Origin of the sequence: Paraburkholderia sp. ZP32-5 (assembly GCF_021390495.1) — a bacterium.
Classification (GTDB): domain Bacteria; phylum Pseudomonadota; class Gammaproteobacteria; order Burkholderiales; family Burkholderiaceae; genus Paraburkholderia.
The window spans coordinates 688,006-918,691 of the sequence record NZ_JAJEJP010000003.1 but is presented as its reverse complement, the minus strand read 5'-3'; the positions used below and the strand labels follow the sequence as shown (position 1 = coordinate 918,691).

The 230,686-nt window shown below is 60.7% G+C and carries 193 protein-coding genes and 6 pseudogenes (2 of these 199 running past the window's edge); 71 read left to right on the top strand and 128 right to left on the bottom strand.

Annotated features, from left to right (window positions below; translation table 11 throughout):
• From L0U82_RS36565 to L0U82_RS36555, 3 genes and pseudogenes are all read right to left on the bottom strand, one after another.
• Positions 1–2,020 carry the 5' portion of a type I secretion system permease/ATPase gene (locus tag L0U82_RS36565; protein ID WP_326489795.1) on the bottom strand. The gene continues 125 nt to the left of window position 1, outside the view, so 2,020 of the gene's 2,145 nt are visible here — the first part of the coding sequence; it begins with the start codon at positions 2,018–2,020; its stop codon lies beyond the left edge, outside the window.
• Positions 2,017–2,649: a hypothetical protein gene (locus L0U82_RS36560; protein ID WP_233838699.1), complete on the bottom strand. Its 633-nt coding sequence runs from the start codon at positions 2,647–2,649 to the stop codon at positions 2,017–2,019. Before L0U82_RS36560 ends, L0U82_RS36565 begins: the two co-directional genes overlap by 4 nt.
• Positions 2,650–3,019: 370 nt before the next feature.
• Positions 3,020–3,972 (bottom strand): annotated as a pseudogene (locus tag L0U82_RS36555) (IS3 family transposase); the annotation flags it as partial.
• Positions 3,973–4,080: 108 nt separating this feature from the next.
• Between L0U82_RS36555 and L0U82_RS36550 the strand changes: the two are divergent.
• From L0U82_RS36550 to L0U82_RS36535, 4 genes and pseudogenes are all read left to right on the top strand, one after another.
• Positions 4,081–4,263: pseudogene (locus L0U82_RS36550) on the top strand (hypothetical protein); the annotation flags it as partial.
• A 449-nt stretch (positions 4,264–4,712) separates the two neighbouring features.
• A complete protein-coding gene (locus L0U82_RS36545; RefSeq protein ID WP_233838697.1) occupies positions 4,713–5,990 on the top strand; it encodes a phthiocerol/phthiodiolone dimycocerosyl transferase family protein in 1,278 nt (425 codons plus the stop codon).
• Between the two features lie 1,281 nt (positions 5,991–7,271).
• Positions 7,272–8,027 (top strand): FadR/GntR family transcriptional regulator, encoded by a 756-nt coding sequence (locus L0U82_RS36540; RefSeq protein WP_233838695.1) that lies wholly within the window; start codon positions 7,272–7,274, stop codon positions 8,025–8,027.
• A complete protein-coding gene (locus tag L0U82_RS36535) occupies positions 8,024–9,436 on the top strand; it encodes an FAD-binding oxidoreductase (protein WP_233838694.1) in 1,413 nt (470 codons plus the stop codon). The genes L0U82_RS36540 and L0U82_RS36535 overlap by 4 nt, the downstream gene beginning before the upstream one ends.
• 40 nt (positions 9,437–9,476) lie before the next feature.
• Here the strand turns inward: L0U82_RS36535 and L0U82_RS36530 are convergent, their stop codons facing one another.
• The 5 genes from L0U82_RS36530 to L0U82_RS36510 all read right to left on the bottom strand — a co-directional run bounded on the left by L0U82_RS36530 (position 9,477) and on the right by L0U82_RS36510 (position 14,172).
• Positions 9,477–10,541 carry a Bug family tripartite tricarboxylate transporter substrate binding protein gene (locus tag L0U82_RS36530; RefSeq protein ID WP_233838692.1) on the bottom strand — a complete coding sequence of 355 codons (1,065 nt, stop codon included), beginning with the start codon at positions 10,539–10,541 and terminating at the stop codon, positions 9,477–9,479.
• Positions 10,538–11,413, bottom strand: a complete 876-nt coding sequence (locus L0U82_RS36525; protein WP_233838690.1) for an MBL fold metallo-hydrolase — start codon at positions 11,411–11,413, stop codon at positions 10,538–10,540. The genes L0U82_RS36530 and L0U82_RS36525 overlap by 4 nt, the downstream gene beginning before the upstream one ends.
• A 166-nt stretch (positions 11,414–11,579) precedes the next feature.
• The gene (locus L0U82_RS36520) at positions 11,580–12,560 is read right to left on the bottom strand and encodes a 2-hydroxyacid dehydrogenase (RefSeq protein ID WP_233838689.1); all 981 of its coding nucleotides are present in this window, start codon (positions 12,558–12,560) and stop codon (positions 11,580–11,582) included.
• Between the two features lie 68 nt (positions 12,561–12,628).
• Positions 12,629–13,210 carry an amino acid synthesis family protein gene (locus L0U82_RS36515; protein WP_233838688.1) on the bottom strand — a complete coding sequence of 194 codons (582 nt, stop codon included), beginning with the start codon at positions 13,208–13,210 and terminating at the stop codon, positions 12,629–12,631.
• A gap of 53 nt (positions 13,211–13,263) precedes the next feature.
• Positions 13,264–14,172 (bottom strand): NAD(P)-dependent oxidoreductase, encoded by a 909-nt coding sequence (locus tag L0U82_RS36510; RefSeq protein ID WP_233838687.1) that lies wholly within the window; start codon positions 14,170–14,172, stop codon positions 13,264–13,266.
• Positions 14,173–14,698: 526 nt separating this feature from the next.
• Between L0U82_RS36510 and L0U82_RS36505 the strand changes: the two genes are divergently transcribed.
• The 3 genes from L0U82_RS36505 (at position 14,699) to L0U82_RS36495 (ending at position 17,170) form a co-directional block, all read left to right on the top strand.
• Positions 14,699–15,556: an SMP-30/gluconolactonase/LRE family protein gene (locus L0U82_RS36505; RefSeq protein ID WP_233838679.1), complete on the top strand. Its 858-nt coding sequence runs from the start codon at positions 14,699–14,701 to the stop codon at positions 15,554–15,556.
• 62 nt (positions 15,557–15,618) lie between these two features.
• Positions 15,619–16,779, top strand: a complete 1,161-nt coding sequence (locus L0U82_RS36500) for a porin (protein ID WP_233838678.1) — start codon at positions 15,619–15,621, stop codon at positions 16,777–16,779.
• A 46-nt stretch (positions 16,780–16,825) separates the two neighbouring features.
• Entirely contained in the window at positions 16,826–17,170 is a 345-nt protein-coding gene (locus L0U82_RS36495) for an NIPSNAP family protein (protein WP_233838677.1), read from the top strand.
• A 136-nt stretch (positions 17,171–17,306) separates the two neighbouring features.
• Here L0U82_RS36495 and L0U82_RS36490 read toward each other — a convergent pair whose 3' ends face one another.
• From L0U82_RS36490 to L0U82_RS36480, 3 genes are read right to left on the bottom strand one after another with little or no spacing between them, the layout of a single operon-like run.
• Complete coding sequence (locus L0U82_RS36490) at positions 17,307–18,134, bottom strand: 2-keto-4-pentenoate hydratase (protein ID WP_233838675.1); 828 nt, start codon at positions 18,132–18,134, stop codon at positions 17,307–17,309.
• 6 nt (positions 18,135–18,140) lie between these two features.
• Positions 18,141–18,500, bottom strand: coding sequence for an NIPSNAP family protein (locus L0U82_RS36485; RefSeq protein WP_233838674.1), 360 nt, complete (start codon positions 18,498–18,500; stop codon positions 18,141–18,143).
• Positions 18,501–18,560: 60 nt separating this feature from the next.
• A complete protein-coding gene (locus L0U82_RS36480; RefSeq protein WP_233838672.1) occupies positions 18,561–19,550 on the bottom strand; it encodes a peptidyl-alpha-hydroxyglycine alpha-amidating lyase family protein in 990 nt (329 codons plus the stop codon).
• A 424-nt stretch (positions 19,551–19,974) separates the two neighbouring features.
• Between L0U82_RS36480 and L0U82_RS36475 the strand changes: the two genes are divergently transcribed.
• Positions 19,975–20,946 carry a Bug family tripartite tricarboxylate transporter substrate binding protein gene (locus L0U82_RS36475; RefSeq protein WP_233838670.1) on the top strand — a complete coding sequence of 324 codons (972 nt, stop codon included), beginning with the start codon at positions 19,975–19,977 and terminating at the stop codon, positions 20,944–20,946.
• Between the two features lie 65 nt (positions 20,947–21,011).
• Here L0U82_RS36475 and L0U82_RS36470 read toward each other — a convergent pair whose 3' ends face one another.
• From L0U82_RS36470 to L0U82_RS36450, 5 genes are all read right to left on the bottom strand, one after another.
• Entirely contained in the window at positions 21,012–21,980 is a 969-nt protein-coding gene (locus L0U82_RS36470; protein ID WP_233838668.1) for a peptidyl-alpha-hydroxyglycine alpha-amidating lyase family protein, read from the bottom strand.
• 141 nt (positions 21,981–22,121) lie between these two features.
• On the bottom strand, positions 22,122–23,090 hold the full coding sequence (locus L0U82_RS36465) for a Bug family tripartite tricarboxylate transporter substrate binding protein (RefSeq protein ID WP_233838666.1): 969 nt from the start codon (positions 23,088–23,090) through the stop codon (positions 22,122–22,124).
• A gap of 197 nt (positions 23,091–23,287) precedes the next feature.
• Positions 23,288–24,142, bottom strand: a complete 855-nt coding sequence (locus L0U82_RS36460; RefSeq protein WP_233838664.1) for an oxidoreductase — start codon at positions 24,140–24,142, stop codon at positions 23,288–23,290.
• A 52-nt stretch (positions 24,143–24,194) separates the two neighbouring features.
• Positions 24,195–25,049, bottom strand: coding sequence for an SMP-30/gluconolactonase/LRE family protein (locus L0U82_RS36455; protein ID WP_233838663.1), 855 nt, complete (start codon positions 25,047–25,049; stop codon positions 24,195–24,197).
• Positions 25,050–25,182: 133 nt separating this feature from the next.
• Positions 25,183–26,079, bottom strand: coding sequence for a TauD/TfdA dioxygenase family protein (locus L0U82_RS36450; RefSeq protein WP_233838661.1), 897 nt, complete (start codon positions 26,077–26,079; stop codon positions 25,183–25,185).
• Between the two features lie 339 nt (positions 26,080–26,418).
• On the opposite strand from L0U82_RS36450, the gene L0U82_RS36445 reads away from it, so the two are divergent.
• Both L0U82_RS36445 and L0U82_RS36440 read left to right on the top strand, forming a co-directional pair.
• A complete protein-coding gene (locus L0U82_RS36445) occupies positions 26,419–27,309 on the top strand; it encodes a LysR family transcriptional regulator (RefSeq protein WP_233838659.1) in 891 nt (296 codons plus the stop codon).
• Between the two features lie 191 nt (positions 27,310–27,500).
• Positions 27,501–28,337 carry an SMP-30/gluconolactonase/LRE family protein gene (locus L0U82_RS36440; RefSeq protein ID WP_326489807.1) on the top strand — a complete coding sequence of 279 codons (837 nt, stop codon included), beginning with the start codon at positions 27,501–27,503 and terminating at the stop codon, positions 28,335–28,337.
• A gap of 104 nt (positions 28,338–28,441) precedes the next feature.
• On the opposite strand, the gene L0U82_RS36435 is transcribed toward L0U82_RS36440, so the two are convergent.
• The 7 genes from L0U82_RS36435 to L0U82_RS36405 form a co-directional block, all read right to left on the bottom strand.
• Positions 28,442–29,422 (bottom strand): Bug family tripartite tricarboxylate transporter substrate binding protein, encoded by a 981-nt coding sequence (locus tag L0U82_RS36435; RefSeq protein ID WP_233838658.1) that lies wholly within the window; start codon positions 29,420–29,422, stop codon positions 28,442–28,444.
• A gap of 104 nt (positions 29,423–29,526) precedes the next feature.
• Complete coding sequence (locus L0U82_RS36430) at positions 29,527–31,086, bottom strand: tripartite tricarboxylate transporter permease (RefSeq protein WP_233838655.1); 1,560 nt, start codon at positions 31,084–31,086, stop codon at positions 29,527–29,529.
• 6 nt (positions 31,087–31,092) lie between these two features.
• Positions 31,093–31,593 carry a tripartite tricarboxylate transporter TctB family protein gene (locus L0U82_RS36425; protein ID WP_233838647.1) on the bottom strand — a complete coding sequence of 167 codons (501 nt, stop codon included), beginning with the start codon at positions 31,591–31,593 and terminating at the stop codon, positions 31,093–31,095.
• A 14-nt stretch (positions 31,594–31,607) separates the two neighbouring features.
• The gene (locus L0U82_RS36420; RefSeq protein ID WP_233838646.1) at positions 31,608–32,474 is read right to left on the bottom strand and encodes an isocitrate lyase/PEP mutase family protein; all 867 of its coding nucleotides are present in this window, start codon (positions 32,472–32,474) and stop codon (positions 31,608–31,610) included.
• A 75-nt stretch (positions 32,475–32,549) separates the two neighbouring features.
• The gene (locus tag L0U82_RS36415) at positions 32,550–33,326 is read right to left on the bottom strand and encodes a 2-keto-4-pentenoate hydratase (RefSeq protein WP_233838645.1); all 777 of its coding nucleotides are present in this window, start codon (positions 33,324–33,326) and stop codon (positions 32,550–32,552) included.
• 198 nt (positions 33,327–33,524) lie between these two features.
• Positions 33,525–35,027: an aldehyde dehydrogenase family protein gene (locus tag L0U82_RS36410; RefSeq protein WP_233838640.1), complete on the bottom strand. Its 1,503-nt coding sequence runs from the start codon at positions 35,025–35,027 to the stop codon at positions 33,525–33,527.
• A 112-nt stretch (positions 35,028–35,139) separates the two neighbouring features.
• Positions 35,140–36,114: a peptidyl-alpha-hydroxyglycine alpha-amidating lyase family protein gene (locus tag L0U82_RS36405; RefSeq protein ID WP_233838638.1), complete on the bottom strand. Its 975-nt coding sequence runs from the start codon at positions 36,112–36,114 to the stop codon at positions 35,140–35,142.
• A 401-nt stretch (positions 36,115–36,515) separates the two neighbouring features.
• Here L0U82_RS36405 and gcvA point away from each other — a divergent pair, with 401 nt between their 5' ends.
• Complete coding sequence (gcvA, locus tag L0U82_RS36400) at positions 36,516–37,448, top strand: transcriptional regulator GcvA (protein ID WP_233838636.1); 933 nt, start codon at positions 36,516–36,518, stop codon at positions 37,446–37,448.
• 183 nt (positions 37,449–37,631) lie between these two features.
• The gene (locus L0U82_RS36395) at positions 37,632–38,534 is read left to right on the top strand and encodes a TauD/TfdA dioxygenase family protein (protein WP_233838634.1); all 903 of its coding nucleotides are present in this window, start codon (positions 37,632–37,634) and stop codon (positions 38,532–38,534) included.
• Between the two features lie 91 nt (positions 38,535–38,625).
• Here L0U82_RS36395 and L0U82_RS36390 read toward each other — a convergent pair whose 3' ends face one another.
• Positions 38,626–39,528, bottom strand: a complete 903-nt coding sequence (locus L0U82_RS36390) for an SMP-30/gluconolactonase/LRE family protein (protein WP_233838632.1) — start codon at positions 39,526–39,528, stop codon at positions 38,626–38,628.
• Between the two features lie 362 nt (positions 39,529–39,890).
• Here L0U82_RS36390 and L0U82_RS36385 point away from each other — a divergent pair, with 362 nt between their 5' ends.
• A complete protein-coding gene (locus tag L0U82_RS36385) occupies positions 39,891–40,868 on the top strand; it encodes a Bug family tripartite tricarboxylate transporter substrate binding protein (RefSeq protein ID WP_233838631.1) in 978 nt (325 codons plus the stop codon).
• 70 nt (positions 40,869–40,938) lie between these two features.
• Here L0U82_RS36385 and L0U82_RS36380 read toward each other — a convergent pair whose 3' ends face one another.
• Both L0U82_RS36380 and L0U82_RS36375 read right to left on the bottom strand, forming a co-directional pair.
• A complete protein-coding gene (locus L0U82_RS36380; protein ID WP_233838630.1) occupies positions 40,939–41,838 on the bottom strand; it encodes a TauD/TfdA dioxygenase family protein in 900 nt (299 codons plus the stop codon).
• 150 nt (positions 41,839–41,988) lie between these two features.
• Positions 41,989–42,963: a Bug family tripartite tricarboxylate transporter substrate binding protein gene (locus L0U82_RS36375; protein ID WP_233838629.1), complete on the bottom strand. Its 975-nt coding sequence runs from the start codon at positions 42,961–42,963 to the stop codon at positions 41,989–41,991.
• A 412-nt stretch (positions 42,964–43,375) separates the two neighbouring features.
• Between L0U82_RS36375 and L0U82_RS36370 the strand changes: the two genes are divergently transcribed.
• A complete protein-coding gene (locus tag L0U82_RS36370; RefSeq protein ID WP_233838628.1) occupies positions 43,376–44,110 on the top strand; it encodes an alpha/beta fold hydrolase in 735 nt (244 codons plus the stop codon).
• A 54-nt stretch (positions 44,111–44,164) separates the two neighbouring features.
• Here the strand turns inward: L0U82_RS36370 and L0U82_RS36365 are convergent, their stop codons facing one another.
• Positions 44,165–44,923 (bottom strand): SDR family NAD(P)-dependent oxidoreductase, encoded by a 759-nt coding sequence (locus L0U82_RS36365; RefSeq protein ID WP_233838626.1) that lies wholly within the window; start codon positions 44,921–44,923, stop codon positions 44,165–44,167.
• A 357-nt stretch (positions 44,924–45,280) separates the two neighbouring features.
• Between L0U82_RS36365 and L0U82_RS36360 the strand changes: the two genes are divergently transcribed.
• Together L0U82_RS36360 and L0U82_RS36355 are read left to right on the top strand one after the other, a co-directional pair.
• The gene (locus tag L0U82_RS36360; protein WP_233838625.1) at positions 45,281–46,180 is read left to right on the top strand and encodes a TauD/TfdA dioxygenase family protein; all 900 of its coding nucleotides are present in this window, start codon (positions 45,281–45,283) and stop codon (positions 46,178–46,180) included.
• Between the two features lie 80 nt (positions 46,181–46,260).
• Positions 46,261–47,241: a Bug family tripartite tricarboxylate transporter substrate binding protein gene (locus tag L0U82_RS36355; protein WP_233838623.1), complete on the top strand. Its 981-nt coding sequence runs from the start codon at positions 46,261–46,263 to the stop codon at positions 47,239–47,241.
• A 55-nt stretch (positions 47,242–47,296) separates the two neighbouring features.
• Here L0U82_RS36355 and L0U82_RS36350 read toward each other — a convergent pair whose 3' ends face one another.
• Both L0U82_RS36350 and L0U82_RS36345 read right to left on the bottom strand, forming a co-directional pair.
• Positions 47,297–48,280 carry a Bug family tripartite tricarboxylate transporter substrate binding protein gene (locus L0U82_RS36350; protein ID WP_233838621.1) on the bottom strand — a complete coding sequence of 328 codons (984 nt, stop codon included), beginning with the start codon at positions 48,278–48,280 and terminating at the stop codon, positions 47,297–47,299.
• A gap of 396 nt (positions 48,281–48,676) precedes the next feature.
• Complete coding sequence (locus tag L0U82_RS36345) at positions 48,677–49,228, bottom strand: recombinase family protein (protein WP_233838619.1); 552 nt, start codon at positions 49,226–49,228, stop codon at positions 48,677–48,679.
• A gap of 428 nt (positions 49,229–49,656) precedes the next feature.
• Here L0U82_RS36345 and L0U82_RS36340 point away from each other — a divergent pair, with 428 nt between their 5' ends.
• Positions 49,657–50,412, top strand: coding sequence for an EAL domain-containing protein (locus tag L0U82_RS36340; RefSeq protein ID WP_233838618.1), 756 nt, complete (start codon positions 49,657–49,659; stop codon positions 50,410–50,412).
• Between the two features lie 101 nt (positions 50,413–50,513).
• Complete coding sequence (locus L0U82_RS36335) at positions 50,514–51,947, top strand: EAL domain-containing protein (RefSeq protein WP_233838617.1); 1,434 nt, start codon at positions 50,514–50,516, stop codon at positions 51,945–51,947.
• Between the two features lie 242 nt (positions 51,948–52,189).
• Here the strand turns inward: L0U82_RS36335 and L0U82_RS36330 are convergent, their stop codons facing one another.
• The 12 genes from L0U82_RS36330 to L0U82_RS36275 all read right to left on the bottom strand — a co-directional run bounded on the left by L0U82_RS36330 (position 52,190) and on the right by L0U82_RS36275 (position 63,965).
• Complete coding sequence (locus L0U82_RS36330; RefSeq protein WP_233838616.1) at positions 52,190–52,933, bottom strand: YoaK family protein; 744 nt, start codon at positions 52,931–52,933, stop codon at positions 52,190–52,192.
• Between the two features lie 167 nt (positions 52,934–53,100).
• Positions 53,101–53,787 (bottom strand): MFS transporter, encoded by a 687-nt coding sequence (locus tag L0U82_RS36325; protein ID WP_326489806.1) that lies wholly within the window; start codon positions 53,785–53,787, stop codon positions 53,101–53,103.
• 129 nt (positions 53,788–53,916) lie between these two features.
• Positions 53,917–55,797, bottom strand: a complete 1,881-nt coding sequence (locus L0U82_RS36320; RefSeq protein ID WP_233838614.1) for a TRAP transporter large permease — start codon at positions 55,795–55,797, stop codon at positions 53,917–53,919.
• A gap of 3 nt (positions 55,798–55,800) precedes the next feature.
• A complete protein-coding gene (locus tag L0U82_RS36315) occupies positions 55,801–56,802 on the bottom strand; it encodes a TRAP transporter substrate-binding protein (protein WP_233838613.1) in 1,002 nt (333 codons plus the stop codon).
• 150 nt (positions 56,803–56,952) lie between these two features.
• Positions 56,953–58,014, bottom strand: a complete 1,062-nt coding sequence (locus tag L0U82_RS36310) for a Gfo/Idh/MocA family protein (RefSeq protein ID WP_233838612.1) — start codon at positions 58,012–58,014, stop codon at positions 56,953–56,955.
• A gap of 24 nt (positions 58,015–58,038) precedes the next feature.
• Positions 58,039–58,878 (bottom strand): phosphoenolpyruvate hydrolase family protein, encoded by an 840-nt coding sequence (locus tag L0U82_RS36305; RefSeq protein WP_233838610.1) that lies wholly within the window; start codon positions 58,876–58,878, stop codon positions 58,039–58,041.
• Between the two features lie 6 nt (positions 58,879–58,884).
• Positions 58,885–60,120, bottom strand: a complete 1,236-nt coding sequence (locus L0U82_RS36300) for a Tm-1-like ATP-binding domain-containing protein (protein ID WP_233838608.1) — start codon at positions 60,118–60,120, stop codon at positions 58,885–58,887.
• A gap of 60 nt (positions 60,121–60,180) precedes the next feature.
• Positions 60,181–60,927 carry an SDR family NAD(P)-dependent oxidoreductase gene (locus tag L0U82_RS36295; RefSeq protein WP_233838606.1) on the bottom strand — a complete coding sequence of 249 codons (747 nt, stop codon included), beginning with the start codon at positions 60,925–60,927 and terminating at the stop codon, positions 60,181–60,183.
• A gap of 48 nt (positions 60,928–60,975) precedes the next feature.
• Positions 60,976–61,728, bottom strand: a complete 753-nt coding sequence (locus tag L0U82_RS36290) for an SDR family NAD(P)-dependent oxidoreductase (protein ID WP_233838605.1) — start codon at positions 61,726–61,728, stop codon at positions 60,976–60,978.
• Positions 61,725–62,618, bottom strand: coding sequence for a sugar phosphate isomerase/epimerase family protein (locus tag L0U82_RS36285; protein WP_233838604.1), 894 nt, complete (start codon positions 62,616–62,618; stop codon positions 61,725–61,727). Before L0U82_RS36285 ends, L0U82_RS36290 begins: the two co-directional genes overlap by 4 nt.
• Positions 62,618–63,691, bottom strand: coding sequence for a LacI family DNA-binding transcriptional regulator (locus L0U82_RS36280; protein WP_267929938.1), 1,074 nt, complete (start codon positions 63,689–63,691; stop codon positions 62,618–62,620). The genes L0U82_RS36285 and L0U82_RS36280 overlap by 1 nt, the downstream gene beginning before the upstream one ends.
• Positions 63,692–63,884: 193 nt before the next feature.
• Entirely contained in the window at positions 63,885–63,965 is an 81-nt protein-coding gene (locus L0U82_RS36275) for a hypothetical protein (RefSeq protein WP_233839359.1), read from the bottom strand.
• Here L0U82_RS36275 and L0U82_RS36270 point away from each other — a divergent pair.
• From L0U82_RS36270 to L0U82_RS36245, 6 genes are all read left to right on the top strand, one after another.
• Positions 63,951–64,163: a hypothetical protein gene (locus L0U82_RS36270; RefSeq protein WP_233839452.1), complete on the top strand. Its 213-nt coding sequence runs from the start codon at positions 63,951–63,953 to the stop codon at positions 64,161–64,163. The genes L0U82_RS36275 and L0U82_RS36270 overlap by 15 nt on opposite strands.
• Positions 64,164–64,442: 279 nt before the next feature.
• On the top strand, positions 64,443–64,769 hold the full coding sequence (locus L0U82_RS36265) for a hypothetical protein (protein WP_326489794.1): 327 nt from the start codon (positions 64,443–64,445) through the stop codon (positions 64,767–64,769).
• Between the two features lie 123 nt (positions 64,770–64,892).
• The gene (locus L0U82_RS36260) at positions 64,893–66,197 is read left to right on the top strand and encodes a TolC family protein (protein ID WP_233838601.1); all 1,305 of its coding nucleotides are present in this window, start codon (positions 64,893–64,895) and stop codon (positions 66,195–66,197) included.
• 8 nt (positions 66,198–66,205) lie between these two features.
• Positions 66,206–67,789: an efflux RND transporter periplasmic adaptor subunit gene (locus L0U82_RS36255; protein WP_233838600.1), complete on the top strand. Its 1,584-nt coding sequence runs from the start codon at positions 66,206–66,208 to the stop codon at positions 67,787–67,789.
• Positions 67,786–70,992: an efflux RND transporter permease subunit gene (locus tag L0U82_RS36250; protein ID WP_233838598.1), complete on the top strand. Its 3,207-nt coding sequence runs from the start codon at positions 67,786–67,788 to the stop codon at positions 70,990–70,992. Before L0U82_RS36255 ends, L0U82_RS36250 begins: the two co-directional genes overlap by 4 nt.
• Positions 70,989–71,342 (top strand): copper-binding protein, encoded by a 354-nt coding sequence (locus tag L0U82_RS36245; RefSeq protein WP_233838597.1) that lies wholly within the window; start codon positions 70,989–70,991, stop codon positions 71,340–71,342. The genes L0U82_RS36250 and L0U82_RS36245 overlap by 4 nt, the downstream gene beginning before the upstream one ends.
• 298 nt (positions 71,343–71,640) lie before the next feature.
• On the opposite strand, the gene L0U82_RS36240 is transcribed toward L0U82_RS36245, so the two are convergent.
• Both L0U82_RS36240 and L0U82_RS36235 read right to left on the bottom strand, forming a co-directional pair.
• The gene (locus L0U82_RS36240; protein WP_233838596.1) at positions 71,641–74,316 is read right to left on the bottom strand and encodes an excinuclease ABC subunit UvrA; all 2,676 of its coding nucleotides are present in this window, start codon (positions 74,314–74,316) and stop codon (positions 71,641–71,643) included.
• 432 nt (positions 74,317–74,748) lie between these two features.
• The gene (locus L0U82_RS36235) at positions 74,749–78,273 is read right to left on the bottom strand and encodes an autotransporter-associated beta strand repeat-containing protein (protein ID WP_233838595.1); all 3,525 of its coding nucleotides are present in this window, start codon (positions 78,271–78,273) and stop codon (positions 74,749–74,751) included.
• 131 nt (positions 78,274–78,404) lie between these two features.
• On the opposite strand from L0U82_RS36235, the gene L0U82_RS36230 reads away from it, so the two are divergent.
• Positions 78,405–79,232 carry a helix-turn-helix transcriptional regulator gene (locus tag L0U82_RS36230; protein ID WP_233838591.1) on the top strand — a complete coding sequence of 276 codons (828 nt, stop codon included), beginning with the start codon at positions 78,405–78,407 and terminating at the stop codon, positions 79,230–79,232.
• 63 nt (positions 79,233–79,295) lie between these two features.
• Here L0U82_RS36230 and L0U82_RS36225 read toward each other — a convergent pair whose 3' ends face one another.
• Positions 79,296–80,183, bottom strand: a complete 888-nt coding sequence (locus L0U82_RS36225) for a reverse transcriptase domain-containing protein (RefSeq protein ID WP_442793717.1) — start codon at positions 80,181–80,183, stop codon at positions 79,296–79,298.
• 780 nt (positions 80,184–80,963) lie between these two features.
• Here L0U82_RS36225 and L0U82_RS36220 point away from each other — a divergent pair.
• The 4 genes from L0U82_RS36220 (at position 80,964) to leuD (L0U82_RS36205) (ending at position 85,453) form a co-directional block, all read left to right on the top strand.
• Entirely contained in the window at positions 80,964–81,770 is an 807-nt protein-coding gene (locus L0U82_RS36220; protein WP_233838590.1) for a citryl-CoA lyase, read from the top strand.
• A 419-nt stretch (positions 81,771–82,189) separates the two neighbouring features.
• Positions 82,190–83,356 carry a CaiB/BaiF CoA transferase family protein gene (locus L0U82_RS36215; protein WP_233838588.1) on the top strand — a complete coding sequence of 389 codons (1,167 nt, stop codon included), beginning with the start codon at positions 82,190–82,192 and terminating at the stop codon, positions 83,354–83,356.
• Between the two features lie 37 nt (positions 83,357–83,393).
• Positions 83,394–84,818, top strand: coding sequence for a 3-isopropylmalate dehydratase large subunit (gene leuC, locus L0U82_RS36210; RefSeq protein ID WP_233838586.1), 1,425 nt, complete (start codon positions 83,394–83,396; stop codon positions 84,816–84,818).
• Positions 84,819–84,820: 2 nt separating this feature from the next.
• A complete protein-coding gene (gene leuD, locus L0U82_RS36205) occupies positions 84,821–85,453 on the top strand; it encodes a 3-isopropylmalate dehydratase small subunit (protein WP_233838584.1) in 633 nt (210 codons plus the stop codon).
• A 187-nt stretch (positions 85,454–85,640) separates the two neighbouring features.
• Here leuD (L0U82_RS36205) and L0U82_RS36200 read toward each other — a convergent pair whose 3' ends face one another.
• The 6 genes from L0U82_RS36200 to L0U82_RS36175 all read right to left on the bottom strand — a co-directional run bounded on the left by L0U82_RS36200 (position 85,641) and on the right by L0U82_RS36175 (position 92,708).
• Positions 85,641–86,741 carry a porin gene (locus L0U82_RS36200; protein ID WP_233838583.1) on the bottom strand — a complete coding sequence of 367 codons (1,101 nt, stop codon included), beginning with the start codon at positions 86,739–86,741 and terminating at the stop codon, positions 85,641–85,643.
• A 196-nt stretch (positions 86,742–86,937) separates the two neighbouring features.
• The gene (locus L0U82_RS36195; protein WP_233838581.1) at positions 86,938–88,782 is read right to left on the bottom strand and encodes a sulfatase-like hydrolase/transferase; all 1,845 of its coding nucleotides are present in this window, start codon (positions 88,780–88,782) and stop codon (positions 86,938–86,940) included.
• A 153-nt stretch (positions 88,783–88,935) separates the two neighbouring features.
• Positions 88,936–90,015: an aromatic ring-hydroxylating dioxygenase subunit alpha gene (locus L0U82_RS36190; RefSeq protein WP_233838580.1), complete on the bottom strand. Its 1,080-nt coding sequence runs from the start codon at positions 90,013–90,015 to the stop codon at positions 88,936–88,938.
• 38 nt (positions 90,016–90,053) lie between these two features.
• On the bottom strand, positions 90,054–90,959 hold the full coding sequence (locus L0U82_RS36185; RefSeq protein WP_233838578.1) for an alpha/beta fold hydrolase: 906 nt from the start codon (positions 90,957–90,959) through the stop codon (positions 90,054–90,056).
• 30 nt (positions 90,960–90,989) lie between these two features.
• Positions 90,990–92,051, bottom strand: coding sequence for a PDR/VanB family oxidoreductase (locus L0U82_RS36180; RefSeq protein WP_326489793.1), 1,062 nt, complete (start codon positions 92,049–92,051; stop codon positions 90,990–90,992).
• Positions 92,052–92,099: 48 nt separating this feature from the next.
• Positions 92,100–92,708 carry a VOC family protein gene (locus tag L0U82_RS36175; RefSeq protein ID WP_233838576.1) on the bottom strand — a complete coding sequence of 203 codons (609 nt, stop codon included), beginning with the start codon at positions 92,706–92,708 and terminating at the stop codon, positions 92,100–92,102.
• 341 nt (positions 92,709–93,049) lie between these two features.
• Between L0U82_RS36175 and L0U82_RS36170 the strand changes: the two genes are divergently transcribed.
• Complete coding sequence (locus tag L0U82_RS36170; protein WP_233838574.1) at positions 93,050–93,967, top strand: LysR substrate-binding domain-containing protein; 918 nt, start codon at positions 93,050–93,052, stop codon at positions 93,965–93,967.
• A gap of 384 nt (positions 93,968–94,351) precedes the next feature.
• A pseudogene (locus tag L0U82_RS36165) lies at positions 94,352–94,504 on the top strand (IS110 family transposase); the annotation flags it as partial.
• Positions 94,505–94,926: 422 nt separating this feature from the next.
• On the opposite strand, the gene glaH reads toward L0U82_RS36165, so the two are convergent.
• Complete coding sequence (gene glaH, locus L0U82_RS36160; protein WP_233838572.1) at positions 94,927–95,847, bottom strand: glutarate dioxygenase GlaH; 921 nt, start codon at positions 95,845–95,847, stop codon at positions 94,927–94,929.
• A 47-nt stretch (positions 95,848–95,894) separates the two neighbouring features.
• On the opposite strand from glaH, the gene L0U82_RS36155 reads away from it, so the two are divergent.
• Complete coding sequence (locus tag L0U82_RS36155) at positions 95,895–96,845, top strand: LysR family transcriptional regulator (RefSeq protein WP_233838569.1); 951 nt, start codon at positions 95,895–95,897, stop codon at positions 96,843–96,845.
• Between the two features lie 316 nt (positions 96,846–97,161).
• On the opposite strand, the gene L0U82_RS36150 is transcribed toward L0U82_RS36155, so the two are convergent.
• From L0U82_RS36150 to L0U82_RS36100, 11 genes are all read right to left on the bottom strand, one after another.
• Positions 97,162–97,596 carry a tautomerase family protein gene (locus L0U82_RS36150; protein ID WP_233838567.1) on the bottom strand — a complete coding sequence of 145 codons (435 nt, stop codon included), beginning with the start codon at positions 97,594–97,596 and terminating at the stop codon, positions 97,162–97,164.
• A gap of 342 nt (positions 97,597–97,938) precedes the next feature.
• Positions 97,939–99,126: a porin gene (locus tag L0U82_RS36145; protein ID WP_233838565.1), complete on the bottom strand. Its 1,188-nt coding sequence runs from the start codon at positions 99,124–99,126 to the stop codon at positions 97,939–97,941.
• 72 nt (positions 99,127–99,198) lie between these two features.
• Entirely contained in the window at positions 99,199–101,481 is a 2,283-nt protein-coding gene (locus L0U82_RS36140) for a sulfatase-like hydrolase/transferase (RefSeq protein WP_233838563.1), read from the bottom strand.
• 43 nt (positions 101,482–101,524) lie between these two features.
• Positions 101,525–103,132, bottom strand: a complete 1,608-nt coding sequence (locus tag L0U82_RS36135; RefSeq protein ID WP_233838562.1) for a GMC family oxidoreductase — start codon at positions 103,130–103,132, stop codon at positions 101,525–101,527.
• On the bottom strand, positions 103,133–103,729 hold the full coding sequence (locus L0U82_RS36130) for a thiamine pyrophosphate-dependent enzyme (RefSeq protein WP_233838558.1): 597 nt from the start codon (positions 103,727–103,729) through the stop codon (positions 103,133–103,135).
• A gap of 11 nt (positions 103,730–103,740) precedes the next feature.
• Positions 103,741–104,271: a thiamine pyrophosphate-binding protein gene (locus L0U82_RS36125; protein ID WP_233838557.1), complete on the bottom strand. Its 531-nt coding sequence runs from the start codon at positions 104,269–104,271 to the stop codon at positions 103,741–103,743.
• A 108-nt stretch (positions 104,272–104,379) separates the two neighbouring features.
• Positions 104,380–105,678 (bottom strand): MFS transporter, encoded by a 1,299-nt coding sequence (locus L0U82_RS36120; protein ID WP_233838556.1) that lies wholly within the window; start codon positions 105,676–105,678, stop codon positions 104,380–104,382.
• A gap of 350 nt (positions 105,679–106,028) precedes the next feature.
• Positions 106,029–106,763, bottom strand: coding sequence for a Crp/Fnr family transcriptional regulator (locus L0U82_RS36115; protein WP_233838555.1), 735 nt, complete (start codon positions 106,761–106,763; stop codon positions 106,029–106,031).
• A 470-nt stretch (positions 106,764–107,233) separates the two neighbouring features.
• Positions 107,234–107,431, bottom strand: coding sequence for a hypothetical protein (locus L0U82_RS36110; protein ID WP_233838554.1), 198 nt, complete (start codon positions 107,429–107,431; stop codon positions 107,234–107,236).
• 459 nt (positions 107,432–107,890) lie between these two features.
• Positions 107,891–108,259, bottom strand: a complete 369-nt coding sequence (locus L0U82_RS36105; protein ID WP_233838553.1) for a hypothetical protein — start codon at positions 108,257–108,259, stop codon at positions 107,891–107,893.
• 295 nt (positions 108,260–108,554) lie between these two features.
• A complete protein-coding gene (locus L0U82_RS36100) occupies positions 108,555–108,986 on the bottom strand; it encodes a tautomerase family protein (RefSeq protein ID WP_233838552.1) in 432 nt (143 codons plus the stop codon).
• A 544-nt stretch (positions 108,987–109,530) separates the two neighbouring features.
• Between L0U82_RS36100 and L0U82_RS36095 the strand changes: the two genes are divergently transcribed.
• From L0U82_RS36095 to L0U82_RS36080, 4 genes are all read left to right on the top strand, one after another.
• Positions 109,531–109,857, top strand: coding sequence for a DUF485 domain-containing protein (locus L0U82_RS36095; protein WP_233838550.1), 327 nt, complete (start codon positions 109,531–109,533; stop codon positions 109,855–109,857).
• Positions 109,854–111,581: a cation/acetate symporter ActP gene (gene actP / locus L0U82_RS36090; RefSeq protein WP_233838549.1), complete on the top strand. Its 1,728-nt coding sequence runs from the start codon at positions 109,854–109,856 to the stop codon at positions 111,579–111,581. The genes L0U82_RS36095 and actP overlap by 4 nt, the downstream gene beginning before the upstream one ends.
• Positions 111,582–111,621: 40 nt before the next feature.
• Positions 111,622–113,028, top strand: coding sequence for an NAD-dependent succinate-semialdehyde dehydrogenase (locus L0U82_RS36085; protein WP_233838548.1), 1,407 nt, complete (start codon positions 111,622–111,624; stop codon positions 113,026–113,028).
• 77 nt (positions 113,029–113,105) lie between these two features.
• Positions 113,106–113,684 carry a DUF302 domain-containing protein gene (locus L0U82_RS36080; protein WP_233838547.1) on the top strand — a complete coding sequence of 193 codons (579 nt, stop codon included), beginning with the start codon at positions 113,106–113,108 and terminating at the stop codon, positions 113,682–113,684.
• 800 nt (positions 113,685–114,484) lie between these two features.
• Here the strand turns inward: L0U82_RS36080 and L0U82_RS36075 are convergent.
• The 7 genes from L0U82_RS36075 to L0U82_RS36045 all read right to left on the bottom strand — a co-directional run bounded on the left by L0U82_RS36075 (position 114,485) and on the right by L0U82_RS36045 (position 123,587).
• Positions 114,485–115,681: a porin gene (locus tag L0U82_RS36075; protein ID WP_233838546.1), complete on the bottom strand. Its 1,197-nt coding sequence runs from the start codon at positions 115,679–115,681 to the stop codon at positions 114,485–114,487.
• A 658-nt stretch (positions 115,682–116,339) separates the two neighbouring features.
• The gene (locus L0U82_RS36070; RefSeq protein ID WP_326489792.1) at positions 116,340–117,854 is read right to left on the bottom strand and encodes a methyl-accepting chemotaxis protein; all 1,515 of its coding nucleotides are present in this window, start codon (positions 117,852–117,854) and stop codon (positions 116,340–116,342) included.
• 352 nt (positions 117,855–118,206) lie between these two features.
• Complete coding sequence (locus tag L0U82_RS36065) at positions 118,207–118,914, bottom strand: TetR/AcrR family transcriptional regulator (RefSeq protein ID WP_233838545.1); 708 nt, start codon at positions 118,912–118,914, stop codon at positions 118,207–118,209.
• Between the two features lie 91 nt (positions 118,915–119,005).
• On the bottom strand, positions 119,006–120,532 hold the full coding sequence (locus L0U82_RS36060; protein WP_442793716.1) for a tripartite tricarboxylate transporter permease: 1,527 nt from the start codon (positions 120,530–120,532) through the stop codon (positions 119,006–119,008).
• Entirely contained in the window at positions 120,523–121,029 is a 507-nt protein-coding gene (locus tag L0U82_RS36055) for a tripartite tricarboxylate transporter TctB family protein (RefSeq protein WP_233838543.1), read from the bottom strand. The genes L0U82_RS36060 and L0U82_RS36055 overlap by 10 nt, the downstream gene beginning before the upstream one ends.
• Positions 121,030–121,116: 87 nt before the next feature.
• Positions 121,117–122,088: a Bug family tripartite tricarboxylate transporter substrate binding protein gene (locus tag L0U82_RS36050; RefSeq protein WP_233838542.1), complete on the bottom strand. Its 972-nt coding sequence runs from the start codon at positions 122,086–122,088 to the stop codon at positions 121,117–121,119.
• 140 nt (positions 122,089–122,228) lie between these two features.
• Entirely contained in the window at positions 122,229–123,587 is a 1,359-nt protein-coding gene (locus L0U82_RS36045; RefSeq protein ID WP_233838541.1) for an MFS transporter, read from the bottom strand.
• A gap of 311 nt (positions 123,588–123,898) precedes the next feature.
• Here L0U82_RS36045 and L0U82_RS36040 point away from each other — a divergent pair, with 311 nt between their 5' ends.
• The gene (locus L0U82_RS36040; protein ID WP_233838540.1) at positions 123,899–124,471 is read left to right on the top strand and encodes a TetR/AcrR family transcriptional regulator; all 573 of its coding nucleotides are present in this window, start codon (positions 123,899–123,901) and stop codon (positions 124,469–124,471) included.
• 66 nt (positions 124,472–124,537) lie between these two features.
• Here the strand turns inward: L0U82_RS36040 and L0U82_RS36035 are convergent, their stop codons facing one another.
• Positions 124,538–125,434 carry an alpha/beta fold hydrolase gene (locus tag L0U82_RS36035; RefSeq protein ID WP_233838539.1) on the bottom strand — a complete coding sequence of 299 codons (897 nt, stop codon included), beginning with the start codon at positions 125,432–125,434 and terminating at the stop codon, positions 124,538–124,540.
• Positions 125,435–125,765: 331 nt separating this feature from the next.
• Between L0U82_RS36035 and L0U82_RS36030 the strand changes: the two genes are divergently transcribed.
• The 6 genes from L0U82_RS36030 (at position 125,766) to L0U82_RS36005 (ending at position 132,335) form a co-directional block, all read left to right on the top strand.
• On the top strand, positions 125,766–126,494 hold the full coding sequence (locus tag L0U82_RS36030; protein WP_233838537.1) for a hypothetical protein: 729 nt from the start codon (positions 125,766–125,768) through the stop codon (positions 126,492–126,494).
• A 125-nt stretch (positions 126,495–126,619) separates the two neighbouring features.
• Entirely contained in the window at positions 126,620–127,396 is a 777-nt protein-coding gene (locus L0U82_RS36025; protein ID WP_233838535.1) for an enoyl-CoA hydratase/isomerase family protein, read from the top strand.
• A 1-nt stretch (position 127,397) separates the two neighbouring features.
• A complete protein-coding gene (locus tag L0U82_RS36020; protein WP_233838533.1) occupies positions 127,398–128,669 on the top strand; it encodes a CaiB/BaiF CoA transferase family protein in 1,272 nt (423 codons plus the stop codon).
• 117 nt (positions 128,670–128,786) lie between these two features.
• Entirely contained in the window at positions 128,787–130,097 is a 1,311-nt protein-coding gene (gene fahA, locus L0U82_RS36015) for a fumarylacetoacetase (protein ID WP_233838531.1), read from the top strand.
• Between the two features lie 285 nt (positions 130,098–130,382).
• Positions 130,383–132,014 carry a methyl-accepting chemotaxis protein gene (locus tag L0U82_RS36010; protein WP_233838530.1) on the top strand — a complete coding sequence of 544 codons (1,632 nt, stop codon included), beginning with the start codon at positions 130,383–130,385 and terminating at the stop codon, positions 132,012–132,014.
• 9 nt (positions 132,015–132,023) lie between these two features.
• A complete protein-coding gene (locus tag L0U82_RS36005) occupies positions 132,024–132,335 on the top strand; it encodes a hypothetical protein (RefSeq protein ID WP_233838528.1) in 312 nt (103 codons plus the stop codon).
• Positions 132,336–132,351: 16 nt separating this feature from the next.
• Here the strand turns inward: L0U82_RS36005 and L0U82_RS36000 are convergent, their stop codons facing one another.
• Positions 132,352–133,239, bottom strand: coding sequence for a LysR family transcriptional regulator (locus L0U82_RS36000; RefSeq protein ID WP_233838526.1), 888 nt, complete (start codon positions 133,237–133,239; stop codon positions 132,352–132,354).
• Between the two features lie 102 nt (positions 133,240–133,341).
• On the opposite strand from L0U82_RS36000, the gene L0U82_RS35995 reads away from it, so the two are divergent.
• Entirely contained in the window at positions 133,342–134,562 is a 1,221-nt protein-coding gene (locus L0U82_RS35995) for an alpha-hydroxy acid oxidase (protein WP_442793727.1), read from the top strand.
• 490 nt (positions 134,563–135,052) lie between these two features.
• On the opposite strand, the gene L0U82_RS35990 is transcribed toward L0U82_RS35995, so the two are convergent.
• The 3 genes from L0U82_RS35990 to L0U82_RS35980 form a co-directional block, all read right to left on the bottom strand.
• Complete coding sequence (locus L0U82_RS35990) at positions 135,053–135,571, bottom strand: hypothetical protein (protein WP_233838522.1); 519 nt, start codon at positions 135,569–135,571, stop codon at positions 135,053–135,055.
• A gap of 80 nt (positions 135,572–135,651) precedes the next feature.
• Positions 135,652–136,371, bottom strand: a complete 720-nt coding sequence (locus L0U82_RS35985) for a hypothetical protein (RefSeq protein WP_233838520.1) — start codon at positions 136,369–136,371, stop codon at positions 135,652–135,654.
• A gap of 443 nt (positions 136,372–136,814) precedes the next feature.
• The gene (locus tag L0U82_RS35980; RefSeq protein WP_233838518.1) at positions 136,815–137,411 is read right to left on the bottom strand and encodes a TetR/AcrR family transcriptional regulator; all 597 of its coding nucleotides are present in this window, start codon (positions 137,409–137,411) and stop codon (positions 136,815–136,817) included.
• Positions 137,412–137,571: 160 nt separating this feature from the next.
• On the opposite strand from L0U82_RS35980, the gene L0U82_RS35975 reads away from it, so the two are divergent.
• The 3 genes from L0U82_RS35975 (at position 137,572) to L0U82_RS35965 (ending at position 140,431) form a co-directional block, all read left to right on the top strand.
• Positions 137,572–138,348, top strand: coding sequence for an SDR family NAD(P)-dependent oxidoreductase (locus L0U82_RS35975; RefSeq protein ID WP_233838517.1), 777 nt, complete (start codon positions 137,572–137,574; stop codon positions 138,346–138,348).
• Between the two features lie 142 nt (positions 138,349–138,490).
• Positions 138,491–139,480 (top strand): alpha/beta fold hydrolase, encoded by a 990-nt coding sequence (locus L0U82_RS35970; protein WP_233838515.1) that lies wholly within the window; start codon positions 138,491–138,493, stop codon positions 139,478–139,480.
• Positions 139,481–139,606: 126 nt separating this feature from the next.
• Positions 139,607–140,431: a hypothetical protein gene (locus L0U82_RS35965; RefSeq protein WP_233838510.1), complete on the top strand. Its 825-nt coding sequence runs from the start codon at positions 139,607–139,609 to the stop codon at positions 140,429–140,431.
• Between the two features lie 159 nt (positions 140,432–140,590).
• On the opposite strand, the gene L0U82_RS35960 is transcribed toward L0U82_RS35965, so the two are convergent.
• From L0U82_RS35960 to L0U82_RS35925, 9 genes are all read right to left on the bottom strand, one after another.
• Positions 140,591–140,890, bottom strand: coding sequence for a hypothetical protein (locus L0U82_RS35960; protein ID WP_233838508.1), 300 nt, complete (start codon positions 140,888–140,890; stop codon positions 140,591–140,593).
• 50 nt (positions 140,891–140,940) lie between these two features.
• Positions 140,941–141,876 carry an electron transfer flavoprotein subunit alpha/FixB family protein gene (locus L0U82_RS35955; protein ID WP_233838506.1) on the bottom strand — a complete coding sequence of 312 codons (936 nt, stop codon included), beginning with the start codon at positions 141,874–141,876 and terminating at the stop codon, positions 140,941–140,943.
• 21 nt (positions 141,877–141,897) lie between these two features.
• On the bottom strand, positions 141,898–142,647 hold the full coding sequence (locus tag L0U82_RS35950; protein ID WP_233838504.1) for an electron transfer flavoprotein subunit beta/FixA family protein: 750 nt from the start codon (positions 142,645–142,647) through the stop codon (positions 141,898–141,900).
• Positions 142,648–142,756: 109 nt separating this feature from the next.
• Complete coding sequence (locus L0U82_RS35945; RefSeq protein ID WP_233838502.1) at positions 142,757–143,920, bottom strand: enoyl-CoA hydratase/isomerase family protein; 1,164 nt, start codon at positions 143,918–143,920, stop codon at positions 142,757–142,759.
• Positions 143,917–144,045, bottom strand: coding sequence for a hypothetical protein (locus L0U82_RS39815; RefSeq protein ID WP_267929936.1), 129 nt, complete (start codon positions 144,043–144,045; stop codon positions 143,917–143,919). Before L0U82_RS39815 ends, L0U82_RS35945 begins: the two co-directional genes overlap by 4 nt.
• A gap of 89 nt (positions 144,046–144,134) precedes the next feature.
• Positions 144,135–145,268 carry an acyl-CoA dehydrogenase family protein gene (locus L0U82_RS35940; RefSeq protein WP_233838500.1) on the bottom strand — a complete coding sequence of 378 codons (1,134 nt, stop codon included), beginning with the start codon at positions 145,266–145,268 and terminating at the stop codon, positions 144,135–144,137.
• A 229-nt stretch (positions 145,269–145,497) separates the two neighbouring features.
• Complete coding sequence (locus L0U82_RS35935) at positions 145,498–149,013, bottom strand: pyruvate carboxylase (RefSeq protein ID WP_233839357.1); 3,516 nt, start codon at positions 149,011–149,013, stop codon at positions 145,498–145,500.
• 67 nt (positions 149,014–149,080) lie between these two features.
• Complete coding sequence (gene mmsB / locus L0U82_RS35930; RefSeq protein ID WP_233838497.1) at positions 149,081–149,986, bottom strand: 3-hydroxyisobutyrate dehydrogenase; 906 nt, start codon at positions 149,984–149,986, stop codon at positions 149,081–149,083.
• A gap of 23 nt (positions 149,987–150,009) precedes the next feature.
• Entirely contained in the window at positions 150,010–151,536 is a 1,527-nt protein-coding gene (locus tag L0U82_RS35925; RefSeq protein WP_233838487.1) for a CoA-acylating methylmalonate-semialdehyde dehydrogenase, read from the bottom strand.
• 166 nt (positions 151,537–151,702) lie between these two features.
• Here L0U82_RS35925 and L0U82_RS35920 point away from each other — a divergent pair, with 166 nt between their 5' ends.
• Complete coding sequence (locus tag L0U82_RS35920; RefSeq protein WP_233838485.1) at positions 151,703–152,653, top strand: LysR family transcriptional regulator; 951 nt, start codon at positions 151,703–151,705, stop codon at positions 152,651–152,653.
• Positions 152,654–152,803: 150 nt separating this feature from the next.
• Here the strand turns inward: L0U82_RS35920 and L0U82_RS35915 are convergent, their stop codons facing one another.
• On the bottom strand, positions 152,804–154,114 hold the full coding sequence (locus L0U82_RS35915; protein WP_233838483.1) for an MFS transporter: 1,311 nt from the start codon (positions 154,112–154,114) through the stop codon (positions 152,804–152,806).
• A 334-nt stretch (positions 154,115–154,448) separates the two neighbouring features.
• Between L0U82_RS35915 and L0U82_RS35910 the strand changes: the two genes are divergently transcribed.
• Positions 154,449–155,402, top strand: a complete 954-nt coding sequence (locus L0U82_RS35910) for a LysR substrate-binding domain-containing protein (RefSeq protein ID WP_233838481.1) — start codon at positions 154,449–154,451, stop codon at positions 155,400–155,402.
• Between the two features lie 124 nt (positions 155,403–155,526).
• Here the strand turns inward: L0U82_RS35910 and L0U82_RS35905 are convergent, their stop codons facing one another.
• From L0U82_RS35905 to L0U82_RS35895, 3 genes are all read right to left on the bottom strand, one after another.
• Positions 155,527–156,696, bottom strand: a complete 1,170-nt coding sequence (locus L0U82_RS35905) for an alpha-hydroxy acid oxidase (protein WP_233838479.1) — start codon at positions 156,694–156,696, stop codon at positions 155,527–155,529.
• Positions 156,697–156,783: 87 nt separating this feature from the next.
• Complete coding sequence (gene ilvB / locus L0U82_RS35900; RefSeq protein WP_233838477.1) at positions 156,784–158,625, bottom strand: biosynthetic-type acetolactate synthase large subunit; 1,842 nt, start codon at positions 158,623–158,625, stop codon at positions 156,784–156,786.
• A 14-nt stretch (positions 158,626–158,639) separates the two neighbouring features.
• Entirely contained in the window at positions 158,640–162,194 is a 3,555-nt protein-coding gene (locus L0U82_RS35895; RefSeq protein WP_442793715.1) for an indolepyruvate ferredoxin oxidoreductase family protein, read from the bottom strand.
• Positions 162,195–162,637: 443 nt separating this feature from the next.
• On the opposite strand from L0U82_RS35895, the pseudogene L0U82_RS35890 reads away from it, so the two are divergent.
• Positions 162,638–163,510 (top strand): annotated as a pseudogene (locus L0U82_RS35890) (IS3 family transposase); the annotation flags it as partial.
• Positions 163,511–163,568: 58 nt separating this feature from the next.
• Here L0U82_RS35890 and L0U82_RS35885 read toward each other — a convergent pair.
• The 8 genes and pseudogenes from L0U82_RS35885 to L0U82_RS35850 all read right to left on the bottom strand — a co-directional run bounded on the left by L0U82_RS35885 (position 163,569) and on the right by L0U82_RS35850 (position 172,534).
• Complete coding sequence (locus L0U82_RS35885; RefSeq protein WP_233838476.1) at positions 163,569–164,270, bottom strand: IS6 family transposase; 702 nt, start codon at positions 164,268–164,270, stop codon at positions 163,569–163,571.
• Between the two features lie 61 nt (positions 164,271–164,331).
• A pseudogene (locus L0U82_RS35880) lies at positions 164,332–165,057 on the bottom strand (aldehyde dehydrogenase family protein); the annotation flags it as partial.
• A gap of 73 nt (positions 165,058–165,130) precedes the next feature.
• Positions 165,131–166,225, bottom strand: a complete 1,095-nt coding sequence (locus L0U82_RS35875; RefSeq protein WP_233838475.1) for an alcohol dehydrogenase — start codon at positions 166,223–166,225, stop codon at positions 165,131–165,133.
• Positions 166,226–166,317: 92 nt separating this feature from the next.
• Complete coding sequence (locus tag L0U82_RS35870; RefSeq protein ID WP_233838474.1) at positions 166,318–167,679, bottom strand: MFS transporter; 1,362 nt, start codon at positions 167,677–167,679, stop codon at positions 166,318–166,320.
• A gap of 237 nt (positions 167,680–167,916) precedes the next feature.
• Positions 167,917–168,429: an SRPBCC domain-containing protein gene (locus tag L0U82_RS35865; protein WP_233838473.1), complete on the bottom strand. Its 513-nt coding sequence runs from the start codon at positions 168,427–168,429 to the stop codon at positions 167,917–167,919.
• Positions 168,430–168,653: 224 nt separating this feature from the next.
• On the bottom strand, positions 168,654–170,234 hold the full coding sequence (locus L0U82_RS35860) for an aldehyde dehydrogenase (NADP(+)) (protein ID WP_233839350.1): 1,581 nt from the start codon (positions 170,232–170,234) through the stop codon (positions 168,654–168,656).
• A gap of 41 nt (positions 170,235–170,275) precedes the next feature.
• Positions 170,276–171,286 (bottom strand): NADP-dependent oxidoreductase, encoded by a 1,011-nt coding sequence (locus tag L0U82_RS35855; RefSeq protein ID WP_233839348.1) that lies wholly within the window; start codon positions 171,284–171,286, stop codon positions 170,276–170,278.
• Between the two features lie 273 nt (positions 171,287–171,559).
• Positions 171,560–172,534: a LysR family transcriptional regulator gene (locus L0U82_RS35850; protein WP_233838471.1), complete on the bottom strand. Its 975-nt coding sequence runs from the start codon at positions 172,532–172,534 to the stop codon at positions 171,560–171,562.
• A 48-nt stretch (positions 172,535–172,582) separates the two neighbouring features.
• Here L0U82_RS35850 and L0U82_RS35845 point away from each other — a divergent pair, with 48 nt between their 5' ends.
• Both L0U82_RS35845 and L0U82_RS35840 read left to right on the top strand, forming a co-directional pair.
• Entirely contained in the window at positions 172,583–174,019 is a 1,437-nt protein-coding gene (locus tag L0U82_RS35845) for an NAD-dependent succinate-semialdehyde dehydrogenase (protein ID WP_233838469.1), read from the top strand.
• A 32-nt stretch (positions 174,020–174,051) separates the two neighbouring features.
• On the top strand, positions 174,052–175,032 hold the full coding sequence (locus L0U82_RS35840) for an NAD(P)H-quinone oxidoreductase (RefSeq protein ID WP_233838468.1): 981 nt from the start codon (positions 174,052–174,054) through the stop codon (positions 175,030–175,032).
• An 11-nt stretch (positions 175,033–175,043) separates the two neighbouring features.
• Here L0U82_RS35840 and L0U82_RS35835 read toward each other — a convergent pair whose 3' ends face one another.
• From L0U82_RS35835 to L0U82_RS35795, 9 genes are all read right to left on the bottom strand, one after another.
• Positions 175,044–175,952, bottom strand: coding sequence for a LysR family transcriptional regulator (locus L0U82_RS35835; RefSeq protein WP_233838466.1), 909 nt, complete (start codon positions 175,950–175,952; stop codon positions 175,044–175,046).
• 503 nt (positions 175,953–176,455) lie between these two features.
• The gene (locus L0U82_RS35830; protein WP_233838459.1) at positions 176,456–177,316 is read right to left on the bottom strand and encodes an aminotransferase class IV; all 861 of its coding nucleotides are present in this window, start codon (positions 177,314–177,316) and stop codon (positions 176,456–176,458) included.
• Positions 177,313–177,894 carry an anthranilate synthase component II gene (locus tag L0U82_RS35825; protein WP_233838456.1) on the bottom strand — a complete coding sequence of 194 codons (582 nt, stop codon included), beginning with the start codon at positions 177,892–177,894 and terminating at the stop codon, positions 177,313–177,315. Before L0U82_RS35825 ends, L0U82_RS35830 begins: the two co-directional genes overlap by 4 nt.
• A gap of 13 nt (positions 177,895–177,907) precedes the next feature.
• Positions 177,908–179,311 carry an aminodeoxychorismate synthase component I gene (gene pabB / locus L0U82_RS35820; protein WP_233838454.1) on the bottom strand — a complete coding sequence of 468 codons (1,404 nt, stop codon included), beginning with the start codon at positions 179,309–179,311 and terminating at the stop codon, positions 177,908–177,910.
• Positions 179,312–179,524: 213 nt separating this feature from the next.
• On the bottom strand, positions 179,525–180,475 hold the full coding sequence (locus tag L0U82_RS35815) for a diiron oxygenase (RefSeq protein ID WP_233838452.1): 951 nt from the start codon (positions 180,473–180,475) through the stop codon (positions 179,525–179,527).
• Positions 180,476–180,488: 13 nt separating this feature from the next.
• Complete coding sequence (locus L0U82_RS35810) at positions 180,489–180,887, bottom strand: MaoC/PaaZ C-terminal domain-containing protein (protein WP_233838451.1); 399 nt, start codon at positions 180,885–180,887, stop codon at positions 180,489–180,491.
• Positions 180,888–180,916: 29 nt separating this feature from the next.
• Positions 180,917–181,387, bottom strand: coding sequence for a MaoC family dehydratase (locus L0U82_RS35805; RefSeq protein WP_233838450.1), 471 nt, complete (start codon positions 181,385–181,387; stop codon positions 180,917–180,919).
• Positions 181,388–182,247: 860 nt separating this feature from the next.
• On the bottom strand, positions 182,248–182,517 hold the full coding sequence (locus tag L0U82_RS35800) for a DUF72 domain-containing protein (protein WP_233839346.1): 270 nt from the start codon (positions 182,515–182,517) through the stop codon (positions 182,248–182,250).
• A complete protein-coding gene (locus L0U82_RS35795; protein ID WP_233839451.1) occupies positions 182,459–182,704 on the bottom strand; it encodes a hypothetical protein in 246 nt (81 codons plus the stop codon). Before L0U82_RS35795 ends, L0U82_RS35800 begins: the two co-directional genes overlap by 59 nt.
• A gap of 759 nt (positions 182,705–183,463) precedes the next feature.
• On the opposite strand from L0U82_RS35795, the gene L0U82_RS35790 reads away from it, so the two are divergent.
• Entirely contained in the window at positions 183,464–185,431 is a 1,968-nt protein-coding gene (locus tag L0U82_RS35790; protein WP_233838449.1) for a hypothetical protein, read from the top strand.
• Positions 185,432–185,465: 34 nt separating this feature from the next.
• Positions 185,466–185,651, top strand: a complete 186-nt coding sequence (locus L0U82_RS35785; RefSeq protein WP_233838448.1) for a hypothetical protein — start codon at positions 185,466–185,468, stop codon at positions 185,649–185,651.
• Positions 185,652–186,013: 362 nt separating this feature from the next.
• On the opposite strand, the pseudogene L0U82_RS35780 reads toward L0U82_RS35785, so the two are convergent.
• From L0U82_RS35780 to L0U82_RS35760, 5 genes and pseudogenes are all read right to left on the bottom strand, one after another.
• Positions 186,014–186,139, bottom strand: a pseudogene (locus tag L0U82_RS35780) (DUF2274 domain-containing protein); the annotation flags it as partial.
• A gap of 900 nt (positions 186,140–187,039) precedes the next feature.
• A complete protein-coding gene (locus L0U82_RS35775) occupies positions 187,040–187,702 on the bottom strand; it encodes an AbiEi antitoxin N-terminal domain-containing protein (protein ID WP_233838447.1) in 663 nt (220 codons plus the stop codon).
• Positions 187,703–187,710: 8 nt separating this feature from the next.
• Positions 187,711–188,148: a hypothetical protein gene (locus L0U82_RS35770; protein WP_233838442.1), complete on the bottom strand. Its 438-nt coding sequence runs from the start codon at positions 188,146–188,148 to the stop codon at positions 187,711–187,713.
• Positions 188,149–188,254: 106 nt separating this feature from the next.
• On the bottom strand, positions 188,255–188,707 hold the full coding sequence (locus L0U82_RS35765) for a hypothetical protein (RefSeq protein ID WP_233838441.1): 453 nt from the start codon (positions 188,705–188,707) through the stop codon (positions 188,255–188,257).
• A gap of 1,304 nt (positions 188,708–190,011) precedes the next feature.
• The gene (locus L0U82_RS35760) at positions 190,012–190,611 is read right to left on the bottom strand and encodes a cupin domain-containing protein (protein ID WP_233838440.1); all 600 of its coding nucleotides are present in this window, start codon (positions 190,609–190,611) and stop codon (positions 190,012–190,014) included.
• 112 nt (positions 190,612–190,723) lie between these two features.
• Between L0U82_RS35760 and L0U82_RS35755 the strand changes: the two genes are divergently transcribed.
• Positions 190,724–191,815, top strand: a complete 1,092-nt coding sequence (locus L0U82_RS35755; RefSeq protein ID WP_233838439.1) for a quinone oxidoreductase family protein — start codon at positions 190,724–190,726, stop codon at positions 191,813–191,815.
• 2 nt (positions 191,816–191,817) lie between these two features.
• Positions 191,818–192,777: an oxidoreductase gene (locus L0U82_RS35750; RefSeq protein ID WP_233838438.1), complete on the top strand. Its 960-nt coding sequence runs from the start codon at positions 191,818–191,820 to the stop codon at positions 192,775–192,777.
• Between the two features lie 143 nt (positions 192,778–192,920).
• Here L0U82_RS35750 and L0U82_RS35745 read toward each other — a convergent pair whose 3' ends face one another.
• Positions 192,921–193,856 (bottom strand): LysR family transcriptional regulator, encoded by a 936-nt coding sequence (locus L0U82_RS35745; RefSeq protein WP_233838437.1) that lies wholly within the window; start codon positions 193,854–193,856, stop codon positions 192,921–192,923.
• A gap of 105 nt (positions 193,857–193,961) precedes the next feature.
• Here L0U82_RS35745 and L0U82_RS35740 point away from each other — a divergent pair, with 105 nt between their 5' ends.
• Both L0U82_RS35740 and L0U82_RS35735 read left to right on the top strand, forming a co-directional pair.
• Positions 193,962–194,453, top strand: coding sequence for a GNAT family N-acetyltransferase (locus L0U82_RS35740; RefSeq protein ID WP_233838436.1), 492 nt, complete (start codon positions 193,962–193,964; stop codon positions 194,451–194,453).
• Between the two features lie 126 nt (positions 194,454–194,579).
• Positions 194,580–194,903, top strand: a complete 324-nt coding sequence (locus L0U82_RS35735; protein ID WP_233838434.1) for a hypothetical protein — start codon at positions 194,580–194,582, stop codon at positions 194,901–194,903.
• Between the two features lie 127 nt (positions 194,904–195,030).
• Here the strand turns inward: L0U82_RS35735 and L0U82_RS35730 are convergent, their stop codons facing one another.
• Complete coding sequence (locus L0U82_RS35730) at positions 195,031–195,939, bottom strand: helix-turn-helix domain-containing protein (RefSeq protein ID WP_326489791.1); 909 nt, start codon at positions 195,937–195,939, stop codon at positions 195,031–195,033.
• Between the two features lie 265 nt (positions 195,940–196,204).
• On the opposite strand from L0U82_RS35730, the gene L0U82_RS35725 reads away from it, so the two are divergent.
• The 9 genes from L0U82_RS35725 to L0U82_RS35685 all read left to right on the top strand — a co-directional run bounded on the left by L0U82_RS35725 (position 196,205) and on the right by L0U82_RS35685 (position 207,732).
• Complete coding sequence (locus L0U82_RS35725) at positions 196,205–197,263, top strand: porin (protein ID WP_233838432.1); 1,059 nt, start codon at positions 196,205–196,207, stop codon at positions 197,261–197,263.
• 339 nt (positions 197,264–197,602) lie between these two features.
• Positions 197,603–198,859, top strand: coding sequence for an MFS transporter (locus tag L0U82_RS35720; protein WP_233839342.1), 1,257 nt, complete (start codon positions 197,603–197,605; stop codon positions 198,857–198,859).
• 69 nt (positions 198,860–198,928) lie between these two features.
• Positions 198,929–199,777 (top strand): dihydroorotate dehydrogenase electron transfer subunit, encoded by an 849-nt coding sequence (locus L0U82_RS35715; protein ID WP_233838431.1) that lies wholly within the window; start codon positions 198,929–198,931, stop codon positions 199,775–199,777.
• Positions 199,770–200,720 (top strand): dihydroorotate dehydrogenase, encoded by a 951-nt coding sequence (locus tag L0U82_RS35710; protein WP_233838430.1) that lies wholly within the window; start codon positions 199,770–199,772, stop codon positions 200,718–200,720. The genes L0U82_RS35715 and L0U82_RS35710 overlap by 8 nt, the downstream gene beginning before the upstream one ends.
• An 89-nt stretch (positions 200,721–200,809) precedes the next feature.
• On the top strand, positions 200,810–202,063 hold the full coding sequence (locus tag L0U82_RS35705) for a Zn-dependent hydrolase (RefSeq protein ID WP_233838429.1): 1,254 nt from the start codon (positions 200,810–200,812) through the stop codon (positions 202,061–202,063).
• Between the two features lie 27 nt (positions 202,064–202,090).
• Positions 202,091–203,146 carry a dihydroorotase gene (pyrC, locus tag L0U82_RS35700; RefSeq protein ID WP_233838428.1) on the top strand — a complete coding sequence of 352 codons (1,056 nt, stop codon included), beginning with the start codon at positions 202,091–202,093 and terminating at the stop codon, positions 203,144–203,146.
• 31 nt (positions 203,147–203,177) lie between these two features.
• Complete coding sequence (gene aspA, locus L0U82_RS35695; protein WP_233838427.1) at positions 203,178–204,647, top strand: aspartate ammonia-lyase; 1,470 nt, start codon at positions 203,178–203,180, stop codon at positions 204,645–204,647.
• Between the two features lie 213 nt (positions 204,648–204,860).
• Positions 204,861–205,370, top strand: coding sequence for an orotate phosphoribosyltransferase (locus L0U82_RS35690; protein ID WP_233838426.1), 510 nt, complete (start codon positions 204,861–204,863; stop codon positions 205,368–205,370).
• Positions 205,371–205,464: 94 nt separating this feature from the next.
• A complete protein-coding gene (locus L0U82_RS35685) occupies positions 205,465–207,732 on the top strand; it encodes an NADP-dependent malic enzyme (protein WP_233838424.1) in 2,268 nt (755 codons plus the stop codon).
• Between the two features lie 84 nt (positions 207,733–207,816).
• On the opposite strand, the gene L0U82_RS35680 is transcribed toward L0U82_RS35685, so the two are convergent.
• Entirely contained in the window at positions 207,817–208,338 is a 522-nt protein-coding gene (locus tag L0U82_RS35680) for a DNA-binding protein (RefSeq protein ID WP_233839340.1), read from the bottom strand.
• 296 nt (positions 208,339–208,634) lie between these two features.
• A complete protein-coding gene (locus tag L0U82_RS35675) occupies positions 208,635–209,381 on the bottom strand; it encodes a TetR/AcrR family transcriptional regulator (protein WP_233838422.1) in 747 nt (248 codons plus the stop codon).
• A 152-nt stretch (positions 209,382–209,533) separates the two neighbouring features.
• Between L0U82_RS35675 and L0U82_RS35670 the strand changes: the two genes are divergently transcribed.
• Genes L0U82_RS35670 through L0U82_RS35660 form a run of 3 tightly spaced genes read left to right on the top strand, consistent with a single transcriptional unit; the run spans position 209,534 to position 213,619 of the window.
• Positions 209,534–210,607, top strand: coding sequence for a hypothetical protein (locus L0U82_RS35670; RefSeq protein WP_233838420.1), 1,074 nt, complete (start codon positions 209,534–209,536; stop codon positions 210,605–210,607).
• Between the two features lie 22 nt (positions 210,608–210,629).
• Positions 210,630–211,982, top strand: coding sequence for an MFS transporter (locus L0U82_RS35665; protein WP_233838418.1), 1,353 nt, complete (start codon positions 210,630–210,632; stop codon positions 211,980–211,982).
• 26 nt (positions 211,983–212,008) lie between these two features.
• Entirely contained in the window at positions 212,009–213,619 is a 1,611-nt protein-coding gene (locus L0U82_RS35660; protein ID WP_233838417.1) for an acyl-CoA synthetase, read from the top strand.
• A 76-nt stretch (positions 213,620–213,695) separates the two neighbouring features.
• Here the strand turns inward: L0U82_RS35660 and L0U82_RS35655 are convergent, their stop codons facing one another.
• From L0U82_RS35655 to L0U82_RS35600, 12 genes are all read right to left on the bottom strand, one after another.
• A complete protein-coding gene (locus tag L0U82_RS35655; RefSeq protein WP_233838416.1) occupies positions 213,696–214,484 on the bottom strand; it encodes a DeoR/GlpR family DNA-binding transcription regulator in 789 nt (262 codons plus the stop codon).
• 140 nt (positions 214,485–214,624) lie between these two features.
• Positions 214,625–215,851: a porin gene (locus L0U82_RS35650; RefSeq protein ID WP_233838415.1), complete on the bottom strand. Its 1,227-nt coding sequence runs from the start codon at positions 215,849–215,851 to the stop codon at positions 214,625–214,627.
• A 471-nt stretch (positions 215,852–216,322) separates the two neighbouring features.
• A complete protein-coding gene (gene pdxA / locus L0U82_RS35645; RefSeq protein WP_233838414.1) occupies positions 216,323–218,695 on the bottom strand; it encodes a 4-hydroxythreonine-4-phosphate dehydrogenase PdxA in 2,373 nt (790 codons plus the stop codon).
• Positions 218,692–219,861: an iron-containing alcohol dehydrogenase gene (locus L0U82_RS35640; RefSeq protein WP_233838413.1), complete on the bottom strand. Its 1,170-nt coding sequence runs from the start codon at positions 219,859–219,861 to the stop codon at positions 218,692–218,694. The genes pdxA and L0U82_RS35640 overlap by 4 nt, the downstream gene beginning before the upstream one ends.
• Positions 219,862–220,192: 331 nt before the next feature.
• Positions 220,193–221,164 (bottom strand): LysR family transcriptional regulator, encoded by a 972-nt coding sequence (locus L0U82_RS35635; protein ID WP_233838411.1) that lies wholly within the window; start codon positions 221,162–221,164, stop codon positions 220,193–220,195.
• Positions 221,165–221,313: 149 nt separating this feature from the next.
• Positions 221,314–222,324: an ABC transporter substrate-binding protein gene (locus L0U82_RS35630; RefSeq protein WP_233838409.1), complete on the bottom strand. Its 1,011-nt coding sequence runs from the start codon at positions 222,322–222,324 to the stop codon at positions 221,314–221,316.
• Positions 222,325–222,366: 42 nt separating this feature from the next.
• Complete coding sequence (locus tag L0U82_RS35625) at positions 222,367–223,164, bottom strand: ABC transporter permease (protein ID WP_233838407.1); 798 nt, start codon at positions 223,162–223,164, stop codon at positions 222,367–222,369.
• Positions 223,161–223,910, bottom strand: a complete 750-nt coding sequence (locus L0U82_RS35620) for an ABC transporter permease (RefSeq protein ID WP_233838405.1) — start codon at positions 223,908–223,910, stop codon at positions 223,161–223,163. Before L0U82_RS35620 ends, L0U82_RS35625 begins: the two co-directional genes overlap by 4 nt.
• Entirely contained in the window at positions 223,907–224,743 is an 837-nt protein-coding gene (locus L0U82_RS35615) for an ABC transporter ATP-binding protein (protein ID WP_233838403.1), read from the bottom strand. The genes L0U82_RS35620 and L0U82_RS35615 overlap by 4 nt, the downstream gene beginning before the upstream one ends.
• An 87-nt stretch (positions 224,744–224,830) precedes the next feature.
• Positions 224,831–225,454, bottom strand: coding sequence for a 3-isopropylmalate dehydratase small subunit (gene leuD, locus L0U82_RS35610; RefSeq protein ID WP_233838402.1), 624 nt, complete (start codon positions 225,452–225,454; stop codon positions 224,831–224,833).
• Entirely contained in the window at positions 225,451–226,914 is a 1,464-nt protein-coding gene (leuC, locus tag L0U82_RS35605) for a 3-isopropylmalate dehydratase large subunit (protein WP_233838400.1), read from the bottom strand. Before leuC (L0U82_RS35605) ends, leuD (L0U82_RS35610) begins: the two co-directional genes overlap by 4 nt.
• On the bottom strand, positions 226,911–227,684 hold the full coding sequence (locus L0U82_RS35600) for an HpcH/HpaI aldolase family protein (RefSeq protein WP_233838399.1): 774 nt from the start codon (positions 227,682–227,684) through the stop codon (positions 226,911–226,913). Before L0U82_RS35600 ends, leuC (L0U82_RS35605) begins: the two co-directional genes overlap by 4 nt.
• A 414-nt stretch (positions 227,685–228,098) precedes the next feature.
• Between L0U82_RS35600 and L0U82_RS35595 the strand changes: the two genes are divergently transcribed.
• A complete protein-coding gene (locus tag L0U82_RS35595) occupies positions 228,099–228,416 on the top strand; it encodes a DUF4148 domain-containing protein (RefSeq protein ID WP_233838398.1) in 318 nt (105 codons plus the stop codon).
• On the opposite strand, the gene ilvB (L0U82_RS35590) is transcribed toward L0U82_RS35595, so the two are convergent.
• The 3 genes from ilvB (L0U82_RS35590) to L0U82_RS35580 form a co-directional block, all read right to left on the bottom strand.
• Positions 228,413–230,278, bottom strand: a complete 1,866-nt coding sequence (gene ilvB / locus L0U82_RS35590) for a biosynthetic-type acetolactate synthase large subunit (RefSeq protein ID WP_233838397.1) — start codon at positions 230,276–230,278, stop codon at positions 228,413–228,415. The two genes, L0U82_RS35595 and ilvB (L0U82_RS35590), sit on opposite strands and share 4 nt — an antisense overlap.
• A 32-nt stretch (positions 230,279–230,310) precedes the next feature.
• Positions 230,311–230,511: a copper chaperone gene (locus L0U82_RS35585; RefSeq protein ID WP_233838396.1), complete on the bottom strand. Its 201-nt coding sequence runs from the start codon at positions 230,509–230,511 to the stop codon at positions 230,311–230,313.
• Positions 230,512–230,612: 101 nt separating this feature from the next.
• A protein-coding gene (locus L0U82_RS35580) for an MFS transporter (RefSeq protein ID WP_233838395.1) crosses the window boundary here: on the bottom strand, positions 230,613–230,686 show its end. Its footprint extends 1,264 nt past the window's final position; only the last 74 of its 1,338 coding nucleotides appear in the window; its start codon lies off the right edge, out of view — the gene reads right to left on this strand; it ends in the stop codon at positions 230,613–230,615.

Sequence of the window (230,686 nt, the reverse complement as noted above, 5' to 3'; positions counted from 1 at the left end):
CTGTGAGCCGATGGGCGATGATAATCACTGTCCGTCCGTGACACATGGCGCGCATGTTGTTCTGAATGATTCGCTCGGTCTCAAAGTCCAGCGCACTCGTAGCCTCATCAAAGACGAGGATGCGCGGGTTTGTGACAAGCGCACGCGCTATAGCAATGCGTTGGCGCTGACCGCCTGAAAGACTGGAACCGTTTTCGCCTACTATCGTGTCATATCCTTCTGGCAATTCCGAAATGAAGTCGTGTGCACCAGCGAGCTTTGCAGCGCGAATGACCACATCAAGCGGAGCGCCTGTGTCGGTCACGGCGATGTTATCCCGGATCGAACGATTGAACAGACGGTTTTCCTGAAGCACGACCCCAATCTGTCGTCGCAACCACGCGGGATCGGCGAGCGCGAGATCAATCCCATCGATTTGCACACGTCCTTGCTCAGGGATGTAAAGCCGTTGCAGAAGCTTGGTCAGCGTACTTTTTCCTGAGCCGGAGCGGCCTACTACGCCTATCACCTGGCCCGCACGAATATCGAGCGAGACATCGTTCAGAATGGAAGGACCATCGGGGCGATATCGAAAACGGATGCCGTGAAAGCTGACATCGCCTTTGAGCGCAGGCAATGCCTGACGACTTTGCGGCACCTCGGTGCGTGTATTGAGAATATCGCCGAGTCTGGCCATCGAAATGCCGATCTGCTGAAAGTCTTGCCAGAGCTGTGCGAGACGGAGCACCGGTGCCGCAACTCGCTGAGACATCATGTTGAAGGCAATGAGCTGGCCGACGGATAGCTTGCCGTCAATGACCAACTTTGCTCCAAAGAAAAGCGTGGATAACGTGACCAGTTTGCCCACAAACTGGATAAGTTGCTGGCCCACATTGCCCAATTCGCTCACGCGAAAGCCGGCGGAGACGTATGCTGCAAGCTGATTGTCCCAGCGCCGCGTAAACTGCGGCTCAACTGCCATTGATTTGACAGTTTCCGCTGCAGACACCGCCTCCACCAGGAACGACTGGTTGTCGGCGCCACGTGAGAATTTCTCGTTCAACCGACGCCGTAGCACTGGATTAAGTGTCGCGGAGATAGTCGCGTACACGGGTAAGGAAATGACGACGATCAGCGTCAGCCAAACGCTGTAAATCGACATGACCGCCAGAAAGATGAACGAGAAAAACAGGTCGATAACGGCCGTCAATGCCTGACCGGTTAAAAAGCTGCGAATGTTCTCCAGCTCCCTTACGCGGGCAACCGTGTCGCCGACCCGACGGGAGCCGAAATAAGCTAACGGTAGCGCCAACAAATGGCGGAAGAGCCGTGCTCCGAGCTCAACATCGATGCGATTTGCTGTGTGCGCAAAGACATAGTTGCGCAGCATCGTGAGCAGAATCTCGAATGTTCCGCTGATCAGCAAGGCAATACAAACGACGTTCAAAGTATTGATCGCTCGATTGACCAGCACCTTGTCCATAACGACCTGGAACATCAGTGGAGATACGAGTCCGAACAACTGTAAAACGGCGGAGACAAGAAGGACTTCCAACAACAGGCGACGGTACTTGATGACTGCTGGAATAAACCAGGAAAAGTCAAAGCGGGAGAGCTCTCCGGCCAACGACGCGCGCGAAGCAAAGACCAGAAAATTGCCGTCGCAGCGTGCCAGCATTTCTTCTGGTGAAACCTGTTTGGGAATATTCTCACCAGCGTCTAACACCAAAGCTCTTCCACCCTTGAAGCCCGCGAGGATGAAATGACGGCCATTCTTGTCGAGCGCAAGAGCTGGAAATGGTGTGCGATCCAGGCGATTCAACGATATCCGGATCGCGCGAGTTTTGAGACCGAGCGCGCGAGCCGACAGAATTAGGTCATTGACTTCGAAAGCGGCAGACTTGATCCCGGCTGCATGGCGCAATTGATCAGAATCGGCAGCGAACTCATCGGCTACACGGTCAAGACGACCCTGCGAACGGGAAAGAACGGCGTGGGTCCGCGAAAGCCGCTCACGCACTGCGGCATCCTGATGATTCAAGTCTCGTGGTCACTGCGGATGGATTGCCACTTGGGCTGACTGCGGTGAAATTCTGGACGAGAAAGCAGTTCAAGGGGGCTTCTGAGCTTAAGCGTCATATTAATCCCACGCGCGTACCGATTGAGGAAAAGGAAAGCTGGCGCTGGCTGGAAAATATGCGGCAGTCGACTCAACTTCTCAACGATCCCGTGAGCTGCATTCACATCGGCGACCGGAAAAGCGACATCTACGAGCTGTTTTGCACCGCACACGATCTGTGCACCTACTTCCTCGTGCGTACCTGCGTCGACAGGCTCGCGGGAGATGGGCAGCACACGATCTCCAAAGCCATGCAACATGTTCAGGTCAAGGGACTCCATCGCGTCGAGCTTCGAAATGCGAAGGGCCGTCCGATAAGCGCGAAGCTCGAACTGCGCTATTAGCAAATGACTGTCCTGCCTCCAATCGGCAAGCAGAGCCGCTACCCTGAGCTTCAGCTCACAGTCCTTCATGCACAGGAGCGCGATCCGCCGGCCGGGCGTGCTGGTATCGAATGAAAACTGATCACCAACCTGCCAGTTCGCTCGCGTGCCGAGGCGATCCAGAAGCTCCACTGGTACGCGATGCGCTGGAAAATCGAGACCTTCCACAAGATCCTGAAATTGGGCTGCAAAGCCGAGGAGTCCCGGCTTCGTACAGCCGGCCGGCTAACGAACCTGATCGCGGTCTTCTGCATCCTGAGCTGGCGCATATTCTGGCTCACCATGCTCGGCCGCTCGGCGCCGCAGGCTGCCGCCGAACTCGCGCACCCCCACCGAAATCGAACTGATCCATCGCATCGTTCACGACATCCCCACAACACCCACGCTCCGCCCCTCGTACGCAACGTTATTAGGCTCGCTCAGCTCGGTGGTTACCTTGCGCTCGCCAGCGCCCCCCCAAGCAATATGTGGCGCGGTATGCGACGCCTGACTGACATCTAGCTCGGCTATGAACTCGCGCTAAAAAGAAGTGGGGAATTCTAGTCTTGTCCGCCGTGTAGCCCGAGCCGTTATCTGTCAGCCACTCGATTTCAGCCGGCACCTTCAATACGTTGCCAAATCGGTTCTCGACGGCTGCGAGCATCACGTCGCGCACCACATCGCCACTGTGGCCGCCTGTCGTCGCCGCCCAGCTCATCGCTTCACGGTCACAGCAGTCCAGAGCAAACGTCACGCGCAATGGCTGGCCGTTGTCGCAGCGAAACTCGAAGCCATCAGAACACCAGCACTGGTTGCTCTTCGCCACCGAGACCTTGCCATCATGCCGACGCTGCGGTCGTGGTGGCGAAGGTCTACGTTGTAGCAGCAAGCTGTGAACGCGCGTCACCCGATACACGCGTTTGGCGTTCACCGGAGCGACACCTCGGCCCTCCCTCACACGGCGCAAGAGGCCCCAGACCCGGCGATATCCGTAGCTTGGCAGGTCAGTGACGGTCAGCCCAATCTCTTCGACCAGGCCGGCATCGTCCGTCTTCCTGGCGCCGCGTCCATCCTGCCAATCAGCTGGACGTGCAAGCCTTGCCACCACGTTTGAGCGCGCTACACCGAGAACGTCGCAGACCTGCTTCACTGCTCGTCCCCCGGCAATGAGGGCGAGCGCGCAATCCATTTTCGCGACTTCACCACCTCCACCGCCTCACGAAGAATCTCGTTCTCCATGGTTTTCTTTCCCAGCAAGCGCTGCAGTTCCCTGATTTGCTTCAGTGCGTCGCTCAACTCGGAAGCAGGCGCTACTTCCTCGCCGGCGCTAACTGCTGACAGACTGCCGTCCTGATACAGCTTGCGCCAGTGAAACAACTGGTTCGGAGTGACGCCATGCTGGCGCGCGACCATCGAGACCGACTTGCCCGGCTCGAAACTCTCTCGCACCATCGCCAGCTTTTCATCGGCCGACCATCGCCGCCGGCGCTCCGGCCCCGTCAACACTTCCATCACTTCTTGCTTGTTGTTAGTCAAAAACACAGTCGTATGCCTACCCGCTATTTTAAGTGGGAGACTGTGTCCGGTGATTCAGGAGGCCGCTCCAATTCGACGCAAAACCATCGCTCGACACGCCAACTCGAAAACGCGATCCACCATTATCTTGAAATTTATAACGCGAATCCTCGGCCGTTCGTCTGGAGCAAATCGGCCGATGACATTCTGGCGAGCGTCGAACGCTTTTGCACCGGGTCCGCAACGCATCGGAGTAAATGCCATGGAGATCAATATTGCTGCGATTGACGACGCATTTCTCGCACTTCTTTGCCTAATGCTGCATGACTAAACCGTGCATGGAAGAGCTTCGATTGAGATGCTATGAATCGGCTTTATGCAAAGCGGGGCTTTGCTTTCCTTGGCTGCTGCCGTTATCTGCTTGTGCTTTGTTGATGACGTGTGTTAGTGACTCTTACTGGAACGGGTCAAGAGTCAATCCGTACGCGCTCATAGCTGCCGAAGAAAGCGGCTCATATCCTGGTCCGAGACCACAACTGCACCGCGCGTCTCCCAATCCGCCACACTGTGCTCGCATTTCTTAGCCATCCGGTAGACCGCATTTCATGTGTGGAATAAATCCGCTCACCGATGCGTTGTATGCGTCGAAGCGCCCGGGCGTGACTCAACAGCCCCGGGCCGCCGCGACGGCGAGGTGCCGTCGCGGCAATCCATGAAGCCCCGAACGGAAAAACAGTATGAGCACCTTGGCAGCCCCTTTTATTTCCTGCGTCGAGCGCCCGCTGGGCGCGACGGAAAAATTCTTCTACCTCGCCGATCGCGCGTACCCGAACCACTTCACGATGGTGGGTGAAATCGCTGGTCCCACCACGGTCGCGCAATGGCAGGACAGCCTCAACCGGGTCGGCCAGCATTCCACGCTGATCTGGTCGGACATCGAGCAGGACGACGACGGCGTGCCCAAGTTCCGCCCGATTACGCCGAGCTCGATTCCGCTCAAAGTGGTCGACCACGATTCGTCGGCCTGGACTGCAGAGGTGGCCGCGCAAATCTCCCTGCGCTTCAAGAATGGCCGAGGCCCGCTGCTGCGCGCAACCTTGTTGCACGGCGCAGCGCGCTCGATCGTAGTGCTATGCGTGCATCATTCGATTGGCGACGCGCTGTCATTGAGCTTCCTGCTCGGAGATCTGCTGCGTGTGATGGCAGGCGGCGCGCCGCTGCTCAGCCGCGAGACCGCTGCCATGGAGCAGTTGGTCGAACGCGGTTCCGCAGCCGCCCCACCGCCCCAACCGGCCGTCGTGGAACCCGCAGCGCAAGTCCTCGCGCCTCAACACGTACAAACCGATATCAGCGATCTCGATAACTTGACGCCGTATGTCGAGGCGTTGTGCCTAGGCTCCGAGTTGACTCACTCTCTGCGTGAACGCGCGCGGACCGAAGGCGCCACAGTGCAGACCACCTTGGCATCTGCGATCGCAACGGTGCTGCGGCGCTTGACGCCGGCACTCGAAGAATTGCCGCTGCGCGTGCTGACGCCGGTCGATCTGCGTCGCCGCCTGCTCGATCACAGCGATCACCTCGCAGTTTGCGTGGGTGCCGCGATTCTAGTGGACAACGCACCGCAGGACGCCAGTTGGTGGGCTAAGGCGCGCAGCCTCGGCGATGGCTTGACCGGAATCGACACGCAGCAGTCGGCAATGGGGCTGCTGGGGGCAATGGAAGGCCTGATGGCGCGTACCACCACGCCAGCCGAAGCCGCCGCACTTATTGCGGGACCGTTCGCAGCGGAGTTCATGGTGTCAAATCTCGGCGTGGTAGACCTGCCGCGCGAATACGGCCCGCTGAAGCTGGAGGCTCTCTGGGGACCCGGCCTCGCAGTAAGCTTCCCCGGCGTGCCGGTGATCGGCGTCTCAACTTTCGGCGGGCGGCTACATCTGTTGCATACGAACTTCACGCGGCGCATGGGCCTGCTGGAAGCCGTACGAGATGAACTAATCGCCGGGTTGAAGAGCTGAATCTAACGCCTATCACGCCCGGGTGGGGTTCTCATCTTGGCTGCGAAGGGCCGCCCCTATCGGATTGCCCGATGCGGCGATGCGCGGCTACAAATGGATCGAGGTGTGCAGCGAAACAAGGATCGCCCGGCTCTTCGGGCCCTTGGTGAAGTGCGCGTGTTGTCTCAATTTGCAACAGACAACTGACATGCCTCACCGTCACCAACCGACCCCGCCAGCGCCCCTGAAAATGACTAACGTCGCTCAGTTGATCGTGCAAGCACCTACACAGGCACACTGCGAATGACCATCTAGTTCGGTGCGTCGATGCTTGCAGTTGTCCCACCAATAGAGGTGACACCGGTGCTACACCCGTTGGTGGGACACACTGGCGATGTAAACCGCATTGCCTTACCTCTCGAAAGGAGCATCCCTATGGGTAACTCAACCAAGGACTCGCCGCCAGAAGATACGTCCCGAATGCCATCCCCCGTTATAGACGTCAACAGGCTAAGCGGTGGCCTAGTCTTCCTTCGGCTCGCTCGCAAGCAACGAAACTTCGACCACTACGTCGCAGGAATGGTGATAAACGGCGGATTTCCTTCGGCTCAGATTATAACGGTTGACTGGATAACACACGTCGCAAATCACATAATCGACCGTCGATGAGCTGAACATTATCGGGGGTGACGTCTGACAGTGTTTCACTGTAAGCACTGACGGCATTCAGCGCAGCAGCAAGGTCTGACCAGTGGGATAGCGTTCGCCCCGCGGCTTGTTCCGTCCCGTGTAAAAAACAGCTCTCGACACAGCAGACCCAGCTGGAAAGGAAAATCTTTCCACGCAGATGCCGATATGGGCATCCAACGATCTGGTGCGGAAGCGTTCCGGCAAAGGTGATGTGAAGAGCCCGAAGCTCTCGCTCAACGGTTACAGGGATGGAAAGGAGAGGCCACTCTCTACCATGACGCCTTGACCATCAATCGTGCTGACGCGCTGCCACTGCTCATCCGATGAGCAGACCTCGTGCATGCACGAGGTCCGTGTATCTCGTAGGGGATTCCGTTCTGTTTGGCGTTCCCAGGATAAGCGCACGAGTTCATCAAGACATCGCGCAGGCGAGGTGAAAGAGTCGATGCGCGAGATATCTCGCAACGTACGCGTCAAGCTGGCCCAATAACACCTACAGATTCATTCGATGTCCGTTGGCGGCTGCTGATTCCGCCCACCCAAGTCCCTGCAAATCTCTCGCCGCGCGAAAAGTTTTCATATAACATGCAAACCTCATAACTGGAAAAACCCATGGTCAAGGCGATGACGCTGACCCAGCAGGTCGCGCAGCAGATGACGGACGAAATCCGCAACGGCCTCTATCCGGTGGGAGCGAGACTGCCTTCGGGCAAGGAGTTGGCCGCGCGCTTCGGGGTGAGCCAGGCGGTGATTCGCGAAGTGACGGAGCGCCTGCGCTCGCAGGGGCTCATCGACAGCCGCCAGGGGTCGGGGTGCACCGTGAAGGCGCGCACCGAGGCCGGAGGCTTTCGCGTGCCCCACGCAGCGGGCGAAAGCCAGCGCGATCTCGCGAGCGTCTACGAACTGCGGATCGATCTGGAAGGCGCGGCTGCGGCACTTGCGGCCGTGCGCCGGACCGAGGCGGACATCGCGACGCTGGCCGCGCTACTGAAGTCGCTCGACGACAAGCGCTATGCACCCGACGAAGCGGTCGAACTCGACATCGCCTTTCACGTTGCGATCGCCGAGGCGACCCATAACCGCTACTACGTCGACCTGCTCCAGTACCTCAATCTCCAGATCCGCCAGGCAGTACGCACAGCGCGCGCACATTCACTGACCCATGAACGCCTGACCGACGACGCGCAGCACGAACACGTGCGCATCTTCGAAGCGATCCGGGCCGGCGACCCGGTGGCAGCCCGCGCCGCCGCGATGAAGCATCTGCGCTGTGCCGCCGCCCGGCTCAAGCTGTCGATTCCCGGACGCGACGCGCTGACTGACGCCGCCGCACCCGCCACTCGCACGAGAAGGACGAAAGCTCAATGAACGGTACCGCGCTCTCCCAACGCCTGCTCGATAAGCTCGGCCCCGAGGTGGTAACCACGGCGCCCGACGACATTGCCCCGTGGCTCAGCGACTTCCGCGGCATGTATACAGGCCGGGCCCAGGCTATCGTGCGGCCCGGCAACACGGACGACGTCGCGGCTTGCATCGCGCTGTGCGCCGACGCACGCGTACCCGTCGTGCCACGCGGCGGCAACACCGGCCTGTGCGGCGGCGCCACGCCGGATAGCCGGGCAGACAACGTGATCCTGAGCCTCGACCGGATGCACGCGATTCGCAGCGTCGACACGATAGGCAACACGCTCGTCGCCGAAGCGGGCTGCATTCTCGGCAACCTGCGCCGCGCGGCGGCCGAAGCGCATCGCCTGCTGCCGCTCAGCCTCGCCGCCGAAGATTCGTGTCAGCTCGGGGGCAACCTGTCGACCAATGCGGGCGGCGTCAACGTCGTGCGCTATGGCATGACGCGCGAACTCGTGCTCGGTCTCGAAGCGGTGCTGCCCAATGGAGAGATCTTTCACGGCCTGCACACGCTGCGCAAGGACAACACCGGCTACGACCTCAAGCAGTTGCTGATCGGCGCGGAGGGCACGCTCGGCGTGATCACCGCGGCGGCGTTGCGGCTGTATGCGCGCAATGACGTGCGCGTGATCGTGCTGGCCGCGGTGCACTCGCCGCAACAGGCGCTCGATCTGTTCGAACTGCTGTTCGAGCGTGCCGGGCCGCGCATGCAGGCCTTCGAGTACTTCACCGCGCACTGCGTGGAGATGGTGCTCGCGCAAACCGACGGCCTGCGCGAGCCGTTCGCCGAGCGTCATCCCGGCTACGTGCTGATCGAACTCGCCGATACCGTCGATGAAGCGTCGTTGCGCACGCTCGTGGAGACGGTGATCGGCGAGGCCCTCAAGCGCGAGCTGTGCGCCGATGCGGCAGTGTCCGAATCGATCGCGCAGGTCAACAGCATGTGGAAGTTGCGAGAGGAAATCTCCGAGGCGCAGCGCGCGGATGGCCCGCACCTGAAGCACGATGTGTCGCTGCCGATCGCCTCGATTCCCGCGTTCATGGTGTCGGTCAGCGAACGGATCGAGAAGCGGCAGGAAGGAATCCGGCAGATCGTGTTCGGCCATTTCGGCGACGGCAACCTGCACTACAACCTGTCGCGTCCGCTCGGCGCACCACGCGATTTCGTCGCCGAACACGGCGCGCGCCTCACCGCCGAAGTGCTCGACGAAGTCATGCGCTATGGCGGCAGCATCAGCGCCGAACATGGGATCGGGCAACTCAAGCGCGAATACTTTAGCCGCTACAAGGACCCGCTCGAAATCCGCCTGATGCGCGAGATCCGCCGGTGCTTCGATCCGCACGGAATCATGAATCCCGGCAAGATTTTCTGAGGGCTCTCCTGCGCGGATGCTTCGCTGAGGCCGCCGGCGCTCAGTTCGGCGGCGTGACGCCCGTTTGCTGGAACAGGCGCCGCCACGCGGCAGACTCGGTGGCAAGACGATGGGCGGCGGCCTCGCCCGTGCTGCTGACCGTAACGAACCCGATCTGCTCGAAGTGGCTTTGCACCTCAGGCTCATTGAGCGCACTCACGATCGCCGCATGCAAACGCTCGACAATCGGCGCCGGCGTCGACGCCGGCACGAACACCGCGTTCCAGGTCGTGAATTCGTAACCGGCCACGCCCGCTTCGGCGACAGTCGGCACATCGGGAAGCCGTTTCGCACGCGCCTTGCTCGTGACCGCGAGCGCGCGCAGTTTGCCCGCGTCGATATGGGCGGCGACGTCGGTCACGCCGCTGAATTCGAGGTCGGCGAAGCCGCTCAGCACCGCCATCGTGTCTTCCCCGCCTCCCTTGTACGGCACGTCGAGAAAGCGCACGCCCGCGCGCGACGCGAACTCGATGCCGGCCAGTGCGACGGGGCTGCCCGCCCCCGCCGTCGCATTGGTCAGCTTGCCGGGATTTTTCCGCGCATAGTCGATCAGCTCCCGCACCGAGCGGATCGGCAGCGACGGCCGCACCGCGAGCACATAGGTCTGCTCGGACAACGTGCTGACAGGTTTCAGATCCTTCAGGTCATAGCCGAGGTCGCGATAGATCAGCGGATTCGTTTCGAAGAACGTGTTCGAGCCGAGCAGAATCGTATAGCCGTCGCCGCGCGACTTCGCGACGTAGGCCGCCGCGATATTGCCGCCGGCTCCCGGCTGCGCCTGCACGATGACGGGCTGGCCGAGATACTTGCCGAGCGCCTGCGCGAGAGTGCGCCCTTGCGCTTCGCTCGATCCTCCGGGGAACGCGATGATCAGGCGGATCGGCGCATCGGGCCACGCGGCTTGCGCGCGCGGCGCCCAGTTCATGAGCGACACCGCGGCGGCAAGCATTATCGCGAGCAGCGGCGCGCGTGACGCAACGGTTCTCGCGATCCATTCGCGCAAACTCGCCAGCATGCCGCGCGCGCGCCGCGTGTAACGGCTCATCAGGCTCATCCGATCGTTCATGGCGTGACCAGCTCGTAACCGGCCAGACGTGGCCGCTCCCTGATATGGCCCACCGACGGCGTGGGGAAATGCGACGTACAGCACAGCGTGTCGCGATCGGCCAGGTGAGCGAGAAAACGACGCCGTGTCGCCACGGCCTGATCGGGATCGTAGTCGCGCCACATCCGCAACTCGGGGTGCCGCAACTGCAGCGGCGAATGGATGAGGTCGCCGGTCACGATGGCTTCATCGCGGCCACGGCCGAGCGCAACCGCGACATGATCGATCGTGTGCCCCGGCGTCGGCATCAGACGCACGTGCTCGCAGCACGCATGGGTGTTCGTCACGAGTTCGGCGCGGCCGGCGGCCACGATCGGCAGCACGCTATCGACGAGGTGCGCGACCGGTTCGCGATCATTCTGTTCGGTCCAGTACGCCAGCTCCCGCTTCGAGAACACGTAGCGGGCGTTCGGAAAGGTCGGCACCCAGCGGCCGTCCTCGAGCCGCGTATTCCAGCCGACGTGATCGACGTGCATATGCGTGCACATCACGAAGTCGATATCGCTGACTGAGAGACCCGCGCGCGCGAGTCCGCTCATATACGCGTGGTCGCGCTTGCGATGCCAGTGCGGCCGCGACTCGCGCTCCTTGTCGTTGCCGACACAGGTGTCGACGAGCACATTAAAGTGAGGCGTGCGGATCAGGTATGACTGGAAGCACAGCACGATGCGATCATCCTCCGACAGCGCGCCAAGCGATCGCAGCCACGCACGGTTGTCGGCCAGTACGTCCGGCGTAAGGTTCGGAAACATCGACGTGACCGGCACCATGCCGGCCTGATATTCGACGATGCGATGAATCGTCATGTCGTCAACGCGGAAAATCGTGTTCATGGTTTGCTGCCTGCCTCGTCAGCCGCGCCTATACGCATGCCGTTATCGAATCACCTCACGCATCATATTCACGTCGCGCGAGCCGCCACAAGTTCGTTTATGTCACCGCGCGGGTGATCGTCTCTCGCCCGCGCCTCACGTGCGGCGATACACGGCCTCATTCTGTCTAATTGACCTGCGTAAGCAGCGGCAGTCCGGCGAGATGACGCGTCGCGTTGTCGATGAAGCGCACCACGGATGCGTGGATTGCCTGCGGTGAGATGCCGCCGACATGCGGCGTCAACACCACGTTTTCGAACTCGAACAGCTCCGCGGGCGGCGTCGGCTCGCCTTCATACACATCGAGCGCCGCGTTGTAGAGACGAGCTTCGCGCAACGCCCGCGCGACCGCTACCGTATCGACGACGCCGCCGCGCGCGACGTTCACGAGCACTCCTTCGGGGCCAAGCGCATCGAGCACCGTCTCGTCGACCATGTGATACGTCGCCGTGCCGCCGGGCACCGCCACCATCAGGAAATCGCACCATGCGGCCATGTCCAGCAGGTTGTCGAAGTAGCGATACGGTACGTCGGTGCACGGCGTGCGGTTGTAATAGCCGATCTTGAGGTCGAAGCCGAGCCCGCGCTTCGCGATCTTGCGGCCGATCGCGCCGAGCCCGAAAATTCCCATGCGCCGCCCCGACACGTGCGGCGGACGTGGGATATCGTCACGCCAGATGCCGTCGCGGCACTGGCGATTGAGCTTTGGCACGCCGCGCACGGCGGCTAGCAGAATCGCCATCGCATGATCGGCGACACAATCATCGTTCGTATTCGCCGCATTGCAGACCGCGACGCCGCGCTCGCGCGCGTACTCCAGTGGAACGTTCTCGTGACCGACACCGAGCGTGCAAACGATGCGTAGATTCGGCATCGCATCGATTTCCTGCGTCGTGATGCCGTTCGTACCGTTGGTCAGCACCACCTGTATATCGGCGCCGCGCGCGGCGATCTGGCGCGCGCCGTTCGCGCGATCCGCACCGAGACCCGCATTGGGCGCATAGATCAGCTCGAAAGATCGACTGACCAGCTCGCGATGCGCTTCCGTGATGAACACGAGGACGAGCGCAACCGCACGCAAGGGTGATTGAGAAATGGCATCGTTCATAGGACGATCTTTAAAAACATATGGCCGAACATACGACGAAACAAACAGCGACGAGCCCCGGGAAAAACTCAGCGTTGACCGTCGTTGACCGAAATCTCGGACACGCGCAGGCCGCCGAGACGCTCGTGAATCCGGCTACCGGTCGACATCGCGAGCACGTACAGCAGCTCGTCGGGCCGCGGCGAATCGACGACGCCGATATCGATCGTATTGAAATGGCTGCGCACGTAGGCCGCGCGGATATGGTGCAGCGGCACCTGCAAACGGAATCCGGCCGCCGCCACCACCTTGGCCGCCGGTACGATGGAGCGCGCTTCGGTCAGTACCGCGCGCATGGCCCAGCCGCCTGCTTCATGCCAGATCGCGCCATGTTCGAGCTCTCCATTCAGCCCGACGATGGCCCCCTTCCCGTAGGCTTCGATACTGTCGTTGCCGCCGAGCGCGGCGATCAGTTCGGGCACCATCTCGTTGGCCATCTCGCGCGCGTCGCGCACGAGTGGGCTCAGATCCTCGACATAACGCCCCGCAAACGGATTGGCGATCACGCAGGCAATCGCGCCGAGCTTCAGCGGCACGCGCGCATTCGGGCCGCCTTCGTGATAGACGGTCTCGATGTTGAGCAGCTTCTTGCGAATCCTGATCAGCGACATGACATATCTCCAGACAGAAAAACCGCACGACGCCGCACGAGCGGCATATGCAATCAGGGATTGGCCGGCGTGTCCGGTTCCGCGCCGAACTGCACTCCGGCCCATTTTTCAAAATGCTCGATCGTGTGAGCGTAATCGCGATTGGCGTCGCCCTGCGTAATCGAGAACGCGAGGAACGAGCGTGCCGCCGGACTGACCCACATCGGTACACCGATCTTCTCCGCTTCCTCGATGCACAGCTTGATGTCCTTGTGAATCAGCTCGGTCGTGAAGCGCATCGGAAAGTCGCGGTGCAGGATGCATTGCGGGATCTTTTCGAGCGTCGCGAACGAGCGTCCGCTCGACACGTTCAGGATGTCGAGCATCGAAGCCGAATCGAGTCCGGCCTTCACGCCGAACACGAGTGCTTCGCAACTCGCCACCATGCCGACTGCGCACAGCGTGTTGTTGATGATCTTCATGGTCTGGCCGAGACCATGACCTTCACCGAGGTAAAACAGGTTCTTGCCGATCACCTGGAGCCACGGCTGCATGGCGTCGAAGACACGGCGCGGACCCGCGGCCATGATGGTCAGCGTGCCCCTTTCGGCGGCGACCGTGCCGCCGCTGACCGGTGCGCCGAGGAATTCAATCTGCCGTTGCGCGAGCGTCTGCGCGATGGCGTTCGTCACGCTCGGGCCCGTCGTCGACAGATCGACCACGATGCGCGCCCGCGTGCTGTCGATCAGGCCACCTTGCGCCGTCGCAACCTGCTCCACGACGGAGGGTAGCGGCAAGCTCAGGAATACCGCGTCCGTCATCGCTGCCAGCTCCAGCGCGCTGCCCGCTGCCTGCGCGCCAAGCTTGACGAAGCGCTCGACGGCGTCCGGCCGTGTGTCGTAGACGACGAGCGGATGTCCCGCTGCCAGCAGCCGCGTTGCGAAGTGCTGGCCGATGTTGCCCAATCCGATCAGACCGATCATCACTTGATGACTCCAGGAGAAAGAAGCGTTGCTTGCCCGAGCGTCCTGCTGTCCCGCGAGCGGACACACGCATACCGTTTGTGTTTATGTGCAGACCAATCTTAGGGACGATGACTCGTCTCGTCGCATGCCAAATCAGCGGTGGGATATAGCATCGTGTTAAGCCACGCCATCGGCGCGCGCCGTGACGCCGCGCGGACAGATGCGCGGTGAACCGCGCCGGCATTTGGTTTCGCCGGCTCCCGCGCGGTTTCGTCAGGTCGATCGACCGCCTCTTTCGTCACATGACGTGTGACTAAAACTCGCTTTGTACATGCCTGGGCACTTACCTAGCATGACTACAACCTGCTTACGGGACCACCTCGGCAACGCTCAGGGCTACTGTCGGCAAGGGTTCCGCCCCAGAACGGCGACATCTCGCAAGCCCTTGCGGCCGACCGGTTTGCACCGTTGCATTAAAGGCATAGGAGACGCACTGGCGATCCGCCAAGCCGGCGCCAGCGACACAGATAACCGGGACTTACGCATGACAAGCACGGCATCGACGCGGGTTCTACTCAGAGGTCTGTCTTTCGGCGAGGGCACTCGCTGGCATAACGGCAAGCTGTGGTTCTCGGACTTCTATACGCACCATGTGCAGACCGTCGATCCCGACGGACACACGGAAGTGATCGCGGACGTACCGCAGCGTCCATCGGGGCTCGGCTTCCTGCCCGACGGTACGCCGCTCGTGGTGTCGATGCTCGATCGCCGGCTGCTTGCGATCAACAGCGACGGCAGCACGCGCCTTGTCGCCGATCTCGGCGAGGTCGCGGGCGGCCCGTGCAACGACATGGTGGTCGACCGGCACGGCCGCGCATACGTCGGCAACTTCGGCTACGACAAGAACAACGGCGCCGAGCCTCGGCTCACGCGCATCATCCGTGTGGACCCGGATGGCTCGATTCATCCGACCGGCGCCGAACTCAGTTTTCCGAACGGCATGGTGATTACGCCCGACGAACGGCATCTGATCGTCGGCGAGACCTTCGCGCACCGCATCAGCATGTTCGATATCGACGCCAATGGCGATCTGCACAACCATCGCTATTTCGCCGAAATCGAAGGCTGCAACCCGGACGGTCTCGCCCTCGATGCGGAGGGTGCGGTGTGGGTCGCGGATCCGTTCGGCAAGCGCGTGCGGCGCGTGTTCGAAGGCGGGCGCATCGAGAGTGAGATCAGCTTCGAGCCGGGGCGCGGAGCTTATACGTGCGCGCTCGGCGGGCCGGAACGGCGCACGCTGTTCATCGTCACCAACACCGCGAGCGGTCCGCGCATGGCTGAACACCGCGAGTGCTGCATCGAAACCATCGAAGTCGACGTACCCGGAGCGGGCTGGCCATGAGCCCCTCGTGAACATGGCACTTCTTGCATCGACATATAACATCAATAGTCAGGAGACCTTCAATGAAAATGAAGTGTGCGGCTACCGTTGCGCTTGCGCTCACCGCAGGCGCCGCTCAGGCACAAAGCAGTGTGACGCTGTATGGCATCGCTGAAGTGGGTATCAATTACGTCAGCAACGCCGGAGGCGGTCGTACGTTCAACATGGTCAGCGGCGAATGGTATGGCAGCCGCTTCGGCCTGAAAGGCGGCGAGGATCTCGGCGGCGGTCTGTCGGCGATCTTCCGCTTCGAAAACGGCTTCGACATCACCAACGGCAAGCTCGGCCAGAACGGTCTGCTGTTCGGCCGCGCCGCTTATGTCGGCATCGACTCGAAGCAGTGGGGCACGCTCACGGCCGGGCGTCAATACAGCACGGTGTACGACTTCGTCGGCGGCAACCTCGTCGCGTCGAGCCGATGGGGCGGCGGCTTCATCGCGCATGCGGGCGACGTGGATAATCTGAACAATACGTTCCGCGTCAACAACGCGCTGAAGTACCAGAGCATCAGTTACCACGGCTTCACGATCGGCGGTCTGTACAGCTTCGGCGGCGTCGGAGGGAACTTCAACAAGAATTCGGGCTGGGGCATCGGGGTCGGCTATTCGCAGGGGCCGCTGCAGGCCGCCATCGCCTACACCGACCAGCGCGATCCGTTCATCTCGGCGTACAACAACGGCGCGAATGCGCCGGCCGCGATCACCTCGCCGATCTACAACGCCTATGCGTCGGCGGGGAGCCTTAACATTCTCGCCGCGGGAGCCATCTACCAGCTCGGCCACTTCTGGTTCGGCGGCACCTATTCGAATACGCGCTTTACCAATCTCGGCACCGACCCGGGTAATGCCGGCGCGGTAGCCTCATTGAGAGGAACCGCATCGTTCAATATCTATGAAGGCGATTTCGGCTATCAGTTCACACCGACACTGTCGGCTTCCGCCGCGTATAGCTATTCGCGGCGCGCGTCGGTGGGCGGCGACGTCGGCGCAACCTACAACCAGTACTCGCTCGGCGCCGACTATCTGCTGTCGAAGCGCACGGACCTCTACATGGTGCTGTCGTATCAGACCGCCTCGGGCGTCAACTCGAACGGCAAGCCGGCAGTCGCCGCGCTGAATTTCCTGACGCCTTCGACGGTCGATCATCAGGGCGTGGTGCGCTTCGCGATTCGCCACCAGTTCTGACGCTGTCCCGAGTTTGTCCGGCGCCCATTCGCGAGGAGACCACCCGATGATCATCGAAGAACGCACCTATGATCTGGCGCCAGGACATCTGCCCGCCTATATCGCTCTCGTGCAAGAGGAAGGCATCGCGATCCAGCGGCCGATACTGGGCCGCCTGATCGGCTACTTCCATACCGAGCTCGGCCCGCTCAACCAGATCGTTCATCTGTGGGCCTACGAGAGCTTCCTGGATCGAGCCGAACGGCGCGCGAGACTGGCCGCCGATCCGCGCTGGAAGGAATACGCGGCGAAGGTGCGCGGCTTTTCGCTTCGACAGCAGAACAGGATCCTTCGGCCGATGTCGTTTTCTCCGCTGCCGGGGTTGCTGGCGGACACCTCCGAATCGCGTTGAACCATTGAACTCAACCCGGCACCGCTGCGAAGTTCCGCAGCGTTCCGGGTAAAGGTGAAAGGTGGATTCACGAGGCGTGCGCTAATGCGCGAGAGTCGGAATGGCCACGCGCTCACCCGCAGGGAGCCCTTCCATTTCAATCGATCCGCACCCTTGCCTCGCCGAGCCCTTCGAACACCACGCGAACCGTGGCGCCGCGCGTGACGCGATTCAGGCCCGTGCAATTGCCGGTGATGATGGTCTGCCCGGCCCGCAACGGCAGTCGACGCTCGGGGGCATTGGCGAGCGCCAGCAGCGTCGCCAGCGGCGGCGCGCCCTTGCCGCCGCCGATATGATCGACGGCCACGACACCATCGATCTCGAACACGACACGTAGCGCCGCCGGATCGATATCGCGCCAGTGGAGCGTGCCACTGCCCCAGACGATCGCGCCATTGCCCATGCTGTCGGCGAGCTTGTGCGACAGCGGTGCCGCATCGAAATTGGCGATACGAGGATTGCCGACTTCGATGGCCGCGCAACAGCTTTCTATCGCCGCGCCCACATCGGACTCGCGGTAAGGCTGCGCGCGCAACGGCAAATCCTTGCCGAGCCGGAACGCGATTTCGCCTTCGACGAACGCTGTCTCGACTTCATCTGGCGTCACGCCATCCGACAGGCGAAACACAGCGGGACTGCGCAACACGTCCGACGCATACACGGGCGCACAGGTGAAACGCACGCCCGGCACGAGCCCCGCCTTCCAGCCGGCGACCTTGCGCGCCAGCCGATGGCCGACCTCGTACTGCACCGCCATCGCGTCAGCGAGCGAAAGCGGTTCGCCATGATCGGGCAACGCCGCCAGCGTCGTCCTGCGCATGCGCGCGGCGAACAAGGCGGCCGCAATGCGTACCACCTGCCGCGGCGAGCCGGCATCGCCGCCCTCGTTCCGGGTGCTACCCGCTGATTCGATCTTGACGGACACCCGCGCTCACCTCTGCTGTGCCGCTTCGTCGCCGGGCTGCCAGAGTGACGGCAGCGGCGGCGAGAACGACATCGGAATCAGGATCTTGTTTTGCATCCGCACGAGCAGCGGCTGGATGTTCTCTTTCACGTACTCGCGCCAGACCGGATTGGCGGCGAGGACCGCGCGCCGCTTCGCGCGGTCCTCGAGATCCTCGTACGCCCACAGATGAACGATCTGGTTGAGCGGCCCGATCTCCGTATAGAAATAGCCGACCAGCCGGCCCAGTATCGGGCGCTGGATCGCAATGCCCTCACGTTCGAAATGACGGGCGAATTCGGCTGCGCCGTTCGGGCGCAGATCATAGATGCGTTCTTCGACAATCATCAGTAGCCTCCCTGGCAACGCGCGCATCGCATGCGGGCGTGCCGGCTGGATAGAGAAGAATCAGCGCCGCGCCGGCGCTTCGGTCTGCGGCGCGATGCGCGCGAATTTCTGCAGGCTGCGCAGCCGCGCCGGCATCGGCTTGTCCGGGAACAACAGCGGCCACGACGTGTACGACGTCTCGCCGACATAGATGTCTCCGTACGAATCGACGGCCACGCCGTGCACCGACAGAAACTGCCCGGGGTTCGTGCCGGCCGACGGTGTGCTCTGGATGCGGATCAGCACTTCGCCCTTGTTCGACAGGATCGACAGACGCGGCCCAAGATTCGGTGCGCCGCGATTGAAGCCGTACATCGGCCCCGTTTCGCCGACATAGCACAGCGGACATTTACCGCGCGGCATGTACATGCCATTGGGTCGATGCAGGTTGTGCCATTGTGTTTCGAAGCGGCCATCGCTATCGAAGATCTGGATGCGGTGATTCTCGCGATCGGCGACATAGAGCCAGCCGTCCTCGTCGCATGAGATGTTGTGCGGCAGGTTGAACTGGCCCGGCTCGCAGCCCGGCTCGCCCCATGACTTGATGAGCTTGCCATCGGGCGTGTACTTGTGGATGCGCGCGTTGCCGTAGCCGTCGGACACGAAGATGTCGCCGTTCGGCGCGAGCGCCGTGTGCGTGCAATGATTGAACGGCTGGCCGCTCATGAACTCAGTGGGCTTGCCGGGCAGGCCGACCGTCATCAGTGTCTTGCCGTGCAGATCGCACTTGTAGACGGCGCTGCCGCCGTCGTCGGTCAGATAGATCGTGTCGTCGGGCCCCATGTGCACGCCGTGCGGGCGCACGTACACGCCCTCGCCCCATGACCGCAGAAAATTGCCGTTGCGGTCGAACACGATCATCGGATGCATGCCGCGATTGAACACATAGACGTTGTCATGGCGATCGACCCCGACCGCGGCGACCTCGCCCATCTCCCAATCGGTGGGCAGCTTCGCCCAGCCGTCCACGGTCTCGTATGTAAATTCGCCGCCGCCAACTATGGTTGCCATGAGTGCGATCCTCGCAGACAGTTGCTTGCATGAATGCATGCGCGCGAATGCGTCGCGTCGCATCGGGATACGTAACAGTCACATGTCGCGAAGGCGCGTCGCAAGAGATTTTTTTGCACGTCCCGTATGACCTGACGCATCTCTCGCGCGGCTTGAAAAGACCCCTTTGGCGCTGCCCTTTGTGCTGCCTTTACACCACCTTCGCGCGGCCTTTACGCCCCTCTTTCGTGGTCCGGATTTGTGATGCGGCCTGTGACTTAATCTCGCTTGTAAATGCCTTACATCCGCCGATAGCATCGGTCTGAGCAGCGCATCTCGCAGCTCATGAAACGACGCACCGTCGACGCGACACGCGACGGCGGCGCACATGAGCGGACAGCCACGCAGGCAGTGACATAAACGGTGACCAGCAGGGGACACAGCCATGATTTCACGACGCACCTTCCTCGCCGCACTCGGCGCGCCCATTCTGACCGCGTGGGCGAGCAGCGACGCGTGGGCGGCCTGGCCCGACAGCCCGATCCGTCTCGTCATTCCGTTTCCGGGCGGCACCCAGGAAGCCCAGGCGCGCCTCGTCGCGAAGACGCTCGGCAAATACATTGGTCAACCGATCGTCGTCGAGTCGCATCCCGGCGCCGGTGGCAACATCGGCGCAGCCTATGTCGCCAAGGCGCGCGGTGACGGCTATACGATGCTGCTCGGCGTGAGCACGTTCTTCGAAACGAATCCGCTCATCTATAAGGACATCGGCTACAAGCTCAGCGACCTGACGCCGGTCAGCCTGTTGTCCGAGCAACCGTTCCTGCTCGTCGCGCGGCCGGGGCTGCCCGTCGCCAACGTGCGCGAACTCGTCGACTATGCGCGGCGCAATCCGGGCAAAGTAACGGTCGCGACCGCGGGCCCCGGCAGCCCGCTCGATCTCGCGAACCGCGAGTTCATGTCGCGCACCGGCGTGCAGATGACACCGGTGCCGTACAAGGGCGGCGGCGAAGACACGCTCGCGGTGATGAGCGGCTTCACGGATCTCGAGTTCGGCGGCATTCCGAACGTGGTCGGCAATATCAAGGCCGACAAGCTGCGTGCGCTCGGCGTAACGGGTTCGAAACGTCTCGCGAATCTGCCGGACGTGCCGACCATCGCGGAAGCCGGCGTGCCCGGCTATGACTTCTCGGTGTGGAGCTGCGTATCGGTGCCCGTCGCGACGCCACCCGACATCGTCAGCAAGCTCAACGCGGCGCTCGTGAAGACGATGGCGGACCCGGAAGTGCAGACGGGCTTCGCGCAGATCAACCTGATCCCCGTCAGCAGCACGAGCGAAGCCGTCGCGCAACGCATCGCCACCGAAAGCGCGACGTGGCGCTCGATCTTCCAGAAGTCGGGGATTACGCCGATGTGATGCCGATGTAACGCAATCGGGGCGCCCCGAACCGGGCGTCCGATGCAGGCAATCAACGCTTTGCGCTAGACGTCGATCCGCTCGAATTTCTGCAGACAACGCAAGCCCTGCTCGGGCAGCGGCACGCCGGGAAAGAGCGACGGCCACGCGGTGTAGCCGACTTCCCCGACATAGAGATCACCACGCGAATCGACCGCGAGCCCATGGGGCGACAGGAATTGTCCCGGCCCAGTGCCCGCTGCCGGCGTACTCGTGATGCGTGCGAGCAGTTCGCCCTTGTTCGACAGGATGCTCACGCGCGGCCCGAGATTCGGCGCGCCCCGGTTGAACCCCCAGTACGGTCCGGTCTCGCCGACATAGCAGAGCGGGCATTTGCCCGCAGGCATGTACATGCCGCACGGCCGATGCAGGTCGTGCCATTGCGTCTCGAAGCGCCCTTCGCCGTCGAACACCTGAATGCGGTGATTCTCACGATCGGCGACGTAGACCCAGCCGTCTTCATCGCAGGCGATGTTGTGCGGCAGATTAAACTGCCCCGGATCGGAGCCCGGTTCGCCCCACGATTTGATGAGCTTGCCGTCGGGCGAATACTTGTGCACGCGGCCGTTTCCATAGCCGTCCGTCACGTAGATGTCGCCGCGTGGCGAAAGCGCCGTATGCGTGCAGCGGTTGAACGGCGTGCCGCTCATGAACGGCGCTGGCAGTCCCGGCGTGCCGAGCGTCAGCAGGACCTTGCCCTCGGGCGTACATTTGCGCACCGAGTGATCGCCGTCGTCGGTCAGATAGATGTCGCCGTCCGGGCCGATATGCAGCCCGTGCGGACGCTTGAAAATGCCCTCGCCCCATGAGCGCCGGAAGTTGCCATCGCGATCGAACACGATGACCGGATGCTCGCCGCGATGAAACACATACACCTGATCATCCCGATCGACACCGACTGCTGCCACGTCGCCGAAGCGCCAGCCATCCGGAAGTCTTGCCCAGTTATCGACGATCCGATACGTGTATTCCCCGCTGCCATAAAGTCGAGTCATTTGCGTTGTCCTCAGGTGGACGTCAAGTGGAAAAAAGCCCTGCTCGCGTGTCTCAACGATCACATTCGAGCGGGTGCCTCGCAAGCCACTTTTTTTCACAACGCATATGACCGCGCTGATGCGCTCGCGCGGCCTTGACGACTAGGTCGGTTCGACGCCTGCCTTGTGGAATATCTCGCGCCACATGGGCACTTCGAGTTTGATGCGGCGCGCGACCGCATCGCCGTCGAGATGCAGCGGAAAGAGTCCCATCTGTTCGAGACTCGCGCGGCAGGCCGGGTCGGCAATCGCCTTCGCGGAGGCGTCCTGGAGCCTCTTCACGACGTCCGCCGGTGTGGCGGCGGGCACCGACAGACAAGTCCAGATCGTGACGTTATAGCCGGGCACACCGGCCTCGGCGATGGTCGGCACGTCGGGGAAATTCTGCAACCGCTTGACACCCGTGACGCCGAGCGCGCGCAGCTTGCCGGACTCGATATTGCCGGTGACGTCGGTGACGCTGCCGAACATCATGTCGGCGAAACCGCTGAGAAGCGCGAGCGTGTCCTCGCCGCCGCCCTTGTACGGCACGCTCAGAATCTTCACGCCCGTGCGCGACATGAACTCGCGCGTGCACAGATCGAGCGGACTGCCCAGGCCGCCCGTCGCATTGGTCAGCTTGTTGGGGTTCGCGCGCGCGTAGTCGATCAGTTCCTTCACCGAGTGAATCGGCAGTTGCGGCCGCACCGTCAGCACGAACTCCTGTTCCGACAGCAGCGAAACGGGCCGCAGGTCGCTGTTCTTGAAACCGGGCGTGCGATAGATCAGCGGATTGATCTCGAAGAACGTGCTCACACCGAGCAGCATCGTGTAGCCGTCGGGTCGCGACTTCGCGACATAGGCCGTGGCGATGTTGCCGCCCGCGCCACCTTGTCCCTGCACGATCACTGGCTGGCCGAGAATCTGCCCGAGCGTCTTCGCGACGATGCGCGCCTGAGCCTCGCCCGAGCCGCCCGGGAATCCGACCACCAATCGGATCGGGTTGTCCGGAAACGCCGCCAGCGCCGCGGGCATCCAGCCGAGCAGCACCGGCGCGCCGAGCGCCGCCACGAACCTGCGTCTCCTTATCATGATTGTCTCCTTCCAGTCGGGGGTCTGCCTGCCTATGCCGCGCACGTGCATTTCATCCGCAAGCGGACCCTGGTGATTGTAGTAGTCGGTCAGACCGTATGTGGGTCAGGCTCGGTCCTGTTTAATAGTGCTCGGCATTCATTGGATGAACCTGATGCGCCGAGCGCATCGGGCGCCCGGTGACGACACGACGACCTTCACGCCACCGGATCGTCGGCCCATAGCGTGGTCTCTTCCCACGTATTTAGGTCGGCCGCCACGCGCGCCAGTTTGCCACGGACCATCTCCAGACCGCTGCGCCCGAGCACCAGATGCGCGGGCGGCGTAGCCGACTGCACCGCGGCGATGATCGCTTCGGCCGCGCGCACCGGGTCGCCCGGCTGCCGGCCGCTGCGCTCGACGACCTGCACACGCCGTTTGCCTGCGATCGACGCGTAGTCGTCGATCGGCCTGCCAGTCTGCTTCAGCGAACGACCGGCCCAGTCGGTACGAAACGGCCCCGGCTCGACCGCGGTTACCTTGATGCCAAGTTCGGCCGTCTCGCGCGCGAGCGATTCGCTCAGGCCTTCCAGCGCGAACTTGGTCGCCGCGTAATAACCGCTCGCCGGATTGCCGATGAAGCCGCCCACCGACGTAACGTTGACGATGTGCCCGGAGCGGCGCGCGCGCATCGACGGCAGCACGGCCTTGATCATGTTGACCGCGCCGAAGAAGTTCGCCTCGAACATCGCGCGCACCTCGTCGTCCTCGCCCTCCTCGACGGCCGCGAGATAGCCGTAGCCGGCGTTGTTGACGAGTACGTCGACTCGTCCGAAGGCGGTTTCGGCCCGTGCGACGGCCGCCGCGACTTCGTCCGGGCGCGTGACGTCGAGCCGGGTAGCAATGGCCTGCTGCGGAAAGGCATCAGCGAGCGCGGCGACGCGCGCCGGCTCGCGTGCGGTCACGACCGCGCGCCAGCCACGCTTGAGCACGGCGCTCGCGAGTTCGCGGCCGAAGCCAGTGGAACAGCCGGTAATTAACCAGACCGGCGTGGAATCTTTCGATTCGGACATATGAACGCTCCTTCAAGACGGGATCGTATGAAACTGCAGGATGCACCCATGCTCATGGCCAGCCTGCGCCGGGTACGTCGACTTCGATGGTTTCGATGCAGCACTCGCGCAGTTGCGCCATCTGCGGACCGCTCGAAGTATTGGTGACGATGTAAAGCGTACGCCGTTCCGGCCCGCCGAGCGCGCACGTATAAGCTCCGCGCCCCGGCTCGAAGCTGATCTCACTCTCGATGCGCCCGCCTTCGAACACGCGCCGCACGCGCTTGCCGAACGGATCCGCGACCCACACCGCACCCTCCGCATCGAGGGCGAGACCGTCCGGGTTGCAGCCTTCGATTTCGGCGAAATAGCGATGGTTGTGCAGATCGCCATTGGCGTCGATATCGAACATGCTGATGCGGTGCGCGAAGGTCTCGCCGACGATCAGATGCCGTTCGTCGGGCGTAATCACCATGCCGTTCGGAAAACTGAGTTCGGCGCCGGTCGGATGAATCGAGCCGTCCGGGTCCACGCGGATGATGCGCGTGAGCTTCGGCTCGGCACCGTTGTTCTTGTCGTAGCCGAAGTTGCCGACGTATGCGCGGCCGTGCCGGTCGACCACCATGTCGTTGCACGGGCCGCCCGCGACTTCGCCGAGATCGGCGACGAGGCGCGTGCTGCCGTCGCTGTTGATCGCAAGCAGCCGGCGATCGAGCATCGACACCACGAGCGGCGTGCCGTCGGGCAGGAAGCCGAGCCCCGATGGACGCTGCGGTACGTTCGCGATCACTTCCGTGTGTCCGTCGGGATCGACGGTCTGCACATGGTGCGTATAGAGATCGGAAAACCAGAGTCTATCTTCCCGCCAGCGCGCGCCCTCGGCGAACGACAGACCGGTGAGAATGGTTTGGGTGTGCGGTCCCGGCATGGTGGCCTCGGCTGGATGAGAGAAGGATCTTACAGTCTGGTTTCCCGGCGGCGTGCGCGCCGCCGGAAAGATAGTGGCGTTTGCGTTAGGCGTTTGCGATTTGCCGCGCGGATTACCGCACTATTCGCCGCGCCTACTCGACGGTCTCGCTGCGCTTCGGACGCGACCACGACAGGTCGTCGATCGTCGAGGCCCGGTGCATCTCGCGCACGTCGGTGTCCGGATAGTGCCGGCGCGCCCGATGCATGAGCGAGCGGTTATCCCACATCACGAGGTCGCGCACCGACCACTGATGCGTATAGACGAACTGCGGCTGCGTCGCGAATTCGGTCAGCTCGCGCAGCAGATCGAGCCCTTCGGGCACCGGCCAGCCGACCACATGCGATGCATGGCCGGACAGATAAAGCGACTTCCTGCCCGAGATCGGATGACGGCGCACGAGCTTTTTGTGCGTCGGCGTGAAGCGTGCGCGTTCGGCTTCGTCGAACTCCGTGAAGCCCGCCATCGCGCGCGAATGCATGACGTTGTGTTCGAGCACGAGGTCCTCGACCATCTCGCGCAATTCCTCCGGCAGCGCGTCGTACGCTTCGCGCATGTCGGCGAACTGCGTCTGCCCGCCGCGCTTCGCGACCGTATAGGAAAGCAGCATCGAGTAACGGTTGGGCGTCGGCAGATACGAACCGTCCGTATGCCAGCGACGGCTGCTGAGAAAGTTCATACGGCGGCGGTCGCCGGCCGGAAAGGTGCGGTTGTCGCGATCCAGATTCGAAATGTCGGAGACCATCGGCGAGAGCCGGTGATCCTCGACAGCGGTATGGAACGACACGACCGGCTGCAGCGGCCCGAAGTTCTGGCTGAACGCCATCAGCTGGTTGTCGTCGATGTACTGGCTCGGGAAGATCAGGACCGGGTAGGTACCGCTCGCCTGCTCGATCTCTTCGATCTGCGTGTCACTCAACGGCCGGGTCAGATCCAGTCCATGGATGCGCGCCGCGACCGTTGGATGCACTGCTTCGATGTCAAGACTCATGGTCATTCCTCAGTTACGTTTGCCGTTGGACTGCTGCGACGCATATCGCCTGCATGGGTTTAGATTGCACACCGGAACATCGTTATCGTAGGCGCGGCGATTTCGTCCTCACAAGACAGATTTATTCACAGCGCGCGTGACGTGCGGGCGTTTGACATCGGCCGGTCGAACGCATATCAGCACCAACCCGACTGGACGAGCGCATACAGTGCTGTACGCTATTCAGCGATGGCCGCGCACACCGCGTGCGCTTTGATCACTGCAGATGTGCATCGGGCGCACGCGGCCCGGCATGCATCGAACGAGACAAGCCGCTCTTTCCGTACGCATGGAGGCACCATGAACTTCCGGCTGCGACAGATGGAAATTTTCCGATCGGTCATGCTGACCGGGTCGATCAACGGCGCTGCGAAACTGCTGTTCATTTCACAACCCGCGGTCAGCCGGATCATTTCTCATACCGAGCAAACACTCGGCCTCAAGCTGTTCAGCCGCGCCAAGGGCAAGCTGATTCCCACACCCGAAGGCATTGCGCTGTTCCGTCAGGTGGACGAGTTTTACGAGCATGCCCTCCAGGTGAACAACTTCGCACGCGATCTCGCGCAGGGTGCAACCGGCACACTGAACCTGTCGTCGAGCCCGTGTCTCAGCTACTCGATGATGCCGCTTGCCATCGCCCGCTTCGTGGCACGCTATCCGAAGATCCGCGTCGTCTATCACACGACGCTGCTCAACGACATGGCGATCGAAGTGCTGAGCAACAAGGTCGACGTCGCGGTCGCCGTGATGCCGATCCAGCACGACAATCTCAAGGTGGAGGTATTCACGTCCGGGAAAATGGCCTGCGTGCTGCCGCAGGGACATGCGCTCGAACACCAGCCATCGCTGTCGCTTGCCGACGTGGCGCGCTATCCGCTCATCGCCCATCATCCGGGCATCCTGTTCGGCAAGATCGTGACCGCGGCCTTTCACGACGCCGGGCTCGAACTGCGTTCGCGGATCGACGTGTTCCAGACCGACGTCGCGTGCTCGCTGGTGCGGGCCGGTGCCGGCATCGCGATCATCGATGAATACACCGCGAGCGCGGGGGCATGGTCCGACCTCGTGGTGCGCCCGCTTGCCCAGGCAATCACGCTCACGCCGTGCATCGTGCGCTCCGGGTTCGATCGCGAGGGCAACCACGCGGACAAGTTCGTCGAGATCCTGCGCAGCGAACACACGCGCCATTGACCTTGCGCGGCGCGCGTCGAGCACACTTCACGAGGTCACATCGTGTGTGCGTTTATTGCGCTTGAGCGCGCGTGACGGGCTCGTAGAATCGGACCGCGGAACCATCCTGTCCGCACCCTCCATCCGCCCTTCGACCCCTGCGCAACGAGGCCAACATGAGTGCCATTTGACGCGTCACGCAAACCACCGACATCCTTGGCGAATGCCCGTTATGGAGTGAAGCCGAGCAGGCGCTGTACTGGATCGACATCCGCCGGCCCGCGATCCAGCGCTGGCATCCGGCCACCGATGCGATGCGCTACTGGCCGATGCCCGACCTCGTCGGCTCGATCGCGCTGTGCGGCAACGGCCGTGTGCTCGTCGCTTCGCGTTCGCTGCATTATCTCGACACACGCACAGGCGAGCTGACTCGCATCGCGAAGCAGCGCGCAGAAGATCCCGCCTTGCGCTTCAACGACGGCAAATGCGACCGGCAGGGCCGCTTCTGGGTCGGCACGATGAACGACCGCACGCGCGAGCCGGTCGGCGAGCTGTATCGCGTCGACGGCCGCGGCGCCACCAGTGTCGGAACAGGCGTTCGCGTGCCCAATGGCACCTGCTTCAGCCCCGACGGCCGCACGATGTACTGCGCGGACTCGGACCTGCAGACGATCTTCGCGTATCCGCTCGATCCCGACACCGGCGAAGCTGGCGAGCGTCGCGAGTTCGCGCGGACCACGCTGCCCGCGGTGCCCGATGGCGCCACCGTCGACGCAGAGGGCTTCATCTGGCTCGCCGAATACGGCGGATGGCGCGTCACGCGCTATGCGCCGGATGGAAGCATCGAACGCGTCGTCGAGATGCCGGTGCAGAATCCGACCAGTTGCACTTTCGGCGGCCCCGATCTCGACATCCTGTACATCACGACCGCTTCGCAGCGTCTGTCGCCGGAAGAGCTGGTGAGGCAACCGCTGGCAGGCGGCCTGCTCGCGATCAAGCCCGGCGTGCGCGGACTCGCGGAGCCGAACTTCGCGTGCGATCTGGCGTGACGGTCGTGGGCCTGGCTGACATCGCGTGATGCCCGCTGCCGCGGGCGATGGCCGCGACGACTGCCGCAGCCGTCGCGTGCGAATTCCGGCGCGTCAGCCGACGCTCATTGCTGCTGCAACGCCCCCGACTTCTTCAGCACCCCACGCCATACTTCCGTCTCTGAAACGATCCGCTTCGACAATTCCTCGCCGGTGCTGCTGGTGGGGAAAAAGCCAATACGGTCGAAGCCGGTCTGCACGTCAGGTGAGTTCATCGTCGTCACGATTGCCGCATGGAGTTTTTCGACGATCGCGGGCGGCGTCGACGACGGCACGGACAAACAATTCCAGACGGTGAAGTCATAGCCCGGCAGCCCAGCCTCGGCGATCGTCGGCAAGTCAGGGAAATGCGGCAGACGCCGGTTGCCGGTCACGCACAGCGCGCGCATCTTGCCCGACTGGATGCCGGCCGTCACATCGGCAACGCCGCCGAACAGCATGTCGGCGAAGCCGCCGAGCACCGCGAGCGTGTCCTCGCCGCCGCCCTTGTACGGCACGTTGAGAATCTGCGCGCCGGTGCGCACCATGAACTCCTTCGCGATCAGATCAAGCGGACTGCCGAGCCCGGCCGTCGCGTTGGTCACCTTGCCGGGGCGTTGCTTCGCATACGCGATCAGTTCCTGCAGCGAATGAACCGGCAGCGACGAATTCACGACCAGCACGAACGGCTGCTCGGAGATCACGCTGACCGGTTGCAGATCGGCGGGCTGATAGCCGATGTCCTTGTAGATCATCGGATTCGTTTCGAAGAACGTGCTCACGCCGAGCAGCAGCGTATAGCCGTCGCCGCGCGATTTCGCGACATAGGCCGCCGCGATGTTGCCGCCCGCGCCGGGATGCGCCTCGACGATCACTGGCTGTTTGAGGACCTCGCCGAGCCGTTTGGCGACGATGCGCGCCTCGGCCTCGCCGGCCCCGGCCGGAAACGCGATGACGATGCGAATGGGACTGTCCGGATAGTCGGCGCGCGCCGCCGGCATCCAGCCGAGCAGCAGTGGCGCACCGAGGGACCCGAGCGATATCAGAAGGCGGCGCCGCGTCAGCATAGGTGTGTCTCCGACCTGATCAGTGCGTGTTGTCGTGTAGTCGTATTGCCGCCACGGCGAAGGCCGGCCGCGCGCGGGGTCGCCGCGTTCGCGATAGCGCTTGCTTATACGTTGTCCTGCGAGGTCGGCCGCGACGACCCCGTCACGCGAAATTTCCTCGGGCGCGCCTTGCGCCGGCGCACCGCGCCGCGAATCGCGAAACCGACCTGCAGCAGGATCAGCAAGGCCGACGCGCCAATGAAGACCGCGCTGATCGGCCGCTGGATGAAGATCCCGATATCGCCGCGCGACAGCAGCACCGCGCGCCGGAAGTTGTCTTCGACCATCGGGCCCAGCACGAAGCCGAGCAGGATCGGCGCGACCGGAAATTCGAGCGCCAGCAGCACCGCGCCGATCACGCCGAACGCGAGCACCTCGCCGACCTCGAACAGGCTGTTGTTGGTGCTGTACACGCCGACCGCGATAAACAGCAGCGCGGACGGAAACAGGTAGCGGTACGGCACGCGCAGAAACTTCACCCAGATGCCAATCAGCGGCACGTTCAGCAGCATCAGCAGGATGTTGCCGACCCAGAAGCTCGCGACGAGTCCCCAGAACAGATCGGCGTGATCGGTGATCAGCTGCGGGCCGGGCTGGATGCCCTGGATCATCAGCGCGCCGAGAATCAGCGCCATCACCGCGTCGCCGGGAATGCCGAGGCTCATCGTCGGAATGAAGTCGACCTGGGTCTTCGAGTGCGACGCGGCTTCCGGCGCCGCCACGCCTTCGATCGCGCCCTGCCCGAACTTCTTCGGATTGCGCGAGATCTTCTGCTCCAACGCATACGCGATGAAGGTCGTGATCGTCGAGCCGGTTCCCGGCATGCCACCGAACAGCGCGCCGATCGACGTGCCGCGCACCATCGGCAGAAATGCCTGCCGCAGTTCCTTCCAGCTCGGCCGCATGTCGCGCAGCCGCACCCGCGCCCCGCCGCTCACCACCTGCAGCCGGTTGACGTTGCGCAGGAAGTCGGCCACGCCGAACAGGCCGAGCGCGAGCGCAACGATCTCGACGCCGTCGCCGAGCCGCGGAAAGCCGAACGTGAAGCGCATCGTGCCGGTATTGATGTCGGTGCCGACGATACCGATCAACAGACCGAAGAGCGTCATCGCCACGCCTTTCAACACCGGCCCGCGCGACATCGTGCCGCCCGCGAGCAACCCCAGCAGCATGATCGAGAACAGTTCGGCCGGCCCGAACTTGAACGCGATGCTCACCAGCAGCGGCGACGCGAACACCATCAGCGCAATCCCGCACGACGCCGCGAAGAACGACGAGATCATCGCGATGCCGAGCGCCGTGCCACCCTTGCCCTGGCGCGTGAGCGGATAGCCGTCGAGGCAGGTCACCGCGTGCGGCGGATGGCATGGCAGGTTCAGCAGGATCGCGCCGATCGCGCCACCGTACTGTGAGCCGTAGAAGATGCCGGCCAGCATCATGATCGCCGGCACCGGATGCATCGTGTAGGTGAGCGGCAGCAGCATCGAGATGGCGGAGAGCGGCCCCATGCCGGGCAGCACGCCGATCAGGTTGCCGACCACCACGCCGAAGAACGACCACGCGAGATTGTGCAGCTCGAGCGCGACGCCAAAGCCATACCAGAGATCGACGAGAGACTGGGTCATGGTCGTCTAGCCCCATTGGAACAGTGGAAACTGCAGTGACAGCGCCCACCAGAACACCGCCACGCACAGCGCGGTCATCGCCGCCGCGAGCAGGAACGCGCGCCACACGGTGTTCTGGCGATCGCCGAGCGCCGAGATGAACACGACCGCGAAGGTCGCCGGCAGCAGGCCGCCGTGGCGGCCGAGCACGATGAACGCGACGAGGCTGCCCAGAATGAAGCACCACGCCTTGCCTTCGGGCGGCAGCTTGCGCTCGCCCTGCTGCGCCGGCGTATATTTCGCCACCAGCGCGATCGCGATGCCCGTGCAGGCAAGCGCCGCGCCGATCGCGACCGGAAAGAAGCCCGGTCCCATCTGACTCAGACTGCCGATGCTGTAGCGCACGCCGCCGTATATCGCACCGAGCCCGATCAGCAGCATCAGCATGCCGCTGTAGTAGTCCCGGCGTTTCGTATTGACGTATTCGATCGCGCCGCCCTGTTCCGTCTGTGCTGTCTGTGAGCTCATCGTGTGCTCTCCTGCTACGACGCGCCGAGGAAGCGGCGCGTCAGCGCGTCGAACGCGGGCACGCCGGTCGCCTCCTCGAGCAAGGCCTTCGACGCCTGATCGGGCAGCTCCAGCGACAGCGCGCCGGCCTTCACCGCCTGCATGCTGTCGTGAAGCGCCTTGAGCGCCACCGAAAACGTCTGATGACCGGCCGACCACGCTTTTACGCGGCGCGTCGCCAGGTAAGCGGGATCGCATAGCGGCGCGGGCGCGCCCGCCATCAGCAGCGGCAGCTTCACGGCCGCGGAGATCGCATCGATCTCTTCGCGTTTGCGCGGCCCCGGCAGGAACAGCGCGTCGACGCCGGCGGCCTCGAACGCCTTGAAGCGCGCGAGCGCATCCTCGATACCGTTGACGGTGGCCGCGCTCGTGCGTCCCATCACCAGCACGTCCGAATCGCCGCGCGCGGCGACGGCGGCCTCGATCTTCGCCACCGCTTCGTCGAACGGCGACAGTTGCACCGCGCCGGAGGGGCCGAACGGACGCGGCAGCAACGTGTCTTCGATGGTGATCGCCGCCGCGCCCGCGCGGTCGAGTTCGTGCACCGTGCGCATCACGGAGAGCGCGTTGCCGTAGCCATGATCGCCGTCGACGACGAGCGGCACGTCGGACACGCGCGTGCAGCGATGCACCTGCTCGGCGAGTTCGCTCAACGTGAGCAGGATCAGATCGGGCGCCCCGAGCACCGCATACGAAGCCAGCGATCCGCCCATCAGCGCCGCCTCGTAGCCGAGCTGGCTGGCCAGACGCGCGGAGATCGGATCGAACACCGTCGCCATGGTCACGCAACGTTCACTCTTCAGAATCGCGCGCAAGCGCTGGCGTTGAGTCAGGGATCCCATCGAAGGCGTTCCTCTTTCCGGTTCGGCGCGCACCGCATCCGCGTATCGGCTGTCGCCGGCGGCCCGCGCGTGAGGTTATACGACTGTGACGCGGGCTTCGCCGAGCCCGTCGAACACGACCTTTGCTTCGTTGCCCGCATGGGCCGCATAGAGCCCGGTGCAGGTGCCGCTGATGACGATCTGTCCCACATGCAACGGTTCGCGCCGGTGCGGCGCGTTGGCCAGCGCGACCAGCGCATTGAACGGATTGCCGGCGCTGTTGCCGCCGATCAGATCGGTGACGACGCGCCCATCGATCTCGACGCGCACGCGCAGCGCCGCCAGATCGATCGCACGCCAGGCGCGCGTGCCGCTGCCGCGAATCAGCGCGCCATTGCCCATGTTGTCGGCGATCTTGTGCTCGATCGGCGCTGCCATGAAATCGCGCAGGCGCGGCGCACCGACTTCGATCGCGGCGCACACTTCGTCGACCGCGTCGGCGATTTCTTCATCGGAATACGGTGTCGCGCGTGCCGGCACATTGCGGCCTAGCACGAAGGCGACCTCGCCCTCGATGGCGGGCGCCTCCGCATACGGAAGATGAACCGACGCGCCGCTCGCGAGACAGGCGTCCTGATAGATCGGCGCATGCGTGAGGCGCACGCCGGGCGCATAGCCGACCTTCCAGCCGCCGATGCGCGCACCAAGCTGACGCGTCATCTCGCGTTGCACCGCAAAGGCTTCCTCGAGCGAGGTCGGCGCATAGTCCCGCGCCAGCATCGCCAGCGTCGCGCTCGCGCGCCGGGCGCCGAGCAGCGACGCGACGGTGTGCGCGACACGGGTTGCGTCTGGGGTTGCGTCTGGAATAGCCACTCTGTCTCCGGGTTATCCGTGCTTTTTGTGCTTCTCGCCGCTTCGTCGCGCTTCTGTTGCGCGGAGCCGTCTACCGCGCCTCGCGCGATGACGGCTGGTAGTTCTGGTGAAGTGTGCGCAAGCAGGCGTGTCGCCGCAACGTCATTTATGTCACAGCGGCCGTGCGAATTTCGAGCGCCCGCGCACATCACCGGCGAATCAGTTGAGCGGGCGCACCATCGACTGGCTGCGCCAATAGTCGAACAGCGTCTCCACACTGTTGACGCCACCGCCCATGCCGCTCTTGTTCACACCGGCATACGGCACGCCCAGCGGAAACAGATTGTGCGCGTTGATCCAGCTGTTGCCGGCCACCATCGCCTCGGCGACCCGCGACGCGCGAGTCAGGTCGCGGCTCCACACGCTGTTGGCGAGTCCATAGTCGGTACAGTTGGCAAGTTCGACGGCCTGCGATTCGTCCTTGAACGGCGCGAGATACGCGACGGGTCCGAAGATTTCCTCGCGCGCCGCGACGTTGCCGAGCGACCCCGCCAGCAGCGCCGGCTTCACATAGAACCCGCCGCGCCCGGGCACGCTCGCGACGCCCCCTTCGAGCACCGTCTGCGCGCCCTCCTGCCTGCCGCGTTCGAGATAGCCAAGCACACGCTCGCGCTGTTTTGCGCTGACGACAGGCCCCATCTGCGAGCCGGCGTCGAGCTGGTAGCCGACCTTCGTGCGCTGCAGCGCGGCCACGCTCGCGTCGACGAAGCGCTCATAGATCGATTCATGCACGAGCCAGCGCGTCGCATCGCAGCAGACCTGCCCGGTGTGGAACGTGATCGCGCGCGCGAGCTGATTCGCGGTGTCCTCGATGTCGACGTCGTCGAATATGACCGCCGCGCCCTTGCCGCCGAGTTCGAGCTTGCATGGCACGAGGTTGCGGCCGCATGCGGCGGCGACGAGCCGGCCGACTTCGGGCGAACCGGTAAACGACATGCGGCGCAATCCAGGATGACCGGCGAGCGCCGCGCCCGCCGTCTCGCCATCGCCCGTGACCACATTGATCACGCCGTCCGGAAAACCGATCTCGCGGGCGAGCCGCGCGAGATAAATGGCCGACAACGGCGTATCCTCCGCGGGCTTGATGACGACGGTATTGCCCGCCGCGAGCGCCGGCGAGATGTTCCAGCCGATCAGTACGAGCGGAAAATTCCATGGCACGATAAAGCCGCATGCGCCCCACGGCTGGCGCGTGGTCCACGCTTCATAGCCGGACACGGGCACCACCGAGCGGCGCTGCACGTTCTGCGACAGGTTGTTGAAATAGCGCATCGTATCGACGAAGACCTGCACGTCGCCCTGCGCCTGCTGTTCGACCTTGCCCGCGTCGAGCGCCTCGATCTGTCCGATGATTGCCTTGCGCTTTTCGACTTCGTCGGCGAGCCGGTGCAGCCACACGGCGCGCTCGTTGACGGGCATCGTGGCCCAGCCCGAGCGCGCGAACGCGTCATTGGCGGCGCCGACCGCGCCGTCGACGTCCGCGGCGCTCATCGCCGTCACCGTCGCGAGCCGCTCGCCGGTGCCCGGATCGAGCGTGTCGAAGGTCGCGCCATCGGCTGCGGTAAAGTCCCGTCCGCCGACCACGCCCGCTAGCAGCGCACTGTCGAGAAAGCGCGCGACCTCGGGCAGCAGTTCGGTGGTCGAGGTAGTCAGGGTTTGCATAGTGCCTCCGTTACGAGTAAGGGCGCCCCGCGGCGCTGGCGGCTGTCCGTCTCCACGTTCCGGTTCCGCGCGTGACTCGGCACGCTGCCGGGCAGCGCGGCGACAGTGGCCGTCAGGCCGTGATCTTTTCGAACTTCTGCAGGCAGCGCAGCCCCGGCGGCGCTTCGACGCCGGGAAAGAGCGACGGCCACGCGGTGTACGAAACTTCACCGACATAGATATCGCCGTGCGAATCGACCGCCAGACCATGCGGTCCGAGGAACTGTCCGGGACCCGTTCCCGCGGCCGGGGTGGTCGTGATGCGCGCGAGCAGTTCGCCCTGGTTTGACAGGATGCTCACGCGCGGACCGAGATTCGGCGCGCCGCGATTGAACGCGTAGTAAGGCCCGGTCTCGCCGACATAACACAGCGGACATTTGCCGACCGGCATGTACATGCCGCAGGGCCGGTGCAGGTTGTGCCACTGCGTCTCGAAGCGGCCATTGCCGTCGAAGACCTGGATGCGGTGATTCTCGCGGTCGGCGACGTAGATCCAGCCGTCTTCGTCGCAGGAAATGTTGTGCGGCAGATTGAACTGGCCCTTGCCAGAACCGGGCTCGCCCCACGAGCGGAGCAGCTTGCCGTCCGGCGAATACTGATGGATGCGCCCGTTGCCGTAGCCGTCCGACACGTAGATGTCGCCTTGCGGCGAAAGCGCCGTATGCGTGCAGCGGTTGAACGGCGTGCCGCTCATGTACGGCGAGGGCTCGCCCGGAATGCCGATGGTCAGCAGAACCTTGCCGTCGAGCGTGCACTTGCGCACGCAGTGATCGTAGTCGTCGGTGAGATACACCATGTCATCCGGCCCGATATGGATGCCATGTGCGTGAACGAACACGTCATCGCCCCACGCGCGCAGGAAATTGCCGTCGCGATCGAACACGATCACGGGATGCTCGCCGCGATGAAACACGAACACCTGGTCCTTGCTATCGACCCCCACCGCCGCCACATCATGAAGTTGCCAGCCGTCCGGCAATTTGCCCCAGTCTTCCACGATCCGATAGGTAAATTCTCCGCTGCCTACGACTGCGTCGACTGTGCTCATGAGTTCGATGTCCTGTCCGAATGGTGCGTCGATTCACGCGAGGGAAGTCACGTTCGCGATGGCACGTTTGCATGCGAGAGGAAGATTTCGCCCGCTCCTTGCAGCGCGTGCCACCTTGCTTTGCCATGACCAAGAATCACACGCTGCCGGAACGCGCGGCAAGACACTTTTTGGCACAACCGCTATGAGCATTTCCGACGGAAGGCCTTATCCATAACCCGGTTGATGGAAACCCTACCTTGATTATTAGGTGCGCGAGTGCGAGTCTGTTTTTGTCACACGTGCGTGCCGGACCTGGCCGGCATGCATGCGGATACGCTGGCGCGCCCCTTCATCGATGTCATATCCCGGCTCTTCACGCGCAAGCATCTGTGCTGGACAGGATGATGAGGAGACACCCAATGCCCAAACGCCGCTTACCCTCCCTCAACGCGTTGCGCGCATTCGAATCGGCCGCGCGCAACCAGAGCATGACCCGCGCCGCCGAAGAACTGTGCGTCACGCACAGTGCGATCAGCCGGCACGTGTCGAAGCTCGAGGACTACCTCAACGCGAAGCTCTTCGAGCGCGGTCATCAGCAGGTCGTGCTGACCAAGCGCGGGGCCGCCTACGCATCGCGCCTGCAGATCCTGTTCGACCAGATTCAGGAAGCGACCGCCGAATATTTCTACGCGCAGCCCGACAACGCGTCGCTGCGTATCGGCGTGCTGTCCACCTTCGCGATGCGCTTCCTGATTCCGCGCCTCGCACGTTTCAAGAAGATGTATCCCGAGATCACGCTGCAGGTGGAGAGCGCGCATGAGCCGGTCTCGCCGAACGACGACGACATCGACGTCGCGATCTGGCTCGGCACCGGCGACTGGCCGGGGCTCGTATGCGAGCACCTGTTCTACGAGGAGCTGATTCCGGTCGGCAGTCCGGCGCTGCTCGCGGGACATGAACTGACCAGCGCCGACGATCTCGAACCGTTCCTGTTGCTGCATGCCGCCGCGCGCTATGACGACTGGCAGCGCTGGCTGAAGGCGAACGGCGCGACACGTGTGGACGGCTACAAGGGACTGCGGCTCGAATATTCGGGGCTCGCGTATCAGGGGGCCGTCGACGGTCTCGGGCTCGCGATGGCGCAGACGATCTTCGTGCAGGAGGACATTCGCAATCAGCGCCTGCAGCCGGTATTCCAACAGCGGGTCAAGACGGGACGCTCGTATTACCTCGTGCATACCGAAATGAAGTCGGGCCAGCCGGCGATCGTGCACTTCTCCGACTGGCTGAAAGCGGAAGTGCGCAAGACGGTCGCGGAAGTCGAATACGCCGAGCACGCTGAAGTGCTCTAGCGGCGCGCGTGGCGCCGGACTTGCGCGCCCGGCAAGCCACCTCACATGCACTGTTCCTTAATCTCGCTTGTGACTCGCCATCACCGGCACCTACGATGACATCAATCCTCACCGCGGGGCCCGCGCACGCGTCGTGCGCGGGAGGCCGCGGGCGAGGAGAGATCATTCGTTATAAGGAACATCATGAGCCTGACCGTCGAAGCCGCCCATCCGTTCATCGCAGCGCGAATCCATGGCCTGGATCTGTCGCAACCGCTCAGCGAAGAGCAGATCGTCGAGATCGAGCAGACGAGCGGCCGCTACCCCGTGCTGATTTTTCCGCGGCAGTACATCAACGACGACCAGTTGCTGGCGTTTGCCGCCAACTTCGGCCCGCTGCAAGTGGCCGTGTCGTATACGACGCGGCCGGACGACCATCGTCTCGCGCCGATGATCAACGACATCTCGAACCTCGGCAAGGACAACCAGACCTTCAAGGCCGGCGATCGCCGCCGCATGAACAACCTGACGAGCCGGCGCTGGCATTCGGATGCGTCGTATCTGCCGCTGCCCGCGCGCTATTCGATGCTGCTGTCGTATGTCGTGCCGGCGGTCGGCGGCCAGACGCAGTTCGCCGATATGCGCGCGGCCTACGACGAACTGCCCGCGCACCTGCGCGCCGCGGTCGAAGATCTGGACTGCCACTACGACATCATGCAGTCGCGCGCGGCGGCCGGCTTTCACGATTTCCCCGACGAAGAGCGCGAGGCGCTCGCGCCGTGCATCCACAAACTCGTGCGCACGCATCCGGTCTCGGGCCGCAAATCGCTGTACCTGTCGAGCCATGCGTCGCACGTGGTGGGCTGGCCCGAACCCGAAGGACGCGACCTGCTGCGCGAACTCACGGAATTCGCGACGCAACCGCAGTTCGTCTATGCGCACAACTGGTCGGTACGCGATCTGGTGGTGTGGGACAACCGCGCGCTGATGCATCGCGGCCGGCCGCATATCCCCGAGACGGACGTGCGCGAAATGCATCGCGCGACGACGCTCGACGATCTCACGTGGTCGCGCCAGGCGAAGACCGAGACCGCGAGCGCGGTCTGAACGCGGCGCTCGTTCAGGCACCGCCGCCGGCGATCAGGGCGGCGGTTCGGCTTCGCGCGGTGGTTCGCAGCACAACGCGCGCAAGCAGGCGTCATGCGTGCGAATACAGCGCCGCGCCACGCATCGGCACACGCGCGCGCAGGATCTGTCCCGAGGCCGCCTCGGTGATGTAGAGCATGCTGTCATCGCGTGGATCGAACGCCACGTTGGTCGGCTGTATGCCCGCGCATGACTGCACCCGCGCGATCGGTTCGCCGAGGCGATCGAACAGCCACACGGTTGCGAAACCGATATGGGCGACCGCAAGACCGCCGTCGTGCGCCGGCGCCACACCGTCCGGCCCCGTGCCCCCCGACAGCTGGATATAGTTGCCGACGCGCGCGACCGCGCCATGGCCCGAACCATCGAGCGGCACACGCCAGATCGCGTTGGCGCGCGTGACGGCCAGATACACCGTGTGTTCATCGGGACTCAGCGCCAGCCCGTTCGGGCTCGGGATATTCTCCAGCAGACGTTCGAGCCGTCCGCCGGCATGCAGCCGGTACAACACGCCATAGGGGCGCTCCAGACCCGACTGGCCCTGGTCGGTAAACAGCAGCTCGCCGTGGCGATCGAAAATCAGATCGTTCGGTCCGCGAAACGGCTCGTAGCCGTCCCTTTCGACCACCGTTTCGACCACGCCGCGCGCGGGGTCCAGCGCGAGAATGCCCCGCACCTGATCGGCAATGAAGATGCGCCCATCGCGATGAATCGCGAGTCCGTTGGGACGGCCATCGTACTGGCATGCGACTTCGAAGCGGCCATCGCGGCCGATGCGAAAAATGCGTCCATATGGAATGTCGACGCAATAGAGGTTGCCGTCGCGATCGAACGCCGGGCCTTCGAGAAACGAATCGCGCGCGACACCAAAGCGCACTTCTGGATGATCGACGATGCGCAAATCATCGGGCAGTCGCGCGAAGACTTCGGTCTTGATTTTAGGGACGCTGAACATGTTCGTGGTATGCCTCGACGCCGGCCGCGAAAGAAAAACCGCCACATCTGCCGCTCGTGCGGCGAAGCGGCCTCCATGCGAGCGCAGCGTCTCGCGGGGCCGCCAGACACGCTCGCATGACGCACCGCGACCCGCAAGAGACATTTTTGCACGGCCCGCGTCACCGATACGGCCAGCGTTACGCGCGTCGTTCAGCGAAGCATGACTGCGTCGCGGCGCGCCTACGTCACCTTTCACGTGACTTAATCTCGCTTGTCACGAGGCAGGCCGACTGCCTAGCATCATCGCCATGCATACCGTGCGGCGACCATGACAGTACGCATGCAAAAAGACCGCACCGACCCAGCAGGAGACCAACCGCGATGATGAGACGACGTGACTTCCTGGCCGCGCTCGGGGCGCCGGTGCTGCTTGGCGCCGGCTGGACACCCGACGCGCGCGCGGCCGACTATCCTTCGAGCCCGTTGCGTTTCATCAATCCCTATGCGGCGGGATCGGACGACGTGCAGGCGCGCATCGTCGCGAAGGCGCTCTCGGCGTATCTGAAGCAGCCGGTGGTCGTCGAGGCGCATCCGGGCGCGGGCGGCAACATCGCGGCCCACTACGTCGCGAACTCGGCGCCCGATGGCTACACGATGCTGCTCGGGATCAGCGCGATCTTCGAGGCCAATCCGCTGCTCTACCGCGAACCGGGCTTTTCGCCGGCCGGCTTCCGCCATGTGAGCCTGCTGTCCGAGCAGCAGTTCGTGCTGGTCGTCAATCCGTCCGTACCGGCACGCTCGGTGCCCGAACTGATCGAATATGCGCGCACGCATCCGGGCAAGCTGACGAATGCGACCGCGGGCATCGGCAGCAACCTCTATCTCGCGGCGCTCGAATTCACGTCGAAAGCGCACGTGAGCATCGAGAACGTGCCGTACAAAGGTGGCGCCGAAGATACCGTCGCGGTACTGAGCGGATTTGCCGACATGGAGTTCGGCGGCGTGCCGAACGTATTGCCACACATCGCGACCGGCAAGTTGCGCGCACTCGGTGTGACCGGGCGGCAGCGCGTCGCGGTACTGCCCGACGTGCCGACTATCGCGGAGGCCGGACTGCCCGGCTACGAGTTCGCGGTATGGAACTGCATCTCCGTGCCGAAGGCGACACCCGACGCCGTCGTCGCAACGCTGCACGACGCGGTCGTCAAGTCGATCGCCGAGGATGAGGTCAGGCAGAGCCTCGAAAAGCTCGGCTTCGCGCCGCTCAGCAGTTCGCCCGAAGAAATCGAGCGCCGCATTCAGACCGAAGCGCCGATGTGGCGCGATCTCTTCAAGGTAGCTGGGATCAAGCCGCAATAAGCCCGCTGTCGCACTCTAAGCGCGCTGCGCGGGGTGCGGGAACACGTAAGAACGCGGCCCGCGCCATCGCTCATGCGCCAACGCGTTCCTCACGCTGTTCGCGCGTCCAGGCCAGATCGTCCATCACGGTCGCGCGGTGCATCTCGCGCGGATCGGTTTCCGGAATATGGCGCCGGCCCCGATGCATCAGCGCGCGGTTGTCCCACATCACCAGATCGCGCACCGACCAGCGATGCGTATAGACGAACTGCGGTTGCGTCGCGTACTCCATCAGTTCGCGCAGCAGATCGCGTCCTTCTGGAATCGGCCAGTCGACCACATGCGTCGCATGCCCGGACAGATACAGCGATTTGCGGCCCGAGACCGGATGACGGCGCACGAGCGGGTGTTGCGATGGCGCGAGTTTCGCGCGCTCGTCGTCGGGGAATTCGGTGTAGCCGCTCAGCATCCGCGCCCACAGGATGTTGTACTCGCAACTCAGATTCTCGACGACAGCACGCAGATCCTCGGGCATCTCGTCGTAGGCCGCGCGCATGTCGGCGAACTGCGTCTCGCCGCCCTGCTTCGCGACCGTATACGCGAGCAGGAACGAATAGCGCGCCGGGATCGGCTCATACGATGCGTCGGTGTGCCAGCGCTTGCTGACGAAGGTGTTCATGCGGCGGCTGTCGCCGCGCCGGAAGGTCTGGTTGTCCTTGCCCACGTTCGAGATGTCGGTGATCTTCGGCTGCAGACGATGCTCGTCCTTGCGCGTCTGATACGACATGGCCGTGTGCACCGGTCCGAAATTCGCGCTGAAAGCCAGCAGCTGGTCGTCGGTGATCTCCTGCTTCGGAAAGATCAGCACCGGGTAACGCCCGCTCGTCTGCTCGATTGCTTCGACGTCTTCGAGCGAGACGGGATGACTCAGATCCAGTCCATGAATGCGCGCGGCAAGCAGCGGATGCACGACTTCAACGGTAAAACCCATATGTCCTCCTCGATCCCGTGGGGTGGGAACTCGCTGCGGCTATCGTAGAGGCGCGCGCGCCGCGCTCACAAGCTAATTTAGGTCACACGGCCTGTGAGAAGGATGGACAGGGAAACTCGAACGTTTGCGCGAGAGACCACGTCGCCGCGCTCACGACGGCTTGATGCCGGCAAGCTTGAATACCTGGCGCCACTGCGCGCTTTCCGTTTCGATGCGGCGGCGCAGGTCGTCGCCCGAGCCCGGCAGCGGCTCGAAGCCGAGCTTGTCGAGATCGCGCCGCAGGTCCGCGTCCGCCATCGTTTTCGCGACCGCCGCGCGCAAGCTCTGCACGACGGGCGCGGGCGTCGCGGCGGGCACGGCCAGCGAACTCCACGCGGTGAAGTCGAAGCCCGGCACGCCGGCTTCGGCTACCGTGGGCAGGTCCGGATAGAGCGGCGAACGTTGCGTGCCGCTCACGGCGAGCGCGCGCAGGCGGCCGTCCTTCACGTAAGGCGCAACGTTCGGAATGCCGCCGAACTCCATGTCGACATCGCCGGCCAGCACGGCGAACGTATCGTCGGCGCCGCCCTTGTAGGGTACGTTGACCATCGTAATGCCCGCTTTCGTCATGAACAGCATGCCCGCGAGATAGAGCGCGCTCCCGGCGCCGGCGGTCGCGTTGGTCAGCTTGCCCGGATTCTTCTTCGCGTAATCGATCAGTTCACGCACCGTGTTCGCCGGCACGCGCGGATTGACTACCAGCATGAACTGATGCGCCGCGAGCGGGCTGACCTGGGTGAAATCAGTCGCCGGATCGAACCCCGGATCGCGATACATGAGCGGGTTGACCTCGAGCAGACTGTTGATCGCGAACAGCATCGTATAGCCGTCGGCGGCAGCATGCGCGGCGTATTGTGCGGCGATGTTGCCGCCCGCGCCGGGGTGCGCCTCGACCACGATCGGCTGGCCCAGATAGCGGCCCAGCGTGCGCGCGACGAGCCGCGCCTGCACGTCGTCCGAGCCTGCCGTGTAGGGCAGCACGAGACGCACCGGCGCATCGGGGTAAGCGGCCGCCCACGCGCTCGCGCGCCAGCCGACGCATCCCGACGCGACCAGCGCGCACAGCACATCCCGTCGCGAGATCATCGCGCGCCTCCTTGCTCTGGCGCGGCGTGCCGATGCGTGCCGATACGTGTCGACGCATGCCGCCGCGCGCTTCGTGAAGGTCCGCCGCGTCAATACGAGCCGGTATGAGCGGTTCGTGCACGCAGACGGTCCGCGCCTCGTTCGCCGTCGCGCAACCGGGCGTGCGCCATCGTAGGGCGCTGCAAGGGTGGCGACAAGCGCGTTTATGTCACGACCGATGTGCGATCACCGCATGCCCGCTCGCGATGTACCGAAAGATCATGAGCGGCGTGCAAAAAAACGGCTTGCTGCCTGGCGAGCCGGCATGTGATCTTCATCGTGGAGCACCAGCGATGAACTGCTAACTGGTTGGCGCGTGCAAGCGAATTCGCAGGCAAGTCGAAACGCGCTGGTCCACCCGACGGGGAGCCGCATGACGATCTATCAGAAAGGCGATGTATTCATTCACTACGAACAGCGTGGCCGCGGCTTTCCGTTGCTGTTGCTGCCGCCGGGCGGCATGCGCGCGACGATCGCCGACTGGCAGCGCATGGCCTTTAACCCGACGGAGATTTTCGACGACGAGTTTCGCGTCATCGCGCTCGATCAGCGCAACGCCGGAGCCTCGCGCGGCCCGCTGACGGACGGCAATCCGTGGGACCAGTACGCGGCCGATCACCTCGGGCTGCTCAACCATCTCGGCATCGAGCGCTGTCATGTGATGGGCTGCTGCATCGGCGCGTCGTATGCGCTGAATCTGGCGCGCCTCGCGCCCAACCGGGTCGCGTCGCTGGTGCTGCAGCAGCCGATCGGCATCGACTCAGCGAACCGCCAGACGATGCCCAATTCGTGGCGGAAATGGGCCGACGATCTACTCGCCAGAAATGCCGGCTTCGAGCCGGCCCAGCTCGCGGATTTCGGCCGGCGCATGTGGAGCGGCGAATTCGTACTGAGCGTCACCCGCGAATTCGTCGCATCGTGCGGCACGCCGATGCTCATCCTGCCGGGAAATGATCTTGAACATCCCGCCGTGATCGCACGCGAGCTCGCCGAACTGGTCCCGCATGCGCTGACGGTCACCCCGTGGAAAGAACCCGCCGACGTCGTGCCTTCGGCGGTGGCCCAGGTGCGTGCATTCCTGCGCGAGCACAGCCGCCAGGGACTCTAGCGGCAAACATCCCGCGCCAGCACGCGAGCGGCGTGCTGGCGGCTCAGCTCTCGCTCAATGCGCGTAGTAATGCATGCCGCCATCGACGGGGATGACGTCGCCGGTGATATAGCGTGCGCGTGGCGAAGCGAGAAACGCCGCGAGATAGCCAATGTCGAGCGGATCGCCGAAATAGCCAATCGGGATATGACGCGCGATGAACGTCTGTTTCGACTCGTCGCTCGGATGCAGGCGCTGCGCGATCTGCTCGCTGTTGATGCGGCCGGGCGGAATCGTGTTGATCGTGATGCCGTCGGCGGCCACTTCGCGCGACAGGCTTTTCGCCCACAGATGCAGCGCCGCCTTGGCCGGCCCGCTCGGATTCATGCCGCGCGGCTCCATCGAACCGCTGACGTTGATGACACGCCCCCACTTGCGCGCGCGCATACCCGGCAATGCCGCATGCGTGAGCTTGCGCGCCGCCGTGAAGTTGAGTGCGAACGCCTCGTCCCAGACGTCTTCGCCACAGTCGATCGCGGCGGGCCGTGAACCGCCCGCGTTGTTCACGACGATATCGACCTGGCCGAGCGCCGCGTTCGCTTCGGCAAAGATGCGCGCGAGATCGGCTTCGTCCGTCAGATCGCCGACGATCGGGACCGGCCTGGGCGCGCCGCTCGCGGCGATGCTGTCGGCCAGTTCGTCGAGCAGCGGGCGACGCCGCGCGACGATCGCGCAGCGCACGCCTTCAGCGGCCAGCGCGCGCGTAATGCCGGTGCCAATGCCGACGCTCGCGCCGGTGATGAGCGCGGTGCGGCCGCTCAGTTGCAGATCCATGTCGTCCCCTTTTCAAATGGCTGATGGCGTGGTGATTGCGTCATCGCGTAGTGCCGATGCCGGTCCACGCCGCTTACTGATGCTAGGCGGTGTCCGAAGCGCGGCACAAGCAAGTTAAAGTCACGCCGCGCGTGACGGGCGTTGCGCGTGCCGGCGAGCAGACCCTGTGCCCGCGCCGGACGCTCTCCATCACACGCGCTGTGACTAAATCTCGCTTGTAGCAACCGGCCGCGCACGCCTACGCTAGCGCCATCGTGCAGAGCCGCCGGTGTCCCGGACACGGCGGCTGTGCGAGCGGCGCAAGATCGCGGACAGGACCGCGGATCGACACAGCAAACTCACCCGGCAGAGGCACGCATGAAATTCAGGATCGAGGAAATCCAGTCACCGATCGCGGCGCGTATTCATGGTCTCGATCTGCGCCAACCGCTCACCGCGGAACTCGCGCAACAGCTCGACCTGACGATCGCGCGTTACCCGGTGCTCGTGTTTCCCGCGCAGATGATCGACGACGACCAGTTGCTCGCGTTCAGCGAGAACTTCGGTCCCGTGCAGGTTTCCGTTCAGTACACGACGCGCCAGAACGAACACCGCCTGCAGCCGCGCATCAGCGACATCTCGAACGTCGGCAAGGACAACGAGACCTTCAAGGCGGGCGACCACCGCCGCATGAACACGTTCGTGAGCCGGCGCTGGCATTCGGATCAGTCGTATCAGCCGATCCCGGCGCGCTACTCGTTCCTGCTCAACTATTCGGTGCCATCGCGCGGCGGTGAATCGCAGTTCGCCGACATGCGTGTTGTGTACGACGCGCTGCCCGACGATCTGCGCGAAACGATCGAGAATCTGTCGGCGGAATTCGACATCCTCCATACCCGCGCGATGTGCGGCTTCACCGAATTTCCGGCAGAGGAGCGCGCGACGCTGAAGCCCTCGATTCACCGGCTCGTGAAGACCCATCCGGTGTCGGGACGCAAGGTGCTTTATCTGTCCGTACATGCGTGCCGCGTCGTCGACTGGCCGATCCCCGAGGGCCGCGACCTGCTGCGTGAGCTGATGGAGTTCGCGACGCAGCCGCAGTTCGTCTACACGCATCATTGGACCGTGCGCGACCTCGTGATGTGGGACAACCGCACGCTGATCCATCGCGGCCTGCGCTATTCGCCGCCGACCGACCGCCGTGAAATGCATCGCGCGACCGTGATGGACGACCCGGCATGGAAGCGCGCGCCGTCGCCGGCGGACGCGGCGGCTTGACTGGAATCATGCGGTGACAACAAGCGGGGCCACCGGGCAGGCAATACCCGGTACGGACCTCGCCCACTGAGGAGACGATCATGCACAGACTGTGCCGTGCGCTGGCCATTCTGCTGTGCTGTGCGATCGGCGCTGGCGTGATCACGCCCGCTCCCGCGCTGGCCGAGTATCCCGATCATCCGATTCGCCTGATCCTGCTGTTTCCGCCGGGCGGCGAAACCGATCCTCTCGCGCGCGCCGTTGGCCAGGAACTCAGCAAGACCCTCAACACGTCCGTCGTGATCGAGAACCGGCCCGGTGCCGCGGGCAATATCGCGGCGGCACTCGTCGCGCATGCGCCGAAAGATGGCTATACGCTGCTGTGGGGGCTCGGCACGCAGCTCACCGTCAATCCGCTGCTCTATCGCGACCTGTCGTTTTCGGTCGACAAGGATTTCGCGCCGATCTCGCTGATGGCCGAGTCTGGCTTCGTGCTCGTCGTCAATCCGAAAGTGCCGGCCCATTCGCTCGCGGAGTTGATCGAGTACGCGAAACAGCACCCCGGCAAGCTGAACGTGTCGACGGCCGGCGTCGGTAGTCCGCTGTATCTCGCGAACATGCTCTTCATGGCGCGCACCGGCACGAAGACCGTCAACGTCACCTATCCCGGCAACACGGCCCTGCCGGTGCTGACCGGCGAGGCCGATCTCGTGTTCGGCAGCCTGTCGAGTTCGCTTGGCTTCATCAGGGCGAGCACCGTGCGGCCGCTGGCCGTGACCGGACCGAGCCGGCTCGCGCCGATTCCCGATGTGCCGACGATGACCGAATCGGGCGTACCGGGCTATGTGATGACGACGTGGCATGCGTTGCTCGCGCCGGCCGGCACACCACAGAACGTGATCGACAAGCTGCACGACGGGCTGGTCAAGGCGCTCGCTGCGCCTGAGATCCAGGCGTACGCGCGGGCACGCGGCATCACCGTGGCGCCGAGCACACCCGATCAATTGCACGAGCGCATCCGTACCGAGACGGAGATGTGGAGAAAGATCCTGCAGAATGCCGGTGTCGGTACGCTGAACTGAGTCTTCGTCGTGATGGCCCGGTAACGGGCATGATGGCTACCGGGCCGATATGCGGTCAGCTTCCGCTCTGCGTGTGCTGCTGAACCGGCGCGAGAATCGCGCGCCAGAGCCGGCTCTCGGCTTCGATACGCTTGCTGACCTCGTCGCCCGTGCTCGACATCGGGATGAAACCCAACTGCTCGAACCCCGCTCGCAACTGGTTGTCGGCGAGACTGTCGACGAGTGCCGCATGCAGCTTGTCGATGATCGGCTGTGGCGTGGACGCCGGTGCGCAGATGCTATTCCAGACCGAGAAGTCATAGCCGGGCACACCCGCCTCGGCGATCGTCGGCACGTCGGGCAATTGCTTGAGCCGGCGCGCGCTCGTGACGCCGAGCGGACGCATCTTGCCGGCGCGGATATTTGCGGCCACGTCCGACACGCTGCCGAACTCCATGTCGGCGAAACCGCTGAGCACCGCGAGCGCGTCTTCGCCGCCGCCCTTATAGGGCACGTGAAGGATGTCGATGTTCGCCCGCGACATCAGTTCGCGACCGGCGAGATCGACGGGGCTGCCGATACCAGCCGTCGCGTTGGTCAGCTTGTGCGGATTGCGCCGCGCGTAGTCGATCAGGTCCTTCAGCGAATGCAGCGGCAGCGAAGGATTGACGACGAGCACGAACGGCAATTCGGCAAGCAGGCTAACGGGTTTGAGATCGGCCAGACGATAGCCGACATCGGCGAACATGACCGGGTTCACTTCGAAGAAGGTGCTCACGCCCCACAGCAGCGTATAGCCGTCACCACGCGCTCGGGCCACGTAGGCTGACGCGATGTTACCGCTCGCCCCTGGCATCGGCTGCACGATAACGGGACCGCCGAGATAACGGGTGAGCACGCTTGAGAGAATCCGCAACTGTGCGTCGCCGGACCCGCCTGGGAACGCGAGAATGATCCGCACGGGGCTTTCCGGATAGGCTGCTTGCGCGCATCGCGGCCAGCCGCCCAGCAGCGACGCGGCCGGCAGCGTAAGTGATGCTAGCGAAGCGAGTGAGGCCACGAAGCCGCGCCGCGTTGACATGAAGGTAGATCGCGTTGTGACGTGAATGGATCATGCGGTCCGCCACGCGAACGGCGCAATGCCGATAGTGGCGGACATCTGGACACACGCAGTGTAGACATGCGCGATGCGGCCTCACAAGTTAGTTTATGTCACGTCGTCCGTCACACGGCGCGTATCGGCATCGTGTCCCGTGAGGACGAACACGTATCGCGCGTGGTCGCGGCGAATGCGGCCAAACAAGGTCGCGGGTGCCGCGCAACCAGGGAGCGCCATCGCTCGCGCTGATCTACGCGGTCGTTCTCACGCCTGGTCCTTATCCATCACGTTCGCGGGCAGAACGCCGATACGCATCGGCAGGCCCCATTGCGACGTAGACATACATCCGCGCCCAGGTTATACGCCCGCGGCCTTCAGCCGCAACATGGTTCGCGGATGAACATTGAACTGGTTGGCCACTTCGACAGCGGACTTGGAGCGAAGCAGTTCCAGCGCCTGTGATCGCTGCGCGGGCGAGAGCACCCGCCGTCTTCCAAGCTTGCTGCCTCGCGCTCGCGCCGCCGCTATACCCGCGCGAGTGCGCTCACTGATTAGGTTCCGTTCGAACTCCGCAAGTGCTGCCATCATGTGGAAAATCAGCACACCACCCGACGAATTCGTATTAATGGATTCGCTGAGAGAGATAAATTCGATTCCTCGGTGCGCGAGATGATCAACCAGATCGACCAGCTTGCTGAGTGATCTACCCAGTCGGTCCAGCCGCCACACGACGAGCGTGTCACCTTCCTTCGCCTGCTCCAGCACGGCATCCAGTCCGCGTCGGTGGAATTCAGTGCCCGATACCCCGCGATCAGTAAAGAACTTCTCGCAGCCCGCAGCGCGCAATGCGTCGATCTGTAGAGCAAGGCTCTGTTCATGTGTGGAAACGCGCGCGTAGCCGATTTTCATAGTTATTTCCGGGAAAATTTGAAGGAACCCTTCTGCACTGGATCGTGCGGAATGGCATTTCGTATCGGCCTCCCGGCAATACCGACACCTTCCACTTGACAAAAACGGTCCTTTTTGTCTCCCGGCAAAGTCGATGGTTAAGGCAGTAGTCGATTGGCCGCCCCATCATGATCGCCTATTCCTCTGACGATAGTGCCAAAAAGGACCGATTTTGTGCTGCGCGTCGGAAAAGTGCATTGTGGAATTTGTAAAAGTTTGTCGCTGCACACCGGTCGGCAAGTGCTTCAAACCGTCGCGAAGACGGGTAACCTGGGAACCGTCCGATGTCTGCAGTCAAAAAAATATCTCTTTGCGCCTCACCCAAAGCATGTCTATTTGGCGAGGCGAAGCCTCGCCAAAATCGCCCACTCCCTCGCAGCATTGATGTCGTGACCAGCGCAACGACATTGGGGTCCACCGACTTGACTGTTGTCCGCGAAGTCTTCAGCGCGATTGCCCACGGCCGCATCTTTTTCCGGTACGAAGCGGTTTGTGCGGTCAATGCGTGGACCAATGTTCTTTATCAGGAAGCGCTGGTGCGAATAAAGACCCCGGACAGCGTCCTTCTTCCGGGCGCCTTTATCCCGACTCTGGAAAAGCTTTCAGCGATACGGGAGTTCGACCGCCTCATTGTTGGCCGCACTATCGACGCGATCACCGCAATGCCCGGCGCACGTCTAGGCTGCAATGTTTCGGCAGCAAGCGCGCTTGATGATCACTGGTGGGAGCCGGTTTTCCGGCAATTGGAAAGTAATCCCGAGGCAGCCTCACGCCTCGTTGTAGAGATCACCGAATCAGCACCGGTGTCTCCGCTTCACGGAGGCACATTTATAGATCGTTTGCGGAAACTCGGTGTCAGGGTCGCCATCGACGATTTCGGCCGCGGCTTTTCCAGAGACACTGCAAGTGCATGCGCGGCGGACATCATCAAGGTCGATCGGTCATTTCTCTGGCGTGCGCGACACGACCTGGCCGGCGTCGCTGAACTCAGGAGCACGATCCGGGCAGCACAACGCATCGCTCGGGTCGTCATTGCCGAGGGTGTCGAGACGCTCGACGACGTACGTATTGTTCGTGATGCCGGTGTGCACTGGATTCAGGGCTACCTCCTCGATGGTGCGACCTCCTGGACCGGCGAGTCGTGACTCTGCCGTCTTCCATGTTTCGGCGGGTTCTCCTTTGCCCGGGGCAAGCCGAACTTTCTTCCACGGGAAATGCGCTATACGCGATAAAGCAAAAGCATAGCTTGACATCGCAGAGCGGCGCCGACAGAAAAGCCAATGCCCGATATGTAATCGGAGGATTACTCATTGCTTTGTCTACGGTCTGCTGCGCGAATGCCACTGACCTCTCAGAGTCGGCTCGCCGAGCGGTCGGAGCTGAGTACGCAGAAGCGACCAACCCGTTTGCGCTCCCCGGCGGCAACTGCGCCGAATTCGACACGTATCTGATGCCCGCACTGCTCGGCGGGAACGCAGGAATGAGCGACGTTGTTCCCGCCGGCAGTGCGAGGGACAGTTGCGCATTCACGATAAAAACATCCGAAGCATCCGGTGGCGGAATCAGGCAACCCACAGAAGCAGTGTTCGCCATCCGCGAGCGGAGCGTGCAGAGGAACCCACCGTCTCTGTTGCCAGTCCCCGAGGACACGTTGCCGCGTGAAGTGCCATTCGAAATCAATGACCTCGCTGTCATGGCGAAGCCCGCTGCACCGTCAGCAGGAATGCCGATGTCTACCTTCGCGAAGCGGGATATCTCGCGAACGGGCGCCCCTGTGGCAAAGGAGCCAGCGCGGCGCCACCTTCCGCTATTTCACGGGCTGGAACCCGCGTTTCTTAATCGGCTATTGCTGATGGTATCGGTCGTCGTTCTGATTCTCGCTCTGCTGACCCTTGCTTGGGCGCTGACGATGCTGCTCTACGTTCGCTGGTTCAGCCAACAGGCGGCTCTCGACCGCGCGGTCAGGCGAGGATTGAGCCGCAATGAATTTCATCTGGACTATCAGCCGGTGTTCTATACGAAGACACGCAAGTGCATAGGGTTGGAGGCCGTGCTGCGGTGGGAAAACGTTACATACGGCCTGCGGGGCGAATCGTGGTACACAGGCAAACTTGCCGCGCCCCGTTCCACGGCGAAGCTCGTCGAGTTTGTCCTTTCGGCCGCGGAGCGCGAATTGCACTCCATCGCGCACGGTCGCAAGCTGTACCTCATGGTCAACCTCTGGGCGTCCTGCCTTGCAAATAGAGAATGTTTGCGTATCGTCAAGGCCAGGATGAAGTCCTTTACATCGAGCCACGTGGTATTCGTGATAAGGGCTGACGACGTGCCCGGGCAATTGGAAAGTCTCGCGCAATTGCGGCAAGAGAAGATTCGCGTTGCGCTGTCCGGCGTACGCACGACGACATCCCTAAACACATCCCTGTTGCCAACAGACTTCGAATTCGTCAAGGTGGACCGCGAAGTAATGGGCCTGGACGAGCCAGAACGTGCTCGAACGCTTCGAGAGATAGCGTCTATTGGGCGCCAGCTTGACATCGCAGTGGTCGCGGATGGTGTTGAAGGAATTGGACAGTATCGCGCTGTTGAGGATGCGCGAATCGAACTGGCACAAGGTTTTTTCCTTGGCAAGGCTGTCCCGGCACCCCAACTCGCAGCGCTTTTCGCGCGACTGGGCTGGTAGCGGAGAAAACACATCGCAAATTCCGGCTCGTGAATCCGCACGCATTCGAATTCGCGCGTGCGGTGGGCACCGCGATAGCCACTAAGATCGCAAATGCCCACGGCGATACCCGCTTGCAGTCGGCGCTAATGGTGTTCATAGAAGCGCTAACTTGTCCATTAATTCTGCTAACGCGGGGCGGCGAAGGATGGGCCGCCACGCCAAAGCAGACACATCTCAAGCGATATGACTCAGCCTTTGAGCTAACGGCGCTGAGCAAGCATATCATCGAGAATCGGCACAGCAGCGAGTGTAACGAGGACAATTGCAAGAGGAATAGTCGACAGGAACCCGAGTTGTCGAAAGCCCAAAGCTCCTGCCAGTCCACCGGTTAGAAACGACAGCAATAGCGATCCAAGAAGATTTAGTTTCTGTCGGTCTGCGCGGACCAAGTCTCGGGGTCTGGCTCGAGTGTTCCAATAAAATAGCTTGCCCAGTTCGATTCCGATATCCGTCACAAGCCCGGTGACGTGCGTAGTACGTATCTCCGCCTTTGAAATCTTCGTAATCATGGCGTTCTGCAGCCCCATCACGTAACAGAGAAGGCAGACGGTCGCTGGTACAAACAACACGTGGCGCGTTTCGAGGCTCGAACCAAGAAGGCCAAAGAAGAGAAGCAGCGTAGCCTCGAGGATCAACGGTATCGCATATTGGCTGCTCATGTGCCTACGGCGGCCCCAGTTAATCAAGATCGCGGACGTGGCGGCCCCAACGAGGAAAGACAGCAAGGAACTCAATCCTGCCGCGACGACGTTGACGTCACCAAGCGCGAGGTTATCGGCCAGCGACGACACAATTCCAGACATGTGCGACGTGTACTGCCCAACAGCGAAAAATCCGCCGGCATTGGTCGCTCCCGCAACGAATGCGAGCGATCGTCCGAGGCGGCGATTCGTCGTGTCGCTGCGCTCGGGCGTCGTAAATCCGCGAAGGTAGTTGATGGGCATGATTACCCGAAATATCGGCGAGTAAACTTTCAGTGGTTTCCACTGCGTTAGCCGATCGTAGCATGAACCGCAGATGTCGCTTCTGCGGCAGCAAACGGACGTTTATGCAACTGGGTATAGGGCAGCGACTAGATGGGTTTATCCAGACAAAAAAAACAAACCCGAATCTAGGGCCTCGGTTCTTCCAGCTCGACGTCATGCGGAACGAAGCTCAATAGCACGGTCGATATTAGCAGTGAGGTAGCCAAAGCTAGCAGCGCGTACGTGAAGTTTCCAAAGCGCTCGTTGAGCCACCCCACCAGATAAGTGCCCGCGAAACCTGCCAGATTGGAGAACGCCGTAACGAAAGCGATACCCGAGGCGGCCCCAGGACCGCGCAAAATGGCTTGCGGTATCGGATAGAACACGGCCGAATAGCAATAGATCCCCACCATGCCTACTGTAATCGACATCATGGCCAGCGCCGGTTGTTTCAGCAAGGCACTGCCCGTCAGACCAGCCGCCCCAACAAGATTGGCGATCATCGCATGTCGGCGCCGGCGCTTGGTTCTATCCGAGTGAGAGCCCCAGGCGTACATGGCAGCGGCACCTAGCAATGCAGGTACTGCCAAAGCCCAGCCCACTGTTTCATTGCCAAGACCAAGCCGGCTTACGACCTGGGGCAACCACAATGCGGCACTGTACAAACCGATGGCCCAGAAGAAATGTAGTAACGCCAGCAGTATCACTCGCCTGTCTTCGTGTCGATCTGCTACCGGGCAAGCGAATTCGGCCCGGCTCTGGAAACGCTGGTCGATCTGATTCACGAACTGATCGCTCATCATCAATTGTTCTGAAGCCGTACGACTTCGCACGCTGTGCGATGAAGCCGCAATGCGCGCGATCTTCGCTAGCTGGCTAGTGGCATCGGCATCGAAGTCACCGGGACGAGGCTTGGCTGCTATTGCTCGCCGCTGTGGCAACGGCTGCCATTCTCGCCACCTTCACAGGAATCCAGTCGAAATCCACGGCACTGCCGCAACCAGCGCCACGCCCACTCCCAACGCAACCATGTAAGCCACGATCGGTCGCATCCCCTCTTCCGGGTTGATCCGGTTGATCGCGCATGCCGTGTAATAACCGACACCGAACGGCGGCGCGAATAGCCCCATGCCCATCGCGAGAATCGCGATCATCGCGTAGTGAACCGGATTGAGTCCGACTTCCTGCGCGATCGGAAACAGCAGCGGCCCAAACAGCACGATCGCCGGAATGCCTTCCAGCAGACTGCCGAGTACGATGAAGAGCGCAATCGACGCGATGACGAACACCACGAGTCCGCCGGGAAGCTTCGCGAAGATATCGGCAAGCGCATCGGAGAATCCGGACTGTGTCAGACACCATGCCATGCTGGTCGCCGCGCCGATGATCAACAGGATCGCGCCGGACAGTGCCGCAGTGCCGACGAGTATCGGCCACATCCGCCGCCAGTCGAAACGACGGTACAGCAACAGGCCTGCGGCGATCGTATAGACGATACCGATCGTCGACACCTCGGTCGCGGTCGCGATGCCATCGACCACCGCGAAGCGGATCACGAATGGCAACGCGAGTGCCGGCAATGCGATCCAGAAGCTGCGGCCGATCTCGCGCGGGGTCGGTCGAGCACGCCGCTCGCCAAACGCGGCGCCGTCCGCGAGACGCCCGCCTCGATTGCGCCACCACACCAGTGCGCACAGCATCAGCCCGACTACCAGACCGGGCAGCAGGCCGCCCGTAAACAGCGCGCCGATTGAAGTGTTCGTCACCGAGCCGAGAATGATCAGCACGAGGCTCGGCGGAATCGTCTCCGTTTGCGCGGCAGTCGCCGACAGTAACGCGACGAATTCGCCGGGACGCGTGCCACGCGCGCGCATCTCAGGGTACAACACGGGCGCGAGTGCGGCCATGTCCGCCGACTTCGAGCCGGAAATACCCGACACCAGATACATTGCGCCGACCAGCACATACGACAGGCCGCCCGGCACATGGCCAAGCAGGTTGGCCAGAAACTCGACGAGCGCCTTCGCCATCCCGGTCATCTCCATCAGCAGACCGAGGATTACGAATAAAGGTACCGCCAGCAGCACGATCTGCGACATGCCCTGATCCATGCGGCTCGCCATCACCAGCAATGGAATCGACGTCGTCAGCGACAGATAGCCGAACGATGCGAGACCGAACGAGAACGCGATCGGCACGCCGGAAAACACGCACAGCGCGACCACGCCAATGAAGAACAGCACCAGGTTCCACGACCCCGCGCCAGCGAGCAGCGGCTGCAACGCCGCTAGCCCGCCGCCGACGAGCACGGTCAGCAATAGAGCGCCGAGTACGGGCCGCCAGTGCGTGAGGCGCGCGAGTTGGAACAGCGAACTGGCGATCATCAGGAACACGCCGACCGGCATCGCCGCCGCGCGCCACGCATTCGAAATGTTCAGCGCCGGATCGGTCAGGTGCGATTCGTCCAGCACGTAGTCGATCGTCGGCCCGGCCACGAGCAACAGGAACGCGAGCGGCGTGATCACAGCGAGTGCCTGGAAGAATGGCTGCCAGCGCGGCGATGCCGCGCGCACGAAGGTACCCATGCGCATATGCTCGCCGCGCTGGAATGCGATCACTGCTCCCATCATCGCGAGCCATAGAAACAGCAACGACGCAAGTGAATCGGACCACACGAGCGAATGACGGAACACGTAGCGCGCGATCACGCCGATCAGCAGCAGCACGATTTCGGCGGCGACCAGCACACCGGCGATGACTTCCGTCGACAACATGAGCGTGCGCTCGATCGCGTCGAACCCGTGCTGCAACTTCGGATGACTGCCGGTGAGAACGATGCGCATGGCTTACCCCAATGGCCCGGAATACTTTTCCAGCAGCGCCCACGCCTGCGGGCCGAATTTCTGCTTCCACTCGGCGTAGTAGCCAGCCTGCTTCAGCTTGTCGCGGAACTGGTCGCGGTCGGGATCGATGAAGGTGATGCCGTGCTTCTTCATTTCGTCGGGCACCTGCGCATCCACCTTGACCATGTCGTCGCGCTGCTGCATCACCGACTTCGTGAACTCCTCGCTGATCACCTGCTGCATGTCCTTCGGCACCGCGGCCCACATCCGCGCGTTGCCGAGAATCCAGTAGCCATCCCACATGTGATTGGTCGTGCTCATGTACTTCTGGATCTCGTACAGACGCATCGCGTAGAGCAGCGACGGATAGTTCTCCGCGCCGTCCACAACCTTGGTTTGCAGCGCCGTGTACAGCTCGTTGATGCTGATCGGTGTCGGGCTGGCGCCGAGATCCTTGAATTGCGACACCCACATCGGGCTGATCGGCACGCGAATCTTGAAGCCCACCAGATCGTCGGGCGTGCGGATCGGCTTGTTGCTGATGATCTGCCGCCAGCCTCCCTGCATCATGGCCGGCAGCGCGAACAGACCGGCCGGCTCCATCTGCGCGCGCAGATAGGCGCCGACGTCGCCGTCCATCGCCTTGAACGCGGAGGGCGTGTCCTTCAACCCATACGCGACGCCGGGCAACGCGCAGGCGGGCACGAGCGGCACCGCGAGTTGCGACGACGACAGGAAAAAATCGAGCGAGCCGCTGTGCACCTGATTCAGCATATCGCTGCCCAGCTGGCTGTTGGGAAAGAGGCTCACTTCGACGCGCCCGTTGGTGCGCGTCTTGATGCGTTCGGCGGCCTCCTTCATCCGGACGTTCATCGCATACGCGGGCGGCGTGTCGCTGCCGACCTTGATGCGCACTTCCGCGGCATGCGCGAAGCGCGCGACGAGCGGCGCGGCGGCGAGTGCCACACCGGTCTTCAATACCAGACGACGAGCTGGCTTTTCCATGATTCGTCTCCTTCATACGAGCCGGTCTTGCCGGCGGTTGCCGCAAGTGGTCCCGCGGCGATCGGTCTCCTCCACACTTCAGACTTCAGCGCGCTGCTTCATGCGCCAACTGATGCACTATTTCACGCGCTGTCCGATGCGCGCCGTGCGTTAGGGCACGGCATCCAGCGTCGCGGTAGCCGGCGCGGCGCCCGCGAGCGTGACCGGCTGTCCGCTGCCGAATGCGCGATGCACGGCATCCAGCGTATGCATCAGACGAATGCCTTCGGCGGCCATCACCGAGCGGTTCGGCTTGCCCGCGATCGCGAGCGCGAACTCGCGGAACTGCCGCTCGAATTCGATCGCCTCGTCGAGATAGTGGCGGCGCTCGTCATCGCCCTGCCGGACCAGCACCTGGCCGTTGAAGCTCAGTTGCGTGTCATGCTCGATCACGACGGTGCCGTGCTCGTACACCAGAACCTTGCGGTTCTCGACTGGCCGCTGGTTGAACGACAGATGCACCGAAGCGATGCGCCTGCCCGGATACGCGAGCAACATCATCGCCTCGTCCTCGCCGGCCCAGAAGTCGTTGCGGCGCACCGCCTCCGCGTGCACGCGCAGCGGATCGTCGCGCATCACCATCTGCACGAAATCGAGCACGTGCGGACCGTTCAACGCGACGACGAGTCCGCTCGCCTTGTCCGCTTCGCGCCACCACGCCGCCTGCGCGTCGGACCAGTAGACGCCGAGACTGACCTGCGCGGAGATCAGCGCGCCGAACTCAGCGTGATGATCGGCGAGATACTGGATCGCGCGGAAGTGCCGCCGGCACTGCGCGACGGCCAGCACCACGCGATGCGCGTCGGCCGCCTCGGCCATCGCGAGCGCCTCGCGCGCGTTGTCGGCCATCGGCTTTTCGACCAGCACGTGCTTGCCCGCCCGCGCCGCCTTGATCGCGATCGGCGCGTGCAGATGATTGGGCAGGCACAGCACGACCGCGTCGACATCCGGGTGTGCGAGCGCGGCGTCGATATCGTCGAGCGCGAAGCGCGCTTGATAGCTGTCCTTCGCCCGTTCGGCGAGCGCGCGGTCGGTGTCGACCGTGGCAACGAGCATCGCCAGTTCGGGCTGCGACGCGACCGCCGCCAGATGCGAGCGCGAAATCCGTCCGCAGCCGATTACCGCGATACCCGGCACCTGTCGCGCTGACGTGGCGTGATGATCCGTCGTCATGGAAGTCTCCTCGTCATATCCCGCTCAACGCGCCGCTCGGGTAATGGCCTTAAACGCACGTGTCGTTTCGGTCAACGCGATCTCGGTCGGCAGCCGCTCCATCGAACTGGCGCCGTAGAAGCCGTGACACGACGGCGCCTCGCGCAGCACGAAGGCCGCATCCTCGGGCGTCGCGATCGGGCCGCCGTGGCACAGCACGATCACGTCGTCGCACACGCCGCGCGCCGCCTGTGCGAACGATTCGATGCGCGCCGGACACTCGGCGAGCGTCAACGCGGTATGCGCGCCGATCGCGCCGCCGGTCGTCAAACCCATATGCGCGACGATGATGTCCGCCCCGGCCTTGGCCATCTGGACCGCCTCGTCGTCGTTGAATACGTAGGGCGTAGTCAGCAGTTCCTTGCGACGCGCGCGGGCGATCATCTCGACTTCGAGCGCGTAACTCATGCCGGTTTCCTCGAGGTTCTGCCGGAACACGCCGTCGATCAGACCGACCGTCGGGAAGTTCTGCACGCCGGAAAAGCCGAGCCGCGCCAGTTCGTCGAGCAGCACGTCCATGTCGGCGAACGGGTCGGTGCCGTTCACGCCCGCGAGCACGGGCGTTTTCTTGACGACCGGCAAGACCTCGCGCGCCATGTCCTTGACGATGTCGTTCGCGTTGCCATAGGCGAGCAGGCCCGCGAGCGAACCGCGCCCTGCCATCCGGTAGCGGCCCGAGTTGTAGATCACGATCAGGTCGATGCCGCCCGCTTCTTCGCATTTCGCGGACAGCCCCGTCCCCGCACCGCCGCCGACGATCGGCTCGTGCCGCGCGATCATCGCGCGATAACGCGCCAGCAGTTCGCTACGCTCGAAACGTGGCATCTTGCGTCACCTCCTGTTTGCGCCCGAAATCTCCGCCGCGTCGGCATAAGCACTCACCAGCGCATCGGCGAAAGCGGGCTCGTTGATATGCAGCGGTAGACGCAGCACACGCCGGCTTGCCGTTTGCGCGATACCCGCTTCGAGCGCGTCGAACAGCGCTCGGTCGGCCGCTGGATCGCGAAACGGCATCCCTTCGTCGTCGATCGCGGAGACGCCACGCCCCGGAATCAGCACGCGCACTTCGCCCTCGCAGCGGTTCAGCCGCCCGGCGATCCACTCGCCGATCGCGCGGCACTCGTCCGGCGACGTGCGCATCAGCGTGACCTGCGGGTTATGGTGGTAAAAGAGACGCTGCGCGTAACGCGGCGGCACAGTGTCGGGCGCGCCGAAATTGACCATGTCGAGCGCGCCGCACGACATCACGTAGGGCACGCGCGTGCGCGCGATCGCGCCAAAGCGGTCGTCGTCGCACGGAAATACGCCGCCCGCCAGATGGTCCGGCACCTCGGTCGTGGTCAGATCGATCGCGCCGTCGATCATGCCGCTATCGATCAGTTTCTCCATCGATTGCCCGCCGGTGCCGGTCGCATGGAACACGAGGCATTCATGGCTCGCGCCGAGCCGCTCGCGCAGCAGATCGACGCAGCGGGTGGTCACGCCGAACATCGTGATGCCGAGCGTCGGCTTGTCGTTGGCCGTATCGCGCCCGCGATCGTCGAGCCCGAGCACCATGCCGCCGATCGCATCGGCAGCATTGGCGAGCACCACGCGGCTGATCCGGTTCAGCCCCGCGATGTCGACCACCGAATACATCAGCGCGATATCGCTCGCGCCGACGTACGGCGCGACGTTGCTCGATGCGACCGTCGACACCATCAGCTTCGGCACGCCGATCGGCAGCGCACGCATCGCGTGCGTGACGAGCGCGGTATTGCCCGAGCCACCGAGGCCAATCACACCGCCAATGTCGTCGCGCGTAACGAAGAACGCGCTGAGCGCTTGCGCCATCGCGAGAATCGCCGCGCCGCGCTCACCTGCATTGCGGATCGCCGCGAGCCCGTCCGGATGACAGGCGCACACCGCATCGGCGCTCACGTCGGGTGTCACCGCCGCGCGCGCATCGCCGAGCGTGCCGACGTCGATCAGACAGACGGCAAGTCCGCGCTCGCGCAGCCGCTCACGCACAAAGCCAAGCTCCGCGCCTTTGGTATCGCAGGTTCCAACGACATACACGGTTCGCATGATGCCCTCGCCTCGCCTCGCGGCGCGTTGCGCCGCACGTCGCATGCCGCGTCAGATCGCTCAGATCGTCAGCACGCCGCCGTTCACGTCGATCGTCGCGCCGGTGATGTAACGCGCGCGGTCGGACAACAGAAAGACCGCCGTGTCCGCGAGATCTTCGGCGGTGGTGAATCGGCCGAGCGGAATCCCGGCAAGCTGGCGCTCGCGATCCTCCGGCGTCAGCAAGCCCGCGACGCGCTCGCCTTCGGTGGTGCCCGGCGCGACCGCGTTCACGCGCACGCCGCCCGCGCCGAACTCCTTCGCCAGATGGCGGGTGAGACCGAGCACGCCCGCCTTCGCCGACGTATACGGCGAGCCGAGCGCAGGGCTGGTCTGGCGTCCGGCCAGCGAGCTGAAGTTCAGGATCGCGCCGGCCCGCTTCTTCAGCATCTGCGCAATCGCGGCCTGGCAGCACAGAAACGTGCCCTTCAGATTCGAGTCCATCACCATGTCGTACTCTTCTTCGGTGATCTTCAGCGTCGGCACCAGCGGCGCATAACCGCCCGCGCAATTGACGAGCAGATCGGTGCCACCCGCTTCTTCGTCGACTTGCGTGAAGAGGGCCCTGACCTGGCTCGCGTCGCGCACGTCGAGCGACGCGGGCCGCGCGGCCGCGCCGAGTTCCTTCGCCGCGCGTTGCGAGCGCTCGCCGTCGATATCCGGCACATACACCGTCGCGCCTTCGTCGAGCAGATGACGCGCGATAACGAAGCCAATACCGCGCCCCGCGCCTGTGACAACCGCGATTTTTCCGTCGAAGAGTTTCATCCCCTGCGTCTCCCGTGAAGAATGTCCAAAGGTGCCATCCGCAGCCAGTTAATCGAGCACGACGCCGCCGTCGACCATCAGCGTCTCGCCATAGACGAATGACGCGTCATCCGACAGCAGGAACAGCACGCCCGCGGCAATTTCTTCGGGCCGCGCGAAGCGGCCCATCAATACCGAGTTTTCGACGGTCGCGCATTCGTCGGCCGTCATGCCTTCGTGCATGTCGGTCCAGATCGGACCGGGGCACAGGCAGTTCACGCGGATCTCGCCGCGATGGCTCGCCAGTTCGCGCGCGAGCGAACGCGTCAGCGTGACGACGCCCCCCTTCGACGCGCCATACGCGGATGTCGACAGACGGCCCGCGCCGCGCTTCGCAGTGTCCGACGCAATCGTGACGATCCGGCCGCGCCCGCGTGGCACCATCGTGCACAACGCGTGCTGCACGCACAGGAACGTGCCGCGCAGATTGACGTTCTGAACGCGGTCCCATTCGCCGACGCTCATATCGAGCACGCGCGTTTTACTGATCACGCCACCGCAGGTCACGATGCCGTCGAGCGGCACGCCATCACCGAGATGTTCAAAGGCCGCGGCGATCGACTCCGGCGACGCGAGATCGACCACGCTGGCCTCGCACGCCGCGCCCGCGCGCTGCGCTTGCTCGGCGGTTTGTGCAAGACCTTCACGATTCGCGTCGACACACACAGTCGCCACACCGCGCGCCGCGAGACCCAGTGCGACCGCGCGACCAAGGCCCCTGGCCGCGCCGGTCACCATCACACGCTGCAGGCCGATATTCATGCGGCTTCTCCTTCAGTAGCGGCGCGGCGCACGGCGGCGTCGAGCAGCTTATGCGCCGAACTTGCGGCGTGCGCGGCAATCGTGTGCGGATCGACTCGCGCGTAGTCGGGGTTGAATAGCTCGACGGTCCACCAGCCGTGATACCCATGCGCGACGAGCGCATCGACCAGCGTCGACACATCGGCTGCTCCCTCGCCGGGAAACACACGGTCGGCCAGCATGTCGAGTGTTTCGCATGACTTTGGCCTGGCATCGGCCAGTTGCACGTTGAAGATTTTTTCGGGCGGCACGCGTGCCAGATCGTCGACGCGCGAGCGGCCTTGATGAAACAGGAAGGTATCGATCAGCAAACCACCGTTCGCACGATTCGCACGCGCGACGAGGTCGGCACCGCTTGCGAGGGTCGAGACCTGCGGCGCGGTGCCCATGAATTCGAGACACAGGCGTACGCCGTACGGCGCGGCCATATCGCATAGCGTCGCGAATTCTTCGGCAGCAATCTCCAGATCGCCGGTTTCGCGCAGCGCCGGCACGGCCGTCACGTTCGCGCATTCGAATTGTTCGCAATGCGCGAGAAACCCGTGCAGACGTTCCAGCAGACGCTCACGCGTTTCTTCCGCGCCCGCGACTCGCTGACGGCGGCTCACGAGCGGAATACCGCCGTAATACTGCCACTCGGCGAGGAACGCGGCTTCCGCGAAGCGCAGTCCATAGTCATCCAGCCAGCGCTTGACTTCGGCGACCGAACCGCCCTGCTCCAGGTAACGCTCGAACTGGTCGTAACGCAGGCCAATGCCCGTGAAGCCGGCCCGCGCAGTGGGCTCGAACGCGTCAGCGAAGCCGAGCGGCGCGAGCGTGACGGGACTGAGGCCGAGCCGGTGAGCACTCATCACACGGCTCCCAATGCTTTGCGCGCCCCGCGGGAGCGAACCGCGGGCGTTCTTCCCGCGAGCACGATCTCGTTGGTCATCAGGCGCGTAGGCAGGCGAACCACTTGCGGCTCGGTCGCGCTGCGGTCGATCAGGCCGAGCAGCATCCGTACCGCGAGGCGGCCGATCTGATGCGTATCCTGCGCGATGACCGGCATCGACGGGTCGACGAGACGCGCCCATGGCACATCGTCGAAGCAGATCACCTCGACGTCCTGGTTGCGGCGCAGACCGAGTTCGCGCATCGCGAGCAGCACGCCTTCGGCAATCGTGTTGCTGGTCGCGAACAGCGCGCTCGGCCGGTCTGCGTTATCGAGCAGCGCGAGCGTAGCGGCAAACGACGTATCGGCCTTCAGCCCCGCGAAGCGAATCCAGTCGCGCCGCACCGGTACGCGCGCGTCTTTCAGCGCCGCCTTGAAACCGATGATCCGTTCGCGCGACGTCATCAGCCCGCGCGAACCGGCCAGCGCGCCGATTCGCGTATGACCGCGCTCCAGCAGATATTGCACTGCCAGACGCGCGCCGCCTTCGTTGTCGCTGAGCACCGCGCTGCACGCGCTGCCATCGATCATCCGGTTGATCGCGACGAGCGGAAACCGCTCCGGCAGATCGCGGCTCAGATACTCGTGATTGCCCTCCGCCGGCGCGACGATCAGTCCGTCGACGCGACGCTCCATCAGTCCGAGCACGGCTTCGCGCTCCTGGTCCAGCGATTCGTTGCTGTTCGCGAGAATCACCGAGTAGTTGTTCAGCGCTGCCTCCGCCTCGACGCCACCCACTACCTCCGCGAAGAACAGGTTCGCGACGTCGGACATCACCAGCCCGAGTGTGCGCGAACGGCTGGTGCGCAGACTGCCGGCCACGCGATTCACGCGAAAGCCCAGTTGCCGCGCGGCGGCCAGCACCAGTTCGCGAGTCTTCAGATTCACCGGACCGGAACCGTTCATCACGCGAGAGACAGTCTGGTACGACACGCCCGCAATTCGTCCTACATCTTTCAGCGTAGGAGGGCGATTCGATTCGTCAGATTTCATTTTTAGCGGCAGTGTGATCGTTCACATACGTGCAACTATAGGCGTCTCGTCTACGAAGTAAACGAGAAAATGTGAACGTTCACTGCGATGTCGGGTAAACGACTAACGCATCGTTGATCGATCGGCGTATTTCCAAAAAATGCAATCGGCCACGACTTTTTCCTCGTTATGGCCATCGACGGCCGCCGGTCCGTCAGCCTTGACGAATCGAGCCCCTCTCGAACTCCTGGTCTGTCAGCTTCGCTTCCCGGAAAAATGCATGAGCGTGCTGCACGAGAGCGTTAACGATTTGCTTCAAGCGCTCATCGTCCGTGTCGCTCACTGCCTTCAATACATCTTCGGTAACCGCGTCGCATCTACGATTCTGTCGAGGTCAGATAAGTCAATCATTCCAATCTCCGTTCCGTTTCGGACGCGGCCGACCACTGCATTGCAAAAATGCGGTGCCGAACGGCGCTATCAAGATAACTGAAGAACATCGGCATGCCGGCGACGACCACGTCTTACAAGGTGCAGGATCCGACCGTGATCTCGCAGCTCTAACCCGATGGGAACATCGGCGTTCGCGTCGAAAATGTGAGCGGTGCACTGACCCTCGTGCGGCTCGTCACCCGCTAGCCTGTACGCTGCCCGAGCTGAACGTTTCGCGCGGGTCAACGCAGAATTTTTTCTGAACCGGTAAAATGCCCGGCAACCCGCCCCGCTGCCCATGAAATTCATTCGAACACTGTTCGTGCTATTGCTGTGCGCGATGCTGCCCTTCACCGGGCTGGCAGCGAGCGGCCTGGCCGGCGAGTGTCCGATGCAGCAGTCCGCGGCGAAGCAGGACGCGGACGGTATGGCCCATGCGATGCCCGGTTGCGACTCGATGCAGCCGTCGCAGGGCGGCAAGCCATCGAAGGCCGGGTTCTGCAAAATGACCGCGCAATGCGGGTTCGGCAGTCTCTACTATTCTGGCTCCGGTGCTGGCGTGATCCGCCGCTCGTTGCCTGCTTCCAGCCGCATCGTTTTCCACTATTCGCAATCGCTTTCCATCCGCGCGCCGGATGGCCTCTGGCGACCTCCGCGCTCCCTCTGACGTCGATCCTCTGGCACACCGCGCATGCGCGGTGACGTTTGTCCTCGCTGAGGACCTGAGCCTTTACGCCTGCTTTTTGCGCCTGCACGAGCGAGGCGTAGGCTCGCCCATTCGGGGTTGATCATGCTTTTCCCGTTTTCGCCGCCGCACACCCGGCGGCTCGCGATGCGCGTCGTCGCGCTCGCGGCATTCGTCATGCTCGCCGTACCTGCCGCTTGGGCGCAGGACACAGGTATGACACTTAACGAAGCGCTGCAGGTCGCGCAAGACCGTTCGTCGTCGATCGAAGCCACCCAGGCCGCGGTACGTGGCGATTCGGCTGTCGTCGTCAAGGCGGCACAGCTGCCTAATCCGACGTTGAAGCTGAGCGTCGAAGACCTGCCGATCAACGGATCGAAAGCGTTCACGATCGGCCAGGACGACTTCACGATGCGCGGCATCGGCATCGAACAGGAGTGGGTCTCTCCGCACAAGCGCCGGTTGCGCACCGCGCTGGCCAATCGCACGGTCGATCAGGACCGGAGCACTTACCTCGAGAAGCTCGCCGAAGTCCGGCAGCGGGCTGCGATGGCATGGCTCAACGCGGTCTATGCAAAGAAAGCCGTCGCGCTGAACCAGGCGCTCGTCGATCACCTGAACGATGAACTCGCGGCGCGGCAGGCGTCGTACCGCGGTGCGCAAGGCAGCGCCACGGATATCGCACAGGCGCGCGTGACGCTTGGCAATGCGCGCGACGCGTTGATTGACGCGCAGCAGGACGAGAAAGCCGCGCTGATCGATCTGTCGCGCTGGACCGCTGCGGGCAACGTGCTGGAAGTGGCCGACGATACACCGCCGCTCGACTCGACGGTATCGGGCATGAGCCCCGAGCAGCTTGACCAGGTGCAGCCGTCGCTGATTGCCGCACGCGCGGCCATTTCGGTTGCCGACGCCGCGACTGATGTCGCACGCAGCGACCGAAGCCCGAACTGGACCTGGGGGCTGACCTATTTCAAACGCGGCGGCAATTTCTCCGACTATGTGTCGTTCGGCGTATCGATTCCGCTACCGCTGAACCGCAAAAATCTAGAGGATCGCGACGTCGAGCAGAAGTCCCAGATGGGCACGCAGGCCCGGCTCAATTACGAAGATACCGAGCGACAGGTGATCGCCAGTATCCAGACGCTGGCGACAAAACTGGCGAGCGGCCGCGAGCGTATCTCCAATCTCCGGCAGAGCGTGCTGCCCGCCGCCGACCAGAAAGTACAACTGGCCAATGCGGCCTATCGGTCGGGTGCGGGCTCGCTGGCCGACGCGTTCGAAGCGCGCCATATGCAACTCGAAACGCAGCTTCAGGTGCTCAATCTCGAGCGGCAGGTGTCGCTCGTCTGGGCAGGGCTCGAATATCAGGTGCTGCCGCCCGAACTAATCGCGACCGCTGGACAATGAGGACAACAATGAACAGGAAACTGATCGTACATTCGGTCGCGTCGGTGTTTGCCAGCGTCGCGCTGCTGGCTGCGGGTTATTTCGTCGGCACGCATCGCGCGGCGACGACGGCTCCAGTGCCCGCAATGGCAGCCGCAGCCGGCGCGGGTGGCATGGCCGACTCGCAGTCCGGCCGCAAGGTGCTGTACTGGTATGACCCGATGGTGCCGAACCAGCACTTCGACAAGCCGGGCAAATCGCCGTTCATGGATATGCAGCTGCAACCCGTCTATGCAGACGATGGCGGCAGCAGCAGCGGCATACGGATCGATCCGGGTCTGCAGCAAGACCTCGGTATCCGCTACGTGACGGTGCATCGGCGCGAAACGGCAGAAGGCTTCGACGCGATCGGCACCACGCAGTTCGACGAATCGCAGGCCGATGTCGTGCAGTCGCGCGTGAATGGCTATATCGATCATCTGTATGCGAGTGCGCCGATGCAGCGCATTGCGAAGGGGGCACCGATTGCGTCGCTCTTCGTGCCCGACTGGCTGGCGCCACAGGAAGAATATCTGTCGCTAAAACGCAGCGGAATGGACGCCACGCTGTTGCAGGCGTCGCGCGCGCGGATGCGCGCGATGTCGATCCCCGAAGGGATGATCGCGAGCCTCGATCGCACCGGTCATGCGCAAACGCATATTGTGCTGTCGTCGCCGGAAAACGGCGTTGTCAGCGAACTGAACGTGCGTGACGGTGCGATGGTGACGCCCGGGCAGACACTCGCGAAAGTGTCGGGGCTGTCGAAGCTATGGCTGATCGTCGAAATTCCCGAGTCGGTGGCGCTGGACGCACAACCCGGTATGCAAGTCGATGCGACGTTCAGCGGCGATCCAACGCGGCACTTTACGGGCCGCATCCGCGAAATTCTGCCCGGCATCAGCACGACGAGCCGTACGCTGCAGGCGCGGCTCGAAATCGACAATGCGGATGGGCGGCTCACGCCCGGCATGCTGCTGCGCGTTCGCGTGAGTGGGGCAAAACCGGTGTCGCTCCTGCTCGTGCCGTCCGAAGCGGTGATTACCACTGGCAAGCGCGCGATCGTCATCGTCAGGAACGGCGATGGACGTCTGCAACCGGCAACGGTCACGATCGGCAATGACGTCGGCAACGAAACCGAAGTGCTGAGCGGTCTAAACGACGGCGATACGGTGGTGGCGTCGGGGCAGTTCCTGATCGATTCCGAAGCGAGCCTTAAGTCGGTGCTGCCGCGGATCGAAGGCGCGTCGTCGACGGGCGTGACGGATGCGACGGATGCAATGAGCGGGGCTACGGCAGGCAACACCACCGCCGCCCGTTCGGTATCGAGCGCCGCTGCGTCGGGACAGACCTACGAGACGACAGGCAAGGTCGAACAGATCACGCCTGCCGGCATGACGTTTTCGCATCAGCCCATTCCCGCGCTCGGCTGGCCCGCGATGACGATGTCCTTCAGCAAGCCCGCGCCGGATGCATTCTCCGGCGTGAAAGTCGGCGACACCGTGCACTTCGTCTTCAAGCAGTCTGGCGACGCCTACCAGCTCACGACAGTCGAACCCGCGGGAGGCGCCAAATGATCGCGCGCGTCATTCGCTGGTCGATCCAAAACCGCTTTCTTGTGCTGCTAGCCACGGTGCTGGTTGTCGCATGGGGTGTGTATTCGCTGCACGAAACGCCAATCGATGCGCTGCCCGATCTGTCCGATACGCAGGTGATCATCAAGGCCTCGTATCCGGGCAAGGCGCCTCAGGTGATCGAGGACCAGGTGACCTATCCGCTCACCACGACGCTGCTCGGCGTGCCCGGCGCAAAGACGATCCGCGCTTATTCTTCGTTCGGCGACGCCTTCGTCTATCTGCTGTTCGACGACAAAACTGATCAGTACTGGGCGCGCTCGCGCGTGCTCGAATATCTGAACCAGGTGCAAAGCCGCCTGCCGCAAGGCGCAACCGTTTCGCTTGGGCCGGATGCGACCGGTGTTGGCTGGGTGTACGAGTACGCGCTCGTCGATCGCACCGGTCATCATGACCTTGGCCAGTTGCGCGCGCTCAACGACTGGTTCCTGAAGTTCGAGCTGAAGTCCGTACCGGACGTCTCGGAAGTGGCCAGCATCGGCGGCATGGTACAGCAGTACCAGGTCGTGCTCGATCCGGACAAGCTGCGCGCCTATGGCATCACGGAACAGCAGGTCGCCGACGCGTTGAAGAAGTCGAACCAGGAGTCCGGCGGCTCAGTGCTCGAACTCGCGGAGTCGGAGTACATGGTGCGCTCCTCGGGCTATCTGCATACGCTCGACGACTTCCGCAACGTCGTCCTGCGCACCAGCGACGCAGGCACGCCAGTCTTGCTCGGCGACGTCGCGCGCATCCAGATTGGTCCGGAAATGCGGCGCGGCATTGCCGAACTGAACGGGCAAGGCGAAGTGACCGGCGGCGTGATCGTGATGCGCTCCGGCAAGAACGCACTGACCACGATCGACAGCGTGAAGTCGAAGCTCGCGGACTTGAAGCGATCACTGCCGCCGGGCGTCGAGGTCGTGACGACGTATGACCGCTCGCAGCTGATCGAGCGCGCAGTGGACAACCTGAAAGACAAGCTGATCGAGGAGTTCATCATCGTCGGCCTGGTCTGCGCGGTGTTCCTGTTCCATCTGCGCAGCGCGTTCGTCGCGATCCTGTCGTTGCCGCTCGGCGTGCTGGCCGCATTCATCGTGATGCGCTATCAGGGTGTGAATGCGAACCTGATGTCGCTCGGTGGCATTGCGATTGCGATCGGCGCGATGATCGATGCTGCGATCGTGATGATCGAGAACGCGCACAAGCATCTGGAGGCTTACGAGCACGAACACCCGGACGAGCCGATCACCAACGCGCAACGCTGGGAGGTCATCGCGACCGCAGCTGCCGAAGTGGGCCCTGCGCTGTTCTTCTCGCTGCTGATCATTGCGCTGTCGTTCATTCCGGTGTTTTCTCTCGAAGGGCAGGAAGGTAAGCTGTTCTCGCCGCTGGCGTTCACGAAGACCTACACGATTGCGGCCGCCGCAGGTCTATCGGTGACGCTCGTGCCGGTGTTGACGGGCTATCTGATTCGCGGGCGGATCCCACACGAATCCAGCAATCCGATCAACCGTGTCCTGGTGAAGTTGTATCGTCCGCTACTCAACGGGACCTTGCGGCGGCCGTGGCTCGTGATCGGGCTTGCGGCTGTCGCACTTGCACTCACCGTCATCCCGATATCGCATCTCGGCGGCGAATTCATGCCTGCGCTCGATGAGGGCGATCTGCTCTATATGCCGACCGCGCTGCCGGGCATCTCGGCATCGAAGGCATCGGAGTTGTTGCAGCAGACCGACCGGCTGATCAAGACCGTGCCCGAGGTGAAGACCGTATTCGGCAAATCGGGCCGTGCGGATTCGGCCACCGACCCCGCGCCGCTCGAGATGTTCGAGACGACAATCCAGTTCAAGCCGCGCAGCGAGTGGCGGCCGGGCATGACGCCGCAGAAGCTGGTCGACGAACTGGACCGCACGGTGAAGATGCCGGGACTTTCGAACGTGTGGGTGCCGCCGATCCGCAACCGGCTCGACATGCTGTCGACCGGCATCAAGACGCCGGTAGGCGTCAAGGTCTCCGGGCCAGACCTGACACAGATCGACAAGGTGGCAGCGCAGGTCGAAGCCGCGGTGAAAGACGTGCCTGGCGTCACCTCCGCGCTTGCCGAACGCCTGAACGGCGGACATTACATCGACGTCGATATCGACCGGCAGGCGGCGGCGCGCTATGGGCTGGCGGTCGGCGATATCCAGGATGTCGTGTCGTCGGCGGTCGGCGGAAACAACGTCGGCGAAGTGATCGCGGGTCGCGAGCGGTTCCCGATCAACATCCGCTATCCGCGCGGAGTACGCGATTCAGTCGACAGGCTGCGTGAACTGCCGGTCGTGACCGACCGTGGCGCGCAGATCACGCTCGGCGACGTCGCGCATATTGCGATCGAGGATGGTCCGCCGATGATTCGCAGCGAGAATGCGCGGCTCTCCGGTTATGTCTACATCGATATCCGGAACGTAGACCTCGAAACGGCGGTGAACGCGATGCAGCAGGCGGTCGCCCGGAAGGTGACGCTCCCGCCCGGCTATTCGATCGAGTGGTCCGGGCAATTCGAGTATCTCGAACGCGCGGCGGCGAAACTGCGCACGGTGATTCCGGTCACGCTGGTGGTGATTTTCGTGATGCTGTTTCTCACCTTCAACTCGGCGGCAGACGCGTTGCTGCTGATGTCGACCGTGCCCTTCGCGCTAGTGGGCGGCTTCTGGCTGATCTGGATTCTCGGTCACGCGGTGTCGGTGGCGACGGCTGTGGGCTTTATCGCGCTGACAGGCGTGGCCGCGGAATTCGGCGTGGTGATGCTGCTTTATCTGAAAGAAGCGCTGAACCGGCGGGTAAAAACGGGGGAGCTGTTGAACGAAACGACCCTCGTCGAAGCGATTCGCGAAGGCGCGGTGTTGCGTGTGCGGCCCAAAGCGATGACGGTTGCGGTCGTACTCGCGGGCCTCGTGCCGATCATGGTCGGTCATGGCGCCGGCTCGGAAGTGATGCAGCGGATCGCCGCGCCGATGGTCGGCGGCATGATCACCGCGCCGCTGCTTTCGATGGTCGTCATACCCGCCGCGTGGCTGCTGCTGCAGCGCCGCCGTCTACGCCGCAGCCACGCGGCGCCCCAGGTTTTTGCTGTTCCCAACGGCACGCATGTGCCTTCATCCCAAACTGGAGAAACGTCATGAATAAATCGATGATCCTGTCCGCTGTATTGATCGCAAGCACCGCGGTGAGTGGTGCGGCGCTAGCCGACGACATGTCTGGCATGAAGATGAGCGGTGATGCAATGAGCCACGCGCCTGCATCTGGCAATCAGGCAATGACCGACGCGGTGGTCAAGCATGTCGATGTGGCGAGCGGCATGGTGACGCTGAAGCACGGCGCGCTCGCCAATGTCGGCATGCCGGCAATGACGATGGCCTTCAAGGCAAAAGATGCGGCGATGGTCAATAGCGTGAAGGAAGGCGACAACGTGAAGGTCCGCGTCGAAAACATGGGCGGGATGATGACCATAGTGAAAATGGTTAGGCAGTAAGCGCCAGGCGGGCGAAAACATTCTTGGAGTTAGTCCTCGCCTGCCGACTCCATTTGTTGGTTTTGTCAAAAGACGATTTTAGCGCCGCTATCTGGCCGTATCCCGACGCTCTGCCAACTATGCCGAGCGACTCTGAAGGGTCGCTCTCAGCCGGTCACCGCAGTACCGCGAGGCAAAGTTCATGCTCGGCCGTTCAGCGAGCGGACAACTCTGCCGTTGGGTCGGCTGCAATACCCCGAAACCTGTCGAACGCCTGAAAAGAAAGTGCGGCGCTCGCTAGCGTACGCACCTGCTTCTTTCATACAACGAGATGCTGCCTCAGATATTTCGCGGTGCGGCTTTCCTTCGCGCGCACGACCTGGGCCGGTCTGCCGCTCGCCACGATCTTCCCGCCGGCACCGCCAGCGCCCGGGCCGACGTCGACAACCCAGTCGCTTTGCGCGGCGACCCGCATGTCGTGCTCCACCACGACGACGGTATTGCCGGCATCCAGGAGTCCCTGCGATTGCCCCATCAACCGGTCGACGTCGGCCGGATGCAGGCCGGTGGTTGGTTCATCGAGGATATACAGCGTGTCGCCGCGTTGCGCGCGTTGCAGTTCCGTAGCGAGCTTGATGCGCTGAGCTTCGCCACCGGACAATTCGGTGGCGGGTTGGCCGAGCCGCAGATAGCCGAGGCCGATATCACGCAGCACTTTCAGTGCGCGCATCACACTGGCTTCGTCGGCGAAGAAATTGCAGGCGGCATCGACGGTCAAGCCGAGCACCTCCGCGATGTTCTTATCGCGCCATGTGACTTCCAGCGTCTGCGTGTTATATCGCGTGCCGCCACAGGTCGAGCAGGGCGCATAGACGCTGGGCAGGAACAGTAGTTCGACGCTGACGAAGCCTTCGCCTTCACACGTCGGGCAACGGCCTTGCGCCGCATTGAACGAGAAGCGGCCCGCGCCGTAGCGACGCTTGCGAGCCAGTGGCGTGTCGGCGAACAGCTTGCGCACGTGGTCGAAAAGGCCTGTGTAGGTGGCAAGATTGGAACGCGGCGTGCGGCCGATTGGTTTCTGATCGACGCGCACGAGACGGCGCAGCGCGTCCACGCCTTCGGCAATGCGGCCGCTGGTCGGCGTGCTCGCGCCCGCGAGCAACGGGTCCTGCTCGTCGTCGTCGGGCTTTTCAAAGGCGCGTCCGAAGTGGCTAGCGACCAGCTCGGGCAACGCCTGACTCACGAGGCTCGATTTGCCCGAGCCCGACACGCCCGTGACGGCGGTCAGACAGCCGAGAGGAAACGCGGCGTCCAGTCCATGCAGATTATTGCGCGTGATGCCGACGAGCCGCAGCCAGCCGGCCGGTTCGCGCGTCGCGCGTGCGACGGGTGCGGGCGGCGCAAACAGATGTCGGCGGGTATGTGACGCTTCGACATTCGCGAGGCCGGCGGGCGGCCCACTATAGACCACATGGCCGCCCGCTTCGCCGGCCGCGGGACCGACATCGACGAGCCAGTCGGCGCGCCGCATCATCTGCAGATCGTGTTCGACGACAAACAGCGAATTTCCCGCGGCCTTCAGGCTCTGCAGCGCGCTGAAGAGCGCTTCGCCATCTGCGGGGTGCAGGCCGGCCGATGGCTCGTCGAGTACATACACGACGCCGAACAACTGCGACGATAACTGCGTGGCGAGTCGCAAGCGCTGCAGTTCGCCGGATGATAGCGTGGGCGTACTGCGCTCCAGCGCGAGGTAGCCCAGGCCCAGATCGACCAGCGTCGTCAGGCGTTCAAGCAACTCGGCTGCAATGCGTTGCGCGGCGATGCGCTTTTCCTCGGACAGGTTGGGGGTGCGCCGAACATCGGGCGAGGCTTTATGCACGGACCCGCCTGCAGCGATCCGTTTATCGACGGCATCGCGCATGGCGCTTCTGCTGAGCACGCTGCCTTTGCCCGAATGAGCGGCATCCGGCTCGGGCCATTCGCCGCGCGCGATCGGTTCGAGCATCTCGGCAAGTCTTGCTAGCGACAACTGAGCGAATGTGCCGATATCGCGCCCGGCGAATTTCACCGACAGCGCTTCCTTCTTGAGTCGCTTGCCATGACAGGCCGGACAGACGCTGCCAATCATGAATCGCGACACGCGTTTTTTCATCAGCGCGCTTTGCGTGTTCGCGAACGTGTGCAGCACATAGCGGCGTGCACCGGCGAATGTGCCTTGATAGCTTGGCTCGTCCTTGCGCTTGAGCGCGGCACGCGTTTCTTTCGGCGTGAGTCCGGCGTAGACGGGCACGGTCGGCTGTTCGTCGGTGAAGAGAATCCAGTCGCGGTCTTTCTTTGGCAAATCGCGCCACGGTTTATCGACGTCGTAGCCAAGGGTCACCAGAATGTCGCGCAGGTTTTGTCCGTGCCACGCGGGCGGCCATGCAACGATGGCGCGCTCGCGAATGGTCAGCGAGTCGTCGGGCACCATCGATCTTTCGGTGACCTCGTACACACGTCCAAGTCCATGGCAAGTCGGACAGGCGCCTTGCACTGTGTTCGGCGAGAAATCCTCGGCGAACAGCATGGGCTGCTTCGGCGGGTAGTCGCCCGTGCGCGAATAGAGCATGCGCACGAGACTCGACAGCGTGGTCACGCTGCCAACGGACGAGCGCGCGCTCGGCGTGCCGCGCTGCTGTTGCAATGCGACTGCGGGAGGCAGGCCTTCGATGGCGCCCACTTCGGGCACGCCGACCTGCTCGATCAGGCGCCGGGCATACGGCGCGACCGATTCGAAATAACGCCGCTGCGCTTCGGCGTACAACGTGCCGAATGCCAGCGACGATTTGCCCGATCCGGACACGCCGGTGAAGACGACCAGCGCATCGCGCGGAATCTGCACGTCGATGTTTTTCAGATTGTGTTCGCGAGCGCCGCGCACCCGCACGAAGCCGGTGAAGGTGGGTTCCCCGGACGGTGGCGGCGCCGAGCGAGCTTTGTTGTGGATGGCGTCCATATCGATGAGGTGCGAACAGGCATGGCCCTGGGGCCAACGCTAGTGAAGTTGCACGGAGCATGCCCGAGGATCATGTGGCGATGATGTTCGCGGAGACCGGCGCGCGTGCACGGGTCAATTCAGAACGACCGCCTGACATCTGTTCGCCATGGAAACGCTGTGCACTGGGGATGGCCGTTATACACATCAAAGCAGCCGTAGAGGTCAGGCCGGGTTCAAGATCCTGAGAGGAGCGACTACGGAAGCTTGCCGATCTACGGGCCCGCAACCGCCCTGCGCATTCCGCGAACTTCCGTATGCGGCCATAAGCGGGCGGTGGCCTGCGACTTCGCGTGGACATTCGAACGTCGCATCCACCTGCGACATCGGACTTTCGCGTGCCGGCATACAGCGGGTCTGCCGAACGCCCACCCGGCTCGCGTCAGCCGACTCTCAGAACCGGTATCCGACCTGCAAGCTGCCCTGTTGCGCCGATACGTGCGTCGTGTTGATCACCGCGTCGTAGCCGAGCGATACGTCGAGATGCTTCGCCGGATGCAGCGTTACGCTCGCGCCTGCGGTCAGATAGCCGCGCGGCAGGCTCGTGCCCGGCGCCGCGAACACCGTGCCGTCGAGCGACGTCACGCTGAGCGTGCGGTTTGCATCGAGCAGCTCGTGCGCATAGCCGATGCGCAGCTCGGCGTTCACGGGCCGCAGCGCGTCGCCGAACGCCTTGTCGGCCGTCACGGCCACGTAGGGTTGGAGGCTGCGCACGTTGTCCGTGCCGACATCGAGATCCTGTCCGCCCGCGCCGCTCTCGCCGAAGCCGTTCGCATGGAAATAGGCGTAGCGCAGGCCGACGCGCGGCGTGATCCGCACGTCGCCGAACGTCATCGGCAGGCTCGCTTGGCCGCCCACGTTGAACTCCTGGCCCATATGGTCGCCCTCGGCCGTGCCCAGTTGCCCGAACGGGCGTTTCTGCGAGAGGAAGTCCAGCCCCGCGCCCAACGTCGCGCCGAGATCGACCGGCCCCACGCGACGGCCGCCGTAGAGCGCGGCACGCAACACATCGGTGGTGCCCGAGTCGGCCGTCACCGCTTCGTCGATGTCCGCGTGGTCGTAGCCCACGACCACGCCCGCGTCGTATTCGCCGTACTTCCGCTCGAGCCCCGCGAGGAAACCGTAGCGGTTGCTCTGGAAGCCGGGCTCGCCGTTCGTGCCGCCGATATTGGTGTGACTGCCCGTCGCCGTGATCCATCCACGGGGCGTCGCGGCGGCGGCCGCCGAACCGCTGCCGAGCCGTTCGAGCAGCGCGGCGCCTTGCGCCTGTGCGCCGAGTATCGTGGACGTGCCGACCGCGGCGTAGATGCTCGTATCGACGGGCGCTACGACAACCGGCGCTGACGGTGTGCCCGGATCCGCCGGCGGCGTCGCGGCGACCGCGAGTGTGAGTTCGACCTCGTTCGCACCGTAGGCGACCGAAGGCGTCAGCGTGCCCAGGTAAGACGCGCCGGCGCTCGTCATGCTGCCGAACGTGCCGCTGATGCCCCTCGCCGCCGACACCAGCGCGTACGACTTCGCCGTATACGTGCCCGGATCGTAGGTGAGGGCGAGCACGCCGCTCAGCGTCGCGCTGCCGCCGACGTTCAACGCCGACGCGCCGCTCGGGCTGACCTCGATCGCGAGCGTTGCGTTGCTCGCCTGCGCGTAGTTGCCGCCGACTCTCAGTGTGCCGATCGAGCCGCCCGGCGCGACCGTGCCGCCGTTGACCACGTCGCCAAGCACCGTGCCGTGGCCGCGCAGCGTGCCGGCGGCGGCGATGTCGACGTTGCCGCCAAGCGCGGCCGTCGATGAGTCGGCGTCGCCCACTTCAAGCACGCCGTCCGAGACGGTCGTGCTGCCCGCGAACGCCGCGCTGTTGCCGTCGAGGGTCAGCAGGCCGCTGCCTTGCTTCACGAGCGAGCCCGTGCCACCGATCGTGCCGCTGAAGGTGCCGTTCGCGTCGGTCAGTGTTAGCGTCTTTGCGCCGAGCGTCGCGACGCCGGTGCCGCTGAGGTTCGCAATCGATGTGCCGTTCGCCGTGCCGGAAATGTCGAACGTGCCGTTGTCGATCAGGCCACTCGATGATGCGATCCTACCCGCGCCGCTCAGCGCCAGCGTACCGCCGGTGATCGTCGTGGCGCCACTGTAGCTATTGTCGCCGGTGAGCGTCCACGTGCCCGAGCCCTGCTTGACGAGCGCGCCTGTTCCTCCGATCGTGCCGCCGAAGGTGCCGTTCGCGTCGGTCAGCGTTAGCGTCTTTGCGCCGAGCGTCGCGACGCCGGTGCCGCTGAGGTTCGCAATCGATGCACCACTCGTCGTGCCGGAAATGTCGAACGTGCCGTTGTCGATCACGCCACTCGATGATGCGATGCTACCCGCGCCACTCAGCGCCAGCGTGCCGCCGCTGATCGTCGTGGCGCCACTGTAACTGTTGGCGCCGGTGAGCGTCCACGTGCCCGAGCCCTGCTTGACGAGCACGCCTGTGCCGCCGATCGTGCCGCCGAAGGTGCCGTTCGCATCGGTCAGCGTTAGCGTCTTCGCGCCGAGTGTCGCGATGCCGGTGCCGCTCAGGTTCGTAATCGATGCATCGCCCGTCGTGCCGGAGATGTCGAACGTGCCGTTGTCGATCACGCCACTCGACGATGCGATGCTACCCGCGCCGCTCAGCGCCAGCGTGCCGCCGCTGATCGTCGTGACGCCGCTGTAGCTGTTGGCGCCGGTGAGCGTCAGCGTGCCTGCGCCCGCTTTCGTCACGCCGCCCACCCCGCCGATGCCGCTCGCCATCGTCACGTCGTTGCCGTTCGTGTCGAACGTGCCGCCGTTCGCGCCCAGCGCATTGAGACGGCTGGAAATGTCGGTCGTGTTTCCGGCAGCCCACTGCAGGCCGCCGCCGTTCAGCGTGACATTACCCGTTCCGAGATTGCCGCCGTTGCTGAAATTGATGAGCCCGGCGTTGACGGTCGTGCCACCCGAGTAGGTGTTGACCGCGGTCAGGATGGTCGTGCCGCTCCCGTTCTGCGTAACCGTGCCGACGCCGGCGATCACGTTCGAGAACGTATAGGACGCATCGGACTGGTTGAAGTTGATCGAGCCATTGTCGGTGATGCTGCCGGCAAGGCCGACGATGGCGCCGGCCGTCGCGCCGTCGGCGGTGGCGTTGCCGATATTGAGCGCGCTGCCACCGCCGATGATGAACGTGCCGCCGGTGAGGTTAAGCGTGCTGCCGTCGCCGAGGTTCAGCACGCCGGCGCCGCCCGCGCCGCCATTTCCCGAACAGCCGCAGGCGCCACCCGCGCCTCCGACGCCGCCGATCTCGAGTTGCCCGCTGACCGCGACGGTCGCCCCGCCGGTCAGCGTGAGCGTCCCGTTTCCGCCGTTTCCGCCATTGCCGCCGCGATCGCCGAAGCTGTTTCCGGCGCCACCGCCGCCACCGGCTCCGCCGACGTAGAGGTTGTTGCCGACGTTGAGCGTCGTGCCACTCAGATCGAGTTCCCCCGTGCCGCCCGCCGCGCCATTGACGCCGCCCGATCCGCTGCCACCACCGCCGCCGCCGCCGATCACGACGTAGTCGTAGGACGGCCCGATGCTGCCGCCGCTGACCGGACTGGCGATCGTCTGCGTGACTCCCGGGAGACCGCCGAGGCCGCCGCTGCCCGCGAGAAAAAAGGCAGGCCCGCCGCCACCGCCTCCGATGCCGCCCGTTCCGCCGTTACCGCCACCGGCGCCGCCTATGCCGACGAGCAGATTGTCGGCGTGCGCCCCCGTCGCGGCGAGCGTGAGCGACAACGCTGTCAATGCCGCCCCGGTCCCGCCGACGCGCTTTCGGGCGCCGCGTCGTTTTGCCGAAATCCCCTTCGCGGCCGACCGTGCCAACTCCGACACAGCCTGCCATCCACCAAGACTCGCGTTCCAGACAACGCAATATGCGTGATTCATTATTTTGATTCCCCGGTTGATTATTCTCCGAACCTTGTACGACGCGGTCCTTGCGGGCGTGCGGCGCCACGCAGATCAGAGGCTCAATGTAAAATTTATCCTCAGAAGATTCCATTACCCGAACGAGTGATATGCACACCGACGACCCCGCCCTCTTGCATGAAATCGTCCGACTCTACGAAGCAGAACCTGACCTGATTACGCTGCCGGGCATCTTGTTCGAGGGCGTGGCCCGGCTGACCGATTCCGACGTGGTCGGCTGGACGGAGGTGCACCACCGCAGCGGGGAGTTGAGAGCGTTGCTATCGGTCGAGGACGATCCCGCCCGGCGCAAGGAGGCCTTCGAGCTGTATGCGCGCCACGCGGGCAGTCATCCTTTCTGGCAGAAAGATCCGGCCTTCTTTGGCGAGCGCGCCGTGCGCGAGTCCGATATCTTCACCGACGAAGAATTCATGGCGCTGCCGATGGCGCGTGAAGTGTTCCTGCCGTCGCGTGCACGCCGCATCATGGACGTCGTGATCCAGCACGGCGAATACGCACTGAACCTCAGTGCCCACCGGGTCGTGGGCCGCGCGCCCTATAGCGACGCCGAACGCGACCGGCTGCAAGCCTACCGTGCGCACGTGCTGCGCGCGTATCGCCAGGCGCAGCGGTGCACGGTGGACAAGCTCTCCGCGGCGGACCGTCTGCATTATGCGTTTCCCGAGCTAACGCAGCGTCAGGTGGAGGTGGCCGTATGGATCGCCCAAGGCAAATCCAACGAGGCCATCGCAGTTGCGATGGGCGTCAGTCTGGATACGGTCAAGGCGCACCTGAAAGCCATTTTCAGCAAGATCGGCACGGACAGCCGCCTCGCGCTGGCGCGGCTCGTCCATACCGTGCCGCCGTTTTCGCAGATGCCGCCACTCTGGAAGCTGCCGGTCGAGACGTGGAAGACGCAGACGGCGGCAGGGTCGTGAGGATGGCAAAGCCTCAGCCGCCCGACACTCAGAGCGCCGCAGACATCTGATACCCCGGGCGGATCACGCACCGACCCCGCTCGACGAGCCACGGAGCCGCGAGCGTCCCTTTGCCGTGCATGGAGGACTGTCGACGAGAAGGGCACCTTCACAGCGCAATTTCCGCAGCGTGCAGGTGGTGTCGTCCTGCTGACTACACCGCCTAAGCGTGCGCCGCCAGAGATCGATCACGCGAGCCCGGAAGGCGCACAGGACCAGATGATTCGTGGGCACGGCGTGGTAGTTGAAATACCCCTGCACTACCTGCCGTAGCCACATCCCCTGCTCGGGAATCGAGTGGTGCCATCTGTGCCACAACTCCTCTTTGATTTTCCGAAGCGCGGCTCGAAGCCTGTCGCGTCGGGTCTTGCGCCAGAGCATGAACTTACCGTCTCGGGCGCGACCACTGATGTGGGTGAATCCAAGGAAGTTGAACGTCTCGGGTTTGCCCAGACCACGTCTGGTTCGGTTCTGTGCCGCAAAGCGGCCGAACTCGATCAGACGGGTTTTCTCCGGGTGTACCGACAACCCAAATTGCTCCAGTCTCGCTTGCATGGTTTGCTTGAACCGCTCGGCATCCCGGCGCTTATCGAATCCGACAACGATGTCGTCGGCGTACCGAATGATGACGACGTTCCCCTCGGCATGGCGCTGGCGCCACTGGTTCGCCCAGAGGTCGAAGACGTAGTGCAGGTAGATGTTCGCCAACAGGGGCGAGATGACCGACCCTTGCGGCGTCCCCTCGTCTGTCGACTCGATCACCCCATCTTCCATCGCCCCCGCTTTCAGCCATTTACGGATCAGTCGAAGCACACGCTGGTCGCCGATTCTGTGCTCGACGAATCTGATCAGCCATCCATGGCTCACCGTATCGAAGAAGCGACTGATGTCGGCATCCAGTATCCAGTTCACGTTTGTGCGCGCGATCCCCGTCTATAGTGCATCCAGGGCAATCGTGCTGACTACGCCTTGGGCGGAAACCGTACGAGAAGCCTAGGAAATCGGCCTCGTAGACCCCATTGAGCACCCCCACCAAAGCTTAACTCGGCGCGTGTTCACGATTCCAATCCAGTCGCCGTATTGACGGAAGGATAGCGTTCTGGTCTTTTGGACGGACAGGTTTCGGCAAGCCGCATTTCGCACAGGCACCTAGCCGTTGCGGTGTACGCCAAAGCTGCAACGTACTGCCATTACTGAGATAGCCACACGAACGACGTCATCGCTGCCCAGCATCTTTCAGAAACCTGCGCGCGAGCCTATACCCCGGACCGCGCAACAAGTGTGGTACGCGCCGCTCAACGCTCATGACGCTTCTCTACCCGCGATCGCGCATGAAAACTGTGCGACTGCTGGCGGCGCGTCGCCCCGGCATCGTCTTTCAAGTGATGAGCTAATCGTGCTCACTAATTCAAACGGAACCCCGATTTCCGGCCAATCCCAGCAGGTTATCAATCGATGTGATCGATGATTTAGCGGCCGAAAAGTCCATTTTTATTCATGGGGGAAGCGGCGTAAGCTTTTGCACAGAGCGGAAGCCGATCCAGCATCGGACCCGCCTTATCTGGCCACGGAGACGCACCCATGAGTTCCTGCGAATTCTCGACTTGTGAGTATGACTTGCAACTCGTGCCTCAATTTCCTGCCATCACCCTTCAACATGCAGGCTAACGTTCGAGCTGTTCAATACATCTCATGAAAATCGGTAAAGAAACTGTACCGAGGACCGCAATTTCGACTTCGAATGCGGAAACCATCGTTGTGCGAGGTAAGGATCTCTCGTTGGAACTCATCGGGAAAATTTCCTTCACCGACTACTTTCACCTGCTGGTCACCGGCAAACAGGCGACCGAGGCTTCAACCGCGGTGCTTAATGCAACGCTCGTCGCCATTGCAGAGCATGGCCTGGTTCCCAGCGTTCAGGCTAGCAGAATGACTCTTGCTGCAGCGCCCGACGCCATGCAGGGTGCTATCGCGGCAGGCATTCTCGGCTGCGGCTCGGTGATTCTCGGCGCATCTGAAGCTGCGGGCCGCCTCTTTATCGAAGTGCAAACGCGAGCAAATGCCGCCTCCGACTATACCGAGGCCGCTAAAGAGATCGTTGCCGAGTATCGAGCCGCGGGGCGCACCATTCCGGGTTATGGCCATCCGCTTCACAAGCAACGCGACGCACGCGTCGGGGCATTGTTCAACGTCGCAAAAGAGGCTGGAATCGATCTCACATTCGTGCGGATCGCCGAGGCCATTGAACAGGTGATTCCCGCGCTTATCGGTAAAGCTCTGATGCTGAATGTCTCCGCCGCTATTCCAGCAGTGCTGCTCGGAATCGGATTTCCGCTTCGGGCCTTGAAGGGCGTACCGATCCTTGCGCGTACAGCTGGGCTGATTGGACACCTCACAGAGGAACTTGAAAAGCCGATTGGATTCGCTCTGTCGTATCAGGCAACACGCGAATTCGAGTACGACGGAACACTACCCGAAGGATTCATTCCCGGTCATTGAAGCGGGACGATATCCGTGCCCGGTCTGACTGCACGGCTGCCTCTGCCGAATGCAGCGCCAGTGCGCATTCTTTCATCTACCGACGCGATACCGGATGTACAGCGATGTCCGCCGTCTGTCCTACGCAGGGGACCGACGGACTCTTTTGAATCGCATCTGCATTTGCGACGTTCGAGGCATTGCAGGAATTGTTTTTCTCTGGATATTCCGCATGCAATTAGAAGTACGCGTTGTGAAACGAGCCGGATGAATCGCCTCCAGGGGCATTAGCGATTGGCGCACTCCCAATTCGCCATATTCATGCATGAGGCGGACCCGGCCGCCGCGCGTGACTGCCGCGCGAATTGGCCGCGAAGCTCTCAGTTCATCAATCCGCGGTGCGGCCCAGAAACGCCGGGCCGCCGAGGAGTATAGATACCATGGTAAAAATTCTCAATGGCGTTCGCGTCCTGGAACAAGGAACATTTATAACCGGCCCAGCGGCGGGTATGCTGCTAGGCGACCTCGGTGCCGACGTCGTCAAGATCGAGCAACCGCACACGGGTGATCCGTTCAGGGCCTTCAAAGGCGGTCTTTATAGTCCGCACTATCAGACATATAACCGCAATAAGCGCAGCGTCACGCTGAATACTAAGAATCCGGAGGACCTGGAAGTATTCGACGAATTGATCCGGAATGCTGATGTGTATATCCAGAATTTTCGTCCGGGTGCCGCGGATCGCTTGAACGCTGGCTCGGCGCGGCTTCAGAAAATCAATCCGCGCCTCATCTATTGCTCGATCAGCGGCTTCGGTTCGACAGGCCCTGCTGCTGGCCGTCCTGCATACGATTCGGTCGCCCAGGCTGCAAGTGGCTTTCTTGGCCTGTTGATCAATCCGGAAAATCCACGCGTCGTTGGGCCGGCAATCGCCGATTCGCTGACGGGCTTCTATGCAGCGTACGGCATTCTTGGCGCACTCCACGAACGCAACGCGACAGGGCTCGGACGACAGGTCGAGGTGTCGATGCTCGAAGCGATGTCGCATTTCAACCTCGACGCGTTTACGCACTACTATTCGGCTGGCGAAGTTATGGGCCCCTATTCCCGTCCCAGTGTCTCGCAATCGTATGTGATGAAATGCGCCGATGGAAAGTGGCTCGCGCTGCACATGTCCTCGCCGGATAAGTTCTGGCGAGGGCTTGCCGAGGCTATCGAGCGGCCCGCGCTGTTTCAGGATCCCCGCTTTTCCGATCGCACCGGGCGTATCGCCCATCAGGCCGATCTCATTGAAATTCTGTCGCAGATCTTTGCCGCGCGCGATCGTGACGACTGGTGTCGTCGCCTCGAATCGCAGGATGTGCCGCATGCACCCATGTACGACTCGAGCGAGGCGCTGGAGGATCCACAGGCGAAGCATCTCGAACTGCTGGTATCGGCCCGCCACAGGACGATGGGAGAATTTCGCACCGTCCGGCCGCCAGTCAGCTTCGACGGCCAGATCACCCGGGACGTCGTGCCTCCTCCAACGCTCGGCGAGCATGACGAAGAGGTCCTTGGCCCGATCCGCAGGCAGCTGCAAGCAAAACGCCTGGTCGAACCGACCTGAAGCCAGCGGCCGTTACACACCGGAATCCAGCTACGAAATGAGCCGCACGCTTTACGACAGAATCTTTGACGCCCATACGGTTCGGTGCGAATCGGACGGAACCACGCTGCTTTACATCGACCGTCATCTCGTGAACGAGGTAACGAGCCCGCAGGCGTTCGAGTCGCTTCGTCTGGAAGGCAGGCGGGTTTGGCGACCCGGTTCGAATTTGGCCGTTGCCGATCACAACGTGCCGACGACCGATCGGGCCGCTGGCATTGCCGAAACGGTCGCCCGGATCCAGGTCGAAACGCTTCGCGAGAACTGCGACCTGAACCGGATTCGGCACTTCGGCATGAACGATCCGCGCCAGGGCATCGTCCATGTCGTCGGGCCCGAATCAGGCGTCACATTGCCCGGCATGACGATTGTGTGCGGCGATTCCCATACCAGCACGCATGGCGCGCTGGGCGCACTGGCGTTCGGCATCGGCGCGTCGGAGATCGAACACGTCCTTGCAACTCAAACATTGCTCACCCATCGCAGCAAGACGATGCGCGTAACGATCAACGGTGCGATTCCCTTCGGCAGTAGCGCAAAGGATGTTGCGCTCGCGTTCATTGGACGTATCGGCACGGCCGGAGCAACGGGCTACGCGATTGAATTCGCGGGCGCCGTGATCGACTCACTATCGATGGAGGGGCGCATGACGCTGTGCAACATGTCAATCGAAGCTGGCGCGAGAGCGGGCTTGGTCGCGGTAGACGACACGACGCTGAGGTATTGCCGCGAACGCGCGCTCGCACCCAAAGGCACCGACTGGGAACGAGCCTGCGAGGCTTGGCGCACGCTGCACTCGGACGTCGACGCACAGTTTGATGCTGAGATCGTCATGGAAGCCTCAGCGATCGTACCTCAGGTGACTTGGGGCACCTCGCCGGAGATGGTGGCGGACGTGACGGCATGCGTGCCCGATCCGGCCGCCGTCGATGACCCGGCCCGACGGGCCGGATATGAACAGGCATTGCGATACATGGATCTTCAACCCGGCAGAAAAATAACCGATATCGCCGTGGACAAGATATTCATCGGGTCGTGCACCAATGGCCGGATCGAAGATTTACGAGCCGCCGCCGACGTGTTGCGACGCCTGGACAGGCCCATCGCATCCAATATCCGGCTCGCGATGGCAGTGCCGGGATCGAGTGCGGTGAAGCGGCAAGCCGAACATGAACGGCTTGATCGCGTCTTCGTCAATGCCGGATTCGAGTGGCGCGAAGCCGGTTGCTCGATGTGCCTCGGCATGAATCCGGATCGACTCGAACCAGGCGAACGTGTGGCGTCGACGTCGAACCGGAACTTCGAGGGGCGGCAAGGCGCGGGCGGGCGATCGCACCTTGTGAGCCCCGCCATGGCAGCGGCGGCGGCCGTCGCCGGCCATTTCGTCGACGTTCGGCAATATGGCCTTGGGAGCATCGATTGATCATGGAACCTTTCATCACCCACGAGGGGCTCGTTGTTCCGCTCAATCGCGACAACGTCGATACCGACGCGATCATGCCCAAGCAATTCATGAAAACGACCTCGCGTATCGGTTTGGGCCCGTATGTATTCGACGAATGGCGCTTTAAGGATGCCGGCTATTACGGCAAGCCGCCCGAAGCACGCGTACCGAATCCTTGCTTCATGCTTAATCTGCCGCGCTACCAAGGGGCGTCGATATTGCTCTCGGGCCGGAATTTCGGCTGTGGAAGCTCGCGTGAACATGCGGTTTGGGCGCTTCGGCAGGCAGGGTTTCGTGCCTTGATTGCCCGCAGTTTTGCCGACATATTCCATAACAACTGCTGCAAGAACGGTCTGCTGCCGGTAGCGCTGTCCGATGCCGATATCGAACGTCTCCTCCACTCGATCGAAACGTCCGAATCATATCGTCTGACCGTCGATCTCCGGGCTCAAACACTGCGCACGCCAGAAGGCGTCGACATGTACTTCGATATTGCGCCGTCGCTGAAGGAGCGCCTGCTTCGGGGCATTGAGGAAGTCGGGGCCACTCTCGCCCATGCGGACGAAATAGCCCGATTCGAAAGTGTGCATCTGAACAGGCACCCATGGTTGTAGGCCATTTCCGCTGGCATTCGTTGTCGTTCAGACGCGGCAATTGTAGGTCGACATAACCGAATGATCTGCTGGAGTTACCGCTGCCGGGCTCTGATCCCGGCAGTTCGACTCAATCACACTCGCGGACTTCCGACTCGATTTTTTACGTGCGAATCTTGATGTCCGCGTAAGGCCCGACGCCTACCAATCAGAAATAGTGCGCCATTCCGACCTCCACGCTTCGAATATTCTGACCGCCCACCGGTAGCCCTTGGGGGTTATAAATCGTCTCGCTCGGCCATAACCCGAACGATGTCGATGCTCCGTTGTGCAGTTGCGCAAACGACGTAAACAGTATGGTTCGCTTCGACAGCGGATAAAAATATCCGATGGCAAATACACTGGCCTTCGTATCATGATCGTGCGTCATCTGGCGTGCGCTGTACGAACTCACGATTCTTGACGTGCCAACCGGGATAGTGAGTCCGACCATATATCCATTGACATCGTTGAATCCACTGAGTTGATTCTTCAACAGGTAGCCACTCGCCTTGAACCACGGAAACGTATAAGCCACACCCATCGTCATGGTCGTGTTCGAGCGCGGGTTTGCACTTACGCCCAATGACGAAGCATTGACGTAACTGCGCTCGTAGCTGAATCCCGCATATAACGGCTTCTTATCGTAGGCCAGTGACGAAGAAAACATCTGTCCTAGCCTGCTCTGGTCGCCCGTCTGGCCGCTTGGCGCAAACATGACCCGAGCTGTTATCGCACCCGCAATCAATGGTGAAATATACTCAATTGCGTTATTCTGTGTCGGAATAAATCCTCGGATCGTATTTCGTGGTGGGACCTGCTGCATCAGATTGTAGATCGCTCCGTTATTGGCCCGGCCATACGGATCGACACTAAAAGACAGCCACAGCGCCGGCGTATAAATACTGCCGAGCATCAACGTGCCGAGTGTTTTGCTCGAAAGCCCTACATAGGCTTCCCGTGGGAACAGCGTATTGGGAACGATCAGCGATCCGTTGGCAAGACTGAACCAGCTCTCCAGCTTGAAAATCGCCGATACCTCGTTGCCCAGGTCCTCCTTGCCTTGCAGCCCGAAAAACGACGACTCGTTTGTCAAGTAAGTCGCCGATTTACCCGGACTTTTGGGCGCCGACGAAAAGTGCGTAAAATCGACCGCAGTTTGCGCAAGACCATATAACGTTATACCGGATTGAGCGCACGCCAGCTCCGGAACCGCCAATGCGAGAAATAATCCAAACCTTTTTGCGACTTTTTTGTATTTTATATTCATTGGGTGCCCTGCTTTAATAATATGTATCCGGAACCGATAGAAACGGCGAAAACGAGGTTTTCGTCGGAAATACAACCTGGCTATTACAGAGGGAGTCTGGAAGGCGCGGGAAAACGAGATTCCTCGCGCACCATCCGGTCAGCACACACAGCTCGTCACGTCCGCCGCTCGAGTCACAGCGGGACGTATGTTTCTTTCACGTTCGCTTGCGGAACTGAAATTGCACCTTGCCGTCTCGAATCGGCATCCAGTCGATGGAATCGTCCCCTACTTCCTTCTCGATAGCCCGGTTGAGTTTCGCGTTCATAGCCAGCAACAGCTCACCGTTTTGACGAGGAGAAAGCGCGAGATTTTTCATCTCGTCTGGATCACGTTGAAGGTCAAAAAGCTCGATATCGTTATTTTTGAAAAGAGCTTCGAGCGTTGCTGGCTGGTTGAAATTCAACAGGGAAAAGTAACGGCTAAATCGATAGCATCCATCGAACACACTGCGGATCGCACCGCGCAACTGGAAGTCGAGCGTCAACTCCCGCATTTTCTGATGCAGTTCGTCCGGCGACAGGCCCCGATCTTCCAGCGCCTTGAGTTCCCCATGAAGCCATTCACTGTCGTAGTAAACAAACATTGCGTAGTTGAACAACGCGGTCTCGCGGATCGCATCAATTTTCGCGGTCGGAGCATCCGTCAGAAGTGGGACAACGTTGGTTCCCACCACCGCGGAGCCCGCGATGCGCGATACGCTGATCGGATCCAGGCCGGTGAGACCGACCAGCGTCGGCGCAATGTCCACGTGTGAAGTAAGCGCCTCGCATTTCGTTCCACCCGGATAGGCCGGATGACGGATGATGAACGGCACGTGGTTCTGCTGGCGATACGTGCTTGCGCCCTTTCCGATCATCTGGTGTGCCCCCACGTGATCGCCGTGGTCTGAAGTAAAAACAACGATGGTATTTTCCGTCAGGCCGAGCGAATCCAGTGTCCGCAAAAGGCGGGTGACCTGTTCGTCGCAGTCGCGAATACAGTTGAAATAGTAGTTCTGATATACCCGGATTCTTTCGTCGGTAAATGGAAAGGCACCCACGATATCGCCGTGCGCCTTGATGAAAGTCCCGTGTGCCGGCGGACGTCCTTTTTCATCGAAAGGTTGGCGGATCGAGTTGGCAAGCGGTACATTTCCCCAGTTGGCGCTATAAATGCCGTCGTTGGGAGGTCTACGATTGACAAGAAACGGTTTGGGCGTGTTCTGCAAATTCGACCCAAGTGGGTCCGTGTTAACAAACATCGCATCATGCGGGTTGACGAGATTAACCGCCAGAAACCACGGTTTCTTCTGACGCTGCAATTCGACTCCCTTACTCCGCATCCAGCTTACCGCCGACTCCGTCGTAATGCCGTCGTAGTCATATCCTCCGCGGGCATATCCGATAAGATCACCAACGCCGAAATAATCGTTAAAGCCATACTGCTTCATGGTCTTGTTATAGTCAAAGACAGGAGCTGTGTACTGACTCTCAGTCTTCTCCATGTTCCCACCGAGATGCCACTTGCCGAGATAAGCCGTGTAGTACCCTGCGTCAGTCAGCATATGGCCGATGGTCCGGATGTTCGTCGACAAATCCGGCTGCCATGGCAGATTTGCATTGTCGAATACGCCGGTATGTTGAATGTGCTGCCCTGTGTAGATCGTTGATCGGGACGGAGAGCAAACGCACGACGCTATCTGGTGATTCGTAAACGTGATGCCGCTGCGCTTCAGCTCCTCACGGCCGGGAACGGGAAAAGGCCATTCATTGAAATAGCGTTCCTGGTCGGTCAGAATGAAAAGGATGTTGTAGCCGGCCGGCGCGACCGACGGTGCTCTTTTCACCGCTGCGCCGGTGGACGCGGTGGTAGTTGCCGCATCCTCGACTGCGTTTGCAGTCGACGGCCTGATCATTCCGTTTGCAATGATCGTCGCCCCGGCCAATTTCAGAAAGTTACGCCGCGATTGGGTATCGTCGCTAGCGCTGTCCCCGATCGGTCCGTTATCAGTATCCTGCATGACAGCCTGTCTCCTATATGTTTTCTGTTTTCCCACGGCTCTCTGGCTAAGTGGTGTTCGCTCGCCGCATCGATTGCGAATACCGCCGCTGCGGTTCCGATCCCGACAAGATCGGTTATCAGCCCTCGTCGGAGAGCGGTTTGCCGCGACTAGTCAGGCCTGCGCCCGTTCCTGCTGCATCAATGCTTCGAGCTTGCGGCGCCCACGAACAGAATGACCGTCCGCTCTGAGCAATAGCTCTGTCGGCGCGGCCTCGCGCTTCGCCAGCAGTTGTTCGATGGCTTCAGAGGCCTCGACGTCCTGCATGATCACCGACGTGAACACCGACGTCATGGTGTCAGTGACGGAGGTATCGTCACGAGCGAATGTGCGCGAATAGGCGATGAAGTAATTCGTCTTGTCACGCGTGGCAGGCGTGACCATGTGATGAACACGATACATACCGAGAACATTCGGATTTCCGTCAGTGCCGAGCGTGTCGAGAGTTCCGATCGTGCCGGGCTTCATGAAAATTTCCCAAGCTACGTGCAGACCCGGGGCGTAGTAGTCGATCAGGACTTCGCGGTCGATGTTTCCGTTGTATCCGAGGACTTCAGCGAAGAAACCCGTAATCGAATCATTCGAAATCCGGCGCGTTCCGCGCAGAAAACGCGGACCATCGATGATCTGCACGTCCGTACCGGCAACGGCCTGCGTGCCAATCGTGCCGGCATGGAGATAGCTCAGATGGGAAATGTCCATCAGGTTCTCGTTGAGCAGTTGGTAGCGCGAATTCAACATCACCGTGAATCCCTGCGTGGCGAGCCAGCCTTCCTTTTCCAGCCGAATTTCCTCATGATCGGGAATGAGCGCGGGATCGGCCTTGTCGGGTTCGCCGGTCCAGATCCACAGCAGCTTCCATTTTTCGATCAACGGATAGGCGCGCAGTTTGCAGCCCGACGGAATGGCCGCCTGCGACGGAATACGAACACATGTGCCGTCCGGCGCGAAGGTGATGCCGTGATAGCCACACTCGAGGTCGTCGCCGCGCAACACACCCTTTGACATCGGGAAATTGCGGTGCGGGCAGCGGCCGTCCAATGCGACCGGCAGACCCGTTTCGGTGCGATAAAGCACGACAGGCTCGCCAAGGATCCAGCGCTCGAGTGGTGTTCGTGACACTTCGTCGCTCCAGGCGGCGACATACCATTGTCCGCGCGCGTAATCGCAATCGTCATCCTTGAAGGGATACATCTGTTTGTCTCCTGTATGAATCTCGTCAAAACGGGTAATCAGCCGGTCTCCCCGACACTCGCTGATGGGTCTTTCCACACTCGTCGCGCAAAAGCGGCAAGCTCGTGATTGAAGCGCGCGGGTTGATCGATAAAAGGCGCATGGCCGGTATGCGGATAAAGCGATACTTCGACGTCGGGCAGCACGCTCGCAAGCCGTCCGGTGAGACAGGGCAACACAATCGGATCAAGCTCACCGTGAGTGACCAGTGCGGGCACTGCCAGGGTCGCGAGAAGTTCGTCGTAGTCCAGCACGCGCTCACGCAGCCAGCGTCGCGTTTCGGGCGTAGTCTGGCGCACGACGCGCAGCATCGCCGCCAGGTCCTCTTCGCTTGCGCCGGGTCCCAGCGCCGCGTGTACAAGCGCCCGTTCGGCGGCGCTCGCCACCGAGGCCTCGTGCGCGCACATATCGGCGAGCCACGCGTGACCGGGACCGATCGCCGCGGGCACGGCAAGTGTGGCGGCCGCGACGTAATTGACGCCGCTCAAGCGCGAGCAACCGTAATGACGGATGAAGTCGTTGATCATCCGGCCCGCGTAGGACCACGCCACCACCACGGCACGCCCGATCGAACACGCATCGATGAGCGCCGCGAGATCGTCTGCCCAGGCACGGCCCTGTGCATAACTCGACGCGTGCGCCGGGCGCCCGGATTGCCCATGACCGCGCAGATCTGGCACGATCAGACGGCATTGTCGCTGCAAAACGGGGTCGCACCATTGGCGTAGCCAGATCGTGTGATCGAATGAAAAGCCGTGAAGCAGCACCACCGGTATGCCATCGGGGACCCCTCCCACCCAGTAGGCAAGCTGGCATCCGTCGCTGGACGTGACGATATGCCGGGCGCCGTAAGGGTCACCAGCCACGACCGTGGTGGTCATATTCGGCGTCGAAACTGTTTGCATGAAGATGCCCGCTTTATTCAGGTCGGGAATTTATAGATCCACGATCAGCGATGCCGACCGTGCCCGAGAGCAACACGGCGTGAACCGGTCGTTTTGCGCCTGTTCTTCCGGAAGCAGAAACATGTCGCGGTGATCCGGTATTCCTCCGAGCACGCGAGTGACGCACGTACCACACACGCCCTGCTCACACGACAGCGCTATCTCGATACCCGCTTGCGCGAGCGCCTGGGCGGCGCTTACACCCGAAGGCACGTGAACCGTCGTGCCGGTGCGCGCGAGATGGAGATCGAATGGCTCACTGTCGCTATCGGTATGCGAGACTGGCGCAAACCGCTCGATATGCACATCGTCTTCCGCCCAGCCTCGCTCGCGCGCCGCAAGCAGTGTCTTCTCGATGAATCCCTCGGGACCGCACACATACAATTGCGCGTCCATGCTCAAGTTCGCAAGCAGATGCGTGATCGCCTCGTTGCTGCTTCCACTGGACTCGCTCACGTGAAGGTGCGCACGTCCGTCAAACGGCGGCGACGATAACGCGACCTGAAAAGCTGCCCGCGACCGCGAACGGCAGAAGTAGTGCAATTCGAACGATGCGCCGATGCTTGCCAGGTGCCTCGCCATGCACAACAGAGGCGTAATTCCGATACCGCCCGCGATCAACACGCTATGAGCGGCGCCCAGGCGAAGCGTGAAATTGTTGCGCGGCTCGCCGATGCTGATGACATCGCCTTCGTTCACGGATTCGTGCATCGCCTGCGATCCACCGCGCGAGGCCGGGTCGCGCAACACGCCAATCACATATCGATGGGTCTCGGCGGCGTCGTTGCACAACGAGTACTGCCGGATCGGACCGCCCGGCACGAAAACGTCGATGTGAGCGCCGGGTGAAAACCTGGGCAACGGCTCGCCTCCCGGTCGCACAAGTTCGAATGAATAGATATCGGTGGCTTCAAGACGCTTACTTGCCACCCTGACAAAGAGTGTTCCCGCGGTCATACGATTGTCTCTACACTGACTGTCTGATGAAATGACGCATTTGCCCGCGGACGGCACGAATAGCCCCGGCGGCATAGCCGCTTCAGGAACAGTCACGGCACCAGATTCGCGGCATACGCGTCGGACTTGCAGGACAACCCGGAGTCAGCTTACCCAGCCAGCACCCCGAGTGGTGTTGTTGGTTGCAACGTCATCTTCGTTAAGCCAGGCGTCGAGCATTGCGTGCGCCGTCCGTTCCGCTTCCTGCATCAACTTGCCTGTCACCGGTACAAGCGTGGTCAGCTCGACCTGCATCCCATTCGGGTCGTGGAAATAGATCGAATAGCAGTAGCCATGATCCGTCTCAAACGCGGAGATGCCCTCGTCGGCCAGTTTTTTCTTGAAGTACTGAACCGTCTCCATGCCGCCAACGGTCAGCGCGATATGATGCGAGAACGGATTCACGTTCTGGAACCGGTTGACGGATTGTTCCAGGCTTGCCTCGGGGGATTTGAATTGAAAGAAAGCGAGGCAACTGCCGTCGCCCAACTCAAAAAAGGTATGCACGTAATTGTCCGGCTTTCCCGTCACGGGGTTGACGCGCTCGACCCACGTCCCCACCAGAGGTAGCTCGAGGATGTCCTCGTAGAAGTGGCGTGTCGCCGCCATGTCACGCGCCATATACGCGTGATGATGAAGCTTGCCCACGCGACTGCGCGCGCGACGCTGCGCGCTCTGTGCGGTGTACTCCTCGAGTGTTTCCTTGACCTGCATGGTCGTCTCCTATTTGGTGTTACGAAAGAACGGTGAGCCGGGATTGAGGCAAGGTTACGCGCAGGGTTGCGATGAGTGAAATGGTTTTTTGAATGCGAAATTGATCGATGTGATCGATAGATGGATGAAGCGGACGGCATTGCGCAACAAACCCGGAACAGTACGACACGAAGGGAGCAAGGGTTAACGCGATCACGCGCCGCTTGGTCCGTTGCTCGGCCGGCTGGGTATGTCGTTTACTTTCTGATGTATGTGAAGGACAATCGCGAAAAAATATCAGATGGCTTCTATCGATCATTCGTTGCATCAATAGCAGATAAAAACGATGGACTGAAGAACATATGGAACTGAGACATCTTCGTTACTTCACCGCTCTCGCCGAGCAGCTCAACTTCACCCAGGCTGCGGAAAAGGTCCACGTGACGCAGTCGACCCTCTCTCATCAGATCAAGCAACTCGAAGACGAACTGGGATGCCGCCTGTTCGATCGTTCCGGCAAGCGCGTGCTGATAACCGAGGCGGGTGCGCTCTTTCTTGAACATATCCGCAACGCGCTTCGAGAGGTCGACGAAGGGGTATGGACGATCAGAAAGAGCGCCGATATCCTGACGGGAGAGATCCGGATGGGCGCCACGCATACTTTCAATATGCGGATCATCCCGAATTGCGTATCGATTTTTCTCGAGCAGCATCCGTCAGTCAGGGTGAGTGTGAGGGAATTGTCAGGCGACGATATCGCACAAAACCTGATCGATGGCGAGCTGGACTTCGGCGTTGCCTATCAACCGCGCAATCTCGATGCGCTTCGTTTCGAACCCTTGTATAACGAAGAAATGGTGCTCGCTGTAAGTACCCGCCATCCCTTTGCGCGGCGTCGTTTCGTGCGAATGGTGGAACTCCATCTGCAAAAGGTCGTGCTTCTGTCGAAAACATTCACCACGCGCGCAGTGATCGATGAATGCTTTCGAATGGCCAACGCAGACCCGGTCGTGGTTGCGGAAATGAGCGCCATTGCGCCGATGATCGAACTGGTAAGTTCGACTTCGATCGCGACGATCGTATCCGAGCATGCGATTCAGCGCGACGATGTACGTGCCATTCCCCTGGAAAGCCCCACACCGGTGCGTACGCCGGGCTTCCTATGGCGACGCAACGAAACGCGCAGTGCGGCAGCCCGCCACTTCGCCGCCATCGTTCGCAATATGACGGAGGAAGCGAACGGTCGTAAAGGTGCCCGTCGGCGTCAGGCGTCTCGTTAAGCGGGTTGCTTCGTTCGAGCACGAAGCGGTCACTTCTACCCCATTGTTTTGGCGCGAGCGCACTTCGCACTCTCTGCACTTCAGGCTCTGACGCCGCCGAAACGCGGTTCGGTCTCACACTCGCGATGCGACACGCCACAGCTCGAGCGAATTTTTCGTCTCGTCCCAGCGCTGCGGTTGCGTCAGAGGTACGACGATGTGAATCCGCTTGCCACGGCTTGTTTTGGGAAGAGCGCCAACCGGCCTCGTCCGGCACCAGTCTGAAGAGCGGGTCGCCTCGCGCATTGCGCTCCACGGCAATGCTGGTCGGGATATGTGGTCGAACTCCATTGCTGGAACGCCGTCACGCTCGACCTCGGCCACCGGGACCGCATTATCTCTGACGCATTGCCGGTGGCTGTCGCCCGAGGTGAAAGCGTCCTGGTTGCCTTTCTGCCCGGACCGGCGATGCGCCGCACTGCCCACCTGCATGCCGGTGAAGCCCAGACCGACGCCCGCGACGCCGCAAACATCACCGAGGCGGCCCGTTCGATGCCGCCCCCGAAGATCAACGTGAGTGACTTCACTCGCTTCTGTCACGGATTGTCGAAGATCTGGCCAGAAGCATCGAACCTCGCTTCTTGGCCGAACTACTGGGCAAAAAAATTCGCACCACATCCTTCGAATTCATTCAGTGCATTCGATCGCCTGCGCTCGACAAGCGCGATGTTGTTCCTCAACTCTTCAAGCCGTCCGCTGACGCGCCGCTCGCGAACGCACGGACAGTAGTAAGGCGACTACATCTCGACCGTGTTCGCCGCCTTAAACAACACTTCGAGGTTCGCAACCTGACTGCTCCCGGTGAAGCGCCTGATCAGAATAAGGCAAGCTAACGCCGCCTAGGTTCGAAAAGTCATTCCGTGGTCCAATTGCGACCAGCGTGCCTGGATCAGGATGTAATCGGAAGCCTGTTAGAACTGTTATTTCACAAAAGTCCCACGCAGGCGCATCAATTCGCGGTGCAATTCCGAATGCTTTTCAAAAGGAGCCCTACCATGCAACCAGAAATAGTTATTAACAATAACCAAATCACCGACCGGCAAACTCACCTCTCTCGTAGCAGTCGACTTCTCCATCGAGTGGGACATGTCATTTAAAAAACGTGCTTCGTGTATGGACCGAGGCTGTATGAACTGGTCAATATAGGACATTGACAGACCGAATTCGGAGTGAAAAAAAATAGGACGCTCGACAGGCACGCTTACATTCTTCGAACTTGGTGCTTTGTAGACAAAGGGCAAACCCCCCATCCCGTGAAAGGCAAACTCGTCGCGTTCCTTCCAGTCGTCAAGATGCATGAGGCGCGACTCCCCCCCGGTCGCGTTGGTCTCCTCAAACTTCATCATCAGCAACCAATGCGTCTCTTCCTCGACATAGGTGCCGTCGGTATGTAAGGTGAGCGGCCGATAGGCCTGACGCAGATACGAGTCGCTCGCGTCGGTATGCTTGACTAGAAAGCGGGCGTAAAACGTGCCAGACATCGCGTCGTAGTTGCTCGGTCCGAGCAGATGACCCACAGCGGTCCCGAACTTTACCAGGTCATCACTGTTGGATGTAACTTTTTGCAACCCGACGGTGAAGCCGCCACTCATGCGATCTCGCGCAATCCGACGGATTGCCAACCCGAAATTACCTCCGAGTGCACGGTCCAGTTCGTAGGCCAGAAGGAATCGCGTAAGCGGTACATATTCAAGATTCTGTACATTGAGGTGCCTCACCGCTTCGAAGAAGCTTCCGAGCGCGCTTACGTCAAGGTCCATCTTGCGAAGCCTGTCGTGCTGCGGATGAGGATTGACGCTGAAAAGATCGTGGGTGAAACTCATTGCGACAGATGTATTCATCTTTTTCTCCAAGTGTAGTTCGTCGATATTTCACGTCAGACGCGTGATTGAATAAACTGAAAATTTCGAACTTTTTAATCGGAGACTCCGAACAAATGGACAGCCGTCAGTTGAAGGTCTTTGTGGCTCTCGCCGAGAATCTCCATTTTGCGAAAACCGCTGATCAGTTGAATATCGCTCAGTCAGCGCTGAGTGCTCACATAAGAAAGCTGGAGTCTGATCTCGGGGTACGACTTCTCAACCGAAACAAGCGCTCGACTGTAAGCCTCACTGACGCTGGTACGATGTTCCTGCATGAGGCAACGCTTGCTCTGCGCCAACTTGAACGTGCTGAATTGATGGGCAAGCTCGCGGCAAGAGGCGAGGTCGGGAGTATTTCCCTAGGATATATCGGTTCCGCAGTCTCCGCGGGAGTTCTCCCCAGAGTGCTAAAAACCTTTCGCGACCAGCATTCACACGTCGAAATGCACGTTTCCTGGATGGAAACACCAAGGCAGTTGGAAAGCCTGCGCGACGGCGGGCTAGACATCGGCCTGTTGCGTTCCAGGTCACAGTATCCAGACGGGGTCGCTGCGACTGTTTTGATGCGCGAACAACTTATGATTGCAGTGCGGACAAGTCACCCACTTGCCACATCGACGAGTGTACTTGCGCGCGATTTTCGCGAAGAGCCGTTCATCGTTCCGCAATTCAGCGAGAGTGAAGGATTCACAGACAACCTGGCCAATCTGGGACGCCGCGGAGGGTTTGACGCAGTGCCGCGACATCGTGTCGCAGATTTTATTTCCGGCCTTTGCATGGCAGCCGCCGGTTACGGTGTGGTTCTCGCCCCACAGTCCATGAGTTCCCTAGCTCCGGCGGGAGTGACATTCCGAAAGGTGGAAGATCTCAACGAGGACGTCGAACTCGCTCTCGCCTTCAGGACGCGAGATCGAGCTCCATGTGTCAGGAAATTCATTGAATGCGCTTTGTCGCTCTACTCTCCAAAGCTACCCTGAAAAAGATGCTCAGTCTGTTCGATCTTCGCGAGCGCAATTGCCGTGGTCGTAGCGTGTTTGATTGTCAGCGACGGCATTGCGAAGCAGGAGCGGACACCAGTTCCGAAGCCTACGATCCCGCGATGGACGACGTGCGGAAGCACCCTGGCAGCCGGGTGGACGCGGCAGCCATCGCACCCGCCCGGCTATTGTGACAAAAGACGGATAGTAATGTGCCGATGTCGCAGTGAATGCGGCTGCGCGACACCATCTCGACGAGTGGCCCCAAGCCAGACCGGCAGCCTCCGCCCAATGGAGCCGCTCGCCTCAAGCAAGATCAACCCTCTTCCGGGCCGAACGGTGACGGCTGATTTTCAGACTTCCATCGCTGCTCGGCGGCTGTATTTGCGCGAGGCGGGTGGATACCGTCAATCAGCCATAGCTCTCGAGGTGTTTCGCCGATGTGCAGTTCGTAGTGGTATCCGCGGTCACGAACGAATGGTGCAATCGCTTCATCGGCCCTTTTCAGCCAATTGGTAGTCCGCTCGGCGTCGCTCGACATATGTCGCGCAAAGTGGTCGAGCCGGATCCTAACGAAGTCGTCACGCTTCTGTCCTCCCATAAAAAAAGAATCTTTCGGTTGTTCATGAAACAGGACCCCCACGTAAAAACGGGGAAGGACGTAATACATATCCGTGATGCGCTTGGCCATCTCCTGCTTCTCTTCCGCCGTGTAAGCGTCAACGGGGTGATAAATATTCCACAATGGCATGTTGCTCGTCCTCCTTTGATGAATACCAGCCCTCTCTCCTAAGATTGCTCCTCAGTTTGCCCAATGGCAACGTCACAATCCCCCAAAAAGCCTGGCGATTGAAAACATGGTGTGCGCCCGCGCGTCGACGGAATCCGCTAACCGCATTTCGCCCCACTGGAGGTGAGCGCTTCACTACAAATCGCTCCCGCAAACTTTTATATTTCTACAATTGATATTTACTTCATTTCCGCCTGTTCACATAAGTTGCCATGCCAACTTTCCGGCACTGAAAGCGAAGCTCGCGATTTTCACCGACAGTCGAGACACTTCTGGAGACATCGCGCGGTCGCAGCCCGCGCCTTAAAACTTAACCTGTAATCCCGTCGTGATGACGAGTTGACGATTCGAGTTCGAGGGCTGCAGTCCGACCTGGGCCACAGCCGGCTTGCCGGTCGAATCGATACCGCTCGCCTGCTGCGCAGCAGCGATCAGATAGATGTTCGTGGTCTTGGAGAGAAAATAGTCAACGCCGAGGTTCAACTGCGTGTAATTGGCCCCCCCATTCGGCAAGACTGCAGTCGCACGCGTATAGTGGAACGCGGCGGCCAGTTGCAGCGCGGGCGTCGCCTGATATACGACGTTCAGTTCGCCGGTATTGAAAAGAGCCGATCCTCTGAAACGCTGCTGCACCGGCGTAAGTCCAGTCACCGGCACTTGTCCAAGTCCGCCAAACCGCGTATTGCTGTATATCAGATTGAAAGTAACAGCTTTGATCGTGTAGGCCGCAGCCGCAGCGAATATCTGCTGGGACGCCGCGGACGCGTATCCGGAAAATATCGGCGAAAGCGGCGTCGAAAAGTTGTTGCCCGTCGGACTCGAACTAACATTGCTACCAAAGAAAGAGAAGTTTGGCTGCTTTGCATAAAAGTATCCAGCCGCGGCCGCGAATGGCCCATGCGCATACCGTGCAGCGATTGTGTAAATGCTATTTTTCGAGAAATCCCCCGGCACACCTCCCAGACTATATTGAGCGGCATATCGGAAGCCGGCATAGTCTGGGCTTTGATAAGTGACTGCATTGTTGATGCGGTAGAGAGGATCAAGATTGTCGAGATTACCAGGGTGCGCGCCATATCCCGCGCCAGCGGCGGCCCACATATTTGCCGATTCGAATCTGCCCACAAAAAGCGAAATGGGAGCATACTGGCGGCCCAAGGCGATGGATCCGAGGTTTGCAGACCTCATGCCGACAAACACCTGTCGTCCAAAAAACGTATTACCGACTCCAATCGCTCCTGTACCGAGATTAAACCCCGACTCCGCAGTGAAGAAGGCATAGACACCGCCCCCAAGATCCTCTTCTCCTTTCAGGCCCCATCGGTTTCCGCTTAGCGCGCCCTGGTCGAACTTGTAGAGGTGCGACCCACCTGCGTTCGAAATGTAAGTCAACCCGGCATTGACGAGGCCGTAGAGCGTAACGCTGCTCTGCGCGTAGGCAGAACCGCCCGACAGCCCCGCGACCGCTATGGTCACAAATATCTTTCTCATCGAATCGTCTCCAGTCGTGTCAGATCTATTTATTGTTTTAACTATGCGAAGCCATGTGCCGTCAACAAATGCTCAATCGAGCTGCGCGACGCGTTCAGCGCGATTGACGATGCTGTCGTGTGCCTGATTGCCCGGCGTTAACCGGACGAAGTGCACGTCGCCCGCGTAGCCGAACGCGCCGCGGTCCCGGTATCGGGAGCTGACCTGAATACGTCGGTCACATCCGACATCAAGCCCTTCGCCGGTGAGACGCGCGATCGTGGGCGACATATCGATTTCGCTTGCGCGAATCGTGCCGTTCAGGACCAAAGTGCCGACACCGCGTCGTTCGCCGCGCGCCTCGTGCTGCAATACGACAACATTTTGTCCCGGCCGCAACTTATCGGTTGAAATCTCGCTCTGGCGCTGCCCAACGTTGTAGATCAGGAAGAGCCGCGATTCCTGCACGTAGAGGCTAAGGCCGCCAAACGTATTGCCGAATGCCACCAGCACGCCCTCCTGCCCGGGCTGATAGCTAAAGTGACACTCGATCCGGTAGTCGCGATCCGCGATCAACGGCGAGATAACCACGGCGGGAGTCGTCGACGAGCCGCGATAGAAAGTTCGTGGCTGGGAGATACGCTGCTCGAGAAACGGAGGAATGGCGAGCAGCCGCCGGTTATCACGGTTATCGAGCGGGTAGACCAAGTTTGCCTGAGCATCAGCTTCGAATTCCGCCAGCAGTTCGGCGACGACATCCGGATAGCGTGCTGACAGATCTTCGCATTCCGTCGGGTCACGCTCGAGGTCGAACAGCATCCAGTTATCGAGATCGAACTGTGCACCCGGCGGCTGCAGCGATACGATTTTCCATTGATCACGTATGTAACCCCGATTGCCTTCCAGTTCATAGTGCTGGCTTCGCCTTGCGGAAAGTGCTTCAACGTGCGTAAGCATCCGGGCAAACGATAAGCCGTCGATCAGGCGGGTCGCGCGTCCCTTGAACGAAGCGGGATAGGTTATTCCCGCCGACGCGAGGATCGTAGGCAACGTATCGGTGACGTGGATCCAGTCGCGACGGATTCCACCTGGCTCGCTAACGCGTGCCGGCCAGTGCATCACGTACGGTACCCTGATCCCACCGTTCATCGGCGTGCGCTTGTAGAAACGAAACGGGGTATTTGAAACGTTCCCCCAACCCACCGGATAAGCGCTATAGGAATCGATGCCACCCAGCCTGCCATCCTTGAACATTTGTTCGGCCAGACCAGCCGGCTCGGACCGGTTGATCCGCTTCTCGAAGATGTTGGCGGCGCCGTCGCGGCCTCCGATCGAAGTCGCGCCGTTGTCCGAGGTAATGACGATCAGCGTGTTGTCTATCTGCCCCGCGTCGCGGAGGAATGCGACCAGCCGGCCCACGTTCTGATCGATGTTGTCAACGATCGCGGCATACAGCCGCATGTAGCGCTCATTGAGCTGGCGCTGTGCGGGGGTTAGGTCGTCCCATACCGGAATGTCATTGCCGCGCGGCGACAGACGCCAATCGTCGGGAACAGTCCCGTTTTCTCGCTGCCTGACAAAGCGCGCTTCGCGCAAGCGATCCCAACCTTGTGCATAGACGTGTTTGTAGCGCTCGACGTCTTCCGGCTTTGCATGCAACGGAACATGTGGGGCGTTGTGAGCGAGGTAAAGGAAGAACGGCTTGTCAGGCGTGCTGCCGATATGATCCTTCAGCCATCCAATCGATTTGTCGGTCCAGTCATCGCTGCAATAGTAGTCGGCTGGATAGGTGTCGGTATCCACAAATGTATTGCCATCGATAAGCTGGCCGGGCGCGAAATAGTTCGTTTCGGCCGACAGAAATCCGTAGAAACGATCGAAACCTCGTTGCAGTGGCCATGACTCGCGATCGCCGGAAGCCATCACGTTGTAGTCAGCTGTGTTGTGCCACTTTCCCACAGCGTAAGTTGCGTATCCGTTTTCTCGCAGTACCTCCGCCATAGTCGGCACGTCTTGCGCAATTTCGCCCGCGCGATAGCCTGGATAGCCTGGATCATTATGAGTGAGCCATCCACAGCCCACCGAATGCGGATTGCATCCTGTCAAAAGTGCCGCGCGCGCTGGCGTGCACATCGGCACTGTCGTGTAGTTCACGAATCTCAGGCCGCCCTCTGCTAGCGCGTCGATATTTGGTGTACGGATCTCGCTGCCATAGCAGCCGAAATCGGAAAATCCCAAGTCGTCCAGCAAAATCACAACGACGTTTGGTGCACCATCCGGCGCGGTCTTGCGCGGAGGCCACCACGGCTCCGAGTCGCGCAGCGTCTTGCCGACACGACCGCCCCCGTATGGCTTTGAGTCTGATTTCTGCGTCATGGTAGAAACTCCAACATTTTTCTGAAAAATGAGCTCATTGGCATCAGGCAAGAATCAGATCAGCCGCTTTCTCTCCGATCATGATTGACGCCGCGTTGGTATTCGACGATGGCATTGTCGGCATGATTGAAGAGTCCACGACACGCAGACACTCGACTCCGTGCACTTTCAGCCCTGAATCGACCACCGCCATTGCGTCGCGGCCCATCTTGCAGGTGCCGATGGGATGCCACGACGTCTGTCCCGCTTCCTGGATGTACTTCAGCAATTCCGCGTCCGACTGAATATGTGGTCCCGGCCGCGTCTCCTTGACTATGAAACGGGACAAGCCGGGCTGCTGGGCAATCGTTCTCGCGAGCCGGATGGCATCGAGCATCGCATCGTTATCCTCCGGTGCCGACAGGTAAGCCGGATCGATCGTAGGCTGCGCATGTGGGTCGGTACTCGCAATATGAAGCGCACCGCGAGACGCCGGTCTCAACTGGAAAAAACCAAGCGAAAAACCCGAGAAAGAGTCTAGTCCGTAATTCCTGGCTCGCGCGAACCGGCTCCTCGCACTTAGATGATGGAGCTGTATCTTCACCGCCGGCCGATCCTGTTCTTGCCGGGTTTTTGCGAGCGCATGTGCCGTCGCCGACGGTGTCGTCATCATCCCGGAGCGGGTGGTGAGGTAACGCATACCCATCATCATCGTCCTGAGCCGGCTGTTGATCGTGTCGTTCAACGTGATCGGTTTCGTGCACTCGTAAGTGAGACGGCATTGCAGATGATCGATCAGGTTCTCCCCCACGCCCGGCAGATGACGAATCACGTTGATGCCAAAACGATTTAAGATGTCGGCATTTCCGATGCCCGATAGCTCAAGCAACTGCGGCGACTTGATCGGTCCCGCGCTGATGATGACCTCCCGGTTGGCGAACACCTGTTGTTTCTGCCCATTGCACAGGTACTCGATACCAATCGCACGCGTGCCATTAAAGAGCACACGTGTTGCAGTCGCCTCGGTGCGGAGTTCGAGATTCGCGGGGCTTTTGCCGCGCAAATAGCCTGCGGCCGTGCCGCTCCGTTCGCCGCGACGCGTGGACAACTGTAGATAAGCCGCGCCTTCGTATTGCATACCGTTGTAGTCGGACGTAGCCGGAATTCCCGCGCTTTGACACGCGGAGAGAAAGCCAGCCGGTAGTTCGTGCCGCATTGATTCGAGCGACGTGACTGAAATTGGGCCGTTGCGGCCGCGCATATCATCACGACCGACAAGCGTCGACTCTAGTCGCCTGAAGTAAGGCAACACATCCGCGTAGCCCCAACCGACGTTGCCGAGATCTCGCCAATGATCGAATTCGTCCGGCTCGCCTCTCACGTAGATCATTCCATTTACCGAACTAGATCCCCCCGGCATCTTCCCGCGTGGCCAATACACATCTTGACCGTTCAGGAAAGCCTGGCCAACCGTGCGAAAAGGCCACACGTAGCGTGGATCGTTCAGTAGGCGGGCAATGCCGATAGGCACCCGCACCCAGAAGTCCCGATCACGCGCCTCACCTGCCTCCAGCAGCAATACGCGCCCGGCATCGCGCTCGGCAAGCCGGGTTGCGACCGTCGCGCCGGCGGAGCCGGCACCAATCACAATGAAGTCATACGAAGAATTCATTTAGCCGGCGCTCCTCAGCCACGTGCCCAACGCTTCGGCCTCCCGCCCCATTCGTTGGAACTGCTGGTCAGGCATCTCGGTCTGTGGGTTATGAGCACCGAATCTCGCGGAACCGGGTTCGATCAGCAATTCGTAAAACACCGGACCTTCTTCATTCAAGGATGTATCGAGCACCTGCCCCAATTGTTCGACGGTCGATATCTGGAAAGCGCGCCGGTAACCTGTTGCCAGCGCGAGTGCGCAAAAATCGACCTTGCCGTCGCGGAGCGTACGGAGATTGACTAACCCCGCAAATTGGCAACCGTTGTTGACCACGAAATGATGAAAACGCAGGGGTGCCTGGTCGGCAACCGATGCCAGGCTGCCGAGCTGCATCAATAGACTCGCGTCCCCGTCGACAACGATGACCCGCTTCGATGGATTGCCAATCGCGAGCCCCAAACCAAGACAGGATGCACCGCCCATTAGAGGCACCGAGTTGATGCGAGCGCTATTCGCCGCTAGCGAATCGAATGCCAGCATCGCTCCCATCGTCGCTACGAGAATGGCGCCGTCACGACGCTGCTCGATGACTTCACATGCTTCGAGTATGTTCATTGAAGAACTCCTTAGTGCCAGGCTATAGGCGCGCCAACGATACAGACCACTGCGCTTCGCTTCTCCTGCGCGATGCCATAGGCCCGCTCCAGACTCGCCAGATCAACCTCGCAGTCGACGCGGAGGTGATCGACTCCCAACGCATCAAGAACAGGTTCGACGAGCCGCACGACATTGCGTGTCGATTGCGCCGGGTCCTTGCCGATATTGGCCAGTTCGCGCCCAAACTGCCCGACCATCAACACAGTCGGAATCCTCGCATCGAGCGCGATCGCTCGTATGGTGTTCACGCATGCGTACAGACCTTGGTTCTGAACCAGTACGATGGGCCTCTTTCCGCTGATCGTCAGCCCCGCCGCACATACCATCGCCTGATCCTCGTTGCTCGTTGTGATGACCTTGATTCCCGGTATCCCATCATCAAGCCGTCGATGCACTGCCCATTGAACCCAGTCGGGAACCGTGACGACATGGTCAATCCCGGTGTTTTTAAATGCATCGAGGTACGCTGATGCACCGATGCTGAATCTCGGATCTAGCATTGAAATCTCCTGATACCTTGATAAATTGTCGCTTCTCCAACATTCAATGTTGGAGTAACTAAAACATTAGCGAGCAGGGGGGACGCTCGCTGCGCTACCGCGCTTCGGCTAGCGCGCGCATTCGGGGACGAGCGGGCTATCTGGCGACGAGAGCTTCTGCTGAGAGCGCTCCGGATGGAGCACGAAGAAGCCGATGAGCCCCGCCACGACGAGGAGTACACCGTTTATTACATAGCCCGTTTCATATCCGTTTGCGGACGAGAATGTCGCGGACTGGATCATCCAGCCAGTCACCATCGGCGCCACGATGCCTGCCAGCGACGCGATCGAGGTATTCAAAGCGAGCATGCTGGCGCGTTGCGAAGGCCCGCTCACCTTGGCGATCATCGCGTGACCCAGCGACCGCATCACATCCGAGAAGCCGGCAGCGATGCCGATGATCCACACTTTTTCCATCGGGCTGTAATCGAACATTGTCAGCGAGCAGAACACGAGGCCGGCGAACGTCATAGAGCAACCGGCGAGAATCGCACGCGCCAGTCGGGATGAAGCGCCCTTCATCAACAGGCGTTGCGATAACCAGGACAGCGCCAGATTGGTGGGAATACCCAATAGAACCACGAGAGAAAACAGATGTCCTGCAGTCTGGGGAGCAAAGCCGAGGCCTTTTTGCAAATACGTTGGTAGCCATGTAAAGGTCAGTCCGAGGCTCCAGTACGAGGTGAAGTTCATTAGAAACACCCCGACGACCGTTCGATCCATCAACAGCCGGAAATAGGAAACACGGCGATTTTTATCTGCCATCTCCCGTGAATCGGCGCTCATCTCGACTCGGCCCTCTGCTCCATACCTGAGCCACAGGAACGCCCATATCAGGCTCGCCGCGCCAAGCATCAGAAAGTTAGTGCGCCATCCGAGATGAAGCGTCACGTACGGGAATATCAAACCCGCGAGTAGTAAGCCAATTGGCGCGCCTGAGAAAATAAACGAGATAGGCAGATTGCGCTGCCGATCGGGATACCATTTGTAGCAAGCATGAGCCGCCACGGGCGCGGTCGGGCCTTCACCGGCGCCGAGAAGCATACGCGCCACGACGATCCCGACAACGGAAGTCGATACTGCCATCAATGGCTGCGCGACCGACCATATCAGAGCTAGCACGAACAGAACCACTTTCGAACGAACACGGTTCGCAATAAATCCGCCAATGACACCCGAGATGGCAAATAACCAGAAGAAGCTTCCCGAAATCACGCCGAACTGCCACGGCGTGATCTTGTATTCGCTGATGATCGGAACTGCAACCATCCCGAGGGCGACTTTGTCGAGGAAGTTGATTAGCATGAGGAAAAACAGGAAGACCGAAATTACACTAGCTGTTTTCCCAACGTTATGGCTCACTTGCATTCATTTACTCCCGGAACAGTGAGCGCAGCAAAAGCATGTTCGCGTGACAGCGATTCTTCGCGCTATCTAATTGTGTGCATGCGATGACTGCTGGATACGGAGTCGACACGGCGTCGCGGATGCGACACCTCTACCCAATTAATCAGTCAGTGCCCGGCCGCCTCCGCGGCTCGACGATCGGTCGAATCCAGATCACCGGGAACTTAGGCATCCAATCGGTGGGACGCCACTTCATGATGGAACCAGTATAGGTACGCGGGGATAAGCCAATCTGTCATCCATACGACAGAACGGCACTGTGACGCCTAGGGGTTTCCCCTCTTATTCAACGGGCGTTTGAATATCGGCTTTTATTCGGCCCACAGATCCAGAGACGAGAGATTTTGCAGCGCTGTGTAATCGACAACTTCGATTCGTGAATACGAAGTCGAGATCACGCCCATCCGCCTAAACTCACTCATTTGCCGGTTGACGCACTGTCGCGATACGCCGACCAGAGCCGCGAATTCTTCTTGAGAAAGACGCAACTCGATTCGCACTGTATTGCCCCGCTGAACCCCGTACGCAGGCAGCAAAGACAGCAGAGTACGCGCGACCCTGACCCGTACGGGAGCGATTGCATTGGCCGCGGCGTCGTCATATCGTGCCCGGGAACGCGTGCAGAGGAGCCTCAGCAAGGCTTGCGCCAATCCTGGATCGGATGCAATGGCTTCCGAAAATGTCTTGCGAGGAATGAGCAATGCTGCAATCTCGCCATGGGCTTGCACGTCGTGAATCGCGCTGCCGCCGTCAATTATAGGAATGACGCCCAACAGTTGGCCCGGCGCAACATACCGCGCGATGAAGCGTTTTCCCTGAACGGTAAACATCCCAATCTCTATCGAGCCTTCAATTACGAAAATCAGAGACTGAACCTCGTACCCACGCGTCGCGAGGATTTCGCCATCAGCAAAACGCTTGATCTGGCCATGTTCGCAGAAAAGTTCGACTGTTTCGCCTGCGCAGCCGGCGAGCGCCGACGACTGAATCATCATTGATCTTGCTAGCGCGCGAAGTGAGAGCTTCTGCGATGTCTCGATAGTCACGGCGGCCTCCGCGCAATTAGATAGCGCGTGCCAGACCTTTTATTCCGTTAGGGGTTTTCACTAGCACGCGGACGAACAGCGATTCTGCATCTTACTCATGTCACATCTGAATGTGTATCAGCCGTAAACACTATCGGGCTTTACCAAGCTTTGACCCGATTTGCTTGATGCCTCGCCTCTGTGACTTGAGGCTCCAAGCCTGCTTGTGCACCGAATGACACACCACGAGCGATACCTGTCTCCGGAGCCACATGCCTCTCCATTTGTATTACGAGACGACGTTGCCCGACTCCCACAGAAGAGCTCTCGCCACGACATGATCGCCAGACTGAACGCAAAAAGGCGCAACGTCGCAATTGCTATCCGCGCGATACGCGTCCCTTTCTGTCGTCTCGATTAAAATCAATGTGATTCCGGTTACCATGCACTTGCAACCGTCAGCCGTCGGACCCTGCATGGGCGCCGCGATATCAGAGGGGTTTGAGGGATCTGCGGTGGGCCGCGTCTCTTGCCATTCCCTCGCGCCGGTATTCGCCTGTTTTCGAATCAATGACGATCGCGACTACCCATTCAAATCGAACTGCAACAGGCCCTGTCGTCATCGGCATGGCCATGGTCGCCTGAAGAAAAGCCAGCAGCGTCCCTGCTAGGGCGAGATCGGTGGACACTTCCTGCAGATGAGCTTGCTGACTATAAAGGAGACGGTGGTGGCAAGACCTGCGTATCGCCGTAGTCGCACATGTGCATCGAACACGGCTTATCTGCGCGGGGCACATCAAATAGAACGCAATCTTCCGGTCGCTGAGTGGACGCTTATACGCGGCTTGCCCACGCCGGCATTCGGCGTCGATCCGCATCCGGTAACAGGTCGCCGGGCTGCTATGCACCAGGCAGCTGAGCACGTAGGATCTTTGCAACAACTCCCGTGAAAAATCATCGGGCGGAAACGCAGATCACACTCGAATAACGACACGACCGATTCCAGAAATGCGACCTCCTTGCGCGGGCTGTACAGATCGCACACGCTAAGGCCCCGTTCGCCGCCGTAATCAACGCCATATCTCCAACAACTTTCGAAGTCGGCATGACCTTCACGATGTCATCGAGCGTGCATCCGCCGCTTGGGGTTACGGCGGATCAACGCGGGATGCGATGCCATTGATGGCGAGCTCGACGCAATGAACAGGCTGACTTCGCGGCGAATCGCTCGTGTCGAGCGTATGCAAATACTCAGGCGCACCGGTCTGCGCCTTCAGCACCATCACGAGCGCGACCGTGGTCGAAAGATGGAAATCCCCTGCCATGTCCGTGATACCAAACGCATGGAGGGGGTTTACACCAGTTTCGGCCGCCTGCAGTAGGAAAAAACGTGCACCGTTGTCGGCGTAATCGGTATCGCCGACAACAGCACGTTCTCTCGGCAGCATCTGAAACCGGAGTTTGGGCCGCATCCACGCGGTTGGCTTGCCGCCGCTCGACGTGCTCGAACGGCTCAAGCAGGACTCGCGCTAGGCGGCAATATCGCCGGCGGCAGCGATAAGGTAAAACGCGCTTCTAGCCAGCGGGGTTGGCAGCCGGCGCCGGAATTTAGGAGGTTGTTGCCCGAGGTGTGAGCCAAATACCTGCGTCGACGCTCTGGCCTCTTTGGTTGGGACCATTGCAGATCAACAAGCCTCCTGCACGGCGTCGCCGCATGGCGCTGGTGTGCAGGAATCTACCATGCCATCGGACTTCCCCCGCTTCCGGTCAGATCGGGAAAATACCTGCGATAGCAGGATCAAGCGCAAAAAATCAGCCCTTTTCTGGATCAAACGGCGCCGCCCGATTTTCGAGCTTCCATTCCTTCTCCGCTTCCGAATTTGGTCGCGGAGGCCGAATGCTATCGATCATCCAGAGCTCGCGAGGCGTTTCACCGACGTGCAATTCGTAGTGATATCCACGATCGCGAACGAAAGGTGCGATCGCGGCGTCGGCTTTCTTCAGCCATCCCGCTGTCCATTCGGAATCGTTGGAAATATGCCGCGCAAAGTGATCAAGTCGGATTCTGACGAAGTCATCCCGCGCGACGGCGCCCATGTAAAACGACTCCTTCGGCTGCTCATGGAAAAGAATCCCGACATAGAAGCGGGGAATCGTGTAGATGTCGGTGATGCGCGTCGCCATCTCCTGTTTGTCTTCGGCCGTATAAGCGCCGACCGGATGGTAGATATTCCACAATGGCATGTTATGTCTCCTTGCTCGGGTGATGCCAACGTTCTCGCCTCCTGAAGACTCCGGAAATCATCGGCGACTTCGTAGACAAGACGTCGGCGGTTTATAGCGACCACCGCAATGGGGTCTCCATACAAAACAGATCGCCTCTAACACTTCGAATCAGATACAAGCGGGTATCGCCAACTCACGCAAACATCGCGACTCCGAACTCTCGTCAGGATTCGTTCTGTTACGTACTTTCAGCGATGATGTTATCGACGATAACATTTGCGTCTACAGTATTGGGATTACCAGGTGATTGCACCATTCGGGTTTTCCCGCGCGGAGCGACATGCGCCCGGCCCTACCAGCAACCTGAAGAGCCCGCGATTCTCGGCCCTCCGAATCAGTGGTCAGCATAGTATAGCGCCAAGTGTTAATGTCGTTAACACTAATATCAAAACAACGTTAACAGCGATAACTTTACGAAACATCGTCATCTTCGCCGTGCTCGCCATCAAGAAGGTACGCCGAAGCACATGACGCGGCATCGACCCACTCCAAGGTGATTCTCATGATGAAAGACGCTGTGCTGGATGCAGCAACCGTCCTCGCGGTGGCGCAGTCTGAACCGTACCGCCGCCTCACCCGCAGCCGCAATCGCCTCCAATGGCTGCTGACCGGCGTCATGCTGGCCGCGTACTACGGTTTCATTCTCGTCATCGCATTTAACAAGCAGACCCTGGCCACACGTCTCGGCGATAGCGTCATGACGCTTGCCATCCCCGTCGGCTTCGCGGTCGTTGCAGTGATCGTGTTGACCACCGCGCTCTACGTCAGGGCAGCAAATCGCAGATTCGACGCGCTAAATCAGTCGATTATCGAAGAGGCTGCGCAATGAAGACGTTTCATTCGTACCTACTGCGCACATTTGGTGCACTGACGCTGCTCAATGCGTCCCGACCCGCGTGGTCGGCCTCCCTCAATCAGGCCTCGGGCACCAAACTTCCGACAAACTGGAGCGCGATTCTGATCTTCCTGGCGTTCGTGATCCTTACGCTGTTCGTGACCAAATGGGCCGCCCGGCGCAACTCGTCGGTGAACGCCTTCTACACGGCGGGCGGCAATCTCGGCGGCTTCAGGAACGGGCTCGCGCTAGCCGGCGATTTCATGTCCGCCGCGGCCTTTCTCGGAGCGTCGGCGGCAGTCATGGTCAGCGGCTTCGACGGCCTGATCTATCTGATCGGTTTCATGTCCGGCTGGCCGATCATGACTTTCCTGCTCGCTGAGAGACTTCGCAATCTGGGCAAATACACGTTCGCGGACGTGATCGTCTACCGCTTCGACGAACGTCCGCTGCGTATCTTTGCGTCGATCTCGTCGCTCGTGGTAATCGTCGCGTATCTGCTCACGCAGATGGTCGGCGCCGGACAATTGATCGAACTGCTGTTCGGTTTCGACTACTGGATCGCAGTCGTCGTCGTCGGCGCGCTGATGATGGTCTACGTGCTGTTCGGTGGCATGGCCGCCACCACTTGGGTGCAGATCATCAAGGCGACGATGCTGCTGTTCGGCGCGACCTACATGGCGATCGCGGTGCTCTGGCACCATGGTTTCGATGCCGGCCAGCTGTTTTCCAGAGCCGTCGAGATCAAGACCCAACTCGCGCTGAAAAGCGGCAAACCCGAAGTCGACGCACTCAAGGCGGGGGCCGCGATCATGGCGCCGGGCGGTTTCATTGCGGATCCGATTTCAGCGATCTCGTTCGGCATGGCGCTGATGTTCGGCACGGCGGGCCTGCCTCACATCCTGATGCGCTTCTTTACAGTGCCGAACGCGAAGGAAGCGCGACGCTCAGTGATGTGGGCGACGGCATGGATGGGCTATTTCGCGGTCGTCACGTTCGTGATCGGCTTCGGCGCGATCTCGCTGGTGCTGACCAATCCGCATTTCCTCAACGACGGAGGCTCGCTGATAGGCGGCGTAAATATGGCGGCGATCCATCTTGCCGAAGCCGTCGGCGGCAAGGCGTTCTTCGGTTTCATGTGCGCTGTGGCTTTCTCGACGATTCTCGCGGTCGTGGCCGGACTTACGCTGTCGGGCGCGGCTACCGTATCGCACGATCTGTACGCCAACGTGATCCGCAAACACGACGCCAATCATGCGACGGAACTGAAAATCTCGCGTGTCACGACGATATGTCTTGGCGTAATCGCCGTGCTGCTGGGTATCGCGTTCCGCAAGCAGAACGTCGCATACCTCGTATCGCTTGCGTTCTCGCTGACCGCATCGACCAATTTTCCCGTGCTGTTCATGTCGGTGTTCTGGAAGCGCTGCACGACACGCGGCGTGGTGGCGGGCGGCTACGCCGGTCTCGTACTGGCTCTGGCATTGACCCTCGCCTCTGACTCGGTTTGGGTGAAAGTGCTCGGACATGCCGCCGGCAGTGCGCCCTTCCCGTTCGCGTCTCCCGCAATCTTCTCGATGCCGCTCGCTTTCGCGGTGATCTGGATCGTATCGGTGCTCGACCGCAGCCCCCGCGCGAAGATCGACCGCGCCGGTTTCATCGCTCAGCAGGTGCGCTCGGAAACAGGCATCGGCGCGGCCTCGGCGGTCAACCACTGATAAGCACGGGTCGGATTTAACTTCAACCAAGGAATCGTTAATGGACTATCAAACTATAAACCCCGCCACAGGCCAGTTGATCGATAGCGTCGCCACTATGAGCGACGGCGAACTGAACTTAGCCCTGTCCACCGCGCAGCGGGCTTTCGAATCGGATTGGCGCCATCGCCCCGTTACCGAACGAGCGAAGATCGTCGGCAAGGCGGCGCAGATCCTACGTAACCGAGCCGAAGAATACGCACAGATCATTACGCTCGAAATGGGCAAGCGAATCGGTGAAGCGCGCGCCGAAGTCGGATTGTCAGCCAGCATCCTCGAGTATTACGCAGAGCGGGCGGAAAACTATCTGCGCCCACGCCCGGTGCCGGACGTGCCCGATGCGCAGGTACGTGTCGATCCGTTCGGCGTCGTGCTCGGCATCGAGCCGTGGAATTTCCCGTACTACCAGGTCGCGCGCGTCGCGGGTCCGCAACTGATGGTGGGCAACGTGCTGCTGCTCAAGCATGCTGAGAATGTACCCAAGGCAGCGTTGGCATTTGCGCGTCTATTCGAGGAAGCGGGCGCGCCGGCCGGCGTCTACACAAACCTGTTCGCGTCCATCGAGCAGATCGGCCGCGTGATTGACGATCCGCGCGTGCGTGGCGTGACCCTGACGGGCAGCGAACGCGCTGGCTCAGCAGTAGCCGAACGCGCGGGGCGCGCGCTGAAAAAAGTCGTGCTCGAACTTGGCGGCAGCGATCCACTGATCGCACTCGAAGATGCGCCGCTCGACTGGGTCATCACCAGCGCGATGGCAGGACGGATGTTCAACTGCGGGCAGTGTTGCGTCGGCACCAAGCGTGTCATCGTCGTGGGTGAAGCACGCGGCAACGCGCTGCTCGATGGCCTGCGCGACGCAATGACCTCGCTGCGCGCGGGCGATCCTGCCGATGCCGCGACGACGCTCGGGCCCTTGTCGTCAGAACGCGCGCTCACGCATCTGCTCGGGCAAGTCGAGCGCGCGACGGCGGCAGGCGCCACGCTCGTGTGCGGGGGCAAGCGTATCGACAGGCCCGGCTTCTATCTCGAGCCGACCATTTTTACCGGCATCGCGAAAGACAACCCACTCTACAGCGAAGAGACGTTCGGCCCGGTGGTATCGGTCTACATCGTCAAGGACGAGGAAGAAGCGATTCGCGTCGCTAACGATACGTCGTATGGGCTCGGCGGCTCGGTATTCTCGTCCGATCTCGAACGCGCGTCGCGTATCGCCGATGCGATCGACAGCGGAATGGTCTTCATCAATCGCCCGTTCGGCACAACGCCGCAATTGCCGTTTGGTGGCGTGAAAAATTCGGGCTTCGGTCGAGAACTGTCGGAAGCCGGCTTCGACGAATTCGTCAACAAGAAGCTGGTTTATACAAATCCCGTCGGTACGCCGCCGTTCGGTCGCCCCAAGGCGGCGTAACCGACTAATTGCACTCGCACGCTACTACGCAATCCATTTGTTCAAAAGCTCTTTCATAGTCGACAAGGAAACACTTCATGAGTCCAGTCAGCCGCCTCGCCCTGAGTGTCGTACTCGGCGCAATTGCATCCGTAACTTCGGTAACCAGCCATGCCGCGGACGATGTGCGTGTGCAGATTCGCGATGTCGCAGTCAAGCATGTCATCGTGACCACGCCGAAGAAGTATGCGGACGTGCGTGAGTTCATCGAAACGAAATTGGGACGCTTCGATCAGTCGATGCGCGACATGTTGAAGAACGGCCAGGTCGACCAGCTACGCGACTCCGCAACCCGGATCATCCAGAACTATGGACTCTCGATCCACTACATCGCGTATCACGGCAAGCTGTTGGCTCTGAACGGGCCGACGCGCAATCTGGTTGCCTACTATATCGGCGACCTGCTGTCCGCGTCGAAAATGACACGTGTCGTGCCGGCAGCCGGACTGTATGCGCCGTTGCGCGTCGTGGTCTACGAGAATGACTCGGGCGGTACGACGATCGAATACGATCAGCCGTCGACGCTATTCGGTCAGTTCCGGAATCCGACCACGACAGAAATGGGCGTCAATCTCGATGGGCGCATGGATAAGCTGATTCACGACGCGGCGAGCTGATTCTGATCTACTTGCGATTCATTTAGCGAGCCAGCCTCCTGTCTCTCTGGATCGAAATCGCATTCATCGTCAAGCGCGGCTTCACGGGCGCGCTTGGCTCAATCGACGGATGAAGCAGTCTTGTTGTATTGATCGCGTACCGGTTCGACGCGAGGTAGGTCGCCAACAGAATCGATTCGCCCTGTGGGCCGCGCGCCAAATCGGAAGTGCTAACGGCATCTCGCCCCGTTTGGCACCGACTTTACATCATCGCACAGTACATCGCTCAGCGACGCGCCAGTACGCTGATGATTGTGCCCCTCCAATCTCAAACGTCTGACTCTTTTCGTCGAGATCAGTCGTCAATGCCCGCTTCTCCCGCATGACATCCCGCCGACCGCCGCGTTGAGCCACAGTGGATCGACAAACCAGGTGACTGCCGATTGCACACGCCGCACACACCATCATTCAGTACGCGGATGCGCGGATATCGAGCACCAGTCGAACCGTTCGGGTACCAAACCGAACTCGACGGCACTGAGAAACATGTCGGCAAAAAGGCCGAAAAAACTTGCGAATCTGTGGTAGCCGGATGGGTAGCTTGCCCGGCGCCATGAAACGGCCGTGGATCAGGGCATATCTTACCTACGAACCGCTGTCGTATGGTTTGGTACGTTGCTTTGGATTCGCGACGAGGCCTGCGAATGAGACGGTCAAATAGATCCGCGAATAAGTGTGCACCTGCGGCCAGATACCGTCGCCGGCATCCAGTCGCAGGTCATTCCAGTCAACATCGGGTCAGGTTGGCTTCAACCGCTTCTTTAGAACCTCTGAGTCACCCCCATAACCACCGCAACCTGATGATGAACTCCGACGACAGTAGGCCCGCCCGACGCGTCGATTGCGGCTACCTTCGCATCGCTCATCGCGCGCTGATAGACAGCAACCCCATACAGGTTCGTACGCTTGCTCAGCGCGTAGTTCAGGCCCGCATTGAATTGAATCCATTTCGGATGTGGGCCAGATACCACATTCTTCAAGTTGGTTCCCATCATACTTCCCTGGGTATAGATAGCCCCAAGACCGCCGGACAAAGCCGGTGTGAACGAATAACGCCCGCTCAATTCGAAGTTGGACAGATTCAACTGCGTCGTATCGACGTACTTGAGTTGCGTGTGGCTGTAATAGGCGGCCAGCGTCAGAGATGAGATCTGATAGGAGACCCCGGCGCCTGCCACGTCCTGACTGGCAACGGCATTAGAGAAAAAGATGTCCGTGTTCGACGAGTAGTCACCCGCGATAGCCCCGCCTGTATTGCTACCGTTCGTATTGCCGGATGACGGATGCGACAGATGAAAGTACCCCACTCCTGCCTGTAGCGGCCCTTTCGAATAACCTACCGCGGTCGACCATGCACTATTGTTCGAAAAGCCGGTTCCGCTTGAACCACTTGCCTGATTGCTAAAGGCGTACATACCGCTGACAACGAATCCATAAAGGTTCGGGCTCGCGTATCTAACGGCATTATTGAAGCGGAACGACGCGAAGGTATTGTCCACGTCGCCCACGTGAGCACCATATACACCGCCCCACTGCCGAGCTGACGTGAAGGAACCGACAACGTCGAAATAGGGATCGTACTGACGGCCTAAAGTGAGCAAACCGAGACTATCTTTTTTAACACCAACGAAGGCCTGACGTCCGAACATCCTACCGCCTTGACCAAGTGCGCCGCTCATCGCGCTGAAGCCGTTCTCAAGGGTGAATACAGCCGAGTAACCGCCGCCAAGATCCTCCGTGCCGCGCAGGCCCCATCTTGACGGCGAGCCTCCGCCTGATTCCGCAATGACGGCGGATCCCCCCTTTGAGCCCAAGGAGGGTGATGTATTGGATACGTAGGCAACGCCGGCATCAACTATGCCGTACAGTGTCACGTTTGATTGGGCAACAGCCGCGGTGGACGCAGTACAGGCAAGCGATGCAATTGCCGAAACGATAGAAACATTGTGTTTTTTCAAGGTCATCTCCAAACCCTATTCAGATTAATTTCCTCAGGCCTTTCTATTAAAAAGACGTGGCTGTGCCGTGGCCCGAAATCCAAAACATCAGGCACTGCCATGTTTTCACTTGAAGCAGTAATGCACGACGTAAATGCCAGTTCACACGATTGCCTCCCAAAAAAATTAATCGCGCATTGAAACGAATCAGAAAGACGAATCCGTATGAATAAAATCGCTCACGGTTACCCCTCCTGCCAGAGGACTCGCAACATGGGTAACTTCTTTCTAGAAGAGTCCTTCGCCGGTCACGCGATTTTTAGTTAAACGCCCGTGCTGTTCGTCGGCGTGGGTGGGATCTGAGCCATCTCACTAGCTTCGGTCAGGCGCAGCGTTGTTGCCGTGCCCGGCAGCGAACATCATGTTAACGATAGTAACATCGGCATGCGATTTAAATATCCACGTTTCCCCTGGCTATAGAGGATCAGTATTTACTTAACGAAGCGACACCAATCGAAAGGATCAGATGTTGTGGACGGATTCCCGGTGTGTATCATCTTGAGTGACTAAGCGTCGCAACGGGGGACGCTCGCAATGCGCTGTTTCGTAACCATTTAATACCCGGTGGTCTTTGTCCATAGGGATCGCTCGCGCACACCGGGTGCTTGCATCGCACTCTCTATGTTCGTCGCAATCGAAGCACCGATACCATCGGCGCCGCTGAGATGGTGGCGATGGTATCTTCCACATCTCGCGCTGTCCTGAATGCCGAAACGGCCTCGGCGAGATGATTACCCTGCTCTTCGAGCACCTTCGATGCCGCTGCCGCCTCCTCGACGAGCGCCGCATTCTGTTGGGTCATCTCGTCCATATGCGTCACAGCAACGCCGATCTGTTCAATGCCGCGGCTCTGCTCCGACGACGCGGCGGCGATCTCTCCGATGATATCGTTGACCCGTGCGACAGCACGTGTCACTTCGGACATGGTTGCGCCCGCATCGTCGGCGAGTCGCGAACCGTCGCTAACCTTTTGCACCGAAGCAACGATCAGCTCCTTGATTTCCTTCGCCGCGACCGACGAGCGCTGTGCGAGATTGCGCACTTCGCTTGCGACGACTGCGAAACCGCGCCCCTGTTCGCCAGCTCGCGCCGCCTCCACTGCCGCATTCAGTGCGAGGATATTGGTTTGAAACGCAATACCCTCGATGATGCCGGTGATGTCAGCGATGCGCGCCGAGCTATCACGGAGATCGCTAATCGTGCTGACGACCTGTTCCACCATCTCATTTCCACGCCGCGCAATAGCGGATGCACTCGTAGACAGTACGCTCGCCTGTTGCGTATTCTCTGCGTTGTGTCTTACCGTCGACGTCAGCTCTTCCATGCTGGCCGCCGTCTGCTGCAACGAAGCAGCTTGTTGCTCGGTACGTACCGACAGGTTCGCGTTACCCGACGCAATCTCACGCGCGCCGACTGTGATACCATCGGCTACCCCACGGACTGCGCCGATGAGAATGACCAGGTTGCGCTGCATCTTCCCCATCAACGCCAGTACACTGCCCTCCGGCGCGCGATGCGCGTCTTGCACCTCGGTCAGGTCGCCGGTCGCGATGCGCGCTGCCACGGCGGACAAGCTGGCTGGGTCAGCGCCTAACGCGCGCAGAACGCTGCGCGACGCAGCCATTGCCAACAACGTCATGATTGCGCCCAGTAACAACAATGCAGTTAGCGAACGGCCAAGCGTGCTGTAGAAGGCCGCGTGAATATCGTCCTCGTACGCACCGGCGGTAAAGTCCCAGCCCCAAGGCCGGTAGCGCTTCAGGAAGCCGAGTTTCTCGCTCGGCACGGTTTCCCCGGGCTTGGGCCACCAATACTCCAGATAAACGCCATTTTCCGAAGACGCGCTGGCGATCTGCCCATTCTTGTACAGTGCGAAGCCGCGCGCGTCTTTCCACGTCGACATGTCTTTACCGTCCAGCGCCGGGTTGGTCGGATGCATGATCATGACCGAATCCGCGCCGACGATGCTGATGTATCCGTTGCCCTCATACCGCAGGTCCGAAATGCGCGCGATGGCTTCGCGACGTGCGGCGGCAACGTCAAGCTTGCCTGCCTGCACTTCACGATCGAGTCCCCGCGCAATCGAAATCGCCATCTCCAGAACATTGCGCAGATCCGCGCGGCGCTCCTGCAATTGCAGATCTCGCGCCTGAAACGCATTCCACACGCTCAGCGAAAGTAGACCGAACCAGGCGAGAATCAGCGGGAGCCAAAGCTTCTGACGGAATGTCATTTTTTTCATCGCAGTGTCTATAAGTCGAGGCGGTGGCCGACAATGTTAAACATGTTAACGTCATGCGGACAAAAAATCTTTAGAGGCCGGTAAAGGACATTTACAACTGGTGATGAGGCCAGGGAGTGGAAACGGCGAAGCAAGCTCGCAACACGTCTGCCGGCCACGCGCGTGCAATGCGCGGGCAGCGAGACATGTCGCAAGAAATGGAGTCTTTACAGATTACCAACCGCACGCTTGGCTTGCGGTATGGCTATGCACTCGCGGGCTTGCGCCTCGATCGAGACTTCGGCGCAGAAAACGCACATTGATCCATCACCGTCTTCAACTGATCCGGCCCGGCGATGATGGCGCTGAGCATGGACATGATCGCGAAATCGATGATGCGTGCGACCGGTACGCGCATATCTGGGTGGGGTGCGCGATCGGAAATGATCAGCGTAGCGAGACCATGCTCCATACTCCACGCTGCATGAATAACCAAGCTCAGATCCGCGGCCTGCCAACCACTTTCGACCGCGAGCGCTTCGATAGCTGAGCAAAATAACCGGAACGATTTTCCGGATTCATCCGCGAGTTCGGGATAGGCTTCACGCTCAACGATGCGTGGCCCGATCATAAGGCCGAACAGACCTTTTTCACGCTCGGCGAATTCCACATACACGCGCATCATTCGATACGCTTTCGATAGGGACGTGTCGCCACTTTCGCGGATACCGATACGCAATGATGCCAGTTCGCGAAAACCGCATGCCGCGATGCTAGCGAGTATGTCGGCAATGCCTGAAAAGTGCCGCGATGGCGCCGCTTCCGAAACGCCAACGATGCGCGCAAGGTAGCGCAAGCTCAAATCTTGCGCCGAGACCTCCTTGAGCGCTTCACGCCCGGCTTCGATCAGCGCGCTGCGCAGGTTGCCGTGATGGTATTCGGTTTTTTTGGCGATAGATGATTTCGGACTCACGGCGCTCACCGCTGAAAACAGGTTATTTCATATTATAGAGTGGTTCGCCTGCGATGCTGTGTTTCCGATTGAGGCGGCCTTGCGGCGATAGCTACAACGGGACGCTTCCACGTGGCGTCACTCGCCGCGATCGGGTTGAAAATTTATAGAGCTGAATGACCAGGATAGCCGCACCGATAAGCAGAAAAGCCGCGCTGACTGGACGCTGGAGAAAAATCTGGAAGCCACCGTCGGACAGCAGCAACGTACGGCGAAAATTTTCCTCGAGCATCGGGCCGAGCACATAGCCGAGCACGATCGACGAAAGCGGGAAGTCCAGTTTCGACAGAACCGCTCCGATGATGCCGAATACCGCCACCTCCGCGACGTCGAACAGGCTATTGCGCGCGCAATAGACACCGACGCAAATAAAGAAGATTGCCAGAGGAAACAAAAACCGAAAAGGAACTCGGAGTAGCTTTACCCATACGCCAATCAGCGGAACATTCAGGATCATCAGCAGCAGGTTGCCAATCCAGAAGCTGGCAATGAGTCCCCAGAAGATATCCGGATGTTCGACGATAAGTTGCGGGCCAGGCTGAATTCCTTTAATGATTAGCGCGCCCAATAGCAGTGCCATGATCGCATCGCCCGGAATGCCAAGCGACATGGTCGGAATGAAATCCATCTGGGTTTTCGCATGCGCGGCGGCCTCGGGCCCCGCGACGCCCGCCAGTTCGCCTTTCCCAAAACGGTCCGCGCTTTTCGACACCCGGCGTTCAACCGCATAGGCGAGGAATGACGTGATGGTGGGCCCCGTTCCCGGCAACGCGCCGAACAGCGTCCCGACCAGAGTGCCGCGCAGCGTCGGCGCAATGGATTTCTTCAGTTCGCGCTTCGTTGGCCACATATCCCGCATCGTGACCTTCGGCGATTCTTCCACGTCGGCCAGACGATTGGCCTGCAGCATGAAGTACGCGAGACCAAAAAGTCCCATGCACAGTGCGCCCAGTTCGACGCCGTCCGAAAGATCCGGCGCTCCGAATGAGAAGCGCACGATGCCGGTGGTCAGATCGGTTCCCACCGTACCGCAAATGAGCCCGAATAACGTCATACCGATGCCTTTAAGCGGACTGCCTTGCGACATCGTCGATCCTGCGATCAGACCGAGCAGCATGATCGACGTGATTTCCGCGGGACCGAAGCCCGCCGCCATATCGACCAGTATCGGCGACAGAAAAATCATGAAGACGATGCCCACCGATGCCGCAAAAAAGGACGCCATCATCGTGATGCCGAGTGCGGCTCCGCCCCGCCCTTGCCTCGCCAGCGGATAGCCGTCCAGACATGTGACGGCATGTGGAGGATGGCTCGGCAGATTGAGCAGGATCGCGCCGATCGCGCCGCCGTACATCGATCCATAAAAGACGCCCGCGAGCATCAGCACCGCGGCGACCGGCGAGAGCGGATAGGTCAGCGGCAGCAGCATCGAGATGGCCGACAATGCGCCCATACCTGGCAATACGCCCACGAGGTTGCCGACCAGTACGCCAGCAATTACCCACACCAGGTTCTGGAACTGAAGCGCTATGCCGAACCCGTGATATAGCTCGATGATCGCCTGCTCCATTAGAACCATTCTCCGTTAAAGAGCGGCATCTGCAGTGACAACCCGTAGTGAAACACGGTAATACTGACCAGCGTTGCCGCCGTTGCGAGCAAAGCGGCCTCGCGCCAGGAGTTCTTGCGATCCGCAAGAGCAGCAAGATAAACCGAACCAAAAGACGCCGCCACGAGTCCCAGCATGCCGCCCAGTACAACGAAAGCGGCAACTGACAACATCATGTAACCCGGACCACGCCATGCCGACAGAACGTCCTTCGCGACCTGCGAGTTACCGTGTGCCTTGCCGTGCGGTGTTTCCTCGTAAGCGTCTTCGTGCGGCTCGCCGCTTGCCAGTACCGCAACGCCGACCAGGCTCAACAGAATCCCGCAAGCAGTCGGCATGAAGCCGGCCCCCATGGCCTTGACACTGCCGACGCCGTAGCGCCAGCCCGCGATTGCGGTGGCCGTGCCTGTTGCAACCAGCAATAGTCCGCCCAGACGATGCCTAGTGGCCCACCTCAACCCTCGCATCGCGTACGCTCCATCTCTATTGGAAAAATCCGGAGACACAAGCTCCCCGTCCTTGTACGGCGCTCGTACCGTATCGCACGGACATGCTCACTCGAGCACGATGTGCCGCTTCGCGACGATTGCCTGCCAGCGCGCCGATTCCGTCGCAGTGACTGAAGTGAATGCGGCGGGTCCGTTCGTGTAGGCCTCGGCGCCGATCTCCCACATTTTCTGGACGGTATCAGGCTCCGCCACGATCTTCTTGAGCGTGTCGGAGATCTGGTTCACATAAGCAGCAGGCACTTTGGCACCGGTGAAAATACCCCACCAACCAGGCGAGCTCAGATCCGCATAACCCAGCTCACCGAAGGTTGGCACATCGGGAAACGCCTTCCAGCGAACCTGCCCTACTGCGGCGATCGCTCGGATCTTGCCGGCCTTCAGTAACGGCCGGGCCGCGAGGCCGTCGACAAAGAGCGCCTGGATATGACCACCGACCAGATCATTGAGCGCCGGCGCTGAGCCGCGATAAGGCACATGCGTCATGGATGCCGACGCGTCGACACTCAATGTTTCGCCATCCAGATGAGATGAGGTGCCTACACCGTAAGAGCCATACTTCACGTCGCCCTTTTTGGCTTGCCCAACAAATTCCTTGAGGTTCGACGCGGGAAACGACGTGGACGTGGCAAGCAACGTCGGCCCCAGCGCAACCTCGGAAACCGCCTGAAAATCCCTTTGCGGGTCATAAGGTAGATCGCGATAGACAGACTGGATCGAATGCGACGAGTTGTCGAGCAGCAACGTGCAACCGTCCGCACGTGCCCTCAAAAGCTCCTGATACGCGATGATCGACTTCCCACCGGGGCGGTTGTCGACGATCACCGTGTTGTGCAGGTCTTCTCCGAGCTTGCTCGCCACGATGCGCGCAACGATATCCGTGCCGCCGCCCGCCGCGTAGGGCACCAGAATGCGGATGGTATTGCACGACCAGCCTCCATCAGCGAACGCAGCCAATGGCAGAATTACCGCACACGCAGCCACAGCCGTGGCGATCAAACGGACAAAGGCTCTCTTCACGGCTCATCTCCTCTGTTATGCCGACGCGGCGACAGACTGGATACGGCTCATGGTCTGCACCAGACTTCAATGTTAACTACAATAACATCAAATGCCAATGATTGTATCCATACATTCCCTGGCGCTCCGCCGGCATCCGCTCAGGCTTTGGCCGTAACGCCTGCTCCCCGGCTCAACCATCCTTTGCAGGCAATCGCAAGTGCGGCGGCAAGAGCAGGCACCGCCAGCAATCGCACTACATCCGCGCCGGCCAGTCCGCCACCAAGCAGAAGCGCCCCCAGATACGCTCCCACCACGCCACCCAGTCTGCCGACTCCCGCCATCCACGACACACCGCTAGCTCTCGACTGCGTCGGATAGAACATGGCCGCTAGCGTCGGCGTCGAAATCAGTGCGGCGCCCACCATGAAGCCCGCCAGAAACGTCAGCGATGGAACTAGATTCACATCATGCACAAAGCCAGCGAGCAGGAAGATAAATATGCCGGCAAAGGTCCATGCTCCCGAAATCGAAATGTGGGGATTCATACGATCCATTAACCGCCCGCACACTGCCCCGCCGATTGCACCGCCCAGAGGAAAGAGTGCCGCATACACAGCAGCGCTCTGCAATGGGATACCAGATTGCCTGATCATGGTCGGCAGCCAGCTGGCCATCATGTAAAAGATCGTATTGCCCATAAAAAAGGCAATCCACATCATGATCGTGCCGCTACGGAATGCATCCGAGAACAGGATCTTCCAGACTCGCGTGTCCCGAACGGCGGAATCGTCGCTGCCTACTCGAAAATCATAGTCCTGAGCGAGATCCACACCACCCACTGACGCCAACGCATGACGAATCCTCTCGGGACTCCACTTTTTCGCGACCATGAAACGTGTGGACTCCGGCAGAAACGGGATGGCCAGTAGGACGAATATCAGCGGCGTGAGTCCGCCGGCGACGAAGACACCCTTCCATCCGTACGCCGGGATAATCGCCCCGGCCAGAAATCCCCCCGCTGCCGCGCCCAGAGTAAATCCGCAATACATCAGATTGAGCATGAAGGCGCGGCAACGCGCTGGCACCCATTCGGCCAGCAACGTGGTCGCGTTCGGCGATGCAGCGCCCAGACCCAAGCCGGTCAGGAATCGCCAGATTGCGAGTGCCGTCAACGTGGTCGACGTCGTCGCTGCAAGAGAAAATATTCCGAAGCCCGCAACCGATACGAGCAGGACCGGCTTACGTCCCAGCTTGTCGGCGATTGGTCCGGAAATAATTGCCCCGAGCGCCAGTCCCACCACCGACGCCGAGACGGCAAGACCAAATGCCTTTGTCGCGACGCCCCATTCCTTCATCAGCGCGGGCACGACAAAGCCAATCGATGCCGTATCGAACCCATCGGCGACCATCATGAGAAGGCATAAAACGAGAATGACCATGTGTCGTGCTGTCAATGGACGTCTATCGATAAACTCCTGAACATCGATGACGATCGCGAACCGTGTTGAGTTGCTCATATGTCTCCCACTAATGTTTTATGCGTTAACATTAAGGCCGGAATCGGCCTATGTCTTTACTGTTCACTTCCTGGCTTGCCTGACGTGAGTCTCCCGTCCTTCCGCGGGCAGATACTTCCCGTACGGGGGTCCGTTGCATCGAATCCCTCAATGCTCCCGGCCAGCTCACTGAACGTACGGTTTAAAAACTGATTTTTAGAGTATAGTAAGACGCTAATCAATGGGCAATCCCGATTTGCCCTTCATGGCACTCTCCCTGGTTCCGGGTTCTTCACCAGGGTGTCTGCTTGACGACATGCTGGGAGCAAACGATGCGCAAATCACGTAGCGAAACCGCACTGACAAGACAGAAAATCGTGAAGGAAGCGTCGATGGAGCTTCGCTTGCGGGGCATTGCCTCCGCAGGCGTGGCAGAGGTAATGACAAGATCCGGTCTCACGCCCGGCGCCTTCTATCGGCATTTTTCTTCCAAGAACCAGTTGATTGCGGAAGCCACCGCGGAAGCGGCGGATCACATGATCCAGCGCGTCACGAAAGCGGTAGCCGATCGTGAATCGAAGACTGGACTATCTGCCTTGCTCGATTCCTATGTTTCTGTCCGGCACCGTAACCAGATCGACTCGGGCTGCCCCTTTGCTGCAATAGGCACCGAACTGACGCGCGCCGACGACGCGATTCGCGATGTTGCCACGGATGGCTTCCTGAAGCTGGTCCACCTTGTCGCAGCACAACTGACCGGCGCCACGGAAGAACCGCGCAAACGCCGAGCACTTGCCACGGCGGCCTCGATGGTAGGCGCGCTGATGATGTCGCGGGTCGTATCCGATAGCACGCTTTCCGAAGAGATTCTCGACAGCGTTCGCGAGTTGCTCGGCAACGAGTAGTGGCGCTGCGCGGAAGTCGAGGCCGTAGCCTCGACTCGCATCCCGATTAGCCAGGATGCCCCGGAATCACGCCGGGAAGTCCTCGATCAGGTGCCGCGCTACTGTCTCCGGTACGTCGACCTGCGGCCAATGCCCCTGACTCGCCAGTTCATGCAACCGGGCCGAGCCGAACTGCGTGCGCAGATGTCGTGCGACGTCGATCGTGAGATACGGATCACGATCGCCCCAAATCAGCGAAACCGGCTTGTCGAATCTGGCCAGCTCTGGCGTCCGCGACGTGTTGTAGCGGACCGATTCGAGCAGTTCACCCGTCAACGCGAGAAATGCCGGCGCCGGGTTCGGCTGCCGCATGAACTGTTCGCGCACCGCCGATGCAATGCAGCCTTCATGGTCGGCCACCTGTTGTTCCGTCCCTCCCTTGCAGAACTGGTTTCCAGTGAACTTCTGCAACCATCCGAAGATTGGCAAATCGGCAATCATCGCCTTTTGCACGTCGCGATATTTCGGTTCGGAGAAGAAGCCGACAAATGGGGGAAAGCGCAGCGTCGGCGAATCGCCGTAGAACATGTTCAGAAGTGCGACACCACTGACGCTCGATTTGTGGTCGAGCGCCCAGTTGATCGCAGTGCAGCCGGAAGCATCGTGCCCCACGGGAACGAATTGTTCGAGCTTGAAGTGAGCGACGATGGCATCGATATCCTCCAGGAGGCCAGACGTCGTGTAGTTGTACGACTCAGGCTTGTCGGAAAGACCATAGCCCAGGAAGTCAAAACAGATCGCACGGCGACCCAAACTCGACAGCACAGGCCCGAGTCGCTCGTAGATGCGTAAATTGTCGGGGAAACCGTGCATGAGCACAAATGCCGGGCCTTCGCCCGGGTACTCGCGCGCATACAACGTGTGATACGAGCGCGGCACGCGGTGCTCCTCGAAGCCAGTGGGTTGCAATGCGGTGTCTGCCATTTAGATTTCTCCTGAAGGGGTTTGTTAATTGCGCCTGCATCATCGCAACTCGACGCTTATTTAGCGTACCATCATGCGCTAAATAAGCAAACGGCATTTTTCGTCCGCGTACTGTCGACTCGAACATCTTTTGCGACAGCAGCCTTGTCGTCGGGACACTGCGTTGTTGCGCTATCGCGAACACGAGTTGGAACAAACGCAGGGCGCAGCGACGAAATCAGACCACTTGACGGGACCGTCGGTCGCGTCTATGATCAAAATTAACAGTGTGAACTTCAAATAACGCGCGAGCCGCTTTGCCGGTACGCCCACAAAGCGAGGAGACAATTTTATGGATCAACTGACCCAGACCGTGCTTGACGCACATGGTGGCGTCGAACGCTGGAATGCGCTTCATGGCATCGAAATCTCGGGCTCAGCCCTCGGTCCGCTCTGGACACGCAAGGGTTATCACGAGGTATTCAAGGACATCAGTATCAGCATCGATTGCCACCGGCAATTCGTGAGCTTTAACCCATTCATCGAGACGGGGGCGCGCAGTCTGTGCACGCCGGACGAAACCGTCATCGAATCGGCAAGCGGCGCGAAAAGCGTCCGCGCAAATCCTCGAGATGCGTTCAACGGGCAATCGTTTACCAGCGCATGGGACCCACTGCATCTGGCTTACTTCAGCGGCTATGCAATGTGGAACTACCTGGCTACACCGTTTTTCTTTACATGGGACGGCGTGACCACGCATGAAATGGAGCCGTGGAACGAGCACGGCAAGACATGGCGCCGCCTGGTGGTCAATTTTCCACCGGACATTGCGGCCCATTGCCAGGAACAGACGTTTTACGTCGACGAGCGCGGCTACATCATGCGGGTGGACTATACGTCCGAGATAACGAACAGCGGTCCGATTGCGCATTACATGTGGGATCACGCCAATATCGACGGCATTGTTTTTCCCAGGAAGCGGCGCAGTCTGGCCCGCCTGGAAGACGGCGCGCCCGACGTAACCAGGGTTTTCGTCGAGATCAGTCTCGTGGACATCCAGCTTCATAAAAAGATCGTGTAAGCGTCCAGCGAACAACGCATGCATCCTGGACGAGGAGAAATACGGGTCCTTACATGCAATCTAGATGTTAAGCCATTTAACATTAAGTGATGTGCTGTTAAAAATTTCGACGATACGGAGCAAAAATGAGTGAAGGGATTGTGCAGAAAGAAATAGTCGGCCGGGTAACGGTACTGACGATGAATCACCGACCGTACAACTTGGTGGGACCAACGATGTACCGTGCGCTGCTCGGCGAATTCGACGAGGCGGTCAAGCAGGGCTCGCGCGCCATCCTCCTGCGCAGCGGGCTGCGGCACTTCTCGGCGGGTGCCGAAGTGAGTCTGTTCCCGGACCGCATTGCACGTGAAGGTAAGTCGCTGATTGATCCCCTCGAAGTCCTGAACGCATTCGAAACGTGCCCGATTCCAATCGTGGTCGCGGTGAACGGCACGTGCCTTGGCGGTGGCTTCGAAGTGGTGCTCGCCTGCGATTACAGCGTGGTCGCCGAATCGGCAAAGATCGGCTCAGTGGAAGTGGCGCTCGGCCTGCACCCGCTGCTCGGCGGGATCCAGCGTCAGGTGATGCGGGTTGGCCCGGCGCGCGCCAAGGAACTGGCAATGCTCGGCCGCCGCTACGACGCCGCGACGCTCGAACGCTGGGGCATGATCAATCTGGTCGTACCGGATGACAAGCTCGACGAGGTCTCGATGTCGGTCGCACAGGAGCTCGCGGCCGGCCCGACTGTTGCGCACACCGCCACCAAGCGACTGGTTCGCGTCGCCATCAACGAGGGGCTGCAAGCCGCCGACGAAGCAATGTTCGAGTTGCAAAAGCCGATCTGGGCTTCGGCCGATCTGAAGCGCGGGCTGGAAGCATTCGACAAGAACGGCCCCGGCACCGCCGTCTTCGAGGGGAACTGATATGCCAGGTCCGCTTGAAGGTCTCAAGGTCGTCGATTTCTCCCGGGTGCTCGCCGGGCCGCTGTGCGCGCGCACGCTCGCCGATCTCGGCGCAGACGTCGTCAAGATCGAGCCGCCGCGGCCCGACGTGTCGCGCGCGTCGTTTCCGGCCAACAACGGCATGTCCGGCTACTACGCACAGCAGAACAGTGGCAAGCGCAACGTCAGTATCGACCTCAACGTTAAGAACGCGCGTGAGTTGGTGTTGCGCTTGTGCGACGAAGCAGACATCGTGGTCGAGAATTTCCGCGCTGGCACGCTCAAGGCTTTTGGCCTCGACTACAAGTCGCTCGCGGCGCGCAATCCGCGACTCGTGTATGTGTCCATCACGGGCTACGGCCAGGACGGCCCGTGGGCGTCGCGCATGGCATACGCGCCGACCGTACAGGCCGAAGCCGGCTTCACGCACAACACGATGCGCCATTTCGATCTCACCGGCAGCGCGCGCAAATGGGCCGACCCGCTATCGCATGCGGACGTCTATGCGGGCCTGCAGGCGACCATCGCCGTACTGGCCGCGATCCGCAAACGCGACGTGACGGGACATGGCCAGTACATCGACGTAGCGATGATGGCGGTGCTGCTGTCGATCAATGAACGAGCTCACCTCGACCTGGCAGGCGTCGACACCGGCGCTGAACCCGGTGCGCTGGGCGCGGCGGACGGCCCGCATTTCTTCGGTCCGGCTGGAGAGGAGTTCGTCGCGGCACAAAGCATCGTCGGCAGCAACACGTTCCCCAATTATCTGCGCGCAATGCGTCGCATGGATCTACTGGCGGATCCGCGCTTCAGCACCGCGGAAATGCGTCTGCAAAACTATGACGAACTCCACGCGCTGATCCAGTCGTGGATGCTGTCGTTCCGCGACCTCGCAACGCTCGATGCACAACTCGACGAAGCCAAGATCGCGATGGGACAGATTCGCTCCCTGAAGGAGGTAGCTGATACCGATTGGGCAAAGCAGTGGGGCGCGGTACACGAGGTGTCTGACCGTCGGGGCGGCTCGTATCTGATTCATGGCTATCCGTGGCACTTCTCGGACGACGAACTGGGCATGCGCGCCGCACCGGCATTGCGTGGCGAGCACAATGAACAGGTGTTTCTCGACGCGGGCATGTCGACGGCCGAGGTCCGCAAGGCCGTGGACGACGGCATTCTGGTCGCCGACGCAAGCCTGTCGGTAGTCGAAGCGCCGGCAGTCGTGACCGGCGCGCCCGAGGCGCTGGCCAACTAATGTGATGTCTGGGCTGCGGCGCGTGGCGCAAGCGGGGCGTGAAGAAATAACCGCAAACGTTGCCGCGGCACGCTGTGAAGCGAGTGCATCAAGCTCGCTCCGGAAGGAAGGGAAACGATGAGCATCATCATTGATGAAACGCATGAGAGCAGCGCGCAAAGCTGGGTCCAAAGCGCGAATCGCATGGACGGCGATTTTCCGTTGCAGAACCTGCCGATGGGCGTGTTCCGCACCGACATGCGACATCCGCCGCGGCCAGGCATTCGCATCGGCAGCAGCGTGCTCGATCTGCCCGCGCTACTGGAAACGCAGTCAGTGCGATTGGGTGAGCATGAACAGGTCGCACTGCGTCAGACAACGCTGAACGCATGGATGGCGCTGGGCCGCCGCTCGTCATCCGCGTTACGTCGATCGTTATTCGAACTGCTGCATGAGCGCGCAAACGCGCGAACCCGCGAAGCGGTGGCCGCCTGCCTCGTACCGATCGAGGACTGCACGATGCTCCTGCCAGCGTCGATTGGCGATTTCACCGATTTCTACACGTCGATCCATCACGCCCGGCGAGCCAGCGAAGCTGTGCGCGGCGAGGCCACGCTCCATCCGAATTTCCAAAGCATTCCGATCGCGTATCACGGACGTTCGTCGTCGATTGCCGTGAGCGGCCCGCCCTGCCATCGCCCGTATGGAGTGACGGGCGCAACGAGCGGTTATCGACCGTCAGAAAAGCTCGATTTCGAACTGGAGGTCGGGTTTTACGTCAGCGAAACCGCGTATGGCAAGTTGCCGTTCACCGTCGACGAAGCCGATCGCCATCTGTTCGGCTTTTGCCTTGTCAACGACTGGTCCGCGCGCGACATCCAGCGTTGGGAGGCTTTCCCGCTCGGTCCGTTCCTCGCCAAAAGCTTCATGACAACAACCTCGGCATGGATCGTGACCGCGGAAGCACTAGCGCCATTTCGCGTCGCGCCGGCCGCGCGCGAGCCCGACGCGCCGCCGCTCGCGGCAGAACTGACGTCGGCCGCGCACGCTTCGCTGGGGGCGATCGATCTGTCGCTGACCGTCACGCTACAAAGCCGGCTCATGCGGGAAGCCGGTATGCCGGGCATGGTCATCGCGAGGCCGAATTTCAAGGATCAATACTGGAGCGCCGCGCAGATGATCACGCATCATGCCAGCAACGGTTGCTCATTGCGCAGCGGCGATCTGATATCAAGCGGGACAGTATCCGGTCCGGAGCGGGAAGATAGCGGCTGCCTGTTGGAACGTACGCGCGACGGACAGTCGCCGTTCACGTTGCCGTCCGGCGAATCGCGTAGCTATCTCAGCGACGGCGATACGATCGCATTTTCCGGCCGGTGTACGCGGGAAGGCTTCCGCTCGATCGGTTTCGGCGCATGCGTTGCAGACGTCGTGAATCCGCCGGCGTAACAGCGGCTCGCGTTGCGTACCAAGCGTGAAAGCAATCGACATGCATCGCCGCTTCGCACGTCGATGTCTGCGTCGATTGCTAGCCTCTAGTGTTTCGATAGTCACGCTCTCCAGCCCGCCGGCTAAGTTGCGGTTTCTGGAACCCGTCGGCCCACTTTCCGTAGAAAATTTCTGTCGCGTACTGGTGTCCCGCCTCGGGCCTAGGTGATTTCCGCCCCTACCCTCCGTTACGCGCATGCGGTGCCTCATCGCATGCGCCCGCCGGGAACAAAAGAAGAAAACGTCATGACCATTTCCAACCGGCTAGCCATCGCGCTCGCGCTCGCGGTCTCCGCGCTGATCCTGGTCGGTTCAATCGGCCTGATCCAGATGAACAGGGCCGAACAACGATTCGAGCACTTCCAGAACAATGTGACCCGCGCAATCGAGGATCTCAACGACGCCATCCTCAAGATCGCCGAAAACCGTACCCTTGTACTGCAGTGGACCATGCAGTCGGATCCGGCAGCGAAAAAAGCGATCGGGGACAGGATCGACGAGAATGTTTCATCCCTCTACGCGGCGTTCGACAAGTATGAGCACGACGGCGCTGGCACCACCGAAGACCAAAGCTTGCTGGCCGCCGAACGCGCGAATATTGTGCCATTCGTCAAACAGCAGCAACTGTTCGTCTCCGCCTATACGCACGGCAATCAGGATGCTGCGCTTGCCATGCTTGGCAATGACGGCGCACTGCGCACGGCTGCCGTCGCGATGCAGGATTCGGTGAAAAAGCACTTGAACTGGAACGTCGAACGTGGCCGACAACTTCACGATGAAAACCACCGGGCCTACATACAGTCGCTGCGGCTGCTGATCGTGATTGCGACGAGCGCAGCGCTCGCCTGCGGCGGATTGGTTCTGCACCTTCGGAGGACCATCACCGCCAGCCTGAAAACCATTCAGTCCGCACTCGAAAACGCGCGAGCCAATCTGGATTTGACACAGCGCGTTGACATCACGCGTATGGATGAAATCGGGCATGCGGCACATGCGTTCAATGACCTTCAGGATCACGTCGGCCAGGTTATCGGCTCGGTTCATCAGGCCGCGCAGAAGGTCCGTTTCGCATCAAGCGAGATTGCGAGCGGCAATGCAGATTTGTCATCGCGAACAGAAAAGCAGGCTGAGTCGCTCGAACAGACGTCGTCCAGCATGATTGAACTCACCGAGACGGTGAAACAGAACACCAACAACGCGCGCAAGGCAAATACGCTGGCCACTAGTGCAAGCAGCCTCGCGAACACGGGCAATTATGCGGTCATGGACATGGTGCAAACGATTGGGCAGATCAGCGACCGCTCGAACAAGATTTCTGAGATTATCGGTGTGATCGAAGGCATTGCGTTCCAGACCAACATATTGGCGTTGAACGCTGCTGTGGAAGCGGCTCGCGCAGGCGAGCAGGGACGCGGATTCGCGGTGGTCGCCAGCGAGGTCAGAGCACTTGCGCAACGTTCATCGACGGCAGCGAAAGAAATCAAAGTATTGATCGAGGCGTCAGTCGCGGCAGTGCAAAGCGGCGCGATTCAGGCACGTGAAGCCGGCGAGATGATGACCCAAGTCAAGCAGGCCATTCAGCAGGTCGCGGATACCGTTGGTGAGATCTCGACGGCTTCTGAAGAACAGAGCGCCGGCATCGAGCAATTGAACAAGGCCATCGTCCAGATGGACGAAGTCACGCAACAGAACGCTGCGCTCGTCGAAGAGGCTGCCGCCGCAGCACGATCGCTGGATGAGCAGGCCATCTCGCTGCAGTCCGTTGTCGCTGCATTCAAGGTCGAGAAGGAGTGCGAGGTGAGTGAGCCAGCGACGCCCGTACGATCGGCACCTCGTCAAACATTCGCCGAATTCACGGACGATTGGCAACCCTTGTAAGGAAAACGCATGGACAACTACGACACGCTCATGCAAAAAATGAACGCGCTCGGCGCGCACAGTACGCAAATCTCGGCCGCATTGGGAGCCCGAGCTCTCGTGCTCGGTGCTTTCATGGACGCCGCGGTTCCAGCGCTGAACGCTCGCCAATGCAACGCTGTAGTCGCAACCTTCAGGCACCGGATAGAAGACGCCATGGCGATGATGGACAACACCCTACTCCCCGAGCAATTTCATTCCGTTGTGCTGCAGCTTACCAATTTCACCCTCTCCCAACTCCGCAAGCAGCAAGCAACCGCTCAAGACAGTCAGTGGCGGTAACAGATGAAAGGGTAAATCAACGGAAATTCGCATGTTGGCGCACCAACGTCAGCATGGCAGGAATCAATGCGCGCATATCTGTGCGCCGCCACTGAAACGAGTACTGCAAAGGGGCCAACGCCGGCTCGCTGACCAGCCGCACGAGCGTACCGCTTGCCCGCGCGACGTCCCAGTCTGCCGGCAGGAAGCCGATGCCAACCCCTTCGCGAAGCATACCGGCAACCGCGCTCCAGTTGTTGCAGGTAATCTGCTGAGGGCTATGAACCCCACGCGCCAGCAACCACTCGTCCAGAATGCGCGTGGTACCCGCACCGGCTGGCAGAGTTACCAACGGGTGTTCCGCCAGCAACTCTGGCGTCATCTGACGGACTCTACCGACCAGATCTTTGGCGGCCGCCCATGCAAAGCGCGCTTGCGCTACCGCTTGTGACTGAATACCCGGTCGTGAAGAACGACCCGCAACGACCGCAAAATCCAGCTCTCCGAGATCCACGCGCTCCTCCAGCGCGCCGCCGACGTCGACGCTCGGCTCCAACATCAAGCGCGGATGCGATTTCCGCACAGCTGCAACGAAACGAGGTAGCCACGTCAACGCCGATAGCTCGCCGACGCCGAAGCGCAAACGCCCCGTTAGACTCTCCTCTTCCGCAAACACGCGTTGCAAGGCCGCAACTGATTCCAGGATTGAGGCCGCTGCGGGCAGCAAGGCCTCGCCGTCCTCGGTCAACACCGCTCTATGCCCGCTGCGATCGAACAGCGTGCGTCCCATCGAGTATTCCAGTTCGTAGATCCGCTTGGACAGCGAGGAGATGGACAGATGAAGCCGCTGCGCAGCCATGGCGAAGTTGGCCGACGTCGCCGCCCAGTAGAACGCATCCAGCTGCTTGAGTGTCGGTGTTGTCACAATCAATTTCTCTTTTTTCGAACAAGAATGTCCTCTTATTATCGCTTTTTATCGAAATGCCGACTGCCCACAATGGCATCGTTATTTTTGAAAAATTGCCCAATGACAGCCCATTCCTCCATCGCCCCCGCGACTAGCCACACCGCGCCGCGGCGCGTCTTGCAGAATGCACTTTGCCTGCACGACTTCGAAACGATGGCGCAGCGCATTCTGCCGCGCCCGATATTCGGCTACGTTAGCGGTGCTGCGGAAGACAACCGCACACGCGATGAAAACCGCGCTGTCTTTGATGAGTACGGTTTCGTTACGCGCGTGCTACGCAACGTTTCCCAGCGGCAACAGAGCATTGACTTGTTCGGTGAGCGCTTCACGTCCCCGTTCGGCATTGCGCCTATGGGTCTGGCCGCGCTGTCGGCCTATCGCGGGGACCTCGTGCTGGCACGCGCCGCAAAAGCCGCCGGGATCGTCTCTATAATGAGTGGCTCATCGCTGATTCCACTGGAAGAGGTAGCAACGGCTGCGCCAGGAACGTGGTTCCAGGCCTACCTTCCAGGCGATGAGGCTCGAATCGACGCACTGCTCGAACGCGTTTTCCGGGCCGGTTATCGTACGCTCGTGATTACCGTCGACATTCCGGTGTCCGCCAACCGCGAAAACAACGACCGCAGCGGCTTCTCAACACCGCTGCGCCCCAGTCCACGGTTAGCGTGGGACGGAATCGTGCGACCTCGCTGGTCGATCGGCACCTTCACACGTACACTCGTCAAACACGGCATGCCACACTTCGAGAACTCCTTCGCGACGCGCGGTGCCCCCATTCTTTCTTCTCGCGTGATGCGCGACTTCTCTGGGCGCGATCATCTCAGTTGGGAGCACATCAGAAGAATCCGCCAACAATGGACCGGTCGTCTGGTCATTAAAGGAATTCTTAGCGTCGCGGATGCCATCACTGCGGCCGAGAGTGGCGCGGATGGCATTATCCTTTCCAATCACGGCGGCCGTCAGTTGGACGGTGCATTGTCGCCGCTGCGGATCCTCCAAAATGTGGTGGAGACAATAGGACGTACGGGGGCTCGTGACTACCCGGTGATGATCGACAGCGGCTTTCGTCGCGGATCGGACGTTCTGAAGGCGCTAGCGTTGGGCGCGCGCATGGTCTTCGTAGGCCGCCCTTTCAATTATGCGGCGGCGGTGGCAGGCGAAGCCGGTGTCGCGCATGCGATCCGGCTGCTGCGCGAAGAAGTGGACCGCAATATGGCAATGCTGGGGGTCAGTACGTGCGAACAACTCACTCCCGACATGCTGGTCCACAAGCGTGAGTAACCGTCTTGCGGCCGCGCAACGCCGGGCTCACAAGACTGATACCTCGCGCGATGAAGACATCATGCAGCTAGTGCTAAGCCAGCGCACCGCGAACTGCGAAACACACGTCATCAGGTTTGATGCTGGAACTGGTTCCTGCAGCGGCAACTGTTACCAACAAGTCGGATTGATTACGCAGCAGATGCCGTCGGCTTCCAAGCAAGAGGACACAACCACGAAGCGCCTCCAGGCGCGCTCACGTGTATAGTCAGACACTCACCTTAAGGGCTGTCCTGGTCACCGTCAGCGGTAAAGCCTTACTCAACGACGAACATTAAATGAGTAGGCGCGCAGTACGACATTGTGCTGGTGCAGAGCCGCCTAAGGTTCACAGCTAACGCAAAGCGGGAGCGGGCGCCGCGTTTCGCTGGAGCCCGCACCTGAGCTTGATATTCGCACTCGAATCGAGTTTAGTCTTCCGCGCGACGTGCATTGTCGCGGCGGACCGCGCTTACGCGTCAGACCCGGCCTTCACCCGTCTAGCGGTACCGCTGACCGTGCCGCTCAGGTTCGGCACCTCGTTACCGTTTGCATCGAAAACCTGTTGCTTCAGGTTCACGGTCCACGACTGGCCATCTTCGCTCAGCTCAATCGTGCCCGGGAGAACGACTTTGAAAAACTGCTTCGCCTTGGGGTTGTAAAGCATTTTATTGATCGTGAGCGTGTAATGCCGGCAATCGGTTGCCTTCCATGCCGCGTAGCCCGGGCTTGCTGTTCCAACTGTCCCGTCCAGATCGACCGAATCGGTTTCGGTGAACGTGCCGCCCTGGTTAATGGAAACCAGCACGGTCGCTTTTCCCAATGTGGTGAAGTCCAGATTGCCTGACCAGATGCCGACGATCGGGTTGTATTTCCCTGCCCGGCATTCCTGATCATGGCCCTGAAGCCCATTTTGCGCGTATGCATTCGATCCGACTGCCATCGCTACGAGCAGGGCCGGCAGCATCAGGAATCGCTTGTGAAATTGCATGTGATTCTCCTTCATTCCTTGGTGGGAAAAACGTGGGGGTGTGGGATTACGACGACAGTGCGCCGACCTGCGGCAGCGCCTTATGAAACGACAATGGACTCAATATCGAGTCGAAAGATCGATGGACCGGCAAGATGCGTTCGGCCGCTGGCATCCCGGAAAACCACTCTTCGATGAGTCGGGAAAACAAAGCCATCGAAACTTGCGTGATCAAAGGTGTAATGCGCTGCCGAGCCTCTGGAAACATCCGGAGCGTAGTCGTTACGGACGAGATAACCCGCGTCGTTGAAATAGAACTTCTGTTCACGGCAATGAACATGCATGTCCGACGGGAACGTGACGCTGAGGACCCGCCAGCGTTCGCCGTTCTCCTCGTGCGCGGCAATTTCCTCGCACTGAACGCCGTCTCTCGCGAGCAGAAACGGCATCGTCATGTAGTTATGAAGCGCGTATCCGATGAAGTAGAGAAGCTGGCTTTCGCTCCAGGGAGTCTGAGGCTCGTGGCCGGCGAATGATTGGCGAGGCTCGTCGAGCGCCGACGTCCGCACTCCTGCGCTGGTTTCTATCCTCACGCGGCCGTCATCGAAAATTCCTCGGCTGCCAGGCGTGGGATACGGAGTGATGAGGGTTCGCGGACGCCGCACATCGATCTTGACCAGCACGTCCCGCAGGCCGTTGGGCTGCTGTTTGACTTCGAGGGCGCGCCCGCGGAGCGTCAAGCGGAAATCAATCGTGTTCACCCGGCTCCAGTTGTCCAGGCCTCCGTGTGCGGCCAGTACTTTTTCCAGAAAATCTGTCATGGCGTTTTAGTCCTCGAAGACAGGCGATCAGTCGTTATCCTGAGTCGCCTATTTTTTCATAAAGTAAACGTTGTCGTTTACTCTCGGGGAGATCGTAAACGCCATCGTTTACTTTGTCAACGAGATCTAACACGCGCGACAGGACTGGGCACGGACATACTCGTGTCCATCTCGAAAGAATTTGATCAGATCGTTTGAGAGTTGCGTTTCCCGATGTCTCGTGCAGACCTCGGTGGTCTTTGACGAGTAGAGATAGCGCAAATGTGCTGGCGAAACGACGTACAGTTCGTCACGCGTGTGCTGCATCAAAACCATTGATGCGCCGGCAACATTGCGATGCCGGCGCTGATACCGTGCTTACCGCAACGGCACGGTCACGCTCCCGTGATCGGGTGGTGAACCGGCCATCGCCCGATGGCGAGCCCGATTGGCCCGCCCCGACGTTACGATTCTCCGCGCGTAGAGCGCACGAGAGGCGCGTTCTCCAGCAACGCAGACGCCACGCCCTTCGCCAGCAGGAACGCCGAAGTTTCGCCCGATGCGTGCGAAAGCGACAGCGCCCCCTGAAGAAGCAGATTGAGTTGCTTCGCGAGACGCTGAGGTCTGGCAAAGCCTGCCCGCTTGCACAACTCGAGGAACTTCACTTCGCCGCGCGAACTTGCCGCGATACCAAGTTCGACGATACCCGCGTTCTTCCCGGCATATTCCTGAGCTGCCTTCGCGCCCAGACAGCCGCGTGTGAGCATCCGGCCGGTCGCCTTGCGTACGTCGAAGAATTCGATGATCTGTTCGCGCGGGTCGCTGATGTGTGCGACCGGATCGAAGAGTTCATCCACGACACCCTGACTATAGAGCTGCAATACCGCCTCGATCAGATCCTCTTTCGACGGGAAGTATTTGTAAAGCGTGCGCTTGGATATGCCGCTACCCGCCAGCGCCGCTTCCATTCCCGTTGCGTGGAAGCCAGCCTCATAGAAGCGATCGAACGCATATTTCACGATCTCGAGCTTCTTGCCTTCAATTTCCGCGCCCTGCTCCATATCGTCATCCTCGTGAAAAATCCACCTCGAATTTATAGCAAATTTCGTTGACAAAGTAAACGTCAACGTTTACATATACGGAAAAGGAAACGACATCGTTTACCTTTGCGATGCGCGCGGCGGACTGAACAACCTGTCGTCGATCTTCTGCTCGCATCGAATGATTTTCCGTATCCCTTGCAACAGGTCATCCAACACTCAGGAGAACACCATGAGTCTTTCAGGCAAAGTCGTGCTGGTAAGCGGCGCCAATCGCGGCATCGGCGCCGCCATCGTAAAGGAATTGCTGAAGCTCGACGTAGCGAAGATCTATACCACCGCGCGCGATCCCGAAACGCTGCCGTCGTTCGACGACACGCGGATCGTTGCGCTACAGATGGATATCACGAACGACATCTCCGTCAGCCGGGCTGCCGCCGCGGCGCAGGATGTCGACGTGCTGATCAACAACGCCGGTACTCTCGCCTTCGGCAACTATCTCGACAGCAGCTGGAAAACGTTCGAAGACGACATGCGAACGAATTACTTCGGCACGCTTCGCGTTGTTCGTGCGTTCACTCCGCAGTTCGTCGCCCGTCACGCCGGCACCATCGCGAATGTATGCAGCGTGGTCGGCCTGTCTTCCGTTCCGTTGATGGCCGGCTACTCGGCTTCCAAGGCAGCACTGCATTCTCTGACCCAGTCCCTGCGCGGGACGCTGGAAAAAGACAACGTGACGGTTCTCGGCGTCTATCCCGGTCCGATCGAGACGGTCCTCGCGAAGGAGGTGCCTTATCCGGACAAGGCGACGCCCGAACATGCCGCCGCCAATATCGTGAAAGGCATCGCCGAAGGGCATACCTACATATTCCCTGATCCGTTGTCGCAGCAAGTCGAGCAGTTGTGGTCAACCGATAATCGCAAGCTGGAACACGTGTCGCTGCATCTCGGCGCATGACGGCGGCGTCGATCGGGCAGCTGCATCGATAACGGCATTCGCCAGCCGGACCGGCGGATGTCGACTAGTCCCAGACGTCGTCAGGAATTTTTTCCCGCGACGACGGCTGGCTCTGTTTAACCCTCGCTGAACAAGTTTTTTCATGATCACACGCCGTTCTTTTACAACGAGTTTTCTAGCGGGTGCGGCGGCCATCGCCGTCACCGGCGCAACGTCGGCCCAAGCGCGACCCTCCAGGCCGGCGGAGAAATCGCCGCTTGCCGGCAAGCCGGTCTTTCCGACCCACTACCGCACGGTGGATATCGACGGCACGTCGATTTTTTACCGTGAAGCGGGTGCAACCGGCGCGCCGGTCGTACTGCTGCTGCCCGGCTGGCCGTCGTCGTCAGCGATGTTTCGTGATCTCATTCGCGATCTGTCGGCGCACTACCATGTTTTCGCGCCGGACTATCCCGGATTCGGCAACAGCGATATGCCCGATCGCTCGCACGGCCTTTATACCTTCGACGCGCTCGGCGACACGATCGGCAAGTTCGTCGACAAGGTTGGCATCGGTCAATACGTGCTGTACGCGACGGATTTCGGCGGACTGGTCGGATATCGCGTGATGCTGAAAACGCCGCACCGCATGAAAGCACTGGTCGCGCAGAACAATCCGCTATTCCTAAGCGCAAGCCCGTGGTTCGGGCCGCTCGTGCCGTACTGGAAAGACGGTACCGACGAGAACCGTGAGAAGGCCAGGCAGCACTATCTGACGCTCGACGTGGTCCGCGATCTGTACGTCAGCGGTGTTCAGGATGCGTCGCTGATCGATCCGGACCAGTGGCAAACCGACTATGCGTCGTTGCAGCGCCCTGGCGCCGCGGATATTTCGCTCGATCTGCTTTACGACATCCGCACCAACGGTTCGACGCTCAAGAGCGCGCAGGACTATCTGCGTGCGCAGAAACCGCCGACGCTGGTGGTCAGTGGAAAGAACGATGTTCTGTTCGCGGCTGACAATCAATTGCGGTATCGCGAAGTCGTGCCCAACGCCGAGATCCATTTGACCGACAGCGGTCATTGCGCGCTCGCCGACAAGAGCGACGAAATTGCGGCGCGGATGCACGACTTCCTCGCGCGAGCGCTGTAGCCCGATCAGTTACCCCTCACGTTGCCATGCTTGACGCCTATGCGATCGCGCCCGCGGACGGCGGTTGAACCCACGCTTCGACGCATCGCAAGCGGCACCCACAACCCTTTGCTGAATGGATTCGACATGACTATCGATTTGACACGACGTGGCATTCTCGCCGCCGGCGCGGCTTCGCTGATAACACCGGTCGCTTTTCACGCAAGCCCGGCCCGGGCGGCTTCTTCTTCCCGTTCCACGCTTCTCGACAGTGTGCTGCAGGCGCATGGCGGCCTCACCGCATGGAAGACGGTGAAACAGGTCGAGGCACAGATCATTGCCGGGGGACCGGTGTTCCAGCTCAAGCAGTCCCCCGTCAGCTTGCAAAACGTGATGCTGCGGGCCGACCCCAACGCTGTGAGCGTTGAAGTGACGCCTTATCCAAAACCTGGCTATCGCGGTGTCTATACCCCGCAGCGCGTCTGGATCGAGGATGAAAGAGGCCGGGTGGTCGCGCAACGGACCGGTGTTTTTCAGGTTCTGCAGGCGCAGGCACCCACCGACCCTTGGGACGTGCTCGACGAGCTGTGCTTTATCGGCTATGCGACTTTCGAGTATCTGACGCTGCCTTTTCTGCTTGCCGAGCCCGACGTGCAGGTCGAAGAAGTCGCCCCGCACACCGAATACGGATCGACGCCCTGGCGTGGGCTGCGCGCCGTTTTCCCAGCCCGCATTCCGACTCACAGCACGGTGCAGACTTTCTATTTCGACGATACGTTCCGGCTGCGGCGGTTCGACTTCCATGACATCGGCTCGGAGGCGGCAGCGTATTATTTCGACCCCGTCACCGTTGATGGGATCACCTCCTATTCGCTGCTGCGGATCGTCGGGGACACGGTACCCGACCCGCTCTTCTCCTCGTCGACCAACGTGCTGGTCCAGTTCTCGAACATCAATTACCTGAGGGGCTGAGCATTGCGTCGCTGCGGCGCGTTCACGCCGGACGTAACGCACAATGCCATCGCCCCCCATCCCGCATAGCCGGCCTGTTAAATTGAGCCATTTGGGCGGGCGTGGCGGTAGCAAACTTCGATTGTCTACAGTTGCTTCAGACGGTAAGAAGCCGCGCGTCTATCGCCGCGCGGCATAGTTGGAGCGGAAGGTTGGCGGTCTGCGTGGCATCTCATCGTAAAGCATAGGCAATCCCAAGCCGCGCCGGGTCGCCGCTTCTTTTGCGGCCCTGATCGCGTCATCGAAGTTGTGACCAGTCGCGACATGCACGCGATCGACGTTGATCGTCCAGCTATCGAAAGCGTAGCGCCACCGCACGCGCCGCTCTTCGAGCAACGCGGCAAACCAGCGCCAAACCGCTGCATCTTCCGCATTGGCGGCCGCGGCGGCATCCATACGAGTTCGTTGCATCGCGTCCATCTAGATGAATCCGGCCAGAAACTTTCCGCCCGCACGCCGATAAGCGACGCTCATGCGATTTGCCCGGCAAGTTCCGGCACGACGGCAAACAGATCACCGACCAGACCGTAATCAGCGACGCTGAAAATCGGCGCTTCCGGATCCTTGTTGATCGCGACGATCACCTTCGAGTCCTTCATCCCGGCCAGATGCTGGATTGCACCCGAGATGCCGACCGCCACATACAGCTGCGGCGCGACGATCTTGCCGGTCTGGCCGACCTGGTAGTCGTTCGGCACGAAGCCCGCATCGACTGCGGCGCGCGATGCGCCGAGCGCCGCGCCGAGCTTGTCGGCCAGCGGCTCGAGCACCTTCGTGTAGTTCTCGCCGTTGCCCAGACCCCGGCCGCCCGACACGATGATCTTCGCGCTCGTCAGTTCCGGGCGATCGAGCTTCGTCACTTCACGGCTCACGAACTGCGAGATGCCCGTATCGGCGGCGGCTTCGATCTTCTCGACCGCCGCGCTGCCACCTTCGGCCGCGACGGCATCGAAGCCGGTCGAGCGCACGGTGATCACCTTGATCGGATCCTGCGATTGAACGGTCGCGATCGCATTGCCCGCGTATATCGGACGCTCGAACGTATCGGCGGAATCCACTGCGGTGATGTCGCTGATCTGCGCGACGTCGAGCTTCGCCGCGATACGCGGCGCGATGTTCTTGCCGTAGGCGGTAGCCGGCGCGAGGATGTGCGAGTAGTTCTTCGCGATGTTCAGCACCGTCGCTTCGACGTTTTCCGCGAGGCCTGCGGCCAGTTGCGGCGCGTCGGCCAGCAGCACCTTGCTGACGCCGGCGATCTTCGCTGCCGCGTCGGCCGCGGCTTGCGCGTTGTGTCCCGCGACCAGCACGTGAATATCACCGCCGACCTTCTGCGCCGCTGCGATCGTGTTCAGCGTCGCGGCCTTGATCGACTGATTGTCGTGTTCTGCAATTACCAGATTCGTCATTTGCTCTGTCTCCCGTTCTGCTTAAAGCACCTTCGCTTCGGTCTTCAGCTTCTCGACCAGCGTCTTCACGTCCGGCACCTTCACACCGGCGGAGCGCTTGGGCGGCTCGGCGACTTTCAGCGTCTTCAGACGCGGCGTGACATCGACGCCGAGGTCTTCGGGCTTGAGCGTTTCCAGCGGCTTTTTCTTGGCCTTCATGATGTTCGGCAACGTCACGTAGCGCGGCTCATTGAGGCGCAGATCGGTCGTGACCACGGCCGGCAATGTCAGCGACAGCGTTTCCGCGCCGCCGTCCACTTCACGCGCGACCGTTGCCTTGCCATCGGCCACAGTCACCTTCGATGCGAACGTCGCCTGCGGCAGATTCGCGAGCGCGGCGAGCATCTGGCCGGTCTGGTTCGAGTCGTCGTCGATTGCCTGCTTGCCGAGGATCACCAGTTGCGGCTGCTCCTTGTCGACCAGCGCCTTCAGCAGCTTGGCGACCGCCAGCGGCTGCAGCTCTTCGCCCGATTCGATCAGGATCGCGTGGTCCGCGCCAATGGCCAGCGCGGCACGCAGCGTTTCCTGCGCCTGCGTGACACCGGCCGACACCGCGATCACTTCCGTCGCAACGCCCGCTTCCTTCAGACGCACGGCCTCTTCAACCGCGATTTCGTCGAACGGATTCATCGACATCTTCACGTTCGCAATGTCGACGCCCGTGCCGTCCGATTTCACGCGGACTTTCACGTTGTAGTCGACCACGCGCTTCACTGCTACCAATACCTTCACCCTGTACTCCCCTATTCTTCACCGAAGCAAGCGGCCCGCGAGCATGGGTTTTCATCGCCGTTTAACCCGGGCATCATTTCCGCCGCTATGCGCGCGCAACGCACTGCCTCTACGGATGCAGACTTTCAATGTCGCGAAGCGGGTGCTCCGCGAGCCGCCATGGCGAGGCCAGAAAATGCTGGACCCGCTCGGCCCTGACCTCCCACAGGGAGGCTGGCGCCCATCGAGGTTTATGGTCCTTGTCAACGAGGTGAGCACGAACGCCTTCGATGAAGTCGCCTTCCTTGATCGCCTTGTCGACGCAGCCCAATTCCATCCGGAAGCATTCTCCCAGCGATGCGCCGCGCCCACGCAGCATGATTTCCCGCGTGACGCAAAGCATCGTTGGTGAATGCTGCTCTAATGCTGTCAGCGTCTTTTCCATCCACGGCCTCGCGCTGCGATCTTTGTCCGCTTTCAGGTCGCTCGACAATTTTCGGACGATGTCCGCCACACCGGCTTTCGGCTCGAAGTAGTGGCGAATCCGCGGCACCAGCGCGCGTGTCGACGCACTGCCCGCATCAGTCGCGGATACATCGAAGACGGCTTTCAACGATCGTTTCAGGCGGTCGGGAAACGTCGGGTCGAGATTGGCTGGGGGCACCGCCACCAGGCGCTCTTCGAACGTCGATAGCTGCGCGGATGGCACATAAATATCCGCGAGCTTCCATAGCAATGCGTCTGCCCCGCTCAGCGAGTATCCCGTGAGCGTGAAGTACAACGCCATTTCAATCGGCATCTTCGCCAAGAAACTCGTGGCCCCGACATCCGGAACCAGCCCGATGCGCGCTTCGGGCATTGCCATTCGGGTCCGCTCGGTGACGACGCGCAGCCATGCGCCCTGACCGAGCCCCATACCGCCGCCCATCGTCACGCCGTCGAGAATCGCGATAACCGGCTTCGGAAATTTATGCACCGCATAATCGAGCCGATATTCGTCGATGAAAAATTGTAGCCAGCCGAGACTCTTTTCCCGCGCGCGCCGATACAACTCGCGTACATCGCCGCCCGCGCAAAATGCCTTGTCTCCCGACGCCTTCAGCACAACGGCAACGATATCGTCGTCAATTCTGCAGCGACGCAGCACGCCCGAAAGCGTGTTGACCATGTCATGCGACAGCGCGTTGAGTGCTTGCGGACGATTCAGCGTGACGATCGCCACGCGATTGACGACGCGAAGCAAAACGCCAGGCTCGTCATACGCGAGGCTCGTCTTTTCGGTCACGGCGTTCATCGACCGGCCTCGTCGATGGTGGTCGACCGGCGTCGAGCACGCCGGTCGGGGAATACGCCCACGGGTCGTGGCTTCGGCGCAAGCCGTGCGATTTCTCCATTCTTGCGATATTCGAGGTCGATCATGAAGTCTCCTCCTTCATAGCGGGTTAAATATCCGGTCATCCTAAAGTGCGGTACATCATGCGGTCGCGTATGGCCTACCATTGCTCGCGCTAGATGTTGCGCGCAATCACCATGCGCTGTACTTCGCTTGTCCCCTCATAAATCTGCGTGATACGCGCATCACGGTAGTACCGCTCGACCGCGTAGTCCTGCAGATAGCCATAGCCGCCGTGAATCTGAATCGCTTTCGAACACACCCTCTCGGCCATCTCCGACGCATACAGCTTGGCTTGCGAGGCTTCCGACAAACACGGCCTGCCGGCATCACGCAAGCGCGCGGCGTGGTGAACCAGCAGACGAGCCGCGTTCAGTTCGGTCGCCATGTCGGCAAGCATGTTCGAGATCGACTGATGTTCCCGCAGCGGCTTGCCGAACTGCGTGCGCTCCACTGCGTAATGGCGCGCGGCATCGAATGCAGCGCGTGCAATACCCAGTGCTTGCGCCGCAATACCGATGCGCCCGCCTTCCAGATTCGACAATGCGATTCGCAGCCCGTCGCCTCGATTGCCCAGCAGGTTGGCTTCCGGCACCGCGCAATCTTCGAGTGAAATCGGACACGTATCGGACGCACGAATGCCGAGCTTGTGTTCCGCTGGTCCAACGTTGAAGCCCTTCGTCGACGTCGGCACGATGAATGCGGAAATGCCCTTCTTTCCCGCTTGTGGATCGGTTACCGCGAATACGATCGCGATGCCGGCGCGCGCGCCGTTCGTCACAAATTGCTTCGATCCGTTCAACACCCAGTTGCCATCGTGAAGCGTCGCACGTGTGCTCACACCGCCTGCGTCCGAACCGGCGTGCGGCTCGGTCAGGCAGAATGCGCCGATCGTTTCTCCGCTGGCCAGCTTCTGCAGATAGCGGTCTTTCTGTGCTTCGGTGCCGAACTTGAGAATCGGCCCGCAACCGACCGAATTGTGAACACTCATCAGCGCCGCACAGGCGCCGCAGCCCGCCGCGATTTCCTCCAACGCCAGCGCATATGCGACATAGTCGGTGAACGACCCACCCTGCTCCTGCGGCACGATCATGCCGAGCAAGCCCAGGTGCCCCATTTCCGCGACCACGTCGGCGGGCAGCTTCGCGTCACGGTCCCATTGCCCGGCGTGCGGGGCCAAACGATTCACGGCGAAATCACGCGCGGCGTCACGGATCATTCGTTGCTCTTCGGTGTAGAACTGGTCCATCTGAACATACCTCTCTTCGATATCGCACGGGTGCTCGAACTGCCGGCAAGCCGATCACAGCGCACCGCGCATTGCCCTTACTTTCATGCATTCAGTGTAGGGAGCTCGGCCCATCAGTACGATGCTCAGGCCGATCAAACTTTGCGAGCGGACTTGCAATAGTGCGTGCGCCGCGGATGCGGGAAACGGCCATGCGACATCGCGACGCGAACGGTGTCGCACCAGCGCGCTAGACAATGCCTTTCAGTTCCAGCAGAAGATCCTTCGCCGCGACACGGTCGCCGGATTGCACGTGAATCGCCGCGATCTCGCAATCGCGATCGGCTGCGATATGCGTCTCCATCTTCATCGCTTCGATGGCAATCAACGTCGTTCCCGCCGCCACGCGCTGGCCGACGGCGACCGCGACGGTTACGATCAGCCCCGGCATCGGCGAGGCGATATGCAACGGGTTCGATGGGTCCGCGGCGGGCCGCTTCTTTAACTCCTCTTTCGCATTGGCGCTCGCCCGCTTTGGAATCAGCGACGAGCGCGCTTGCCCATTGAGCTCGAACTGCACTTTGATCATGCCGTCGTCGGTATGGCCGTGCTGCCCTTGCAGTGAAACCAGTAGCGTTTTTCCCGGCGCAATGTCGACGCATACCTCCTGTTGAGGTTGGAGGCCATATAGAAAAGCCGGCGTCGGCAGCACCGACGTATCGCCGTACTCGCGCATATGCGCATAGAACCCGGCGGTCTGTGCGGGATACATCAAATAGGACGCAAGCTGCCGGTCGTCGAGAGGATGCTCGCAGGCGCTCTGCCCACGCTGACGTTCGGCTTCGAGATCCGCATCCGGTATCAGGTCGCCCGGCCGATAGGCGTCCGGCGGTTCCGCGCGCAGGATTTTTCGCGACAATTCCCGCGGGAAACCATCAGGCGGAAAGCCGAGTTCGCCTTTGAACAGCGACACGACCGATGCCGGAAACGCGACTTCCTTGCCGGGGCTGCACACATCGCTGACACTCAGATCGTTCGCCACCATCATCAGCGCCATGTCTCCGACGACTTTCGACGTCGGCGTGACCTTGACGATGTCACCGAACATCCGGTTCACGTCCGCGTACGCGCGAGACACCTCGGTCCAGCGATGATCGATGCCGAGCGCGCGCGCCTGCTCCCGCAGATTCGTGTATTGGCCGCCCGGCATCTCGTGATTGTAGACATCCGCGGTTCCCGCGCGGATATCCGACTCGAACGGCGCGTAGTAACGCCGCACGCCCTCCCAGTACATCGACGCCTCGTGCAGACGATGAGGATCGAGTCCGGGATCGCGTGGAGAACCTGCCAGTGCTGCCGCGATGCTCGAAAGATTCGGCTGCGACGTCAGACCGCTCATTGCGTCGAGCGCGCCATCGACGGCGTCGCACCCTGCGTCGATCGCCGCGATCACCGACGCGGCGGCCGCGCCGCTCGTGTCGTGGGTATGGAAGTGCACCGGCAAGCCGGTCTCCTCCTTCAGCGCGGTGACGAGCGCCGCCGCGGCCGACGGACGGCAGATTCCCGCCATGTCCTTGATACCCAGCACGTGCACGCCCACACGCTGTAGTTCTTTTGCGATCTTCACGTAATAGCGCAGATCGTATTTCGGCCGCGACCGGTCGAAAATGTCGCCGGTGTAGCAGATCGCGCCTTCGCACAGCGCGCCGGTCTCGCATACCGCGTCGATCGCGACGCGCATGTTGTCGACCCAGTTCAGCGAATCGAACACGCGAAAGAGGTCGACGCCCGTTTGCGCCGCCTGCCGCACGAAAAAGCGCACGACGTTATCCGCATAGTTGGTATAGCCAACCGCGTTCGACCCTCTCAGCAACATCTGGAACAGGATGTTGGGCACGCGTTCGCGCAGTAGCGCGAGACGCTGCCATGGATCCTCCTTCAGAAATCGCAATGCAACGTCGAACGTGGCGCCACCCCAACATTCCATAGAAAAAAGTTGCGACAGATTGCGCGCGTAGTACGGCGCAATCGGCAACATATCGGCGGTGCGCAAACGGGTGGCGAATAGCGACTGGTGAGCATCTCGCATCGACGTGTCGGTCATCAGAACACGCTTCTGGTCCAACATCCATTGCGCGAATTTTTTCGCGCCGAGCTCACGCAGCAGATCACGCGTCCCTGTTGGAACGGGCCCGGCGATGCTGCTCGCGGCGACCGGTAAAAGCGGCTCGGAATGAAGCAAGTGCGGCAGCGTGCGTCCCTTCAACTCGGGATGACCGTTGATGCTCACCTCGCCCAGATAGCGCAGCAGTTTCGTCGCTCGGTCGCGCCGCTTTGTGAATTCAAGCAATGCCGGCGTCTGGTCGATAAAACGTGTCGTCACGTCGCCGCGCCGAAAATCCGGGTGATTGATCACGTTTTCGAGGAATCGCAAGTTGGACGCGACGCCACGAATGCGAAACTCGCGCAATGCACGGTCCATTCTTCTGATCGTCTCATCCGCGTGCGGCGCCCAAGTCGTGACCTTGACCAGCAGCGAATCGTAGTACGGCGTGATGACTGCTCCGGCGTAGGCGGTGCCGGCGTCCAGCCGAACCCCGAAGCCGGCCGCGCTGCGATACGCGGTCAGTTGCCCATAATCGGGCAGAAAGCTGTTTTCAGGATCTTCAGTCGTAATGCGGCATTGCAGCGCATGCCCGTTGAGTGCAATGTCGGACTGATGCGGCACCGCGGCGCCATGCGTGCCGGTTCGGTCGCCGCTGTTCGATCGATCGCCCGTCACGCCAATCGCGCCGCCTTCCGTCACGCGAATCTGGGCCTTCACGATGTCGATGCCAGTCACCATCTCAGTGACCGTATGTTCGACCTGAATGCGCGGATTGACTTCAATGAAATAGAACTGCCCGGAATCCGCATCCATCAGAAACTCTACGGTGCCAGCGTGCGTGTAGCCGACCGCGCGCATCAGCCGCAGCGCGGACTCGCATAGCAACGCACGGCTCGCATCGTTCAGGTACGGTGCCGGTGACCGTTCGACCACCTTCTGGTTGCGTCGCTGCACGGTGCAGTCACGCTCGTACAGATGCACGAGATTGTCGTGCAGATCACCGAGTACCTGAACCTCGACGTGGCGTGCGCGACGAACCAGCTTCTCCACATACACTTCGTCGTTACCGAACGCCGACAACGCTTCGCGCCGCGCGGCGGCGAGCGCCGCTTCCAGATCCTGCTCACTTTCGAGGATGCGCATACCGCGTCCGCCGCCGCCCCAACTCGCTTTCAGCATCAGTGGATAGCCGATCTCATTCGCGAGCTGCTTGCAGGTTTCGAGGTCATGCGGCAATGGATCGGTGGCGGGCATCACGGGTACGCCGGCCGCGACTGCCGCATTGCGCGCAGCCACCTTGTTGCCAAGCATGCGCATGATGTGTGGCGACGGCCCGATCCAGCGGATACCGGCTGCAATCACTGCCTCAGCGAAATCCGGGTTTTCCGACAGAAAGCCGTAGCCCGGATGAATCGCATCGACCTTCGCCTGGACAGCGATCCGCAATACGTCGTCGATATCCAGATAAGCGGCGAGCGGCTTCTTGCCCTTGCCGACCAGATAGCTTTCGTCGGCTTTGAAACGATGAAGCGCAAGACGGTCTTCCTGCGCGTAGATCGCGACCGTGCGGATATCCAGTTCCGCCGCAGCGCGCATCACGCGAATGGCAATCTCAGAGCGATTGGCTACGAGCAATGACTTGATCGGTGCGTAATCCATTGGGTATTGAGTAGTTATATCGACTGACGGGTGCGAACCTGCACCCGCCGTCATACCGCGTCTCGGGTCAGGACTGTTGAGCAACGGGCTGTTCGCGGCGGTACAGATTAATCACCGCGGAAAAATCGAGGCGCCCTTCGCCTCGTGCGCTTAACGTCTGATAGAGCTGCTGCGACAATGCGCCAAGGTAAGCCGGCTGCCGCGCAAACTTCGCGGCATCCGTCGCGAGACCCAGATCTTTCAGCATTAGATCCGTACCGAACCCGCCGGTATAGCCACGCGACGACGGCGCTGAATCGAGCACCCCGGGAAACGGGTTGTAGGTATCGGAACTCCAGCAACGGCCGGTCGACGTGTTGATGATGCCGGCCAGTACATTAGCGTCGATGCCCAGCGCCTCACCGAGCGCCATCGCCTCCGAAACGCCGGCCATCGTGATGCCCAGCACGAGGTTGTTGCAGATCTTCGCAACCTGCCCCGTCGACGTTTCGCCGCAATGGACGATGTTCTTGCCCATCACCTGGAGTAGTGGCCTGACCTTCTCGAAAGCGGCTGCACTAGCACCGACCATGAATGTCAGCGTACCCGCCATTGCACCGCCCGTCCCGCCCGACACCGGAGCATCGACAAAGACACTGCCGTGCGCTTCGGCGGCCTGCGCCATCGCCTTGACCGTCGCGGGATCGATCGTGCTGCAGTCGATGATGAAGACGCCTTCCGGAACCGCGCCCAGCACACCGTCCTCACCAGTCAGCACGCTTTTTACGTGTGCCGCCGCGGGAAGCATGGTGATCACGCACTCGACACCCGTCACGGCTACGCCGGGCGACACTGTCGCCGTCGCGCCGGCGCGCACGAGTGTCTGAACCGATTCAGAATTCAGATCGAAGACATTCAGTACATGTCCCGCTTTTAGAAGATTGAGGGCCATGGGTGCGCCCATATTGCCGAGCCCGATGAAGCCGATTTTCATAATGCTGTCTCCGGGATCGAACGTTAGCGCAGACTGATCGTCGTATTGACGCCGTCGTTGACGGTCGCGTCGTCGAACCAGCGAGCGGTCACGGTTTTGGTCTGCGTGTAAAACTGCACGACCTGCTTGCCGTACGGGCCGAGATCGCCGAGCTTCGAGCCGCGCGAGCCGGTAAAGCTGAACAATGGCACGGGCACCGGAATAGGAATGTTGATGCCCACCTGGCCGACGTCGATTTCGTGCTGGAATTTACGTGCCGCGGCGCCGCTTTGCGTGAAGAGACCCACGCCATTGCCGAACGGATTGGCATTCACCAGTTCGATCGCTTCATCGAGCGTGTCGACGCCCAGTACCACGAGAACCGGGCCGAAGATCTCATTCGTATAGACGCTCATCTGTGGGGTGACGTCAGTGAAAATGCAGGGGCCGATGAAGTTGCCATCTTCGTAGCCGTGTACTCTGATCTGGCGGCCATCCAGCGCAAGCGTCGCTCCTTCGCTGACGCCCTGTTCGATCAACTGCAGAATGCGAGCTCTCGCCGATCGGGATACCACTGGCCCGACATCCGTTTTCGGCTCGTGGCCCGCGTTCACTTTCAGTGCTTTCGATTTCTCCACGAGTTCGGGCAGCCATTGCTGAGCCGCACCCACCAGCACCACCACCGAAGTCGCCATGCAGCGCTGGCCCGCCGCGCCGAAACCAGCGCCGACGAGCGCGTTCAATGCCTGCTCGCGATTTGCGTCCGGCAGCACGACAGCATGGTTCTTCGCGCCCATCATCGACTGCGCGCGCTTGCCGTGTTCGCTGGCAAGGCGGTACACGTGCTCTCCGACCGCGGTCGATCCGACAAACGACACAGCCTGTACGCGCGGATGTGTGCACAGTGCATCCACGACGTCCTTGCCGCCATGCACCACGTTCAGCACCCCCTTCGGCACGCCTGCTTCGATGGCAAGCTTCACGAGTTCCATCGTCGACAGCGGATCCTGCTCGGACGGCTTCAGCACGAATGTATTGCCGCAAACGATCGCCATCGGGAACATCCACAGCGGAATCATCGCCGGGAAATTGAATGGTGTAATACCGGCGCAGACGCCGATCGGCTGACGCAGCGTATAGGTATCGACACCACCGGCAACGCTCTCCGCAAATTCGCCCAACTGCAGCGTGCCGATGGAACACGCATGTTCGACCACTTCGAGGCCGCGGAAAATATCGCCTTCCGCATCGGGCAGCGTCTTGCCTTGCTCGGCCGTCAGCACCTTCGCAATACGCGACATGTTCTCGCGCACGAGCGCCTGAAACTTCAGCATGACCCGCATCCTTGCGCCGATCGACGTATTGCGCCACGAAGCAAAAGCCACATGCGCGGTTTCAATGGCGGCGTCGACCTCCGCGGCCGTCGCGAACGGTACCTGCGCGAGAATCTCCTGAGTCGCCGGATTTACGACATCGCGCCATTGCGTCGTGCGCGACTCGGCGAACTCGCCGTTGATCAACAACGGTACCTTCGAGACTTTCAGGTTTGCTTCGGATGTCACCGCATTCATTTTCTAACTCTCTCCAGTTACCGGCGCGAAGATGCGCCGAAATTTGACTTCGACCAGGATCTCTTTTCGGACTGCGTTTATTTCGCGGCGCAGCTTTGAGCCTGAGATGCGGTCGAGTATAGTGAGCTGAATTTGCACGTGGAATGACCTAAATCGCCCATCAGTTATGCAAAAATCCACAAGCGGCTTTCTCGGAATCGATTGGGACGACCTTCGCTATTTCCTTGCGGTCGCAAGGACCCAAACTATCAGCGCGGCCGCAAAACGCCTCGAAGTCGATCACACCACGGTCGCGCGCAGGGTGCGCGAACTCGAGAACTCGCTGCGTACGGTGTTGTTCGAGAAATCGCGATCACGGGGCTTCGTGTTGACCGCGGAAGGTCTGCGGCTGCTCTGTCACGCGGACAGGATCGAGAGCGAAGTGCAACTGGCCAGCGAGCAATTTATCGGCGGCGCTGATCTGCTGTCGGGACACGTCAGAATCGGCTCGACCGAAGGATTTGGTTCCTTCTTCCTTGCGCCTCAACTCGCGCGCTTTGCCGCGGCGCACCCAGAAATCTCGATTGATCTGCTGCCCGTTCCGCACTTCGTCAGCCTGTCCAAGCGCGAAGCGGATATCGCGATCCTGCTCGAACGTCCCGAACGCGGGCAGTATGTGCAGACCAAACTGTGCGACTACGCGCTCAGGCTGTATGGCACCACCGAGTATTTGCGCGACCACCCCGTGTCGTCGAACATGCAGGATTTGCGCCGGCACAAGTATCTGAACTACGTCACCGATCTGGCTTTTAGTCCCGAGCTGCTTTATCTCGATCGGACCATCCCGGACGCAACGGCGAATCTGTCCACGACGAGCATCGTGGCGCAATATCACGCAGCGTTGCAAGGCAAGGCGCTGGCCATCCTGCCGTGCTTCATCGCCGAGGCGGATCCGCGGCTGAGCGCGGTTTTTCCGGACGAATTGGTCATCACCCGCCGGTTCTGGTTGTGTTGCCGGGAGGATTTGCGAAATCTGCGGCGGATATCCGCGCTGTGGGATTTCCTGCGTGAGACCGCAGAGTTGAACCGGCCCTTCCTGCTCGGGGAAAGTCCGGTGATGAAATTTCAGTCGTTCTAGCCAATCGATGGAATCAATGGGCCTGCAATTTGCGCCGCAAGGTTAGCGAATCACAACCGGCATCGAGCCAATACCGGTTGTGGTTTTCGTCGGCGACGAAAACCTCGATGCAGACACGCAGACAAACGCAATGCAGCTCACGTGCGTCGTTCAGCGATTGACGAGACGAGCAGGCGCGGCCGCGAAAATAAGAAGCGATCCGAACGCGAGGAAGGCTGCGACCACCGCTACACCGATATTCGTGCTGGCGGTCGCATCCTTGATATAGCCGATCATGTACGGACTGACGAAACCCGCGAGGTTGCCCACGCTATTGATCAGAGCAATTCCGCCGGCCGCCGCGACACCTTTGAAAATAGCGGTCGGGCAGCCCCAGAACATCGTCAACGCCGAGAGAACCCCCGTGATGGCGAGCGACAGCGATATGACCGTCATGACCAGATTCGCACTGAGCGTGGTACTCGCAATGAGGCCGATCGCTCCAAGCGCGCACGGAATCGCAACATGCCATCTGCGTTCATGCAGCCGATCCGAACTGATGCCGAAGCCGATCATGCCGATCACGGCGCACAGATAGGGAATCGCCGAATAGATGCCGATCTGAAGCGGATCCTTGACACCGGACGCGTTGATGATCGACGGCATCCAGAAAATCATCGCGGTCACGCCCATCATGATGCAGAAGTACGTGATGCATAGCAGCCAGATGCGCGCGTTCCTGAGTGCGGCCGCGAACGACACATGCTCCTTCTGCTTGCCGTCTGCTTCGACATTGGCCGTCAGAATATTTTTCTCTTCACTTGTCAACCAGTCTGCCTGTGCAACACTGTCTTTCAGCACGAACAGCACCACGATGCCCATCAGAACCGACGGAATGCCTTCGACAAGAAAGAGCCATTGCCAGCCGCCGAGCCCGTGTACACCGGAAAGCGAGTGCATGACCCACCCCGACAGCGGTCCCCCAACGATTCCCGAGATCGGCACGGACGTCAGGAAGATGGCCATGACCTTACCGCGCCGTTGCGCGGGATACCAATAGGTCAGATACAGGATCATGCCAGGATAGAAGCCGGCTTCCGCGGCGCCAAGCAGGAAACGCAGCACATAGAACGCCAGCGGCGTACGAACGAACATCATGGCGACCGACAGCAGGCCCCACGTGATCGCGATGCGGGCGATCCAGCGGCGCGGCCCGACCCGATAGAGGATCAGGTTACTCGGCACCTCGAAAATGAAGTACCCGATAAAGAAGATACCTGCACCCAGCCCATAAACCGTCTCGTTGAATCCCAGGCTGTCCAGCATCTGCAATTTCGCGAAGCCGACATTGACGCGATCGAGATACGCGAGCAAACCGCAAATAAGCAGAACCGGGATAATTCGCCAGCCCGTTTTCGCATAGGCGCGGTTTTCGATATTGCGCACGGCGCCTACATCAGCGAGAAGCGTCGCTCCTTCCATACCTGTCTCCTTCCATATTTGATTTAGTACGACGGAATCGATAGCCCATCGGTTAGAGCATTGTCGGCGCGAGGATAGCTCGAAGCTTCGGTGTTTTCCCTCGCCGGGACATAGGAATGAGAGATGCCGTCATCTCCGTTTGCGATCGCTCGATTGCCCCGGCGCTTCACACGCGCCACACCGCCGGGCCGGGCCAGACCGTGCCGAAAAATGGTTGCGCCGCGCTCCACTCTGGATGCATGATCTGCGGAATCAAGCGCGATACCTTCATCGGGGCCGCAGCCTTCGGCTCGCAGACTTTTCATTCAGTCCCACTCGGTCGTCAACATTCCCAATGGAACTCCGGCAGATCAAGTACTTCGTCGTCATCGTGGAAAGCGGCAGCATCTCCAATGCCGCGCAACGGCTCTTCATCGCGCAGTCGGCCTTGAGCAGACAGATCGCGGACCTCGAGGCGGAACTCGGTTCGCCATTGTTGATACGAACCCGAACGGGAGTACGGGTGACCGAGTCGGGTCAGATCTTCTACGACTACGCGAAGGCGATCCTCAAGCAGCTCAACGACGCCTGCCATGCAGTTCGCGTCTCGACTGACGCGATTACCGGCTCGGTCACACTCGGGGTTCCGCAAAGCGCGTCCGTCGCGTTGGCATTGCCGCTGCTTCAGGCCACGCGAGAAACGCTACCGGGCGTGCTGCTGCATGTGAACGAGGAACTCTCCGGAAATCTTCTCGATCAGTTGCGCCAGGGTCTGGTCGACCTCGCGATCTTTACGGCGAACATACCGATGTCGGCCGATCTGGAATTCAGTCCGGTGCTTCGGGAAGAGTTTTTTTGGATCCGGGGCAAGCACCACGCGGCGCCCTCGGGCTCCGATGCCATACGGCTGGAAGAGATTTCGAGGTATCCGCTCGTGATGGCCGCCACACAACATGGCCATTGCACTCGGGCCGTCGTCGAAGACCGATTCGCAGCCGAAGGTCTGCCGTGCCCTCCGTTGCTGGCGGAAATCAATTCCGTGCACGTGATGAAGAGTGCCGTGCAGGCGGGTGTCGCCACGGCGATACTTCCGCTTGCTCTGGTGAAAGACGAAGTCGATGTCGGCACACTCTTCGCGCATCGAATCGGCACGGTCCCACTTGAGCGCGTTCTCGGCATCTGCATGTCGCGCGAACTGCCGCTAACCAATGCAAAACGAGCGGTCAGCGCAATGCTCCGCGATGTCATGCAGTCGCTGTCCTTGCACGGACAATGGCCGGGAAGCGAACCGACCGAGCCCGCTGGCTGACGCAGAGGCTCCGTGCCAGCTACGCTGCGATTCGGTCATCCACCTGCTACGAGCACGGCGACACGCACGATTGACGGCCCCCCGCGCGGTGACGAACGCGCGCCACCCCGGTGGTCAAACAGGGTCACGCCACGCAGTAGTCCGTTCTGGGAATGGTCCTCTCCATCAGGACGCTGCGATCCACTGAATTGATGTCGGTGTGCCCGCAGAAGGCCATCGTCAAATCGAGTTCCTTGCGAATTAGTTCCAATGCCAGCTTGACGCCTTCCTCGCCGTAGGCGCCGAGCCCCCAAAGATGCGCGCGTCCAATCAGCGCCCCCCTGGCGCCCAGCGCAATGGCTTTGAGAACGTCCTGCCCTGACCGGATACCGCCGTCGATCCACACTTCGGTTGCGCGGCCCACCTTATCGACGATCTCGGGCAACACGGCCACGCTGGCGGGCGCGCCATCGAGCTGACGGCCACCGTGGTTACTGACGATAATCGCGTCCGCGCCGGCCAACACTGCGGTTTGCGCGTCCTCCGCGTCGAGCAGACCTTTGACGACGAGCTTGCCGCCCCAGCGCGCCTTGATCCACTCGATGTCTTTCCAGCTCAGCGCCGGGTTCAACTGCTGCCCGATCCAGCCCGAAAGCGAATGCACATCCCCCACCCCTTTTGCATGTCCGATGATATTGCCGAGATTGCGACGGTGTGTGCGAAGCATCCCCATGCACCACTTCGGTTTGGTCAGCATGTTCGACAGGCTCGAAATAGTGAGTTTGGGCGGCGTCGACAAGCCGTTTTTCGCGTCCTTGAACCGATTACCCAATACCGACAGATCGAGCGTCAGAATCAATGCATCGCAGCCGGCCGCCTTCGCCCGGTCGATCAGGGAAAGTAGGAACTGTTTGTCTCGCATCACATAGAGCTGAAACCAGAACGGGGCATCGGTCGCGCGCTGGATATCTTCGAGCGAAGCGATGCTGAGCGTGGACAGTGTATACCGCACGCCGGCGGCTACTGCTGCCTTCGCCGCCAGAATCTCGCCGTCGGCGTGAACCATGCCGGCGAGGCCAATAGGCGCAATAGCAACCGGCATCGATACATCGACACCGAGCATTTTCGATTTCAACGAACGTCCATCAATCGATCTTCCCACTCGCTGGCGCAGCAGAATTTCCTTGAAGGAAGTCTGATTCAACTGATACGTCTGCTCGGTCCACGAACCGGAATCCACAAAATCATAGAACATCCTCGGAACGCGGCGAGCCGCGATCCGTCGAAGATCTTCGATATCGCTAATAGTCTTCAATTTGTCTCCTTCAAGTCTTCGTCGAATATCTTCTGGTGCGACACAACCGCGAAACTACCGGCGTGGCGGCGAGTCGTCGACCATGCGTTACGGCCCATACCAGCGCTGCTCGGACAACATGATCTGGTGGTGCGCCATTCCCGCTGGAACCATCGGAAAGCAATTGGCTTGCGCGGCAACGCGAACATCGAGCAGATAGGGCCCGCTCGTATTCATGCATGCGTCGATTGCGGCGTCGAGCGATGCCGGGTCGTTGGCTTTTGCCGCTTGCCAGCCGAACGCATGCGCCAAAGCGACGAAATCAGGCAATGCATCGGTATAGCTGTGGCTATACCGGCCACCGTAATTCAGTTCCTGCCACTGGCGGACCATGCCCATGTAGCCGTTGTTCGAAATAATCAGCTTGACGTCGCATTCGTGCTGCTTCGCGCTCGATAGTTCCTGGATGTTCATCAGAACGGACGCGTCGCCCGAAATGCAGATGACCGGCTTGCCGGGATGAGCGATCTTCGCGCCGATCGCCGCCGGCAAACCGAAACCCATCGTTCCCGCACCGCCGGAGCTGATGAAACGGCGCGGCAGTTCAATCGGCAGATGCTGCGCGGCCCACATCTGGTGTTGGCCAACGTCCGTGGTAATGAACGCATCGAGCCCGTTCAGGCGAGCGGCAAGTGTTTGAAGCAAAACCTGCGGAAGAATTTCGTCCCGTCGCGGCAAGACGTGAAAAGAGCGCAGCGCACGCCATTTGCCAATCAGTCTCCACCAGCTATTGAGCCTTGCGCGGTGCACGCCGCCGTTCGCCGCGAGCGCCTGGCGCAGCGCGATCAGTGCATCGAGACAGTCCGCCACGATAGGCACATCGGCTTTGACAACCTTGTTGATCGAAGTCGGATCGATGTCGATATGCACGAATTTCGCGTTCGGGCAGAAGCCGTCCAGCTTGCCGGTCACACGATCGTCGAAGCGCGCGCCGACGCACACGACCAGATCCGCGTGGTGCATCGCGAGATTTGCTTCGACGGAGCCGTGCATGCCTAGCATGCCGAGGAAATGCGCATCGCTGGCCGGAAACGCGCCTAGCCCCATCAGCGTCAACGTGCACGGCGCACCAGTCTCCCTGACGAGCGACGCAAACGCCGCGCACGCCTCGTCGCCGGAAATCACAAGCCCGCCCCCACCGTAGAAGACCGGGCGCTTCGCTGCCCGTATCAACGCAAGCGCTTCCATGATCGACCCTTTATGGGCCGGCTTTTGCGATGCAGTATATCGATGCAGATCATGCGTGTCGCTCGAATTCTCGTGCAAGACGGTCATAGCAGCCTGCATGTCTTTCGGAAAATCGAGCAGCACGGGTCCTGGCCGCCCGCTTGCCGCAACCCTCAGCGCTTTCTCGCAAAGACACGCAATTTCGCCCACGTTGCGGATTTGCCGCGACCATTTGGTGACGGGCCGCGTAATGCCCATCGCGTCACACTCCTGGAACGCGTCGGTGCCGATCGAGCTGGTCGCGACCTGCCCGCTGATGCACAGCACCGGCACCGAATCGGCCATTGCATCGAGCAGGCCCGACACCGTGTTAGCGACGCCCGGCCCCGACGTCACGAACACCACGCCGACTCTGCCGGATGAGCGCGCATAGCCTTCGGCGGCATGTACGGCCGCCTGTTCGTGCCGAACCAGCACATGTCGCAGGCGGCCATCGGCATGCAGTGCATCGTAAAGCGGCAACACCGCGCCGCCCGGATAGCCGAATACAGTGTCGACACCGCATCTGACGAGTGTTTCGATCAGAACGGCAGCGCCGCTGCGCGGCTCACCTGGCGCCTGCTGTCGCGGCAGCGCGTATTCCGTACTCGCAGGCGTCGGCGCGCCCGTGTGACTGCTGGCTGTCTCCCTGGCAGTCTCCCTGTCTCGCTCACATGTCTCCATCTTTCACCCGCACGTCAGCCAGCGAGACGCTGCTCCATCTGTTGATCGTCGATTCGTGCACGGCCCTCGCGCTGGGCGGCCACCGCGGCCAGGCTTGCCTCCTTCACGTGTCCGAATCCGCGCACCCGTTCAGGCCAACTGGCCTCCTCCACCGCCTGCGCGAGATTCGACGCATCGAGTCCCGCCAGCAGCTTCTCGATGCTGTGCCGATACTCGACAATCAGACGACGCTCCATCTTGCGTTCGCCCGTATGACCAAACGGGTCGAACCACGTACCCCGCAAGCATTTCAGCTGCGCGAGCCCGCGCATCACCTGCCACATCCATGGGCCATATTCCTTTTTTATCGGGCGGCCAGTGGCGTCGGCTTTAGCCAGCAGCGGCGGCGCCAGATTGAATCTGAGCGACACCTTTCCTTCGAACTGCGCATGCAGTTTGTCGAGAAACCTGCCATCGGTATAGAGACGAGCGACCTCGTACTCATCCTTGTATGCCATCAGCTTGAAGTAGTACTTGGCGACTGCCGCTGTCAGCTTGCTGCCACCCGTGAGCCGCTTTTCCTGTACGCGCACGTAGTCGACGAAATCGCGATACTGCTTCGCATAGGCGGAATTCTGATATGCGGTCAATTCTCTCATCCGCTCGTCGATCTGCCGATCCAGCGTCGGCGGGAATGAAATGGTGACGGTCTGCGGCGGCGTGGCCAGCGCGCTGACGCGTTCCACGTCAACGGCCGCGTGACGTCCCCATGCAAACGCTTTCCTGTTCGCATCGACGGCGACGCCATTCAGTTGGATCGCGCGATTGATCGCGGTCTCGCCGACCGGGATATAGCCCTTCTGGAATGCAAAGCCGAGCATAAACAGGTTTGTCGCGATCGAATCGCCCATCAGCGCGGTGGCAATCGTCGTTGCATCGATAAACTGTGCGCTGTCGCCGACCGAATCGGTAATCAACTGGATCAGTTCCTGTTCCGGATACACCCAGTCCGGATCTTTCGCGAACGCGCCGGTCGGCTGCTTGTGCCGGTTGACGACCGCTGCGGTCCGCCCGCGGCGCATCTTCGCGATCGCTTCCTGTCCGCCCGCGGTCAGCAGATCACAACCGAGAATCAGATCCGCCTCTCCGGCGGGAATCCGCGCGGCGATTCTGTTTTCTGGTAGCCGCGAAAACCTGACGTGCGACGTGACTGCGCCGTTCTTCTGCGACATGCCGGTCATGTCCAGCACCGACACGCCTTTGCCTTCCAGGTGCGCGGCCATACCGAGCAACGCGCCGATTGTGATCACCCCGGTGCCGCCGATGCCGTTGACCAGTACGTTGTAAGCGTCGTCGCAGGAGGGCAACGTGACTGCCGGCAATGCGCCGAGCGCGTCGAGGCTTGCGCAGTCAACCACCGCTTTCCTGCGCAGCGTACCGCCCTTGACGGTGACGAAGCTCGGGCAAAAGCCGTTGACGCATGAAAAGTCCTTGTTGCATGCCGACTGATCGATGACCCGTTTGCGGCCGGTGGACGTTTCCAGCGGCAACAGCGACGTGCAGTTCGAGCGCGCGCCGCAATCGCCGCATCCTTCGCATACGGCATCGTTGATGAAGAGCCGCTGGTCCGGATCGGGAAACTGTTTTTTCTTGCGACGACGACGCTTTTCGGCCGCGCAAGTCTGATCGTAGACGAGCACCGTCACGCCCTCGACCTTGCGCAGTTCCTGCTGGATCGCGTCGAGATCCTTGCGGTCATTGAACGTCGCGATATCCGGAAAGCTCGCTCGCGACGCGTAACGGCCGAGATCTTCCGTCACGATCGCGACGCGCTTCACGCCTTCAGCCGCGAGTTGCCGCGCAATCCGGTCGACGGAGATCGTGCCGTCCACGGGCTGCCCGCCCGTCATCGCCACTGCGTCGTTATAGAGGACCTTGTAGGTGATATTGACGCGTGCCGCAACCGCGGCGCGAATCGCGAGCGAGCCAGAGTGAAAATAAGTGCCGTCGCCGAGATTCGCAAACACGTGGCGCACTTTCGAGAACGGCGCCTGACCGATCCACGGTGCGCCTTCGCCACCCATATGCGTGGTCGTCCTGTTGTGCTCGGGGTAGATGGCCGTCGCCATCACATGGCAACCAATGCCGGCGAGCGCGAAACTGCCTTCCGGTACCTTCGTCGACGTGTTGTGCGGACACCCGGAACAATAATAGGCGGGACGTGTAGGCGCGGCGAACGAGCGCGACAGCATCCGTTCCTTGTCGTCGATGAACTGCAGGCGCGCCGCGATCGTGTTGCTCGAATGAAAGCGCGCAATACGGCCAGCAATCACACGCGCAATCTGTGCGACGGAAAAATCGGTTTTCGCGCTCAGCAGCCACTCGCCGCGCGAGCCAGCCCATTCTCCGCTTTCATCGAATTTGCCGACGACGCGCGGCCGTACGTTTTCCTTCCAGTTGTATAGCTGCTCCTTCAACTGATATTCGACGATCTGCCGCTTTTCCTCGACGACCAGAATTTCCTCCAGCCCATCCGCGAATTCGCGCACCCCTTCCGGCTCAAGCGGCCACGGCATCGCCACCTTGAATACGCGCAGGCCGATTTCAGCGGCCGTGTCGGCGTCGATGCCGAGTTCTTCGAGCGCTTCCATCACGTCGACATACGACTTGCCCGACGCAATGATGCCGAGCCGTGCGCTGGGCGAATCGATCGTCACATGGTTCAGGCGGTTCGCGCGAGCGTAAGCGAGCGCGGCATAAATCTTGTAGTCCTGCATCAGCGCTTCCTGCTTGCGCGCCTGGACACCGAGCGGGTCCTGCGAAAGCCGTGCATGTAGACCGCCTTCGGGCAGCACGAAATCGTCCGGAATCACCGTTTTGAGCTTGAATGGATCGGCGTCGACCGTCGCACTTGACTCGACGGTGTCCGCCAATGCCTTGAATGCAACCGCGCAGCCGGAAAAGCGGGACATCGCCCAGCCATGCAGACCGAGCGTCAGATATTCCTCGACATTGGACGGATACAGCACGGGAATCATCGCCGCCGAAAACGCGTGCTCAGATTGATGCGGCAGCGTCGATGAATACGCACCGTGATCGTCGGCGGCGACCAGCAGCACGCCGCCATGCTTTGACATGCCGGCATAGTTCATATGCTTGAACACATCGCCACAGCGATCGACACCCGGACCTTTGCCGTACCACATCGCGAATACGCCGTCATAGTCGGAATCGCCGAGCAGTTTCACCTGCTGCGTACCCCATACGGACGTGGCGGCGAGATCTTCATTAACTCCCGGCTGGAACTTGACGTGGTTCGCGTCGAGATATTTCTGTGCTTTCCACAGCGCTTCGTCAAAGCCGCCCAATGGCGAGCCGCGGTAGCCGGAAATAAACCCGGCCGTGTTCAGGCTATTCGCCTGATCGCGCAAACGTTGAATAATGGGAAGACGGACGAGCGCCTGAACACCGGACAGAAATACGCGCCCGGAAATCTTCGTATATTTGTCATCAAGCTTTACATCGGCGTACATCAAAGTGGCATCAGACGAGCCGCCCATATCGGGGGACTCGAGCCGGGTCGCATCCATTTCTGTCTCCATGAACCTTGTGTGGTTTGCGCGCTCCGCCGGTCATCCGCCGATATGCGGGCTACGGTTGGAGCGGATCGGCCACCGGTAGTGGCCTTCGACGCATCGTCGCTTGACGACTACGGGTAACGGGAAGTCTATTCGCGCGGATGGCAGGGCGGAAATACAGGATCGCGATAGGCCCATCTCGGATCGAGATGGCTGTGCTTCGTCTGTTCGGGAAAAGCTGTGGTTAGTCAGGTCCGGCGCTCAGCGCTCGCCGTGCTGCGCATGATCGTAGTCGCTTTTTGCCTGCCGTCAGGTAGTCGATGTCGATCACGAACGGCGATATCGAGGTCTGTTAGATGCAAGTGCTGCTGATCGAGGCAAGTCGCTCGGCGGTAATCCGCCCCTTCATTAAGTGGGATCAGAAGTAGAATTTCCAGCGAAGGGCGTTCTACGCAATGAAGAAGTCGGAGTTTACAGACAGCCAGATCATGGATGCGCTCAAGCGGGTGGAGTCAGGCATCGCCGTACCGGAGGTCTGCCGCGAACTGGGTATCGGCACGGCAACGTTCCACAACTGGCGCGGCAAGTACGGCGGCATGGACGTGTCGCTGATGGTGCGAATGAAGGAGCTTGAAGCGGAGAACGCGCGACTGCGCAAGATGTACGTCGAGGAGAAAATCAAGGCCAGATCGTCGCGGAGGCGCTAGCAAAAAAAGATTGAGGCCATCTACCCGCCGCGAGATGGCCAGAGACGCAGTAGCACGCCGGGGCATATCGATGCGGCTTGCGTGCGAGGCATTTGGCATCAGCTGGACGTGCTACCGCTATGAGCGGCTGCGAAATGAAGAGAATGAGCAGATCGCCGACTGGCCGCAGAAGCTAACCGACAATCACCGCAACTGGGGCTTTGGCCTGTGTGTCCTGTACCTGCGCAACGTAAAGGGCTTTGGTTGGAACCACAAGCGTGTGTACCTGATTTACCGGGAGCTCGAGCTGAACCTGCGCATCAGGCCTCGCAAGCGGCTTGTATGCCACGCGCCGCGGCCACTGCTTGTGCCGGTGTCGGTGGATGAGGTGTGGTCGATGGACTTCATGCACGACCAGTTAAAGGATGGTCGCAGTATCCGGCTTCTCAACGTGATCGACGATTTCAACTGGGAAACGCTGGGCATCGAGATTGACTTCTCGCTACCTCGGCGCGCTTCATACGGGCTCTGGACTAGATCATCGGCTGGCATGGAAAGCCGATGGCGACACGGTGCGATAACGGCCCGGAGTATCTGAGTGAAGCGATCACGCAATGGGCGATGACGAACGGTATCGCGCTGAACGGTTCTGTCGCGATAAGGTAGGTGGCCGGCGAGAGCGCCGAAATAAAAGGAGTGCTTATGCAGAGAGTGAATAGAATTGCTGGACGGGAGAGAGTGTCTTACGGCCGTTGTTCATCTGACCTTTGCGAATCATATGCATGGTCTCGATTCCGCCCAGAATGATGCGTGCGCAACGCAAATTCTTGAAACCCATCATTGGGCGGGTTCGACGCTTGATGGCCCGGTGATCCTGTTCGACAACGTTGTTCAGATACTTTTTCTGGCGGATCTTGACTGGCGTTTCCCGCTTGGCGTTGATCGCTTGCAAGGCAGCCAGATTCGATCCGCTCCTATCGATCGTCACGGTCTCGGGTTCGTCATTCTGGTCGATTGCCTTTTCGAAATAAGCCCGGGCCGCAGCCTTGTCCCGTCGGGCTCGCAGCAGAAAATCAACGGTGTTGCCTGCCTTGTCGACAGCCCGGTAAAGATACCGCCACTCACCCCTGCTTCGAATGTAGGTCTCGTCCATCCTCCAGCTCCTGCCGACCGCCCGTTTGCACCGTCGAAACGCCTTCTCCAGGACCGGCAAGAGTTTGAGTGCCCAACAATGAACCGTCGAATGATCGACCGCAAGCCCGCGCTCGGCCATCATCTGTTCGAGATAACGCAGGCTCAGCGGATATGCCACGTACCACCGAACGCAGAGCAACATCACGTCCAGCGGATAATGCAAACGTTTGTGCACTTTTGCTACTGCCGGACTCAGCTTCTGGTTCATCGTTCACGCCACGCATTCAAGGCCCGTCAGCATCGCAGAACGCCTTATTGCGACAGATCCCGAGAAACCCCGTCGGAGCGATGCAGACTTGCCCTGCATTTCTGAACTTCGCGAGTGCGATGCAATTGATGGAGAGCTCGATATCTGCATCATCGCAGACGATCGCAGGCGCATGCCCGCCCAACTCCATGGACACTCGCTTCATGTGCTTCCCAGTAACCGATGCGAGTTGCTTGCCGACGGGTGTCGATCCCGTGAACGTCATTTTCCGGATGATCGGACGAGTGATCAGATGTGCGACTTTGCGTACAACCTGGTTGATCGGGAAATTCCATGGCGTGAATGCGGCAACCGGACCAACGAGATCCTTGACCACCATCTGCCGCACCGCCATGTTGGTACGGTGCGGCACCAGTCGACCGTAGTTGCGCAGCCCTTCGTCCGCAAACCAGTCGATGATGTCTGCCGCTGCAAGCGCTTCGGCCGTGGCCTCGCCCAATGGCTTGCCTTGCTCCGTGGTGACGAGCGAGGCAATCAGGTCGGCGCGATTACGCATCAGGTCGGCCGCTTTACGCATGATTTTGCTGCGCTCCGTTGGCGTAAAATCTCGCCATGTCTCGAAGCCATTCTGAGCCGAAGCCAGCGCGCGATCGAGGTCACCACGGCTTGCATGCGCGACACGTGCGACTTCGCTGCCGCTCGCCGGATTGTGTACTGGGAGCGAGCGGCGCTCGACGGCGTGCTGCCATTCCCCATTGATATAGAGCTGCGTGTCGGTATAAGCCATTGCGTTCTTTTCCCAAGGAAGTCGATCTAGACATTGCGGCGACGCCGATGCCCGTCAGTTATTGACGCCGGCCTTAACGGGCCAACACGAGACGGCCCTTGACATGGCCGGCTCTCAGCCGCTCCAGTGCCGCGTTGACTTCGTCAAAAGCCACTGTTTCGATGGGTAACGGATCGATGACTCCAGATTTGGCAAGCTCGATCAATTCCTTAAGCTCGTCGAGATTACCGACGAAGGAACCCTGAAGCGTGATCGCACGTTGCACCAAGGGCGGAAGCGAAAGCGTGATGTCGCCACCGAAAAGTCCGACAACGATGCAGGTGCCGCCCTTGCGCAATGAAGCAATCGCAAATGTCGCTGTGGCGCTATTTCCGACAAAGTCAACAACCGCTGCGGCACCGCCGGCATCCGCTAACACGGACAACGCGTCGCCATCGCGCGGATCGAGCGTCAATGACGCACCGCACTTCAATGCAAACTCACGCTTGTCCGCGTCAATGTCGGCAACAGCGATGCGCCGATAACCCAGTGCAAGCGCAATCTGGAGTCCACTCAGACCAACCCCGCCCAAGCCCATGAGCACGAGCAGATCGTCCTGTTTGTCGATCGTTACCTTCCTCAGCGCACTATAAGCTGTCAGTCCAGAACACGCATAAGTAGCGGCGAGCGCCGGCTCTATGCCCGTGACATCCACGAGATACTTCGGGTCGGGAACGACACATTGTTCGGCATAGCCGCCCGCGCGAGCGACACCGATGTAACGCGGCTTCGCGCAAAGATTTTCCTTGCCGGCCTGGCATACCTCGCATTCTCCGCATCCCAGCCACGGATAAACCAGAAACGTCTTGCCGATCGCGCTGTCGTCGATGGCGGCATTCGGGCCTTTCGCCACCAGACGACCGAGTACCTCGTGGCCCATGATCACGGGGGGGCGAATGCCACGATCGACCAGATTTGCCCGCTTACCGCCCCCGAGATCGTAATACCCGTCCTGCAGATGAAGATCCGTGTGGCAAATGCCGCAACGCATCACCTCCACCACGACTTCGCTGCCGAGCGGCTGATGATCGCCGCGCTCGATTGCCACAACGGGCTCACAAAAACATTGCACCGCATACGCTTTCATTAACGTCTCCACGCTTGACTGCACGTTCGCAGGCTTCTCCATGTGTCTTCGTCGAAGCCTTCTTCAAAGTCGGTTGTTGCCTGATCCGCTGGAGCATATGCAGGCGTTTCCAGCGGTCTGTATGGTCCAGGTTCTTAAGGCTGCTCCGATGTGCGATACCCTTTTCCCTCGCCCAATTGCAATTTCATCGCGGTCTCATGCTCAAATCGGGCATCGATATCTGAAATTTCAACGCCCGCTGTTTCATGGATAGTCAACCCGGCCAAGATGGCGAAGGCACCCAGCACCATGACATAGACGATGTACGCGTGCTGGTGCGATGTACTGGCCGTATAAGCATTCAGGTAAGGCGCGGTGCCACCGAAAATTGCTACGGAGATAGACGTAACCAGACCGACTCCCCGGGCTCGTGCATAGGTGGGAACCTGCTCCGCCAGAACGGCCGGATAAATCGACGTGATAATCGACCATGCGGCAAGACCCAGGATCTGTGCCACAAGAAAGGTACGCGGATCATTTCCGATCATGATTGAAATCGGATAGGTCAGGATGACGACCGCTATACCCCATACGACGATCGTCACCTTTCTTCCATATCGATCCGACATCCAGCCTGCGAGCGGCAGCCAGATCAAACACAATGCCTGGGAAAAGAGACTGATCGTGTACGCGACGGAGGCATTCATGCCCCTGGAGATTGCGACGGAAGGGGCGAACGTGAACCAGCTATAGTACGTGGCGTTCGCCGCGGCGCAGATCATGATGATATTCAGGCTAACCCGTAGCATCTGCTGTGGGGTCAACCGGCGAGTTTCATGCTCCTGTTCGCGTTTGACATCTTCGAAAATCTCGCTCTCGACCGCGCTTCTGCGGAGAAACAGCGCGTACAACCCTAGCAAACCGCCTACTGCAAAACCCAACCGCCATCCATAGGCATTCATCGCCTCGCGGCTCAACGTCGAACTGATCAATGCCGCCAAAGCCGTTGCCGCCATCACGCCGACCGTCACACTGACATAGACGGAACTCGACCACAGGCCGCGGCGTCTGGCAGGCGCGATCTCCGTGATGTAGGTATACGACACGCCCGACTCGCCACCATGCGCGAGCCCCTGGATCAGCCGAAATACCAATAGCAGAGCGGAGGCCAGAAGACCCACGTTTTCGTAGGCCGGAATAAGCGCCATTGCAATACTGCTCGCCGCCAGTGTGGACATGGTGATGACGAGCGTCGTTTTGCGGCCGAACACGTCACCGATCTTTCCAAACAGCCAACCGCCGATGGGACGAGCCACGAATCCGCCGGCAAATACTGCAAGTACCGAGAGAAGCGCGGAATGCGGGTCTGTTTTCTTGAAAAGACTCTCGGCAAGAGAGCTCGAGAAAAGACCGTACAGTGTCCAGTCAAACCACTCCAACGCATTGCCAATAGCTGCCGCGCGAAGCGAGCGTCGCGCAGCGCCATTCGAATCGTTCAATAACATCATCTCCTCCATTTTTTATCTTTATGACGCAGGTATTTCCGGGTTTTCAGATCAAAAATCAACCACCCAAGACAGGCATCTCAATTCCGGATTTTTATTGGATATCCCTGTCGAACAGACACGAACTCTGAAGAGCGTCTGGCGTTCGACAGCGCATTCAAAGGTCGCATCTGAGTAAAACCCTGCCGACCCCGTTCGAAATGGGAACGACCGGCTCGCCCCGCGAATCAACCGTCGCAAATGCCCTAGTCAGGCACGGGCTGCGAGTGCGGCGGCCGCGATGCCCTCGATCCAGTTCTGATGTGCATCCAACGCGGGACGCGGTCGAAGTTGCGCCAGTTCCCTGGCCGCTGGGCCAAGCAGCGATTCCTGCCAGAGAATGCGTACGCGAGTGCCGGGCAGATCTTCGATCAACCAGGCACAGTGGGCTTCGGCAATCTTCCGCCCGTCGCTCTCAGTCCACCCATGCCAGGCAAGACGACCTGGCACGCCGTCGGTCGGCGCAACGTATTCGTTGATCTCGGCCTGCACCGGCACACCGCCGACGACAAACTGGAAACGAGTGCCAAAGCGCAGTTCCGTCCCGTCCCGGTCGTGGATGCGGATCTGCTCGAACTCTCCGTAGCTCTCCGACCAACGCGCCGTATCGGCAAGGAACGGCCACGCACGCGCGGCGCTCAGGCCTGCCACGATCGTTTCATTCGATACGTAATAGTCGGTCGTGCCTGGCAGATAGCCCTCAGGCCAGAGAATTTCGCTCATAAACCGTAGTTCCTATAAGGTGGCCCGGCGGCAATATCCGGGCTCGTAAAACACATATGTCGCGCCAACTGCACCGCCCAACCGACGCCACCTTGTCTACTGTCCAACACCGGCAGCGACAGCGGACCGATTAGCGAGACAGGCCGGCACGCGCCCAGGACGCAGCGTGCCGATCGCAAAGAAAAAGAAGGACGCGACGAGCGGTTGTCCGCCGAAGCCCGTGCTCAAACCTGTGCCGGCCGCCCGTCGCGCACACGCCAGAGGCCGAGCGGGTTGCCGTCCTGCAATGCAGGCGGCAACAGGCTGTCCGGCACGCCCTGGTACGCGACGGGCCGCAGGAAGCGGTCGATCGCGGAGCTGCCGACCGACGTGAAGCGCGGGTCCGTGGTTGCGGGGAACGGGCCGCCGTGGATCTGCGCATCGCAGATCTCGACCACGTTCGAGAAGCTGTTCGCAATGACACGCCCAGTCTTGCGTTCGAAGATCGGCATCAGCGCGCGGGCGAGGTCGAGATCGGCATCGTCGAGATGCACGACGATGCTGAGCTGGCCGCGCAGATGCCGGGCCACTTCGCGCATCTCGTTGAAGGACGAGCAGCGGACCAGCAGGGCCATCGGGCCGAACACTTCCTCGGCGACGCGCAGGTCGGCGATCACCGCGCGGGCATCCACCTCGAACAGCAATGCCTCGCCGTCGAACCGCCCCTCGCCTCGCAGACCGCGTGCGATCTCGGTCACGCCGGCCGCCTCGCGCGTCCGCCCCACGCCCCGCTCATAGTTGCCGTGGATGTCCGGGCTCAGCATGGTCTGGGCCGCGGCCGAGGCGAGTCGCTCGACCAGCGTCGCGCGCAGCACATCGAAACCCTCGCCTTCGATCGCGAGCACGATGCCGGGCTTCAGACACATCTGGCCGACGCCCGCGACCATCTGCTCGACGAAGCGAGTGGCGAATGTATCCGCGCGCGCGGCCTGCGCCGCCGGCAACAGGAAATGCGGATTGACGCTGGCCATCTCGGCAAACACGGGAATCGGCTCGGCACGCTGCTGTCCGCGCCGGTAGATCGCCATGCCGCCCGCTTCCGAACCGGTGAATGCAATCGCCTTGATCTCGGGGTGATCGACGAGCGCTTCGCCCAGTTCATGGCCCGCGCCCGTTAGCAGCGAAAACACACCCTCGGGCAGCCCTGCTTCGGCGACCGCATCGCGAATCGCGCGGCCGACCAGTTCCGATGTGCCCGGATGCGAGGGGTGCGCGCGGCAGACCACCGGCGCGCCGGCCGCGAGCGCCGAGGCGGTGTCACCGCCCGCCACCGAATAAAGGATCGGAAAATTGCTTGCGCCGAATACGCCGACAGGTCCGAGCGCAACCTTATGCATGCGCATGTCCGGGCGTGCACCACCGGCCCGGTCCGGGTCCGCGCTCACGAGCGTCGCCGTGCGCCACAAGCCGCGCCTGACCACATCTGCGAACAGGCGCAACTGCCCCGCCGTCCACGACACTTCGCCTTCGAGACGCGGACGCGGCAAGCCCGTTTCCAGCATGCAGCGTTCGACGATCTCCGGCGCGCCGGCCTCGAGATTCGCGGCGATGCGTTCGAGAAACAGCGCCCGAGCTTCGGGGGCGCTGCCGCTGTAGATCTCGAATGCTTCAGCGGCGAGACGGGCCGCTCGGTCCACCTCGTTCGCGCCCCCGCCGCCGAACGGCGGATCGATCGTTGCGTCGGTCGCGGGATTGAACGCACGCAGTTCGGCGCCACCGCCAAACACGTCCGCCGCGCCGATCAGCATATGGCCGGTCAATCGCATCATGTACTCCTTGATCTGAAGAAAGTGAGAAGGCTTTGCGTTCAGGACGGGTCGGCGACATGCACGACCATCTTGGCCTCGTTGCCGCCGCCGAGCAGCGCAAGCAACGCAAGTGGCGCGTTCTCCAGCCCCTCGACGATCTGCTCGCGATAGCGCAAGTCGCCCGAAGCGATCAGCGGCGTGGCGACCGTGCGCCACTCACTGGCATTCTCGGGACGGTCGAGCACGATGAAGCCCTGGATGCGCAGCCGCTTCATAAAAGTCGTGCGCAGATTGGGACCGGGTGCCGGTTCCGCGTCGTTGTATTCGGCCACCATGCCGCACATCACCATGCGACCGAAATCGTTCAGCAGCGGATACACCGCGCGCTGCACGGCCCCGCCGACGTTCTCGAAGTAGACATCGATGCCCCGCGGGCAAGCCTCCCGCAATGCAGCGGACAAGTCGGGGACTGAGCGATGGTCGATGCATACATCCGCGCCCAGCACCTCGCGCACATATCGACATTTCCCGGCCCCCCCGGCAATGCCGACGACCCGCGCACCGACCCGCTTTGCGAGCTGCACGACAACCGACCCGACCGCGCCGGACGCAGCCGCCACCACGAGCGTTTCGCCCGGTTGCGGCTGCCCGATATCGCGCAGGCCGGCATACGCCGTCGCGCCCGGCATGCCGAGTACGCCCAGATAAGTCGAATAGGGCACGCCGCCCGGCAATGCCGTCAGTGCCGTGCCCGGCGACACGATATGGCTTTGCCAGCCACGTGCACCGAGGACGATCTGGCCGGCGGCGAAGTCCGCATGCCGCGAAGCCACCACCTCGCCGACGGTTTCGCCGGTCATCGGCTCACCGAGCTTGACCGAGGGGGCGTACGATGCAGCATCGTCCATACGGCCGCGCATATACGGGTCGATCGAAAGCCAGAGCGTGCGAGTCAGCACTTCGCCTTCGGCGATGGCGGGAATGTCGTGTTCGACGACAGCGAAATTGTCGGCTACGGCCGTGCCTTGTGGACGGCTGCGTAGAACGACGGAACGACAGATGGCGGTCATGGGCTTCCAGAGGACAGACAGGGAAGCGCGGGAACAACACGGACGCAAGGCATTGCGTACCATCCCCGCGCAAGGGCTATCGTTATCCTACCCACCGAGATTGGATTGATAATCGCCTCCGAATGCAGATGACTCGTGCATTCAGCGCATGAATTGGGCGCGTTTCCTTGACGGCATGGCCCGCACCGGGAGTCGCGGATGCACGTGACATCACGAGGCACGTGCTGGCAGCCCGATCAGCACATATCCAAGCCAGGCATCACTCGCAAGATCTCATTCGGCAGGCACGCCAATAAGCTCAGTCAGCACATCGACAAACGCGCGAAGTTTCGCCGCCGGCTGCGCCAGCGCTCGTAAGACATGGATACCGGTCTGCAATAGCGGAGCCTCGGACAGCCGAGGCAAAACATGAACCAGCCGTCCTGCGCGAATGTCTTCGCCGACGACCCAATCGGGCAGCAGGGCGACCCCGAATCCCGCCAGCGCAGCAAGCCGCAACGCATCGAAATCGTCGCAACGGAAAACAACATCGTCACTCCGCTGCTCAATCGCATGCCCCAGGACATCAGCCCATCCCAACAAGTCGGCACCATGCAGCTTGTCGATCAATCGATGTCCGAGGACTAAGTCCACTGCATCGCTCAGCTGCGGCGCCGTTTCGAGATAGGCAGCGCTGGCGCACAACACCCTCCGCTGCGTCGCTACGCGCGTCGCGAATAATCTACTATCGGCCAGTTCGCCGATCCGGATCACGGCATCGAGCCGCTCGGCCACGGGATCTGCTAGCCGTTCGGTCAAATCTAGTTCGACGCGCAAGCCGGGATGCTTCGCGGCGAGCGTCGATACGACGGGAATCGCGTAGCGCTTTCCGAAAGTCGGAAAGCAGGCAATTCTGAGCACGCCCCGGATTTCTCCCTTCATCGAGGCGATCTCCTGCTGCGTATCGTCGAGTTCGTCCAGCACGCGCCGTGCTCGCACCAGCAACCTCTCTCCGGCATCCGTCAGCGTCAATGCGCGCGTCGAACGAAGAAACAGCGCGGTATCGAGATGCGCTTCGAGCGCATCGATCTGCCGCGCGATCGACGACGGCGTCATGCCACGTCGCCTTCCCGCACTGGAAAAACTCGCCTCGCGTGCGACATCGACAAAAACTCCGAGATATTCCGCGAATCGCTCTGTTTGCATTTGTGCACCCTGTGCAAAGCCGTTGATGGCATTTGGCGGATTATCACATCCCCAGTTCGCCAATAAGCTTCTTCCGAACTGCAGCTATGCAGCCCTCACTGGAGCACATTCATGAGCAGCGAATACGATCCGCTTTACCTCTACATTCACGGCGAATGGATATCGGCCGGCAGCCGCGATACGGCGACCGTGGTCAATCCCTCGACGGGTAACGTGCTTGGCCATGTCCCGCATGCCACGCAGGAGGATCTGGCGCTTGCACTGCGTGCCTCCGAACGGGCATTTCGCGTGTGGCGCGATACCCCACCGTACGAAAGAGCCAGGATCCTCAAGAAAGCGGCGGAGCTGATCCGCGAACGATCCGCCCATATCGAACGGCTTTTGACGATGGAACAGGGCAAAGTGCTGAGCGAGAGCCGCTACGAAGTCGCGAGCGCGGCCGACTACTTCGAGTGGTTCGCCGAGGAAGGCAAGCGGACATACGGACGCGTCGTGCCCTCGCGCCGGCCCGAAGTCCAGCAGCTCGTGAAACGGCAACCGATCGGTCCTGTCGCGGCATTCACGCCGTGGAACTTCCCGGCGATTACGCCTTCGCGCAAGCTGAGCGCCGCACTGGCCGCAGGATGCTCGGTCATCATCAAACCCGGCGAGGAATGCCCGGCGACTACGCTTGCCATTGCGCGCTGCCTGCACGACGCGGGGCTGCCCGCCGGCGTTCTCCAGGTCGTATTCGGTGTGCCCGACGCCATTTCCTCGTTTCTGATCGCCTCGCCAATCATCCGTAAGGTGACGTTCACGGGATCTGTACCGGTCGGACGGCTGCTCGCCGCGCGCGCCGCTGAAGGCGTCAAACCGATCAGTCTCGAGCTAGGCGGTCATGGCCCGGTCCTCGTGTTCGGAGATGCCGACGTCGATGAGGCTGCCCGGTTGGGCGCGGCAAACCGCTTCCGCGGTACCGGCCAGATCTGCATTTCGTCGACACGGTTCATTGTCCAGAGGAGCATCTACGAGCGTTTCGCCGACAGCTTCGTCGCGGCTGCCAGGGCATTGAAGGTCGGCGACGGATTGACGCCCGGGATGCAGGTCGGACCGCTCTCGAACCCGCGCCAGCTCGCGAAGATCGAAGCGATGGTCGCCGATGCCGTACAGCATGGCGCAAAGGTGCTGGCTGGCGGCAAGCGCATCGAGGGCGCCGGGTACTTCTACGAGCCGACCGTCCTCGCTGACGTGCCCATGAGTGCACGTGTCATGCAGGAAGAGCCGTTCGGCCCGATCGCCATCCTGCTGCCGTTCGACGATGTCGACGATGCGTTAGCGGAAGCGAACCGCCTGCCTTACGGATTATCCGCCTACCTCTTTACCCATGACGCTCGGACCGCGATCAGAGTCAGCGACGGCCTTGAAGCTGGAATGATCGGCATCAACCACTTCAGCATGATAGTCAGCGAGCTGCCGTTTGGTGGGATGAAGGAAAGCGGCTACGGCTCTGAAGGCGGAACTGAAGGCATCGAGCACTACCTTACGACCAAATTCATCAGCCAGGTGTGAAACACACCCAACCATTTGCGAAGGAAAAACTCATGAAAGCGGTCGATTTCAAGGATTTTGGCGAGGCCGAGGTCCTGCAACTGGTGGAAGTGCCAGAGCCCGAAGTACGCGACCATGACCTGCTCGTGCGCGTCCATGCTGCGGGCGTCAACCGCGCAGACATCATCCATCGTCGTGGCGGCTACGGGCGGCCGAACTTCGGCGATTCAGAAATCATGGGACTTGAGATTGCCGGAGAGGTCATCGCCGTGGGATCCGATGTCCACGGCTTCGGCATCGGCGATCGAATCATGGGCATTACGGGAGGCGGCGCATACGCAGAAGTGGCACGCCTCGATTACCGGATGGCGCTGCCTATCCCGGGCGACCTCGACTATGTGCGGGCGGCGGCCATCCCGGAAGTATTCGTGACGGCCCATGAGGCGCTCGTGCATCTCGGCCGCCTGAAATACAGACACAGCGTCCTGATACATGCCGGCGCGGGAGGCGTCGGCTCGGCAGCCATTCAATTGGCCCGCGCCATCGGTGCCCGGGTTTTTTCGACCTCCGACGCGAAAAAGCTTGCGCATCTGCAAAAATTCGGCGCGTCCCGCGGCATCGACTATCGTACGGAGGACTTCGTGGACGTCATCAAGGAGGAAACGAACGGGCACGGTGTCGACGTCATCGTCGACTTTATCGGGGCCCCCTATCTCGAACGCAATGTACGTTGTCTAGCTGACGGCGGCCGGTTGATACAGGTCGGCATCCTGGGAGGTACGGAAGGCGCCAGGCTCCCGCTGGATCGCGTCTTGCATGGCCACCTACAAATCATCGGCACCGTCATGAAATCACGGCCGCAAGCGGTCAAGCACCAAATGGTCAGCCGTTTCGCCGCATGTTGGTCGCGGCATTTCGAAGAAGGGACGTTGTCTCCAGTCATCGACAGCGTGTTTCCTCTCGCCCAGGCAGCCGACGCACATCGGCGGATGGAATCAACGCTCAATGTGGGCAAGATCGTTCTCACGACCTGATGTGGCCGATGTCAGGCATCCCAAGGCGGCGTGATGAACTGCTCGACCAGCCAATCCGCGAATACGCGTGTCTTGAGCGGCGTATAACGCGTGGACGGACGCACCAGGTGAATCCCGCCGCTATGCTCGAACTGCCAGTTGCCCAGCACGCGCACCAGCCGGCCGCTCGCGAGTTCGTCCGCGATCAGCCAGCGGGCGCAAACCGTGATGCCCATACCGGCCACCGCCGCCGCCACGAGACTCGTCGAATCGTCGGCGATAAGCCGGCCACTGACTCGTACAGCCTCGGCCGTTTCGCCATTGCGAAAATGCCAATCTGGGAAACCCTCTAGCCGCGAATTGGGCAGACAGGCATGCCGGGTCAATTCGTCCGGCGAAGCTGGGGTACCATGGTGCGCAAGATAGGCTGGAGAAGCGACCACGATTCGATCATTCGAGGTCAGCCTGCGTGCAACGAGGCGGCTGTCCGCAAGATCGCCAAGACGAACCGCCAGGTCGAAGCGCTCATGCACGATATCGACGTAGCGATCCGAAAACTCCGCCTCGATCGTCACCTGCGGCCAGGCCGCCAGAAAGACCGACAGCATCGGCCCAATCCAGCGCTGGCCGAATGTGCTGGGCAACGCGATTCGCAACAGACCCGACGCAACTTGGCTGGTCTGGGTAATCTCGGCCGATGCCTCGTCCATCATCGAAAGCGCCGCGCGCATCCGCCGATAGAACGCTGTCCCCGCTTCCGTCGGCGCGAGACGACGAGTCGTACGCTCTATCAGGCGCACGCCAAGGCGGCTCTCCAACGCGCTGACCCGTCGTGAAACAATCGACGCGTCACGTCCGAGCATGGCGCTCGCCGCGATAAAGCTTCCCGCATCGAATGCAGCGAGAAAGGCCAACACCTCATCCAGTTCCGCACCATCCATTTATTGATTCCAATTCGTTCGCCGATTTTCGTCAGTCTTCCCAGAGAGGCAACTCAGCAACGGTGATCCCGTCGTCAAAAGGTATTGACGCGACCGTGCTAGCTATCCACGCGTAAGCCGGAACCGGTTGGTCAGACCGAGTCGTACTGCCTCCGAATATGTTATCTCACCACCAGATTCCCAGTTGCTTGATCGTCTGTGCGGTCGTCCACAGCGCATACGTGAAAAATTGGTAATTGATCGACGCCGCCAGATATCCGTGCCCTTACGGGACACACAAACATCCATGCGTCGCCCACGAGGACAAACTCAAACTTTTGTCCAACCACTTCGCGCAGATGTGACTCGATGCAGAAATTTCGCGGCCCCAGCCTTCACAATCACTTGCAAATATGTCTTGCTTGCGCAGTTGCCGCACGAGTCAGCAGCTGGACGTATAGGGTGGACTGCCCTTAAAGCACGGTCAGGGCACGCATTAGTTCGATGAAGCGCGTGGGTATCGCTCATCGACCCGCTTCCAGAATCGAGCCCGTGCGATGGTGCAATCCCAGTTCCTGCTGCACGAGATTCATCAAACGCGTCAAATCCCCGTTCCCGGCTTCCGGCGGGCACCAGTTCTCGAAGTGACTTACCGGCATGATGAGCCGCACGCTGTTTGTGAGAAACACCGCATCGGCACGACGCAACTGCTCGACATCGAAAGCAGCTTCCCGAACAGTCAGTCCGGCCAGCGGCGCCAGCCTGATGACGAGACCGCGCGTAATGCCGTCGAGTACACCTGTCTGCAACGACGGGGTCAGCATCGTATCGCCCTGTAGCACGAAAACATTGGCCATGCTGCTACACGCGACATGGCCTTCCGCGTTGAGAAGCAGGGCGTCGTCGGCACCTTGCTTCTGCGCATCCATAAGCGCCAGAACGTTATCGAGGTAGGCCAATGACTTTATTCGCGATAACGGCGAGCTTGCGTTTCGCCTTATCGGGCTCAGTGCCAGAGTCCGCGAAGCGAACGCGAGCTGAAGCTGCCACTCCGCACGGGAAGCAAACACAGTTGCGCGCGCGTGCGCTGAAGGCAACAGTCCACGAGGCCCTTGGCCGCGCGTGACCGTCACCCGGATCACTGCGTCGCCCGGCGCAGCCGCCACCAGTTCGTTGACCGCTTTGGCCGCGATAGCCGGGTCCCACGAAATCTGCAACTGGTGGCAGCCTGAAGCCAGACGTCGCAGATGTTCGTCGAGCAGCACAGCACGGCCGTCGAGCACCAGCACGGTTTCGAATACGCCGTCCGCCAGCAGCAGCCCTCGATCGGACAGATCGAAGCGGCCCTCGGAATGCTCCGTTATTGCGCCGTTGAACCACATCATGACGGCATTGCCTCCGCTATCGCGAGGAAATTCCGGAATAGCGCGTGACCGTGGCTGCTTAGCACCGACTCCGGATGAAACTGAACGCCAAAAGTGCGGCCGTTGTCATGTGCTACTCCCATGATTTCGCCCTCGCGCGAACGCGCCGTGGCTTTCAACTCGATGTCGTCTTCGTGAAGTTCAACGATCAACGAGTGATAGCGCCCCGCCGGCAGCGGATTGGGCAAATCCTTGAAAATCCCAGTGCCGTCGTGATTAACCATGGAGACCCGGCCATGCATCGGCTCTCGTGCACGCGTGACCTTTCCACCCAGCGCCGCGCCGATGCATTGGTGTCCCAGACAAATGCCCAGAATGGGAATCCGGCCATTGAAACGTTCAATGACCGGAAGGCAAATCCCCGCTTCTTCGGGACCGCAAGGCCCCGGCGATAAAACAATAGCGTCGGGAGCCATCGCTTCGACGGCGGCCAGATCGATCTGATCGTTGCGCACTACTTCGACCTCTCTCCCAAGCTCGGTGAAATAGCGTGCGACATTGAACACGAACGAATCGTAGTTATCGATAATGAGTACCATGGCATTGCCTCTATCAGAGAGATTCGAAAGCACGAAATATCCGCTCGGCTTTTGTGAGCGTTTCTTCATATTCGAGCCGGGGATCGGAGAGCGCCGTGATCCCGCCACCGGCCTGAAACGAGGCGACGCCGTTCTGAAAAAGCACGGTACGTATAGCGATATTCGTATCCGATTTGCAATTGAACGAGTAGTAGCCAATCGCACCGCAATAGACACCACGCTGGTCCTGCTCGATACGCGAGATGATCTCCATCGCCTTAATTTTTGGTGCGCCGGTTATCGAACCACCGGGAAATGACACGCCCAGCAATTCGGCCGCGGTTTTGCCGGATGGCAGAACGCCGGTAACGGATGAGACAAGATGATGAACGCCCGAATAGGTTTCCAGCACGCACAGGTCGGGGGTTTTAACAGAATCGGGCAGGCATACGCGGGAAAGATCGTTACGCAGCAGATCGACGATCATGAGGTTCTCGGCGCGATCCTTTTCCGAGGCCAGCAGTTCGTCCGCGATGGCCTGATCTTCCTGCGGGTCGATCGCCCGGCGCGCCGTGCCTTTGATCGGGCGGGTTTCTACCTGTGATCCATTCACTTTCAGAAAGCGCTCGGGAGAGCTGGACGCGATCGCCATCTCGCCGCGGTCGATAAACGCAGCGAACGGTGCCGCATTCGCCACGCGCAGGCGCTGATAAAACGCCCATGTGTCGAACCCGGCCGGCAGATCGGTCGTGAACCGCTGCGAGAGATTGGCCTGAAATATGTCGCCGGCGAGAATCGAATCGACGACCTCCTGAACCGAGGTCATGTAGCGCGACTGCGTGAAGTTGGACGTCCAGCCGTCCCGGCCAATACATATGCCGGTTTTGCTGTCGCAGTCTTGCGCCGAATTTTCCGCCAAAGCCGCTTCGATCTGATTGGCTCTCGACGTAGCCCGTTCCGCGCGTTCGTCCGCCTGCAGGTGCGGAAAACCGGTGGAGATGATCCACGCTTTTTGTTCAACGTGGTCGAACGCGCACAGCGCGTCATAGAACATGAGTTCGATATCGGGAATCGATCCGTGGTCGGGTTCGCGGGTCGCGGGAAGTTGCTCCAACGATTCACCGAACTCATAGGAAAAGTAACCTATTGCGCCGCCCTGAAAAGGCGGCAATCCAGGAATATCGGGCTGTTCATACTGCTTGAGCGTGGCCGCGATCGCCTCTAACGGCGTCGTGCCGACGGGCTCGTCGTTCCAGTACGCCACACGCTCCTTCGCCATTAGTGTTCCGAAAGGATCGACGGCAACATAGGAATAGCGCCCGTGATTATCATGGCGCATGGCGCTATCGAGAAAAACGAGGCCGCCCTTATTTCGCAATAAAGAAGCAGCGTGCACCGGCTCGATCCACGGCAACGAGCGCACTACAGTTGAACTCATGATGATTATCCATTGGTAAAAGCATTCGTGATTTAAACCATGCGTGCGACTAGCGCTTTGCCATCAGGCCGGAAAAAGGCCACACCATGACCACACCATGGCTACGCAATCCGGCTGCGCGGAAGATCGGCGGCGATGCTGGGTTAGCGCTACAGGGATGCCGCCGGCATGCAGGGCAGCGAGTATCGATTCGGCGTACCAGTGTTGTGCCTGTCAAACAGCGTAACCATGCGTGGCAAATGCACGCCGATTCGCCTCGAGATCGAGCACTCCGATTTTTTTCAACAGACGCAGCAGGCGGGATTGAGTCTCTTTGACGCTCGAGACGTGATTGTCGAAAAAAGCCGCTTCGGAGTCCGCGATGATTTGTTCCGTATGTTCGGCGGAGAAATCGCATGCACGCAGAATTCTTCGTTCGAACTCCCGCTCGGGATCGACTGCCAGATAGTCGTCCAGATAGTCGGGCAACATCGTTCCGAAGTGCGCTCGCGTAGTGTCCGGCAACTCCGACCAGCGCGCGGTCATCAAATCGGAGAAATAACTGGAGTGCCGGCCTTCGTCGCGCACATGGTCCTTCATCAAGGTGATGAAGGAATGGTTCAGATTCTTTTCCCGTCCCATGCTGGCGACTTCGTCCGTCAGCACATTCTCCGCGATCGTCACGGCCAACAGGTTGAAGTCTCGTCTCAGCTCATCCGGCAACGCGGCGGTAGTGCGCTCGACCGCGTCGAGCTTCCGGTTCGTTTGGGGAATCCGCAGAGGTTCGATGCCACTGTGCTGCTGCAGTTGCAACACATAATCGAGTGCAACGTGAGCGTGGTAGCCCTCGTCGATGATGACGGTCAGCGCCTGCAATCTGCTGGCGTCGCTGATGCCCGCGACCTTGCCATGCAATACGTCGAGACTGGCGTGTATGACAAACTTTGTTTCCATCAACCCGACGTTGTACAGAAACAGATAAGCATCCTGGGTGATGATGTAAGACCGCACCTGACTTCCCCGCGCGAGCACGAGCGGATGGTCGCAAATAACACAGCGCGACAGCGGGTGTACGAGCCCATCGCCTGAACAGTCCGATGCGAAGATACGCGGCGTATGGCGAACCGTCGCTTTCTCGTACCAGCTATCCGTGACGTCTTTCCGGGTCATTTCTGCCTGCAGCATGCCTGCTCTCCATTCAAGCGAGCCGGACGACCGCTCGCACCGCACCCATGACCTCCTGGCCGGCACAGCGGGCGTGGAGTCGCACCACGACGCGTTTGTCCGTCAATTTCTCTTCGACCACACCGCTGACCTGCAACTGGGTACCGACACCGTCGTCGGGCACGACCACGGGACGGGTAAATTTCTGCACGCTGTACTCGATCAGAGCCCCGGGATCACCGATCCAGTCAGTGACGACCGCAACGCTTTTGCCGATAGTCAGTAGACCCTGCGCTACGACATCCGGAAACCCGACCTTTCTCGCAACCCGCTCGCTCCAATGCGCGGCGGAAAAATCAAGGCTTGCCCCGGAATGGCGCAGAACATCGACTCGATTGACAACAAGCGTCCGTTCGGGAATGACGGTACCCACTTCCACATCGCTATATCTGACTCGAGATGTCATGGGGCATCCCTCTCCGTACCCGCCGTGCCGCGGGAAATCACGGTGTTCACGACCGTGCACACGAGTTCCCCTTCCACGGTACGGATTTCGTGTGTGGATGTCCATCGTTCGTGTTCGCCTATTTCGGTCATCTCGTCGATAACCGTGGTCTGCGTAAGAAAGTCCCCCGCAACAATAGGCCGGCAATGCACGACACGTTGTGAGCGAAGTACGCATACGGGATCTTTCTTCTTGCCGAACTCGGGGTCGTAGAGCGGCCACGCTCCAAATCGGAAAAACAGTGAGGCCGCAAAACTCGGCGGTGCGATCAGGTCGCGATAGCCGAGTTGCTGCGCGACGGTCAAGTCCAGATACGCGGGATGGAGGTCACCAGTCGCAACGGCTAGCTCACGGATCTTTTCCTGGGTTACCTCGTAGGTGATACCAGGGTCATTGGCTCGACCAATGAAGTTTCGATTCAAGGCCATATTTTTTCTCTAACGTTATCATTTGCTTACTATAAAAAATCCACAAAAATGTTTTTGTAATTTACCGATAAACAAAAATAAATCCGATACAAGAAACGATCAGCCATGGGCCTAAGCTTGTCTATAGGAGGCGCACTGACGTCATCTTTTCGATTGTGATCATTTATTGATCACCCGAAAGAAAGATTGAGTGCAGCATAGCAAACGTTTAACGTTTTATTTATGCAAATAGCCATGAAAATATACTATCCAACTGATTTATAAAAATAATGGAATTATCATTAATATGAAATAAAATTCGAAATGAATGAATCGGAAAATATTTCGACACTCCGCATTAAACAGAGCGGCTGCCGGCAATTAATTCCATTAAGCCGTATGTTTTTAGCGTCTCGGCCGTCAACGAATTTGCACCGATTGGCCTTGCCCGCGCTGGCGCAATCTCGCGACACGCTTATCGAACGCACGGCTCTTGAGTGGCGACGCACGAGCCGTTGGCCAGCGCAGAAGTGACGGTTGCGCAGGGCGCAGTCCACCTGCCAGCCGTTCGTCGATTCCACACTGGCGGTACCAACCACATGTCCGTTCTCGCGTGCATGGAATGTAGGCTCCCCGTCTCAAACTAGCCGAAGCCCGACAGACGATTTACGCCTCGTTTCCGTCGAGCAACCGTGTCATCGACGCGCGTTCCGTTGCGCGACGTCGCGATAGCAGTTATTGAACAGGACATGCGTCCGTGCCACACGCCGTCACGATTTGCGCGATGGCAGGCGCTAGCTCGCGCAGTTCCTCTTCGTTGATTCATAGTTGAATCGCTCGACCGCGGATTCGGCTCCACTCCACGTCGACGCATCGCGGCCTTATAGACGCATGATCGCCAGCTCAGGCGACGTCGCCTCCCACACGGTATGCGCGCGCTTCGTCACGCCTCCCGGCGCATCGACGATGATGTGCACGATCCCGCGCTCTCGCTCCATTGCCAGCGTCGTGTGACGGCGCTTTTCGCTGAGCCAACTCTCGTGACGAAAGTCAAACGCGGTGACGAAGGGGTGCATTCGCTCGGCACAGTGCTCAACATGTGCCCTCGCCTTTGGTGCCGAGGTGAACCAATGAAGAAACTGAAACCACAGTTCCTCGAGTAACGGCCCGCGGATTGTCCTTGTAATAGAGGTTCTTCTTGACCGCGTTGGGCAAGACGGCCTGCAGGCCCATGGGGAAAAATCGAGACTCGGTCTGGTGGCCGGTGAACAGCCGGACCGGAATATACTTTGGTACCACGGCGGGTTTGAAAAATTCCTCGACCTGCTTTGCTCGCAAAGGCCTTCCGATTTTTCTGATCTGACATACCACCGATATACCACCAGAAACCGCACGCTACAAAAAGACCGTTACGCCACTGCCGGAAAGCGGAATTCGCGAGACTGTAGCCGGGTCTATGAGGTCGACAAGACGGAATGGAGAAAACCACTGCGGAATTGATGTCCCGGTAGGGTCCACTATAGGCCACCTGTGTGGCTTGCAAGCACCTAGAAAAGCGGGCATCAGCGTGGTGGACGTCGGCCGAGGGCACGCTACGGACGAGCGATCACCTCCGAACCGCTCCTGTCCCTAGGTTATCTCATTTGGCCGCGCAGTCATCCGAAGCCTCTTTTATGCAGACCATGGTGCTCATTCCTTTTCTGCAAGCCCTTGCTTCACGGGGATAGGCAGCAGAGTTCAGCAGTTGTCCTTTGCGCCGCGCCAGGTTTGGCTCCTACCGTTACGGATCACATCTTACCCATCTTCTCGCCAAATCAATTACGACCGAGTCCCCTTGATGCTTTGGAGCGGTATCACCTTGGACGTAAACGTCCCCCACTCGATTGTCAACCAGTCAGTCGGAACCTTGTACCGACGGCCGTTCCGTTCGAGCTGACCGAATCATACCGTCAGACATACCGAAATATCCTGCTGGCAGTCAACGGCTTTCTTCGTGCCGCATTGGCTGCACAACACCCGTTCAATCGAAAAACACGACAACCCGTTTTATCGAGACACTTGACGAGAACTGATATCTTTGCAGAACTGGACGTCACAATGACGGACGGTCTATCTCAAGCCAACCTGAAGTTCAAGCAAACCGACCCGCCGTGGAGTCATGACAGCTTCTTCATGGAGGCCATGCATCGGATACCGTTGGGAGCGGAAGCCCGTTTCATCGAAACCGTTGCGAGAGCCCCGGAGTTCGACCTTTACAGCTTCAGACATTTTTTAGAGCGAGTTCCGGAAAACTGGAAACTGCGGCCAGCCGTCTCCCGGGCACTCGCCAGTGCCTTGAAGGAGATTTGCCGACGTTATTACATGGAGATCAGAAAGAGTCGCTATTACGAACTATTTCCCTTCGAACTGGCCTGCGCAAAGTCAGGCGTAAGCCAAGTCGAGATCGTCGACGTTGTGTTGGCCGCGACCGGCGAGACCCCCGAGCTCATCGACACGGGCCGACTCTTCTCTCTTGTCGGACTCCTTGCGATCAAGCTGTCGCACGATGAAGCCTTAGACGCCCTGACATATGGACTCGACCTTTTTAACCTGGCACTGGAAGACAAGGACGGTGATGGACCGTGGCACGATGCTTTTTCATCACCCAGCGACATTCGGGAAGCGATTGCGGGCTATATCTGGTCCGCATTGGCCTCGCCGGAAGCAGTGCTGCGGTGGGAGGCCGCACACGCCGTCGTCGAGCTCTGTCGCTTCGGGCGACAGGATGTAGTTGATCGCTTGATCAGAATCGCTACGGCTGGAAACGGCGGTCCATTTGTGGACGTGAGATTGCCGTTTTACGCACTTCATGCACTCCAATGGCTTCTTATCGGCCTGGCAAGAGCCTCATTGGAAGCACCATCCGCAGTGGCCCCCTATTTCGGCCAGCTTGTCGATTGGGCCCTGACGGACCAACCTCATGTATTGATCCGTGCGTTGGCCTCGCGCGCCGCGCTCCAGCTTGTGGCAAACGGATGTCTGGTCGACGAGGATGGCCTCTCCGATCGTCTCAAAAATGTCAACGTATCGCCACTGCCTATTGTCGAGTCCGATGCCTATGAACGCCGTGCTTCTCGCAAGCGCAATAGCTCCGCGGGCACCGATGAAGACAGCTTTTATTTTGGCATCGACATCGGCCCCTATTGGTACGCTCCGCTCGGCCGGGTGTTTGCCTTGTCCCAGGACGACATTGAAGCCGAAACGCTGACGGTCATACGGGAGGATTTTTCCTGTGTTGCGAAGGGTCGTTGGGACGACGACGAACGGGCTCGCCACGGCCTGTACGAAGAGCAGCACACGTACCATTCCCACGGCTCATCGCCCAGGGCCGACAACCTCCAGTTCTATCATGCCTATCACGCGATGATGATTGTCGCAGGGCGGCTCTTGGCTACGACACCCACACACCGCGACCGAACCTATGACGAGGATGATGGGTTTGAAGGCTGGTTATCGGACCATAATCTCACTCGCCGCGACGGTCGCTGGCTTTGGGATCGGCGTGACCCTGAACCAGATTCGCGGGGTACGTGGCTAGAGCGCGAAAATGACCATCCGGACCGACGACTCTTGACGGAAGGTGACTTTGAGGAAGCGCTTGGAAACGGCGATAGACTCAATTTGTGGGGACATTGGTCAGAGTCCGATACACGCCGGGAGCAATCAACGCGTATCTACAGTGCACTTGTTACACCGGCCAGATCGGAAGCTTTGCTGCGAGCGCTCGCCACGACCACAGATCTGCATGATTACGCGATACCGAGTGCCGGTAGTCGTACGGAAATCGATGAAGACGGCTTTGAGCTTAAGGGCTGGGTGCTGGACCATAGTGACGAGAAGCGGCTAGATGAATACGACCGGTGGGCTGGAGGCGTTTCCTTCCCACCACCGCGTCCCGCACCATTCATCGCTGAACAGATGCGGATTGAAACAGACCCGGATCTTCGATTTTGGACAGATCAGAACGAAACGCGGGTCATGGAGAGCCAGATCTGGGGGCTATTACGACGAAGCGAAGCGCCATGAAAGTAGCAATCCCAATCGCGGCAGCCGCCTTCAGGTGTCGGCAACTTTCGTCAAAGCCATGCTGGATGGACTGAATCAGGACCTCATTATTGAGGTGCAAATTGAGCGGCGGCGCCGCTATCAACCATATGAAAGTGGTGAAAAGGATGACGACGAGCGAATCAAAACCATTGCCAAGCTCTACCTTCTCGGAAAAGATGGAAAATTGCGGACCATCTGACAGCGTTCAGCTAAAATCCTTATCGGCTACTGTCTGGCTGAAGCCGCCGAAGCGACACTGGACAAATCAAAGGAATGGGTAAAACTGGCAACGGCAATTGACGCCGATGGTGTTCCTGAAATTGTCATTCGTATTCTCTCGTCAACCGCCGACATGATGAAGAAGCCGGACCCTGACGAAGCAATGCGTTCGCTTCTTAAGTACCGAATCCAACGACTACACGGATTCCTGGAGATGGCCGAATCGCTAGTCACCACGCTTGAAGAGCGCCTTCGGGCGCTGCGATCTGCAGGAGAAAACACGACTGACAATTAGTCGTTCTCCGCTTCCGTTGGATGATTGCGTCTCAGTGGCGCTTTCGCTTATCGGATGCCGCGGTCGGCGGCGGCCATGAAAGCTTCCAGCATGTGCGGGACCAACGCCGCCGCGTCGACCGCGTCGCCGTATGTCTGCGCGTGCAGCACCGCGTAACGGTCGAGGTCGGCTTTCGGCTGACCTCGAGATGCTGCGCAATGTCAAATGGGGTGACGACTCATCCACCTCGTCCCGAAACCCGTCAATGACACCCATGCAAGACGCCATGCCGATGCGTGCTGCAGCCGCGCTCGGGAATGGCCCGCCGGGCACTCGCATCACTTCCGCAGTGACCACGTTACGCCGCAAGTCGGACGGGTCGACAATTCGGTACGAAACATTAGCCTCCGTCAAAGACACAAAGAAGACCCGCACTGAATCTCGAGTCCTAGATAGATGGCAGTGAACGTTCCCCCACTCGCCCTACGCGCCTAGACTCCTCATGCTAACGCGCAGCTTCGCCGGCCCCAATAGCGGAGGGAAACACAAACATCAAAGTTCCACGGTCGCATTTGGCTGTGCCCCCAGAGATACAGACGAAGCCTCGCGCTGTCCGAGCGATAGCGCTTGATTGCGCGCAAGCGACGCGGATGTTACGGCATTAAATAAATGCTTTCATAGATAGAAACGCCGAAGACTACACGTACACGCGCGTCACCGCCACCGTTTGCCACGGCCAACCCGAAGTCGCGAGTCGGGCCTCGCGCGCCGAACGACGAGCCCATCGGTTTAAATGTGGTCCACGTTAAGCGCAGGAGTGTTGTACGCGCCAATGTTCAAGGCGCGCTCAAAATGCGCGTCATTGCTACCGCATTCGCACTATCGAACATCCATTCGAATAGTAAATCGCGCAAAAAATTGTGCGCTGCACACAAGATTTTTGCGTTCCCGCAGACTTCGTTGTCTTTGAGACAGTTCGTCACCGTTCCCGCAGACTTTGTTGTGCACCGATACGAGAATCCACCGTCGCTCTCACATCGGATCATATGCTAACGATGCATTGCCCGTCATACCCGTTTTTTAGGGTGAAACTCTCAGCATCGCAGCGTGCTCGCCCACTCATGACCCTCGTCTTCGGCCAGTTCGCTGAGTGTCGCGACGATATCCCGTCGAAGACAGTAAGTGGCGAGCGTCCGAAGTACCAGTGGCCGGATGGTCCGCAGTTCGCTCACAAGATTTCCTGCATGTTCCAGCCCCCCGTGGCCGCTGTCGGCCAGCATCTCGATGATTGCCCGCTCACGATGCGAGACCATCACGCCAGGATGTTTCAGCGGAAGTGCTGAAACCGCATAGCATGGTTCGAGATGGGCATCGAAGAGAGGTCGTGGGTCGTATCGTGGAGACAGAAGCGTCTTCGCCCAGTCAGGAAACGCGAAATTGACGGAGCCCCGAAGGTACAGGCGTTCGTGGACATAAAGGTAGTGACGTACACCCTGACGAGCCAGCGCGCTGCGTCCAGAGATGTGCAGATTCGGCACCTGTCGCGTCAGATAGGCAACAGTCCCCTCGACCGATGGTTTGTCGCCTCTCAGAAGATACGCGTTGTCGGACAATTGGGTCAGCCAGCCGCTCCTCAAAAGCAACGGCACCTTCGCTGGCGAAACCCCAATGCTTAAGAGATATGGACGGTCAAATGGCTGCCCCCGCGTGGCGAAATCCATAAGGACCTGTACGTCGGTCGAGAGGTCCAGCGGCATCTAGCGTTTCACGAGGCCGTTTCAGTCAGAAAGCGGCCATCGGACGCGACTGACCGCCAGACAAGCGTCCGCGTTCCCGCCGACTCCGGATCGGGTTGCATCGGCTCACAGGGCGAGACTCGCCCCCCGGCATCGCTGTAAGCGAAGTACACCATTGCGAACCGCCCGTCGTCCGGGTAGGACCAGAATTCGTGAACAGCGACCAGCCGGTCCCATTCAAGCGCATAAACTTGCACGGGGTTGTCGTTCGCACCCTCAAGCATGGCTTTTAGAAGCTGTGGACCAGAAACAAAATACGAGTAACCATCGCCGTCGTCACGACGGGTCTGCGTAGATCGCACCACGAATACCGTCGAGTAATGCGTCACGCCGGTCATCTCCCAGCGGGTGAACACATCTCCGGTAAGTTTCATCGGCGATTGCCACGAGGATTTGGTGAAAAACATGTTGGAGAAGCAACGACGTACAAGGAACTGGGAGATAGATGCATCACGAATGAGTCGTAAATGCCGTGGTCATAAATGTATCATATTTTGAAACGATGCATCGCCTTCAATTCGCGCCCCGCGAATTCTCCCAGCTTCTCTCCTTTTCGAGCGATGCATTCAGACACGCAAGCACCTCAGGATTGACAAGGCCACGTCTTCCGAACAGATCACCAGTTAGGTCTCCAGGATCAGGCGCAATAACCGCCCCGCACTGCATGCTGTTGGTATCGACCGCAACCAGCGATAGATGGTTAGTCGGGATTTCGCATGCGACCCTGTAGTCGAATCTGCGTTGTCGTACATATCCACGCGCCGCGATCACAAGGGCAGCATATGCTGCGAATAACATTGCCTGGAGGGCGGCAGGTGACGGAAGGTGGCCTGCCAGTGCGTTCGTGAATCGTGCAGTCTGAAGCGCGGCGATCTGATCAAGTTCATAGCGCAGCACGCACAGCGACTCGAAATGGCTTCTCAAAAGCACGAATGCCAGTTGCGTGGCTGTCCAGGTGTCCTGCACCAGACACTCCCCTCCAGTCAAAACAAGCGGTGGAGGACACACATCGCGACGACTGCAGTCGATGGACGCTTTTAGTCGGCGCAGCACCGCGCAGTACGCTCTCCACAGGTCTCCGCTTGCGAGGTAGCGAGACCTTGAGGCGGCCTGTAAACTCGCCCACCTGACAGGACGGACCCGCCAAGTAAGGACAGTCCCATGGCGATGCTGCCGCGCGCAGCCAACGGGGAAGGGATGCACTAGATTAACGGTTCCCCGCCAGACTTCTACATCGGCAAAGCCAAGACAGAGAGCCGGATATCGCTTGCAGCGACGTCTCGCCTCGGCCATGAACAGCAGGTAACGTGGTGCTGCCTCAAGCCATTTGCGATATGGCCTCCCTCTTGCGGCCAGTTCGGCATAATGGTCGCGGAACGCTAGGTGGGCCTCAATAGTGAATGCCCCACCTGCCAGATGACGGCCGCAGCTCCCGCAATTAAAACGTTGACCAATGAGTCGGGGTGTCAGTTTGTACTCGCCAAGTTTCGCATCGCAGTACATGCACCGCTCTCGCAACTGGCATGCATGGACAAGGCAGTCCTCCAGCGCGGCAAACTGGTGCCACACACTGTGATAGCCCGCCTCGAGGCAAAGAGGACAGTAACGAAGGTTTTCGGACCAGAGTATGACCCGCAGCGGCTCTAGGTCTCCTATCTGGCGCCGCTCGACAAGAAAGTCATCCCATCCGACCAGCAACCGTAAAGCCGTCGTATCGAGCGTGCTACCTCGCGCACGCCCCCTTCCGAAGAAAAGCCGTTGCACGGCCGTAGGCGAAAGCTCATTGAGTCTGGAAATGCGCGTCAGCGACCCATACCACGACTCGTCAACTAACGGCGAAAATTCGTGGCCGACAAGGACGGGGCTGGTCCGCTCTCCCATCTCTAAACGTATCTCGTGACAGCATCGACAAGCGCAACGTCGGGAAGTCCGGAAACCCTTGGTCGATCGTCGTCAGGACGATCGCAAATGGGTCGTAAATGCCGTGGTCTGAGATATATCATAGTTGCTTCGCAACGGAAAGAAAGAGGGACTAGGAAAAGTTATACGTGGGAACTGCGCCGGTGGTTGCGACATGGACGCGGGTGCCCGCAATAGAGGAAGCGGGTGCAATTTCAACGGCCGCTGCGATGAAAATTACATCTATTACAATACATTATTGCCTGGTTCGTACGCCGCGTTTGAATTTCAACATATGTGCGATTTGACGATTTATCCTATGTCGAAAATCCGGGCTAAAAAGCGCTGAGGCGCTTCATCCATAGGTGGAGTTACGTCATATCTTCGTGCTCGGGCACTTGAGGCGATGTGCCCAGATACGCGCGCAGCACATGAACCAGCGCAAGCGCCGCAAGGCCGCTCCGTGCGACCTCACCGCCGAGATGCAAATCACTGGACTCAAGCCGAAGCAGACTCAGCACATGGGACAGCGCGCCGGATGACACATCGGTTGCACGCACATGTATCAACGGCGGCAAATGACGTAGCAGAAGATCGCTGACGTCATTCTCGAATGTGAACCGACCGCTGACCAGACTGACGGGCACGCCCTCGCCTTCGCAATAGTGACGCGCTACACCGTCTGCACCGCGCTTACTGCGCACGGTGGCCACGCCATCTTCCAGAACACACGCCAGGTTGCTTGCCGAACAGAACGGTCGTCCGCTGGCAAGCAGATAGAAGTCCCCCTCTTCCAATGCGATCGGCTCTTCACCCTCCAGCCACAAGTAAACGCGTCCGGACAGCACGCTGCCGAACTTGATGTGCTCGTACTCCGGAAAGCGTAACGCCCATGAGCCCTGTCCCTCGAAGCGGGAAGAAAGCACGCTGCTCACTCGCAGGGTCGAGAGCACATCGGAAAGAGCATCCATTTTTTGTACGATCTAATAGAAAAAGCACGCTTTTGATTATATTCAACGAGGCGAGAGCGCGCGATCATCCATGCCGTGATGTATTGACCAATGACATGGCAAAGGATCAGCGATGAAAGCGTGGGAGCTTGAAAAACTAGGCGGTGCCCTGCGTCTGACCGACAGACCGATTCCGGAGGCTCGCCCCGGAAGTGTCGTCGTCAGGATGGAAGCCTCTTCGTTGATGTCGTACATGAAGTCGTATGTCGACGGAAAACTGCCGATCTATCACGCGCCCAACAAGCCCTTCATTCCGGGCGGAAATGGCGTCGGCATCGTTCATGCGGTGGGTCCGGATGTGTGGCACCTGAAGCCAGGGCAACGCGTCATTGTTTCCTCGCATATGGTTGCGCAGGAGAACGTCAGCGAGCCGGGACAATTCCTGCTCGGCGTAACGGCGCTCGGTGCTGTTGCGGAAATCATGCAACGGGATTGGTCCGATGGCACGCTGGCCGAGTACGCGCTGCTGCCGGCCACGACCGTCACGCCGATCGAAGGCCTGGATGATCGCGATGCGGCGAATCTGGCCACCAGCATGCGCTACATCGTGCCCTATGGCGGCTTGTTACGCGGCCATCTCGCCGCGGGTGAAACATTAGTCGTCTCGGGCGCCACTGGCGCTTACGGCACCGCGGCGGTGCTGTTGGGCCTTGCGATGGGCGCCGGTCGCGTCGTGGCAGTCGGCCGTAACGGCGATGCGCTCGATGCGATTGCCAGCGCGGGAGGTGTCCGCGTTGCCACCGTGCAAGCAACTGGCGATATCGCAATCGACACGGCCCGCATCCGCGAAGCGGCTGGCGGCGGCGCCGATCTGGCCTTCGACATAGTTGGCGCAGCGACGAGCTCGAACATGACGATGGCGGCCCTTCGCAGCTTGCGCCGTGAAGGACGTCTCGTTTTGATGGGCTCGATGACCGCGCCGCTGCCGATTTCCTACATGGAGCTGATGTTCAACGGTTGGGAGATCACCGGCAACTTCATGTATCCGCGCAACGCTTATCGTCGTCTGTTCGATCTGGTTCGTTCTGGCCAGCTTGAACTCGACGCCATTCGAGCGATCACCCTGCCCTTGCGCGAACTTCCCCAAGGGATGCAAATGGCCACCGAGGCGGGAAGCTTCGAGTGCGTCGTCATGTTGCACTCCACCGAACAAACAGGAGCCTGATTGTGACCGCTATTCAAATCCCACTGAATTCCGGATTCGGATTTCATTCGACCGCGGACGACGTTATACGAGGCGTTGATCTCACCCGTAAGGTCTCTATCGTCACGGGTGGCTATTCGGGAATCGGTGCGGAGACTGTACGTGTTCTGGCGCGAAACGGCGCGACGGTTGTTGTCCCCGCACATAACCTGAACAACGCACGTCAAGCGCTGGGCGATCTTGCCGGCATCGAACTCGCGCGTATTGATCTGCTTGATCCAGCGTCGATCGACACATTCGCTGATGGCTTCGTCCGAAGCGGCCGGCCGTTGCATCTGCTCATCAACAACGCCGGCATCATGGCAACGCCGCTGGCGCGTGATGCGCGCGGCTACGAGTCGCAACTGTCCGCGAATCATCTCGGCCATTTCCGCCTGGTACAACGCTTGTGGCCCGCACTTCAACGGGCACAGGGCGCGCGTGTCGTCGGACTGTCGTCGGGAGCGCATCGACGTGCTGCGTTCGACTTCGACGATCCAAACTTCCATCAGCGCGAATACGACCGATGGATCGCGTATGCGCAGTCCAAGACCGCGATCGCGCTGTTCGCTCTCGAACTCGATAACCGGGGGACGTCTGACGGGATTCGTGCTTTTTCAGTCCATCCCGGACGTATCGAAACAGGCCTGCAACGGCACATCAGCGTGGCCGATTTGCAAGCGTTAGGTTTCCGCAATGCCGAAGGCAAGATCCCAGTGGATCAACTGCATATGTATAAGACCATCGAGCAAGGGGCAGCCACTACGGTGTGGTGTGCGACCAGCCCGATGCTGGATGGAATGGGCGGGGTGTACTGCGAGGACTGCGATATCGCCCCCGCCGTCAGTTCGGATCACAAGGCGCTGAACGGTGTGCTTCCGTGGGCAGCCGATCCTGTGCTTGCGCGGCGTCTGTGGACGCTAAGCGAGAGTTTGCTGGATTAGATCCGCGAGGTAGCAGCTGCCGTCGGCTATTTGCCGCAGTAGCACGCCGTGTCAAGACAGCGGTACGAACCTGTCAGCTATTTGACAGATTGACCGCTTATCGCCGCGCGAGTACAAGCACGTGCTCAGCCGCAACGCCAATCTCACTCATCACGCGATGGACTCGCGCCTAGCACGTCCATCATCTTCTCGCGCATCCAGCAAAGTGCCGGCGAAGCCGAGTGTCGCCGATGAAACAGAATCTTGAGAACGTAGCGCGGAACAGCAAAAGGTGTGGGATGAATGGCAAGCGGTATCGCGTCCGCCAGTTGGACCGCAACCCGTCGAGGCAGCGTAAGCAGAAGCTCCGATTTCGCCACGATGAATGGCGCGGCCATCACGCTCGGGAGTTTTACAGCCACGTCGCGCGTGAACCCAGCACGTAGCAACTCCGCGTCGATGACGCTGCCCTCGGTATTCCACGGAATGACGACGACGTGCTTCTCCGCCAGATATTGTTTGAGCGACAGTTTCTTTCTGATCCGTGGATGTCTATTCCGAACGACGACGACGTAGTCGTCCACGAAGCAATCGAGGGATTCGACACTCGTCTGCTGCATGCCGTCTTCGCCCGCAAAACCGAGGGCGAAGTGAACCTGTCCCGAGGTCAGGTCATCCAGCGATTCGCTCCGCGTCGAGTAGACCACCCGCACGCGAATGTGCGGCGCTTCGAGTTGCAGCACCGATATCAGTTGGGGCAAAACCGCGAACGCGGTGAAGTCCGTCGCGGCAATCACGAATTCTCGAGTGCTCGTCGACGGGACGAACGGGCCGATGTCGCCGAGCGTAGCTGTCAACGCCTGCAGCGCCTCGCGGACGCCCGGTGCCAGCTGTTCGGCTCTTGCAGTCGGCTGCATCCCGCTGCCGTGCCGCACGAACAGTTCGTCGCCGAGTGCCGCGCGAAGACGGCCCAGCGCATGACTACACGCCGACGCGCTCAGCGACAGTTCATCGGCCGCCGAAACGACCCCTCGATGCCGGAAGAGTGCATCGAACACGAGCAACAGATTGAGATCGACCCGCCTGAGGACATCATGCATAACGTGCAGCATTAGGTGAATAAAACGCAGTGCGTGCAGTTTGCACCTGTTTTACCATCATGTCATTCGCACTAATTTGGAGCGGATTTTCCGCTCGCTTCGCAAATGACGACTCCCACCTTCCGAACCGCGTGTCCCACTGATGTCGACCGCTGCTTCCAGATTGAGACTTCGGCCTATGAAGGCGACGAAGCTGCCACACGAGAAAAGATCGCCATTCGAATTGCCCAGTATCCGCAGGGCTTCCTCGTCATGGAGCTACACGGCACCGTGATCGGCTTCATCAACTGCGGCTGTGCCGACGAGGTCGTGATGTCCGACGAGGCGTTCAAGGAGCTGGTCGGACACGATCCTGCTGCCCCCAACGTGGTGATCATGTCCGTGGTGATAGACCCAGCGCACCAGGGACAAGGCTACGCATCTCTTATGATGCGTGCCTTCGTTGCACGCATGTCGGAGCTTGGCAAGAAGACCATTCATCTGATGTGTAAAGAGCGCCACGTCGCGCTTTATGAACGGTTAGGCTATCGCTATGTCAGGCTGTCCACGTCGGATCATGGCGGTATGTCATGGCATGAGATGGTGCGGATTCTTTAGAACAAAGGTCGGCCGAGAATTATCCATTGTCTTTTTTTTTAGACGGATGCATTATGTAGCAGACGACCCGCTGGCTCGCCACACTAGCCCGGATGTCGTCCGTTCCCTACCGTTCAAGGACACAAAATGGATCTGCAGCTCGCAAGTGTTTGGCTCGAGCGCCCGCACGTTGGCTTTTCGGATATTCACCAGTTTGCTACCCAGTGTCGCGACGCAGCCGCGGCTTCCGGACGCGAGTCCGCTGCCCTCGTGCTGCTCGCCGAGCGCGCGGCCGCGTTCAGCGAACGCCATGAAGGCGTGGCGCTATCGACGGAAGTCGTTGATGAGTTCCTTGCCGGCTTGCGGCAGGATACGAGAGCGTTGAAGGAGTCCAGTGCGGCGTCGGACGCTGCTTTCCTGGAGGCTCTTAATCGGTTTGCGGCCAAACTGGCACCGGCCATTGTCGTCTGAAGTTTGCGCGCACAACGAGGGTGTGCGCCAACACATGCCTGTGGTTCTGAAGTGCGCGTGAGCGTTCATGCACGCGCACGCATAGGCAGCGACGAAGAGCGACCGCCGGGCTACGGTCTAACCACGACTAGCTACGCTCGAGCAACGCCTGCAACTGGCGTGCGCCGTCTCGCCCCTTGGCGGCGCCGACCCAAAGCCTCTCGATCAAGCCGCGATACATTCGCACCGCGTCCGTCGATGTCGTGATCGTTGCAATACCCGTTCGCACGTTAGGAAGTTCGCCAAGCCGGAACGGCGACACCGCTACGTGCTGACTGCCCGGCTCCTCGAAAATCTGGAAGGTTTCGCTCGGCAGGTTGTCGCTGACGATACCGACCTGAACGCCGATCGGGTCGCTGTTCAACACCTCGATCATGTGCGCGACTTCCTTGCGCGCCGCGAGCTTGCGTTCAAGCTGCACACCTGAAGGCAGACCCAGACGCCCTACCAGACCATGGTGCAGGAACTGCTCGACCTGGCGCAGTCCGATCAGGCTGAGAATGCTCGGCCGATGCTGCTCGAAGAGTCTGCGGCGGGCCGCGAGAATTTTCAGCACATCGCTATTAATACGCTTTGAGCTTTCGCCAGTGAGTTCCGGCGGCACGCTTTCTTCGAGCATCGTGCGCAGATACTGCGCGTAAGCATCGGAGGTGAGCAGGAATGAAATCGGATCGAAGTTCGCGAGTATGCGCGTGGAACGCGACTCGAGCTGACGCATGCGCTCGAAGTAACTGACCGCGGAGTCGTGATATTCGGATTCGACGCCGAGCAGGTTCGGCAATGTCACTTCAAGTAGCGCCGCGAGGCGCTCGAGCGTTTCGATCTTGATGATCTCTCCGCGCTCGAGGTTGTAGACCGCGGCCCGCGAAATCGCCAGCCGCCCGGCGATGTCGTCGGAGCGCAGTCCGCGCGCCATCCGATAGGCGCGAAGGCGCTCGCCGATAGCGAGGAAGTCGAATGTGGGCGCTGTTTTGCGGAAATCTGAAACGTCGGCCACGTTACATCCTCGTATAAAAAACCAAACTGATTGTACCTCACACGACCGTTCGTACGATGACACCAGGGAAATTCCTGGCGTATTTTCGACGAAATTCCAGAGATTTTTCTATTTTGTATACTTGTCGTTTTTTTTGGACGATCGCAAGATACGTGTGTGACGCCGGCCCATGCGCGCGCCACAGATGCCCGAAATGCGTCGGCGACACGGACGACGCAAACCGGAACACCACGCGGCTGTCAGCAGAAACGAACAAGAGGTTTTCATGTCTGGTGCAAAATTCAAACTCCTGCCGAGTCTTTGTCTTCTCGGCTCCGCTGCGCTAAGCGCGCCCGCTTTCGCGCAATCGTCGGTGCAGCTCTATGGTCTGATCGATACGTTCGTCGGAGCCGTGAAAAATCCCGGCGGCCGTACGGCAGTGGTAACTCAAGGCGGCGGGATGTCCACGTCTTACTGGGGACTGCGCGGTACCGAAGACCTGGGCGGCGGCTATTCGACGTTCTTCGTGCTTGAAAGCTATTTCCAGCCTCAGAACGGCAGCTACGGCCGCTTCACGAACGACAGCTTCTTTTCGCGCAACGCGTATGTCGGCATTGCCACGCCCTATGGCTCCATTCGCGCAGGCAGATTAACGACACCGCTATACATTTCGACCATCAACCTCAATCCGTTTTTCAATTCGTACACGTTTTCCCCGTGGATTTTTCACACGTATAAAGGATTAGGCCCACAGGGCGTGGTGGGCGATTCGGGCTGGAACAATGCCGTCGCTTATACGTCGCCGACTATCGGCGGCGTGAACGGCACGTTGATCTACTCGTTCGGCAATACCGCGGGCGACGCCGGCGCACACAAGTGGGGCGGCACGCTCAACTATGCAAACGGTCCGCTCGTACTGGCGGCCAATTATCAGTACATCAACTACAGCAATGTAGCGGGCGATATCGCCACTGCACTGCCGGCGGTAATGGGCCTTAAAAGCCAGGATACCGTGCAGCTTGGTGGCGCGTACAACTTCACGATCGTGCGCGTGTTCGCCGGCTACATGAACATTCGCGACCACGCCACGCTCGGCACTACGACGACAAACTCAGAACAGCTTGGGGTCTCCGTGCCGGTCGGCGTCGGATCGGTGCTCGGGGACTTCGCCTATTCGAAATCGAGCGGCCCGAATAGCGGCAACGTTCACCGCACCACTTGGGCAGTGGGTTACGACTATCCACTGTCGAAGCGCACCGACATCTACGCCGCGTTCAAATATGACCACTTCGCGAGCCAATCCACGGGCCTCACTTACGGCGCCGGCATTCGTCACAGCTTTTGACGAAGCGGTCGGAAGCGGTCGGCGGATGGCCGTTTACGGGTTTTCACCAACGTAAATTGCATTGCGAGCCGAACTAAAACCGCGTAGTCTAAATATTTAGACGAGACGCTGAATCATCGAAATTCAGCACCCGAGACAACGAGCTTTCCATACAATCCACTACCCGTGGCGTCGCGAACTCAGCGCATTACATGAGTTTCCCGCTCAAGGTTCATCGAGAGGATCTGTGTCGCACGCTTCGTCTATTTTTTTGTATGGATAGCGTCATCGCTTGAGACACAGGCCTGACCGCCTGTTCTGGATTGAAGGAAAGGAAGTCTCCACATGGAGGAAGTAGTAATGGAAGCGAATGCAAATGCAACGGCTCACGATGCCGCTGCAACAGCCCCGGACGTCAGCCGTCCCAACAAATACGCGTGGAAAGCGCTGGCCGGTTCAGCAATCGGCTATGCAATGGATGGCTTCGACCTGCTCATTCTGGGGTTCATGCTGCCGGCCATCGCGCTCGAGTTGCATCTGAGCACGCAGCAGTCGGGCGCGCTCGTCACATGGACGCTGATCGGCGCAGTGGCCGGCGGCATCCTGTTCGGCGCGCTGGCGGACCGGTTCGGCCGTATCCGTGTTTTGACGTGGACGATCGTGATCTTCGCGTTGTTCACCGGCTTGTGCGCTTTTGCACGTAGCTTCTGGGACCTGCTGGTCTACCGGACGATCGCGGGTATCGGCCTCGGCGGCGAGTTCGGCATCGGCATGGCGCTGGCCGCCGAAGCATGGCCGGCGAAACATCGCGCGCGCGTCTCGTCGTATGTCGCGCTCGGCTGGCAGACCGGCGTGCTTGCCGCCTCGCTGCTCACCCCGCTGCTGCTTCCGCATATCGGCTGGCGCGGCATGTTCATGCTCGGCGTCGCACCGGCGCTCGTTGCATGGGTCGTGCGTAACAAGCTGCACGAACCCGAAGTCTTCGTGCGCAGTGCCAAAACGGCGACCAACAAGCGCAATGCGTTCAAGCTGCTCGTGGCCGACGCACGCACGACTCGCACCAGCCTCGGCATCGTCATTCTGTGTTCGGTTCAGAACTTCGGCTACTACGGCATCATGATCTGGCTGCCGACCTACCTCGCGAAAACGCTTGGATTCGGTCTCACGAAGTCGGCGCTGTGGACCTCCGTCACGATCCTCGGAATGATGGTTGGGGTCTATCTGTTCGGCCAACTGGCCGACCGCATTGGACGCAAACCGACATTCCTGCTTTTCCAGGCGGGTGCAGTCGCGATGGTCATCATGTACTCACGACTCTCCGATCCGGGCGTCATGCTGTGGGCCGGCGCGCTGATGGGCATGTTTGTCAACGGCATGATCGGCGGCTACGGCGCGCTGATGTCCGAGGCCTACCCGACAGCCGCGCGCGCTACCGCGCAAAACGTTCTCTTTAACATCGGCCGCGCGGTCGGCGGCCTGGGTCCCATCGTTGTAGGCGGTATCGCCGCGGCTTATTCGTTGCAACTCGCGATTGCGCTGCTCGCCAGCATCTATGTACTCGACATGGTCGCAACGATTTTTCTCATCCCCGAGTTGAAGGGCGCGGAACTGGAATAACCAGGCAGTTTGCCGCGAGCCTCCCGGTTCCCTATCCGGCTCGCGGCGTTATCGAAGAGCGGAGTCATCATGTCAGCAAGCCCGTGCAGCGCCGAAAACGCTGCCACTGTCGCTTCCTATCGTTGCAAAGTCGCTGAGCACTATTGGGTCAATCAGCGCTACAAGTACCTCCGTCTGGAAGCAGACGCGCCCATTGCGTCGATCACGAAGGCCGGGCAGTTCTACCAGCTCAAATGTCCGACGACGCTGGAACATGAACCGTTCCTGCTGCGTCCGATGAGCGTCTATGGCGCGGGTCCGGAAAACAACCGTATCGAGTTTCTCTACAACGTCACGGGCGTCGGCACCAAGGCGTTGGCGAGCTTGCACGAAGGCGCCTATATGGACATCGTCGGGCCGCTCGGCAACACGTTCACCTTCAGCGCGAACTATCGCCGCATTCTGGTGGTCGCGCGCGGCGTCGGCCTGGCAACGATGGCGCCGTTGATCAAACAGGCGCACGGCGCGGGTGTCGATATCACCGCGGTGATGTCGGCGCGTTCGCCGGCCGACCTGATGGAAAAAGAGTTTTTGCGCGGCGCGAGCGCGGATGTTCGCAGTGTGTTCGATGCCGACGGCAGCTCGTCGGTCGAAGCCATGGAGGTACTGCTTCGCGAGCTTATCGAAACGCAACGCCCCGACGCTGTCTACACGTGCGGCTCGCATCGTCTGCTGATGCTGTTGCAGCGCGTGCTTGCCGACTATCCGCGAATCACCGCCGAAGTCGCGATGGAACAACGGATGGCGTGCGGCATGGGCGTGTGCCTGTCGTGCGTCAGGCTGTTCGATTGCGACGGTGACCGTCAATTCCTTCGCGTCTGTCGCGAAGGCCCTGTATTTCCCATCCGCGAGGTGGTTGGGGAGGTGGAATTTGGCTAATTTAAATGCCCGGGTTGGCGAGCTGATCTTGCGCAACCCCGTGATGCCGGCATCCGGCTGTTTCGCGATCGAATATCAGGAAGCGCTGGATCTCAATCGCCTCGGCGCGCTCGTGGTGAAGAGCGTGTCGCCGAAGTCGCGCGCCGGCAATCCGACGCCGCGCGTGGCGGATAGCTACAGCGGCATGCTCAATTCGATCGGTATCCCGAGCAAAGGGCTCGAGTACTACCGCGAGCACGTGCTGCCGCCTTATCTGAAGTTCGACACACCGGTCGTCGTGTCAATTTCGGCCGACACCGCCGACGAGTTCGCCGACGCTTGCGAAGAAATGTCGCTGCCGGAAGTCGCCGCGATCGAGGCCAACATCTCGTGTCCGAATCTCGAAGCGGACGGTATGGCATTCGCGATGTCGCCCGATACGACTTACAAGGCCGTGTCGGCGATTCGCCGCCGTACCAGTCACCCGTTCTGGGTCAAGCTCACGCCTAACGCGAGCAACATCGCGACGGTCGCGCGAGCCGCTGAAGACGCGGGCGCGGACGCAATCGTGATGGGCAATACAGTGCTCGGCATGGCCATCGACGTTCGAACGCGCAAGCCGAAACTCGGCAACGTGATGGGCGGCCTGTCCGGTCCCGCGATCAAACCGATCGCGGTACGGCTCGTGCATCAGTGCTACCGGTCAGTGAGGATTCCGATTATCGGTTGCGGTGGCATTCAAAGTGCCGAAGACGCGGTCGAATTCATGCTCGCCGGCGCCAGTGCGGTGCAGGTTGGCACAGCGTCGTTCCGCGACCCGGGCGTGATGCAGAAGATCATCGACGGTCTCGACACGTACTGCACCGAAATGGGCGTCGAAAGCATTCGGGACCTGACCGGCCAGGTGAAGCTGGACCGTCAGTTGAGCGACCGCTGGCTGCGCTTTGCGCAGCAGTCGGGCTGACTCCTCGATGCGTGAAGGCAGTTCGTTCATCGGCTGCCTTCGCGAACACGCCGGAGCGTACCGGCTGATCGTGCTAATGGACAGGCATCATGGAAATACTTGAGCTTACCGGGCTCGCGCAAAAGCTCTTTGACGATATTCGCGCACTCTCGTCCGACGGTGTCGGCGTCACGCGAGACAGCTACGGCGCCGGTGAATCCGCGGCGGCCGATTATCTGCGGCACTTTGCCGAGCAGCATGGGTTGCACGTCGAAGCAGACCGTGCCGCCAATCTCGTCTTCAGTCTGCCCGGCGGCGACACCGGGCGGCCGGCGGTCTGGGTCGGCTCGCATATGGATTCGGTGCCGCAGGGCGGCAACTTCGACGGCCTCGCGGGCGTCATCGCGGGCCTGCTGTGTCTGGTCGAACAGAAGACGCGCGATCGGCCTTCGGCTACGCCGCTACGCGTCATCGCATTTCGCGGTGAAGAAAGCGCGTGGTTCGGTAAGGCCTATATGGGTTCGGGCTCGATCTTCGGCAAGCTGTCCGCCGATGATCTCGAACTCAAGCACCGAACCTCCGGAAAATCACTTGCCAGCTATATGCAGCAGGTTGGCGCGGACGTCGCCGCGATTGCGACTCAGGAACCACTGTTCGACAAGTCGGAAGCGAAGGCCTATCTCGAACTGCATATCGAGCAAGGTCCCATCATGGTCGCCCGCAAGATCGCACTCGGGGTCGTTCCGGGTATTCGCGGCAATGTGCGTCACAACCGGATCACCTGTGTCGGCGAGGCTGGTCACTCGGGCGCGGTGCCGCGCTGGCTGCGTCACGATGCGATGTTTGCCGTCGCGGATCTGATCACCCGGCTCGACGAACATTGGCGCGTACTACTCGAACGCGGCATCGATCTCGTCGTCACGACGGGTATCGTGGGCACCGATCCCGCGGAGCACTCTATCTCGCGCATTCCTGGCACTGTGCACTTCAGCTTCGAGGCACGCAGCAAGAGTCAGGACACGCTCGAAGGGTTTTACCAGCTGATGCGCACCGAGTGTCGATCGATTTCGCGCGAACGTGGCGTGAAATTCGAATTCGATCGCCGGCTCGAATCGTCGCCGGCCACGATGGACGAGAAGATCTGCGCCGAACTCGCGCAGTCATGCGAACGCATCGCAACACCGTATGAAATCGTGCCGAGCGGCGCGGGACACGATGCATCGCTGTTCGCCAACGCGGGCATCCCGAGCGGCATGCTGTTCATCCGCAATGAGAACGGCTCCCACAATCCACACGAAGCGATGGACCTCGATGATTTCATGCTTGGCGTGCGTGTGCTTGCTGACACCATCGATCATCTGTAACGAGTCCGCTTCGGCCAAGGAATAGCCATGGTTCAATCAATTACGCTGCGCCGCCCGGATGATATGCATCTGCATCTGCGCGACGACGCCATGCTTCGTACTGTGCTGCCCTATTCGGTACGCCAGTTCGCCCGGGCGATCGTGATGCCCAATCTGAAGCCGCCCGTCACGACCGTAGCGGCTGCGCGAGCCTATCGCGAACGTATTCTTCAGGCCTTGCCCGCCGGCTCTGCATTCGAACCGCTGATGACCTGCTATCTGTGCGACGGCACCGATGCGGCGGAAATCGAGGCTGGATTCAAAGAGCGCGTATTTACCGCGGTGAAGTTGTATCCCGCGGGCGCGACCACGCATTCCGAGTATGGCGTGACCGGAATCGACAGAATCGCCCGCGTGCTCGATGTCATGCAGGAACTCGGCATGCCGCTTCTTATTCACGGTGAAAGCACTGACCCGAGTGTCGACGTGTTCGACAGGGAAGCCGTTTTCCTCGACCACACGCTCAAACCGTTGCTCGATACGTTTCCCGCGTTGAAGGTTGTACTCGAACACATCACCACTGAACAGGCCGCGAACTTCGTCGCGGCGGACACCAGTGGCCGCCTCGCTGCGACCATTACGCCGCAGCATCTGCTTTTCAACCGGAACGCGATGTTCACGGGCGGGCTGCGTCCGCACTATTACTGCCTGCCGGTGCTGAAGCGCGAGCAGCATCGACTTGCACTTCGGCGCGTCGCGACTTCCGGCTCACGCGCGTTCTTTCTTGGCACCGATTCAGCGCCGCACGAGCGCGGCACGAAAGAAGCAGCGTGCGGGTGCGCCGGTATCTTCAGCGCACCGACAGCACTCGAAGCGTACCTGACAGTATTCGACGAAGAAGGTGCGCTCGAACACTTCGAAGCGTTCGCCAGCGAAAACGGTCGCCGCTTTTACGGTCTACCGCCGAACGAAGGCACCGTCACGTTGACGCGCGAGCGTATTAACGCTCCACGCAGCATTGCACTTGAGAACGGCAAATCAATTGAAACGTTCATGGGAGGCGACGAATTGCGCTGGCGCCTCGTCGATCCATCGAACGCATGAACTGCTATTGGAAGATCCATCGGAGAGCACGATGAGCAATCAGAAATTCCGCGTCGAGTATGACCTGCTTGGCGAACGACAGGTGCCGCAGGAAGCGTACTACGGCGTGCACACGCTACGGGCAAAAGAAAACTTCGAGATTTCAGGCACGGCTATATCAGCCTATCCCAATCTCGTCATTGCACTGGCGGCCGTCAAGCAGGCCGCGGCAATGGCCAATGCCGAACTCGGTTTGCTGCGGCCGGATTTGCGCGACGCGATCGTTGCCGCGTGCATCGAGTTGCGCGAGGGCCGATTGCAAGATCAGTTCGTCGTCGACATCATTCAGGGCGGCGCGGGTACGTCGACGAATATGAACGCCAACGAAGTCATCTGCAATCGCGCGCTTGAGCTGATGGGCCACGAGCGCGGCGAGTACATGTATCTTCATCCGAACGAACATGTCAATCTCGCGCAGAGTACGAACGACGTCTATCCGACCGCACTGCGCATCGCCACCTTCTTTGCGATCGAACATTTGCTCGAAGCGATGGCGCGGCTGCATGCGGCGTTCGACGAAAAGGCCGTCGAATTCGCCGGCCTGTTGAAGCTCGGCCGCACTCAACTACAGGACGCGGTTCCAATGACGTTGGGTCAGGAGTTCTCGACCTATGCGGTCATGATCGACGAGGATATGGCGCGCCTGCGTGAAGCGTCGACGCTGATTCGCGAAATCAACCTTGGCGCCACCGCCATCGGTACGGGTATTACCGCTCATCCGGAATACGCGCGCAAGGCGCTCGAAGCGCTGAAGCAAATCACCGGCATCGAGCTGAGCACCGCACCCAATCTGATTGAAGCGACTCAGGACTGCGGCGCGTTCGTGCAGATTTCCGGCGTATTGAAGCGCATTGCCGTGAAGCTCTCGAAAACCTGCAACGACTTGCGCCTGCTGTCGAGCGGACCGCGCGCGGGCTTCGGAGAAATCAATCTGCCGCCGATGCAGGCCGGCTCTTCCATCATGCCCGGCAAGGTCAATCCGGTGATCCCGGAGGTCGTCAATCAGGTGGCGTTCGAGGTATTCGGCAACGACATCACCGTGACCTTTGCCGCCGAGGGCGGTCAGCTCCAGCTCAATGCATTCGAGCCGATCATTGCAAGTGCGCTGTTCCGCAGTTTCAGGCACCTGAGCGCGGCTTGCATCACGCTTGCGGAGAAATGCGTGAAGGGCATCACCGCGAACGCGGAGCACTTGCGTGAAACGATGGACCGCTCGCTCGCACTGGCCACGGCGTTGAACCCCTATATCGGCTACAAGAACGCGACGGCGGTTGCCGCGGAAGCGCATATGCAAGGCACGACGATCAGAGAGGTGGTGCTGCGGCGCCAGTTGATGACCGAAACGCAACTCGACGAGGCGCTACGGCCGGAAGCGCTTATCGAACCGCGTATTTACGAAAACCTGGCGAACGTCGTTGCTGTTTCGGGAGCCGGTCACGAACAGAATGTCGTTGCACAGTAAATCATTGCATTCGCCATAACGAGTATCGGAGTTTGTATGTCGACGTCACGCACGGAGCTCGCGCTCACCACTACAGTCGCAAAGGCACTCATTGAAGCTGGGTGTGTTCAGTTTCGCGTTGACGAGCCGTTTCGCCTGCCCTCAGGGTGGACCAGTCCGGTCTATATGGATTGCCGCCGGCTGGTTTCGTTTCCAAAGCTTCGGCACGATCTCGTGAATAAAGCGCTGCAATTGCTGAGCGAGCGCAATTGCCTTGAAGGCGTCGATGCGATCGTCGGCGCGGAGTCCAGCGGAATAGCACTGGCTGCATGGGTAGCGCAAGCACTGCAATTGCCGCTTCAATACGTACGAAAGAAAGCGAAAGGTCTTGGCCCGTCGACACAGATCGAAGGCGTGGTCGAAGCCGGCGATCGCGTGTTGCTGGTCGATGACCTGATGGCCGCCGGCGAGTCGAAGCGCGAGTTCTGCCGCGCGCTCAACGAAGTCGGCGTGACGATGAAAGACATCTTCGTGATTTTCGACTACAGCGTGTTTCCAACGGCAGAGGTGCTGGAGCGTTGGGGCGTCACCGTTCATTCGCTGGCAGCCTGGCAAGACGTTCTGGTGGCCGCGAGAACGGATGGGCTTGCCGACAATCGCTCACTGAATGAGCTCGAAGCGTTTCTGAATGACCCTGTCGGCTGGTCTCATGCTCACGGTGGTGTCGTTTGGACTCGACGTTAAGGCTGCTGGCTAAAACACGTATGTAATGAAGCTCGATGTGCATTGCGTCGCACCCACGTGCAGCGTTTCCAACCTGAAAAGAATCAGAACACCCATGAACGAGCAGTTCAAGCAAAGCGCTCTCGCCTACCACCAGAATCCGAAACCCGGCAAGATTTCGGTCACGCCCACCAAGCCGCTGTCGAACCAGCTCGACCTGTCGCTGGCTTATTCGCCGGGCGTCGCCGCGGCCTGTATGGCGATCTACGAAACCCCGCTCGATGCGCAGAAGTACACCTCGCGCGGCAACCTCGTCGGCGTGATCACGAACGGCACCGCGGTGCTCGGTCTCGGTAACATCGGCCCGCTCGCCGCCAAGCCGGTGATGGAAGGCAAGGGGTGCCTGTTCAAGAAGTTCGCCGGCATCGACGTGTTCGACATCGAACTGAACGAATCCGATCCGGACAAGCTCGTCGAAGCGATCGCGATGCTCGAGCCGACGCTCGGCGGCATCAACCTCGAAGACATCAAGGCGCCCGAGTGCTTCTACATCGAGAAGAAGCTGCGCGAGCGCATGAAGATTCCGGTCTTCCACGACGATCAGCACGGCACCGCGATCATCGCGTCGGCTGCGATCCTGAACGGCCTGAAGGTGGTCGGCAAGAAGCTCGACGAAGTGAAACTGGTCTGCTCTGGCGCTGGCGCCGCGGCGATTGCGTGTCTGGATCTGCTGGTCAACCTCGGCCTGTCGAAGCAGAACATCCTCGTCACCGACTCGAAGGGCGTGATCTACGAAGGTCGCGGCAATCTCGATCCGTCGAAGGAGCGTTATGCGGCCAACACCGAGGCGCGCACGCTGGCTGATGCAATCCGTGGCGCCGACGTGTTCCTCGGCTGCTCGAGCGCCGGTGTGCTCAAGCCCGAGATGGTCGTCGAAATGGGCACCCAGCCGCTGATCCTCGCGCTCGCGAACCCGGAGCCGGAAATCCGCCCGGAAGACGCGAAGAAGGTGCGCCCGGACGCAATCATCGCGACGGGCCGTTCGGACTATCCGAACCAGGTCAACAACGTGCTGTGCTTCCCGTTCATCTTCCGTGGCGCGCTCGATGTCGGCGCAACCACCATCACCGAAGAGATGAAGCTCGCCTGCGTGCGCGCGATCGCCGAGCTGGCCGAAGAAACCGACCAGGGCGATGAAGTCGCGAAGGCGTACGAAGGCCACTCGCTCGAATTCGGCCCCGAGTACCTGATTCCGAAGCCGTTCGACCCGCGCCTGATCATCAAGATCGCGCCGGCCGTCGCGCAGGCGGCGATGGATTCGGGCGTCGCAACCCGTCCGATCAAGGACATGGACGCGTACCGCGAGGAACTCGGCACCACCGTCTACCGTACCGGCATGGTGATGCGGCCGGTGTTCGCGGCGGCGAAGGCCGCGCCCGCGCGCATCGTGTTCGCCGAAGGCGAAGACGAGCGCGTGCTGCGCGCCGCGCAGTTCGTGCTGCTGGAGAAGATCGCCAAGCCGATCCTGGTCGGCCGTCCGTCGGTGATCGAGATGCGTCTGAAGAAGATGGGCTCGAAGCTGAAGTGCGGCGAGGACTTCGAGATCGTCGATCCGGAAGACGATCCGCGCTACCAGCAGTGCTGGCAGGCGTATCACGAACTCGGCGCGCGCGTGGGCGTGACGCCGGATGTCGCGAAGGCTGCGATGCGCAAGTTCAACACGCTGATCGGCGCGATCCTCGTGCGTCTGGGCGAAGCCGACGGCATGATCTGCGGGATGATCGGTCAGTACCACACGCATCTGAACTTCATTGATCAGGTGCTCGGCAAGGCCGACGATGTGCAGAACTTCGCCGCGATGAACCTGCTGATGCTGCCGGGCCGCAATCTGTTCATCTGCGACACGTACGTGAACGAAATGCCGACGGCTGAACAGCTCGCCGACATGACGCTGCTCGCCGCGCGCGAGATCGAGAAGTTCGGCATTACGCCGAAAGTCGCGCTGCTGTCGAACTCGAACTTCGGCAGCGCGCCGTCGTCGTCTTCGCAGCGCATGGCTGCGGCGCGCAAGCTGATCACGGAGCGCGCACCGTCGCTGGAAATCGACGGTGAAATGCACGGCGACGCGGCGCTGTCGGAAACGATCCGCAAGGCCGCGTTCCCCGGCACGACGCTCGCCGGTGAAGCGAACCTGCTGATCATGCCGAACGTCGAAGCGGCGAATATCGCGTACAACCTGCTGAAGGTGGTGGGCGGTGAAGGCGTGACGGTCGGTCCGTTCCTGCTGGGCGCGGAAAAGCCGGTGCATATCCTGACGCCGGCCGCGACCGTGCGACGGATCATCAATATGACGGCGGTGGCTTCGGCGAATGTGATGCGTTAAGAGTTTGGTTGCTGCTGCGATAAGCGGCGGCAATCTGGCAATGCTGCGTTTCGGTCTTTACTTTCGGTCTTTACACTAGATCGATTACTCGAACGTCGACTCGACGAATGCCTTGACCTGATCGAGTGACGACAGGCATTGGCCGCTATAGCCCATGGCCCGAAATTCCTGTTCCGGTCCAAAGCACGCGAATGGCCTGTGAAAGCGCTGTGCCAGCGAAATTTCGTCGATCGTACCCGGGCCGCCGGGCAGCGCAATCACCACGTCGCTGCTGAGAATGTTCACGTAATTGCGGCTCAGCGCATTGGGCTCCGCATCGGGTTCGCGGCGTGGCAACGGCGTAATGATCGGCACATCGACATACGGATTCGGGTAGCCGTCCAGCGGTACAAAACCTGCGAGTGAATCCGTACGCGTTGGTAAGACGGCAATCGATCGGCCGCCACGATCAGGCACGCTGCAGAATGCACGCGTGACCGCCAGCATCACACCCTGCCCTCCGCCGGTCAGCACGTTATATCCGGCTGAAGCAATCCAGTGGCCGAGTGGTTCCGCCAGATCGGACCACTGTGTTTTTCCGGATCCCATCACGCCGATCGTCTTCATTCGCATTTTCGCCTGGCTCCTTAAAAGTATCGACGGTTAGCACCGCGCGCTATCTCCGATGGATATGTGCGCAGTAATCGCAACGTCTGCCACCGCAGGCGATATTGTGTCCGATACGCTGGCCAGCGGCGAGCGAAACGTCGCTTCGCTGCCGTCGATGAGACGATGTGATGCGCGGGTCGAAGCTATAGATCCTGGTGCTTTCTCCATATGCTACATATCCCCGATTATTTCAGCGCCTATTACGCGATATATCCGGCGACTGTCTGGCTTGCGGTCCGACGACCAAACCAGTTTCACGACGCGGCATCGACAGCTCCATCAGGATCCCTCGGCCGTTTACTCCGCGCCTTACCCACACGCGCCCGCGCATCCCCCCCCTGATGCGCAACCGGCAACAACACCCGTTGCCAGATCGCCGTCAGTTCTTGCGCGAAGGCCTTCGCATCCTTGCACGCCAGAGCGAACGCAGGATTACGCACGACGAACGCTTCCCGCAAGACATCGTCGACCATCGAGCCGAGACAATGAATGCGTAGCTCGAGCGCCTGCTCGCTCTCCGCGCATTCCGTGCTCGCGCGGATGCGTGTGAGAATCCGGCGCGTCCACAGTGCGTTGATGCGCTGCCTCTCCAGCAGCATATCCGGCGCGATACTCATCAATTCGCGCACGCGCTCCATCAACGCCGCGTTATTCGCGTAGTGCAACACGTACGCGTAATGCGTCAGGAAAATGCTCTCTTCGACGGTATCGCCGCCGGCCGCTTGTGAAAGCGTCTCAAGCGTCATCGTCCGGAATTCGCCCAGTACCTCGGTCACGATCTCGTCGATCGAGCGGAAATACTGATAGATGGTCGGACGCGATACGCCCGCCTCGGCCGCCACCTGATCCATATTCAACTGCCCGACGGGCGTAGTCTCGAGACACTGCGCCGCAGCAACTTTCAGCTGCCGACGCGTGCGCTCCCCTTTCTTCAGACCAGCTTCCGCCGCAAGGTGGGCCATCCGGCCGGCAAAGGTATCCAATTCTTTTTTTCTTGCCATTTTCTGACGCTCGTGTCAGGATAAATTTATGACGACAGTGTCAGTTTAACGCAGATGAAACGCAGACGAGCGTGGCCACTGCATTGCCTGCGCAACATCCGCGCTGCAGCGCACGCTCCTAGTCCCTCATATAGTCCCCGACAGGATGACCAATGAAGATCGACGATCCTTCCTTCTCACACGATGCCCTCGCCTCCTTGCGCTTCCAGAGCCAGCTTGCCTCTGCATTTCTCGGACGCACGTTCTCCGGCCTGACCGCGATCGCCTATCGCGAACTCGGCGAGGACGCGGTCAACGAGTTGTGGTTTCGCACGCTGACCAGTCATCAAGGCGATCGCTACGAGGAAGGCCTGCGCAAGCTAGGCATCGAGAACGAACCAGCAGCGGTGGCAGCGGCGAAATATCACTATTTCACCAACATCATCGGCGGACTGAAGATGGAGTACGTCGAGGAGTCGCCGCGCAAGGTATGGATTCGCTATATGGCGCCGATGTGGACATACGCCGGTGTCGCGTTGATGGCGATGCCCGCCAGCGTGCGCCGCACGGTGTTCGGCTCCTGGCATCCGCGCAATGGCCGCTACATGGGTAACCCCCGGCTCGGCTATGTCGCGACCAAGTTCTCGATGGATGGTGATCCGTACGACGAAGGTTACTTCTACGAATACGACCGCGACCTGCGCGAAGACGAAACCTATCGCATCGAAGTAGTACGCCACACGCCCGCCTTCGACCCCGCGCGCGCGCCGGTTCTGAATCCTGACCTTTGGCCCGAACCGCGCATGCTGAAAGCGCGGCCAAAGTTTTCGGCAGGCTACGTGCAGGCGACCATCGACAGTCTGTACTGGATGGTCGGTGAACTGCGTACGCATCAGATCGTGCGCAATACGATGCGCATGCTCGCGATCCAGATGGCACCGCAACTCGTCGAGCAAACCGGCGTGACCTCGCAAGACGTGCCGGGCATTCTGCGCTTTCACGAAACGCTGCTGAAGGCACTTGGCCGTGAGGTATCGGTTGAATCGACGAGCGCAACCAGTGGGCGCCTGCATCTATACACGTACAAGCCGTTCGATGACCGCTATCCGCCCGAACTGCATCAGGCCTTCTTCGAATTCCATTCGATGGCCACGCGGATGATTAGCGGCACCGTAAAAATCACCCGCGAGGAGACCTCGTCCGGCGAAGTCTGGCATCTGACCGAAACGGGCAACTGGCTTTACTAACGCTGATCTGGAAGGAGCAGCCGTGAAGAACCTGACGCAGAGCGCAACTGCCGGCGATCGCATGCACGCCGCGCAAGATGTTTCATCCAGCAAGAAGCTGAGATTGCTTGCCGGCACGTCAGCCGGCAACTTCGTCGAGTGGTTCGATTTCGCCGTGTATGGCTATTCGGCGTCGACCATTGCGAAGCTGTTCTTTCCCGGCAGCGACCCGACTTCGGGCCTGCTCGCCACGCTCGCGATCTTCGGCGTGACGTTCCTGTTCCGTCCGGCCGGCGGCATCTTTTTCGGCAAGCTCGGCGATCGCATCGGCAGGCGTAACACGCTGGCCATCATCATTCTGATGATGGGTGCGTGCACGACGCTGATCGGTGTGCTGCCTACCTATGCAAACGCCGGCATGCTCGCGCCGCTGCTGCTCGCCGTGCTGCGACTCGGCCAAGGCTTCTCCGGCGGCGGCGAGGCGTCGGGCAGTTCGACGTTCCTCAGCGAGCATGCACCCAGTGCGCGGCGCGGATTCTGGACCGGCATCTCGAACTCGTCACAGACATTGCCATTCGTGGTGGCAGCAATACTGATGACCATCATCGAAGCGTCGATGTCGAAAGACGCGTACATGTCATGGGGCTGGCGTATTCCGTTTCTGCTGTCCGCGCCGCTGTCGCTGGTCGGACTGTACCTGCGCACGAAACTGGACGACACCCCTGCGTTCGTCGACCTCGCGCGCTCCGGCCGCATCGTCGAGGCACCGGTCAAGGCCGTGCTCACGCATTACCGCAGGCAGATTCTGCTGCTCGCTGGCGTTGCGTCGCTGAACGCGCTCGCGTTCTACACAATGTCGAGCTATATGACGACCTACCTGAAGCAGGTGATCGGCTTGAGTCCGACCATCAGCCTCGTATCGAACGCGCTCGCGCTTCTGCTTTACAGCGCGCTGATTCCGTTCTTCGGCAGCCTCGGCGATCGCTATGGCCGCAAGCGCATTCTGTTCACCGGCGCAATCGGCCTGGTGCTGTCGCCGGTGCCCGGTTATCTGCTGGCCGCGCAAGGCGGCATGCTCAACGCGATCCTCGGACAGTTTCTGATCACGGTATTTCTGACGCTGACGGCATCGGTCGTCGCGGTCGTGCAATGCGAACTGTTTCCGACCGAAGTGCGCTACACCGGCGCCGCGCTCGGCTACAACCTCGGCTACATGCTGTTCGGAGGCACCGCGCCGTTCGTCGCGCAATACCTGGTGGTGCTCACCCATGCGCCGCTCGCGCCGGCCTTCTATATGTCGACGATCGCGATCCTCGCGTTGGTGCCGATCGCAATGCTGCCCGAAACTGCCGGCATGCGGATGTCGCGCGCCAATCAATCCTTCACGTCGCATTGACACGCCCGAGCGGAAATCACCAACCCATGTCTGACGCCGAATACACAGAAGAACGCGCCGTGGATGCCGCAACCGAATCCGACCGCGAGCGTTACCAGCACTGGCACGACACGTATCGCTGGCATGTGCCGGAGCGCTACAACGTCGCGCGCGACGTGTGCGACAAACATCCGCCGGAACGGCTCGCGATGATCGTCACGGGCGAAGCGCTCGAAGACCGCTTCGTCTACTGGCGCGAAATCCAGAGTCTCGCCAATCGCTTCGCGAACGCGCTGGCCTCGCAGGGCGTGCGCGCCGGCGATCGGGTGGCCGTGCTGATGCCGGCATCGGTCGATACCGCCGCCGCGATCCTCGGCATTCTTAAACTAGGCGCGATCGGCGTGCCGATGGCCGCGCTGTGGAGCGACGAGTCGCTTGCTTATCGGCTTCAGGCTGCGCAGGTCGCGCTGCTGATCGTCGACGATACGAATGCGGCGCGTGCACTCGGCAATACCCATCGCACGCTGCGCCACGACGCAGCGCATATCGCGTCGTTCGACGACACGTTCGTCACGGCCGACACCCGCGCCGACGATCCCGCGTTGATCTATTTCACGTCCGGCTCGACCGGTCATCCGAAGGGCGTCGTCGCACCGCATCGCGGATTGATCGGGCACAACGAGTTCGAGGTATGCCAGGACTTGCGCGAAGGCGAACGCTCTTACTGGATGGGCGACTGGGCATGGGGCGTCTACAAGGTTCTCGGACCCTGGCGCTATGGCGCGGTCAATCTCGTGCACGTATCGGCCAAACGCTACGATCCGGAGGGGCTGCTCGCCGCGCTGAGCCGCCATCAGGTGAGCAACGTATTCCTGAACCCGAGCGGCCTGCGTCTGATGATGAATGCGGTGCCCGACGCCGGCACACGCTATCCGCAAGCGTTCCGGATCTGTTGCAGCGCGAACGAGCCGCTCGGCAAAAGCGAAGCGACGTGGTTCAAACAGCAGTTCGGCATCGATGTACTGGAAAACTACGGCATGACCGAGGCCTATCCGATGATCGGCAACTTCGCCGGCTTGCGTATCAAGCCCGGTTCGATGGGTCGCCCGGTGCCCGGCTGGGACGTGCAACTGCTCGACGACGCCGAACGACGAGTCGCGGTTGGCGAGCAAGGCGAAATCTGTCTGCGCGCGCGCAGCAACCCGCAGTTTCCGCTCGGCTACTGGAACCGCCCCGACGATACACAGGCCGTGTTCGGCGGCGAGTGGTTCCATACCAACGATCTCGCGGTGCAGGATAGCGATGGTTTCTACTGGTACATCGGACGCAAGGATGATGTGATCAAGGCGTCCGGTTATCGCATCAGTCCGTTCGAAGTCGAGGAGGCCTGCTGCCAGCATCCGGCGGTGGCGGCGGCCGGTGTAATCGGCGTAGTGGATGCCGAGCGTGGCTCGCGCGTGAAGGCCTACATCGTGCTGGCCAGCGGCTATAGCGCAAGCATGCAGGTAGCCAACGACATCCGCGAATTTGTGCGCGACGCGCATTCGCAATTCGGCTACCCACGGGTAATCGAGTTCATCGACGAATTGCCGAGTTCACAGTCCGGCAAGGTCAATCGCAAGGCGCTGCGGCTGCGCGAACGCGGCACGGAGTTTTGACCTGTCGGCAGGCTGACACCTCACGAAGCAAGCTCGCGCACGGCGTCCCGCAGCCGATGCTCGTCGCGAACGTCTATCAACGCCCCTCTGCGTCAGCCACAACGATCGCCTCGATCGTCAGCCCTGCAAGATTGCGAAACGCCTGCAACCCGCTATGCGACGCGCTAGCGTCGGTGATCAGCGTCCACGGCTTTTCGAGCGGCGCCCAGTGCTGCTGGCTGTCACGATTGAGCTTGTCGGCGGTCACGAGCACGAACAGGCCGGCGGCCTGGCGCATCAGGCATTCCTTCAGGTAGGCCTGGTCGGCCGTCGCTTCGCACAGGCCGCGCCCCGGTACCACGCCATCGGCGCCGAGAAACGCCTTGTCGACGGTGATGCGCGTCAGCGCGAGCTGCGCGATCGGCCCGAGCGTGCTCATGCTCGATTCGCGCACCTCGCCGCCTATCAACGTGAGCGGCACGTTGCTGCCGGTCAGCGCCTGCACGACCAGCAGGTTGTTCGTCACCACCTGAATGTCGTGCCGGCCCGAGCGCGCGAGAGCCCGCGCGAGCGCGGCGGTGGTCGTGCCGCTGTCGAGAAAAATGGTATCGCCCGTGCGCACATGGGCGGCCGCCGCCTGGCCGATCGCGTCCTTCTCGGCCTGAAAACTCTGGCGGCGCTGTTCGAGCGATTCCTCGGGCGCGTGGTCGCTCACCGAAGCCGCGCCGCCGTACGTGCGCAGAATCAGCCCCTCGTCGGCGAGCGCGCGCAGATCGCGGCGCACGGTCGCCTCCGACATGCCGAAGTGCTCGCACAACTCGAACACTTCGGTCATGCCGCCAAGGACGGCTTTGAGCATGGCTTCACGACGACGGGCTACTTTCATGGGTGTTCAGCGTTGGGTTCGGGACGTCGCCGGGCGACGAGGCAGACCGTATGGACACTGCGGCGCGCCCGTAGTTTACCCCGTACTCTGTCCCCTTTCCCGTGCTTCGTGCTGATCCCGCCGTTAGCCCGACGCGTACGTCAGAACTTCATATCGATACCGAGGATCACCGCAACCTGGCTGCGCGTCGACGAAGGCGTGTTGTTCTGACCATCACCGATCGACGCAGTCGCGTTGATGATGTGCGTACCCGTGCCGGAAGCATTCGGTGTCAACGTGTTGCCGCCCGCCAGCTGGTACGCCTCCAGCGCATAGATAGCCGTGCGCTTGGACAGCGAATAGAACTGCGTCAGGTTGAACTGCTGATAGTGGGCCGCATCGCTGATCCCGTTGGCCTTGGTTGCAGCGGTATAGCTATATCCGGCCGCCAGATTGAGAGCCGGCATTGCTTGCCAGTGCAGGACCACACCGCCCGTGTTGAAGATCGCCTTGTCATGGAACGACGACGACGCGCCCGGCAGGTACTGCACGTTCGAGTACGACGCGCTGATATCGAACGCGGGCGTGAACGTGTAGCCGCCGGTCACCGCGATACGCTGCTGATTGGCCGCCGTCGAATAGCCGTAGTTGATCGCCGACACGGCCTGTTGCGCGCCACCGCTTTGTGCCGTGGAATTCGCTCCCCACGCGCCGCCGCCCACGGTGGCATTGTTGATGCGCATGATGCCCGCCGCAATGCCGACCGGTCCCTGTGCGTATTGCGCCGCCATGCTCCACGTCTGGCCGCTGCCGGTCGCACCCGCGACACCGCCGAGCGCGTACGAGCCGCTCACCTTCAGGCCGGCGAAGCTCGGCGACGTATACACGAAGTTGTTATTGATGCGGAAGCTCTTATCCAGCCCGTCGATATCGCCAGGGTGCGCGCCAAATCCGCCGCTCAGCCAGTTCGGCGAGCTGTACGGCTGCAACAACTGGAAATACGACGTGTACTGACGTCCGGCGGTCAACGTACCGTACTGGTTATTCGTCAGCCCTACATACGCCTGGCGGCCGAACAGCGTGTTCGCGAACTGCAGGCCACCCGTCGCGCTGTTGTAGCCGCCTTCGAGCTTGAAGATCGCCTTCGTCCCGCCGCCCAGATCTTCCGTACCCGTCAAACCGAACAGACTGCCCGACCACACGCCCTGGTTCATATAGAGCTTCGAACGGCCGCCGTGCGTTGCGCCGAGACTGCTCGAATTACTCAAATAACCAAGCCCTGTATCGACGACGCCATATAGCGTCACGCTGCTTTGTGCGAATGCCGGTACTGCCGCCATGACTGCTGCCGCCGCGATAGTGACCTTTATGGGGTTATATTTTTTCATCTCCACTCCTCCAGTATTTTAATGATGGCGCGATGCGACGCATCGCCAGAAAGTTAGCGTCACGATATTGACGGGCAAATAGCTTCCCTTGCCTCGTGCATGGCACAGGCTCAGGAGTCGTTCACCCGGAAGAATTACGTTCGATCGACGGCCTTTCCGTCGCCGAGTTCAGCAAGATCGCTCGCTGTACACCGTTCAATTAATTGCTTGCTATATCCCCTGCCTCGACGACAAAAACAGGACGAGTACCAGGTCATTCAAGTGGCCGCGATAAGGCAATTACGCATTTGACAGCCGGGACCATCAGGGAACCTGTTCAGCCTCCTATAAAGTTGAAGTTGCAAATAAAAGGCGCCTGATAAGCGGCGAATGATGTCGCCGCTCTCAAACGGAAATTCACGAGGCCCGAAATCCGGTTTCGCAATTCCACTGCGCGAATTGCCGTGACCTCGCTCGTTGCCATCGCATCGATTACAGACCAGCGCGCGGATGTTCACGAGCCGTCGCGCTATCCGCGCGGCGCGTCGCGAGATCCTGCGCCTGCTTCAGCGCTTCGAGCATGCTGCGTTCGTCGGCGATACCCTTGCCGGCGATATCGAATGCGGTGCCGTGATCGACCGACGTGCGAATCACCGGCAGCCCCACAGTCACGTTCACGCCGGCCTCCAGGCCCATCACCTTCACCGGGCCGTGGCCCTGGTCGTGATACATCGCCACGACCACGTCGAAGTCGCCGCGGCCCGCGCGGAAGAACAGCGTGTCGGCGGGCAGCGGGCCTTCCACGTCCCAGCCGCGCTCGCGCAGCAAGGTCACCGCCGGCACGATCTTTTCTTCTTCCTCGCCATAACCGAACAGGCCGTTTTCACCCGCGTGCGGATTGATCCCGCACACGCCGATGCGCGGCTCTTCGATGCCGGCGCGCAGCAGCGTTTCATGCGCGCGCTCGATCGTGCGCTGCACGAGGCCCGGCTCGATCTTGCGAATCGCGTCGAGCAGGCCGATATGCGTGGTCACGTGAATTACGCGCAGCCGCGGCGCGACGAGCATCATCGACACTTCGGGGATGTTCGTCAGATGCGCGAGCATTTCCGTGTGGCCGGGGAAAATATGGCCGCCCGCATGCAGCGCTTCCTTGTTGAGCGGCGCGGTGCAGATCGCGTCGAGTTCGCCCGCCGACGTCAGCTCGACCGTGCGCGCGATGTACTGGTACGCGGCATCGCCGGCGACAGCAGAGAGTTGGCCATAGGGCATCGACTCAGGAATCAGACCGAGATCGATGCAATCGACCACGCCGGGTTCGAAGCGCGCGTCGGCCGGGGCGTTGATCGAGCGCACTTCGAGAGTGACGCCCGCGCGCCGCCCGGCATCGACGAGCCGTTTCGCGTCGCCGATCACGAGCGGCCGGCAACCGTCGTACACCGACTGGTGCGCCAGGCTCTTCATGATGATTTCCGGGCCCACGCCGGCGGCATCGCCCATCGTGATGCCGATTACGGGACGATAGTTCATAGCTTCCTTTTTGCTGGGTTGACGCGGCGCTTGCGCGTCCGCTTGCGTCATGGCGACGAGCCGCTGCCACGCGCGATAAAGGGTGTCGGGGCGCCCGAAGCCGCCCGCCTTGGTGACGACGGGCAACACATAAGACGCGCCGGTGGCGGCCATCAACGGCACGCCGTTTTCGATTTCTTCGCTCACGCGCAGCTCGGCGATACCCATGGCCATCAGCAGCGCGCGCGCCGTTTCCCCGCCGGTGGCGATCAATGCCGCCGCATGCGTGGCGGCGCTGGCGAGGCGAGCCGCGAGCTGCCGCGCGAGCAGTTCGCCATCGGCGGGTTGCGCGCGGCTGGCCTGGCTCAACGCGACCACCGCGTGACGGCCGCGCATCAGCGTATCGGCGACGCGCGCGCCCAGCGTGATCGAATCAGGACTCACCGCGTCGAGCAGTGAAGCAACGTCGACGTCGAAGATATCGAAAGCACCGCTGCTGTTTGCGCGGAATGTGGCGACCTGCTCGTGCGAAACGCTCGACATGCTGCCCACTACCATCAGCACGCCGCGCGCGTGTTGCCCGGTCGTTGCGGGCAGCACGGCTGCGGGCGTTGCCGCGGGCGTTACGCTTGCCTGCCCGTGTGCGCCGGTCAGCGCGACGATCAATGTTTGCGCGAGTCCCGCCGCGCCGACCCAGAACACACGATCGAGCGTGGCCGAAGCTTGCGCGAGCACGGCGAGGTCCGCATCGGTTTCACTGTCGCAGACCACGGCCTCGCACTTCGCCGCGCGCAGCGCTTCGAGTCGTTCGCGCAACGGTCCCGCACCTTCGCGCACCACTTGCAGGCTCACATGCCCGACCTGCAGGCCAGCGCCGATCAACATCGGGCGCAGATCACCGGTGCCATCGATCGCTTCGTTGCGCCAGATTTCCGTCTCTTCGACCGGCACGCCGTGCACATGCAGACAGCCATTGCGGACTGTGCGGCCCGCCTCGGGCAGCGCGGGCGCGACGATCGCCATGCCCGCGTGAGCCGCGAGCGCGGCGACTTCGGCGGCAACGTTGCCGCGCAGCGTCGAGTCGATTTTCTTGTAGAGCAAGCGGCGGGCGCCGTGCGCGTGCCATGCCCGCGCATTCGCGCTCGCTGCATCGGCGGGCGACGCGCGGCGGGTATCGGTGTCGATCGCGAGCACAGCGCTTGCGTCCGCGTCGCCGGCCGTGGCCGTGGTCGCCGCGTTCAGACAGACGACGCTCGCGAGGCCGAGACGCGCGCACTTCACGGCGCAGTCGGCCGTGCCGGAGAGATCGTCTCCGAGTATCAGTAGACGCGGCTGGCGGGTAGCGAAGGTATTCACGGCAGCAAACGGCTATAGATCGCCTTGATGTCGTCGAGGCTCAGCGCCTTCGGGTTGTTGCCCAGCAGACGCTTGACCTTGGCGGCCGCCACGGCGAGCGCATCGAGATGCGTTTCGTTGACGCCGAACTGACGCAGATCCTGCGGGATCGCGAGCGCGGCGGTCCACTCACGCAGGCGTTCGAGAAACTTGTCGGCGGCGGTCTGATCGCTGTCGTCGTGCTGTGCGATACCCAGCGCGTGCGCGACGGTCGCAAGACGGCCGACGATCGCATCGAGGTTGAACGCCATCACGTGCGGCAGCAGCATCGAGTTGGCCACGCCGTGCGTGATATTGAACATACCGCCGAGCGGATAAGCCAGCGCGTGCACGGCCGCCGTGCCCGCGGCGGTCAGCGCGAGGCCGCCGTACATCGAGCCGAGCAGCATCGCTTCGCGTGCCTTCAGCGAGTGGCCGTTTTCATACGCTTCGAGCAGGTTCGCGCCAATCAGGCGCATCGATTCCATCGCGAACATATCGCTGATCGGATTCGCCTTGGTCGAGATATACGATTCGAGCGCGTGAATGAACGCGTCCATGCCGGTTGCGGCCGTGATCGGCTTCGGCAGATCGAGCGTCAGCGTCGCGTCGAGAATCACCAGTTGCGGCAGCAAATGGCGGCTCACGATGCCGACCTTCAACTCTTCGTCAGGCAGCGTGACGATCGCGTTCGGCGTGACTTCGGAGCCGGTGCCGGCCGTGGTCGGAACCAGAATGAGCGGCACGCCCGGTGTCTTGATCAGATCGATGCCGAGCCATTCGCGCAGCGGCTGCGCGTTGGTCAGGCGCACCGCGAACAGCTTGGCCGCGTCGAGCACACTGCCGCCGCCGATCGACAGCACCGCGTCGGGCGCGAACGGTTCGATCTGCTCGCGAAACACCGTTTCCACGTTCTCGATAGTCGGCTCGGGCTGCACGTCGCGCACGATCAACACTTCGACATCTCTCGCCTTCAGCGCCGCGACCACGCGCGCCGCCACGCTGTTCTGCTCCATCACCGGTTGCGTGATCAACGTGATGCGGCGAACCGGGCGATCGAGCAGTGCGAGCTTCTCGGGCAACTGGTCGAGGCTGTGGGCGCCATGCACGACGTGCTGGACGGTTTGGAAGTGATAGACGGGATTCATGTCGTAAGTCTCGATTTCGGTCTTGCGGGGATGCGTTGGTGCTTGCGGCTTCTGCGTTATTTGATCGATTCGATCAATCTGGAACGATTTTTCATGCGTAGATTGATCGCATCTGATCGATCGGCTCATGCTATTTGATCGAAACGTTCAATTCAACCGAGGGAAAACCCCTAAAATGATTGAATCGATCAATTTGAAAAATTTCGACCGAAATTTGCACGTTTGCCTTGCAGGGCAAACGCGCAGATCTCGTCATGGAAGTGGCGATCAGAAAGAAGTTGAAACCGTGCAACGACAGCCGGATCACGCAAGCCTGCACGGCGCGGCTTACCTACTTGCCGTCGTAGACCTCGATATCCTCAAGGGCATCAGGCTGATGTCGCTGCAAGCTAGGCAGAAAAATATCGTTGATCAGACCGAGCGCGGTCTGGTGGATCCGTTTGGCAATGCCCGCGCCTTCGTCTTCGCGGGCAACGACCACGATCGTGCGCCGGATCGGCACACCCGGAAAGCGCACCGACGTGATCCGGTCGCCGCGCTCGATCAGACGGAAGAACGCCAGCGGCGGCAACAGGCTCCAGCCGAGCCCCGAGACGACCATCTGCGCCGCCCCTTCGACGGTGTCCAGATGGTAGCGGGCAGCGGCCTCGATACCGGCCGCGGCAAGCCATCGATCGATGCTGGACAACATATGCGGATCGCGGCCATAGCGAATCATGCTCATGCCGGCGATGCGATCGAGCACCGGCATGTGCGCCTTCTCGGGCTCGTCGGGCAGGATGATGCGGTAGGACTCGGAGAACAGCGGCAGCGCGATCAAGCCTTGCGGCGGTGCCGCTTCGTCGGCCGTGATCACGAAATCGCAGCGCCGGTCGAGCAGCGCGATGATTCGCGAGGCCTCATAGCCGGTGTCCACGAACCATTGCACGGCCGTTTCCTGCAGGCTTTTGACCATGAACGGGCCGAGTGTCGTGGCAAAGCTGTTCAGCATGCCGACGCGCAGGATCGGCAGTTGCGCCGCCGTGTCGAGACGCAAACTGCTTTGCAGTCGCCGCACGCTTTCGACGACCGCGGACGCCTGCTTGAAGAAAGCCGCGCCTCGCAATGTCAGGACCGGCGGCCGGGTCGAGCGATCGAACAGATCGATCCCGCTAGCCTCCTCGAGTTTGACGATGGCTTGCGAAACGGCCGGCTGCGAAATGCCGAACTTCTCGGCCGCCGCGCTCATGCTGCCCGTTTCCACGACCGAAACGAAGATCGCGAGCCGATTCAGATTGATCTTTTCGCCAAACAAGCCATCCATTGATGAAGAACGCGGCACTTTCGGGGCGATCAATGTCGAGACTCTCCGCTTCCAGGTTGACCAGCGCGACGGGGTGGTTCGTCGCGCCGGAATTTTCCCATGTTTTATAGCCGTTCGGGATGCATCGTTCGGATGCGCCGAACGGTGGCCTACTTCAACTTGTGCTGCAGATCGGCGGGAAGAAAGCTCTGGTCGACATAGTCGCGCCAGTCGACTTTCTCCTTCAGATCGCCGGTCTTCTGCGCGAGGTCGACCAGCGCGTCGAGCCCCTTCGGATTGATATCGCCCTGGCCGAAGAACACCGAGCCGTCGGAAGACGGATGGTCGATCAGCTCGGCCATCATCGCGCGCACGACAGCGGGATCCATCTTGTAGACCCTGGCGACGATAGCGACCGACTCATCGCGATTGGTCTTCATGAACTGCACGGCTCGCCGGCGCGCCGCGATGATGCCGCGCAGCATGTCCGGATGCTCCTTGATCGTCTTCACCGACGTCACGCCGATCGACGTGTTGATCGCTGAGAACAGATCGCGCGACCAGAACAGCGCCTTGAACGTGCTCTTGTTCATCGTGTAGGTCGGCTCCGACACCAGAGCGAGATCGATGCCGCCGTTTTGCAGCGCCGTCAGCGCCGCGCCGTAGGCGCCCGTCGAAATCAGCTTGACGTCCGACGGCTTCAGGCCCGCCTTCTCGATCAGCATGAAATCCAGCGACTGGCTGGTGCTGAGCGGCGTCGTGAAGGAGATGCGTTTGCCCTTCAGGTCGGCCAGGGTCTTGATCGGCGAATTAGGCTTCACGAGCCAGACGAACTGCGCCGAGGTCTGCGTGTTGTCGCTGATGATCCGCAGATCGGAGCCGTTCTTGATCGCCTTCAGTGTCGGAATCAGCGCGCTGTCCGCATACGGCAGATCGCCGGCGATCAGATTACGCACTTCGGTGCTGCCGCCCGGCGAACCGATCACGGCCGACACGTCGACACCGGCATCCTTGAAATAGCCCTTGTCCAGTGCGATCGCCCAGGGGATCCCGATGACCGAACTGCCGTAATTGGTGGCGGCGATCTCGACACTCGACGCTGGTGCGCTGAGCGCGCCGCAGATCAGTCCCACGGCAACCACGACAGACCAAAGCCCACGCCTCGTTGTACCTGCTTTCATTCCTGCTCCTCCATTCTGATGTCTCGATTGATCTCGATTAATTTAGATGCGGCGATGCAAACGCTCGTCCAGTTTCATCAGCACACCGCTGAGCACCGCGGCGACGACGATCAGGATCAGCGTGATGGCGGAAATGTCGGTCACGACATTGTTCGCCACGGCGTTCATCAGGCGAAAGCCGACACCCTTGGCGGAGCCGAACATCTCGCAAAGAATGACGCCGATCAGTGCGCCCGAAATACCGATGCGCAAACCGGTGAAGATCTCCGGAATCGCGGCCGGCAACGCGATCGACCACAACGTCCGCGTCGTCGACAGGCCCATCGTGCGGGCGCTCTTCAGATAGACGGGCTTGATGTTGCGCACCGCGCTCATCGTGAAAAGAATGATCGGGATGATGCCGTGCAGCACGCCGAACGCGACCTCCGAACTCATGCCGATGCCGAAGAACAGCGTGATCATCGGGAAGAACATCAGCTTCGGGATCGAATACAGACTCGCGATCATCGGCTCCACCACGTCACCGGTCAGCTTGCGTAAGCCCAGGATTGCGCCGAGCAGAATGCCGAGCACCGTCTCGATCACGACCGAGTACGCAAATGCCGAGAACGTCGTACCGATATCACCCCAGAAGTCCGGCGACGCGAGCATCGCAATCGCAGTGCGGGTGGCCTGCCACGGCGAAGCCAAAGCGACCGAGCCGCCGATCACGAAGAAGATCTGCCAGAGCACGACGAAACCCACGGCGATCAACAACAGATCGAACGAACGTTGATGCTGTTCCCACCTGGAGCGCTTCGGCGCGGTTTCGATTGGAGTCAAGCTGTCGACGGTATTCATGCGAGCCCCCGGCGTTGGCGCAGGCGACGCTCCCAGCCCAGCAGCAGCCCGTTGACGACCGACACGATGATCAGCACCAGCAGCACGATCGCGTACATCTTGCCGTTATCGAAATCGTGGAACGCGTAGAAGATCTGGTAGCCGAGGCCGCCGGTCGACAGAATGAACTCGGCGCCGAGCACGCCGACGAACGCCTGCGCGATCGCGAGCTTCACGCCGTTGAAGATGTGCGGCGCGGCCGAAGGAAGAATCACCTGGCGCACCGTATCCCATTTGCCCAGCCGGAACACGCGAGCCGTCTTGCGCATCACCTTCGGCACGCGGTCGAGCCCGTTGAGTGTGCTGGCGATCATCGTGACCACCGCAAGCAGAAAACCCAGCACGATCTTCGGCGTGTCCGTCAGTCCGAACAACGCGATGAACAGCGGGTAGAACACGAACATCGGGATCGAATAGTAGATCGACAGAACCGGGTCGATTGCGCGGCGCAAGCGCGGCACCGCGTGCAGAATCACCGCGCCGAGAATGCCGAAGACCACCGCGCAGACGATCGCGATCAGCACCGAGCCCAAGGTCGCGACGATCTCCGGGGTCAGGCTGCCATCGAGCAGCAGGTGATACAGCGCGACCACCATCTGGCTCGGCGGAATCAGCGTATAGCTGCTGATCAAGCCCGTGCGGCACACAACCTCGACGGCAATCACGCACAGCACGACGACAAGTAATCTGATGCGTCCGAGCGTCATGATTTCGCCTTCCCATATTGGGTCGCGCGAATCGACTCGTCGCGCAGCAACGACCACAGGTGCGCGGTCAGCGTACCGAACTGCTCCGACGAAGCGATCCGGCTGTCGCGGTCACGGCCCCAGCCCGTTTCGATGATTTCGATAAAACGGCCGGGACGCGCCGACATCACGCCGACGCGGTCGGACAGCATCGCCGCTTCGTCGAGCGCGTGCGTGATCAGCACGACGGTCGCGCCGGTCGCGCGCCACAGGTTCAGCACCTCGTCGCCCATCAGCAAGCGTGTTTGCTGATCGAGCGCGGCAAAGGGTTCGTCGAGCAGAATCAGGCGCGGCTCCATCACCAGCGTGCGCGCGATGCACACGCGCTGGCGCATGCCGCCGGACAGTTGCGCCGGATACGAATCGCGGAATGCGGTGAGGCCAGTCAGCGCCAATGCACGCTCGGCGCGCTCGGTTGCGATCTTCGGGTCGACGCCGTTCTGCTTCAGGCCGAACGTGATGTTCTTCCACACGGTTAGCCACGGAAAGCTCGCATCCTCCTGGAACACGACGCCGACGCCGTCAGGAATGCTGCCCTGGACGCGCTTGCCATCCATCAGCACTTCGCCACCACTCGGTGTCGTCAGGCCGGCGAGCACTTCCAGAAACGTGGACTTGCCGCAACCGGACGGGCCGACGATCGAAAAGAATTCGCCCTGGCGTAGATCCAATGTGATCGGACCCATCGCATGCACGGCGGGCGCACCCGCGCGCGACGGGAAAGTCTGGCTGACGCCGTTCAACCGCACGATGGCGGGCAGCAACGACGCAGCAACGGAATTGTCGATATTCATAGCAACAGCATCTCCTCCTTATCCCAACCTCGTAGCGTCCGCATCGCGGCGCCACGAGACCACTACTCAATATGATTCAGACCGGCGTCATCCGGCGGTTGGCAACCACGGCATCGCGGCACGGCGCGCCGTCTCGAACGCATCGATCGCCTCGACGTAACCGAGCGTCACGTCGATATCGTCGACGCCATCGATCAGCCGCTGTTTGCGCAGCGCGTTGATGTCGAACTCGAACGTCGAGCCGTCCGGCGCGATCACGAATTGCGCGGGCAGGTCGATCGTGATCGACGCGCCCGGGTTCGCGCGCAATTGCCGCCACAACGCATGGATCGCCGGATACGGCAACACGATCGGCAACACGCCGTTCTGCAGACAGTTCGCAAAGAAGATGTCGCCGAAACTCGGCCCGATCAGCGCGCGCAGGCCAAAATCGAGAACCGCGTAAGCCGCTCCTTCGCGCGACGAGCCGCAACCGAAATCGGCGTCCGTCACGAGGATTTCGCATCCCTGATAGGCCGGTTCGTTGAGCGAAAAATCCGCGCGCGGCTGCTCTTTTTCATCGAAGCGAAGATCGTGCAGGAACGCTTCGCTGTAGTCGTGGCCGGGGCGGCGATGCCGGCGCATGTAGCGGCCCGGCAGGATCATGCCGGTGTCGATCTTGGCGATTTCCACCGGCGCCGCGACCGCGGTCAATGTGACGAATGGCTTCACGACGTCATCTCCTGTACTGCGATGCTGCGAACGTCGGCCAGGTGTCCGGCGACGGCGGCGGCGGCCACCATCGCGGGGCTCATGATATGGGTGCGAGCCTCGCGCCCCTGGCGGCCCTCGAAATTGCGGTTGGTGGTCGACGCGGAGCGTTCGCCGGGCGCGACCAGCTCGCCATTGGAGCCGTTGCACATCGAGCAGCCGGAATCACGCCACTCAAGACCCGCGGCCTTGAAGACCGCGTCCAGCCCTTCTGCTTCAGCCTGACGCTTGACCGACGACGAGCCGGGCGACACCATGCCGGGCACCGCGGAGCGGCGGCCTTTCAGAACCGCGGCGGCACTGCGCAGATCCTCGATGCGACTGTTGGTGCACGAACCGATGAACACGCGATCGATACGGATCTGCTGCAGCGGTGTTAGCGGCGCGAGATCCAGATATTCGAGCGCCCGCTCGACATGGCGACGCCGGTCGCTATCGGCGATGGCCGCCGGATCGGGCACGACGCCATCGATCGGCGAGCAGTCTTCCGGGCTCGTTCCCCAACTGACCATCGGCGCGAGCGTCGACACGTCGACGTGCAGCTCGCGGGCGAACACGGCGCCGTCGTCGCTGCGCAGCGTGCGCCAATAGCGCAGCGCTTCGTCCCACGCTTCGCCCTGCGGGCTTTTGGCACGGCCCGCGAGATAAGCGAAGGTGGTTTCGTCAGGCGCGATCAATCCGATCTTCGCGCCGGCCTCGACCGACATGTTGCAGATCGTCATGCGCCCTTCCATCGACATCGCGCGGATCGTCGAGCCCGCATATTCGATCGCATGCCCGACCGCGCCGCCGACACCGATGCGCGCGATGATGCTGAGAATGATGTCCTTCGGCGTCACACCGTTCGGCAGTTCGCCGTCGATCACGATCCGCATCGGCTTCGGACGGTTCATCCACACGGTTTGCGTGGCGATCACGTGGCGCAACTGGTTCGACGCGCCGATCGGCGATGCCAGCAGACCGAATGCGCCATTGGTCGCCGTGTGCGAATCGTTGCAGGTGATCATCATGCCGGGCTGCGCGATGCCGAGTTCCGGCGCGATCACGTGCACGATGCCTTGCATGCGGTGATGCATGTCGATATGCGGCAATGCAAAGTCGCGGGCATTTTCCTGCTGCATCTCGACGACGCGGCGGATTTCCGGATTGACGATGCCCGCGGTGCCGGCCGCGCGGTTGATGGTCGGCAGATAGTGATCGGTGACGGCCATCTGCTGCATCGAACGGCGGGCCTTGCGCCCTTCCAGCCGAAGCTGGTCGAACGCGAGGAACGCGCCGCCCTCGTTGATCATGTTGAAATCGACGTAAAGCAGATCCTCGCCATGTGGCGAGTTGACGATCACGTGGCTATTCCACAGCTTGTCGAACAGCGTCAGCGGTGTGCCCGCTTGCGTTCCCGCCTGCACGGAGCGGTCCGTCATGCCGAAGCCTCTTCGACCATCGCACGCGCCCGGCTCGCCAGCATCTGGATATCGCCCGCGACCGATACGAACTGACAACCCATGTCGAGCCATTTCCGGCCCGCGGCGCCTTCGGCGGCCGACATGCCGGCGAACGCGCCCGCGGCCTTGATCTTCGGAATGGCGCCGGTAATTGCGGCGAGCACGTCGGCATGACCGGACGCGCGCGCATGACCGAGGTCGGCGGCCAGATCGGCCGGGCCGATCAGCACGCCATGCACGCCGTCCACGGCCGCGATCTCCTCGATGCGGCTCAGCGCCGCGCGCGTTTCGATCATCACGATCAGACAGACGCGCGAATCGATTTCATCAAAGTACTCGTTGCCGCCGGCGTACTGATTGCCGCGATGAATCTTGGCGACGCTGCGCACGCCGTGCGGCGGATAGCGCGTTGCCGCGACAGCCAACTGCGCTTCCTCAACCGTTTCCACCATCGGCACCACGATGTTCTCGATGCCGAAATCCAGCAGTTGCTGGATCAGCAACGAATCCAGTTTGGGGAGCCTGACGAGCACATGCGCCGGCGTGCCCGCAATCGCCTGAGCCTGCTGCTGCACTGACATCAGATCGTTGGGCGAATGCTCCATGTCGATGTAGACGTAATCGCAGCCGCTGAAGCCGAGCGCCTCGGCGGCGATCGGGCTGCACAGTTGCGAGCGCAAGCCGATCTGCTGACGCCCAGCGCGCATTTCACCGATAAAGGATGGTTTTGTCTCTCTCGTTCTCGTCACGGCTTCACCGCCTCCAGCGGATTGATTGCCTATACGCGATATAGGCACATGAAAAACGACCGGCGCGCCGCGCGCCCTGCCATGGATGCGAAATGACCAGCAAGCCGCGTCGTCGATGGCAACGGTGTTGCCCCGCGAAACGTGCGCTGTCGTCCTGATGGCAAGCTGCCTGTCTCCAAAGTGAAAACGATTATACTTAATATAAGTTTTTGTGCAAGAAATCGTTCAAAGTGTGGGTCAAGCGCTGGAAATTTTCGATGATATCGATCTAATTATTTGTTTTTAAAGGATAATCACCCTCGGGCCGACACGACGGTCTGGCGCGCTGAAAAGTGTGATTTGGGCTCGGAAGGGGCCCGCCAGGCGAGGCAGAACAGCGGCGAAACGAAGGCGATGGAGTCGACGGAGGCGAAAATGAAACAGCCAAAGAAGACGGCGGCGATGGCCGCCGCGGTCGCCTTCTCGATCGCCGGCTGTGCGGCAGGTGGTGGAGAGAACGCCAGCAACGCGCATTTGAGCGCCGCGCAATGCCGCGATCTAACCGCGCTCAGGAATAACGCGCCATTGACACGCGAGCGCAACGCCAGCGAGATGGCCGCACTCGAAAAAGCCGGCTATCACCCGGGATGGATCGACGATCCGTACTATCCGGATGATCTACAGGCGGCCCAGCATCAGGTCGATCTCTGGTACCGGCAGGACTGCGTGAATACATCCGGCTCGTCGAGCTAGAACATGTCGGGCGCGGTTCGATGCGCCGCGGGCCGCGCGCCCGCTTCACCGTCATCGCGCGACGGTATGAATGGCCCGGTGATCATGTCCGAATAGCTGTGCCCCGGCCCGACCATCGGAAACACATCGGCGTTCTCGTCGATCATCACTTCAAGGAAAGCGGGGCCGTCGAATTCGATGAAAGCGGCGAGTTTCGCTTCGAGTTCGCCAAGCGATTCGACTCGCTGCGCGAACTCGAAGCCGTCGGCTCGAGCCGCCATCACAAAGTCTTTCCGATGCAGCGATTTATCGCTGACGCACAACCTTCCGTCGTAAAAGAGACGCTGCCATTGCCGGATCATGCCGTCGCCGGCATTGTTGAGCAGCAATACCTTGACCGGTACGCCGTAGGTGGTGGCTGTCTCCAGATCGCCGATGTTCATGCGCAGGCTACCGTCACCGTCGATATCGATGACCAGCGCGTTCGGGCGCGCGATCTGCGCGCCGATCGCGGCGGGCAGCCCGAAGCCCATCGTGCCCATGCTGCCTGACGTCAGCAAGCTCCGTGGTTCGACGAACGAGAAGAATTGCGCGGCCCACATCTGATGCTGGCCCACTCCGGTGGTCACGATAGCCCGGCCGCCGGTCAGCTCACTGAGCTTTTCGATGACGAGCTGCGGCTGGATCAGCGCACTGTTGCGGTCGTAATTCATGCCGTAGCGCCGCTTCAGTTCCGTGATGTGATCGAGCCACGCCGACGGCGCCTCGACACACGCACGATGCGCGATCAACGAACGCAAAGCCTCCTTCGCGTCGCCCACATGGGTCCAATGCGCGCGCTTGACCTTGTTGATTTCGGCCTCGTCGATATCGATGTGCGCAATATGACGCGCGCGCGGCGCAAACGCGTGCGGGCGGCCACCGGCAACCCGATCGTCGAACCGTGCACCCACCGCGATCAGAAAATCGCAATCTTCGACTGCATAGTTCGCGCAGGCCGCACCGTGCATGCCGAGCATGCCGAGGCTCAGTTCGTGTTTCGCCGTCAGCGCGCCGAAGCCCATCAACGTGTTCACCACAGGGATCCGGTAGCGCTCGGCAAACTGGCGCAGTTCATCGGACGCACCGGCGGCGATGATGCCGCCACCGACATACAGCAGCGGACGCGAGCTTTGCGCAAGCAGATCGAAGAATTCGTCACAGCGGGTGTTTTCGAGCCGCGCGCCCGTGGCCACTTTGCGCAGACGTTCGGAATAGCCGCGATACGCGAGCGTGCCATGCCCTTGCCACGTACCGCGCCAGTTCTGGATGTCTTTGGCCACGTCCACGACGACGGGGCCGGGCCGTCCGCTGCGAGCAACGTCGAACGCGGTACGCAGGGTCTGTTCGAGCTTGTGCGGATCGGTAACCAGAAACACCTGCTTCGCGCACGCCGACATGATGTTGAACACCGGCGCTTCCTGGAATGCGTCACTGCCGATCGCCGCGCGCGGCACCTGCCCGCAGATCAGTACGACCGGCACCGAGTCGCCGTTGCAATCGGCAATCGGCGTCACCGCGTTGGTCGCGCCGGGTCCTGACGTCACCATGAAAACACCGACCTTGCCGCTCGCGCGCGCATACCCCGCTGCCATGAAGCCGGCGCTTTGCTCGTTGGCGGGCACGACCAGATTGATCTGCCGCTCGGGAGCGTGCGCATGCTTTTCGTTGAAACGGAACACCGCGTCGTAGGTCGGCAGAATCGCGCCGCCGCTATAGCCGAATACGGTATCGACGCCCTGTTCGCTGAGTACGCGCAAGATGATGTCGGCACCCGACATCGATTCGCCGGCAAACGGCGCACTCTGAACTTCTGACGCGGCAATGGTTGGGTTCTGGCTCATACCTGACTCTTATCGAACGTTCAATGTGGTCTTCACCACTCGGCAACCGTCACGTCGTAGTCCTCGTCTTGAAACGCGACGAGAAACTCCTCCGCCATCAACCACGAGTCGACACTCACCGTTCGCGCGTTGAGGTCCACGTCCACTTTCGCGTCGGCATCCACCGACTTCATCGCATGCTCGAGCGTCGACAGAGCGTCCGGGCGGATTTCAGTTTTGATCGAGAACTTCATTTCACACCTCCACAGTCAGCAACATCAAAAAGCGAATCGGCTGAATAGAACGACAGGATTGAATGGCGCCGCCGACGCGCCAATCGTCGTAGCTTCTTCAATCAGTCCGGCTTGGCCTGCACCCGAGCCTGAAGCGCCGTCGTACGAGGCGCGCCGATCCAGTGAATGACGGCCG

Bases quoted from the DNA above. Each gene is read 5' to 3' on its own strand.
- L0U82_RS36545 (WP_233838697.1), top strand. From the start codon at position 4,713: ATGAGCACCTTGGCAGCCCCTTTTATTTCCTGCGTCGAGCGCCCGCTG.
- L0U82_RS36540 (WP_233838695.1), top strand. From the start codon at position 7,272: ATGGTCAAGGCGATGACGCTGACCCAGCAGGTCGCGCAGCAGATGACG.
- L0U82_RS36535 (WP_233838694.1), top strand. From the start codon at position 8,024: ATGAACGGTACCGCGCTCTCCCAACGCCTGCTCGATAAGCTCGGCCCC.
- L0U82_RS36530 (WP_233838692.1), bottom strand. From the start codon at position 10,541: ATGAACGATCGGATGAGCCTGATGAGCCGTTACACGCGGCGCGCGCGC.
- L0U82_RS36525 (WP_233838690.1), bottom strand. From the start codon at position 11,413: ATGAACACGATTTTCCGCGTTGACGACATGACGATTCATCGCATCGTC.
- L0U82_RS36520 (WP_233838689.1), bottom strand. From the start codon at position 12,560: ATGAACGATGCCATTTCTCAATCACCCTTGCGTGCGGTTGCGCTCGTC.
- L0U82_RS36515 (WP_233838688.1), bottom strand. From the start codon at position 13,210: ATGTCGCTGATCAGGATTCGCAAGAAGCTGCTCAACATCGAGACCGTC.
- L0U82_RS36510 (WP_233838687.1), bottom strand. From the start codon at position 14,172: ATGATCGGTCTGATCGGATTGGGCAACATCGGCCAGCACTTCGCAACG.
- L0U82_RS36505 (WP_233838679.1), top strand. From the start codon at position 14,699: ATGACAAGCACGGCATCGACGCGGGTTCTACTCAGAGGTCTGTCTTTC.
- L0U82_RS36500 (WP_233838678.1), top strand. From the start codon at position 15,619: ATGAAAATGAAGTGTGCGGCTACCGTTGCGCTTGCGCTCACCGCAGGC.
- L0U82_RS36495 (WP_233838677.1), top strand. From the start codon at position 16,826: ATGATCATCGAAGAACGCACCTATGATCTGGCGCCAGGACATCTGCCC.
- L0U82_RS36485 (WP_233838674.1), bottom strand. From the start codon at position 18,500: ATGATTGTCGAAGAACGCATCTATGATCTGCGCCCGAACGGCGCAGCC.
- L0U82_RS36480 (WP_233838672.1), bottom strand. From the start codon at position 19,550: ATGGCAACCATAGTTGGCGGCGGCGAATTTACATACGAGACCGTGGAC.
- L0U82_RS36475 (WP_233838670.1), top strand. From the start codon at position 19,975: ATGATTTCACGACGCACCTTCCTCGCCGCACTCGGCGCGCCCATTCTG.
- L0U82_RS36470 (WP_233838668.1), bottom strand. From the start codon at position 21,980: ATGACTCGACTTTATGGCAGCGGGGAATACACGTATCGGATCGTCGAT.
- L0U82_RS36465 (WP_233838666.1), bottom strand. From the start codon at position 23,090: ATGATAAGGAGACGCAGGTTCGTGGCGGCGCTCGGCGCGCCGGTGCTG.
- L0U82_RS36460 (WP_233838664.1), bottom strand. From the start codon at position 24,142: ATGTCCGAATCGAAAGATTCCACGCCGGTCTGGTTAATTACCGGCTGT.
- L0U82_RS36455 (WP_233838663.1), bottom strand. From the start codon at position 25,049: ATGCCGGGACCGCACACCCAAACCATTCTCACCGGTCTGTCGTTCGCC.
- L0U82_RS36450 (WP_233838661.1), bottom strand. From the start codon at position 26,079: ATGAGTCTTGACATCGAAGCAGTGCATCCAACGGTCGCGGCGCGCATC.
- L0U82_RS36445 (WP_233838659.1), top strand. From the start codon at position 26,419: ATGAACTTCCGGCTGCGACAGATGGAAATTTTCCGATCGGTCATGCTG.
- L0U82_RS36435 (WP_233838658.1), bottom strand. From the start codon at position 29,422: ATGCTGACGCGGCGCCGCCTTCTGATATCGCTCGGGTCCCTCGGTGCG.
- L0U82_RS36430 (WP_233838655.1), bottom strand. From the start codon at position 31,086: ATGACCCAGTCTCTCGTCGATCTCTGGTATGGCTTTGGCGTCGCGCTC.
- L0U82_RS36425 (WP_233838647.1), bottom strand. From the start codon at position 31,593: ATGAGCTCACAGACAGCACAGACGGAACAGGGCGGCGCGATCGAATAC.
- L0U82_RS36420 (WP_233838646.1), bottom strand. From the start codon at position 32,474: ATGGGATCCCTGACTCAACGCCAGCGCTTGCGCGCGATTCTGAAGAGT.
- L0U82_RS36410 (WP_233838640.1), bottom strand. From the start codon at position 35,027: ATGCAAACCCTGACTACCTCGACCACCGAACTGCTGCCCGAGGTCGCG.
- L0U82_RS36405 (WP_233838638.1), bottom strand. From the start codon at position 36,114: ATGAGCACAGTCGACGCAGTCGTAGGCAGCGGAGAATTTACCTATCGG.
- gcvA (WP_233838636.1), top strand. From the start codon at position 36,516: ATGCCCAAACGCCGCTTACCCTCCCTCAACGCGTTGCGCGCATTCGAA.
- L0U82_RS36395 (WP_233838634.1), top strand. From the start codon at position 37,632: ATGAGCCTGACCGTCGAAGCCGCCCATCCGTTCATCGCAGCGCGAATC.
- L0U82_RS36390 (WP_233838632.1), bottom strand. From the start codon at position 39,528: ATGTTCAGCGTCCCTAAAATCAAGACCGAAGTCTTCGCGCGACTGCCC.
- L0U82_RS36385 (WP_233838631.1), top strand. From the start codon at position 39,891: ATGATGAGACGACGTGACTTCCTGGCCGCGCTCGGGGCGCCGGTGCTG.
- L0U82_RS36380 (WP_233838630.1), bottom strand. From the start codon at position 41,838: ATGGGTTTTACCGTTGAAGTCGTGCATCCGCTGCTTGCCGCGCGCATT.
- L0U82_RS36375 (WP_233838629.1), bottom strand. From the start codon at position 42,963: ATGATCTCGCGACGGGATGTGCTGTGCGCGCTGGTCGCGTCGGGATGC.
- L0U82_RS36370 (WP_233838628.1), top strand. From the start codon at position 43,376: ATGACGATCTATCAGAAAGGCGATGTATTCATTCACTACGAACAGCGT.
- L0U82_RS36365 (WP_233838626.1), bottom strand. From the start codon at position 44,923: ATGGATCTGCAACTGAGCGGCCGCACCGCGCTCATCACCGGCGCGAGC.
- L0U82_RS36360 (WP_233838625.1), top strand. From the start codon at position 45,281: ATGAAATTCAGGATCGAGGAAATCCAGTCACCGATCGCGGCGCGTATT.
- L0U82_RS36355 (WP_233838623.1), top strand. From the start codon at position 46,261: ATGCACAGACTGTGCCGTGCGCTGGCCATTCTGCTGTGCTGTGCGATC.
- L0U82_RS36345 (WP_233838619.1), bottom strand. From the start codon at position 49,228: ATGAAAATCGGCTACGCGCGCGTTTCCACACATGAACAGAGCCTTGCT.
- L0U82_RS36330 (WP_233838616.1), bottom strand. From the start codon at position 52,933: ATGCCCATCAACTACCTTCGCGGATTTACGACGCCCGAGCGCAGCGAC.
- L0U82_RS36320 (WP_233838614.1), bottom strand. From the start codon at position 55,797: ATGCGCATCGTTCTCACCGGCAGTCATCCGAAGTTGCAGCACGGGTTC.
- L0U82_RS36315 (WP_233838613.1), bottom strand. From the start codon at position 56,802: ATGGAAAAGCCAGCTCGTCGTCTGGTATTGAAGACCGGTGTGGCACTC.
- L0U82_RS36310 (WP_233838612.1), bottom strand. From the start codon at position 58,014: ATGACGACGGATCATCACGCCACGTCAGCGCGACAGGTGCCGGGTATC.
- L0U82_RS36305 (WP_233838610.1), bottom strand. From the start codon at position 58,878: ATGCCACGTTTCGAGCGTAGCGAACTGCTGGCGCGTTATCGCGCGATG.
- L0U82_RS36300 (WP_233838608.1), bottom strand. From the start codon at position 60,120: ATGCGAACCGTGTATGTCGTTGGAACCTGCGATACCAAAGGCGCGGAG.
- L0U82_RS36295 (WP_233838606.1), bottom strand. From the start codon at position 60,927: ATGAAACTCTTCGACGGAAAAATCGCGGTTGTCACAGGCGCGGGGCGC.
- L0U82_RS36290 (WP_233838605.1), bottom strand. From the start codon at position 61,728: ATGAATATCGGCCTGCAGCGTGTGATGGTGACCGGCGCGGCCAGGGGC.
- L0U82_RS36285 (WP_233838604.1), bottom strand. From the start codon at position 62,618: ATGAGTGCTCACCGGCTCGGCCTCAGTCCCGTCACGCTCGCGCCGCTC.
- L0U82_RS36280 (WP_267929938.1), bottom strand. From the start codon at position 63,691: ATGAAATCTGACGAATCGAATCGCCCTCCTACGCTGAAAGATGTAGGA.
- L0U82_RS36270 (WP_233839452.1), top strand. From the start codon at position 63,951: ATGAGCGTGCTGCACGAGAGCGTTAACGATTTGCTTCAAGCGCTCATC.
- L0U82_RS36265 (WP_326489794.1), top strand. From the start codon at position 64,443: ATGCTGCCCTTCACCGGGCTGGCAGCGAGCGGCCTGGCCGGCGAGTGT.
- L0U82_RS36260 (WP_233838601.1), top strand. From the start codon at position 64,893: ATGCTTTTCCCGTTTTCGCCGCCGCACACCCGGCGGCTCGCGATGCGC.
- L0U82_RS36255 (WP_233838600.1), top strand. From the start codon at position 66,206: ATGAACAGGAAACTGATCGTACATTCGGTCGCGTCGGTGTTTGCCAGC.
- L0U82_RS36250 (WP_233838598.1), top strand. From the start codon at position 67,786: ATGATCGCGCGCGTCATTCGCTGGTCGATCCAAAACCGCTTTCTTGTG.
- L0U82_RS36245 (WP_233838597.1), top strand. From the start codon at position 70,989: ATGAATAAATCGATGATCCTGTCCGCTGTATTGATCGCAAGCACCGCG.
- L0U82_RS36240 (WP_233838596.1), bottom strand. From the start codon at position 74,316: ATGGACGCCATCCACAACAAAGCTCGCTCGGCGCCGCCACCGTCCGGG.
- L0U82_RS36235 (WP_233838595.1), bottom strand. From the start codon at position 78,273: ATGAATCACGCATATTGCGTTGTCTGGAACGCGAGTCTTGGTGGATGG.
- L0U82_RS36230 (WP_233838591.1), top strand. From the start codon at position 78,405: ATGCACACCGACGACCCCGCCCTCTTGCATGAAATCGTCCGACTCTAC.
- L0U82_RS36220 (WP_233838590.1), top strand. From the start codon at position 80,964: ATGAAAATCGGTAAAGAAACTGTACCGAGGACCGCAATTTCGACTTCG.
- L0U82_RS36215 (WP_233838588.1), top strand. From the start codon at position 82,190: ATGGTAAAAATTCTCAATGGCGTTCGCGTCCTGGAACAAGGAACATTT.
- leuC (WP_233838586.1), top strand. From the start codon at position 83,394: ATGAGCCGCACGCTTTACGACAGAATCTTTGACGCCCATACGGTTCGG.
- leuD (WP_233838584.1), top strand. From the start codon at position 84,821: ATGGAACCTTTCATCACCCACGAGGGGCTCGTTGTTCCGCTCAATCGC.
- L0U82_RS36200 (WP_233838583.1), bottom strand. From the start codon at position 86,741: ATGAATATAAAATACAAAAAAGTCGCAAAAAGGTTTGGATTATTTCTC.
- L0U82_RS36195 (WP_233838581.1), bottom strand. From the start codon at position 88,782: ATGCAGGATACTGATAACGGACCGATCGGGGACAGCGCTAGCGACGAT.
- L0U82_RS36190 (WP_233838580.1), bottom strand. From the start codon at position 90,015: ATGTATCCCTTCAAGGATGACGATTGCGATTACGCGCGCGGACAATGG.
- L0U82_RS36185 (WP_233838578.1), bottom strand. From the start codon at position 90,959: ATGCAAACAGTTTCGACGCCGAATATGACCACCACGGTCGTGGCTGGT.
- L0U82_RS36175 (WP_233838576.1), bottom strand. From the start codon at position 92,708: ATGCAGGTCAAGGAAACACTCGAGGAGTACACCGCACAGAGCGCGCAG.
- L0U82_RS36170 (WP_233838574.1), top strand. From the start codon at position 93,050: ATGGAACTGAGACATCTTCGTTACTTCACCGCTCTCGCCGAGCAGCTC.
- glaH (WP_233838572.1), bottom strand. From the start codon at position 95,847: ATGAATACATCTGTCGCAATGAGTTTCACCCACGATCTTTTCAGCGTC.
- L0U82_RS36150 (WP_233838567.1), bottom strand. From the start codon at position 97,596: ATGCCATTGTGGAATATTTATCACCCCGTTGACGCTTACACGGCGGAA.
- L0U82_RS36145 (WP_233838565.1), bottom strand. From the start codon at position 99,126: ATGAGAAAGATATTTGTGACCATAGCGGTCGCGGGGCTGTCGGGCGGT.
- L0U82_RS36140 (WP_233838563.1), bottom strand. From the start codon at position 101,481: ATGACGCAGAAATCAGACTCAAAGCCATACGGGGGCGGTCGTGTCGGC.
- L0U82_RS36135 (WP_233838562.1), bottom strand. From the start codon at position 103,132: ATGAATTCTTCGTATGACTTCATTGTGATTGGTGCCGGCTCCGCCGGC.
- L0U82_RS36130 (WP_233838558.1), bottom strand. From the start codon at position 103,729: ATGAACATACTCGAAGCATGTGAAGTCATCGAGCAGCGTCGTGACGGC.
- L0U82_RS36125 (WP_233838557.1), bottom strand. From the start codon at position 104,271: ATGCTAGATCCGAGATTCAGCATCGGTGCATCAGCGTACCTCGATGCA.
- L0U82_RS36120 (WP_233838556.1), bottom strand. From the start codon at position 105,678: ATGCAAGTGAGCCATAACGTTGGGAAAACAGCTAGTGTAATTTCGGTC.
- L0U82_RS36100 (WP_233838552.1), bottom strand. From the start codon at position 108,986: ATGCCATTGTGGAATATCTACCATCCGGTCGGCGCTTATACGGCCGAA.
- L0U82_RS36095 (WP_233838550.1), top strand. From the start codon at position 109,531: ATGATGAAAGACGCTGTGCTGGATGCAGCAACCGTCCTCGCGGTGGCG.
- actP (WP_233838549.1), top strand. From the start codon at position 109,854: ATGAAGACGTTTCATTCGTACCTACTGCGCACATTTGGTGCACTGACG.
- L0U82_RS36085 (WP_233838548.1), top strand. From the start codon at position 111,622: ATGGACTATCAAACTATAAACCCCGCCACAGGCCAGTTGATCGATAGC.
- L0U82_RS36080 (WP_233838547.1), top strand. From the start codon at position 113,106: ATGAGTCCAGTCAGCCGCCTCGCCCTGAGTGTCGTACTCGGCGCAATT.
- L0U82_RS36060 (WP_442793716.1), bottom strand. From the start codon at position 120,532: ATGGTTCTAATGGAGCAGGCGATCATCGAGCTATATCACGGGTTCGGC.
- L0U82_RS36055 (WP_233838543.1), bottom strand. From the start codon at position 121,029: ATGCGAGGGTTGAGGTGGGCCACTAGGCATCGTCTGGGCGGACTATTG.
- L0U82_RS36045 (WP_233838541.1), bottom strand. From the start codon at position 123,587: ATGAGCAACTCAACACGGTTCGCGATCGTCATCGATGTTCAGGAGTTT.
- L0U82_RS36040 (WP_233838540.1), top strand. From the start codon at position 123,899: ATGCGCAAATCACGTAGCGAAACCGCACTGACAAGACAGAAAATCGTG.
- L0U82_RS36035 (WP_233838539.1), bottom strand. From the start codon at position 125,434: ATGGCAGACACCGCATTGCAACCCACTGGCTTCGAGGAGCACCGCGTG.
- L0U82_RS36030 (WP_233838537.1), top strand. From the start codon at position 125,766: ATGGATCAACTGACCCAGACCGTGCTTGACGCACATGGTGGCGTCGAA.
- L0U82_RS36025 (WP_233838535.1), top strand. From the start codon at position 126,620: ATGAGTGAAGGGATTGTGCAGAAAGAAATAGTCGGCCGGGTAACGGTA.
- L0U82_RS36020 (WP_233838533.1), top strand. From the start codon at position 127,398: ATGCCAGGTCCGCTTGAAGGTCTCAAGGTCGTCGATTTCTCCCGGGTG.
- fahA (WP_233838531.1), top strand. From the start codon at position 128,787: ATGAGCATCATCATTGATGAAACGCATGAGAGCAGCGCGCAAAGCTGG.
- L0U82_RS36010 (WP_233838530.1), top strand. From the start codon at position 130,383: ATGACCATTTCCAACCGGCTAGCCATCGCGCTCGCGCTCGCGGTCTCC.
- L0U82_RS36005 (WP_233838528.1), top strand. From the start codon at position 132,024: ATGGACAACTACGACACGCTCATGCAAAAAATGAACGCGCTCGGCGCG.
- L0U82_RS35995 (WP_442793727.1), top strand. From the start codon at position 133,342: ATGACAGCCCATTCCTCCATCGCCCCCGCGACTAGCCACACCGCGCCG.
- L0U82_RS35990 (WP_233838522.1), bottom strand. From the start codon at position 135,571: ATGCAATTTCACAAGCGATTCCTGATGCTGCCGGCCCTGCTCGTAGCG.
- L0U82_RS35985 (WP_233838520.1), bottom strand. From the start codon at position 136,371: ATGACAGATTTTCTGGAAAAAGTACTGGCCGCACACGGAGGCCTGGAC.
- L0U82_RS35980 (WP_233838518.1), bottom strand. From the start codon at position 137,411: ATGGAGCAGGGCGCGGAAATTGAAGGCAAGAAGCTCGAGATCGTGAAA.
- L0U82_RS35975 (WP_233838517.1), top strand. From the start codon at position 137,572: ATGATTTTCCGTATCCCTTGCAACAGGTCATCCAACACTCAGGAGAAC.
- L0U82_RS35970 (WP_233838515.1), top strand. From the start codon at position 138,491: ATGATCACACGCCGTTCTTTTACAACGAGTTTTCTAGCGGGTGCGGCG.
- L0U82_RS35965 (WP_233838510.1), top strand. From the start codon at position 139,607: ATGACTATCGATTTGACACGACGTGGCATTCTCGCCGCCGGCGCGGCT.
- L0U82_RS35960 (WP_233838508.1), bottom strand. From the start codon at position 140,890: ATGGACGCGATGCAACGAACTCGTATGGATGCCGCCGCGGCCGCCAAT.
- L0U82_RS35955 (WP_233838506.1), bottom strand. From the start codon at position 141,876: ATGACGAATCTGGTAATTGCAGAACACGACAATCAGTCGATCAAGGCC.
- L0U82_RS35945 (WP_233838502.1), bottom strand. From the start codon at position 143,920: ATGAACGCCGTGACCGAAAAGACGAGCCTCGCGTATGACGAGCCTGGC.
- L0U82_RS39815 (WP_267929936.1), bottom strand. From the start codon at position 144,045: ATGATCGACCTCGAATATCGCAAGAATGGAGAAATCGCACGGCTTGCG.
- L0U82_RS35940 (WP_233838500.1), bottom strand. From the start codon at position 145,268: ATGGACCAGTTCTACACCGAAGAGCAACGAATGATCCGTGACGCCGCG.
- L0U82_RS35935 (WP_233839357.1), bottom strand. From the start codon at position 149,013: ATGGATTACGCACCGATCAAGTCATTGCTCGTAGCCAATCGCTCTGAG.
- mmsB (WP_233838497.1), bottom strand. From the start codon at position 149,986: ATGAAAATCGGCTTCATCGGGCTCGGCAATATGGGCGCACCCATGGCC.
- L0U82_RS35925 (WP_233838487.1), bottom strand. From the start codon at position 151,536: ATGAATGCGGTGACATCCGAAGCAAACCTGAAAGTCTCGAAGGTACCG.
- L0U82_RS35920 (WP_233838485.1), top strand. From the start codon at position 151,703: ATGCAAAAATCCACAAGCGGCTTTCTCGGAATCGATTGGGACGACCTT.
- L0U82_RS35915 (WP_233838483.1), bottom strand. From the start codon at position 154,114: ATGGAAGGAGCGACGCTTCTCGCTGATGTAGGCGCCGTGCGCAATATC.
- L0U82_RS35910 (WP_233838481.1), top strand. From the start codon at position 154,449: ATGGAACTCCGGCAGATCAAGTACTTCGTCGTCATCGTGGAAAGCGGC.
- ilvB (WP_233838477.1), bottom strand. From the start codon at position 158,625: ATGGAGACATGTGAGCGAGACAGGGAGACTGCCAGGGAGACAGCCAGC.
- L0U82_RS35895 (WP_442793715.1), bottom strand. From the start codon at position 162,194: ATGGATGCGACCCGGCTCGAGTCCCCCGATATGGGCGGCTCGTCTGAT.
- L0U82_RS35885 (WP_233838476.1), bottom strand. From the start codon at position 164,270: ATGAACCAGAAGCTGAGTCCGGCAGTAGCAAAAGTGCACAAACGTTTG.
- L0U82_RS35875 (WP_233838475.1), bottom strand. From the start codon at position 166,225: ATGGAGAAGCCTGCGAACGTGCAGTCAAGCGTGGAGACGTTAATGAAA.
- L0U82_RS35870 (WP_233838474.1), bottom strand. From the start codon at position 167,679: ATGGAGGAGATGATGTTATTGAACGATTCGAATGGCGCTGCGCGACGC.
- L0U82_RS35865 (WP_233838473.1), bottom strand. From the start codon at position 168,429: ATGAGCGAAATTCTCTGGCCTGAGGGCTATCTGCCAGGCACGACCGAC.
- L0U82_RS35860 (WP_233839350.1), bottom strand. From the start codon at position 170,234: ATGCGATTGACCGGCCATATGCTGATCGGCGCGGCGGACGTGTTTGGC.
- L0U82_RS35855 (WP_233839348.1), bottom strand. From the start codon at position 171,286: ATGACCGCCATCTGTCGTTCCGTCGTTCTACGCAGCCGTCCACAAGGC.
- L0U82_RS35845 (WP_233838469.1), top strand. From the start codon at position 172,583: ATGAGCAGCGAATACGATCCGCTTTACCTCTACATTCACGGCGAATGG.
- L0U82_RS35840 (WP_233838468.1), top strand. From the start codon at position 174,052: ATGAAAGCGGTCGATTTCAAGGATTTTGGCGAGGCCGAGGTCCTGCAA.
- L0U82_RS35835 (WP_233838466.1), bottom strand. From the start codon at position 175,952: ATGGATGGTGCGGAACTGGATGAGGTGTTGGCCTTTCTCGCTGCATTC.
- L0U82_RS35830 (WP_233838459.1), bottom strand. From the start codon at position 177,316: ATGATGTGGTTCAACGGCGCAATAACGGAGCATTCCGAGGGCCGCTTC.
- L0U82_RS35825 (WP_233838456.1), bottom strand. From the start codon at position 177,894: ATGGTACTCATTATCGATAACTACGATTCGTTCGTGTTCAATGTCGCA.
- pabB (WP_233838454.1), bottom strand. From the start codon at position 179,311: ATGAGTTCAACTGTAGTGCGCTCGTTGCCGTGGATCGAGCCGGTGCAC.
- L0U82_RS35815 (WP_233838452.1), bottom strand. From the start codon at position 180,475: ATGCTGCAGGCAGAAATGACCCGGAAAGACGTCACGGATAGCTGGTAC.
- L0U82_RS35805 (WP_233838450.1), bottom strand. From the start codon at position 181,387: ATGGCCTTGAATCGAAACTTCATTGGTCGAGCCAATGACCCTGGTATC.
- L0U82_RS35790 (WP_233838449.1), top strand. From the start codon at position 183,464: ATGACGGACGGTCTATCTCAAGCCAACCTGAAGTTCAAGCAAACCGAC.
- L0U82_RS35775 (WP_233838447.1), bottom strand. From the start codon at position 187,702: ATGCCGCTGGACCTCTCGACCGACGTACAGGTCCTTATGGATTTCGCC.
- L0U82_RS35770 (WP_233838442.1), bottom strand. From the start codon at position 188,148: ATGTTTTTCACCAAATCCTCGTGGCAATCGCCGATGAAACTTACCGGA.
- L0U82_RS35760 (WP_233838440.1), bottom strand. From the start codon at position 190,611: ATGGATGCTCTTTCCGATGTGCTCTCGACCCTGCGAGTGAGCAGCGTG.
- L0U82_RS35755 (WP_233838439.1), top strand. From the start codon at position 190,724: ATGAAAGCGTGGGAGCTTGAAAAACTAGGCGGTGCCCTGCGTCTGACC.
- L0U82_RS35745 (WP_233838437.1), bottom strand. From the start codon at position 193,856: ATGCATGATGTCCTCAGGCGGGTCGATCTCAATCTGTTGCTCGTGTTC.
- L0U82_RS35740 (WP_233838436.1), top strand. From the start codon at position 193,962: ATGACGACTCCCACCTTCCGAACCGCGTGTCCCACTGATGTCGACCGC.
- L0U82_RS35735 (WP_233838434.1), top strand. From the start codon at position 194,580: ATGGATCTGCAGCTCGCAAGTGTTTGGCTCGAGCGCCCGCACGTTGGC.
- L0U82_RS35725 (WP_233838432.1), top strand. From the start codon at position 196,205: ATGTCTGGTGCAAAATTCAAACTCCTGCCGAGTCTTTGTCTTCTCGGC.
- L0U82_RS35720 (WP_233839342.1), top strand. From the start codon at position 197,603: ATGGAAGCGAATGCAAATGCAACGGCTCACGATGCCGCTGCAACAGCC.
- L0U82_RS35715 (WP_233838431.1), top strand. From the start codon at position 198,929: ATGTCAGCAAGCCCGTGCAGCGCCGAAAACGCTGCCACTGTCGCTTCC.
- L0U82_RS35705 (WP_233838429.1), top strand. From the start codon at position 200,810: ATGGAAATACTTGAGCTTACCGGGCTCGCGCAAAAGCTCTTTGACGAT.
- pyrC (WP_233838428.1), top strand. From the start codon at position 202,091: ATGGTTCAATCAATTACGCTGCGCCGCCCGGATGATATGCATCTGCAT.
- aspA (WP_233838427.1), top strand. From the start codon at position 203,178: ATGAGCAATCAGAAATTCCGCGTCGAGTATGACCTGCTTGGCGAACGA.
- L0U82_RS35685 (WP_233838424.1), top strand. From the start codon at position 205,465: ATGAACGAGCAGTTCAAGCAAAGCGCTCTCGCCTACCACCAGAATCCG.
- L0U82_RS35680 (WP_233839340.1), bottom strand. From the start codon at position 208,338: ATGAAGACGATCGGCGTGATGGGATCCGGAAAAACACAGTGGTCCGAT.
- L0U82_RS35675 (WP_233838422.1), bottom strand. From the start codon at position 209,381: ATGGCAAGAAAAAAAGAATTGGATACCTTTGCCGGCCGGATGGCCCAC.
- L0U82_RS35670 (WP_233838420.1), top strand. From the start codon at position 209,534: ATGAAGATCGACGATCCTTCCTTCTCACACGATGCCCTCGCCTCCTTG.
- L0U82_RS35660 (WP_233838417.1), top strand. From the start codon at position 212,009: ATGTCTGACGCCGAATACACAGAAGAACGCGCCGTGGATGCCGCAACC.
- L0U82_RS35655 (WP_233838416.1), bottom strand. From the start codon at position 214,484: ATGAAAGTAGCCCGTCGTCGTGAAGCCATGCTCAAAGCCGTCCTTGGC.
- L0U82_RS35650 (WP_233838415.1), bottom strand. From the start codon at position 215,851: ATGAAAAAATATAACCCCATAAAGGTCACTATCGCGGCGGCAGCAGTC.
- L0U82_RS35640 (WP_233838413.1), bottom strand. From the start codon at position 219,861: ATGAATCCCGTCTATCACTTCCAAACCGTCCAGCACGTCGTGCATGGC.
- L0U82_RS35635 (WP_233838411.1), bottom strand. From the start codon at position 221,164: ATGGATGGCTTGTTTGGCGAAAAGATCAATCTGAATCGGCTCGCGATC.
- L0U82_RS35630 (WP_233838409.1), bottom strand. From the start codon at position 222,324: ATGAAAGCAGGTACAACGAGGCGTGGGCTTTGGTCTGTCGTGGTTGCC.
- L0U82_RS35625 (WP_233838407.1), bottom strand. From the start codon at position 223,164: ATGAATACCGTCGACAGCTTGACTCCAATCGAAACCGCGCCGAAGCGC.
- L0U82_RS35620 (WP_233838405.1), bottom strand. From the start codon at position 223,910: ATGACGCTCGGACGCATCAGATTACTTGTCGTCGTGCTGTGCGTGATT.
- L0U82_RS35615 (WP_233838403.1), bottom strand. From the start codon at position 224,743: ATGAATATCGACAATTCCGTTGCTGCGTCGTTGCTGCCCGCCATCGTG.
- leuC (WP_233838400.1), bottom strand. From the start codon at position 226,914: ATGACGGACCGCTCCGTGCAGGCGGGAACGCAAGCGGGCACACCGCTG.
- L0U82_RS35595 (WP_233838398.1), top strand. From the start codon at position 228,099: ATGAAACAGCCAAAGAAGACGGCGGCGATGGCCGCCGCGGTCGCCTTC.
- ilvB (WP_233838397.1), bottom strand. From the start codon at position 230,278: ATGAGCCAGAACCCAACCATTGCCGCGTCAGAAGTTCAGAGTGCGCCG.
- L0U82_RS35585 (WP_233838396.1), bottom strand. From the start codon at position 230,511: ATGAAGTTCTCGATCAAAACTGAAATCCGCCCGGACGCTCTGTCGACG.